146 protein-coding genes and 1 pseudogene (1 of these 147 running past the window's edge) are annotated in these 230,686 nt (G+C 65.4%); 42 read left to right on the plus strand and 105 right to left on the minus strand.

Annotated features, from left to right (window positions below):
• Positions 1–62 precede the first annotated feature (62 nt).
• The 7 genes from rpsI to eccCa all read right to left on the minus strand — a co-directional run bounded on the left by rpsI (position 63) and on the right by eccCa (position 7,971).
• A complete protein-coding gene (gene rpsI / locus HQ354_RS04455) occupies positions 63–611 on the minus strand; it encodes a 30S ribosomal protein S9 (protein ID WP_084424115.1) in 549 nt (182 codons plus the stop codon).
• On the minus strand, positions 608–1,051 hold the full coding sequence (rplM, locus tag HQ354_RS04460) for a 50S ribosomal protein L13 (protein WP_068432222.1): 444 nt from the start codon (positions 1,049–1,051) through the stop codon (positions 608–610). Before rplM ends, rpsI begins: the two co-directional genes overlap by 4 nt.
• Before the next feature lie 189 nt (positions 1,052–1,240).
• Positions 1,241–1,588 (minus strand): TraR/DksA C4-type zinc finger protein, encoded by a 348-nt coding sequence (locus HQ354_RS04465; RefSeq protein WP_068432477.1) that lies wholly within the window; start codon positions 1,586–1,588, stop codon positions 1,241–1,243.
• Positions 1,589–1,662: 74 nt separating this feature from the next.
• Positions 1,663–1,953 (minus strand): WXG100 family type VII secretion target, encoded by a 291-nt coding sequence (locus tag HQ354_RS04470; protein ID WP_068432225.1) that lies wholly within the window; start codon positions 1,951–1,953, stop codon positions 1,663–1,665.
• Positions 1,954–1,998: 45 nt separating this feature from the next.
• Entirely contained in the window at positions 1,999–2,307 is a 309-nt protein-coding gene (locus HQ354_RS04475; RefSeq protein WP_068432228.1) for a WXG100 family type VII secretion target, read from the minus strand.
• A gap of 148 nt (positions 2,308–2,455) precedes the next feature.
• The gene (locus HQ354_RS25855; protein WP_068432230.1) at positions 2,456–3,976 is read right to left on the minus strand and encodes a type VII secretion-associated protein; all 1,521 of its coding nucleotides are present in this window, start codon (positions 3,974–3,976) and stop codon (positions 2,456–2,458) included.
• Positions 3,973–7,971, minus strand: coding sequence for a type VII secretion protein EccCa (eccCa, locus tag HQ354_RS04485; RefSeq protein WP_222634249.1), 3,999 nt, complete (start codon positions 7,969–7,971; stop codon positions 3,973–3,975). The genes HQ354_RS25855 and eccCa overlap by 4 nt, the downstream gene beginning before the upstream one ends.
• A gap of 212 nt (positions 7,972–8,183) precedes the next feature.
• On the opposite strand from eccCa, the gene HQ354_RS04490 reads away from it, so the two are divergent.
• The 3 genes from HQ354_RS04490 to mycP all read left to right on the plus strand — a co-directional run bounded on the left by HQ354_RS04490 (position 8,184) and on the right by mycP (position 12,149).
• Positions 8,184–9,173, plus strand: coding sequence for an LLM class flavin-dependent oxidoreductase (locus HQ354_RS04490; RefSeq protein WP_222634250.1), 990 nt, complete (start codon positions 8,184–8,186; stop codon positions 9,171–9,173).
• Positions 9,174–9,261: 88 nt separating this feature from the next.
• Positions 9,262–10,701 carry a type VII secretion integral membrane protein EccD gene (gene eccD, locus HQ354_RS04495; RefSeq protein WP_222634251.1) on the plus strand — a complete coding sequence of 480 codons (1,440 nt, stop codon included), beginning with the start codon at positions 9,262–9,264 and terminating at the stop codon, positions 10,699–10,701.
• A complete protein-coding gene (gene mycP, locus HQ354_RS04500) occupies positions 10,698–12,149 on the plus strand; it encodes a type VII secretion-associated serine protease mycosin (protein ID WP_308115127.1) in 1,452 nt (483 codons plus the stop codon). The genes eccD and mycP overlap by 4 nt, the downstream gene beginning before the upstream one ends.
• Here mycP and eccB read toward each other — a convergent pair.
• Positions 12,091–13,539, minus strand: coding sequence for a type VII secretion protein EccB (gene eccB, locus HQ354_RS04505; RefSeq protein WP_222634253.1), 1,449 nt, complete (start codon positions 13,537–13,539; stop codon positions 12,091–12,093). The genes mycP and eccB overlap by 59 nt on opposite strands.
• 130 nt (positions 13,540–13,669) lie before the next feature.
• On the opposite strand from eccB, the gene eccE reads away from it, so the two are divergent.
• A complete protein-coding gene (gene eccE / locus HQ354_RS04510; protein ID WP_261768484.1) occupies positions 13,670–15,349 on the plus strand; it encodes a type VII secretion protein EccE in 1,680 nt (559 codons plus the stop codon).
• On the opposite strand, the gene HQ354_RS04515 is transcribed toward eccE, so the two are convergent.
• The 9 genes from HQ354_RS04515 to infA all read right to left on the minus strand — a co-directional run bounded on the left by HQ354_RS04515 (position 15,337) and on the right by infA (position 20,642).
• Complete coding sequence (locus HQ354_RS04515; RefSeq protein ID WP_114331923.1) at positions 15,337–15,903, minus strand: NADPH-dependent FMN reductase; 567 nt, start codon at positions 15,901–15,903, stop codon at positions 15,337–15,339. The genes eccE and HQ354_RS04515 overlap by 13 nt on opposite strands.
• Before the next feature lie 24 nt (positions 15,904–15,927).
• The gene (gene truA / locus HQ354_RS04520) at positions 15,928–16,818 is read right to left on the minus strand and encodes a tRNA pseudouridine(38-40) synthase TruA (RefSeq protein ID WP_068432250.1); all 891 of its coding nucleotides are present in this window, start codon (positions 16,816–16,818) and stop codon (positions 15,928–15,930) included.
• A gap of 5 nt (positions 16,819–16,823) precedes the next feature.
• Positions 16,824–17,399: a 50S ribosomal protein L17 gene (gene rplQ / locus HQ354_RS04525; protein ID WP_068432253.1), complete on the minus strand. Its 576-nt coding sequence runs from the start codon at positions 17,397–17,399 to the stop codon at positions 16,824–16,826.
• Positions 17,400–17,435: 36 nt separating this feature from the next.
• The gene (locus tag HQ354_RS04530) at positions 17,436–18,500 is read right to left on the minus strand and encodes a DNA-directed RNA polymerase subunit alpha (protein WP_114331908.1); all 1,065 of its coding nucleotides are present in this window, start codon (positions 18,498–18,500) and stop codon (positions 17,436–17,438) included.
• Between the two features lie 97 nt (positions 18,501–18,597).
• Positions 18,598–19,203 carry a 30S ribosomal protein S4 gene (gene rpsD, locus HQ354_RS04535; RefSeq protein ID WP_068432259.1) on the minus strand — a complete coding sequence of 202 codons (606 nt, stop codon included), beginning with the start codon at positions 19,201–19,203 and terminating at the stop codon, positions 18,598–18,600.
• Between the two features lie 21 nt (positions 19,204–19,224).
• Positions 19,225–19,638, minus strand: a complete 414-nt coding sequence (gene rpsK / locus HQ354_RS04540) for a 30S ribosomal protein S11 (protein WP_068432262.1) — start codon at positions 19,636–19,638, stop codon at positions 19,225–19,227.
• Complete coding sequence (rpsM, locus tag HQ354_RS04545) at positions 19,638–20,012, minus strand: 30S ribosomal protein S13 (RefSeq protein ID WP_068432265.1); 375 nt, start codon at positions 20,010–20,012, stop codon at positions 19,638–19,640. The genes rpsK and rpsM overlap by 1 nt, the downstream gene beginning before the upstream one ends.
• Positions 20,013–20,211: 199 nt before the next feature.
• Positions 20,212–20,325, minus strand: coding sequence for a 50S ribosomal protein L36 (rpmJ, locus tag HQ354_RS04550; protein WP_025347279.1), 114 nt, complete (start codon positions 20,323–20,325; stop codon positions 20,212–20,214).
• A gap of 95 nt (positions 20,326–20,420) precedes the next feature.
• Positions 20,421–20,642: a translation initiation factor IF-1 gene (gene infA, locus HQ354_RS04555; RefSeq protein WP_005140011.1), complete on the minus strand. Its 222-nt coding sequence runs from the start codon at positions 20,640–20,642 to the stop codon at positions 20,421–20,423.
• Positions 20,643–20,838: 196 nt separating this feature from the next.
• Between infA and dtd the strand changes: the two genes are divergently transcribed.
• A complete protein-coding gene (gene dtd, locus HQ354_RS04560) occupies positions 20,839–21,276 on the plus strand; it encodes a D-aminoacyl-tRNA deacylase (protein ID WP_222634254.1) in 438 nt (145 codons plus the stop codon).
• Positions 21,277–21,465: 189 nt separating this feature from the next.
• On the opposite strand, the gene map is transcribed toward dtd, so the two are convergent.
• The 14 genes from map to HQ354_RS04630 form a co-directional block, all read right to left on the minus strand.
• Positions 21,466–22,263, minus strand: coding sequence for a type I methionyl aminopeptidase (map, locus tag HQ354_RS04565; protein ID WP_068432270.1), 798 nt, complete (start codon positions 22,261–22,263; stop codon positions 21,466–21,468).
• Entirely contained in the window at positions 22,263–22,817 is a 555-nt protein-coding gene (locus HQ354_RS04570; protein WP_068432273.1) for an adenylate kinase, read from the minus strand. Before HQ354_RS04570 ends, map begins: the two co-directional genes overlap by 1 nt.
• On the minus strand, positions 22,814–24,136 hold the full coding sequence (secY, locus tag HQ354_RS04575) for a preprotein translocase subunit SecY (protein WP_068432276.1): 1,323 nt from the start codon (positions 24,134–24,136) through the stop codon (positions 22,814–22,816). Before secY ends, HQ354_RS04570 begins: the two co-directional genes overlap by 4 nt.
• Positions 24,137–24,465: 329 nt before the next feature.
• Positions 24,466–24,909, minus strand: a complete 444-nt coding sequence (gene rplO, locus HQ354_RS04580; RefSeq protein ID WP_068432279.1) for a 50S ribosomal protein L15 — start codon at positions 24,907–24,909, stop codon at positions 24,466–24,468.
• Positions 24,910–24,911: 2 nt separating this feature from the next.
• Positions 24,912–25,091, minus strand: coding sequence for a 50S ribosomal protein L30 (gene rpmD / locus HQ354_RS04585; protein WP_019663565.1), 180 nt, complete (start codon positions 25,089–25,091; stop codon positions 24,912–24,914).
• A complete protein-coding gene (gene rpsE / locus HQ354_RS04590; RefSeq protein ID WP_068432282.1) occupies positions 25,091–25,750 on the minus strand; it encodes a 30S ribosomal protein S5 in 660 nt (219 codons plus the stop codon). Before rpsE ends, rpmD begins: the two co-directional genes overlap by 1 nt.
• A gap of 31 nt (positions 25,751–25,781) precedes the next feature.
• The gene (gene rplR / locus HQ354_RS04595; RefSeq protein ID WP_068432286.1) at positions 25,782–26,192 is read right to left on the minus strand and encodes a 50S ribosomal protein L18; all 411 of its coding nucleotides are present in this window, start codon (positions 26,190–26,192) and stop codon (positions 25,782–25,784) included.
• Between the two features lies 1 nt (position 26,193).
• Positions 26,194–26,733, minus strand: a complete 540-nt coding sequence (gene rplF, locus HQ354_RS04600) for a 50S ribosomal protein L6 (RefSeq protein ID WP_068432288.1) — start codon at positions 26,731–26,733, stop codon at positions 26,194–26,196.
• Positions 26,734–26,747: 14 nt separating this feature from the next.
• Positions 26,748–27,146, minus strand: coding sequence for a 30S ribosomal protein S8 (gene rpsH, locus HQ354_RS04605; RefSeq protein WP_068432291.1), 399 nt, complete (start codon positions 27,144–27,146; stop codon positions 26,748–26,750).
• A 389-nt stretch (positions 27,147–27,535) separates the two neighbouring features.
• A complete protein-coding gene (locus HQ354_RS04610) occupies positions 27,536–27,721 on the minus strand; it encodes a type Z 30S ribosomal protein S14 (RefSeq protein ID WP_084424121.1) in 186 nt (61 codons plus the stop codon).
• Positions 27,722–27,725: 4 nt separating this feature from the next.
• The gene (gene rplE, locus HQ354_RS04615) at positions 27,726–28,289 is read right to left on the minus strand and encodes a 50S ribosomal protein L5 (RefSeq protein WP_068432294.1); all 564 of its coding nucleotides are present in this window, start codon (positions 28,287–28,289) and stop codon (positions 27,726–27,728) included.
• 1 nt (position 28,290) lies between these two features.
• Complete coding sequence (rplX, locus tag HQ354_RS04620; protein ID WP_068432297.1) at positions 28,291–28,608, minus strand: 50S ribosomal protein L24; 318 nt, start codon at positions 28,606–28,608, stop codon at positions 28,291–28,293.
• Positions 28,609–28,977: a 50S ribosomal protein L14 gene (gene rplN / locus HQ354_RS04625; RefSeq protein WP_068432300.1), complete on the minus strand. Its 369-nt coding sequence runs from the start codon at positions 28,975–28,977 to the stop codon at positions 28,609–28,611.
• Between the two features lie 154 nt (positions 28,978–29,131).
• On the minus strand, positions 29,132–30,052 hold the full coding sequence (locus HQ354_RS04630) for a glycosyltransferase family 2 protein (RefSeq protein WP_222634255.1): 921 nt from the start codon (positions 30,050–30,052) through the stop codon (positions 29,132–29,134).
• A gap of 209 nt (positions 30,053–30,261) precedes the next feature.
• Here HQ354_RS04630 and HQ354_RS04635 point away from each other — a divergent pair, with 209 nt between their 5' ends.
• A complete protein-coding gene (locus HQ354_RS04635) occupies positions 30,262–31,605 on the plus strand; it encodes an AIM24 family protein (protein ID WP_222634322.1) in 1,344 nt (447 codons plus the stop codon).
• Positions 31,606–31,679: 74 nt separating this feature from the next.
• Here the strand turns inward: HQ354_RS04635 and rpsQ are convergent, their stop codons facing one another.
• The 11 genes from rpsQ to rpsJ are packed head-to-tail and all read right to left on the minus strand — an operon-like array spanning position 31,680 to position 36,964.
• Entirely contained in the window at positions 31,680–31,958 is a 279-nt protein-coding gene (rpsQ, locus tag HQ354_RS04640; protein WP_068432307.1) for a 30S ribosomal protein S17, read from the minus strand.
• Positions 31,955–32,200 (minus strand): 50S ribosomal protein L29, encoded by a 246-nt coding sequence (rpmC, locus tag HQ354_RS04645; RefSeq protein ID WP_019663551.1) that lies wholly within the window; start codon positions 32,198–32,200, stop codon positions 31,955–31,957. Before rpmC ends, rpsQ begins: the two co-directional genes overlap by 4 nt.
• Positions 32,200–32,616, minus strand: coding sequence for a 50S ribosomal protein L16 (rplP, locus tag HQ354_RS04650; protein ID WP_068432308.1), 417 nt, complete (start codon positions 32,614–32,616; stop codon positions 32,200–32,202). Before rplP ends, rpmC begins: the two co-directional genes overlap by 1 nt.
• 2 nt (positions 32,617–32,618) lie before the next feature.
• Positions 32,619–33,422 carry a 30S ribosomal protein S3 gene (gene rpsC / locus HQ354_RS04655; protein ID WP_068432310.1) on the minus strand — a complete coding sequence of 268 codons (804 nt, stop codon included), beginning with the start codon at positions 33,420–33,422 and terminating at the stop codon, positions 32,619–32,621.
• Positions 33,422–33,841 (minus strand): 50S ribosomal protein L22, encoded by a 420-nt coding sequence (gene rplV, locus HQ354_RS04660; protein ID WP_068432312.1) that lies wholly within the window; start codon positions 33,839–33,841, stop codon positions 33,422–33,424. Before rplV ends, rpsC begins: the two co-directional genes overlap by 1 nt.
• A complete protein-coding gene (rpsS, locus tag HQ354_RS04665) occupies positions 33,838–34,119 on the minus strand; it encodes a 30S ribosomal protein S19 (RefSeq protein ID WP_008718309.1) in 282 nt (93 codons plus the stop codon). The genes rplV and rpsS overlap by 4 nt, the downstream gene beginning before the upstream one ends.
• Positions 34,120–34,132: 13 nt before the next feature.
• Positions 34,133–34,969, minus strand: a complete 837-nt coding sequence (rplB, locus tag HQ354_RS04670; RefSeq protein ID WP_068432314.1) for a 50S ribosomal protein L2 — start codon at positions 34,967–34,969, stop codon at positions 34,133–34,135.
• Positions 34,970–35,008: 39 nt separating this feature from the next.
• The gene (gene rplW, locus HQ354_RS04675) at positions 35,009–35,314 is read right to left on the minus strand and encodes a 50S ribosomal protein L23 (protein ID WP_068432316.1); all 306 of its coding nucleotides are present in this window, start codon (positions 35,312–35,314) and stop codon (positions 35,009–35,011) included.
• A complete protein-coding gene (gene rplD, locus HQ354_RS04680; protein ID WP_068432322.1) occupies positions 35,311–35,982 on the minus strand; it encodes a 50S ribosomal protein L4 in 672 nt (223 codons plus the stop codon). Before rplD ends, rplW begins: the two co-directional genes overlap by 4 nt.
• Complete coding sequence (gene rplC / locus HQ354_RS04685) at positions 35,979–36,644, minus strand: 50S ribosomal protein L3 (protein ID WP_068432479.1); 666 nt, start codon at positions 36,642–36,644, stop codon at positions 35,979–35,981. The genes rplD and rplC overlap by 4 nt, the downstream gene beginning before the upstream one ends.
• Before the next feature lie 14 nt (positions 36,645–36,658).
• Positions 36,659–36,964, minus strand: coding sequence for a 30S ribosomal protein S10 (gene rpsJ, locus HQ354_RS04690; RefSeq protein ID WP_003938093.1), 306 nt, complete (start codon positions 36,962–36,964; stop codon positions 36,659–36,661).
• A 484-nt stretch (positions 36,965–37,448) separates the two neighbouring features.
• Here rpsJ and HQ354_RS04695 point away from each other — a divergent pair, with 484 nt between their 5' ends.
• The 8 genes from HQ354_RS04695 (at position 37,449) to HQ354_RS04730 (ending at position 44,608) form a co-directional block, all read left to right on the plus strand.
• The gene (locus HQ354_RS04695) at positions 37,449–37,952 is read left to right on the plus strand and encodes a hotdog fold domain-containing protein (protein WP_222634256.1); all 504 of its coding nucleotides are present in this window, start codon (positions 37,449–37,451) and stop codon (positions 37,950–37,952) included.
• Positions 37,953–37,976: 24 nt separating this feature from the next.
• Entirely contained in the window at positions 37,977–38,852 is an 876-nt protein-coding gene (locus HQ354_RS04700; protein WP_222634257.1) for a prephenate dehydrogenase dimerization domain-containing protein, read from the plus strand.
• 14 nt (positions 38,853–38,866) lie between these two features.
• On the plus strand, positions 38,867–39,820 hold the full coding sequence (locus HQ354_RS04705) for a diiron oxygenase (RefSeq protein WP_222634323.1): 954 nt from the start codon (positions 38,867–38,869) through the stop codon (positions 39,818–39,820).
• An 87-nt stretch (positions 39,821–39,907) separates the two neighbouring features.
• Positions 39,908–40,879, plus strand: coding sequence for an ATP-binding cassette domain-containing protein (locus tag HQ354_RS04710; protein ID WP_167674599.1), 972 nt, complete (start codon positions 39,908–39,910; stop codon positions 40,877–40,879).
• Entirely contained in the window at positions 40,876–41,709 is an 834-nt protein-coding gene (locus tag HQ354_RS04715) for an ABC transporter permease (protein ID WP_068432333.1), read from the plus strand. The genes HQ354_RS04710 and HQ354_RS04715 overlap by 4 nt, the downstream gene beginning before the upstream one ends.
• Before the next feature lie 2 nt (positions 41,710–41,711).
• The gene (locus HQ354_RS04720; protein WP_068432334.1) at positions 41,712–42,563 is read left to right on the plus strand and encodes an ABC transporter permease; all 852 of its coding nucleotides are present in this window, start codon (positions 41,712–41,714) and stop codon (positions 42,561–42,563) included.
• 99 nt (positions 42,564–42,662) lie between these two features.
• Positions 42,663–43,553, plus strand: a complete 891-nt coding sequence (locus HQ354_RS04725; protein WP_084424125.1) for a glycosyltransferase family 2 protein — start codon at positions 42,663–42,665, stop codon at positions 43,551–43,553.
• A gap of 92 nt (positions 43,554–43,645) precedes the next feature.
• A complete protein-coding gene (locus tag HQ354_RS04730) occupies positions 43,646–44,608 on the plus strand; it encodes a triacylglycerol lipase (RefSeq protein ID WP_243636920.1) in 963 nt (320 codons plus the stop codon).
• Here the strand turns inward: HQ354_RS04730 and HQ354_RS04735 are convergent.
• From HQ354_RS04735 to HQ354_RS04780, 10 genes are all read right to left on the minus strand, one after another.
• A complete protein-coding gene (locus HQ354_RS04735) occupies positions 44,541–58,421 on the minus strand; it encodes a non-ribosomal peptide synthetase (protein ID WP_222634258.1) in 13,881 nt (4,626 codons plus the stop codon). The two genes, HQ354_RS04730 and HQ354_RS04735, sit on opposite strands and share 68 nt — an antisense overlap.
• 190 nt (positions 58,422–58,611) lie before the next feature.
• Entirely contained in the window at positions 58,612–59,631 is a 1,020-nt protein-coding gene (locus HQ354_RS04740) for an alpha/beta hydrolase family protein (RefSeq protein WP_222634324.1), read from the minus strand.
• A gap of 177 nt (positions 59,632–59,808) precedes the next feature.
• A complete protein-coding gene (locus HQ354_RS04745) occupies positions 59,809–81,948 on the minus strand; it encodes a non-ribosomal peptide synthase/polyketide synthase (protein ID WP_222634259.1) in 22,140 nt (7,379 codons plus the stop codon).
• 297 nt (positions 81,949–82,245) lie between these two features.
• Entirely contained in the window at positions 82,246–88,053 is a 5,808-nt protein-coding gene (locus HQ354_RS04750; RefSeq protein ID WP_308115121.1) for a non-ribosomal peptide synthetase, read from the minus strand.
• 288 nt (positions 88,054–88,341) lie between these two features.
• Positions 88,342–101,910, minus strand: coding sequence for a non-ribosomal peptide synthetase (locus HQ354_RS04755; protein WP_308115120.1), 13,569 nt, complete (start codon positions 101,908–101,910; stop codon positions 88,342–88,344).
• 255 nt (positions 101,911–102,165) lie between these two features.
• The gene (locus HQ354_RS04760; protein ID WP_222634260.1) at positions 102,166–116,028 is read right to left on the minus strand and encodes a non-ribosomal peptide synthetase; all 13,863 of its coding nucleotides are present in this window, start codon (positions 116,026–116,028) and stop codon (positions 102,166–102,168) included.
• Positions 116,029–116,194: 166 nt separating this feature from the next.
• On the minus strand, positions 116,195–146,359 hold the full coding sequence (locus HQ354_RS04765) for a non-ribosomal peptide synthase/polyketide synthase (RefSeq protein WP_222634261.1): 30,165 nt from the start codon (positions 146,357–146,359) through the stop codon (positions 116,195–116,197).
• A gap of 419 nt (positions 146,360–146,778) precedes the next feature.
• Positions 146,779–147,216: a PPOX class F420-dependent oxidoreductase gene (locus tag HQ354_RS04770; RefSeq protein ID WP_068432343.1), complete on the minus strand. Its 438-nt coding sequence runs from the start codon at positions 147,214–147,216 to the stop codon at positions 146,779–146,781.
• A 9-nt stretch (positions 147,217–147,225) separates the two neighbouring features.
• Complete coding sequence (locus tag HQ354_RS04775; protein ID WP_114329757.1) at positions 147,226–147,834, minus strand: TetR/AcrR family transcriptional regulator; 609 nt, start codon at positions 147,832–147,834, stop codon at positions 147,226–147,228.
• Positions 147,831–149,279 carry an amidohydrolase gene (locus HQ354_RS04780; RefSeq protein ID WP_222634262.1) on the minus strand — a complete coding sequence of 483 codons (1,449 nt, stop codon included), beginning with the start codon at positions 149,277–149,279 and terminating at the stop codon, positions 147,831–147,833. Before HQ354_RS04780 ends, HQ354_RS04775 begins: the two co-directional genes overlap by 4 nt.
• A gap of 41 nt (positions 149,280–149,320) precedes the next feature.
• On the opposite strand from HQ354_RS04780, the gene HQ354_RS04785 reads away from it, so the two are divergent.
• The gene (locus tag HQ354_RS04785; protein ID WP_068432354.1) at positions 149,321–149,749 is read left to right on the plus strand and encodes a thioesterase family protein; all 429 of its coding nucleotides are present in this window, start codon (positions 149,321–149,323) and stop codon (positions 149,747–149,749) included.
• On the opposite strand, the gene HQ354_RS04790 is transcribed toward HQ354_RS04785, so the two are convergent.
• The 12 genes from HQ354_RS04790 to mftE form a co-directional block, all read right to left on the minus strand.
• Positions 149,746–151,677 carry an acetoacetate--CoA ligase gene (locus HQ354_RS04790; RefSeq protein ID WP_068432356.1) on the minus strand — a complete coding sequence of 644 codons (1,932 nt, stop codon included), beginning with the start codon at positions 151,675–151,677 and terminating at the stop codon, positions 149,746–149,748. The genes HQ354_RS04785 and HQ354_RS04790 overlap by 4 nt on opposite strands.
• 124 nt (positions 151,678–151,801) lie before the next feature.
• Positions 151,802–153,427 carry an AMP-binding protein gene (locus tag HQ354_RS04795; RefSeq protein WP_068432359.1) on the minus strand — a complete coding sequence of 542 codons (1,626 nt, stop codon included), beginning with the start codon at positions 153,425–153,427 and terminating at the stop codon, positions 151,802–151,804.
• Between the two features lie 49 nt (positions 153,428–153,476).
• Entirely contained in the window at positions 153,477–154,253 is a 777-nt protein-coding gene (gene eutC, locus HQ354_RS04800) for an ethanolamine ammonia-lyase subunit EutC (RefSeq protein ID WP_068432362.1), read from the minus strand.
• Entirely contained in the window at positions 154,250–155,662 is a 1,413-nt protein-coding gene (locus HQ354_RS04805) for an ethanolamine ammonia-lyase subunit EutB (protein ID WP_222634263.1), read from the minus strand. Before HQ354_RS04805 ends, eutC begins: the two co-directional genes overlap by 4 nt.
• A complete protein-coding gene (eat, locus tag HQ354_RS04810) occupies positions 155,659–157,098 on the minus strand; it encodes an ethanolamine permease (protein WP_068432368.1) in 1,440 nt (479 codons plus the stop codon). The genes HQ354_RS04805 and eat overlap by 4 nt, the downstream gene beginning before the upstream one ends.
• A gap of 90 nt (positions 157,099–157,188) precedes the next feature.
• Positions 157,189–158,160 carry a cation diffusion facilitator family transporter gene (locus HQ354_RS04815; RefSeq protein ID WP_068432371.1) on the minus strand — a complete coding sequence of 324 codons (972 nt, stop codon included), beginning with the start codon at positions 158,158–158,160 and terminating at the stop codon, positions 157,189–157,191.
• A gap of 117 nt (positions 158,161–158,277) precedes the next feature.
• A complete protein-coding gene (locus HQ354_RS04820) occupies positions 158,278–158,820 on the minus strand; it encodes a DUF779 domain-containing protein (RefSeq protein WP_222634264.1) in 543 nt (180 codons plus the stop codon).
• Positions 158,820–160,343, minus strand: a complete 1,524-nt coding sequence (gene adh / locus HQ354_RS04825) for an aldehyde dehydrogenase (RefSeq protein WP_068432382.1) — start codon at positions 160,341–160,343, stop codon at positions 158,820–158,822. Before adh ends, HQ354_RS04820 begins: the two co-directional genes overlap by 1 nt.
• A gap of 95 nt (positions 160,344–160,438) precedes the next feature.
• On the minus strand, positions 160,439–161,734 hold the full coding sequence (locus HQ354_RS04830; RefSeq protein WP_068432387.1) for a transcriptional regulator: 1,296 nt from the start codon (positions 161,732–161,734) through the stop codon (positions 160,439–160,441).
• A gap of 137 nt (positions 161,735–161,871) precedes the next feature.
• Complete coding sequence (gene mftG / locus HQ354_RS04835) at positions 161,872–163,356, minus strand: mycofactocin system GMC family oxidoreductase MftG (protein ID WP_068432391.1); 1,485 nt, start codon at positions 163,354–163,356, stop codon at positions 161,872–161,874.
• Entirely contained in the window at positions 163,353–164,750 is a 1,398-nt protein-coding gene (mftF, locus tag HQ354_RS04840) for a mycofactocin biosynthesis glycosyltransferase MftF (RefSeq protein ID WP_068432393.1), read from the minus strand. Before mftF ends, mftG begins: the two co-directional genes overlap by 4 nt.
• Positions 164,751–164,853: 103 nt before the next feature.
• Positions 164,854–165,543: a mycofactocin biosynthesis peptidyl-dipeptidase MftE gene (mftE, locus tag HQ354_RS04845; protein WP_068432396.1), complete on the minus strand. Its 690-nt coding sequence runs from the start codon at positions 165,541–165,543 to the stop codon at positions 164,854–164,856.
• 88 nt (positions 165,544–165,631) lie between these two features.
• Between mftE and HQ354_RS04850 the strand changes: the two genes are divergently transcribed.
• The 4 genes and pseudogenes from HQ354_RS04850 to HQ354_RS04865 all read left to right on the plus strand — a co-directional run bounded on the left by HQ354_RS04850 (position 165,632) and on the right by HQ354_RS04865 (position 169,417).
• Positions 165,632–166,348, plus strand: a complete 717-nt coding sequence (locus HQ354_RS04850; RefSeq protein ID WP_068432403.1) for a GntR family transcriptional regulator — start codon at positions 165,632–165,634, stop codon at positions 166,346–166,348.
• Positions 166,349–166,490: 142 nt separating this feature from the next.
• A pseudogene (locus HQ354_RS04855) lies at positions 166,491–168,052 on the plus strand (NCS1 family nucleobase:cation symporter-1).
• Between the two features lie 9 nt (positions 168,053–168,061).
• Positions 168,062–168,757 carry an aspartate/glutamate racemase family protein gene (locus HQ354_RS04860; RefSeq protein WP_167674629.1) on the plus strand — a complete coding sequence of 232 codons (696 nt, stop codon included), beginning with the start codon at positions 168,062–168,064 and terminating at the stop codon, positions 168,755–168,757.
• Positions 168,758–168,763: 6 nt separating this feature from the next.
• Entirely contained in the window at positions 168,764–169,417 is a 654-nt protein-coding gene (locus tag HQ354_RS04865; protein ID WP_302050748.1) for a nucleoside/nucleotide kinase family protein, read from the plus strand.
• An 18-nt stretch (positions 169,418–169,435) separates the two neighbouring features.
• On the opposite strand, the gene mftD (HQ354_RS04870) is transcribed toward HQ354_RS04865, so the two are convergent.
• The 5 genes from mftD (HQ354_RS04870) to mftA are packed head-to-tail and all read right to left on the minus strand — an operon-like array spanning position 169,436 to position 173,525.
• The gene (gene mftD, locus HQ354_RS04870) at positions 169,436–170,611 is read right to left on the minus strand and encodes a pre-mycofactocin synthase MftD (protein ID WP_068432481.1); all 1,176 of its coding nucleotides are present in this window, start codon (positions 170,609–170,611) and stop codon (positions 169,436–169,438) included.
• Positions 170,608–171,786 carry a pre-mycofactocin synthase MftD gene (mftD, locus tag HQ354_RS04875; RefSeq protein WP_068432414.1) on the minus strand — a complete coding sequence of 393 codons (1,179 nt, stop codon included), beginning with the start codon at positions 171,784–171,786 and terminating at the stop codon, positions 170,608–170,610. The genes mftD (HQ354_RS04870) and mftD (HQ354_RS04875) overlap by 4 nt, the downstream gene beginning before the upstream one ends.
• A gap of 13 nt (positions 171,787–171,799) precedes the next feature.
• Positions 171,800–173,032, minus strand: a complete 1,233-nt coding sequence (gene mftC / locus HQ354_RS04880) for a mycofactocin radical SAM maturase (RefSeq protein WP_068432415.1) — start codon at positions 173,030–173,032, stop codon at positions 171,800–171,802.
• 60 nt (positions 173,033–173,092) lie between these two features.
• Positions 173,093–173,410 carry a mycofactocin biosynthesis chaperone MftB gene (gene mftB / locus HQ354_RS04885; RefSeq protein WP_068432417.1) on the minus strand — a complete coding sequence of 106 codons (318 nt, stop codon included), beginning with the start codon at positions 173,408–173,410 and terminating at the stop codon, positions 173,093–173,095.
• Between the two features lies 1 nt (position 173,411).
• The gene (mftA, locus tag HQ354_RS04890; protein ID WP_068432484.1) at positions 173,412–173,525 is read right to left on the minus strand and encodes a mycofactocin precursor MftA; all 114 of its coding nucleotides are present in this window, start codon (positions 173,523–173,525) and stop codon (positions 173,412–173,414) included.
• A gap of 114 nt (positions 173,526–173,639) precedes the next feature.
• Between mftA and mftR the strand changes: the two genes are divergently transcribed.
• Together mftR and mftM are read left to right on the plus strand one after the other, a co-directional pair.
• On the plus strand, positions 173,640–174,272 hold the full coding sequence (gene mftR, locus HQ354_RS04895; RefSeq protein ID WP_068432418.1) for a mycofactocin system transcriptional regulator: 633 nt from the start codon (positions 173,640–173,642) through the stop codon (positions 174,270–174,272).
• A gap of 85 nt (positions 174,273–174,357) precedes the next feature.
• Positions 174,358–175,182 (plus strand): mycofactocin oligosaccharide methyltransferase MftM, encoded by an 825-nt coding sequence (mftM, locus tag HQ354_RS04900; RefSeq protein WP_068432421.1) that lies wholly within the window; start codon positions 174,358–174,360, stop codon positions 175,180–175,182.
• Here the strand turns inward: mftM and HQ354_RS04905 are convergent.
• The 3 genes from HQ354_RS04905 to HQ354_RS04915 are packed head-to-tail and all read right to left on the minus strand — an operon-like array spanning position 175,179 to position 178,387.
• Positions 175,179–175,829, minus strand: a complete 651-nt coding sequence (locus tag HQ354_RS04905; RefSeq protein WP_068432423.1) for a response regulator transcription factor — start codon at positions 175,827–175,829, stop codon at positions 175,179–175,181. The two genes, mftM and HQ354_RS04905, sit on opposite strands and share 4 nt — an antisense overlap.
• 6 nt (positions 175,830–175,835) lie before the next feature.
• Positions 175,836–177,173, minus strand: coding sequence for a histidine kinase (locus HQ354_RS04910; protein ID WP_068432431.1), 1,338 nt, complete (start codon positions 177,171–177,173; stop codon positions 175,836–175,838).
• Entirely contained in the window at positions 177,170–178,387 is a 1,218-nt protein-coding gene (locus HQ354_RS04915; RefSeq protein WP_068432434.1) for an iron-containing alcohol dehydrogenase, read from the minus strand. Before HQ354_RS04915 ends, HQ354_RS04910 begins: the two co-directional genes overlap by 4 nt.
• Before the next feature lie 216 nt (positions 178,388–178,603).
• Between HQ354_RS04915 and HQ354_RS04920 the strand changes: the two genes are divergently transcribed.
• Positions 178,604–179,650 (plus strand): ferredoxin--NADP reductase, encoded by a 1,047-nt coding sequence (locus tag HQ354_RS04920; protein ID WP_222634265.1) that lies wholly within the window; start codon positions 178,604–178,606, stop codon positions 179,648–179,650.
• Between the two features lies 1 nt (position 179,651).
• Here the strand turns inward: HQ354_RS04920 and HQ354_RS04925 are convergent, their stop codons facing one another.
• The 7 genes from HQ354_RS04925 to HQ354_RS04955 all read right to left on the minus strand — a co-directional run bounded on the left by HQ354_RS04925 (position 179,652) and on the right by HQ354_RS04955 (position 186,389).
• Entirely contained in the window at positions 179,652–179,945 is a 294-nt protein-coding gene (locus tag HQ354_RS04925) for a PASTA domain-containing protein (protein ID WP_068432436.1), read from the minus strand.
• 35 nt (positions 179,946–179,980) lie between these two features.
• On the minus strand, positions 179,981–180,649 hold the full coding sequence (locus HQ354_RS04930; protein WP_167674632.1) for an ABC transporter ATP-binding protein: 669 nt from the start codon (positions 180,647–180,649) through the stop codon (positions 179,981–179,983).
• On the minus strand, positions 180,646–181,557 hold the full coding sequence (locus tag HQ354_RS04935; protein WP_167674634.1) for an ABC transporter ATP-binding protein: 912 nt from the start codon (positions 181,555–181,557) through the stop codon (positions 180,646–180,648). Before HQ354_RS04935 ends, HQ354_RS04930 begins: the two co-directional genes overlap by 4 nt.
• Entirely contained in the window at positions 181,554–182,375 is an 822-nt protein-coding gene (locus HQ354_RS04940; RefSeq protein WP_167674636.1) for an ABC transporter permease, read from the minus strand. Before HQ354_RS04940 ends, HQ354_RS04935 begins: the two co-directional genes overlap by 4 nt.
• Positions 182,368–183,444, minus strand: coding sequence for an ABC transporter permease (locus HQ354_RS04945; RefSeq protein WP_222634266.1), 1,077 nt, complete (start codon positions 183,442–183,444; stop codon positions 182,368–182,370). The genes HQ354_RS04940 and HQ354_RS04945 overlap by 8 nt, the downstream gene beginning before the upstream one ends.
• The gene (locus tag HQ354_RS04950) at positions 183,399–185,009 is read right to left on the minus strand and encodes an ABC transporter substrate-binding protein (RefSeq protein ID WP_167674640.1); all 1,611 of its coding nucleotides are present in this window, start codon (positions 185,007–185,009) and stop codon (positions 183,399–183,401) included. Before HQ354_RS04950 ends, HQ354_RS04945 begins: the two co-directional genes overlap by 46 nt.
• 126 nt (positions 185,010–185,135) lie before the next feature.
• A complete protein-coding gene (locus HQ354_RS04955; protein ID WP_167674642.1) occupies positions 185,136–186,389 on the minus strand; it encodes an MFS transporter in 1,254 nt (417 codons plus the stop codon).
• 95 nt (positions 186,390–186,484) lie between these two features.
• Between HQ354_RS04955 and HQ354_RS04960 the strand changes: the two genes are divergently transcribed.
• Positions 186,485–187,057 carry a TetR/AcrR family transcriptional regulator gene (locus HQ354_RS04960; RefSeq protein WP_068432456.1) on the plus strand — a complete coding sequence of 191 codons (573 nt, stop codon included), beginning with the start codon at positions 186,485–186,487 and terminating at the stop codon, positions 187,055–187,057.
• Here the strand turns inward: HQ354_RS04960 and HQ354_RS04965 are convergent.
• Together HQ354_RS04965 and HQ354_RS04970 are read right to left on the minus strand one after the other, a co-directional pair.
• Positions 187,016–187,798 (minus strand): glutamate racemase, encoded by a 783-nt coding sequence (locus HQ354_RS04965; RefSeq protein ID WP_167674644.1) that lies wholly within the window; start codon positions 187,796–187,798, stop codon positions 187,016–187,018. The two genes, HQ354_RS04960 and HQ354_RS04965, sit on opposite strands and share 42 nt — an antisense overlap.
• 3 nt (positions 187,799–187,801) lie before the next feature.
• Positions 187,802–188,977, minus strand: a complete 1,176-nt coding sequence (locus HQ354_RS04970) for a cystathionine gamma-synthase (RefSeq protein ID WP_222634267.1) — start codon at positions 188,975–188,977, stop codon at positions 187,802–187,804.
• Between the two features lie 73 nt (positions 188,978–189,050).
• Between HQ354_RS04970 and HQ354_RS04975 the strand changes: the two genes are divergently transcribed.
• Entirely contained in the window at positions 189,051–190,235 is a 1,185-nt protein-coding gene (locus HQ354_RS04975; protein WP_167674646.1) for an acyl-CoA dehydrogenase family protein, read from the plus strand.
• 56 nt (positions 190,236–190,291) lie between these two features.
• Here HQ354_RS04975 and HQ354_RS04980 read toward each other — a convergent pair whose 3' ends face one another.
• Positions 190,292–191,677: a cystathionine beta-synthase gene (locus HQ354_RS04980; RefSeq protein ID WP_068432006.1), complete on the minus strand. Its 1,386-nt coding sequence runs from the start codon at positions 191,675–191,677 to the stop codon at positions 190,292–190,294.
• Between the two features lie 113 nt (positions 191,678–191,790).
• Here HQ354_RS04980 and HQ354_RS04985 point away from each other — a divergent pair, with 113 nt between their 5' ends.
• Both HQ354_RS04985 and HQ354_RS04990 read left to right on the plus strand, forming a co-directional pair.
• The gene (locus HQ354_RS04985) at positions 191,791–192,747 is read left to right on the plus strand and encodes an SGNH/GDSL hydrolase family protein (protein WP_174551504.1); all 957 of its coding nucleotides are present in this window, start codon (positions 191,791–191,793) and stop codon (positions 192,745–192,747) included.
• A gap of 60 nt (positions 192,748–192,807) precedes the next feature.
• Positions 192,808–194,028, plus strand: coding sequence for an acetyl-CoA C-acetyltransferase (locus HQ354_RS04990; protein ID WP_167674648.1), 1,221 nt, complete (start codon positions 192,808–192,810; stop codon positions 194,026–194,028).
• A gap of 54 nt (positions 194,029–194,082) precedes the next feature.
• Here HQ354_RS04990 and HQ354_RS04995 read toward each other — a convergent pair whose 3' ends face one another.
• Positions 194,083–194,931, minus strand: coding sequence for a Bax inhibitor-1/YccA family protein (locus tag HQ354_RS04995; RefSeq protein WP_068431527.1), 849 nt, complete (start codon positions 194,929–194,931; stop codon positions 194,083–194,085).
• A gap of 217 nt (positions 194,932–195,148) precedes the next feature.
• Between HQ354_RS04995 and HQ354_RS05000 the strand changes: the two genes are divergently transcribed.
• Positions 195,149–195,571 (plus strand): hypothetical protein, encoded by a 423-nt coding sequence (locus tag HQ354_RS05000; protein ID WP_068431529.1) that lies wholly within the window; start codon positions 195,149–195,151, stop codon positions 195,569–195,571.
• 9 nt (positions 195,572–195,580) lie between these two features.
• Here the strand turns inward: HQ354_RS05000 and HQ354_RS05005 are convergent, their stop codons facing one another.
• A complete protein-coding gene (locus HQ354_RS05005; RefSeq protein WP_068431536.1) occupies positions 195,581–196,705 on the minus strand; it encodes a class I SAM-dependent methyltransferase in 1,125 nt (374 codons plus the stop codon).
• Positions 196,706–196,823: 118 nt separating this feature from the next.
• Between HQ354_RS05005 and HQ354_RS05010 the strand changes: the two genes are divergently transcribed.
• Positions 196,824–196,961: a hypothetical protein gene (locus tag HQ354_RS05010; protein ID WP_167674650.1), complete on the plus strand. Its 138-nt coding sequence runs from the start codon at positions 196,824–196,826 to the stop codon at positions 196,959–196,961.
• On the opposite strand, the gene HQ354_RS05015 is transcribed toward HQ354_RS05010, so the two are convergent.
• Positions 196,944–197,468 (minus strand): peroxiredoxin, encoded by a 525-nt coding sequence (locus HQ354_RS05015; RefSeq protein ID WP_114329791.1) that lies wholly within the window; start codon positions 197,466–197,468, stop codon positions 196,944–196,946. The genes HQ354_RS05010 and HQ354_RS05015 overlap by 18 nt on opposite strands.
• 24 nt (positions 197,469–197,492) lie before the next feature.
• Entirely contained in the window at positions 197,493–198,275 is a 783-nt protein-coding gene (locus HQ354_RS05020; protein WP_114329792.1) for a tyrosine-protein phosphatase, read from the minus strand.
• 35 nt (positions 198,276–198,310) lie between these two features.
• Between HQ354_RS05020 and HQ354_RS05025 the strand changes: the two genes are divergently transcribed.
• Complete coding sequence (locus HQ354_RS05025) at positions 198,311–198,793, plus strand: Lrp/AsnC family transcriptional regulator (protein WP_068431541.1); 483 nt, start codon at positions 198,311–198,313, stop codon at positions 198,791–198,793.
• A gap of 90 nt (positions 198,794–198,883) precedes the next feature.
• On the opposite strand, the gene HQ354_RS05030 is transcribed toward HQ354_RS05025, so the two are convergent.
• On the minus strand, positions 198,884–199,594 hold the full coding sequence (locus tag HQ354_RS05030; RefSeq protein WP_222634268.1) for a hypothetical protein: 711 nt from the start codon (positions 199,592–199,594) through the stop codon (positions 198,884–198,886).
• A gap of 54 nt (positions 199,595–199,648) precedes the next feature.
• On the opposite strand from HQ354_RS05030, the gene HQ354_RS05035 reads away from it, so the two are divergent.
• The 5 genes from HQ354_RS05035 (at position 199,649) to HQ354_RS05055 (ending at position 203,280) form a co-directional block, all read left to right on the plus strand.
• Positions 199,649–200,839 carry a CdaR family transcriptional regulator gene (locus tag HQ354_RS05035; protein WP_222634269.1) on the plus strand — a complete coding sequence of 397 codons (1,191 nt, stop codon included), beginning with the start codon at positions 199,649–199,651 and terminating at the stop codon, positions 200,837–200,839.
• 148 nt (positions 200,840–200,987) lie between these two features.
• Complete coding sequence (locus tag HQ354_RS05040; protein ID WP_165839525.1) at positions 200,988–201,143, plus strand: hypothetical protein; 156 nt, start codon at positions 200,988–200,990, stop codon at positions 201,141–201,143.
• Positions 201,140–202,129 (plus strand): TerC family protein, encoded by a 990-nt coding sequence (locus HQ354_RS05045; protein ID WP_261768483.1) that lies wholly within the window; start codon positions 201,140–201,142, stop codon positions 202,127–202,129. Before HQ354_RS05040 ends, HQ354_RS05045 begins: the two co-directional genes overlap by 4 nt.
• A gap of 89 nt (positions 202,130–202,218) precedes the next feature.
• Complete coding sequence (locus HQ354_RS05050) at positions 202,219–202,767, plus strand: Dps family protein (protein WP_222634270.1); 549 nt, start codon at positions 202,219–202,221, stop codon at positions 202,765–202,767.
• Positions 202,768–203,124: 357 nt separating this feature from the next.
• On the plus strand, positions 203,125–203,280 hold the full coding sequence (locus HQ354_RS05055) for a DUF6131 family protein (protein ID WP_165839526.1): 156 nt from the start codon (positions 203,125–203,127) through the stop codon (positions 203,278–203,280).
• A gap of 61 nt (positions 203,281–203,341) precedes the next feature.
• On the opposite strand, the gene HQ354_RS05060 is transcribed toward HQ354_RS05055, so the two are convergent.
• Together HQ354_RS05060 and HQ354_RS05065 are read right to left on the minus strand one after the other, a co-directional pair.
• Positions 203,342–203,776: an SRPBCC family protein gene (locus HQ354_RS05060; protein ID WP_068431551.1), complete on the minus strand. Its 435-nt coding sequence runs from the start codon at positions 203,774–203,776 to the stop codon at positions 203,342–203,344.
• An 83-nt stretch (positions 203,777–203,859) separates the two neighbouring features.
• Complete coding sequence (locus HQ354_RS05065) at positions 203,860–204,882, minus strand: LLM class flavin-dependent oxidoreductase (RefSeq protein WP_222634271.1); 1,023 nt, start codon at positions 204,880–204,882, stop codon at positions 203,860–203,862.
• 89 nt (positions 204,883–204,971) lie between these two features.
• Here HQ354_RS05065 and HQ354_RS05070 point away from each other — a divergent pair, with 89 nt between their 5' ends.
• A complete protein-coding gene (locus HQ354_RS05070; protein WP_222634272.1) occupies positions 204,972–206,363 on the plus strand; it encodes an aspartate aminotransferase family protein in 1,392 nt (463 codons plus the stop codon).
• A 1-nt stretch (position 206,364) separates the two neighbouring features.
• On the opposite strand, the gene HQ354_RS05075 is transcribed toward HQ354_RS05070, so the two are convergent.
• Positions 206,365–207,396, minus strand: a complete 1,032-nt coding sequence (locus tag HQ354_RS05075; RefSeq protein ID WP_308115119.1) for a Gfo/Idh/MocA family oxidoreductase — start codon at positions 207,394–207,396, stop codon at positions 206,365–206,367.
• A 240-nt stretch (positions 207,397–207,636) separates the two neighbouring features.
• Here HQ354_RS05075 and HQ354_RS05080 point away from each other — a divergent pair, with 240 nt between their 5' ends.
• Positions 207,637–208,209, plus strand: coding sequence for a giguanylate cyclase (locus HQ354_RS05080; protein WP_254303656.1), 573 nt, complete (start codon positions 207,637–207,639; stop codon positions 208,207–208,209).
• Between the two features lie 4 nt (positions 208,210–208,213).
• On the opposite strand, the gene HQ354_RS05085 is transcribed toward HQ354_RS05080, so the two are convergent.
• Positions 208,214–208,966: an NAD-dependent deacylase gene (locus tag HQ354_RS05085; RefSeq protein ID WP_068432009.1), complete on the minus strand. Its 753-nt coding sequence runs from the start codon at positions 208,964–208,966 to the stop codon at positions 208,214–208,216.
• Between the two features lie 115 nt (positions 208,967–209,081).
• Complete coding sequence (locus HQ354_RS05090) at positions 209,082–210,164, minus strand: ParB/Srx family N-terminal domain-containing protein (RefSeq protein WP_240930800.1); 1,083 nt, start codon at positions 210,162–210,164, stop codon at positions 209,082–209,084.
• 238 nt (positions 210,165–210,402) lie between these two features.
• On the opposite strand from HQ354_RS05090, the gene HQ354_RS05095 reads away from it, so the two are divergent.
• The gene (locus HQ354_RS05095) at positions 210,403–211,788 is read left to right on the plus strand and encodes an HNH endonuclease signature motif containing protein (protein ID WP_261768481.1); all 1,386 of its coding nucleotides are present in this window, start codon (positions 210,403–210,405) and stop codon (positions 211,786–211,788) included.
• Here HQ354_RS05095 and HQ354_RS05100 read toward each other — a convergent pair.
• Genes HQ354_RS05100 through HQ354_RS05120 form a run of 5 tightly spaced genes read right to left on the minus strand, consistent with a single transcriptional unit; the run spans position 211,774 to position 218,414 of the window.
• Complete coding sequence (locus tag HQ354_RS05100; RefSeq protein ID WP_222634274.1) at positions 211,774–214,089, minus strand: FdhF/YdeP family oxidoreductase; 2,316 nt, start codon at positions 214,087–214,089, stop codon at positions 211,774–211,776. The two genes, HQ354_RS05095 and HQ354_RS05100, sit on opposite strands and share 15 nt — an antisense overlap.
• A gap of 47 nt (positions 214,090–214,136) precedes the next feature.
• A complete protein-coding gene (locus HQ354_RS05105; protein WP_222634275.1) occupies positions 214,137–215,051 on the minus strand; it encodes a LysR family transcriptional regulator in 915 nt (304 codons plus the stop codon).
• 50 nt (positions 215,052–215,101) lie between these two features.
• The gene (locus HQ354_RS05110; protein ID WP_222634276.1) at positions 215,102–216,457 is read right to left on the minus strand and encodes a glycosyltransferase; all 1,356 of its coding nucleotides are present in this window, start codon (positions 216,455–216,457) and stop codon (positions 215,102–215,104) included.
• The gene (locus HQ354_RS05115) at positions 216,454–217,467 is read right to left on the minus strand and encodes a hypothetical protein (protein ID WP_222634277.1); all 1,014 of its coding nucleotides are present in this window, start codon (positions 217,465–217,467) and stop codon (positions 216,454–216,456) included. The genes HQ354_RS05110 and HQ354_RS05115 overlap by 4 nt, the downstream gene beginning before the upstream one ends.
• On the minus strand, positions 217,464–218,414 hold the full coding sequence (locus tag HQ354_RS05120) for a WcbI family polysaccharide biosynthesis putative acetyltransferase (protein WP_222634278.1): 951 nt from the start codon (positions 218,412–218,414) through the stop codon (positions 217,464–217,466). Before HQ354_RS05120 ends, HQ354_RS05115 begins: the two co-directional genes overlap by 4 nt.
• A gap of 147 nt (positions 218,415–218,561) precedes the next feature.
• On the opposite strand from HQ354_RS05120, the gene HQ354_RS05125 reads away from it, so the two are divergent.
• The 4 genes from HQ354_RS05125 (at position 218,562) to HQ354_RS05140 (ending at position 221,982) form a co-directional block, all read left to right on the plus strand.
• On the plus strand, positions 218,562–219,623 hold the full coding sequence (locus tag HQ354_RS05125; RefSeq protein ID WP_222634279.1) for a hypothetical protein: 1,062 nt from the start codon (positions 218,562–218,564) through the stop codon (positions 219,621–219,623).
• The gene (locus HQ354_RS05130; protein ID WP_167674667.1) at positions 219,620–220,603 is read left to right on the plus strand and encodes a glycosyltransferase; all 984 of its coding nucleotides are present in this window, start codon (positions 219,620–219,622) and stop codon (positions 220,601–220,603) included. The genes HQ354_RS05125 and HQ354_RS05130 overlap by 4 nt, the downstream gene beginning before the upstream one ends.
• Positions 220,600–221,418 carry a glycosyltransferase family 2 protein gene (locus HQ354_RS05135; RefSeq protein WP_167674669.1) on the plus strand — a complete coding sequence of 273 codons (819 nt, stop codon included), beginning with the start codon at positions 220,600–220,602 and terminating at the stop codon, positions 221,416–221,418. The genes HQ354_RS05130 and HQ354_RS05135 overlap by 4 nt, the downstream gene beginning before the upstream one ends.
• An 87-nt stretch (positions 221,419–221,505) precedes the next feature.
• A complete protein-coding gene (locus tag HQ354_RS05140; protein WP_068431573.1) occupies positions 221,506–221,982 on the plus strand; it encodes a GNAT family N-acetyltransferase in 477 nt (158 codons plus the stop codon).
• 24 nt (positions 221,983–222,006) lie between these two features.
• On the opposite strand, the gene HQ354_RS05145 is transcribed toward HQ354_RS05140, so the two are convergent.
• Positions 222,007–222,198 carry a hypothetical protein gene (locus HQ354_RS05145; RefSeq protein ID WP_068431577.1) on the minus strand — a complete coding sequence of 64 codons (192 nt, stop codon included), beginning with the start codon at positions 222,196–222,198 and terminating at the stop codon, positions 222,007–222,009.
• 71 nt (positions 222,199–222,269) lie between these two features.
• On the opposite strand from HQ354_RS05145, the gene glgX reads away from it, so the two are divergent.
• Positions 222,270–224,309: a glycogen debranching protein GlgX gene (gene glgX / locus HQ354_RS05150; RefSeq protein ID WP_167674671.1), complete on the plus strand. Its 2,040-nt coding sequence runs from the start codon at positions 222,270–222,272 to the stop codon at positions 224,307–224,309.
• 57 nt (positions 224,310–224,366) lie between these two features.
• On the opposite strand, the gene HQ354_RS05155 is transcribed toward glgX, so the two are convergent.
• From HQ354_RS05155 to HQ354_RS05185, 7 genes are all read right to left on the minus strand, one after another.
• Positions 224,367–226,142 (minus strand): acyl-CoA dehydrogenase, encoded by a 1,776-nt coding sequence (locus HQ354_RS05155; RefSeq protein WP_167674673.1) that lies wholly within the window; start codon positions 226,140–226,142, stop codon positions 224,367–224,369.
• A 49-nt stretch (positions 226,143–226,191) separates the two neighbouring features.
• Positions 226,192–226,833 (minus strand): ScbR family autoregulator-binding transcription factor, encoded by a 642-nt coding sequence (locus HQ354_RS05160; protein ID WP_167674675.1) that lies wholly within the window; start codon positions 226,831–226,833, stop codon positions 226,192–226,194.
• Positions 226,834–226,960: 127 nt separating this feature from the next.
• Positions 226,961–227,569: an isopentenyl-diphosphate Delta-isomerase gene (gene idi / locus HQ354_RS05165; RefSeq protein ID WP_084424057.1), complete on the minus strand. Its 609-nt coding sequence runs from the start codon at positions 227,567–227,569 to the stop codon at positions 226,961–226,963.
• Positions 227,570–227,623: 54 nt separating this feature from the next.
• A complete protein-coding gene (locus HQ354_RS05170; RefSeq protein ID WP_157105439.1) occupies positions 227,624–228,373 on the minus strand; it encodes an amino acid ABC transporter ATP-binding protein in 750 nt (249 codons plus the stop codon).
• 23 nt (positions 228,374–228,396) lie between these two features.
• The gene (locus HQ354_RS05175; protein ID WP_068431589.1) at positions 228,397–229,137 is read right to left on the minus strand and encodes an amino acid ABC transporter permease; all 741 of its coding nucleotides are present in this window, start codon (positions 229,135–229,137) and stop codon (positions 228,397–228,399) included.
• A 27-nt stretch (positions 229,138–229,164) separates the two neighbouring features.
• Complete coding sequence (locus HQ354_RS05180) at positions 229,165–230,025, minus strand: ABC transporter substrate-binding protein (protein ID WP_068432031.1); 861 nt, start codon at positions 230,023–230,025, stop codon at positions 229,165–229,167.
• Between the two features lie 188 nt (positions 230,026–230,213).
• On the minus strand, positions 230,214–230,686 hold the end of the coding sequence (locus tag HQ354_RS05185; RefSeq protein WP_068431592.1) for a LacI family DNA-binding transcriptional regulator. The gene runs 538 nt beyond the window's last position; 473 of the gene's 1,011 nt are visible here — the last part of the coding sequence; its start codon lies off the right edge, out of view; the stop codon is at positions 230,214–230,216.

Consider the following 230,686-nt stretch of genomic DNA (forward strand, 5'->3'; position numbering starts at 1 on the left):
ACGAGGGCAGGCATCCGGTCGTTGCCGGGCGCCTGCCCTCGCAGGTGGAACTGTAAGACGCGTCAGCGCTTGGAGTACTGCGACGCCTTGCGGGCCTTCTTCAGGCCGTACTTCTTGCGCTCGACGGCACGCGCGTCACGCGTCAGGAAGCCTGCGCTCTTGAGAGCGGGGCGATCCTCCGGGGTGACCTCGATGAGTGCACGCGAGATGGCCAGACGCAGTGCGCCTGCCTGTCCCGACGGGCCGCCACCGTGCAGCAGAGCGATGATGTCGAACGACTCGGTGCGGTCGACGAGAACCAGCGGAGCCTTGATGAGCTGCTGGTGGACCTTGTTCGGGAAGTAGTCCTCGAGGCTGCGGCCGTTCAGCGTGAAGCCACCGGCACCCGGCGCGAACCGGACACGAGCGACAGCTTCCTTACGACGACCGACGGTCTGAACCGGGCGGTCGAACACGATCGGAGCAGGCGCTGCAGCAGCGGCTTCGATCTCGGCGGTGACCTCGGGCTCTTCCACGGACACGAACTCGTCCGCAGCGATCTCGGCCTCGTTGACCTCGACCTCTGCCGGGTTTTCCTGCGACGTCACGTCATTTCCCTCCGGCGCCGTCACTGGGACACCTGCTTGATCTCGAACGGAACGGGCTGCTGCGCTGCGTGCGGGTGGTTCGGTCCCGCGTACACCTTCAGCTTGCTCGCGATGGCATTACCGAGCTTGTTCTTCGGGATCATGCCCTTGACGGCCTTCTCCACGAGACGATCGGGGTTGTTCTCCAACACCTGACGCGTCGAGCGCGACTTCAGACCGCCCGGGTGGCCGGAGTGGTGGTGGTGGAACTTGTCGTCGAGCTTGTTACCGCTGATGGCAACCTTCTCGGCGTTGATGATGACGACGAAGTCGCCACCGTCGACGTTGGGTGCGTACGTCGGCTTGTGCTTGCCGCGAAGCAGAGTCGCGGCCTGGACGGCAAGGCGTCCCAGCACGACGTCCGTCGCGTCGATCACATGCCACGCCCGGGTGGTGTCCCCGGCCTTCGGGCTGTATGTAGACACGTAAGAGTCCTGTCTTCATGATGTCGCTGCTGGCCACGGCGTGTTGATGAGCTCGGCGGCCAGTTGAGACCCGAGATCGAGAGCTCGTCCGCGCACGAATGCATGCGGCGAGCCCGTACACGCCAACGAAGGACGATACCGGCTTCGGCCGGCCCAGGTCAAAACGCCTCTTCGGCGTCGACCCCCGAGTCAGCGACGGCCGGTGCAGTCGATGCAGCGACGAGCCGTCACCAACGCCTCCAACCGGGCGTCCGAGATCGCCGAGCCACACCGTTCGCAGCGACCGTAGGTTCCGGCGTCGAGCCTCGCGGCGGCTGCGTCGAGCTCGCGCAATTCGTCTTCGGCGTCGCGCGCGAGGCCTGAGATCTTCGCGCGCTCGAAGGCGATGGTGGAGCCTTCGGGGTCGTGCTCGTCGTCGGCAGTGCTGAATTCCGACCCTGCGACGATCGCGGCGAACTGCTCACGCAGAGAAACCAGGCGCGCGGCAGTGGCGGCACGCACCTCGTCGATGCGATGCCGGGCGACGTCGGGGTCCATGACACCAGTGAACACCACGAAGGCCGGGCCCGACATCGTCATGACGTCGGCCCGGCCCGTGCAGGTGTCGCCGATCAGGCGAAGCGAGCCCGGTTGATCGCTTCCTGCTCGATCATCTTCTGGTTGCCCGCGGAGACGGCGCCGATGAGGCTCTGCAGGACCGTGTTGAGTTCGGCTTGAGCGGCGTTCCACTCGCCCTGGCGGACCTGGTACGCATCGGCGTCGGCGCCCTGCCACGTGGCGACGAGCGGCTGGATCGAGGACTTGATCTCGTCGAGTTTCTCGTTCAAAGACTGCCACTTGACCGTCATGCCGCTTGCCAGATCGGCGATCGAGCCGAAGTTGTATCTGATTTCGCCGTCCATGTGTCGGTTCCTCTTTCTCGGTTCGGTGCGTGGATGGGGTGACGGTCAGAGATTGAGGGTGCCGGCGACCGAGTTGATCGACGAGACGTTGTCCTGCTCGGACTGGTCGTACTCGACACCGGAAGTCTTGATGGCCTGGCTGATACCGGCCAGAGCGTTCTCCAGCTTGAAGGCGCTGGCATCCCAGTTGGTCATGACCTGGGCGAACGTCGTCGACGCCGCACCCTTCCAGATTCCCGACGCGGCCAGGTCGACATCGCCCCGAAGCGCTCTCAACTGCCCCGCGATCTGATCTCGCAGCCCGTCGACCTTCGCGGCGACGGCGAGCATGGTGTCGATATTTGCATCTGCCATGTCAACTCCTGATTCTTCGATGATGGGTTCTCGCGGTGGGTCCGCCGCAGCGATGGACGTGCGGGACGAAGCTGCCGGTATGTCCTACATCTGCTTGGACGCACCGACGCACGTGATCGGTTCCGCCATCTCTCACTTGTTCTCGGACTCAGTTCGGTCGAACCGTCAACGACGTGGTGGCCCGTGCGCAGTCGTCCTCGAGGACGGCCTCCTCCCCGAGCGTCGACTGGCAACCGATGGCGATCTGAAGATCGTCCTCGACGAAGACGCGCCACCTCACGATCGACTCGTCGTCCGGCGACTCGGTGTACGACAGGGCCACTCGCCCACCGACATCCGTTGCACGCGTGAGGTTTCCGAGAGACGTGTCACCCCCTCTCCGATCGGCCTCGGCGAACAGGTCGTCGGCGACGTCGTCGAACGTCGCACCGGGTGTCAACGGGGTGGTCGCCACCACGATCCGCCGGTCAGGCAGGTCGTCGGGGACCAACACCAGCCGGTCGGGTTCCTCGCGCGCCGACCACGTCGACGGAAGTTCGAGCCGGACACGCCCTACCTCGAAGCCGGTTACCGCAGGTGGGGACGGCGAGGTCGTCGCCGGAACGACAGGCGGTGCTCGGACCGCCGTCGAGCCCACGACCGACGTCGTCGGCGGTGGACGAGGCGTCGAGAGATGTCGAGCCGCAGCGGGTTGGGTCGGTGCAGGCGCGCCGCGCATCAGAACGACGACGAACGCGACGAGAATCACCACGGCGACCGCGATCAACGTAGCCGGAATCGCACCACCGCGTCGACGAACCTCGTCCGACTCCGCCGTCACTTCACTCAACCAGGCAGCCGACCGCACCGGCAACGGAATGTCCGAGATGTAGTCCGCTACCTCGATTTCCGGCACTCGCCCCTCAGGGGAGATACCCGCTCGACCCGCCATGGCACGCACGACGTCACTGCCGTCGAGTCGACGGAGAACGTGAGGCACCGTAACGGAGAGCGGATTCGGCTGCGCCCCAGCGGAATCGACGACGAAGACGTGCACCGGATCTCGGCTCGGCCGGGAGGCGATGGCGGCGGCGACGCGCTCCTCGACCCGTCGCCAGCCCGAGCCGTCGGCCACGAGATCCAGCGCCCCGGTGGTGATCCAGTCTCCGGAAACGGTCGCCGACCCGTCGGCGTCGAGAGTCACTGCACTCACCGCGGAGTCGAGAAGCGCCATCTCGACGACGACCGCGAATTCGGGCGCCCGCTCTCCCACGCTGTGCACGGCCGCGACGGCGGTGTCGACGAGCAGCACCTCGCGAGCGACGGGCTGAGCGGCGAGCCGAACCGTCCGCCGCCGGTGGTGGCCCCACGTCGCCGGACACGATATCTCCAGCACGTCGACGCCGTCCGACGCACCTGCGCTGTGCAAGGCGGCCTTCAGCGTGCCTGCCAGGACCTCCGCGGTCGCGACGGGTGTGACCCCGACGATCGTCACGGGGTCGTCGATCGTGCGCGACAGGTGACACACGGTGTCCGGGTCGTCGAGATCGACAGGGAACGACAGAACCCCGTCGCGCACCACTGCCGACGTCGTATGACGGGTCTCGATCACCTCGTCACCGCGCGCGTGGAGCACCGACATCACACCGTCGCCGAGATGCACTGCGGCGTAACTCCGTTCGCCCCTCACTCGGGTATCCAGGCCAGCTGGACCAACGACTGCCCACGGCGATCGACGAGCGTTCCACGTCCCGGGGGCAGCGGAGTCGGCTTGACCGACCCGATCAGAGCGCCCTCGTCACGGCTTCCACTCATGACGAGACCGGCCGAGACGAGGTCACGCAACCGCGACACCACCTGGTCGTACAGCGACCTCGACGCTCCCCCGGACCGTCTCGCCACGACGAGATGGAAGCCGATGTCTCGCGCGTGCGGAAGGTATTCGACGATTACCGACAACGGATTTCCCGACGGCGTCGCCACCAGGTCGTAGTCGTCGACGACCACGAAGATCTCGGGCCCGGTCCACCACGACCGTTCACGCAGTTCACGCTGCGTCACGTCAGGACCGGGCATGCGGGCAGCCAGCTTGACGGCCAACTCTCCCATCATCGTCGTAAGAACCGAGTGCGACGCAGCGTATCCGGCGAGGTGATCACCGGTCACGGTGCCGAGCATCGTGCGCCGATAGTCGACGAGAATGACCTTGACCTGTGCCGATGTGTTCGCTTCGACGAGCGATGCACACATCGAGCGGAGCAGAGCAGTCTTGCCGCACTCGGTGTCACCGAACATGAGAAAGTGCGGTTGCTCCCCGAAATCGACTGCGACAGGCTTCAACTCGGCCTCGTCGACGCCGATCGGAACGGTGATCTCGGGACGACCACCCCCCTGTCTCGGCCAGCGTCCAGTCAGCATGTCGAGAAGCGCAGCGCGCGAGAGGTTCTCGGGCAACATGCGAACACCGGGCGCCGACATGCCGGTGAAGACACGCGCTACCGCCGTGACCGCGGCCTGGACACCGGCACCGAGATCGACCGTCGCCGATGTGTCGTCGATCCTTGGCAGCGCGGTCAACAGGTGCAAACCGTCCTTCGTGATTCCACGCCCGGGACGGTTCTCGGGGACACGAGCAGCCTTGGCACGCCCGAACTCGGAGTCCGATGCGTCACCGAGTTTCAACTCGATCCGAGTACCGACCAGATCCTTCGTCGCGGGGCGCACCTCGGCCCATCGAGAGGCACTGAGAACAAGGTGCACACCGTACGACAGCCCCTGTGCCGTCAACGCCGCAAGGTCAGGTTCGAGCGATTCGAAATCGGACCTGATGCTCGCCCACCCGTCGACCACCAGGAACACATCGCCGAACCCGTCGTCGGTATCGACCGGACCCCCGGCGCGTCGTCGACGGAAGTCGACCATCGAATCGATTCCCGCTGAACGGAAATGATTTTCGCGACGAGCGATCACCGCGGTCACCTCGGCCACGGTGCGTCTGACACGGTCGACGTCCGTCCTGCCCGCAACCGAACCGACGTGCGGAAGAGCCTGCAGAGCTCCGAGTGTGCCGCCGCCGAAGTCGAGGCAGTAGAACTGCACCTGCTCGGGCGTGTGCGTCAGAGCGAGCGACAGGATCAGCGTTCGAAGAACCGTCGATTTGCCCGACTGCGGGCCGCCGACGACGGCCATGTGTCCCTGTGCCGCGGACAAGTCGACCGTCAGAAGGTCGCGGCGCTGGTCGTACGGACGGTCGACGATGCCGATCGGCACCCGGAGCGACGCGGACGCCGGGGCCGGGCCCGTCAGCACCGAGTCGGGTATCAACCGATCGAGGGTCGGTGGGAGGTCGAGCGGTGGTAACCACACCTCGTGCGCAGCCGATCCTCTACCGCGTATCCGATCCACGACGACGTCGAGCACCGTCCGTCCATTCGCCGCCGGCTCGGGCGTCTGCACGGCAGCAGAAGTGGCGGCCGGCCGTACTGACACCACCTCCTCGTTCCGGAGCCGAACCGGGAATGCGCCGAACACGCGCGGTCGGATGTCGATCGCTGCCCGCCCTGCAGCTCGTTCGGCACCCCGCGGTCGGACGTAGGGCCCCGACACGTACGCCGCCGCGAAACGCACGATCTCCGAGGAATCGCACTTCAGATAGCCGACGCCGGGCTGCGCAGGCAGGTGGTAGGCGTCGGGAACACCGAGTACCGAACGAGACTCGTTGGCGGAGAACGTCTTCAACCCGATCCGGTACGACAGATGGCTGTCGAGACCTCGCAGTTTGCCCTCTTCGAGCCGCTGACTCGCCAGCAACAGATGCATGTGCAGCGATCGCCCGAGACGCCCGACAGCGACGAACAGTTCGGCGAATTCCGGCTGCTGGCCGATCAATTCGGAGAACTCGTCGACGACGATGAACAACGCAGGCAGCGGCGCGAGCGGCGCGCCCGCCGCACGGGCTCTCTCGTAGTCCGACACGTTCGCGTAATTGCCTGCGTCCCGCAGCAATTCCTGACGCCGGTTCATCTCACCGGCGATCGCGTCGCGCATCCGGTCGACGAGCGCCAGATCGTCCGCGAGATTGGTGATCACCGCGGCTACGTGCGGCGCGTCCTCCAACCCGGCGAACGTCGCACCACCCTTGAAGTCGACGAGCACCACGTTGAGCTGATCCGGGCCGTGTCGGGCGACCATGCCGAGCACCAGTGTGCGCAGAAACTCCGATTTCCCCGATCCTGTTGCACCGATGCACAATCCGTGCGGACCCATGCCGTTCTCGGCGGACTCCTTCAGGTCGATCTCGACGGGGCTGCCATCGGGTGCGACGCCGATCGGAACCCGCAACCGGTCACGACCGCGGCGCGGAACCCACGTGCGGTCGGTGTCGAGCACACCGACGTCGGGGATGCCCAACAACCGATGCCACTCCGACATCGATCCCGTGTCGTCCGACCCGTCGTCGGTAGCCGCGTGCGCGGCCGCGGTGCGGTAGGGCGAGAGGCGTCGGGCAACGGTCTCGGCCTGGGCGACGCTCAGTCCGTCCACCGCACCGAAGAGGTCGATGCGGTTGCCGCTGACCGCCCCGATCGTCCCGTTCTCGGTCACCAACCGCAGCCCTCGACCGGCTGCGAGACCCGAGGCGAAGTCGGACAGGTCGACGACGGTGACGGCATCGAGTCCGGTGCGGACGACGTCGGTACCGGAATTGTCGAGCAACCCGCCGTCGACGACGATCACGAGCTGAGGCACCCCGGGTGACGGCGCGGAACCGCGCGCGAAGCGCGTACGCAACGAAAGATGCTCCGCGAGAGACGATTCGAGCTCCAGGAACGATCCGTAGATCGTTCTCGCGGTTCCGACGTCGTCGCGCGCACTGTCGTGTTGGGCGTGCGGCAGCCACTTGGTCCAATCCCAGTACGTCACGGTGTCCGGCCCGCAGACGACGGCGAGGCGTACCTGGTCGGGATCGTGTAAAGTACAGAGCGACGCGAGCATCGCGCGCACCAAAGCGCGCCCGGCATCCCGGTCACCGGCTACCGAGATGGCCGCGAACCCGCGCAGCGACACGGCCGTCGGCAGCGTCGATACCACCGAGTGCGCCCTCACGAATCTCCGCAGCGACACCGCCGACACCGGTTCCAACTCCTCCACCGGGCCCGTCTCGGGTGGGACGAGGCGCGTCGCGAGCCGTTGGTCGCCGGTGCCGAGGCGCACGTGGCAGAAATCCGGGTCCGACGTGCGTCGCTCCCACATGCGAGCGGTTCCCGAGTAGGTCCACAGGACGTCCGGAGACGGATGCGACCACTCCAGTGCTGCGCGTTGGCTTTCCGCGGTCGCGGCGACGTCGCGCCGCAGCCCGTCGAGATAGCGCAGGTAGTCCTTGCGGTCCTCGTTCGCCTCCGCCGTTCGTGCACCGCTCCCGCGGCCGCCACCGGCGACCATTCCGAGCATCGACACCAGCATCATCGCCGGGAACATCAACATCATCGGGTTCGCCGCCATGCCGGAGGTGAACATCAACGCGACCATCCCGACCATGGCGGCGACCATGACGACCGGCATCAGCTTGGTCATCAGGTTGCCCGGGACGACGCGCGGAATCTCCGGCGGCGCCTGCAGCGTCACTTCGCCGCCAGGCGTGCGCGGAACCGGCCGACGCTGCCCGCGCACGAAACGAATCGTGCTCACGTACTACTACTCACGCTGAACGACGCCCCCCACCGTTCGGTATCCCCCGTTACCGCAGACTGCCCGTTCCCAGGCGAGCGGTCTGTTTCCGCGACAGACTAGCCCATGGGCACGTTCTCCGCGAGAGACGAGCTCGGAATAGTTGCACGTACACAGAGGTTGAGAATCGGAGACGACGAGTACCGCAGCGAACGAAAGGTTGGCGTCACCCGATGTCAGTACCACTCTCCATCCTCGACCTGGCCCACATCGGAACCGGCGAGAGCGTCAAGGACAGCTTCGACGCGAGTGTCACGCTCGCGCAACGCGCCGAGGACTGGGGTTACCGTCGAATCTGGTACGCCGAGCACCACAACATGAGCTCGATCGCCTCGTCCGCCACCAGCGTCCTGATCGGACACGTCGCCGCGAACACCAGTCGAATTCGGCTCGGCTCGGGAGGCATCATGCTCCCCAATCACGCACCGTTGACCATCGCCGAACAGTTCGGAACTCTTGCGACGCTGCACCCAGGCCGCATCGACCTCGGACTCGGCCGCGCACCCGGCAGCGACCAGGTGACGATGCGCGCAATGCGTCGTGATCCCGCATCGGCCGATAGATTCCCCCAGGACGTGCAGGAACTCCAGGGCTACCTGTCCGACGAGTCTCGCGTCGCAGGCGTCCGCGCGACGCCGGGTGCGGGTACGCACGTGCCGTTGTACATGCTCGGATCGTCCCTGTTCGGCGCACAGCTCGCGGCGCTCCTCGGCCTGCCGTACGCATTCGCGTCGCACTTCGCTCCCGACGCGCTCGAGCAGGCCGTCGAGATCTACCGTCGTGAGTTCCGACCGTCCGAGCAGCTCGACGCGCCGTACGTCATCGCGGGCGTCAACGTCATCGCGGCCGACACGAACGACGACGCTCAACGGCAGTTCCTCGCCACCAAGCGCAGCCGCGTCAGTTTGCTGCTGGGACGCGGACGCACCTTCACCGACGAGGAAGCCGACATGCTCCTCGACGCGCCCCAGGGCAGGCAGATCATGCAGATGACCAAGTACTCCGCAGTCGGCACGCCCGACGTCGTCAAGGACTACCTGGAGAAGTTCGCCAAGCACGCCGACGCCGACGAACTCATCGTGGCGTCCGGGGTCGTCGAGCGCGAGTCGTGGCTTCGGTCCTACGAACTGCTGGCCGACGTCAGCAATCTTGCGTCCGTCTGACACCCTCCCCGTTGTCGGACCGATGTCGTAGAGTCTGACGCTGCCAGGCACGCCGGTGTCGGCACGACGACCATTCCGGGGGGATTGGATGACGGGGGATCTCGCGCGGTCCGTCGACGGTGACGGCGCGACGCACGCGGCGATGGATCTGTGCAGACTCACCGTCGTCGCGGACTCGACGCAGGTGGACATGGCGTTGCCGACGGATGTGCCGCTCGCGCTGCTTCTTCCGGGCATCGTGGACCTGCTCGGTGGGCAGGCGGACGCTCCCGCGGCCGCTCGGCAGACGCCGTTGGTGCTCGGGCGCGTGGGCAGTCCGCCGCTACCCGGCACGCGCACTCTCCACGAGTCCGGCGTCCGCGACGGCGAGCTTCTCGTTCTCTGTGACGCCGAATCTCCCGCTCCCGCACCGCTCTTCGACGATTTGATGTATGCGGTCGCGACGACGGGCACGGACCCCGGGTCGCTCTGGACACCGCGCACGGCACGGACCGTCGGATTCGCGGTGAGTGCCGTCGCACTGCTGCTCGGATGCGTAGGCGTGGTCTCGGACGCGCTCCGCGAAAGCACCTCGGACACAGCGGCCGGCGCGTTCGCCGCCGCGACCACTGCGTTCGTCTTTCTCGTGGCGGGCTCGGTCTGGAGCCGGATCGGACCGGATTCACGCACGGGCGTGTTCGTGTCGGCGTGTTCGGCGTTGCTGGCCGGGACTGCAGGCATCCTGTTCGTACCGTTGCCCCTCGGCGCTCCACACCTACTGCTGAGCGCCTCCGCAGTCGGAGTCGTCGCAATTCTCGCGCTCCGCCTCGGTGGGCAGGGCTCGGCGCTGTTCACGGGCACAGCGGTGGCGTCGTGTGCTGCCGCAGCGGCGGCCGCGGTGACGGAGTTCACCGAGCTACCCGTCACTACCGTCGGAGGCGGTACCGGCGTTCTCGCCCTGGCCGGTCTGACGTTCGCTCCACGTCTGTCGATGATGCAGGCTCGGATCCCGCTTCCGCCGGTACCCACCGCGGGCGCTCCGCTCGACGCACACGACGAGGACGACTCTCCCTCGTACGACAACCTGGACACCGCAGCCGCCGACGCGCGCAGCTACCTGACGGGGCTCGTGTGCGCGGGCGCCGCGACAACCGCAGTCGGAGTCCTCGTCGCCGCAGTCGCAGGCGGATCCGACACCTATTGGCCGGGAATCACTTTGGCGCTGCTGACGGCGTTGGTACTCGTCCTACGCGGTCGCACCTTCGCGGAACTGAATCAGGCGGTGCCGCTCGTCGCGGCCGGGGCAACCATCGCCCTCGGTTTGCTCTGCGCCGCCATCGTGCGACTACCGTCGTCGTCGTTGGTCACCTTGTCGGCTTCGACCGCCATCGCGGTCGTCGCGCTGGTGTTCGGCTCGATCGTCCCGACGCGCGAGTACTCACCCGTCCTGCGCCGCACCGCCGAGCTGATCGAGTACGCGGCGATCGCCGGAATCGTGCCGGTCGCATGCTGGGTGTGCGGGCTGTACTCGGCCATGCGCGCGCTGTGACGACGCAGCTTCTCCGCGTCGGATGCCTGCTCGGCGCCGTCGTGGTCCTGACTGCAGCGGGTCCCGGTGTCGGCGTCTCGGGCGCCGAGAGACCCGTCGTCGACGCGTCGCTACTACCTGAGCCCGCACCGCCGATGCCGCCGGATCCGACCGAGCAACGCAACGCCTGCGTCCCGGTCACGTCGGTCGCCGACGGTCCCGCAGTTCCCGACGCGCAGCGCGCCCTCGATTTCGGTGCAGTCTGGCCGATCACCCGTGGCGCCGGACAACTGGTGGCCGTCATCGACACCGGCGTCACACCGCACCCCAGACTGCCCGGTCTGCGTCCTGGAGGCGATTACGTCCACACCGGTGACGGCCTGTCCGACTGCGACGCTCACGGCACCCTCGTCGCCGGCCTCATCGCCGCGCAGACCGTCCCGGGCAGCGGATTCGCCGGCGGGGCGCCCGACGCCCAGATCGTCTCGATACGGCAGTCCAGCAATGCCTTTCAGAAGGAGCGAACGCCGGAGGAGGAAGAGCAGTCGCCGGTGGAGAATGCTGCCGGGTACGGCAACGTGATGACGATGGCACGAGCGGTGCGAACCGCAGCAGACCTCGGTGCGACGGTCATCAACATCTCGGAAGTCGCCTGCGTACCGGCCTCGGGCGGTATTGCCGACGGTCCGCTGGGCGCCGCGATCGACTATGCGGCACGGATCAAGAACGTCGTGATCGTGGCGGCGGCAGGCAACATCGGGGGCGGCGGCGAGGGACAGTGCAGCGCACAGAATCCGCTGCCCGACCCCACAGATCCCTATGCGGATCAATGGAATCGAACGGCGACGATCGCGACACCGGCATGGTTCGACGATCAGGTGCTCACCGTCGGCTCGGTCGACCCCGACGGATACCCTTCGGGCTTCACACTGGCCGGACCGTGGGTCGACGTCGCGGCACCGGGCACCGGTATGACGTCGCTGTCACCGAGCGGAAACGGTCTGACCGACGGCACCGTCGACAACCAGGGGAACGCGCGTCCGATCCAGGGCACCAGCTTCGCGGCTCCCTTGGTCGCCGCCACTGCCGCCCTCGTCCGCGCACATCGACCCGATCTTTCGGCCGCACAGGTGATCGAACGTATCGAGGCGACTGCCCATCAGCCGGCCGAGGGGTGGAACCCGTTGGTGGGCAACGGCGTCGTCGATCCTGTTGCGGCTGTCACGGGACAGGTCGACGGAATGCCCGCTATCTCGGCGGCCGCGCCGGTGCCCGTTCCCGCACCGGTCGTACCCGTCCCACCCGATCCACGTCCGCGATCCGCGGCGCTGTGGGGAACCGCTGCCGTGGGCGTGCTGCTCGCGCTCGGCCTCGGTGTCGCGGTCCCCCTCCGGGCACAGCGAGGGCCCGTCAATTCGACGGCAACGCAGCGGCGTTCGGCGGCGGATCGACGCCGTCGTGGGCCGTGAGAGCTGCCGCGCGACTCAACGTCGGCCCGGGTCCGAGAAGTTCGACCATCTGCCACGGTGCCGGGACCGGTTCGTCGAGACCGAGAGCCTTCGCGGACTCCGCATCCGGCACCCCGAATCTGACACCGGTGTCGGCCACGAAGAACGACGAGTCCTGGCGTGTGCTGTTCGCGCCGATTCCCGTCGTTCGCACGAACCGCCCGCTACCAGGAGTCAGAAAGACGGCGTCGGCTGCGGGTCCGCCGCCGTCCGCCTGAGCGAGTCGGACCGGCGCGGCCCGAGCGTCGAGCGGCAACGCACTACCGGACGACGTGACGATACGTGCCGTGGGCCCGCCGTCGGCGGCGGTCAGGGGACGCCACGTCACGCACCCGACCGGCGCGGACGAGGTATCGACGAGAGTGGGCGCTGCGGCCGGAAAGGTCTGGACGGCAAGGTCGGTCACAGTCGGGGCGTCGAACAGCACGTCCGGCAGGACTGCGTCGATCTGCTGGTTGCCTTGAGAATCGGCGAACACGATCAGCTGCGCTGTCGCCTCCGAGATCGCCTGAATTCCGTTCTCCAGCACCACATAGTAGGCGACATTCACCCCGGTGACCTTGACGACGGACCCGATCGTCTTGCCTGCCATCGGATAGTGGGGCAACTCCCCTGCACGAGGAATGAACGGTGGCGTGATCGCGGGAACGACCGGAACCGCATCGGCCACACCCGGACTGACCGGCGACGCGACAGCGTCGTCCAGTCCCAGCGCGCGAACCACGGCTCGGTCTCCGAGATCGATGCGGGCGCGGCCGCCGCCGTACACGAGGTACGTGCCGTCGAGCGTCGACCACAGAAGGGCCTCATCGTCTCGTAGAGGCTCGATGTCGTTGCCGTACACCGGGTCCCCGACCACGACCGTCGTTTCCGAGACGCTTCCGGTAGCGCCGAGCGTGTCACACACCGTCCACGCACCCGCGGCCGCGTCGTCCTGCGGCAGCGCCGACGGCGCACCCGGAATACCGACGAGCGAACCACGGGGTCTACCAGCGAGTTCGGATTCCTTCACGATCGTCGGCGTCTCGGGGCGCCCGACGACCAGTCGCGCCGACGCCAGATTCAGCACCGGATGGAACACGTCGTCGACTCGCACGAACATAGCGCCCGAATCCTTCGCCACCACGACGGACGCGTCGCCGATCTTGTCCTGCGGACGAAGCAACGCCAAGGCCGCGCATCCCGCGAGACCGATGCAGGCGATGACCAATCCGACCGACAGTGCCCGGGACTGAGACCGCATCGGATCGTGCAACATACGAACATCTCGGCGGACCAGCGCGTGTTCCATCCGTCGGACCAGAAAGCGGTATCCGCCCACCTGCCATTTCGTTGTCGGCGTCGCCGCCACGAGCCCTCCCCTGCGCCGTGTCCGACCCGACCCCCCGAGCCGTTCCTCGGCCGACACAGTACAGTCCCAGGAACGAGTGGGCGATGCCCTTCTCGTCAGCTGAGCCTTCGGGGGGAGGATTCGATCTGTGATGTCCACGTCTCCACGTCGACGCACGGCGTCGGTCGACCAGGTGATCGCACTTCGGATGCCAGGGCTTGCCCGCGTGGTGTGGACCGAATCGGTTCTGGCGTTCGCCGCGCTCGGAGCTGTCAGCCTCGGCACGTCGCTCACCGTCGTGATCTCGGGTGCTGCCGTCGTCGCCGTCCTCCCGTTCGTCGCGGTGGCCGGTCGCGGCGTGTTCGACTGGCTGTGGACCGTCGGGCGGTACGCGACGGGACGCACCCCGGAACTCGGGGTCGTCACCGACCGCACCGAGGCCGACGGCCGATCCTTCGGTGTGCACTGGCACGCCGGACGGGTGACGTCGGTGCTGGAGTTGCTCCCGCCCCGCGGCGCTGTCACAAGGCTCGGACGATCCGAGGCCCACACCGAATCCTTCGTCGACCTCGCCGCCCTCGCCGAATGTCTACGGCAACACGACATCTCACTCAGCGGCATCGACGTCGTGGCGCACGGGACGCGGACTGCGTCGGGATCACCTGCCGCCGACGTGTACGAGCACCTCATCGGCCCGCTTCCCGCAGTTGCATCGCGACGCGTCTGGGTGGCCGTATCGCTGGACATCGCGTCGAATCGACGTGCGATCGACGCGCGCGGTGGAGGTCGAACGGGGGTCGCGCGGACGGTCGGAATCGCCACAGAACGCGTCGCACGTGCACTCGCCGCCGGCGGGACCGCCTCGCGGACGCTGACCGGTACCGACATCACGACCCTCGCGTCGACGCTCCTGCGCGGCGTCCACGCCGACGAACTGACCGAGAACTGGTCGAGTGCACCACTTCCCGGCGTCTCGAACACAGGATTCGGATTCGACTGTCGCCGTGTCGACTCGGCAGTTCTGGCCGACGTCTGGGCAACTCCCTCGCTCGGCACGACCGTCGCACTTCGACTGACACCTGGATCGTCGCCCGGCCTGGTGCGTGTCGACGGCGAATGCCGCTTCCTGTCGCGAGGGACTCGACCCGCGCCGAGAATCCCGGGTGTCGTGCCCATGAACGGCCGTCATCGCGAAGCGTTGTCGACGTCGTTACCGCTCGGAATCGCCGCGCCCGGTCACGCGGAACCCGTCCGAGAAATGGCCGTCGCCCGGATCGCGACGTTGCGCATTCCCATCAGCGGATGCGGTCAGCTGTTGGGTTCGGACGCGTCGGGACACGGGTTGGCGATGCGTCTGCACGGACCCGATCTCGCGACGGTTCTGATCGCCGGAGAGCTGTATCTGGCACAGCAGTTGGTCTTTCGCGCGGTCGCCACCGGCGCACGAGTCCTCATCCGAACGGATCGGGCGAACGCGTGGGCGCCGTTGATCGACTCGGTGGCGTCGCCCGATCGCCTGCACGTCGAGAGTGGGACGCTTCGCACCGACACACGTTTCGACGTCGTACTGCACGATCACGCCGATGCCGTGTTCCCCAGCGGCCGACGTTCCGACGGGGCGACGACGATAATCCTCACCGAACACCTCCCGCGCACACCGATGCCCGACCCCGACCTGAGCATCGTGCAACCAGGCGCGGCAGGCGACCGACTGTTCGTGCGGACCGGTACCTCCGAAACCGAACTGATCCTGGTCACGATCTCGCAGGAAACCGCGTTCATCGGCCGACCGCGCACCGTCCGACCGACCCCGGTGGATCAGCCCGGATAAGGATGCTCGACGCGTATCGCCCTCGCCGCCGTTGCCCACCAACGCACTTGCTCGAGCATGGTCGCCGACGCATCCAACGCCACCGCGTCCGTCGTACGGCCGTGCGCGTCGAACGCCTTCTTGACCCGATGAAATCCGACACTCGTCCGCACCGACACCATGTGCAGTTCGGCCACGACCTGTCGCAACTGTTCGGTGGCCCGCAGTCCTCCGGCCATCCCGCCGTAGGACACGAAACCGATCGGCTTGCCACGCCACTCATACTTGACGCTGTCCAGGGCAGTCTTCAGAGATGCCGGGTAGCCATGATTGTATTCGGGCGTCACCACCACGAACGCATCGGCAGCATCGATCGCTGCGGCGAATTTCTCACCTGCCGCCGATGAACGCAGATCGACCGGTAGGTCGAAGTCGCGCAGATCCAGTGTCGTGGCAGCGAATCCGGGCGTTTCGGCGACGCGACCGAGGAACCAGTCCGCAACCACCGGACCCACCCGTTCGGGCCGGACACTGGCCACGATGACCGCCAACTTCACCGGATCCTCGTTCGTCACCACACCCATCAGCTTAGGCCGCTGTCAGCAGCACCCTGTCACGCTCGGCGGTATGTCCCCGCGAACCTCGCGCGTCGCCACGTTCCGTGCCGCCAGGTCCGCGGCCGCAGGGTAATCCACACGCACGAGCGACAATCCGTGCGCGGGCGCCACGGTCACCGCACTCGAACGGTCGCGCGTCTCCAGCAATCCAGCCGTCCATTCCGGTGTCCGACGGCCCTCTCCGACCGCCTGCATCGCACCGACCAGGCTTCGGACCATCGACCAGCAGAAGGCGTCGGCGCTCACGTAGGCGGTCACCCGGTCTCCGACGCGTTCCCAGTCGAACCGTTGCAGTTCACGCACGGTCGTCGCGCCGTCGCGACGCTTGCAGAACGCGGCGAAGTCGTGCAAGCCGAGCAGGCGGGACGACGCGTCGCGCACGGCGTCGAGATCGATGTCGCGCGGCCAGGACACGACGCCGCGCACGTCCAGCGGATCGACGCCGTATCGCGCTGTGCTGAAACGGTATTCGTAGTGGCGTCGCAGAGCCGAGAAGCGGGCGTCGAAGTCGGAGGACACAGCGGTCACTGCGGTCACACGAACGTCCGTCGGCAGGAATCTGGCCATCCGTCGTACGAGACGATCAGGCTCGTCGATGACGGCGGTGGAGTCGAAGTGGGCAACCTGCCCGCTCGCATGCACGCCGGCGTCGGTGCGACCCGCGACGGTCAGCTCGATCGTCTGGCGCAGCACGGTCGAGAAGGCTTCTTCGAGAACGCCGCACACCGTGCGGATTCCAGGTTGACGTGCCCAGCCCGAGAAGTCGGTGCCGTCGTAGGAGACGTCGAGCCGATACCTGTGGGGAACCGAAAAAGCGGACCCGCCGTCCCCTGTGGGAACGACGGGTCCGCTTCGGTCTTGCTCCGAAACCAAGAGGACTAGTCCTTCTTGGCGTCTTCTGCCTCGGACGCGTCCGCTGCGTGAGCGTCCTTGTCCTCGATGCCGTCGACGACTGCGTCGGCGTTCTCGACCTGGGCGTCGGTCGCGTCGGCTTCGACAGCCTCGACGACGTTCTCCTCGGCGGGTGCCTCGGCAGCGGCCGGTGCAGCCTGCGACGCCTTCACGCGGCGAGCGCGATCGGCTTCGTTGGACACCGTCTGCTCGTTGACGAGCTCGATGATGGCCATCGGCGAGTTGTCGCCCTTGCGGGGGACGGTCTTGATGATGCGCGTGTAGCCACCGTCGCGATCGGCGAAGAACGGACCGATCTCGGCGAAGAGCTTGTGCACGACATCTTTGTTGTTGATGACCTTGAGGACCTCGCGACGATGCGCCAGGTCACCCTTCTTGGCGTGGGTCACCAGCTTCTCGGCGTGGGGACGAAGGCGCTTGGCCTTCGACTCGGTCGTGGTGATGCGTCCGTGCTCGAAGAGTGCCGTCGCCAGGTTGGCCAGGATGGCCTTCTGGTGCGACGCCGACCCGCCGAGACGGCGGCCCTTGGTGGGCTTGGGCATGATGAATCTCCTAGTAAGAGCTCCCGCGAGAGCTGATTACAGCTGTTCTGTCTCGGCGTAGTCCTGCTCGGTTCCCTCGGTGTCCGAGAAGGAACCGGCGTCGGTGTCGCTCCACGTTCCCGTGGTGGCGTCGTATCCGGGCACGGTGGTCGGATCGAAGGACGCGGGGCTGTCCTTGAGGGAGAGGCCCAGCGAATGCAGCTTGACCTTGACCTCGTCGATGGACTTCTGTCCGAAGTTACGGATGTCCAGCAGATCGGACTCGGTACGACCAACCAACTCGCCGACGGTGTGAACACCCTCGCGCTTGAGGCAGTTGTAGGAACGGACCGTCAGGTCCAGATCCTCGATGGGGAGTCCGAAGGAAGCGATGTGATCGGCCTCGGCGGGCGAGGGTCCGATCTCGATTCCTTCTGCTTCGACGTTCAGCTCACGGGCAAGGCCGAAGAGCTCAACCAGGGTCTTGCCCGCCGAAGCGAGCGCGTCCCGCGCGGTGATGGAGTTCTTGGTCTCCACGTCGAGAACGAGCCGATCGAAGTCGGTGCGCTGTTCGACGCGGGTGGCCTCCACCTTGTAGGTGACCTTGAGGACCGGCGAGTAGATCGAGTCGACCGGGATACGGCCGATCTCTGCGCCGGACGCCTTGTTCTGAACGGCAGGGACGTAGCCGCGACCGCGCTCGACGACGAGCTCGATCTCCAGCTTGCCCTTGTCGTTCAGGGTCGCGATGTGCAGATCCGGGTTGTTCACCGTGACGCCGGCCGGGGGAACGATGTCGCCTGCGGTAACAGCGCCGGGGCCCTGCTTGCGGACGTACATGGTGACCGGCTCGTCCTCTTCGGAGCTCACGACGAGTCCCTTGAGGTTCAGGATGATGTCGGTGACGTCTTCCTTGACTCCGGGAACGGTGGTGAACTCGTGGAGAACGCCGTCGATACGGATGCTGGTGACAGCAGCGCCGGGGATCGACGACAGCAGGGTACGGCGGAGCGAGTTGCCGAGGGTGTAACCGAAGCCAGGCTCGAGCGGCTCGATGACGAACTTCGAGCGGTTGTCGGCGATGACCTCTTCGGTCAACGTCGGGCGCTGTGAAATGAGCATTGTTTCTTCCTCCTGTACGGACGTCCGCTATTTGACGCCCACGTGTGGAGGCGAGAACGCCTGCGGATGAATACGACACCCGCAGGCGTGCTGCGCCTTACTTCGAGTAGTACTCGACGATGAGCTGCTCCTGGAGCGGCACATCGATCTGTGCGCGCTCCGGTACCCGGTGAACCAGGATCCGCAGGCGGTTCGGGACGACCTGCAGCCACGAGGCAACGGGACGTTCGCCGACCGTCTCACGGGCGACCTGGAACGGAAGCGTGGACAGCGACTTCTCGCGGACATCGATGATGTCGTACTGCGAGACGCGGTAGCTGGGGATGTCCACTCGCTGGTTGTTCACGAGGAAGTGCCCGTGGGTGACCAGCTGACGTGCCTGACGACGCGTGCGTGCGAGTCCGGCGCGGTAGACGACGTTGTCGAGACGCGTCTCGAGGATCGTCAACAAGTTCTCACCGGTCTTGCCGGGACGCTTGTTGGCTTCCTTGTAGTAGAGACGGAACTGCTTCTCCATGACGCCGTAGGTGAAGCGAGCCTTCTGCTTCTCCTGCAGCTGGAGCAGGTACTCGCTCTCCTTGATCCGCGCGCGGCCGTGCTGGCCGGGCGGGTAAGGACGACGCTCGAACGCCTGGTCGCCTCCAACGAGGTCGACGCGCAGACGACGCGACTTGCGGGTAGCGGGACCGGTATAACGTGCCATTTTCTAAACCTTTCCTTCCCGCTAGACCCGACGCCGCTTCGGCGGACGGCAGCCGTTGTGCGGCTGGGGGGTGACATCGGAGATGGTGCCGACCTCGAGGCCAGCAGCCTGAAGCGAGCGGATCGCGGTCTCACGGCCGGAGCCGGGACCCTTGACGAACACGTCGACCTTCTTGACGCCGTGCTCCTGTGCCTTGCGCGCAGCGTTCTCGGCCGCGAGCTGAGCAGCGAACGGAGTCGACTTGCGCGAGCCCTTGAAGCCCACGTGGCCCGACGACGCCCACGAGATGACATTGCCCGACGGGTCGGTGATCGACACGATCGTGTTGTTGAACGTGCTCTTGATGTGTGCAGATCCGTGCGGGACGTTCTTCTTGTCCCTGCGACGCGCCTTCTGCGTCTTCTTCGGACCGGTACCGCGTGCTTTGGGGGGCATTACTTCGCCTTCTTCTTGCCGGCAATGGTGCGCTTCGGTCCCTTACGGGTGCGCGCATTGGTCTTGGTGCGCTGTCCACGGACGGGCAGACCACGACGGTGGCGAAGGCCCTGGTAGCAGCCGATTTCGATCTTGCGACGGATGTCGGCCTGAACCTCGCGGCGCAGGTCGCCCTCGACCTTGAGGGACTCCTCGATGTACTCGCGGAGCTTCGTCAGATCTTCGTCGGACAGATCCTTGCTGCGCAGGTCCGGGCTGATGCCGGTTGCGTCGAGGATCTCCTTCGAGCGGGTACGGCCGATGCCGTAGATGTAAGTCAGTGCGATCTCCATGCGCTTTTCGCGCGGCAGATCCACACCTGCGAGACGTGCCATGTGGCAATCCTTATCTTGTTCCGGAGGTCTGCTCCCAGTCCGTCCCCTGTGCCTCTGTACTGCTGGGAACCGAAATTCCCTCGAACTCAGTGGGGCCCCGGCCTCCGTGCCGGGGGTATGCCGTGACGCGTATGTCGCGGTTGGTGCTGGGAGGTCTTCTTCTAGCTATGTGCCAAGCAGAAACGCGAATGCTCGGTGGTTATCCCTGACGCTGCTTGTGACGCAGGTTGTCGCAGATGACCATGACTCGCCCGTTACGACGAATCACCTTGCACTTCTCGCAGATCTTCTTGACGCTCGGCTGAACCTTCACGTCGCTGATCTCCTGTGTTCTGCCCACGCGCGCCGAATTGCACGGCACCGCCGCGAGCATGGTTCTCTCCGACCGGGTCTGGCCGAAGAAGCTTTTTACTTGTAGCGGTAAACGATGCGCCCACGCGTGAGGTCGTACGGAGAGAGCTCCACTACGACGCGATCCTCGGGGAGGATGCGAATGTAGTGCTGGCGCATCTTTCCGCTGATGTGTGCGAGCACCTTGTGGCCGTTCTCCAGCTCAATGCGAAACATCGCATTGGGCAGGGGTTCGACGACCCGGCCCTCGACCTCGATGGCACCGTCTTTCTTAGCCATATCCTCCGCGTCCCTGGCTTCACGCCTGGTTGATTGCATCTGTTTCCGTTACCGTGATGCTCACTGCCCGGTCGCACGACCGCCGGCTCACGCAGGCATGCGGACAACCGGTACGCAGAGCGCACCGCCGACCTATGCTACCGGCAAACTCCCACCAGGCCAAATGAGCCTCCAGCGGGGATGGCAAGCTACGGGGATGCGCGCGCTGATTCAACGGGTGACATCCGCATCGGTCCAGGTAGACGGCTCTGTGGTCGGCGCCTTGGACCTCGCCGACGGCAGGCAGGGGTTGGTCGTGCTCGTCGGAGCAACACACACCGACACCGTGGAGTCGAGCGACGCTCTCGCCGAGAAGATCTGGAAAATGCGAATTCTCGACGACGAGAAAGCGGCTTCGGACGTCGGTGCTCCCCTACTGGTGATCAGTCAGTTCACGCTGTACGCCAACACCGCCAAGGGCCGGCGACCGTCATGGAACCAGGCCGCGCCCGGGACGGTCGCCGAACCACTCGTCCAACGGGTGGTCGATCGCCTTCGCGAACTCGGAGCCATCGTCGAGACCGGGACGTTCGGGGCTCACATGAAGGTGGCGCTCGTCAACGACGGTCCGGTGACCATTTCGGTCGAGCTCTGACAGACCGGATGTCACCCTCGCTCACCCCGCCCGCACCGAGGGCGTCCCTCGGTCACTCGGAGTGACAGAATGCGTCCCTCGCTCACCCCGCCCGCACCGAGAGCGTCCCTCGGTCACTCGGAGTGACCGAATGTCACCTTCGGTCGGAGCGGGGACGAAGCGCGGGGATGGAGCGCGACGCCGGATTACCTATTCAGGCCGCAGCGTCAGGATGCGCGGACCGTCCTCGGTGACGGCGACGGTGTGTTCCCAGTGCGCTGCTCGGGAACCGTCGGTGGTGACGACGGTCCAGTCGTCACCCAGAACCTCGGTCTCGTAGGTGCCGAGGGTGAGCATCGGTTCGATCGCGAGGGTCGAACCGACTACGAGCTCGGGGCCCTTGCCAGGTGCGCCTTCGTTCGCGAGGAACGGTTCCATGTGCATTTCGCGACCGATGCCGTGGCCGCCGTATCCGTCGACGATGCCGTACTTGCGGCCGTGTGCCTTCTCGGCCGCGTGCGTGCCTGTCTCGATGGCATGCGAGACATCCGTCAGACGGTTGCCCGCGATCATGGCCGCGATGCCCGCTTCCATCGACAACCGCGTTGCTTCGCTGAGCAACTCGTCGGCCTCGATGATGTGGCCGACACCGAAGGTCCAGGCGGAATCGCCGTGCCATCCATCGAGAATGGCGCCGCAGTCGATCGAGATCAGGTCGCCGTCGGCGAGAACGTCGTCGGCGGACGGAATGCCGTGCACGACACGGTCGTTCACCGACGAGCAGATGCTGCCGGTGAAGCCGTGGTAACCGAGGAACGACGGGACAGCACCTGCATCCCGGATGACGGCCTCCGCGACCCGGTCCAGTTCCAGGGTCGATACTCCCGGTTTGGCCGCGTCACGGACGGCTACCAATGCGGCGCCGACGACAGCGCCGGCCGCAGCCATGGCGTCGAGCTCTCCTGGACTGCGGAACGGCACTACCTTGCGCTTACGACCGAACGCCATTACTTGTCGAAACCCTCGATAGCTTTCAGAGCGCGTGCGCTGACTTCGTCGACTTCACCGATCGCGTCGACCGTGACGATCGAGTCCGAGTAGTAGTCGAGCAACGGTGCGGTCTCGTCGCGGTAGACGTTGAGGCGGTTACGAATCACGTCTTCCTTGTCGTCCGCGCGGCCGCGGGCCAGCATGCGCTCGACGACGACGTCCTCGTCGACGACGAAGGACAGGACCGCGTCGAGCTTCGCGCCCATGTCGGCGAGAATTCCGACGAGCGCCTCAGCCTGGTTGACCGAACGCGGGAAGCCGTCGAGGAGGAAGCCGTTGACGGCGTCCGGCTCGGCGAGGCGGCTGCGCACCATGTCGACGGTGAGTTCGCTCGGGACGAGGTCGCCCGCGTCGAGGTACTTCTTCGCCTCGATACCGAGTGCGGTCTGCTCGCTGATGTTCGCGCGGAACAGATCTCCGGTGGAGATGTGGGGTACACCCAGCTTCTCCGACAGGATCGTTGCCTGGGTGCCCTTACCGGCACCGGGAGGACCAAGAAGAACAAGTCTCACTTGAGGAACCCTTCGTAGTTACGCTGCATCAGCTGGCTTTCGATCTGTTTCACGGTGTCGAGGCCGACGCTGACCATGATGAGCACGGCAGTACCGCCGAACGGCAAGTTCTGCGCGCCGCCCGAGCTACCGATGTCGAGGAACAGGTTGGGCAGCACGGCGATGGTGCCCAGGTAGATCGCGCCCGGCAGTGTGATGCGGCTGAGCACGTAGTTCAAGTAGTCGGCGGTCGGCCTGCCCGGGCGGATGCCCGGGATGAATCCACCGAACTTCTTCATCTCGTCGGCGCGTTCCTCCGGGTTGAAGGTGATGGCGACGTAGAAGTAGGTGAAGAAGACGATGAGTCCGAAGTAGATGGCGATGTAGACCGGGTTCGCCGGGTTCACCAAGTACTCGTTGATGATTCGCTGCCACCAGCTCGGGTCCGTCGCGGTACTCGCGGACGTCAGCTGGGCGATCAAGTTGGGGAGGTACAGAAGCGACGACGCGAAGATCACGGGGATGACGCCTGCCTGGTTGACCTTCAAAGGCAGGTACGTCGACGAACCGCCGTACATCTTGCGCCCGACCATGCGCTTGGCGTACTGCACCGGAATACGGCGCTGGCCCTGCTCGACGAAGACGACGCCGGCGATGATCAGCAGCGCCGCAACACAGACCAGGCCGAAGACCAGGCCTCCGCGGCTGTCCAGAATCGACTTGCCCTCGGACGGGATGCGCGACGCGATGCCGGCGAAGATCAGCAGCGACATACCGTTGCCGACGCCGCGTTCGGTGATGACCTCGCCGAACCACATCACGAGCGCCGCACCGGCAGTCATGACGAGCACGATGATGATCAGACCGAAGATGCTCGTGTCCGCGATGATGTCCTGTTGGCAGCCCTGCAGCAGCTGACCGCGCGACGCGAGTGCAACCAGACCCGTTGCCTGCAGGATCGCGAGAGCGATCGACAGATACCGGGTGTACTGGGTCATCTTCGCCTGGCCGGACTGGCCTTCCTTGCGAAGTTCTTCGAACTTCGGGATGACGACCGTCAACAGCTGAACGATGATGCTGGCCGTGATGTACGGCATGATGCCGATCGCGAAGACCGACAGTTGCAGAAGTGCGCCGCCGGAGAACAGGTTGATCAACGAGTAGATGCCCGCCTGGTCGCCACCGGAGACCTGGTCGATACATGCTCGGACGTTGGCGTAGTCGACGCCGGGAGACGGCAGGGTTGCACCGAACCGATAGAGGGCAACCAACCCGAGGGTGAAGAGGATCTTCCGTCTCAGGTCAGGAGTCCTGAGGGCCGACACGAAGGCGGAAAGCAAAGATCCTCCTGGCACAAGGCGCGTTGGCGTCGAGATCCGTCGGACCGTGATCGGTCCGGCCGAGCTTCGACCGTGGACTGCAGACGATGTTCGTCGCCTGCATTCGAGCAATGAAAGTGAACTCTAGAACTCTAACAGTGTGCGCCGTGCGGGCTGACGGTCAGTTGCCGTGCTACCCGATCGGGCACCGTCTTCGCCATCCGGGTGGAACCCACGAACGCCCGGTGAGGCACGGATGGCCGCAGTGCACGCCTCCATGAGGAAGTGCACTGCGGCCATCGCGCGATGTACCTACCGGCACCCGCAAGCACGGCGGGTGCCGGAGCAGGCTAGACCTCGGTTGCAGAACCGCCGGCAGCGGCGATCTTTTCCTTGGCAGAGCCGGTGAACTTGTTGACGGAGATGTCGACCTTGACGGTCAGCTTTCCGTCGCCCAGAACCTTGACGGGCTGGTTCTTGCGAACCGCACCCTTGGCGATGAGATCGGCAATGCTGATCTCGCCGCCCTGGGGGAAGAGCCGCTCGATGTCGCGAAGGTTCACGACCTGGAACTCGACCCGGTTCGGGTTGGTGAAGCCCTTGAGCTTCGGCAGACGCATCTGCAGGGGCATCTGGCCGCCCTCGAAACGCGACGGCACGTTCTTGCGTGCGCCGGTTCCCTTGGTACCGCGACCAGCGGTCTTGCCGCGCTTGCCGCCTTCACCGCGGCCGACGCGAATCTTCGCCGACTTGGATCCGGGAGCGGGGCGCAGGTGGTGCAGTTTGATGGTCATGGTTAGACCTCCTCAACTGTGACGAGGTGGCGCACCACGTTGACCAGTCCGCGAGTCTGCGGCGTGTCCTCGCGAACGACGGACTGGCGAATGCCCTTCAGTCCGAGCGTCCGCAGGCTGTCCCGCTGGTTCGACTTCTGGCCGATGGTGCTCTTGATCTGAGTGACCTTCAGCTGTGCCATTACTTCACCGCTCCTGCCTGTGCGCGCGCACGGAGCATGCCTGCGGGAGCAACCTCTTCGAGGGTCAGGCCGCGGCGAGCCGCGACTTCCTCGGGACGCTGCAGTTCCTTCAGAGCCTGCACGGTGGCGTGGACGACGTTGATGGCGTTGTCGCTTCCGAGCGACTTCGACAGCACGTCGTGGATTCCGGCGCACTCCAGCACGGCGCGGACAGCACCACCGGCGATGACACCGGTACCGGCGCTGGCCGGACGGAGCATGACGATGCCTGCTGCAGCTTCACCCTGGACGGGGTGCGTGATGGTGCCGCCGATCATCGGAACGCGGAAGAAGCCCTTGCGTGCCTCTTCGACGCCCTTCTGGATCGCCGCGGGAACTTCCTTGGCCTTGCCGTAGCCGACGCCGACCAAGCCGTTGCCGTCGCCGACGATGACGAGGGCGGTGAAGCTGAAGCGACGACCACCCTTGACGACCTTGGAGACGCGGTTGATCGCGACTACGCGCTCGATGAAGTTCGACTTCTCGGCAGCGTTTCCGCCACGCGAGTTGTCGCGACGATCGCGTCCACCGCGGTTGTCACCGCGGTTGTCGCCGCTGTTCGGTCCACTGTTCTGTCCGGCGGGGCCGTTTCCGCCGTCACGCCGTTGACGTCCCGGCATCAGGCTGTCCTTCCGTTGTTCGTGGTCATCATCAGAATGCCAACCCGCCTTCGCGGGCAGCATCTGCCAGAGCCGCGATGCGGCCGCTGTAGGTGTTGCCGCCGCGGTCGAAGACGACCGCGTCGATTCCAGCTGCCTTGGCGCGGCTGGCGATGAGCTCGCCGACCTTGGCGCTCTGCGCCTTCTTGTCGCCGTCCAACGCGCGCACGTCCGCCTCGATGGTCGACGCGCTGGCCAACGTGTGGCCTGCGAGGTCGTCCACGAGCTGGACATGGATGTGGCGTGAGGAGCGGTTGACGACCAACCGGGGACGCTCGGGCGTTCCGGAGATCTTCTTGCGCAGGCGGAAGTGGCGACGTGCCTTGGAGAGGCGGCGCTTCGTCGAGACGTCGGTTCCGCGAGGAGTGCGGTCGACCTTCGCCTTGTCTGTTGTCTGGCTCATATCACTTACCCGTCTTTCCGACCTTGCGGCGGATGACTTCACCCTCGTAGCGGATGCCCTTGCCCTTGTACGGGTCCGGACGCCGCAGACGACGAATGTTGGCAGCGATCTGGCCGACTGCCTGCTTGTCGATGCCGCTGATGGTGAATCGCGTGGGCGACTCCACCGTGAACGTGATGCCTTCCGGTGCCTCGATCAGCACGGGGTGGCTGTACCCGAGAGCGAACTCGAGGTCCTTGCCCTTGAGGACAACGCGGTAACCGACGCCGTGAATCTCCATCTTGGTGGTGTAACCGTTGGTGACACCGGTGATGAGGTTGGCGACGAGGGTGCGCGAGAGGCCATGCAGCGAGCGGCTACGACGCTCGTCGTCCGGACGGGTGACAGCGATGCTGCCGTCCTCGGCTCGGGCGATCTGGATGGGCTCGGCGATCGTCAGCTCGAGGGAACCCTTGGGGCCCTTGACCGCGACGTTCTGGCCGTCGATGGTGATGTCGACGCCCGCGGGAACCGCGACCGGCAATTTTCCAATACGTGACATGGTGGTGGCCTCCCCTACCAGACGTAGGCGAGGACTTCTCCGCCCACACCCTGCTTGGCCGCCTGACGCTCCGTGAGCAGACCGGTGGACGTGGAGATGATCGCCACGCCCAGTCCGCCGAGAACCTTGGGCAGATTGGTGGATTTCGCGTACACACGAAGGCCGGGCTTCGAGATGCGACGCACGCCGGCGAGGCTGCGCTCACGGCTGGGTCCGTACTTGAGGTCGACGACGAGGGTCTTGCCCACCTCTGCGTCCTCGGTACGGTAATCAGCGATGTAGCCCTCGCGCTTCAGGATGTCGGCAATGTTCGCCTTCAGCTTCGAGTGAGGAAGCTTCACCTGGTCGTGGTACGCCGAGTTGGCGTTGCGCAGACGAGTCAAGAAGTCTGCGATTGGATCGGTCATCGTCATGGTGTGACCTGTGCACCTTTCTCGCAGCGGTTCCCATGCAGCACGCGCGAACTGGTGCCACCGGGTCGAAAGAAAACCCTTGGCCTGGCTCGTCACATCGTGGGCCTACAGCGAAGTGAACATGTCCTGACCGACTGTTGCCGGTCAGGGGTTGCGCTCCTGGCAATGCATCGCTGCACTGCCAGGTGTTACGAGTTTCAACGTGGAAGACTCGAGGTTGCGTCTGTCATTGCAAGGACTCGTGTGCAGGCACGACGAAGCCCGGGCAACCGCACAAGTGTAGGCAATGGGCCGCCGATCTCCAAATCGTCCGTTACGCGCAAAAACGGGCGTGGGTTCCATTCGGAACCCACGCCCGTCAGCGTGGTGCGAGGCCCGAGGGCCTCAGATCACCAGGAGCTCTTGTGAACGCCAGGAAGCTCACCGCGGTGCGCCATCTCGCGAACGCAGATACGGCACAAGCCGAACTTGCGGAACACCGAGTGGGGACGGCCGCAGCGGTTGCAACGCGTGTAGGCGCGCACAGCGAACTTCGGCTTCTTGTTGGCCTTGTTGACCAATGCCTTCTTAGCCATGGACTCAGTTCTCCTTGAACGGGAAGCCGAGGTGCTTGAGCAGCGCGCGGCCTTCTTCGTTGTTGGTTGCGGTGGTCACCACAGTGATGTCCATGCCGCGCGGACGATCGATCTTGTCCACGTCGATCTCGTGGAACATCGACTGCTCGTTGAGGCCGAACGTGTAGTTGCCGTTGCCGTCGAACTGCGTGCCGGAGAGGCCACGGAAGTCCCTGATTCGGGGAAGGGCAATGGAGGTCAGGCGGTCCAGGAACTCCCACATGCGGTCGCCGCGCAGCGTGACGCGCGCACCGATGGGCATTCCTTCGCGGAGCTTGAACTGTGCGATGGACTTGCGCGCCTTGCGGATCTCCGGCTTCTGACCGGTGATCGCAGCGAGGTCGGCAACTGCGCCGTTGATCAGCTTCGCGTCACGGGCGGCGTCGCCGACACCCATGTTGACGACGACCTTCACAACACCCGGGATCTGCATGACGTTGTCGTATGCGAACTCGGAGTTGAGAGCGTCGCGGATCTCGGCGCGGTAGCGCGCCTTCAGCCGAGGCTGCGTGTTCTCAGTGGTAGTCATCTCAGATGTCCTTCCCGTTCTTCCGGGAAATACGAACGCGCTTGCCGGTCTCTTCGTCGGTCCGGTAGCCCACGCGGGTGGGGTTGCCGTCCGAGTCGATGACCGCGACGTTCGAAACGTGGATCGGGGCTTCCTGCGTGACGATGCCGCCCGAGGAGGCGCCACGCTGGTTCGCGGAAACCGCGGTGTGCTTCTTGATGCGGTTCACGCCCTCGACGAGGACCTTGGAATCAGCCGGGTAGGCCTGGATGACCTTGCCCTTGGCGCCCTTGTCCTTGCCTGCGATCACGAGAACGGTGTCGCCCTTGTGCACCTTCATTTACAGCACCTCCGGGGCGAGCGAGACGATCTTCATGAACTTCTTCTCGCGGAGCTCGCGGCCGACTGGGCCGAAGATACGAGTTCCACGGGGATCGTTGTCGGCCTTGATGAGCACCGCAGCGTTCTCGTCGAAACGGATGTACGAGCCATCCGGACGACGGCGCTCCTTGACGGTACGCACGATGACGGCCTTGACGACCTCACCCTTCTTGATGTTGCCGCCGGGAATGGCGTCCTTCACCGTTGCCACGATGACGTCGCCGATTCCGGCGTAGCGACGTGACGAGCCGCCGAGAACGCGGATGCAAAGGATTTCCTTCGCACCCGTGTTATCAGCAACGCGTACGCGCGACTCCTGCTGAATCACAAACTTCTCCTAGACCTGGATGTGCTTACGTGCCGGATTTCCGTCCCGACACGCGCGGTCGGCTGCTGCAACACGGGCGCACGAGGGCACACCGCTGCCACAGGCAACTGGTCAAGTGTAGGGAACTCCCGAGCCGAAACCAAATCGAGGCTGGTCACCAGACGAAGGTGTGGTACTTCAATCCCCCGCGTACCTCACCGACGTGGGCAGCTACGGCGCGCAACCATTGTCCACGCGAGACTCGCGTGAGGAATCGCGGCACGAGCGGGTTGCCGAGAAGCAACAGCCCCCACCACCGCATGGCCCGTCGTAGATGGACCGGCGGGCAGCCCTGGGCGCGATAGAGCCCTTGCACCTGGGCGAACCCATAGCCCAATTTGTAGGACTGTCTGATCAACGGCACAAGCCTGTCGCGGAGTCGATATCCGACCAGTTGTTTTTGCGCGAAAGCAAGGGTGTACCCCGTCAATTGCGCGCGCCAGCAGAATTCGACGTCCTCGCTTGCTTTCAATTCGGACGACATTCCTCCGAGTGCGCGATATACCGAAGCCCAGCAACCGAAACTCGCACCGATCGCAAAAGGCAGAAATGTGGTCTTCCCTTGCGTCTCAGGCGGACTCGTCGGCGTCCAGTCGAGCGCCTTGGCCGTATTGATCGAGTCGGTCTCGACAGCGGTGCCGACGACGTCGCTCTCCTGCGCCAGATCGACCAACGTGGCAAGCCAGTCTGCGTGCACGACGTCGTCCGCGTCGCAGAAGGCGAGGAACTCACCACGGGCAGCGTTCGCGCCCTGGTTGCGTGCGTACGACGGTCCCGCCTTCCCCGACGCGTCCACGTAGCGCACGTCGAGCAGTCCCTTGCGGGCGTATTCGCGCACATGTTGGTCGAGGCCGTCGTCCGACCCGTTGTCGGCGATCACGACCTCGACCGGGCCCGGGTAGCTCTGCTTGGCGAGACTGTCCAGCTGGTCGTCGAGATCCGGCAGCGAATTCTTTGCGGGAATGACGACGGAGACCAGGATCTCGTCGTGATGGCGTTTGGATTCCGATTTCTCGGAAACCTGCAGTTCGGTCATCGAAACCCCGCTCGCGTCGGCAGCCGGAAAACATGAAGATACGTACAGCGATTCGACACTAATCCATTCGGACCGTCCTGTGCATCTCGTAACAGGTCGAACGAAATTGTTGTCGGTCGATTGATCGACTTGAAACCGCCGAAAGAATAATTTCGCCATTTCCGTTCGATTCTGCGGCCGATCCCCCGGTTCTGCCGACGTCGGGCACACTGGATCTCGTGAAGACACTCGCCCCTGGGGAGAATTGTCCGGCCCCGTCGTCCACCATGACGATCCACGTCGAGAGCGCGTATCCGCTGGACGTGTCGGCGTTGTTGCTCGCCGCGGACGGCCGTGTTCGTTCGGATGCGGACCTGATCTTCTACAACCAACCCGTCGGGCCCGGCGTCGAGTACCGCCACGAGGGCAGCCGTCACCGTATCGTCGTCGACACCGCCCACATTCCGTCCGACATCGACACAGTCGCAATCACGGCATCGCTGGATGGCACAGGCCCGACGACCTTCGCGGCCGCCGGTCCTGTCGCGACGACAGTGGGCGACGCGTCGGGAAGCGCCGTCGTGAGCTACCGAGCCGATGCCGGAGCTGACGAGTCCGCCCTGGTCTGTCTCGAGATCTACCGCCGCGGCTCGGACTGGAAGCTCCGCGCGGTGGGCCAAGGCTATGCCGACGGATTGGCCGGGCTGGCAACAGCTTTCGGCATCAGCATCGACGAAGAGCCAGCCCACGCGTCGGCCGCGTCGCCCACGATCACTCCCCCACCCACCCCGGCGGCCGCTCCCACATCGCCGGCTCCTACGTCAGGAGGGCATCAGCCCATGAAGAGTGACCTGTTCGCGCCCGCGCATTCCGAGGTCCCCGGCGCGGGTATTCAGAAGCAAGGCAGCAAGATGTGCCGGGTCGGCATGAACGGCGACGTCATGGCACGCGCCGGCTCGATGGTCGCCTACCAGGGCGATCTGAGCTTCGAAGCGAAGGGCTCGGGTGGCTTCGGCAGAGCCGTGCGTCAGGCGCTGTCCGGTGAGGGCGTGCCACTCATGAAGGTTTCCGGGCGCGGGGATCTGTTCCTCGCGAACGCCGCCCAGGACGTTCACCTGATAGATCTCGACGGGTCCGACGGTCTGACGATCAACGGTGCGAACGTACTGGCGTTCGATTCGTCGCTGAGCTACGACGTCAAACGCGTCCAGGGCGCGGCATCGGGCGGGAATGCCGGATTCTTCAACTGCGTGTTCACCGGACGAGGCCGAATCGCGATCACGACCGACGGCGTTCCTGTCGTGCTGAACGTGGATCAGCCGACGTTCGCCGATCCGCAGGCGGCGGTCGCATGGTCGTCCAGCCTGTCTACGCGAGTGAAGAAGAACGACTCGTTCGGCCTGGGGACGTTGATCGGTCGATCGACCGGCGAGCGCTTCACACTGGAGTTCGCGGGTCAGGGATTCGTCGTCGTCCAACCGTCGGAGCTGCCGCCTGCCGGCATGATCGGCGGTAGTGGAAGCGGCGAACAGGCGGGTGTCGGTGGCGCGCTCGGTGGACTCCTCGGACGCTGAGAGCCTCGCCGGAACATACGAAAAAGCCCGCTCCCATTCGGGAGCGGGCTTCGTTCGCAGTAAGGACGGGAGTCCTACTTGGCCTTCTCGAGGACCTCGACCAGTCGCCAGTGCTTCGTGGCGGACAGCGGGCGGGTCTCCATGAGCTGAACGCGGTCACCGATTCCGGCGACTCCGTTCTCGTCGTGGGCCTTCACCTTGGTCGTGCGACGGATGACCTTGCTGTAGAGCGGGTGCTTGACCCGGTCTTCCAGCTCGACCACGATCGTCTTCTGCATCTTGTCGGATACGACGTATCCGATGCGGGTCTTGCGGTTGTTGCGTCCTTCAGTCACAGTCTTTTCCTCGCTCATGCCGCGTCACCTGCAGTGTCGTCGGCAGGGCCGGTGGCCAGACCGAGCTCACGCTCACGCAGGACGGTGTAGATGCGCGCGATCTCGTGACGAACGGTGCGCAGTCGACGGTTGTTGTCCAGCTGGCCGGTAGCCATCTGGAAACGAAGGTTGAACAGCTCTTCCTTCGACTCGCGCAGCTTGGTGACCAGCTCTTCACCGGTGAGCTCGCGAAGCTCTGCGGCTGGGGTTCCGGTAGCCATCAGAACTGCTCCTCCCTGGTGATGATGCGTGCCTTCATCGGCAGCTTGTGGATTGCGCGAGTCAGTGCTGCACGCGCGGTTGCTTCGTCGGGGAACGAGAGCTCGAAGAGCACCCGACCCGGCTTGACGTTCGCGACCCACCACTCGGGCGAACCCTTACCGGAACCCATTCGGGTCTCGGCAGGCTTCTTGGTGAGCGGGCGGTCCGGGAAGATGTTGATCCAGACCTTGCCGCCACGCTTGATGTGGCGAGTGATCGCGATTCGGGAAGCCTCGATCTGACGGTTGGTGATGTAGGCGGGCTCGAGAGCCTGGATGCCGTAGTCACCGAACGTCACGTGGTTGCCGCCCTTGGACGCACCCGATCGCTTCGGGTGGTGCTGCTTCCGGTGCTTGACCCGGCGTGGGATCAACATCGTCAGCCCTCCTGATTCGACTCGGTCGAGGCCGGAGCCTCTGCGGATGCCGCGCGACCGGCCTCGGTGCTGGTCGCCGTGGTGCCCGAAGCACCGGAACGACGCGGACGCGAGGGACGCTCACGACGCGGGCGGTCGTTGCCTGCAGCAGGTGCAGCAGCGGCCAGCTCACGACGGCCACCGACGATGTCGCCCTTGTAGATCCAGACCTTCACGCCGATGCGGCCGAAGGTGGTCTTGGCTTCGTACAGTCCGTAGTCGATGTCCGCACGAAGCGTGTGCAGCGGCACACGGCCTTCGCGGTAGAACTCCGAGCGGGACATCTCGGCGCCGCCGAGACGGCCGGAGCACTGGACACGAATGCCCTTGACGTTCGGCTGACGCATGGCCGACTGGATGGCCTTACGCATCGCGCGACGGAATGCGACGCGGTTGCTGAGCTGCTCGGCAACACCCTGGGCCACGAGCTGAGCCTCGGACTCGGCGTTCTTGACCTCGAGGATGTTGAGCTGAACCTGCTTGCCGGTCAGCTTCTCGAGTGCTCCGCGGATGCGGTCGGCTTCGGCGCCACGGCGACCGATGACGATGCCCGGGCGTGCCGTGTGGATGTCCACGCGAACACGGTCACGGGTGCGCTCGATCTCGACCTTCGCGATACCCGCGCGCTCCATGCCGGTGGCGAGAAGCTTGCGGATCGCGACGTCTTCCTTGACGTACTCCGAGTACTGCTTGTCTGCGTACCAACGCGACTTCCAGTCAGTGGTGATACCCAAGCGGAAGCCGTGCGGGTTGATTTTCTGACCCACTACTGAGCCCCTTCCTTGGACGCCTGACCCTTGCGGCGGTTACGGCTGGTTCCACCGGTCTTGGGCAGGCTTTCGACGATCACCGTGATGTGGCTCGTGCGCTTGCGGATCCGGAATGCCCGGCCCTGAGCACGCGGCTGGAAACGCTTGAGGGTTGCGCCCTCGTCCACGAATGCAGTCGCGACGACCAGCGTGCTGGGGTCGAGATCCAGGTTGTTCTCGGCGTTGGCCGCTGCGGACGCGATCACCTTGGCGACCGGCTCGCTGGCTGCCTGCGGCGCGAACTTCAGGATGTTGAGCGCGTCCTCGACGGAGCGCCCGCGAACCAGATCGACGACGCGGCGTGCCTTCATGGGCGTGACGCGTACGTGCTTCGCGACGGCCTTTGCAGTCGGGTTGGCGGTTTCGGTCTTGCTCATCGCCTCTTCGCCTTCCGGTCGTCCTTGATGTGACCCTTGAACGTGCGGGTCGGTGCGAACTCTCCGAGCTTGTGGCCGACCATCGAGTCGGACACGAACACCGGCACGTGCTTACGACCGTCGTGGACGGCGAAAGTGTGACCGATGAAGTCGGGGAGAATTGTCGAGCGACGGGACCAGGTCTTGATGACCTGCTTGGTTCCCTTGTCGTTCTGGACGTCGACCTTCGCGAGGAGGTGATCGTCTACGAACGGGCCTTTCTTCAGGCTGCGTGGCATTCTGAACTCCCTCCTAGCGCTTGTTCTTGCCGGTACGGCGACGACGGACGATGAGCTTGTCGCTCGCCTTGTTCTTGCGGGTACGGCCTTCAGGCTGTCCCCAGGGGCTGACCGGGTGGCGACCACCGGAGGTCTTGCCCTCACCACCACCGTGCGGGTGGTCGACCGGGTTCATGACGACACCACGGACGGTGGGGCGCTTGCCCTTCCAGCGCATACGGCCGGCCTTGCCCCAGTTGATGTTCGACTGCTCGGCGTTGCCGACCTCGCCGACGGTTGCGCGGCAGCGCACGTCGACGCGACGGATCTCGCCGGAGGGCATACGCAGGGTGGCGTAGGTGCCTTCCTTGCCGAGGAGCTGGATGCTCGATCCGGCGGAGCGGGCCATCTTGGCGCCGCCACCGGGACGAAGCTCCACAGCGTGGATGGTCGTACCCGTGGGGATGTTGCGCAGCGGCAGGTTGTTACCCGGCTTGATGTCGGCGCCTGCGCCGGACTCGATCGGGGATCCCTGGCTGATGCCCTTGGGTGCGACGATGTAGCGCTTCTCGCCGTCCGCGTAGTGCAGCAGTGCGATGTTGGCGGTGCGGTTGGGGTCGTACTCGATGTGAGCGACCTTGGCCGGCACGCCGTCCTTGTCGTTGCGACGGAAATCGATCAGACGGTACGCGCGCTTGTGACCGCCACCCTTGTGCCGGGTGGTGATACGACCGTGTGCGTTACGTCCACCGCGACCGTGCAGGGGGCGAATCAGCGACTTCTCGGGCGTGCTGCGAGTGATCTCCGCGAAATCGGAGACACTGGAGCCGCGGCGGCCCGGAGTGGTCGGCTTGTACTTACGGATTGCCATGAGTCTTCTCGTCCTCTAGTTCCGAAGAATCCCAGCCGCTTACGCGACCGGACCTCCGAAGATCTCGATGGGCTTGCTGTCGGCGGAGAGCGTCACGAGCGCGCGCTTGGTGTCCTTGCGCTTGCCGTAACCGAACCGGGTCCGCTTGCGCTTGCCCTGACGGTTCTGCGTGTTGACGCTGGTCACGGTGACGTCGAAGATCTTCTCGACGGCAATCTTGATCTGCGTCTTGTTCGAATCCGGGTGCACCAGGAAGGTGTAGGTGCCTTCCTCGATCAGTCCGTAGGACTTCTCGGAGATGACCGGCGCCAGCAAGATGTCGCGGGGATCGGCGATGGTGGTCACTTGCTTCCCTCCTCGTTCTTCGCAGGCCCTGCGATGAACGTGTTCAGCGCTTCCACGCTGAATACGACGTCATCGGCTTCGAGCACGTCGTACGTGTTGAGCTGGTCGGGTGCGATGGGGTGCACGCCGTCCAGGTTCTGGACGCTCTTCCACGCTGCGATGTCTTCGCGGCCGACGACCAGAAGGACCTTCTTGCGGTCCGAGATCTCGGCGAGGAACGACTTGGCAACCTTGGTCGACGGGGTCTGTCCGGCCACCAGTTCGGTGATCACGTGCAGACGCTCGTTGCGGGTCCGGTCGGAGAGGGCTCCGCGCAGAGCGGCGGCCTTCATCTTCTTCGGGGTCCGCTGGCTGTAGTCACGCGGCTGCGGTCCGTGAACGGTTCCACCGCCGACGAACTGCGGAGCGCGGGTCGAGCCCTGACGAGCGCGGCCGGTGCCCTTCTGGCGGTACGGCTTCTTGCCGCCACCGCGAACGTCGCCACGAGTCTTCGTGGAGTGCGTTCCCTGACGAGCAGCAGCGAGCTGTGCGACGACGACCTGATGCATCAGCGCGACGTTCGCAGGAGCGTCGAAGATCTCGGCGGGGAGATCGACGGTGCCGTTGGTCTTGCCACCGGCTTCCTTGACGTCCAGCGTCAGATTGGTCTTCTTCTCGAGGCTGGTCATGCCCGTGCACCACCCTTCAATGCGGACTTGACGATCACGACGTTGCCGCGACGGCCGGGGATCGCTCCCTTGATCAAGAGCAGACCGTTCTCGCTGTCCACCTTGTGGACCGAGAGGTTCTGCGTGGTGACGCGGTCGCCACCCATGCGTCCGGACATGCGCATTCCCTTGAAGACGCGACCGGGGGTTGCACAACCACCGATGGATCCGGGACGACGGTGGACAGCCTGCGCACCGTGGCTTGCACCCTGGCCGGCGAAGCCGTGGCGCTTCATGGTTCCGGCGAAGCCCTTGCCCTTGCTGGTGCCGGTGACGTCGACGAATGCGCCGTCCTCGAACACAGCGGCGGTGAGCTCCTGGCCGACCTCGAACTGCGAGGCGTCGGCGACACGGATCTCCACGACGTGGCGGCGGGGCGTGACACCTGCCTTCTCGAACTGGCCGGTGGTCGGCTTGTTCACCTTGCGCGGGTCGATCGCACCGAAGGCGACCTGGACTGCGCTGTAGCCGTCGCGCTCCTGCGTGCGGATCTGGGTGACCACGTTCGGGCCTGCCTTGATCACGGTCACGGGAACGACGCGGTTGTTCTCGTCGAAGACCTGGGTCATTCCGAGCTTGGTGCCCAGAATTCCTGTCGCAGGCCGATTCTTGTTATCAGTCATCGTTGTCTCCGCGCTCACTGGATGTTGACGTCGACACTGGCAGGCAGATCGATGCGCATGAGCGCGTCGACCGTCTTCGGCGTCGGGTCGAGGATGTCAATGAGCCGCTTGTGAGTACGCATCTCGAAGTGTTCGCGCGAATCCTTGTACTTGTGGGGCGAACGGATGACGCAGTACACGTTCTTTTCGGTCGGCAACGGCACCGGTCCGACGACGCGGGCACCCGTACGGGTGACCGTCTCGACGATCTTGCGCGCTGACGCATCGATCGCCTCATGGTCGTAGGCCTTGAGCCTGATGCGGATCTTTTGTCCCGCCACGCTTAGTGTCCTTTTCTTGCCGCTTGTCGTAGAACCGGCCACTCGGCCTGCTCCACCTCGTATGCACAGTCCCCGAGTCGTTCGGTTTCACCGAATAGGACTCGAACTGCCTTCGTGCTCGCACGACAGACCGAACGTTGGCGATCAGGCGGGTACCCGATCCGTTGCCGCTGTTCATCTGTCATGGTTCTCCGGTCCACGCGGTCGGGCGTGTCGTATTTCTACTCATACTTCGACCGCTTGCTCTTCTCCGAAGCTCCATGGCGCGAGGCCGTCGGTGCATCTCCGAGCTGGCGAACCGGACGCACTCACGTAAGAGTGCTGGTCCGTTCTGCTTTTCTTACCTGTTCGAGGCCGCACAGAAGCGCGTCCCTGCCCAGGCAACCCGACCAGTATGCCGTACACCGGCCGTGAGTACAAATCCGCCCCGATTGCCCAGCGCATGCCGCTGTCGCCCGAACTTACTCGGCGGTAAGGTGCGGACATGACCGCCACTGTGAACACCGTCGGACCTACGTACCGCACCTGGCAGCGCCTGCCACTCGCTGTCGTGGGAGAAGCACTGTTCTCTCTGGGAATGTGCGTGCGCGTGCCGTACTTCGGCACCATTCTCCCTCACGTCCGATCGCTCGAACCAGGCCGATGCGAGGTGACAGCGCCGAAGTGGTGGGGCATCCGCAACCACCTCGGAACCTTCCACGCCATCGCCGCGTGCAATCTCGCCGAGGTCGCGATGGGGATGCTCGCGGAGGCGACGGTCCCGACGACGCACCGCTGGATCCCCAAGGAGATGAGGGTGCAGTACCTGACCAAGGCGACGACGTCGCTTCACGCCCTCGCCGAGATCGAGATACCCGACTTCGACACGATCGACGACGGCATGGATCTCGTCGTTCCCGTACGGATCACCGACAAGGCCGGGACCGAGGTCGTGCATGCCGACATCACGATCTGGGTGTCGCGCGCCGCGCGCACGCACGATCGGTGAACCTCTGCACTACATACTGGTCGCATGAAGACGTACGACGCCGTGGTCGCGGGCGGCAGCGGTGCCGTCGGCACCCTGCTCGCCCACCTGCTGGCGGATGACGGATCGACGGTCCTGACAGTAGACCGTGTCGTTCCACACGACCGGGACACGAGCGTCGACCACGTCGTCGGTGACATCACGGACCCCGACGAACAGTTGGCGTCACACCTGAGCACAGCCGGCGTCGTCGTGCTCGCGGTTCCGGAATCCGTTGCGCTGCAATCAATTTCACAGTGGCGCGCTCCGACCGGCCTGCTTGTCGAAACGCTGTCGGTGAAGTCGGGATTCGCGTCGTCCGTGGGCGACATCGCGGGCCCGGTCATCGGCATCAACCCGATGTTCGCGCCCGCGCTCGGTATGCAGGGCCGCCCTGTAGCCGCCGTCACGCACCGACCCGGAACAGCTGCGACCGAGTTCTTGGACAGGGTCCGACGCTGGGGTGGGCGCGTGATCGAACTCGACGCGGATACACACGACAGGTTGGCAGCCGCGACGCAGGCGCTGACGCACGCGGCGGTGCTGGCCTTCGGTTCGGCGCTGGACCAACTGGGCGTCGACGCGTCCCTGGTCGACGCCGTCGCTCCTCCCCCGGCCCGGACTCTCCTCGCCCTCCTCGCACGGGTCTCGGGTGGTCAACCAGAGGTCTACTGGGATGTTCAGGCCGGCAACCCCCATGCGGCCGCGGCACGCGCGGCGTTGGCGCGCGGGCTTCGTGACCTCGACGCGACAGTCGCGTCCGGTACCGAGTCGGGCTTCGCCGAACTCATGCGAGGTGCGGGCGCATCGGTGCCGAACGGTGACGTCTATTCGGCGTTGTGTACCGAGCTTTTCGGTACGGTTCGAGGTAGCGCCACGTGACAGAGGACTACGCAATGATCGAGCACCCCTCACTTCCCCAGTACGACGCCACCGACCCCGTCGAAAGCGCCGTGGTCAAGCGTCTGGCCGGAAACTGGGAGCATCGGGCAACCGTCAAGAAGGCCGAACCGGATCTCGACGACCTCTTCGATCCTGCGAAGCACGATTTCCCCGAAGCTCTCATTCCGTTCGCGGAGCACGACACCTACCGCGAACTCCCCGAGGCCAGGCGCGAGAAGCTTCGAGCGTGGGGCTGGATCGCCTACAACAAGAACGTCATGGACGTCGAGCAACAGGTCGTCAATCCGGGTTTCTCGTTACTGGCGCAGGATGCCTTCGAGACCGGACTCGGCGACACGCTCGCAGTCGCCGTCACCCAGGCAATGGTCGACGAGCAGTACCACACCCTCATGCACCTCAACGCGAGCGTCCTGACGCGTCGCAGGCGCGGTTGGCCCCTTCGAACGCAGAGCCTTCCCTTCAGCGCGACGGTTCGACGACGTCAGAAAGCTCAGCTGACGGCACCGGACTCGGAGAGCGCGGCTCTCAGCGCCCTCGCGTTCACGACCGTGGCAGAGATCTCGATCACGTCCTACCTCGACCTGATCGAGGACAACGAACTGGTCCAGCCGGTGAACCGGGCAACCGTCAAGCTGCACAACCGAGACGAGTACTGCCACGCGTCGATCGCCGACGACCTGGCGGGCATCGTGTTCGAGAAGCTCGACGACCGAGGTCGACGCAGTTTTCTCGACGGCCTGAAAGACGGAATGGACGCGTTCTCCAGTACGGACTTCTCGACGTGGCGAGCCATTCTGCATCAGGAGGAGGTCCCCGATTTCGAGCGAATGCTGAACGAGGTCGAGACCGACGGGAGCAGGCGGCAGCTGATCCAGGACTACAGCGGCATCAGGGCGCTGTGCCGAAAACTCGACGTCGAGGACGAAATCGGTATCGACTGGGCGTGAGCGTTCGCTCGGGTTCGCTGTGACCGCAGGTAACATCTCAGGGCGGAACTGCTCGACCCTCACTGTCCCCGACCGTACGGAGAATCGATGGCCTTGTCCGAGGACGCAGCTGTACTGGTGGAGGACGTCCACAAGTCTTTCGACGACGTCCACGCTCTCCGCGGGATCAGCTTCTCGGCCCCTCGCGGTTCGGTTCTGGGAATCCTCGGCCCCAACGGCGCAGGCAAGACGACGACGGTCAAGGTTCTGTCGACGTTGATCAGGCCCGACCGAGGGCGCGCTCTCGTCGCAGGGCACGACGTGTCCGCCGAGGCGCCTGCAGTTCGACGGTCGATCATGATGACCGGCCAGTACGCCGCACTCGACGACACGCTGTCCGGGCGCGAGAACATCGAGCTGTTCGGCCGTTTGATGGGGCTCGACAAGAAGGCATCCAAGGCTCGCGCCCAGGCCCTCCTCGAGGAGTTCGACCTGGTCCACACCGGAAAGCGTCCTGTGCGGGGCTACTCGGGCGGTATGCGTCGCCGTATCGACATCGCGTGCGGGCTTGTCGTTCGCCCCAAGGTCGTGTTCCTCGACGAGCCGACGACCGGTCTCGATCCCCGCTCCCGTCAGGGTGTGTGGTCGCTGGTCGAGGCTTTGAAGGCGCAGGGCATCACCGTTCTGCTGACGACGCAGTACCTCGAAGAGGCCGACGTGCTCAGCGACAACATCATCGTCATCGACAAGGGCACCGTCATCGCCGAAGGCACGTCGGACGAGTTGAAAGCGATGACCGGCGGCAACTTCTGTGAGGTCGTGCCGTTGGATCCCGATCAGCTGCCCGCCGTGGTGACGGTTCTCGGCGAGCTCGTCCCCGAGGCCGTCGCCAAGGATCTGACTCCCGGCGTCGACCGGTTGTCGATTCCGGCTCCGGACGGCGCAGGCACGTTGTCGGAGGTTCTTCGACGGATCGACCAAGCGGGCATTCCCCTCGCCGACATCGCGTTGCGACGGCCGTCTCTCGACGACGTGTTCCTGACTCTGACCGGCCACACCAACCCGGTTCCGACGCCGTGACCACAGCCGAGAGAGATTCGCGATCCTCGGAGAGCGAGGCCGGCGACGACCGATCACGTCGACGGCGGTTCGAGCCGTCGGGTTTCGTCCAATGGCGTGTCCTGACTGCGCGGACGGTGCGCACGATGGTCAAGAAGGGTGAACTGCTGGTCGCGGTCATCGCACCGCTGATCTTCACCATCGGCTTCTATCTGCCGCTGAAGTTCGTCATGCAGTTCCAGGGCATCGACTACGCCCAGTTCCTGATGCCGATCATCGTCCTGCAGGCCATGGCGTTCACCGCAATCTCGTCCGCGCAGCGCGCGTCGACCGAGGCCTTGACGGGGTTGTCGACGCGGCTCAAGACGATGCCCGTCGTCATCGGGGCCCCGCTGATGGCCCGCATGACCAGCGCGTTCCTGAGATCCACGGTGACGCTCACCGCCGCGCTCATCTACGGCCACGTCATCGGCTTCCGGTTCAGCGCAGGTCCACTGCAGGCCATGATGTTCGGTGCGACGGCTCTGGCCATCAGCACGGTGCTGTCGTTCGGCGCCGACGCGATCGGCACGTTGTCCAAGAGTCCGGAGGCGACGAGCCAGGCGCTGACGCTCCCCCAACTGATTCTCGGGATGGCGTCGACCGGCTTCGTTCCGGAGACCGGGTTCCCCGAATGGATTCGACCGTTCGTCCGCAACCAGCCGATCTCACAGTTCTCGGCCGCGATGCGAGACATGGCCGAAGGCGCCATCACGTTCTCGGTCATTCTGCCGGCGCTGCTGTGGATCATCGGATTGAGTGTCGTGCTGATTCCGCTCGCTCTGTGGGCGAGCCTGCGACGGAGAGAGTGAGCATGACCGACCTGCACCCGGCCCGTTCGACACCGACATCGACCCTGGATTTCCCCGAGGTCGAACATCCGCTGCCCGAGTCTTCCCCCCGCGCACTGTGGACGCACAGCCTGATTCAGTGCAAACGTCTGCTGATCCGGTGGTCGCGTGACCCGTCGACGATGATTCAGGCGATCCTGTACCCGGCGCTGATGCTGCTGATGTTTCGGGTCGTGCTCGGCAACTCGATCACGCTGGCCACGGGCCAGCCCGCCGTGTACGGACAGGTTCCGCTCATTGCGCTGATCGGCGCAATGTTCGGGTCGATCGTCAGTGCCGTCGGGCTCAAGGGCGAGCGGAACAGCGGTCTGTTGTCTCGCTTCTACACGCTGCCGACGCATCGGGCCGCTGGTCTGCTCGGACGCATGATGGCCGAGGCCGTGCGAGTTCTGGTCACGACGATCGTCATCGTTGCGATGGGCTTCGTTCTCGGGTTCCGATTCAACAACGGCCTGCTGGCTGGAATCGGGTTGATTCTGCTGCCGATCGTGTTCGGTCTCGGCTTCGCGGTGATGGTGACGTTCCTCGCGACGGCCGCCGGAGACGCTCCGCTCGTCGAACTGGTGTCGATGTTGTGCACGCTGCTGCTGTTCTTCAATTCGGGCTTCGTACCCGTTGCGGCGTATCCCACGTGGCTACAGCCTGTCGTCGCGGCGCAGCCGATGTCGTGTGCGGTCGACGCGATGAGAGCTCTGGCGTTGGGCGGTCCCACCCTCGTCCCGGTGCTGCAGACGCTGGCGTGGTCGTTCGGTCTGGTGGCGGTGTTCCTCGTCCCGGCGATTCGCGGATACCGACGCGCTTCGTCGTCGGCCTGACAATCGAGAGCGGCGCCGTACGAGTCGTACCGAACGGTTGTGTGGACTACAGTTCGGACTCGGACCCGCTCCCATCGACGGGCTGACTGCAGGAGTGCCATGTCCGAGGGTCGATCCCTTACCCCGCACGTAACCGTCGTCATCCCTACGAGGAACCCCATCCAATTGCTCGACGAGCAGTTGAACGGACTCGCAAAGCAGAATTATCCGGGAGCCTTCGACGTCGTGGTCTCGGACAACGGAGGCAGCGCGGACATGGCCGACCACGTCTCGAGCCATCCGCTGAAAGATGCGTTGACGCTGACCTACGTGGATTCGTCCGACAGTTCCGGGGCGGCCCATGCCCGTAACCGAGGCGTCGAGGCCGCGACGGGCGACTTCCTGGCGTTCTGCGACGCGGACGACGTCGTACACCCCACATGGCTCGGTGAATTGGTGACCCTGGCGCAGCAGCACGATCTCGTGGGTACCGCCGTCGAGACGACCAGCCTGAATTCAGCGCGTGCCCTGTCCTGGACACCGACCACTCGGCCGGAGCGTCAGGGCAAATCCCCGTTCCTACCCTTCGCCATCGGCGCGAGCCTCGGCTGTTGGACGTCCGTCTACCGCGATCTGGGCGGTATGGACAACCGCTATTCGACCAGCCAGGACGTCGAGTTCAGCTGGCGAGCGCAGCTGGCCGGGTACTCGCTGGGTTTCAGCAACGAGCAACTGGTGGCCTATCGCCTCCGCGACGAGTTCAAGCCGCTGATCCGCCAGTCGTACCGACTCGGTTACGGCTTCGCGAAGCTACAAGGTGACTACCGCGACCGAGGCTGCCCGCCGGTGAAGGTCAGGCGGGTTCTGTACTGGTGGACGTTGCTGCTGTTGGGCAATCCGCTGGTTCCGAGGTTCGTCGTACGCGTCTCGCGAGGCCAGTGGGTCAGAGCGGTCGCCGCGCACACGGGCGAAGTGCGCGGCGGAATAAGGTACCGCACATTCGGGTGGTAGCAAGTTGATTTCTCCAACGTTTGCCGCAATCCTGGTGGGCGACCCCGACGAATCCCCACAAGGGCAACACAGGGAACGCAAAGGAGAAACTGTTGAGTTTTCGCGGTACGGCCCGTTTTCGCAGGACCTACTCGCTACTCGCATCGTTGCTGCTTCTCCTCGGCGCCGGAGCACTGGTGACCGCGCCGAGCGCGGCCGCAAGTCCTCCACCGTTCGTCGACCAGATGGGTGTGCCTCCTGCGGGCTCGAACGATTGGTCGTGCACACCGTCACCTGAGCACCCTCGTCCGGTGGTTCTGATTCACGGCACCGACACCGACATGCAGGAGAGCTGGCCGACGCTGTCTCCCGAGCTGGCATCGCAGGGCTACTGCGTCTTCGCGCTCAACTACGGCGCGATGCCGGTCATGTGGGACCACAGCAGACTCGTCTGGGGCATCGACGACATCACGAAGTCCGCCGCGGAGCTCGACCGGTTCGTCGATTCGGTTCTGACCAGCACCGGCGCATCCCAGGTCGATCTCATCGGTCACTCGCAGGGCGGAACTCTCGCGCGCCAGTACCTGAAGTTCAACGGCGGCGCCGACGCGGCCGACCCGGCTCGGAACAAGGTGCATCGCGTCATCACCCTCGGCGCCACGAATCACGGCACCAATTTCGCCGGTCTGCAGCAGCTCTACCTCGTCGGGGTTTCCCTCGGGCTACCGCGTGACGTGACGTCGCAGCTCATCTTCGGTGTGGCAGGCACTCAGCAGCTCATCGGTTCGCCGCTCCTCAAGCAGCTCAACGCAGGCAGCGAGGTCATGCCAGGTGTCGAATACACCGTCATCGCCACGCGCCACGACGCCGTCGTGACTCCTCCCGAGCGCACGTTCCTCGACGACGGCGGCAGCGGGCAGGTCACCAACGAATGGGTTCAGGACGTCTGCCCGGCGAACCAGGCGTCGCACATGGGACTGACGCGTGATCCCGACGTCGCCCACATGATCAGCACTGCCCTTGACCCCAGTTACGCCGAGACACACCCGCTGGTGTGTGCGGCGCCCGCTGAGTAGCCCAGGGACGGGCGGCGTCGGTCTCGATCACCGCATCCAGGTCGAGAATGTCGGGGTCCAATTCCGTCGCCGACGGCGCGAACAGATGCGTCACCCACAGCTGCTCGACGGTGTCCGCGACGCTACCGCCCGGCACCCCGACAGCGATCGAGGCGCCTGTCACGGACGCGGCGAGAACAGCGAATGCGTCCCACGCACGCGCGGCGGCGGACTCGTCCACGACGAGGATTCGAGACTCGTACGTCAGCTTCCAGGTATCCACCGCCGCGAGCGCTCGTGTCGCAACGTCGCCGTGGGTCAGTACGGTCTCGCCCAGCTCGTCGACGACGATCATCGCCGCGTCGTCGGCCAGCAGCGTGCGAGTTCGTGACGCGTAATCGACCGGCCTGCTCGACTGCCCGGCGATCGAGTCGGCGGTGACCGGATCCTCGAGAGCAATCGAGCCGCGTCGGGTGTCGGCGCCTGCGTGAACGACGAGCGTGTCCGCCGAGTCGGCGGGCCCTACGACGAGCGCAGCGCCCGCGGACCACACCGCCCACGCCGCGGTGACGGAAGCGATCGACATCGGCAGGTCGACGGCGACGCGGTCTCCCGGCCCGATTCCGCGCGCGACGAGGTATCGCGCCAGACGGGCTGCGCCTGCGGCGATCTCGGCGTAGCTCACCTCGGTCTCGTGGGTGACGACGGCGGGAGCGTCGGGTTCGGAATCGACGGCAGCCTCGATCGTCTGCGGGAGCAGACGGACGTTCCGACGCGGCGCGACGGCGGGTGCGTCGACGGCCGGCTCTGTCCGCTCGGCCTCGGTGCGCACGTCGATGTCGCCGACGACGGTGTCCGGTGACTCGGTCAGGACGCGCAGTACCCGCGTCAGCCGTTCCGCGAGGCTACGAACGGTGACGTGGTCGTAGACGTCCGTGGCGTAGACGATCGAGCAGGTGAGAGCGCTGGTGCCGTCCTCCCCTACGCCGTCGGAGAACACGAACTGCAGGTCGTAATTGGCCGTCTGGGTGCCCGAGGCGAGGCCCGAGATCGACAGTCCCGGCAGATCGAGCCACGAGGTTCCGTGATTCTGCAGTGCGACGACGACCTGGAAGAACGGTGTCCTCGATTCCGAGCGCGGTGGGTCGAGCAGTTCGACGATGCGCTCGAACGGCACGTCCGCGTGGGCGAAGGCGTCGAGATCGACCTCCCGTGCGCCCGTCAGGACGTCCGACACCGTGGCGTCGGCCGCGACGTCCGTACGCAGCACGAGCGTGTTCACGAACATGCCGACCACGTCGTCGAGTGCCGATTCGCCGCGCCCGGCCACCGGGGTGCCCACCGCGATGTCGTCGTTCCCCGACAGCCGTGCGAGCAGTACCGCGACGGCAGTGTGCAATGCCATGAACAACGTCGCGTTGTGGCTGCGCACCACCTCGTCGAGCGCGGTCAGCAAGGCCTTGCCGATCGCGAACTCATGGGTGGCACCGATACCCGTCGGTGCCCCCACACGCACCCGATCCGGCGTCGGACCGTCCTGCTCGGCAAGGCCGGCCAACGCGCTGCGCCAGAACGATTCCTGGGTCGCCACGATCGACGCCGGGTCGTCGGCGTCGCCGAGAACGTCCCGATGCCACAGCACGTAGTCGGCGTATTGCACGGTGAGAGGCGCCCATTCGGGTACGCGCCCTACCGCACGTGCCGCGTACGCAGCCATGAGGTCGCGTGTGAGTGGCCCCATCGAGAACCCGTCGGCCGCGATGTGATGGACGACGAGTACCAGGATGCGCTCGCTGCCGGACATCTCGAGCACACGCACGAGCAGCGGCACCGACGATGCGACGTCGAACGGGTGATCCACCAGCTGTCGCACACGATCCGCCGCGTCATCGGCGTCGACATGTTCGCGCCCGACGAGCGACAGGACGTCCGCGACGGGCAGTACTTCCTGAGTGCCGATGCCGTCGACGTCCGGGTACCGCGTCCGCAACGTTTCGTGACGAGCGATGACGTCGGTGATCGCAGACATCAGCGCGTCGACGTCGAGATCTCCGCTCATCCGAAGTGCCAGGGAGATGTTGTAGGCGGCCGACGTCGGATCCAGTCTGTTGGCCAGCCACATTCGACGCTGAGCGAGCGACAACGGGATGGTGTCCGGTCGCGTGCGTGCACCGAGCGCTGGCCGATCGTCGTCGCCGACGGCCGTCTCGAGTCTGGCCGCGAGCTCGGCGACCGTGGACGCCTCGAACAGGGTGCGCACGTCGACGCGTGAGTCCAGCGCCGCACCGAGCCTCGACACGACGCGGGTCGCGATCAGCGAGTTGCCGCCCAGGGCGAAGAAATCGTCGTCGGCTCCGACGCGCTGCCGCCCGAGGACGTCCGCGAAGACGTCGGCCACGACTTCCTCGATCGGATTCGACGGTGCCCGGAAGGCGGTTTCGACGAGAACCGGCGCGGGCAGCGCCGACCGATCCAGCTTTCCGTTGACTGTCAGTGGTATCGATTCCACCGCGACGAACGCCGACGGCACCATGTAGTCCGGCACCCAGGTGCCGACGCCTCGACGAAGATTCTCCGGTTCCAGCTCCTCGTTCTCGCCGAGCACGACGTAGGCGACGAGCTGCACACCGGCCGGTGAGTCCTCACGCAGGACGACGGCCACCGACGCCACCGACGGCTGCGCCGCGACCGCCGCTTCGACCTCGCCGATCTCGATTCGGAATCCCCGCACCTTGACCTGATCGTCGGTACGTCCGAGATACTCGAGCTCGCCGGTCGACTCCGCCCGACGCCATCGAGCCCGGTCACCGGTTCGGTAGAGCACTCCGCCGTCACCGTCGAACGGGTCCGCGACGAAGCGCGTCGCCGTCAGCCCGGAGCGCCCGACGTACCCACGTGCGGCCTGTCCACCCGAGACGTAGAGCTCGCCCGCGACGCCGATCGGCACCGGACGCAACCGTCGGTCCAGGACGTACATGCGCAGCCCGGGAATCGGTACCCCGATCATCGACGCCGACCGCGTGTCGTGCGCGGTGATCCGGCGGATCGACACGTGCACCGTGGTCTCGGTGATGCCGTACATGTTGATCAGCGCGGGCCCGACGCGTCCGTCGGCGTCCTCGGTGCCGTCTCCGTGGCGCTCGATCCAGTTCTGCAGGCGACGCGGTTCGAGCGCCTCGCCGCCGAACACGATGTAGCGCAGTGCAAGTGGGACCGCGGGCAGGACCCGATCGACCTCGGCGAGTTGGTGGAACGCGGACGGCGTCTGATTCAGGACGGTGACCTTCTCGGTGGCCAGCAGCTCACGGAAGGCTTCCGGGGAACGGGACGTGAAGTAGTCGACGACGACGAGCGTGCCGCCGTGCAGCAACGGTCCCCACATCTCCCACACGGAGAAGTCGAACGCGTAGGAATGGAACATGGTCCACACGTCGTTCTCGTCGAACCGGAACGCCGCGGATGTCCCGGCGAACAGCCGCAGCACGTTGTCGTGCGTGACGACGACGCCTTTCGGTCGTCCCGTGGAACCCGACGTGTAGATGACGTAGGCGGTGTTGCCCGACGACACCGGCACCCGCACCTCGCCCCGGACGGCTCCGTCGGTCTCCGGTGTCGATTCCGACGGATCGATCACCGGCAACGTTCCGAAGTCGAGATCGTCACCGGATGCGACGACGGCGACGGGCCGGGCGTCGTCGAGTATGAAATCGATGCGTTCCCTCGGGTACGACGGGTCGACCGGCAGGTATCCCGCTCCGGACGTCACGACGGCGAGAAGCGCGACGACCAGATCGATCGATCGCGGAAGTGCCACTGCCACCAGTGTTTCCGGTCGTGCGCCCGCAGCTTTCAGACGACGTGCGAGTACATGCACTCGGTGGAGAAGTTCGGCGTACGAGCAGGATTCGTCGCCGTGACGAACCGCAACGCGGTCCGGACAGCGCGTCGCCGCCGTTTCGAACGCCTCGGCCAGCGTCGCCGAGACCGGTAGCTCCTCCGATCCCGAGATGCTCCAACGGTTCACGATGATGTCGAGCTCGTCGGGCGGGGTGAGGTCGACGTCACCGACCACAGTGTCCGGCTTCTCGACGAATGCGGTGAGCAGCCGCACGAAAGCCGAGGCCCAGCCCCGAACCGTCACGTCGTCGAAAAGGTCCGTCGCATAGGTGAATTCGACAGCCCATCCGTCGACGTCGCCGCCCGAATCATACGCGTCGGCAACGGTCACCTGCAGGTCGAACTTGGCTGCGATGGCATCGAACTCCATGCCGCTGACGGTCAGATTCGGCAACTCCAGCCGAGTGGTCGCCAGATTCTGGAACGTCAGCATCACCTGGAACAGCGGGTGCCGTCCGCGCGAACGATTCGGATCGAGAACTTCGACGAGCTTCTCGAACGGTATGTCCGCGTGAGCGAATGCCGACAGGTCGTTCTCGCGCACCTCGTCGAGCACGTCCTCGAAGGATGCGCCCGTGTCGACGCGGGTCCGCAGGACGAGTGTGTTGACGAACATGCCGATCATGTCGTCGAGTTCGGAGTCGCCGCGTCCGGCGACCGGTGTGCCGACGGCAATGTCGTCCGACGCGGACAACCGTGCCGACAGCACGGCGAGCGCGGAATGCACGACCATGAACGGCGTCGCGCCTGCAGCATGCGCGACGTCGGTGACTCGGCGACGTACCTCGGCGTCGATCGACACCGTCACCACTGCGCCCGTGTGCGATTCGGTCGTGGGGCGCGGGCGATCGGCCGGGAGTTCGATCTCGTCGGGAAGGTCGGCGAGTTGGCGTGTCCAGTAGTCGATCTGGGTCGACGTGATCGACGACGGGTCGTCTTCCGAGCCGAGCACTTCGCGTTGCCACAATGCGTAGTCGGCGTACTGGATCGCCGGACGTTCCCACCCGGGATCCTGCCCGATCACCCGTGCCGCGTAGGCGCGCACGAGATCCCGGGTCAGGGGCCCGATCGAATAGCCGTCCACCGAGATGTGGTGGGCGACGACGACGAGCACATGCATCGTCGGCGATTCGCGGAACAGCGTCGCTCGGACGGGAACGGCCGCAGTGATGTCGAACGGTGCGCCGACCAGCTCGAGGACCCGAGCGGAGACCGTCGCGGAATCGATGTCCTCCATGTGCAGCACGACGGAACTGTCCGACACCGGCTCGATGACCTGGTACCCGACCCCGGCGATGTCGGGGTACACCGTGCGCAGTATGTCGTGCCGAGCGGTCACGTCGTGGAACGCCGAGGTGAACGCATCGACGTCGAGTTCTCCGGCGAGCCGAATCGTCACCGGTACGTTGTGGGCGGCGGACTCGGGGTCGAGTCGACCCAGAAACCACATGCGTTGCTGCGCAAGCGACAACGGGACGGGTGCGTGTACGTCTCGTCGCACGTGAACGGGTACGCGGTGCGCCGGTTCGGTGTGCATTTCGATGCGCGCGGCGAGAGCTTCGACGCCGGGAGATTCGAAGACCGATCTGAGCGAGACGTCCGCGTTCAGCGCCGAGGACAACCGCGCGACGACGCGCGTCGCCGTCAGCGAATTGCCGCCCAGCGAGAAGAAGTCGTCGTCCAGACCCACCTGCTCGGCGCCGAGCAGGTCGGCGAACGTCGCCGCGACGACTTCCTCGATCGGCGTGGACGGCGGTCGGAAGGCCTTGACCTCGAAGATCGGTCGCGGAAGCGCACGTCGATCCAGTTTGCCGGTCGGACCGACCGGCAGCGTCTCGACGACCATCACCGACGTGGGCACCATGTAGTCGGGCACCCCGCGGGTCGCCGTACGACGCACCTCGACCGGGTCCACGACACGTCCTGGATTCGGGACGACGTACGCGACGAGGATGTCACCGACAGTGGCGTCCGTGCGCAGTACCACGACGGCTTGGCCGACGCCGTCGTGCGCGAGCACCGCCGCTTCGATCTCGCCCAGTTCGATGCGCTGGCCACGGAGCTTGACCTGGAAATCGCGTCGGCCGAAGTATTCGAGTTCGCCGTGCGGATTCCACCGTGCGAGATCGCCGGTGCGGTACATCCGAGAACCCTTGGCGGAGAACGGATCGGCGACGAATCGATCGGCGCTGAGCTCCGGGCGTCCGACGTAGCCTCGCGCCAACTGCACTCCGGCGACGTACAGTTCGCCGACCACTCCCGGTGGCACCGGGTGCAATCGACCGTCGAGCACGAAGCATCGGGTGTTCGACACGGGCCGTCCGATGGGCACGGCCACGACGTCGGACGGCACGAACTCGTGATACGTCACGTCGACCGCGGTCTCGGTCGGGCCGTACAGATTGACCACACGAGTCGACGGCAGTAGCTCCCGTGCGGTTCCCGCCGTGGCCGCCGGAAGCGCCTCACCGGATGCGAACACCCAGCGTAGCGACGTGACGGCGTCGACGGCAGGTCCGGCGAGAAACACCGCAAGCATCGACGGAACGAAATGCGCGACGGTGACCGACTCTTCGGCGAACAATCCAGCCAGGTAGGCCGGGTCGCGATGGCCGTCGGGCCTTGCGACGACGAGTTCGGCTCCGATCTGCAGCGGCCAGAACAATTCCCACACCGACACGTCGAATGTCACCGGCGTCTTCTGCACCACGACATCGTCGACGCGAAGCCGGTACTCGGCCTGCATCCAGGACAATCGATTCACGATCGCACGATGGTCGACGACGACGCCCTTCGGTCGCCCGGTCGATCCGGACGTGAACAAGACGTAGGCGGGATGGCGCGGTCGCAGCGGCGCAGTCCGTTCCTCGTCCGTCACCGGTGCACCGGACATGCCGCTCAGGTCGACGGTATCGACGTCGACGCGCCGGATCCCCGGCGGGACGACGTCGTTCGAGGCCGCCAACACCACGGACACGCTCGCGGCGCCCAGTACGTAGTCGACTCGATCGGCCGGCTGGGTCGAATCCACGGGAACGTACGCACCTCCCGCCGTCACCACTGCGTAGATCGCGACCAGCATGTCGATCGAACGCGGAAGAGTCACTGCGACAGCGGATTCCGGTCCGACACCCTCTCCGATCAGAACGCGGGCGAGCTGGTTCACCCGAGAACCGAACTGCGCGTAACTGATCGACTCGCCCGAACAGGTGAGCGCAACGGCGTCCGGCGTCGCCTGCACCCGCTCGGAGAACCGGTCGAGGAGCAATTCGTCAGCCGACGCCACGTCGGTGGCGTTCCATTCCCGCAGGACCAACTGCTGCTCATGGTCGTCGACGACGTCGATGTCACCGACGATCGTCGACGGGTCGTTCACGATGGTCCGAAGAATCTGCAGGAACCGCCGTGCCATGCGCACCACTGTCGGTTCGTCGAACAGGTCGGTGAGGTACAGGAACTGTGCCAACATGCCGATCGGCTCACCCGACGCGTCGAACTCCTCCGACATCGTCAGGTACAGATCGAATTTGGCGAGCCCCGTCTCGAGTTCGACGCCTGCCGCACTGAGGCCGGGAAGTTCGACGGTGGTGCGCTCGAGGTTCTGGAATGCGAGCATCACCTGGAACAGCGGTTGGCGCGCCGTCGATCGAGGTGGGTCCAGAATCTCGACCAGCCTCTCGAACGGAATGTCGGCGTGTGCGAAGGCGTCGAGATCGACGTCGCGGACGGAACTCAACAGGTCGGAGATCGCCATGCCCGACGGCACGGCGGTGCGCAGCACGAGCGTGTTGACGAACATGCCGATCACGTCGTCCAGCGCCCGCTCACCGCGTCCGGCGATGGGAGTGCCGATCGCGATGTCGTCACTTCCCGACAACCGCGCGAGCGTGATCGCGAACGCAGCGTGCACGATCATGAACGGCGTGCATCCGACCTCGAGCCCGAGGGCGACGATCGATCTGTGCAGCGCCGCGTCGATGCCGAAGGCGTGGATGCCTCCATACTCGGTCAGAGTGACCGGACGTGGGCGATCGGTCGGTAGGTCGAGCTGTTCGGGGATCCCGTCGAGAGCCCGCTTCCAGAACGCGATCTGCGTACTCATGATGGAGTTCGGATCCGATTCGTCACCGAGCATGTCTCGTTGCCACACAGCGTAATCCGCATACTGGACCGACAGGTTCTGCCACTGCGGCGCTCGACCACCGATGCGCGCGGCATAGGCCGTCACGATGTCCCGCATCAACGGTCCCATCGAGAAGCCGTCGGCGGCGATGTGATGCACGACAACAGCGAGAATGTCCTCGGTCTCGCTCATCCGGTACAGGTGGGCACGGAACGGCGGTTCGTTCGCCAGGTCGAACCCGCGGACGACGAGCAGCCGGATGTCCTGCAGCGCATCCGCTTCGGTGCACTCGGCCACGCCGAGCGTGAACTCCGACGACGACAGCGGAAGCACCACCTGATGACCGACGCCGTCGACGTCGGGATAGACGGTGCGCAACGACTCGTGGCGTCCGCGCACGTCGTCGATCGCCGACCCGAGTGCATCCGCATCGATTCCACCGCGGAGCCTGACGACGATGGGAATGTTGTAGGCCGCGGAGTTCGGATCGAACCTGTCGAGGAACCACATGCGTTGCTGCGCAAGGGACAACGGAACGCGACGCGGTCGTCGACCGGCACGAAGCGGCACTCGACCGCCGCTTCCGACGCTGCCATGCAGGAGTGCCGCCAGGCCCTCGACCGTGGAGACGTCGAAGATGGCTCTGACCGGCACCTGGGCATCGAGGGCAGCACCGAGCCGGGACACCACCTGCGTCGCGACCAACGAATTGCCGCCGAGCGCGAAGAAGTCGTCGTCCAGACCCACGCGCGGTACACCGAGTATCTCCTCGAACACGCGAGCGACCGCGACCTCGGTGTCCGTCGTCGGTTCGCGGAATTGCCGGACCTCGAACACGGGATTCGGCAACGCCTTTCGGTCGAGCTTGCCCGACGGCCCGAGCGGCAACTCGTCGAGCACCAGGATCACCGCGGGGACCATGTACTCCGGTACCGACCGGCCCGCCGACGCGCGCAGCGCATCGACGTCGATCGAACGATCCACTGCTGCAACGACATACCCGACCAACCGATCGCCGCGGACCTGGACGACGGCCTGCGCAACAGCGTCGTCGGTCAACAGCGCCGACTCGATCTCCCCCAACTCGATACGCAGACCACGCAACTTCACCTGGAAATCACTACGACCGATGTACTCGAGTTCGCCCGACGCAGTCCAGCGCACCAGGTCCCCGGTCCGATACAACCGACCACCGACATCGAACGGATCCGCCACGAACCGATCCGCCGACAAATCCGGACGACCGTAATACCCGCGCGCCAACTGCACACCCGCGAGGTAGAGCTCACCCACCATGCCCACCGACACCGCACGCAGCCGGCCATCGAGCACATGAACCCGCGTGTTGAACACCGGCCGCCCGATCGGCACCACAGCCGAATCCGACGCCGTGTACTCGTGGAACGTCACATCCACCGCAGCCTCGGTCGGACCATACAAATTCACCAACCGAGCCGACGGCAACACCCCCGCGAACGACCGCGCCGTCGCCACCGGCAACGCCTCACCCGAGGCGAACACCCACCGCAGGCCCGACGCCTCGGCTGCCGACGGCTCCCCCGCGAACACCGCCAACATCGACGGCACGAAATGCGCCACCGACACCCGCTCATCCCGCATCAACGACGCCAGATACACCGGATCCCGATGACCATCCGGCCGCGCGATCACCAACCGCGCACCGACCTGCAACGGCCAGAACAACTCCCACACCGACACATCGAACGTCACCGGCGTCTTCTGCACGACGACATCGGAATCGGTCAGCGCGTACTCCGCCTGCATCCACACCAGACGATTCACGATCGCCGCATGCGAAATCGCCACACCCTTCGGCCGACCCGTCGACCCCGAAGTGAACAACACATACGCCACATTCGACGCCGCCAACGGCGACACCCGATCCACATCCGACACCGAACCACCGGCAAACCCACCGAGCTCCACACGATCCAACTCGACGACATCCACGCCATCAGCGGCGAAGCCATCCCGCGACGACGACAACGCCACCGTCACCTGCGCCGTCTCCAGAATGTAAGCCACCCGCTCGCCAGGCTGATCCGGATCCACCGGCACATACCCCGCACCAGCCTTGATCACGCCATACAAACCGACCATCAAATCCAACGACCGACGCATCGCCACAGCCACCAACGACTCCGGACCCACACCCCGCGAAATCAAGTATCTGGCAACCCGATTCGCCCGAGCATCGAACTCCGCGTACGACAGCGACTCACCCTCGAACACCAACGCCACCGCATCCGGCGACGCCGCGACCTGCGCATCGAACAACGACACCAACGTCGCCGCCGAATCCACCACGCGTGCAGTGTCGTTCACCCCGGCCAACAACACCCGCTCGGTATCGTCGACAAGATCGATGTCACCGACCCGCACCGTCGCGTCGGATGCCACTGCAGCAAGTATCCGCACGAATCGGCGACCGATCAGTTCGACGGTCGACGCGTCGAAGATGTCAGTCGCGTACGTGATGCCGATCGACAGGCCGGTGCTCTGCTCGACCACGGTGCTGCGCTCGAGAACGGAGAACTCGAGGTCGACTTTGGCTGTCGCGACGTCGGTTTCGAGCGCACGCGCGGTGAGACCGTCGAGCTGCAGGTCGATGTCACCGACGTCACCGAAGGTCAGCATCACCTGGTACAGCGGATGTCGTGACGTCTCCCGCGGCGGGTCCACCAGTTCCACGACGCGTTCGAACGGCACATCCGCGTGCGTGAACGCGGCGAGATCCACTTCGCGTGCATGCCCCACGAGTTCACCGAAGTGCGACACCCCGTCGACCTGGGTCCGCAGGACCAGAGTGTTGACGAACATGCCGATGACGTCGTCGAGAACGGCCTCGCCGCGACCGGCCACCGGCGTTCCGATCGCGATGTCGCCGGTGCCGGACAGCCGTGCCAGCAGGACTGCCAACGCCGCGTGCACCACCATGAACACGGTGACTCCGTGCTCGCGGGCGATCGACACGAGCCCGGCGTGAGTCGCCGCGTCGACCATCATCGTGTGCCGCGCGCCGGCTCCGGAAGGAATCGGCGGATGACGCCGATCCGTCGGCAACTGCAGCTGGTCGGTTCGTTCGGCAAGCGTGTCGATCCAGTAGCGCTCCTGGACCGCAATCGGCGACGCGGGCTCCTCCGACAGCCCGAGTACCTCTCGTTGCCACAGCGTGTAGTCCGCGTACTGCACCGGCAGAGGCTGCCACCCGGGTGCGTGACCGGCGCTACGCGCCGCGTAGGCCTCCATGATGTCGCGTGTCAGCGGAATCATCGAGAACCCGTCCGCCGCAATGTGATGCACGGCCACGACGAGTACGTGCTCGCGTGCGTCGATCTGCAACAGTCGAACTCGCAACGGCGGGGCGGCGGTGATGTCGAAGGGTTCGGTCACCGCAGTCACGATGTGACGTCGGAGGTCGGCGACGTCGACCGACGATGCATGCCAATCGATGTCGATGTCCGAGGCTGCGTGGACAAGCTGGTATCCGATGCCGTCCTGCTCGGGATAGGTCGTCCGGAGTGACGCATGCCGTCTGATCACGTCACCGACCGCGTTCTCGAGTGCCCATTCGCGAAGGTCTCCGCTGAGCCGTAGAGCGACCGAGATGGTGTTCACGGACGACCCTGGATCGAGACGATTCAGAAACCACATGCGTTGCTGCGCCAACGACAGCGGTATCCGCTCCGGCCATGTGCGCGAAGAGAGAATCGATTCGGGCGACCGACCTGCTGGTTCGGCGTCGTCGATCAGGCGAGCCCACTCGGCCACCGTCGACGCGTCGAAGAATTCTCGAACTCCGATCCGGACTCCGAACCGACTGTTCAGCCGCGCAACGACCCGCGTGGCACTGAGGGAATTGCCACCGAGTGCGAAGTAGTCGTCGGTGCGTCCGACTCGACGCACGCCGAGAATCTCCGAGAACACCGCGGCGACAGCACTTTCGGTATCGCCGACGGGTTCTGCGAATTCTTCACGTTGTTCCGACGGTTCCGGCAAGGCCGCGCGGTCGAGCTTTCCCGACGTCCCGACGGGCATCCGGTACAGAACCACCAGCTGCGACGGCACCATGTACGCCGGCAGCGTGCGTCGCAGTTCCGCCCGTAGCGCGTCGACGTCGAAGTCCGATTCTGCTCGACGAGACGGCACCACGTACCCGACGAGTCGATCACCACGAACGACGGCAGCGCTGTCCGCGACGTAGTCGTGCGCCTGCAGAACGGCTTCGATCTCTCCGAGCTCGATACGGAGCCCTCGGAGCTTGACCTGAAAGTCGGTCCGACCGAGATAGATCAATTCGCCGCCCGCGGCTCGTCTGACGAGGTCGCCGGTCCGGTACATCCTCTCGCCCGGACGGAACGGATCGGCGACGAATCGCTCGGCTGTTCTCGCGGGCGCGGACAGATAGCCACGCGCGAGTTGCACTCCGGCGATGTACAACTCGCCGACGACGTCAGGCGGTACATGGCCGAGCCCGGCGTCGAGGACGTACAGTTCGGTGTCGTCGACTGCCGTGCCGATAGGCACGACCACGTCGTCGGCGTCGGTCACCTCGTGGTGCGTGACGTCGACGGCTGCTTCCGTCGGGCCGTACAGATTGTGCAGTGCTGCAGCATGTTCGACGCGGAATCGAGCCGCAGTCGCGGCCGGTAGCTCCTCGCCCGACGCGAACACGTAGCGCAGCGTCGGCAATTCACTCGTCGTCGGCGCGTCGACGAAGGCCGCGAGCATGGACGGCACGAAGTGCACGACCGTCACGCTCGATCGACGAACGATATCGGCGAGATGGTCCGGATCCCCGTGCGCCCCCGGGTCTGCTAGCACCAGACGGGCGCCCACCTGCAGCGGCCAGAAGAACTCCCACACCGACACGTCGAACGTGAATGGCGTCTTCTGCAGGACGACGTCGTCCTCGGTGAGTACGTAGCGGCGTTGACGCCAGGCGATATTGGCCAGAATCGCCCGGTGTGACACGGCGACGCCCTTGGGGCGGCCGGTGGATCCGGACGTGAACAGCACGTAGGCCAAGTCGTCGGGACTAACCTGCCCCGCCATGCCGTCGTCGTCTCGGTCGACGTCGATGTCGATGTCGATGTCGTCGATCGTCAGCGTCTCGGCCTGCAGTCCGGGGGCGATCCTGCTGTCGGTCAGCACGACGACCGGTGTGGCCACCGACAGCACGTACGCGAGTCGGTCGACCGGATGGTCGGGGTCGAGTGGAACGTAGGCCGCGCCGGTCTTCAGGATCGCGTACATGCCGACGACGAGATCGACGGATCGGTGGAGGGCCAGTCCGACGGTGGTGTCGGCCCGCGCACCGTGGGCACGGAGCGTCTGCGCGACAACGGTTGCCCGACGGTTCAGCTCGGCGTAGGTGAGTGCGTCTGCGCGATGCTCGACGGCAATACGGTCCGGAGTGAGTGCGACGCGTGCTTCGAATGCCTCGATCAGTGTCCGCGGCCTGTCGTTCGGTTGCGGCGCCGGATCGAGACCGAGAACGTCGGCCGCCGTCTCGAGCAACGCATCCACTGCACGCTCGAGCGCGCCGCCATCGGTCGACGCACTGTCGGGAGCCAGCGCGGACAAGACCAGAGGTACGAGTGATTCGGGTCCGAGGACGCCGCCCATGGCCTCGTCGAGAGCACGCAACTCGGAGTCGACGCGGGCGAGCGTAGGACTGACGTCGCCCAATGTCACGGCCGTGCGATCGGGTGCGACCTGCGCCGCGCGCGCGATCAGTGACGGGACGTCGCTGATCGACAGCACACCGGCAGGTGGTCGATCGTCAGCCACGCGGCAGTCCTCTCATCCCCATTCTCGACGGCAACGAACAGACGATGTGCCGAGACCGGTTCGGGCTGTACGTCGATGCTGAGCTATCGGATGGTGCGCCGTCGGGCGACGGCAAACTCCAGGCTACTGAAACAAATGCCTCCCTCCAGTTCGGAGGGAGGCATTTGTGAAAATTCTCGAGCGGTGTCCGTCAGATTCCGAGCGCGCGCGCGAGCACGGGCCACGAGTTCTTCAGGTCGTCATCCCAGTAACCCCACGAGTGCGTGCCACTGTCACGGAAGTTGTACGTGGCCGGGATACCGAGCTGGTTGAGCTTGTTCTGCAGATTGTGCGAGCAGTAGTTGGTCGCGGCCTCGATGACACCGCCGACGATGATCTGGTTGGCCAGGGTGGGCACTCGGCCGTTGATGTCCGGGCCGTTCAGGTTGTCGTACATGCCAGGCAAGCCGTTGCCGTTGGAGATGTACAGATCCAGCCCACGCAGCTTCTCTGCGTTGACGTACGGATCGTTCTCGGCCCACATCGGGTCGTTGTCCGGCCCGTACATGTTGAGGGTGCTGCCGCCGCCGTACAGCTCGACGACCTGCTTGACGAAGGTCTGGCCGATCGGGTCGGACGTCTGCGCGCAGCCACTGTACGCAGCGACGCCGCGGTAGAGGTCTGGCTTGGCGATCGCGAGCTGCAGGACGGAGGTGCCCGACGAGGACAGTCCGGCGATGGCATTGACGCCGTTGGTTCCGAGGGCCGCGTCGACCAACGGCGGGATCTCCTCGGTCAGGAACGTCTTCCACTTGTTGACACCGAGGACGGGGTCGGCCTGCTTCCAGTCGGTGTAGTAGCTCCACTTTCCACCGATCGGCGAGACGACGTTGATGTTCTTGTCGCCGAAGAACTCGTACGCGTCCGTGCGCGCTCGCCAGGTAGCGGAATCCTCGCCGCCACCAGCTCCGTTCAACATGTAGAGCGTCGGTCGAGGAACGCTCGTGTCACCGGGACGCAGAACGTCGAGCGGGATCTCCTCGTCCATCGCGGCCGAGTAGACGTACATCGTCAGCTCTCGGTCGTTCTTGGTCTCGATGCGGGTGACCTTGGAACCGTCGGCAGACGTCGCGGATGCCAGAGGCGCAGCGTTGTCGACGACGGGATCGGCGGACGCCGTCCCTGCAAGGCCCGCGAAGGGCACCACCAGTGCGACGGACACGACCGCCATCCGTGTGAACACGGAGGACAACGTGCGCGGCTTCGTTCGACGCATAAGTTCTACTTCCACCATTCTGTGAGGTTTCACTCGCTCGGCTTCGTGGCTTCCCACTCGCTCGAACGACTCGGGTGTCCATCCGGACGTACCGTACCTGCCGACCCCTAATCGACATACTTCCGTTATCCGTTACCGATCCGTGTTCGTGAGATGTACCGAACCCACAGCCTCTTCCATCGGCAAGTCTCCCACTGTCGACGTCGGATCGAATACCGCTGCCGTCAGTACCCGGCGAAGAGCATGACCGAGAGCGACGACGGTCGACTCGTCGAACAGTTCGGTCGCGTACGCGATCTCGATCGACATGCCGGCGCACGATCCATCGGGTTCGGTCGCCTCGACGAACACGAAGTGCAGGTCCAGTTTTGCGGTGTCGACGTCCGTTCCCATCGCCTCCATCGTCACCCCGCCGAGTTCGGCCACCCGCTGCTCGTAGTTCTGGAACGCCATCATGACCTGGAAGAACGGCACCTGCGACACCGGCCGAGCTGGTAGCAGTTCGTTCAGCAGCCAGTCGAACGGAATGTCGGTGTTCTCGAACGCCGCTATGTCTCGGCTACGGACGTCGGAGAGCAGCTCCGCGAACGACATCGAGGTGTCGACGACGGTGCGAAGCACGACCGTGCTGACGAACATTCCGACCAACCCGTCGAGCAGTTCGTTACCGCGGCCTGCAGTGGGCGCTCCGACGGTGACGTCGGTGTTACCGGACCACCGAGCCAGTACCACAGCCATCGCCGCGTGCACGACCATGAAGCGTGTCGTTCCCGCCGCTCGCGCACACCGATCGATCGCGGCGTGTACATCCCGGTCCAGCGCAACACTCACCGAGCTTCCCGCCATCGTGCGTACCTCCGGACGAGGACGGTCCAGTTCGACGTTCAGCAGATCCGGCTGGTCTGCGAGGGTCTCACGCCAGAACTGCAACTGACGACTGGCGAGCGACGCCGGGTCGGACAGCTCGCCGAGTCTCTCCCGTTGCCACAGTGCGTAGTCCGCGTACTGAACCTTCAACGGTTCCCAACCGGGTACCTCCCCCGCAGCCCGAGCGGAATATGCCTGCGTGAGGTCGCGCGCGAACGGGCCGAAAGACGATCCGTCTGCCGCGATGTGGTGGAACACGACGACAACCACGTGCTCCGACGCCCCCAGCCGGAACAGCGTCATTCTGATCGGCGGCTCGCACCCGGTGTCGAATCCGACGGCGAGCAATCCGGCCATGCGGTCGGGCAGATCGTCCTCCGTCACGTCGATCGGTGACAGGTCGAGTGATACCGCCTCGGCGGGCAGAATGTCCTGCACGGGAACATCGTCGACTTCGGGATACACGGTCCGAAGTGATTCGTGACGCTCGACGACGTCGCGCGCGGCCACGGCCAACGCGTCCGCGTCGATCGCTCCGGTGATGCGAACCGCGACCGGAATATTGAAATACGGCGACTTCGGAATCCATTGCGCCAACGACCACGTCCTCTGCTGCTGCACCGACAGTGGGATCATGTCGGGCCTCGGCCTGCCGATCAACGGCAGTCGCCGACCGTCGCCCACGTATTCGTCCAAGGCCGAGGCCAGTTCGGCAACCGACGACGCATCGAACAGCAGTCGAAGAGGAACGGAGGCGTCGAGTGCGTCGCCGAGTCGCGACACCACTTTCGTCGCGAGCAGTGAATTGCCGCCGAGTTCGAAGAAGTCGTCGTCGAGTCCCACCTGCGGCAGGTTCATGACGTCCGCGAACACCGTCGCAACAGCCTCCTCGACACGCGTGGTCGGCGCACGGCGCTCCGCGACCGACACGACCGGATCGGGCAAGGCCGCCCGGTCCAACTTGCCGGTCGCAGTCGTCGGAATGGCGTCGACGACGATCAGGACGGCGGGAACCATGTGCTTCGGCAGCGTCTCCTTCATCAGCGTTCGCACTGCGTCCCTGGCGACATCGGTCCCGGGTCCGGCTGGCGTCACGTATCCGACGAGCCGGTCGCCGCGGACATCGACCGCAGCGCCGCCCACAGAATCGTGCTGCAGCAGAACCGTTTCGATCTCCCCGAGTTCGACGCGCTGGCCACGCAGCTTCACTTGGGAGTCGACACGCGCCACGTAGACCAGCTGTCCCGACCGAGTACGTCGAACCAGATCACCGGTCCGGTACAACCGTTCCCCTGTCGTACGGAACGGGTGCGCGACGAATCGTTCGGCCGTCAGGTCCGGTCGATTCTCGTAGCCGCGCGCCACTTGGACACCGGCCAGATACAACTCGCCGACGACACCGACGGGCGACGGCTGCAGACGTGAATTCAGCACGTAGGCACCGCAATTCCAGACAGGACTTCCGATCGGAACTCCCTCGCCGGGGCCCGTCGGAGACGACTCGCTCGGGTCGTAGCGGTGCGCCGTCGCATGGACTGCACATTCGGTCGGACCGTACAGGTTGTGCAGCGTCGCCGACGGCAGAGACGCCGACGCCGTTCGCGCCGCGGCCCGTCCCAGCTCCTCACCGGCTGCCAGCACGTGTCGAAGAGAGTGCAGCCGGGCCGGATTCACCTGAGCTGCGAAGACGGACAGCATGGACGGAACGAAAGATACCGCCGTGACACCCTCCGACTCGATCGTCGACGCGAGATACTGCGGGTCACGGTGACCGTCGTGCGCGGCGATCACCAGACGGGCACCACCTGCGGTCGCCCCGAACAATTCCCACACCGACACGTCGAACGTGAACGGAGTTTTGTGCAGCACGACGTCGTCTGCATCGATTCCGTATTCGGCAGCGAGCCAGGACACTTGGTTGACCACTGCCGCATGCGACACCGCGACGCCCTTCGGTCGCCCCGTCGACCCGGATGTGAACATCACGTACGCGGTGTTGTCGGAACGCAGCGGTCGAATGCGATCGGAGTCGGTCACGGGGTCGGACGGGAAGGCAGCTGTCGTGTCGCCGTCGATTTCCGACAGCACCATGACCGGATTTGACGTCGCCACGACGTGTTCGGTTCTGATCGATGGCTGATCGGGATCCATCGGCACGTAGGCACCGCCTGCGACGGTGATCGCATGCACGGCGACAACGAGATCCATCGACCTGTGCATCGCGACGGCCACCCGGTCCTCGGGTCCGACGCCGCACGAGATCAACCATCTCGCTGTGCGCGCAACCGTCGCGGCGAACTCACCGTAGGTCAGCAGTGCGTCCCCCTCGACCACCGCGACGGCGTCGGGAGTTCGGGTTGCCTGCCGATCCAACAACTCGGGCAGCGTGTGGACGAACGGAACCACGGTCGTCGTGTCGTTCCACTCGGAGATGGTGCGGCTGAGTTCCGTCGCGCTGACAAGACCGATGTCGCCCACCGCCACGGACGGATCCGACGTACCTTCCTCCAGTACCCGTATCCACTGTTCGCCGATCTCGCGCACTGTCGACCCGTCGAACAGGTCCGTTGCGTAGGTGATCGATCCGATCAGACCCGGCCGCCCCTCCGTGTCCGTCGCCTCCTGAACCACGAAATGCAAGTCGTACTTGGCCGATCCCGGGTCGAAGTCGACGGTGTCGACGCGCAACCCCGACAGCTCGAGCGTGCCCCATCCCAGGTTCTGGAAGCTCAACGCGACCGGCACTCGTGCACCGTTGATCCACCGACGCTCGGAGTCGATTTCCTCGAGAACGCGTTCGAACGGGACATCCGAGTGCGCAAATGCGTCGAGATCGATGTCACGGGTGTGCGCGAGCATCTCGGCGAACGTCGTCGACGACGTCGCTCGGGTCCGGAGAACCATCGAGTTGACGAACATTCCGATCAGGTCGTCCAACTCGGCGGCGCCTCGGCCAGCTGTAGGTGAACTGATCGCAACATCCTCGGTTGCGGCCAATCGTCCGAGCAGGACGGCGAGGGCAGCATGGAACACCATGAACAACGTTGCATTGTTCGCGCGTGCAAGAGCCTCGGCTCTCGCGCGGAGATTCGAGGACACCGCGAACGTCACGGTCGCTCCGGAATAGCTGGCAGGACCGGATTTCGGTCTGTCGAACGGGAGATCGATCCCCTCCGACAAACCGTCCAGCTGCTTCCGCCAGTAGTCCAGTTGTCGCGCTGCAAGCGACTGCGGATCTTCCGGAACGCCGAGGACGTCTCGCTGCCACAGTGTGTAGTCGGCGTACTGGACCGCGAGCGGTGGACGGTCGGGCGACCGACCTTCCGACCTCGCGGCGTACGACACCATCACATCTGCAGTGAGCGGGCGCATCGAGAATCCATCCGCCGCGATGTGATGCGCGACGAACACCAGCACGTGGTCGTCGTCGGCGATTCGGAGCAGTCCGGTCCGGAGCGGTACCTCGGACGAGACGTCGAAGCCGCGAGTTGCGATGTCCTCCACGGTAGCTCGAAGGTTCGCTTCGTCGACTACGGCCGGCGTGAGGTCGAGGACGATATCGTCCACGTCGCAAATCAGCTGATACCCAACACCGTCCGCCTCGGGATACATGGTGCGCAAGGACTCGTGCCGCGCCAACAAGTCGCGAACGGACGCTCGGAGGGCGTCCTCGTTCAACGGTCCGGACAGCCGAACTGCCACCGGAATGTTACGGACTCCGGAGTCGGGATAGAGACGGTTCAGGACCCACAGCCGCTGCTGCGCAAGGGACAACGGGATCCGATCCGGGCGACTCCGCGGAACTGGCGCCGATCGGCGGCAGGAATCGACCAACGTCTCGACCTTGGCCGCGAAACTGCCGACCGTCGACGCCTCGAACAGCAACCGGAGCGGGACCTGTCGGTCGAAGCGCTCCGACGCCCGGGCGACGACCTGCGTTGCGATCAGCGAGTTTCCGCCGAGCGCGAAGAAGTCGTCGTCCAGTCCGATCTTCTCCGCACCGATCACTGCGCCGAAGATGTCGGCCACGGCGAGTTCTGTGTCGGTGACCGGCGCCCTGTATTCGGTTGCAGCGAACTCCGGTTCGGGTAGGGCCTTGCGGTCGATCTTCCCGGTCGCGCCCAGCGGCAGAACGTCCATCACGATGACCGCCGACGGCACCATGTACGACGGCACGGCCTCGGACACGAACGTCGTCACATCGGCCGGCGAGATGTCGGTGGACGACGCAACGTAGGCGACCAAGCGGTCACCGAGCGTGGCGTCGCGATGCAGAACGACCGCGGCGGATTCGATGTCGGGGTGGCGCGTCAGCACCGCTTCGATCTCCCCCGGTTCTATCCGTTGGCCACGCAATTTGACCTGGAAGTCGGTGCGCCCCTTGTAGATCAGCTCGCCGTCGCGTGTCCACTGCACGAGGTCGCCGGTACGATACATGCGCGATCCGGCACCGAACGGATCAGCGACGAATCGATCTGCCGTCAATCCGGGCCGACGTCGGTATCCGCGCGCCAACTGCATACCCGACACGTACAGCTCACCCGACACGCCGACGGGCACAGGCTGCAGACGAGCGTCGAGAACTCGCAGTTTCGTGTTCCACACCGGCGCACCGATGGACACGGGGCCATCTGTGTTGTCTGCTCGGGATGCCGTGACGACCTGAACCTCGGCGGGTCCGTACCAATTGTGCAGATCTGCATCGTTGTTCGCACGGAACAGCTCGATGGTCGACGGCGTCAGCGCCTCGCCCGCCACGAAAACACGTCGAATCGAAGACCCGAGCGCACCCGCGGCGTGGCTGTACGCGACCAGCATGGACGGAACGAAGTGGATCGTCGTGACGCCACACCGTTGAATCACCTCGCGTAGGTACTCGGGATCCCGATGCCCACCGGGTTCGGCGACGACGATGCGTGCGCCGGTGTGCAACGTCCAGAACATCTCCCACACCGAGATGTCGAACGTCGTGGGTGTCTTGTGCAGCACCACATCGGTCTCGTCGAGGGGATAGTGCGCCTGAGCCCAGGACAACTGGTTCACCGTGGCGGCATGGGTGATTTCCATACCCTTCGGCAATCCGGTCGAACCTGACGTGAAGATCAAGTAGGCCGCGTCCGTCGCACGAAGAGGCCGAGCCCTGTCCATGTCCGTCACCGTCGAATTCGGCTGCGACGAGCAGTCCAAGTCTTCGAAGTAGGTCGTTCGAGAGCCGTCATCGGATGGAATGAAGTCGTCACACCGTCTGGTCAGGACGATCGCCGGGCCGGCAACGGAGATGATCCGCTCGTTGCGCTCCATCGGCTGTTCCGGATCCACCGGAACATACGCAGCGCCGGCCTTCATCACCGCGTACACGGCCACGAGCGCATCGAACGACCGCGCCATGGCCACGGCGACGGTCACTTCGGGCTGAGCGCCCATCGACATCAACTGCCGCGCAGTACTGTTGACGACAGCGTCGAATTCCGAGTAGGTCCAGGACCGGTCCCCCTCGACCACCGCAACTGCGTCCGGCGTGCGTCGAACCTGTCGGTCGAACAACTCGACCAGGTGGGTCGCAGGATCGATCCACTGGTCCGTCGCATTCCATCGGTCGACGATGTCGCAGCGTTCGACGGAATCCAGAACGTCGATGTCGCCGACCACCATGTTCGGAGTCGACACGGCCGCGGTCAGCATTCGTACGAACCGGCGTCCGACCGCGTCGATGGTGGTGTCGTCGAACAATGCAGTCGCGTACATGATCGATACGGCGACCCCGTCGACGGACCCCGCCGTGTCGAATTTTTCGACGAAGCTGAACTGAAGGTCGTATTTCGCTGTACGAGTGTCGGCGTCGACACCCGATACTGTCAGGCCGCCCAGTTCGAAGTGTTCTCGCGCGAAGTTCTGGAACACCAGAAGGACTTGGAACAGCGGCGAATGCGCCGTCGAACGCGCCGGCGACAGTTCGTCGACCAGCCACTCGAATGGCAGGTCTGCATGGCCGAAGGCCTCGATATCGGTGCGCCGCACCGATTCCACCAACTCGTCGAAGGAGGCCGCGGAAGCGACCTGTGTGCGCAGGACGAGCGTGTTGACGAACATACCGATCAGATCGTCGAGGGCCGCGTCCCCACGACCGGCAACGGGTGTGCCGATGCTGATGTCGGACGAACCTGCCCAACGCGCCAGCAGTGCAGCGAGGACAGCGTGCACAACCATGAAACGCGTTGCCCCACAACGCCGGGCAAGTGCATCGAGCGCCATATGTACCGAGCGGTCGATCTCGAATGTCGTGGACGCACCTGCCAAGGACTGAACGGCGGGACGCGGCCGGTCGGTCGGCAGATCGAGCACCTCGGGTAGATCGGCGAGATGTCCGCGCCAATAGTCCAATTGCCGACGCGCGATCGAGGCGGGGTCATCGAGCTCGCCGAGAATGTCTCGCTGCCACAGGGCGTAATCCGCGTACTGAATCGGCAAGGGAACCCAGTCGGGTTCCTGGCCGACGCTGCGTGCGGCGTACGCCGTCATGACATCACGCGCCAACGGCGCGATCGACGATCCGTCTGCGGAAATGTGATGAACGACCACGACGAGAACCCGGTCGTTTCGCCCCACTTCGATCAGCGCCGCACGGAGTGGGACGGCTGACGCGACGTCGAATCCCCTACCGACTGTGTCCGAGACGACCTCGAGTAGACCCGTTTCGGACACCGCGATCGGGTTCAGATCCAACGCGACTTCGTCCACCGAGACGACGCGCTGGACAGGAGTTCCGTCGACCGTCGGATAGTACGTGCGCAGCGCCTCGTGCCGGCCCACGACATCGAGTACGGCACCCTTCAACGCATCGACGTTCATTTCACCGACGAGACGAACAGCCATGGGCACGTTGTAGACGGCCGATTGCGGATCGAGCCGGTTGAGGAACCACATGCGCTGCTGCGCGAGGGAGAGCAGCACGTGCTCTGGACGCTCACGTGCCACCAATTGCTGTCGCCCGCCGGCACCGACCGACGACTCGACCCGTGCAGCGAGGTCACCGACCGAGGAAGCGTCGAACAGCATTCGAACCGGAACCCTCGTGTCCAACGCCGCACCCAGACGGGCAACGACCTGTGTCGCGATCAGCGAGTTGCCGCCGAGTTCGAAGAAGTCGTCGTCCACTCCGACGCGCGGGGCGCCCAACAAGTCCGCGAAAACGTCAGCGACGATCTCCTGAACGGGCGTCTGCGGAGCTCGGAACTCACGCACCTCGAACACCGGCTCCGGCAACGCCTTCCGATCCAACTTGCCCGACGCACCCACCGGCAACTCGTCGAGCACCACGAACACCGACGGCACCATGTACGACGGCAACACCTCGGCCACAGACGCTTTCACCACATCGACGTCGATCATCTCGCCGGCCGGGACAACGTACGCCACCAGCTGATCACCACGAATATCGGCCACCGCACGCGACACCGAATCACACTGCGCAACAGCCGCTTCGATCTCACCCAACTCGATCCGCTGACCACGCAACTTCACCTGGAAGTCCGAGCGGCCCACGTACAGGAGCCGGCCTGACGCGTCCCACCGCACGAGGTCTCCCGTGCGATACATACGCTCCCCAGCGCTGAACGGACTCGCCACGAACCGATCCGCCGTCAGATCCGCGCGACCGAAATAGCCCTGCGCCAACTGCATACCCGCGAGGTACAGCTCACCGACGACGCCGACCGGTGCGAGATGTAGTCGCGAATCCAAGACGTACGCAGCCGAATTCGACACAGCCGTACCGATCGGAACATCGGAAGCAGTGGCGTTTCCGTCGAGCGAGTAGGCGGTGGCGTGCACCGTGAACTCGGTAGGCCCGTACAAATTGTGCAGCTGCGCCGACGGCATCACCTGCCGAGCAGCGTTCGCGACCGACGATCCGAACGCCTCACCTGCCACCAACACGTGTCGCAGCGAGCGAACCGCCGCGGGCGACACCTGGGATGCGAATGCCGCGAGCATCGACGGAACGAACGACGTCGCCGTCACACCCTCCGACTCGATCACCGACCCCAGATACTTCGGATCACGATGACCGTCCGGCTCGGCGACGACGAGCGTGCCGCCGGCAGCCAACGTGCCGAACAACTCCCACACCGACACGTCGAACGTGAACGGAGTCTTCTGCAACACCACATCATCGGAACCCAGGCCGTACTCGGCGACCAACCACGACACCTGATTCACCACAGCCGCATGCGACACCGCCACACCCTTCGGCCGACCCGTCGACCCAGACGTGAACAACACATACGCCGCATTCGACGCACGCAACTGCCGAACCCGATCCACATCCGTCACCGGCCCGGCCGAGAACCCGCCGAGCGGGAGTCGATCCACCGCAACATGCTCGAACGCCACCTCGTCCCGCGACGTCGACAACACCACCGACACACCGGCCGTACCGAGAATGTACTGGTTACGCTCCGCAGGCTGGTCCGGATCCACCGGAACATACGCCGCACCCGACCGCAACACCGCATACAACGCCACCAGCATCGAGGTCGAACGACGCATCGCCACCGCGACCGTCCGCTCCGGACCCACTCCCTCCGAGATCAGGTAACGCGCAAGACGATTCACGCGCGCATCGAACTCGGCGAACGACAGAGCTGTCCCCTCGAACACCACCGCAGTCGCATCCGGACGTGCCGCCACCTGCGCATCGAACGCATCCAACACCGTTTCACCAGAGCCGAACTCATGCACCGACCCGACCGACGACCTCCGCAACAACTCACGCTCGGCATCACCCACCACATCGATATCCCCCACGACCACAGCGGAATCGGCAACCACTGCTTCGAGAACACGAGCAAGGCGATCGCCGAACACCGCCACTGTCGTGGCATTGAACAAATCGGTGGCGTAGGTCAACTCGAGGAGGTAGCCCTGGTCGATGCCGTCGGACACCGTCACCTGCAGGTCCATCTTCGATGCCACTACATCGAAGTCGACGCCGGAAATCGACAACCCGGGAAGCTCGAATGTCCCAGCCTGCACATTCTGGAACGTCAACAGCACCTGCACCAGCGGGTGCCTCCCCTGCGAGCGAGGAGGGTCCAACACCTCGACGAGACGCTCGAACGGAACGTCCGCGTGCTCGAACGCATCGATGTCGACGCCACGCACTGTTTCCAGTATGTCGTCGAATTCGGCGTTCCGACTGATCGGGGTGCGCAGCACCAACGTGTTCACGAACATTCCGACGAGGTCGTCGAGTTGGGCTTCACCTCGTCCGGCGACCGGGGTCCCCACGGCGACATCTTCTGTCGCGGCCAGCCGCGACAACAGCACGGCCAGCGCAGCATGTACGACCATGAATGGTGTGGCGCGGCGCTCAGCCGCGTAGGCCTCGATCGACGCGCGAAGGTCGGCCGCCAGAGAAACCGTGCGCACTGCACCCAAACCCGAAGATACGAGTGGACGCGGACGGTCTGTCGGCAGCGCCAACTCCTCCGGCAGCGATTCGAGCTTCGATACCCAGTGACGCTCCTGCGTCGCCATCAGAGAACTCGGGTCATCCGACGACCCGAGTACCTCGCGTTGCCACAGCGTGTAATCGGCGTACTGCACCGGCAGCGGCGCCCAGCCCGGTGCAGCACCGTTCACTCGTGCCGAATACGCGATCATGAGGTCCCGGGTCAACGGACCGACCGAGAAACCGTCCGCCGCAATGTGATGCACGACGACAAGCAGCACGAAGTCGTCCGCAGCTTGCTGCAGCAGTCGCGTACGGAACGGTGCCGACAAGGTCACGTCGAACCCTGTGGCGAAGAAAGCGACTGTTGCCGAACGCACCTCGGACTCCGTGACAGGCATCGGCGTCAGATCGACGACGACGTCGGCGACCGGCCGAACATCCTGGTATCCGACTCCGTCGATTTCCGGATAGACCGTTCGAAGAATGTCGTGTCGCGCGACGACGTCGCGTACTGCATCCTCCAGCGCGACTGTGTCCAATCGGCCTTTCAGTCGAACCGCCACCGGGATGTTGTCTACCGCGGATTCGGGATCCAGTCGGTTCAAGAACCACATGCGTTGCTGAGCAAGAGACAACGGCACGTGCGTCGCACGTGGGCGCGTCGTCAATGGAATGCGATCGCCGTCAGCGGATCCCACCCGTGCCGCGATACCTTCGACTGTCGATGCGTCGAACAGCATTCGAACCGGAACCCTGGTGTCCAACGCCGCACCCAGGCGGGCAACGACCTGAGTCGCGATCAGCGAGTTACCACCCAACGCGAAGAAATCATCGTCGAGACCGACTCGGTCGACACCGAGCACATCACCGAACACCCGCGCCACGATCTCCTGAACGGGCGTCTGCGGAGCTCGGAACTCACGCACCTCGAACACCGGCTCCGGCAACGAATTCCGATCCAACTTGCCCGACGCACCCACCGGCAACTCGTCGAGCACCACGAACACCGACGGCACCATGTACGACGGCAGCGTCCGCGCCACCGCGGTTCTCAGCTCGTCGACATCTACCGCACCGCCAGCCACGACGTACGCCACCAGCTGATCACCACGAATATCGGCCACCGCACGCGACACCGAACCACACTGCGCAACAGCCGCTTCGATCTCACCCAACTCGATCCGCTGACCGCGCAACTTCACCTGGAAGTCCGAGCGGCCCACGTACAGGAGCCGGCCTGACGCATCCCACCGCACGAGGTCTCCCGTGCGATACATACGCTCCCCAGCGCTGAACGGACTCGCCACGAACCGATCCGCCGTCAGATCCGCGCGACCGAAATAGCCCTGCGCCAACTGCATACCCGCGAGGTACAGCTCACCGACGACGCCGACCGGTGCGAGATGTAGTCGCGAATCCAAGACGTACGCAGCCGAATTCGACACAGCCGTACCGATCGGAACATCGGAAGCAGTGGCGTTTCCGTCGAGCGAGTAGGCGGTGGCGTGCACCGTGAACTCGGTAGGCCCGTACAGATTGTGCAGCTGCGCCGACGGCATCACCTGCCGAGCAGCGTTCGCGACCGACGATCCGAACGCCTCACCTGCCACCAACACGTGTCGCAGCGAGCGAACCGCCGCGGGCGACACCTGGGATGCGAATGCCGCGAGCATCGACGGAACGAACGACGTCGCCGTCACACCCTCCGACTCGATCACCGACCCGAGATACTGCGGATCACGATGACCGTCCGGCTCGGCGACAACGAGCGTGCCGCCGGCAGCCAACGTGCCGAACAACTCCCACACCGACACGTCGAACGTGAACGGAGTCTTCTGCAACACCACATCATCGGAACCCAGGCCGTACTCGTCGACCAGCCACGACACCTGGTTGACCACGGCCGCATGCGACACCGTCACCCCCTTCGGCCGACCCGTCGAGCCCGACGTGAAGATCACGTACGCTGCATCGTCGCGGTTAGGAAGCGGCAGCGTCGCACCGTCGGAAGCGAGGCTCCCCAGCACCTCCTCCGTCAACACCAGATTCGGGCGCACCAAATCGAGAATGTACTCCCTGCGCTCCACCGGATGATCCGGATCGATCGGCACGTAGGCCGCACCCGCACGAATCACGCCGTACAGTGCAGCCAGCATGTCGTTCGACCGCCGCATCGCCACGGCCACCGTGCTGCCGACCTCGACACCCGCAGCACGCAATCCCGACGCGATCGCCGTTACTCGCGCGTCGAATTCGGCATACGTCCACGACGAGTCACCGAACCGCACGGCCACCGCGTCCGGTCGCTCCGCCACCCGCCGAGCGAACGCATCGAGAACTGTTGCATCCGAATCGATGTCGACCACCGCACCGACGGACGAAGCCAGCAACGTTTCGCGCTCGGCTTCGTCGACCAGGTCGATGTCACCGACGACGACGTCCACATCCGTGGTGATTGCACCCAGCACCGACAGAAGACGCGTACCCAGGTCTTCGATCGCGGAGGCGTCGAACAGATCGGTGGCGTAGGTGACGTCGACGCGATACGCCGACGCTCCGCCGGCATCCACGCTGTCCGACACGGTCAGCTGCAGATCCATTTTGGCGACGGTGGCGTCGAATTCGACTCCGCTGATGGTCAATCCGGGCAGCTCGAACGTGCCTGCGCCGATGTTCTGGAACGCGAGAAGCACCTGCACCAGCGGATGCCGACCCTGCGAGCGAGGCGGATCGAGCACCTCGACGAGACGCTCGAACGGAATATCCGCGTGCTCGAATGCTTCGATGTCGCCGTGTCGCACTGCGGCGAGGATGTCGGTGAAACGCGATCCCGCGTCCACCCGTGAGCGCAGCACAAGCGTGTTGACGAACATTCCGATCAGGTCGTCGAGGGCCACGTCACCACGTCCCGCGACCGGTGTACCGATTGCGACGTCGGACGTGCCTGCCAACCGGGACAGCACCACGGCCAACGCTGCGTGCACGACCATGAACGGCGTAGCTCTCTGGTCACCGGCGATCGTGTCGATGCCGGCGCGCAGATCGGCACCGATCGAGAACGTGTGCATCGCACCCAGTCCCGACGCGGCGCGTGGCCGCGGTCGGCTGGTGGGAATGTCGAGTTGTTCGGGCAGATCGGCCAGCTGGTCGACCCAGTAGCTCTGCTGGCGCGACAGCAATGAGCGTGCATCGTCCTCGGACCCCAGCACGTCCCGCTGCCACAGCGTGTAATCGGCGTACTGCACCGGTAGCGGAGTCCACGCAGGAACGCCTCCGTTCACCCGCGCCGAATAGGCGATCATGATGTCCCGGGTCAACGGCCCGACCGAGAAACCGTCCGCCGCAATGTGATGTACGACCACGAGTAGCACATGGTCGTCGTCTTCGACCCGTAGCAGCCGCGTACGCACGGGCGGCTCCGTCGTCACGTCGAATCCGCGCGCGAACAGCTCGAACGCCGAGCCGAGAACGTCGTCTTCGGTGACGCCACGCGGCTCGAGATCGACCTCCACGTCGGCGACGGAGAGCACGTGCTGATAGCCGACTCCGTCGACGTCGGGATACACGGTGCGCAGAATGTCGTGACGCGCAAGCACATCGGTCACCGCGACACGCAACGCAGCGACGTCGAGGTCACCGCGCAGGCGCACCGCCACCGGGATGTTGTCCGTCGCAGAGTCCGGGTCGAGACGGTTCAGGAACCACATACGTTGCTGGGCGAGCGACAACGGCACGCGCGCGGGCATCGGACGCGATACCAGCGGTGCACGCTCCTCCCCGGCCAGTGTTTCGGCACGCGCAGCCAGCGCCTCCACCGAGGACGCTTCGAACATGACACGGACGGGGATTCGTCGTCCCAGCGCAGCACCGATACGTGACAGTGCCTGTGTCGCGATCAGCGAGTTGCCGCCGAGTTCGAAGAAGTCGTCGTCCACTCCGACGCGCGGGGCGCCCAACAAGTCCGCGAAAACGTCAGCGACGATCTCCTCAACGGGCGTCTGCGGAGCTCGGAACTCACGCACCTCGAACACCGGCTCCGGCAACGCCTTCCGATCCAACTTGCCCGACGCACCCACCGGCAACTCGTCGAGCACCACGAACACCGACGGCACCATGTACGACGGCAACACCTCGGCCACAGACGCTTTCACCACATCGACGTCGATCGCCTCGCCGGCCGGGACAACGTAGGCAACCAAGCGATCCGAGCGCACCGCGACCGTCGCCCGAGCGACCGACGGCAGCCGGTCCAGAGCCGCGTCGATCTCACCCAACTCGATCCGCTGACCACGCAACTTCACCTGAAAATCGGAGCGACCGACGTATGCCAGTACCCCATCGGCGGTCCAGCGCACCAGATCACCCGTGCGATAGAGACGTTCCCCGTTCCCCACCGGACTCGCCACGAACCGATCCGCCGTCAGATCCGCACGACCGAAATACCCCCGAGCCAACTGAACACCGCTCAGGTACAACTCACCCACCACACCCACCGGCACCGGATGCAACCGCGAATCCAGAACGTACACAGCACAATTCCACACAGGTCGACCCATCGGAACACCCGAGGGCACCACATCGCCGGCGCGGAGCGTATAGGCCGTCGCATGCACGGCGAACTCCGTCGGACCGTACAAGTTGTGCACACCTGCAGCAGGCAACGCCATCCGCACCGCATCGGCGACAGCAGCAGGGAACGCCTCACCCGCCACCAACACATGCCGAAGCGACTGCAGCCGTGACGAATCGACCTGAGCAAGGAACACCGACAGCATCGACGGAACGAACGACGTCGCCGTCACACCCTCCGACTCGATCACCGACCCCAGATACTCCGGATCACGATGACCGTCCGGCTCGGCGACGACGAGCGTGCCGCCGGCAGCCAACGTGCCGAACAACTCCCACACCGACACATCGAACGTGAACGGAGTCTTCTGCAACACCACATCATCGGAACCCAGGCCGTACTCGGCGACCAACCACGACACCTGGTTGACCACAGCCGCATGCGACACCGCCACACCCTTCGGCCGACCCGTCGAGCCCGAGGTGAACAGCACATACGCCGCATTCGACGCACGCAACGGCCGAACCCGATCCACATCCGTCACCGGCCCAGCCGAGAACCCCTCGAGCGGGAGTCGATCCACCGCAACATGCTCGAACGCCACCTCGTCCCGCGACGTCGACAACACCACCGACACACCGGCCGTATCGAGAATGTACTTGTTGCGCTCCGCAGGCTGGTCCGGATCCACCGGAACATACGCCGCACCCGACCGCAACACCGCATACAGCGCCACCAGCATCGAGGTCGAGCGACGCATCGCCACCGCGACCGTCCGCTCCGGACCCACCCCCACCAAAATCAGGTAACGCGCAAGACGATTCACGCGCGCATCGAACTCGGCGAACGACAGAGCTGTCCCCTCGAACACCACCGCAGTCGCATCCGGACGTGCCGCCACCTGCGCATCGAACGCATCCAACACCGTCGCACCCGCATCCAGCACACGTGCGGTATCGTTCCAAGACAACAGGATTCGCTGCTGCTCACTCGAATCCAGCAGATCGATGTCCCCCACCGAGGCGTCCGAACCCGACGTCACGGCCTCGAGAACACGAACGAGCCCGGCAGCGAATCCGGCGACGGTACTCTCGTCGAACAGGTCCGTCGCGTACGTGAATGCGATGCTGTACCCGTTGTTCGAACCGTCGGCCGAAAATTGTTCGACGACGGTGACCTGCAGGTCCATCTTGGCGGTCGTCGTGCCGATGTCGACGGCGGACACGGTCAGACCGGGCAGTTCGAACGTCGTGCGCGGGGTGTTCTGGAACGCGAGAAGCACCTGGACGAGCGGGTGCCTGCCCTGCGATCGCGGCGGATCGACGACCTCCACCACTCGCTCGAAGGGCACGTCTGCGTGGCCGAAGGCAGCGAGGTCGATGCGCGCGACATCGGCGAGCACGGAATCGAACGATGCTGCGGGGTCGATGGGTGTCCGGAGGACCAGTGTATTGACGAACATGCCCACGAGATCGTCGAGTGCGGCGTCGCCACGTCCTGCGGTCGGCGTTCCGATTGCGATGTCGGCGGTCGCGGACAGCCTCGACAGCAGCACGGCCAGTGCGCCGTGAACGACCATGAACGGCGTCGCACGGTGCTCGCGCGCGAAGCGTCTTATGCGCGTGTGCAACTCGGACGCGACGTCCACGGTGACCGACGCGCCGAGACCCGACGCGGTGCGGGGACGTGGCCGGTCGGTCGGCAGTTCGAGCTGTTCCGGCAGCCCGTGCAGCTCGTCACGCCAGAACCGTTCCTGGACGGCACCGACGGATTCCGGGTCGTTCGAGTCGCCGAGTACGCGGTGTTGCCACAACGCGAAGTCGGCATACTGCACGGGCAGAGGCGGCCATGTCGGCTCGGCACCCTCGGCGCGCGCCGCGTAGGCAATCATGACGTCGCGGGCGAGAGGTGCCATCGACGAACCGTCCGCGGCGATGTGATGGGTGACGAGGACGAGAACGTGCTCGTCGTCGGCCACGCGGAGGACGCGGGTGCGCAGCGGGACCTGCGATTGCACGTCGAACGCTGCTCCGACGACGGCTACGACCTCGGACGCCAGAGCATCCTCGGCGATCCGACGCGGCTCGAGGTCCACATGGACCTCGTCGGCGCCGAGAACCGATTGGGTTCCGACTCCGTCGATCTCGGGGTAAACCGTGCGCAGTACTTCGTGCCGAGTGATGACGTCGTGCACCGCAGCGGCCAACGCCTCGAGATCGAGGGATCCGCTCAGCCGGACCGCGACCGGGATGTTCTCCGTCGTCGACTCCGGGTTCAGGCGGTTCAGGAACCACATGCGCCGCTGAGCGAGCGACAGCGGAACGACGTCGGGACGATCCGCAGGCACCAGCGGGATCGCCGCTCCACTTCCTGCGTGTTCCTCGACCCGAGCGGCCAGAACGGCCACCGTCGGGTCCTCGAAGATCGCCCGGACGGGCACCTGCGTGTCGAGAGCAGCACCGAGGCGGGCGACGACCTGAGTCGCGAGCAGAGAGTTGCCGCCGAGCGCGAAGAAGTCGTCGTCCGCCCCCACCCGATCGGTACCGAGGACATCTCCGATGATGGCGGCGACAGTTTCCTCGACGGGCGTCGTCGGCGCTCGATAAGCGGTGGTCTCGAAGACCGGGGCGGGAAGGGCCGCACGATCGACCTTGCCGTTGACCGTCAGCGGAATCGTGTCCAGCACCAGGATCGACGAGGGGACCATGTACGACGGAAGTTCATGCGACAGAGCCTTCTTCACCGATGCCGGTTCGACGTCTCCGACGACGTACCCCACGAGCGTGGTGCCCATGTGCCGATCGACGTGATCCACGACGACGACATCGCTGATGCCGTCCACAGCACGCAGCGCGGCCTCGATGTCGCCCAGTTCGATACGGAAACCCCGAACTTTCACCTGATGATCGACGCGGCCGACGTAATCGAGTTCGCCTGCCACCCACCGCACGAGGTCGCCTGTGCGGTACATCCTGGACCCGTCGGCACTGTAGGGATTCGCGACGAACCGCTCCGCCGTCAGGTCACCGCGTCCTCGATAGCCACGCGCCAGTTGCACGCCCGCGAGGTACAGCTCGCCGACGACACCGTCGGGCACCGGCGACAACCGAGCGTCCAGTACGAATACCTGTGTGTTCCACTCGGGCAGACCGATAGGGATGGATCCGTTCTCCTCCGACGATTCCGTGACGGTGTGCCGCGTGACCGATACGGCCGCTTCGGTCGGGCCGTACAGATTGTCGAGACGAAGATCGTGTCCCCGTGCGGCGGCCGACGCGGTCCGCGGCGGGAACGCCTCGCCGATCACCAAAGCGCGCTGCACAGTCGACGGCAACCCGTCTGCCTCGCCGGCGACCAGCGCCGCCAGCATCGACGGGACGACGTGAAGGGTGGTGACGGATTCGGCCGCCATCAGCGCATTCAAATATTCGGGCTCGCGGTGGCGTTCCGGTTCGGCGACGACGAGGCGACCACCCACGGTGAGCATCGACCACAGCTCCCACACCGACAGGTCGAACGTCACCGGCGTCTTCAGTACAGCCGCATCCGACGCACTCAGCTGGTACTCGTGACGCAGCCACTCCAGCTGATTGACCACCGAACGATGCTCGACTGCAACGCCTTTCGGCGTGCCCGTGGAACCGGAGGTGAAGATGACGTACGCCGTGTTCGACGGCCGCAGCGGAGACAGGCGATCGACGTCGGTGATCGTCGTGTTCGCACAACGATCGAGGTCGAGCCCGTCCACCGCCACTACCGGGCAGAGCACCTCGGTGGTGAATTCGGTGGCCGACGACGTCAGCACTGCAGCTACGTCCGCGGTCCGCAGGATGTGATCGGTGCGTGACGCAGGTTGCGCAGGGTCTACCGGCACGTACGCCGCGCCTGCCTTGACGACGGCGTACATGGCGCCGAGCAGATCGACGGACCGCGGGAAGGCAAGCGCGACCGAGTCTTCCGGGCCGATACCGAGCGAGATCAGGTGCCGTGCAAGTCGATTCACCTGCGCGTCGAACCTGCGGTACGTCCACCGCTCGTCACCGAAGACGACGGCCGTCCTCTCGGGCCCGGCAGCGACGGCCGCGTCGAACAGCGAGACCAGAGTCGCCGACGAATCCACCGGCGAGGCAGTGTCGTTGCGTGCCTCCAACGCGAGACTGCGCTCGGCCGCGTCGAGAAGATCGATGTCTCCGATCACGATGCGCGGGTCGGCGACGATCGTTCGTAGAACGCGCACGTAGCGGTCGAGCGTCGCGGCCGCCGTCGAGCGGTCGAAGAGTGCCGACGCGTACGTGAGAACGACGGCCATACCCGCTGGTGCGCCGTCGGGTTCGTAGGTGTCGGACACGACCAGATGCAGGTCGAACTTCGAGACTCCTCCGTCGGCATCGAGACCGGTGACGGTCAGGTCGGGAAGCTCCAGTGCGGTGCGAGCGATGTTCTGGAACGACAACCCGACCTGGAACAGCGGGTGGCGTGCGGTGCTGCGGACGGTCTCGAGAGCGTCGACGAGTGTTTCGAACGGAACGTCGGCGTGCGCGAACGCCTCGAGGTCGGTGTCGCGGACCGAGCGAAGAAAAGTCTCGAACTTGTCGCCCCAGCGGACGTGTGTTCGAAACACGATGGTGTTGGCGAACATTCCGATCAGGTCGTCCAGTTGCGCTTCGCCGCGTCCCGCGATCGGGGAACCGACGGCGATGTCACCGCACTGAGACAGGCGCGACAGCGTCACCGCCCACGCCGCGTGCATGATCATGAACAGCGACGCGTTCGATGCGCGCGCTGTCTCGGTCAAGGCTGCGTGCAGGTCGGCGTCCAACTCCAACGGAATCTCGCCGCCTGCAAGAGATTGGACGGGCGGGCGAGGCCGGTCGAACGGTAGGTCGAGCTGATCGGGTATGCCGGCCAACTCGGACTTCCAGAACTCGATCTGCGTGTAAGCCGTCGACGTCGGATCCTTGGCGTCGCCCAGCGTATCGCGCTGCCACAACGTGTAATCCACGTACTGGACATCCAGTGGCGTCCACTGCGGTGCGGTCCCCTGCGTCCGCGCCGAGTACGCGATCATCACGTCTCGCGTGAGCGGTACGACAGAGGAACCGTCGGCAGCGATGTGGTGGACGACGACGACGAGGACGTGTTCGGTCTCGGACAGCGCGAACAATGAGATACGCAGCGGCACCTCGGTTTCCACGTCGAACGCGGTGTCGATGCTCGCGAGCACGTCGGCGGTGACGTCGCTCTCGGTGGTACGACGGCGTTCCAGAGCGACCGACGCGTCCGTCGCGGTCAGCACGACCTGATGCGGCCCTTGCTCGTCGCTGGGATAGATGGTCCGGAGCGTTTCGTGGCGCTCGACGACGTCGGTCACGGCTGCAGTGAGCGCATCGGTGTCGAGTGCACCCGAAAGCCGCACGGCGACAGGGATGTTGTAGGCCGACGACGTCGGGTCGAAGCGATTGAGGAACCACATGCGCTGCTGCGCGAGCGACAGCGGAATGCGTTCGGGCCGCTCCCGCGCACCGAGTTCCACGCGTTGGCCCACGTCCGCCTGATTGTCGATCGCGGCAGCCAGTGCCGACACCGACGGCGCGTCGAACAGGAGGCGCGCCGGCACACGCTTGTGCAGACGCGCTCCGACGCGCGCGGCCACCTGCGTGCCGATGAGGGAGTTTCCTCCGAGCTCGAAGAAGTCGTCGTCGGCGCCGACGGTGTCGCGCGAGAGCAACTCGCCGAACACGGCGGCGACGGCATCCTCGGTCGGTGTCGACGGCGCGCGATACTCGCGTGATTCGAACGCGGGGGCGGGCAACTTCGAGCGGTCCACCTTGCCGGCACCGGTCAGCGGAACGTGGTCGATCAGCATCATCGCCGACGGCACCATGTGCTTCGGCAGCGACTCCCGCAGCCAGGCGAGCAGTGCCGCGCTGTCCGCCGAAGAGCCCTCTGCCACAAGCGCATACGACACCAGCGCGGTGCCCCCTGCCCCTGCGTCACTGCCCATCGTCAACGCGAATTCGACGTCGGGGTGCGTGGCAAGCGCTGCGTCGATCTCACCCAGCTCGATGCGGAAGCCGCGGATCTTGACCTGGAAGTCGTTGCGTCCCATGTATTCCAGGGCGCCCGACGCGTCCCGGCGCACCACGTCGCCGGTACGGTACATCCGGCCACCTGCGGGGTCGTGCGGATCTGCGACGAAACGCTCCGACGTCAGAGCCAGGCGCCCGTGATACCCACGCGCGACACCGCCGCCTGCCAGATACAGCTCGCCCGCGACACCCGGTGGAACGGGCGACAGACGGGTGTCGAGCACGTACGCACGCATGCCGTCGACGGGGTCGCCGAGAGGAATGCGCTCGCCGACGACCAAGGCCGACGACATGGTCGCGAAGATGGTGGCCTCGGTCGGTCCGTACCCGTTGAACACGGCCCGACCTGGCGCCCACCGGGCGACGAGGTCGGCACCGAACGCCTCACCGCCGACGACGAGGGCCTGGAGATCGGGCAACCCGTCACCGTCTATCGACGTCAGTGCGGCGGGAGTGCTGAAGCCGTGCGTGACGCGCTCTCGCTTCAGCAGGTCCTTCAGTTCGGCACCGCCGTAGTTGTCCGGGGGCGCGATCACCATCGTCGCCCCGGATCCGATCGCGATCAGGTAGTCGAAGATCGAGACGTCGAAGCTCGGCGACGTGAAGTGCAGGGTGCGAGATTCGGCGGTGACACCGAGCGTCCGCACGGAATGACCGCACAGATCGGCGAGTCCCGCGTGAGACACGACGACGCCCTTCGGTGTGCCCGTCGAGCCGGACGTGTAGATGACGTAGGCCGGGTTCGTCGCGCGCAGCGTGCCGGTCTTGTCCGCCGTCGACACCGGGTCGCCCGAGTACTGCTCGAGACGACGCACGAAGGCGTCGTCGTCCAGGACCGACCATGTGCACGACGACGGCAGCACGTCGCGGTGGATACCGACCGTCACGCCCAGCGAGGCACCCGAGTCCGTCAGCAAGTGCCGGATCCGTTCGGCGGGATACGACGGGTCGACGGGGAGGAACGCCGCCCCTGACTTGATCACGGCCCAGATGGCGGTGATGGATTCGAGCGAGCGGGTGAGTGCAACGGCGACGATCGATTCGGGACCCGCACCGTCGGCGATCAACGCCCGCGCGAGTGTCGACGAGCGTGTATCGAGTTCGGCGTAGGTCACCGTGCGATCGCCGTCGACCAGGGCGACAGCCGACGGATCACGCTCGACTGCCGTGGCGAGCAGTGCAGGAAGAAGTGTCGCGCGCGTTCGACGGGGCTTGCGCGTTCGTGGCGTCCGTTTCTCCCGGGTTCCGTCCGTCCGTGTGGAGGGCGATTCCTTGGACGACCGTGAACTCATACGTGCAAAACCCCCGGGTGCTCGACTTCCGAGCGAGGTCGGTTCACCTCACCCGTCGCACCGAGCGAAAACCGAACGTTCCGATCGCCCTTCTTCCCGGCACAACGGTCAATTACAACACGATTCTGCTAATTTCCTGCGAACGCCATGTGACCTGCAAGGTAATGGACAACAACCCCCTTGACCTGCTCTTTCGATTCAGTGTGTCTGTCGATTACCGTCCGACCCCAGGTTTATTCGACGTAAGAACTCGGCTGAAAGAATTGCTTTATCGGGCCGAATTCGGCACATTGCCGATTAATCCGGACGAAGCAGGATTGCGCCGATCTTCTGCAGAGCATCGGGAGCCGCCATCGTCCAGTGGGTGAACGGCAGGACATAATTCTCGACGTCACCCGTGACAGCCGACTGCCACCCGTCTGCTCCGCGCCGACCCGACTCGTCGTCGGTCCCGGCAGTGAAGTACACGAGGTCGCCGTCGAAACGGCCGGGAACGTGTCGATCGATCAGAGCGATCGCACGTTCGGCTTCCGCGAAGAGGCGCTCGACGCGCGCGGGCGTCATATCGCCGAGAGACGGAATCCCCGACAACAGCCGTGCGATGCCCCCGGGGGACAGGTCGACGCCATCAGCGTCTGCTCCGTCGGGAAGCAGTCCGCCGAACAGGTCGGCAGGCGTGGCAGGCGATGCGCCGGAACCCTCGAATCGTTCGTCCGTCGCCGCAGCCGTTCCCACGACACTGTCCATCATCGCCAACAGCGACACCGTCTCGCCCTGCGCCTGCAATTGCACCGAGATCGCATGTGCCAGAACGCCGCCCAGTGACCAACCCAGCAGTTCGTACGGCCCGACCGGCTGCGCACGACGAATCTCGTCGGCGTAGCGTGCAGCCCATTCCTCGATGTCGGCCGGCGACCAGTCCGATTCGGTCAACGCGGGAGACTGCAGCGCGTACAGCCCCTGATCACGGTCGATGTGTCCCGCGAGACCCGCGAACTGCCACGAGATGCCGACGATGGGGTGCACGCACCACAGAATTCGGCCGTTCGACGGTTCACGGAAGCGCAGCACCGGATCGAGTGCGCCGCCTACGCCACTGTCCGCCCCGCTCGCGAGTCGGCGGGACAACCCCTCGACCGTCGAGTCGGTGAAGATCCACGGCACCGGCACCGCGAACCCGATGGACTCGCTCAGGCGCGCGACCACCTGGGTCGCGATCAACGAGTTGCCACCGAGCTCGAAGAAGTCGTCGTCCAACCCGACGCGAGGCTGACCCAGCACATCGGCGAACACGTCGGCGACGGTCCGTTCGATCTCCGTCGTCGGCGCGCGGAACACGCGTGCCTCGAATTCGGGATCCGGCAACGCCTTCCGATCCAACTTCCCGTTCACCGTCAACGGCAACGCATCCAACACCACGAACGCCGACGGCACCATGTACGACGGAAGACTCTCCGCCACAGCATTTCTCAACACCGCAACGTCGACGTCGGCACCCGCCTCGCCGACGACGTACGCCACCAGCCTGTCCCCCACATGCTCGTCCCGACGCGCAAGCACGACCGCATCGCGGACGCCCGTCGCCGCAGAGAGAACGGACTCGATCTCACCGAGTTCGATACGAAATCCGCGCACCTTGACCTGGAAGTCCGATCGGCCCACGTAGTCGAGGACGCCATCCGGTGTCCACCGCACCAGATCACCCGTGCGATACATGCGCTCACCCGCGGAGAACGGATCCGCCACGAAACGCTCCGACGTCAGATCGAACCGGCCGTGATAGCCGCGCGCCAACTGCACACCGGCCAGATACAGCTCGCCCACAACACCCGCAGGCACCGGATTCAGACGCGAATCCAGTACGAAGACACGACAATTCCATTCCGGGCGACCGATGGGCACCGTCGACCCCACCGGCAACACGACCTCGTTCGACGTCACCGACACCGCAGCCTCGGTCGGACCGTAGACGTTGTCCAGACGGACCCCGCCGCCGCGCAGCACCGCCGCGGCCGTCGACGCGGGCAGCGCCTCACCGATCGCCAGAACCCGACGGACCGAATTCGGAAGAACACCACCCGAAGCCGCGGTGATCGCACCCAGCACCGACGGCACCACGTGCAGTGTCGTCACCGATTCACGGCGGATCACGTCCACCAGATAAGCAGGATCACGATGACCGTCGGCCGACGCGATCACGAGTCGACCGCCTACCGTCGCCCACGACCACAGTTCCCACACCGACAGATCGAACGTCGCCGCCGTCTTGAGCAGCGACACATCCGACCCGTCCAGCCCGTATTCCGAGCGCATCCACTCCAACTGGTTCACCACTGCCCGGTGCGACACAGCGACACCCTTCGGCCGCCCCGTCGACCCCGACGTGAAGATCACGTACGCGGTGTTGTCCGCACGCAACGAGCCCGAACGATCGGCGTCGGTGATCGGATCACCGGAAAACCCGTTCAAGTCGACCGCGTCGACGTCCACCACGGGACCGGGCGCCGACACCACCGCGCCGTCGCGACTCGACGTCAACACCACCACCGGATCGGCGGTCGACAAGATGTAGTGGGTGCGATCGGCTGGCTGATCCGGATCGACCGGCACATACGCACCGCCCGCGGCGACGATCGCGTACATCGCCAACACCATCGACGGCGAACGCCGCATCGCCACCGCGACCGACGACTCAGGACCCACACCCTGCGACACGAGATACCGCGCAAGACGATGCACCCGATCGGCGAACTCGCCGTATGTCCACGACCCCGACTCGAACACCAACGCAACCGAATTCGGATCCGACGCCGTACTCGCATCGAACAGCGACACGAGCGTCGCGTCCGCATCCACGACGTGGTCGGTGGCGTTCCACGACCGCACCACCATGTCGCGCTCGGTGGCATCGACGATGTCGACATCACCCACCGCGAGCGCGGGGTCGTGCGCCACCGCAGTCAGGAATGCGACGAACCGCCGCGCGACGGTCTCCGCGGTCGCCGCGTCGAACAACGCCGTCGCGAACTTCAGAGTGCCTCCGATGCCCGTCGGCGTTCCGTGTTCGTCGTACTGGTCGGAGAGGATCAGATGCAGATCGAATTGCGCCACGTCGGCATCGGCGTCGACGGCCGCGACGGTCAGCCCGGGGAGTTCGAGCTCGACCTTGTCCAGATTCTGGAACGACAGACCGACCTGGAACAGCGGATGACGAGCCGTCGACCGAGCCGGATTGAGCACCTCGACCAGACGCTCGAACGGAACGTCCGCGTTGGCGAGGGCACGCACATCCGCCGCACGCACCGACGACAACAGGTCGGCGAAACCCGCAGCCGGATCCACCTCGGTACGAAACACCAACGTATTGGCGAACATACCGATCAGATCGTCCAGAGCAGCCTCGCCCCTGCCCGCGATCGGCGACCCGATCGCAATGTCCGTCGAACCCGACAACCGCGACAACACCGCGGCCCATGCCGCATGGACCGCCATGAACAACGTCGCGTTCACGCCACGAGCCAGATCCACGAGCGCCGCCTGCACGGTCGCGTCGACACTGAAATCGACCTTGCCGCCGGCGAACGACTGCATCGCCGGACGCGGACGATCCGTCGGCAACTCGATCTGATCCGGAAGACCGGCCAGTTCGGACTTCCAGAACGAAAGCTGCTCGGACGCAGTCGACGTCGGATCGTCCTCCGATCCGAGCGAGCGACGTTGCCACACCGCGAAGTCGGCGTACTGAACGCTCAACGGCGCCCACCCCGGAGCAGCACCGGCGGCTCGCGCCACGTATGCCGTCATCACGTCCCGCGTCAGCGGACCCATCGAGCTGCCGTCCGCCGAGATGTGCTGAACGACGAGCGCGAGAACGTAGTCGTCGCCGCCGATGCGGTAGATCCGAACCCGAAGGGGCACTTCGGTCGTGACGTCGAACGACGTCGCGGCCAACTCCTGCACCGCACCGACGACATTCTCCGGGGCCACGTCGAGCACCTGCACGTCGGCGGTTTCGGTGTCGGGCAGAACGACCTGCATCGGGCCGTCCGTATCGGCCGGGTAGACGGTTCGCAAGGATTCGTGTCGTGCGACGACGTCGTCGATCGCCGCGCGCAGCGCATCGACGTTCAATTCACCGGTCAACCGGATCGCGATCGGGATGTTGTAGGCAGCGGATTCGGCGTCGAACCTGTTCAGGAACCACATGCGTTGCTGCGCAAGCGACAGCGGAACCCGCTCCGGCCGAGGTTCGGCGCCGAGCGCCACGCGTTCGGTTCCGCCGAACAGACGCTCGGCCGCCGCGGCCAATCCTCCGACGGTCGAGTCCGCGAACACTTCCTTCGCACCGAAACTCACGTCGAGCGATGCGCCGATGCGTGCCGCCAAGCGGGTGGCCGACAACGAATTTCCACCGAGCTCGAAGAAGTCGTCGTCGACCCCGACTCGTTCGGCGCCGAGAATGTCGGCGAACACCCCGGCTACCGCGATTTCCGCATCGGTCTGCGGCGCGCGATAGTCCTTCGTCACGAAGACCGGTTCGGGCAGCTGATCCCGGTCGAGCTTGCCCGACGGCGTCAGCGGAATCTTGTCGATGATCATGATCGACGACGGAATCATGTGTTTAGGCAATGATTTTCCGGCGAACGCAGTCAGGTCGTCGACGTTCGGCACCGCGTCGTCGACGGCGCGAACATACGACACGAGCACCGTGTCACCGGCGGGACCGTCGTGACCGACCGTGACCGCGAATGCAATCGACGGGTGCGCCGTCAACGCGGTGTCGACTTCACCGAGCTCGATGCGGAATCCGCGAACTTTGACCTGCGAGTCGTTCCGCGCCACGAATTCCAGCGATCCGGATGAATTCCGCCGCACGACATCTCCGGTGCGATACATGCGAAGTCCGGAATCGGAAAAGGGGCTCGCAACGAACCGATCCGCCGTCAGCGCAGACTTCCACCGATATCCGCGAGCCAGACCGGCTCCCGCGAGGTACAACTCACCCGCGACACCGGTCGGGACGGGACGCAGCCGACGATCGAGCACGTACGCACTCGTACCCGTGATGGCATCACCGATGGACACGGAGTCTCCCGGCGTCAGCGGCACCGAGATGTTGCTCGCCACAGTCGATTCCGTCGGACCGTACGCATTGAAGAAACGACGGTCGCGACCCCATCTGTCGACGAGTTCCGGAGGACAACTCTCACCGCCGACGACGACGACCTCGAGCGCGTCGAGACCCGCCGGATCGACCGACGCCAGTGCGGCCGGAGTGACGAACGCGTGAGTGACTTTGTTGTCGTGCAGGAATCGGCCGAGTTCGTCGCCGCCGTAGATGTCGGTCGGCGCGATGACCATCGTCGACCCGGACGCGACCGCCAGCATCAGTTCGAGGATCGACGCGTCGAAGCTCGGCGACGCGAAGTGGAGCGTGCGCGACCGGGCCGTCAGTCCGTAGCGCTCGAGCTGTTCACCGGCGAGGTCGGCCAGGCCGGTGTGGGTGACGACGACGCCCTTCGGCAGACCTGTCGATCCCGACGTGTAGATGACGTAGGCGGGATTGTCGGCCCGCAACGGTGAGACGCGATCGACCGCCGCGACTCTGTCGTCGGGGACCTCGGTGAGCGACGATCGGAAGACCGCATCGTCGAGCACGGTCCACTCGCATGTATCCGGAAGATCTCCACGGTACGCGGACGTCGTGACACCGATCCGCGCGCCGGAATCGGTCAACATGTGCTGCACGCGGTCGACGGGGTACGTCGGATCGACGGGCACGAACGCGGCACCGGTCTTCGCGATCGACCACAGTGCGACTACGGAGTCGATGGACCGCGTGATCGCGATTGCCACGATGTCTTCGGGACCGACGCCACGACCGATGAGGACGCGCGCGATCTTCGACGACAGACGGTCGAGCTCGCTGTACGAGACCGTGCGGTCTCCGGACACCAGCGCGTCGGCGGAGGGGTCGATCTCGACTGCAGCCGACAGCAGCTGAGGCAGCAGAGCCGTCGTGTTGCGCCGAGGACGTGGGCGGCGCGGCCGTGTACGACGAACTCGGGGACGTCCAGTCGATTCTTCGTCGGAGCGACCCGTCACGCGGTCGGGGCTCATCCTTGTCGAACCGAGTAGTCCATGTCTGCATTGTCCACGGCATTCCTGCGCACTTCGTTCATCGCCCCTCGAGATCGGTCTTCACCACCGTCGATCACGGCAGCCTGGCCGACTCGGCCGTGCTGCCGAGCCCGTACAGGGTATTCGAACCAATCGTCCCGCCGGACGGCACGACGAGAAGTCAGTTACCGATCACAGACGTTCGTTCGCAACCCGAAACAGTATCGGCTCCTGTTCGACGTCCGTTACCCGCGAGTAGCTCGGGAGCTTCGTTCAGTGGCGCAGCGCACGTCCGATCACGTCCAAGGCGAGGGGCGACAGCATGTCGGCGTGTGTGACAGGCGCAACGAGCTCCAGCACGGCATCCGACACGTAGGGACCCCAGGTCGCAACGGTGTCGTGGTCGTCCGAACGATCGATGCCTGCACTGACGACCGTGACACCGCCCGAGAACACGCCGGGTTCGTAGGCGTTGATCGAATCGGGCGCCGACGACGCGGCCGCGAACATCCGCGAAATCCGATCCTCGTCCAGTGCGATGACATCGTCGGGCACGATCGATGTGAGCGCACGAACGATTGCACTGTTCGGCGACGTCACCGCGACATCGGGGTCGAGAGCGACACCGGCCGCCGTCAGTAGCGCCCGCACCTCCGAGTCGAACGCGGACGCGTCGACACGTGTGAACGAATCCAGCAGCGTCAACGCCTCGACGGTACGACCTCGACGCTGTAGCTCCACGCCGACGGCGTGTCCGAGTACACCCCCCAGCGACCAGCCCAATAGAGAGACGGGACCGTCCGGTCTTGTCCTCTCGATCTCCGACGCATAACGCGCGGCGAGGTCGACGATCGATCGAGCGTCGAAGTCCGGCTCCCGCAACGCCGGCGTCTGCACTCCGTATACCGGCACGTCGGCATCCATGATTCGAAGAAGCGGCACGTATCCCCATGCGAGGCCCAACATCGGGTGGATGCAGAACACCGGAGTTCCGCTACCCGATGCGCGCAGCGTGACGATGACGTCCAACGAATGATCGTGGTCGACAACGTCGGCGGCACCGATTCTCGCCGCCAGCCCTTCCACCGTCCTCGACTCCAGAATCCACTGCACCATGACCTTCCGGCCGGTTCGTCGACGTAATGCCGAGACCACCTGCGTGGCCGCAAGAGAGTCGCCGCCCAGTTCCACGAAGTCCTCGCCGAGACCGACCCGCTCGACCGACAACGTTTCCGAGAACACCGTCGCGACGAGCCGTTCGAGATCGGTCGTCGGTTCGACGAAGACCCGAGCGCCGATCTCCGGCGCCGGTAGCGCGTCCACGTCGAGCTTGCCCGATCCGGTCAGCGGCATCTCGTCGAGCCGAACGATCGCGAGGGGAACCATGTGTGCGGGAAGCGTCTGCCTCAGCTGCGCGCGTAGTTCCCCGACCGTCGCCGTGCTCGACGGCGAGCACACGACGTAGGAAGCGAGGTACGGCCTGTCGTCGTCGTGACGCACAGTCGTCACCGCGTAGTCGACGCCCGGAATCGCCGACAAAGCCGCATCGATCTCACCCGGCTCGATTCGGAACCCACGGATCTTGACCTGAGCGTCGATTCTTCCGACGTAGCGAAGTGCACCGTCTCGCCACCGCGCACGGTCTCCGGTCCGGTACAGGCGACCCCCTTCGCCGAACGGATCGGCAACGAACGCCGACGCCGTTCGTCCGGGTAGCGCCGCGTAGCCTCGCGCCAGCCCTCGACCGGCGAAGTAGACCTCGCCGACGACTCCCTCTGGGACAGGCCATAGACGTGAGTCGAGGACGAACGCCTGCACACCGTGAATCGGGCCGCCGATGGTGATCGGTTCGCGTGCGGTCAACGGATCACTGATGGTCGTGGCGACCGTCGCCTCGGTGGGTCCGTAGGCGTTGAGGAACCGCCGGCCCGGAGCCCACTTCTCGAGAAGCTCGGGCGGCCACGCCTCACCACCGACAGCGACGGTGCCGAGGTCGGGCAGCACGCCGGGATCCATCGTGGCGAGAGCGCCGGGTGTGACGAATGCATGCGTGACGCGGTGGGCCTGCACATACTCCGTGAGTTCGTCGCCGCCGACGATCGACGTCGGTACGACGACCATCGTCGCGCCGACCGGAGCCGCGAGCAACAGCTCCAGAACGGACGCGTCGAAACTCGGCGACGCGAAGTGGAGAGTCCGGCTGGTGGAGTCGGTGCCGAATTTCTCCGACTGTGCAGCAGCAAGATTCGACAGTCCTGCGTGGGTGACCATGACACCCTTCGGCACACCGGTCGAGCCCGATGTGTAGATGACGTACGCGGCGTGCGACGTCCGGACAGCCGACAGGCGGTCGTCGTCTGTCACCGGATCGGCACTTACACGGTCGGTCTCGCGAGCCGTATCCCGATCGTCGAGAACAATCCATTCGGTCGACGACGGCAGCGCCTCGGCATCCTGCGCGACCGTGAGTCCCAGAACCGCGCCCGAATCGTTCATCATGTGTGCGATACGTGCCTGCGGGTAGGACGGGTCCACCGGGAGGAACGCGGCACCGGACTTGGCGACGGCCCACACGGCGGTCACCGACTCGAGCGAACGCCGCATTCCGACTGCGACGACATCGTCGGGGCCGACACCCCTGCCGATGATGACGCGAGCGAGGCGATTCGACCGCTCGTCGAGATCTCGGTAGGTGAGAATGCGATCCTCGCACTCCACGGCCACCGCGTCGGGAGAAATAGTCGCGCCGCGAACGAGCATGTCCGGCAGCACCATCGGGCCGACGTCCGGCGGCCCGGTGCGCGCGATCCGCTCGTGGTCCCTCGTGACGTCGACGTCGCCGACGAGCGAATCGGGGCGAGTGACGACCGCTTCCAACACGCGGACATACCGCGACGCGAGGTCACCGATCGAGACCTCGTCGAACATACTGTGCGCGTACTTGAAGTCGAGATGTAGCACGTCCCCGGCGACGGCGACGATCGACAACGGGTAGTGGGTCGCATCGACCGTGTCGATCCCTACGACGGACATCCCGTCGATCGAGCTGGCCTGCTCGATCGCCGTGCGGTCGACGGGATACGACTCGAACACCACCAAGGTGTCGAACAGCGTCCCGACATCGGTGAGCTGGTGCAGTTCGGCGAGCCCGACGTGATGGTGATCGAGCAGACCCGCGGATGTCGCCTGCAACTCCTGCAGTACTGCCGTTACCGAGGACGTGCGTGGGAGTCGAACGCGAACGGGAATCGTGTTGATGAACAGTCCGACCATCGACTCGACGCCGTCGAGGTCCGCGGGCCGTCCGGAGACCGTCGTTCCGAACACCACTTCGTCCCGGTCGGTGAGCGACCCGAGCACGATCGCCCACGCAGCCTGAACGACAGTGTTCGGAGTGACGCCGGCGGACGAGGCCACCTCGGTCAGCGCCATCGTGGTCTCGGCGGAGAGGGCGAAGCGATGGTCCCCGAATCCTGTTCGACGCGTCTCGGATTCGAACACCGTCGTCAGCAGGGTCGGTTCGTCGAAGTCGGCCAGGGCGGTTGCCCATGCGTCGCGGGACGTGTTCGCGTCCAGGCCGACCAGCCACCTGAGGTAGTCGGAGAACGGTCTCACAGCGGGCAACGCCGAGGTCTCACCCGACACCGCGTAGAGCACCAGCAGGTCCTGCAGAAGGATCGGCATCGACCAACCGTCGAGCAGGACGTGTTCGCACGTGACGCCCAGAGTCACTCGGTCCGAAGCGGTCCGGATGCAGACGAACCTGATCAGAGGAGGCGCGCCGAGGTCGAAGCCCGCCTCCTGATCGTCACGCAGTACCCTCTCGACCTCGTCGGGGCGGGCATCGATCGCGTACCACGGCAGTGCGACGTCGTCGAGAACCACCTGAACCGGCGACCCCGTCGAGTCGGCAACGAATGCAGTGCGCAGATTGGGGTGCCGCGACAGCAGAGCCTCGGCCGCGCCGCGTAAACGGTCGACATCGACGTGCCCTTCCAGGTGCAGCACCATCTGCGTGGTGTACACACCACCGCCACCGCCGGCGAGCAGCGCGTGAAATGCCAGCCCCTGCTGCAACGGCGTCAGCGGCCACACGTCGAGGACCGAGCCGTACGCGGCCTCCCACCCATCGATGTCCGACTGCGTCGTACGTACCAGTTCAACGTCCGACGGGGTGAGCCCGCCGTTCGACGAATGCGCATGTCGTGCAACTGCGGTCAGAGCGTCGACCCACGTGTCGGCGAGTTCCTGGACGTCGTCGCGGTTCATCAACGTCGTCGGGAATCCGAAGCCCGCGCTGAGTTCTCCGCCGAGCACGATCGCGTTGATGTCCACCGTCGCCATCGCGGGCATGTCAGGATCGTGCCGTCCGTCGAGTTCACCGAGATCGGACGCGGGCAGCCACCCGATGCCCTGCATCGCCTCGGGGATGTCACCGTGCGAGAGTCGTCCGAGGTAGTTGAAGCTCACCTGCCGAGGCCCGCCGGCAAGCCGCGCGAAGACGTCGGCGCTGCCGAGGTAACGCAGGATGCCGTATCCGATCCCCTTGTTCGGCAACGCAAGCAACTGCTCCTTGACCCGCTTGACCACGGCCCCGGCCGACGGGCCGCCGCGGAACGCGTCGTCGAGGTCGATTCCGCTCAGATCCACACGCGCCGGGAACATCGACGTGAACCAGCCGACAGTCCGAGAGAGGTCGGCGCCGGGAACCACGGATTCCTCACGGCCGTGTCCCTCGAGACCGATCAGCGACGACATCTCGTCGACGCCGCGATCGCGTCGCCAGCGCGCCACGGACATCGCGAGCGCCGCGATCAACGCATCGCCCGCACCCGTTCGGTACATCGTCGGGATCGTCGTGACGACGGCGTCGGTCACGTCCTGCGACAGCCGTACCGTCACCTTCTCCACCGCCGATGCGAGATCGATCGACGGATCGAACGAGCGCGGTGACATCAGCGGGTCCGGTCCGTCCAGGACCGTCTCCCACAGTTCCACCTCGTCGGCGCGTGACGCGCGGTCCTGCAACGCGTGTGCCCACGTGCGGAACGACGTACCTGCCGCGTCCAGATGAGGCTTCTGTCCTGCCGACACCGCCAGCCACGCCGAGACGAAATCGGGAATCAGAATTCGCCACGACACACCGTCGACGACCATGTGATGAGCCGCGACGATCAGTCGTCCCGTGCGACGCGACGACGCACCGTCGGCCGTCACCGGGTCGAGCCACGCGAACCGGATGACACGACCCGTCGACGGGTCGAGCCCGGCGAGTGCGTCTTCCAGCGCATCGTCCGCGAGCGCGACAAGGCCGTCCGCATCGACGTTCTCGTCGAACGCAGTGCGCTCGACGATCGCCTCGACGTCGACGGATCCTGGCTCCGAGGTCCGCAGGATCGGTACGTCGCCGTCCGCGACGAGCGTCGCACGCAGCATGTCGTGCCGATCGATCACGGCACGCACGACCGCGACGAGCTGCGCGCGCTCGATTCCAACAGGCAGCTCGAGCCCGAGCGTCTGCTCGAACCGATCGAACGATCCACCACGCGACGTCATGAACCGAACGGCCGGAGTCGACGGCATCTCGCCGACGCCCCCACCGGGGAGTTCCGCGAGGCCCGCCACGTCGGTGTCCGCGCTGAGCACCGCAACCCGCGCGAGCGCCTGGACCGTCTTGTGTTCGAACACCTGCCGCGGCGAGATGCGCAGTCCGCGGGCTTTCGCTCGGGACACCAACTGGATCGAGACGATGCTGTCGCCGCCGAGTGCGAAGAACGAATCCGTGGTGCCGACCGTGTCCAGTCCGAGCACGTCCGCGAACAGCTCGGCGAGCACCGTCTCCGTGGCGTCGACCGGTTCGGTTCGGTCCGCCGCGCGGAACACCGGCTCCGGCAGCGCTTTTCGATCCAGCTTGCCCACCGGTGTCAACGGCACCGAGTCGAGTACGACGATCGACGACGGAACCATGTGAGCCGGGAGCGAACCGGAGGCGAACCCCAGAAGCTCCCGCGGCTCGACCGTCCGCTCCGCGGCGGGAAGAACGTAGCCGACGATGGCAGCACTTCCCGACGCCAGCTCGCGTACTGCAGTCGTGGCGAATTCGACGTCCGGATGCGATGCGAGCACCGCGTCGATCTCGCCGAGTTCGATACGGAACCCACGGATCTTCACCTGGAAATCCGAGCGGCCGACGTACTCGATCTCGCGGTCGGCCGTCCACCGCACGACGTCTCCGGTCCGGTACATCCGCGTTCCGTGCGCACCGTACGGATCGGCGACGAATCGTTCGGCGCTCAGGCCGGGCCTGCGGTGGTAGCCCTGTGCGAGCTGGATGCCTGCGATGTAGTGCTCGCCGCTGACACCGACCGGAACCGGCCGCAGGCGGTCGTCGAGCACCAACGACGACATTCCTCTGATCGGTCCGCCGATCGTGATGCGGTCTCCGGCCTCGAGCGGCGCCGAGATGTTCGTCATGATCGTGGTCTCGGTGGGGCCGTACCCGTTGAAGAACTCGCGGTCACGTCGCGAATCCGTCCACCTCGCCACGAGTTCCGGCGGGCATGCCTCGCCGCCTGCGACGAGCACTCGCAGATCGTCGAGCCCGTCGGGGTCGACAGTCGCCAGCGCGGCAGGCGTGATGAAGGCGTGTGTGACGCGTTCGCCGCGCAACAGCGACGTCAGTTCCTCGCCTCCGTAGATATCTGTCGGTGCCACGACCAGCGTCGACGACGATGCCAGCGCCAGCAGCAGTTCCAGGATCGACGCGTCGAAGCTCGGCGACGCGAAGTGCAACGCACGGTCGTCGCGGCCCAATCGGTATCGATCTCGTTGCTCCGCAGCGAAATTGGCGAGTCCCGAGTGGGTCACCACCACACCCTTGGGCCGTCCGGTGGAACCCGACGTGTAGATGACGTACGCGGGATGGCTCGCGTGCAGCGGCCGTCGCAGTTCCTCTCGTGCAACCGGCTCGGCGGAGCGCAAGGCCAGCAATCGCCGGAATTCGTCGTCGTCCAACACCTGCCATGAGATCGCCTCTGGGAGAGTCTCTTTCGCGCTCGCCACGGTCAGACCCAACGCGGGCTGTGCGTCGTCGATCATGTGCGCGACGCGGTCCGCCGGATAGTTCGGGTCGACACTCACGAACGCGGCGCCCGACTTCGCGACGCCCCACAGCGCGACGATCGAGTCGAAGGACCGCGGAATCGCGATCGCGACGAGGTCGCCCGGCCCCACCCCAGCGTCGAGAAGTACCCGCGCGAGACGCGACGAACGCCGGTCCAGTTCGGTGTAGGTCAGCGAGGAGCCGCCGTACGACACGGCGTCGCCGTCGGGTGCGGCGGCAACCGCTGCGGCGAGGAGCTCGGTCAGCACGACGGGCGGTTCCGGAGTCGAGGGTGCCCGGACGAGCGTCTCCAGTTCGAAGTCGTCGAGGATGTCGAGGTCGCCGATCGGCGTCGCCGGTCCGTGGACGACTGCACCGAGGATGGTTTCGAACCGTCTCGCGAGCGTGCGGGCGGTGTCCGCGTCGAACAGGTCGGTGGCGTACGTCAACGCACCCGCGAGGCCGGCGGATTCGCCGTTCACGCCGATCGTTTCTGACACCGTGAACTGCAGGTCGAACTTGGACGTGTTCGATTCCAGTTCGAGTCGAGAGACCTGCAGCCCCGGCAGATCGAGCGTTTCTTCACCGAGATTCTGGAACACGAGTGCTACCTGGAACAGCGGAGTGCGATCGGTCGTGCGCTCCGGCGCGAGAATGTCGACGAGCTGTTCGAACGGCAGATCCGCGTGGCCGAACGCCGCGAGGTCCGCGGATCGCACCCGATCCAGCAGTTCGACGAACGGCTCGTCCGCGCGATCCAGTTCGGTGCGCAGTACCAACGTGTTGACGAACATTCCGATGAGGTCGTCCAGGGCTTGCTCACCTCGACCCGCGACGGGTGTACCGATGGCGATGTCGGACGCGGTCGACAGTCGCCCGAGCAGCACCGCGAGCGCCGCATGCAACACCATGAACAGAGTGCCGTTGCTTTCGCGCGCAAGCTGATTGAGCCCGGCATGTACCGAACCCGCGACCGAGAATTCGAGCATCGCACCACGGTGGGACGCGACCCGCGGACGCGGGTGATCGGTCGGCAGTTCGAGGCGGTCCGGCAAACCGGCGAGTGCAGCGGTCCAGTACTCGGCCTGGGTGCTCAGGACGGAGTTCGGGTCGTTCTGATCGCCCAGCACTGCGCGCTGCCACAGCGCGAAATCGGCGTACTGCACGTCGAGCGGTGACCACGACGGCGGTTGCCCGGCCGTCCGTGCGACGTACGCCGTCATCAGGTCGCGCGCGAGAGGACGCATCGAGAACCCGTCGCCCGCGATGTGATGCAGCACGACGGCCAGCACGTAGTCGTCCTCACCGATCGCGTACAGCCGGACTCGAAGCGGAACTTGTTCTGCGACATCGAAACCCATCGACACGAAGGTCGCGAGATCGGCCGTCACATCGGAGATGTTCAGAAACCGCGGTTCGAGATCGAGATCGACACGATCGGCGGGGAGTACGAGCTGGCGTGGCACCCCGTCGTGCTCCGGGTATCGGGTGCGGAGCGGCTCGTGACGCCACACCACGTCGGTGACGGCCGCCGCGAGCGCGTCGGAGTCCAGGTCACCGACCAGCTTCATCGCGATCGGCAGGTTGTCCGCGAAGGATGTGGTGTCGAATCGGTTGAGGAACCACATGCGCTGCTGGGCGAGCGACAGTGGCACCACCGACGGACGCACACGGGCGACGAGCGGAGTGCGTCCGACGTCCGACGCGGAGTCGAGGCGCAGCGCCAACGCGGCGACGGTCGGTGCTTCGAACAACACTCGGACCGGCACCCTGGTATCGAGCGCGGCGCCGATGCGTGCCACGACTTGCGTTGCCACCAGAGAGTTTCCGCCGAGGTCGAAGAAGTTGTCGTCGGTTCCGACGCGAGGAAGCCCCAGTACCTGCGAGTAGACCTCCGCGACGATCTCCTCCGCAGCAGTCGTCGGCGGTAGATATTCGTTGACCCGGAACTCCGGTGACGGCAATGCTTTTCGGTCGAGCTTGCCGCTCGTGCCCAACGGCAGTGCGTCGAGAACGACGATCGCGGTCGGCACCATGTACGACGGCAGGATGTCACGTACGAACGTGGTCAGTTCCGAGCTGTCGGCGTCGGCTCCCGGAGCGAGCACGACGTACCCGGCCAGCTGATCTCCGGTCGACGTCACCGCGACGAGCACGACGGCCTGACTGACCGACGGATGTGACAACAATGCTGACTCGATGTCACCCAATTCGATGCGCTGGCCACGGAACTTGACCTGGAAGTCGGTGCGACCGATGTACTCCAGCGCACCCTGTCCACCTGGGATCCACCGAACGAGGTCGCCGGTGCGATACATGAGTTCCCCGACGAAGCCGTTGGGGTCCGCGACGAACCGGTCAGCCGTCAGATCGGGTCGACCAACGTAACCCCGCGCGAGCTGCACTCCCGAGAGGTAGAGTTCGCCGGCCACCCCCGGCGCGACGGGTCGCAACCGTGCATCGAGCACGTGCACGCGAACGTTCCACTGCGGCACTCCGATCGGTACCGTCTGTCGCTGCAGCGACCTGACCGAAGTCGCTTCCCACTGGGTCACCGACACCGCTGCTTCGGTCGGACCGTACAGATTGTGCAGACGCGCGGACGACACCGCCGCGAACGCGTCGACAGTCTCGGGAGGCAGCGCCTCCCCGATGACGAACACGTGCCGCAGAGACGTCAGCCGATCGGCAGCCGCGTGCGCCGCGAACACACCGAGCATCGACGGGACGAAATCGGTGACCGTCACCTGTTCGCGATCGACGATGTCGGCCACCAGCACTGGATCGCGGTGCCCGTCGGGTGACATCAGGACCATCGACGCGCCGGTGCGCAACGGCAGAAAGAATCCCCAGAGCGACACGTCGAACGTCGTCGCGGTCTTCTGCAGGTAGACGTCGTCGCTGTCCAGGTCGTAATAGGCTGTCATCCAGGACATCTGGTTCTCGATCGCGCGATGCGACACCGCGACGCCCTTGGGTCGCCCGGTCGAGCCCGACGTGAAGATGACGTACGCCAGGTTGTCCCGGCGAACGTGTGCGCGGAGAACCCGTGCGGTAGCGGTGACGTCCCCGTCGGCCAGGATGGTGTCGATCTCGACGGCATCGACGCCGACGCCACCGGCCTCGGTGGGAAGCGCGGGGCGGTCGGCGGAGGTGGTCAACACGCAGAGCGGTCGCGCCGTATCGAGGATGTGGGTCAACCGATCGGCGGGATGCGCGGGGTCCAGCGGAACGAACGCGCCGCCTGCCGCGAGTACCGCGTACATACCGACGACCAACTCGGCGGAGCGGCGCACCGCGAGCCCGACGAGCACGTCGGGACCCACTCCACGATCGACGAGAACCCGGGCCAGGCGTTGCACACGGTCGTCGAACTCGGCGTAGGTCAGGCTCTCTCGATCGGACACGATCGCGACTGCGTCGGGGGTTCGCCGAACGCGTGCGTCGTAGAGATCGAGCAGTGTTCGCTCCGGCATCGCATGCGCGGTGTCGTTCCACGCCAGCATCACGTCGGTGCGTTCGGCGTCGGTCAACACGTCGATGTCACCGACGACGACGTGTGGATCGGCGACGGCCGCGCTCAGCACGGCACCGAGCCGATCGGCCAACGTGCGCACCGTGCGCCGCTCGAACAGGTCGGTCGCGTAGGTGAACGTGGCGGACATGCCCGCGGGCTCACCGGCCTCGTCGATCCGGGGCGTGATCGTCAGCTGCAGATCGAATTTCGCGACGGCCACATCGAGATCCAGCAATGTCACGGACGTGCCGGGAAGCTCGAAGCTGCTCTGTTGCAGATTCTGGAAGAAGAGGGCGACCTGGAACAACGGGTGATGGCCGGCGGAGCGAACCGGGTCGAGCACCTCGACCAGCCGCTCGAACGGCAGCTCGGCGTGCGCGAACGCGCCGCGGTCCGCCTCGCGGACGCGCCCCAGCAGTTCGACGAACGTCATCGACGGATCGACCTGGGTGCGCAGTGCCAAGGTATTGACGAACATTCCGACGAGCGCGTCGAGGTCTTGCTCGCCGCGACCCGCGACGGGGGTTCCGACGACGACGTCGTTCGTCGCCGCGATCTTCGACAGCATGATCGCGAAGGCGGTGTGCATCGCCATGAACGGCGTCGCGTCGCACCGTCGAGCCAGTTCGGTCAGTGCTGCATGGACGGCCGCGCTCACCTCGAACTCGACCGTGTCGCCGACGCCGGATGCCTCCGCAGGTCGTGCTCTGTCCGTCGGCAACTCGATGCGATCGGGGATGTCGGCAAGTGCCGTGGTCCAGTACTCGAGCTGCCGCGACGCCAGCGACGTCGGATCGGACTCGGACCCGAGCAATTTCCGTTGCCACAGGCTGTAATCCGCGTACTGGACACGCAGCGGCGCCCACCCGGGCTCGCGGCCTTCGGCGCGAGCGAGGTACGCCGTCACCAGATCCGTGACGAGCGGCGCCACCGAAGCACCGTCGGCGCAGATGTGGTGCAGGACGACCACCAGCACGTGTCTGTCACCGCCGAGGGAGATCAGCTCGACGCGTAGTGGTACCGACGTGGACAGATCGAACGGTTGCAGTGCGACGTCGGTGAGGTGCGACGCGACGGCGCTGTCGGTCATCGACAGATACTTCAATTCGACGCCGGTGCGTTCGACCGGAACGACGACCTGGAAGCCGATACCGTCGCGATCGGGATAGACGGTCCGCAGCGACTCGTGTCGTCGCTGCAGATCGACGACGGCGTCACGAAGCGCGTCGACGTCGACAGGCCCGTCGAGGCTCAGAGCTGCCGGGACGTTGCTGGCAGGCGACGTCGGATCGAATTTCTGGAGGAACCACATGCGCTGCTGCGCCAACGACAGCGGGATGACGTCGGGCCGCACCTCGGGTCCGAGCGGCAGTGCATCTCCGCCGCCGAGTTCCCCTTCCACCCGCGAGGCCAGTCCGGCGACTGTCGACGCCTCGAACACCACGCGTGCGGAGACTCGGGCGTTCAATCTCGCCCCGAGCCGCGACGCGACCTGCGTCGCGCTGAGTGAGTTTCCGCCGATTTCGAAGAAGTGATCGTCCAGGCCGACCCTCGGCACGCCGAGCACCTCGGCGAACGTCTCGGCCACGGCTCGTTCCATGTCGGTGACCGGCTCACGGAACGCGGCAGTGTCGAACACGGGCGCGGGAAGTGCCTTCCGGTCGAGCTTGCCGACCGGGGTGAGCGGGATGCGGTCCAGGACCACGATGGCCGCGGGAACCATGTGGCGTGCCAGCGACTGCCCGAGGAAGTCGAGTAGTGCTCGCGGCTCGACGGTGTGCCCCTCGGCGGGAAGCACGTACCCGACCAGCGCATCGACGCCGTCCGCCCCCGCATGTACCGCGGAGGCTGCGAAGTCGACGGTGTCGTGCGCCTCGAGCGCTGCGTCGATCTCCCCGAGTTCGATACGGAAGCCCCGGACCTTGACCTGGGAGTCGTTGCGTCCCACGTAGTCGATCGAGCCGTCGGGACGTACACGCACGGTGTCACCGGTGCGATACATCCTCCCCGCGCCACCGTCCGGGGCCCACGGATCGGCCACGAACCGCGACGCCGACAATCCACCGCGCCGGTGATACGCCCGGGCCACGGCGGGCCCGGCGAGATACAGCTCGCCGACCACGCCGACGGGGACGGCCCGAAGTCGGGAGTCGACGACGTAGGCGCGCACGCCGGTCAGCGGCGTACCGATCGGCATCGGCCCGGACGGGTCGAGGGGCGCGCTGCTGGTGGTGATGCACGTCGTTTCCGTCGGCCCGTACACGTTGTGAAAGCGTCGGCCGACAGCCCATCGCGCCACCAGTTCCGACGTGTACGCCTCACCGCCGACCATCACGGCTTCCAGATCGGGCAGGTCGTTGTTCGGAGCGGACGCCAGTGCCGCCGGCGTCACGAACGCGTGGGTGACGCGGTGCCGCCTCAATACGTCGGCGAATTCGTCGCCCCCGACGATTCCGGTCGGCACGACGACCATCGTGGCGGCCGCGCCGACGGCGAGCAACAGCTCGAGCACCGCGGCGTCGAAGCTCGGCGATGCGAAGTGAAGGGTACGGGACTCGGCCGAGATGCCGAACGTCACGCGCTGCGAGTCGGCGAGATTCTGCAGGCCCGTGTGGGTGACGGCGACACCCTTGGGCGTACCGGTCGACCCCGACGTGTAGATCAGGTAGGCGAGGTTCGACGCGCGCAGAACCGACGTACGCTCCACCGCCGCAACGGGTTCCGACGACATCGCCGACGCATCGCGCTCGATGTCCTCCAGCACGATCCACGGCACGCTGCCGGGCAGGACGTCGATGGCGCGCCGGGTCGTCAGACCGGTCTTCGCACCCGAATCGTCGAGCATGTAGCGCACACGCTCGGCCGGGTAGTCCGGGTCGATCGGAACGAAGGCCGCGCCCGATTTCGCGACTGCCCACACGAACAGGACAGATTCCAACGAGCGGGTGACGGCGATGGCGACGAGATCCTCCGGGCCGAGACCACGCTGGATCAGAACGCGCGCGAGCCTCGACGATCGACGGTCGAGGTCCGCGTACGTGATCGAACCGTCGTCGGTGTGGACGGCGATCCCGTGCGGTCGCGCGTCCACCGCCGCAGCGAGAAGCTGCGGGAGCGTCGCGGAGCGCGCCGCCCGGTGCCGTGTCGCCCGGGTCGGCCGTTCCCTACCGCTTCGAGGTGTGCGCCTGCGTGTCGATTCGGATCCCGCCGAGTCGACGCTCACGCGGTTCGACTTTCAGCATGATCGGACAGGACGCATACGAAAAAAACGCACACTGAAGACACCGGTACCACAGCCATTCACCCCGAACTCGACTGATCCAGCGCACGCGCGTCCACATGCCGACACCGCGCTGCTGGATGACAACGCCGATCACTGTAAACCATTCGGTTGGTTCAAACCGCAAATTTCAAGCTATTTGCAGTTTTTACACCGTTCGAATGGTGTCGTTCCTGGCTCTGCCCCGTATCGGCCCGACTATTGCATTCGGCCGAACGACTTCCCGCCGACGAACAGCGTCACGCCGTCCGGTTCGTCGGCCGAACCGCCGTCGGTGACCACTACGGCGTCGAGATCCTCGAAGTCGTCACCGCCGAGTTCGCCTGTGTCGGCCGCCGGTACGAACGCATGCGTGACCCACTCGTCGAGGACGAGGTCCGCGAGCTCGCCGTCCCCGCTCGGCACGACCCACGCCGCTCCGACGACACCTGCGGCCAACAGGGCCGACAGTTGCCAGGCATCGCCGGCGTCGGACGCAGCGAGAAGCCGTGACTCGAACGTCACTCCGTATCGCCCGTTCGCTTCGGTCAGCGCAGCCACGAGCGTGCTCTGTCCGATTTCCTCGACGGTTCCGTCACCCGTCACGACGACGACCGCAGGGTCCGACGGATCGAGCAAGCGTGTGCGCTCGGAGTACGCGATCGGCCTGGGCGATGCATCGGAGACGGCACCGACGACGGACGCGTCGTCGACCTCGAGCACCTCCGGCCCCTCGGGCACGTCCGATCCGTCTCGTCCGAGGACCAGCCGAACACCCACGGCTTCGACGAGTGCCTGTGCGTCGCAGTCGCTTTCACCCACGACGACGGCCGCTCCGGTGAACGTCGTCGCCAGCACGGCGACTGCCCAATCCACCGACACGGGCACCGTGACGACGACTTTGTCTCCCGGTCCGACACCGCGACCGATGAGCACTCGTGCCAATCGGGCGGCGCGACCCTCGACGGTGAGGTACGACAGTTCCTCACCGTCGACCGCGACGGCGGGAGCGTCGGGATCCAGCTCGACGACAGAACCGATCACCTGCGGCAGGGACCTGTCCAGCGACACCGACGAGGCAGGGGCGGTCTCGGCCTCCGGCGCGGCATGCGCCTGGGTGAGGGCCCGTTCCTGTTCGCTCATGATGTCGATGTCGCCGACGATGACGAACGGGTCCGCAGCCACGGAACGCAGAATGCGCGTGAACCGGTCACCGAACGTTCGAGCGGTCGGCTCGTCGAACAGATCCGTTGCGTAGAGCAGGGATCCGAACAACCCCGCAGGGTGGCCGTCTGCGTCCGTCCGTGGTTCGACGGTGAACTGCAGGTCGAACTTGGCGCCCAACTCCCCCGCATCGAGACCCTCGACCGTCAGGCCCGGCAGATCCAGGCGCACGCGCTCGAGGTTCTGGAACGACAGCGCTACCTGGAAGATCGGATGACGCGCCTGCGAACGCGCGGGCACCACGGCGTCGACGACGTTCTCGAACGGTACGTCGGCATTACCGAAGGCACCGAGATCGGCCGTCCGCGCCTCGTCGACGAGCCCGGAGAAAGTTCCACCCAGATCGATCTCGGTGCGCAACGCAAGCGTGTTGACGAACATGCCGACGAGCTCGTCCAACTCGGCTGCCCCTCGACCCGCCACCGGCGTACCGACGACGACGTCGCTGCTGCCGCTGAGACGCCCGAGCAGGACCGCGAGTGCGGCGTGCACGACCATGAACAGCGATGCGCCGCGGTCACGTGCGAATGCGGCCAGCTGCGCATGGGATTCGGCGTCGAGGTCGAAGTCGACGGATCGACCCTGCATCGACTGCGTGGCCGGACGTGGCCGATCGGTCGGCAGATCGAGTGCGTCCGGAATGCCTGCGAGCGTCTTCGTCCAATAGCTCAGCTGTTCCGCCGCAACCGAATCGGCGTCGTCGACGGCTCCGAGGACGGCCCGCTGCCACAACGCGAAGTCCGCGTACTGGATCGGCAGTTCTGTCCATTCCGGCGCCTGACCGGCGACCCTCGCCGAGTACGCGACCATGACGTCGCGTGCCAACGGGGCGATCGACGCACCGTCGGCCGAGATGTGATGCACGACGAGCGCGAGAACGTGCTCCCGCGGCGACAGCCGAACGAGACCGACGCGGACCGGTACTGCGTCGGCGACGTCGAACCCGCCGAGAACGAGCTCGGCCACGACGCGGGTCGCGTCGGCTTCGCTGTCGACCGCGCGTGGCGTCAGATCGAACGCAACGTCGGCCGGAGCCAGAATCCGCTGCTGCGGGCCGTCGGCGTCGGACGGATAGATCGTGCGCAGCGACTCGTGCCGGGCGACGACGTCTGCCACCGCATGTCCGAGCGCGTCGGTGTCGAGATCACCGGAGAGCTTCACTGCCAGCGGAATGTTGTATGCGCCGGACTCGGGGTCGAGGTGGTTCAGCACCCACATACGTTGCTGCGCAAGCGACAGCGGGATACGTTCCGGTCGCGGCCCCGCGGTGAGGGCCGGGCGAACACCCGTGCCCGCCAGTTCGGAGACCGTTGCCGCGAACGCCGCGACGGTTGTCGCGTCGAACATGGTCCGCACCGGGATCTCGGCATCGAGAGCCGCACCGACGCGTGAGACCACCTGCGTCGCGATCAACGAGTTGCCGCCGAGCGCGAAGAAGTCGTCGTCGAGTCCCACCTGCGGAACACCGAGAACCTCTGCGAAGACCTCGGCCACGATGCGCTCGACATCGGTGGTCGGGGCGCGGAATTCCGCAGCCTCGAAGACGGGCTCCGGCAGCGCCTTTCGATCCAGCTTGCCCGACGGACCCAGCGGAAGCGCGTCGAGTACCAGCAGCACCGAGGGCACCATGTACTCCGGCAGCACTTCGGCCGCCGACGTCAGCACCGTGTCCACGTCGATGGACGCGCCGGCAGCGGGCACCACGTATCCGACCAGACGCTCACCACGTACCAGGACGACCGCTTGCGCCACCGACTCGTCCGCCAGTACCGCGGATTCGATCTCCCCGAGCTCGATGCGGAGACCGCGCAGCTTGACCTGGAAGTCGGAACGCCCGATGTACTCGAGCTCGCTTTCGCGGTTCCATCGCACCAAGTCGCCTGTGCGATAGAGCCTTTCGCCTGCGTCGCCGAACGGATCGGCGACGAATCTGTCGGCCGTCAGGTCAGGACGCGACGCGTAACCACGAGCCAGCTGGACACCGCCGAGGTAGAGCTCGCCCACCGCGCCGACTGCCACGGGACGCAGCCTGGCGTCGAGCACGTAGACCTGCGTGTTGAACACGGGTCGGCCGATGGGAACGCCTGCGGTGTCCGCATCGGTGACCTCGTGATACGTCACGTCGACGGCCGCTTCGGTCGGGCCGTACAGGTTCACCAAAGTCGTCGACGGCAACACGTCGGACAAGGCTTTCGCGGTCGAGTACGGCAACGCCTCACCGGACGCGAACACCCAGCGCAACGACCCAGCCGCCGAGGCCGCCGGCTCCGACGCGAACACACCGAGCATCGACGGCACGAAGTGCGCCACGGTTACGCCTTCGGCCTCGATCAGTCGTGCCATGTACACCGGATCGCGGTGGCCGTCGGGGCGGGCGATCACGAGACGCGCACCGATCTGCAACGGCCAGAACAACTCCCACACCGACACGTCGAACGTGGTGGGTGTCTTCTGAACGACGTGATCGGCAGGCGTCAGTGCGTACTCGGCCTGCATCCACACCAGTCGGTTGACGATCGCGCGATGCTCGATCGCCACACCCTTCGGCTTGCCCGTCGATCCGGACGTGAAGAGTACGTACGCCGCATCCGACGCGCTCACCGGCCTCCTGCGTTCCGCGTCCGTCACCGGCGCGTCCGAGAACTCGGCGACATCGAGGTCGTCGATCACGATCGGCAGTTCGGAGCCGAAATCGCCGCGATCGCGCGTCGTGGTGAGCGTCAGCGCGACGCGTGCGGTGTCCAAGATGTAGGCGATGCGCTCCGTCGGCTGCGACGGATCGACCGGCACGTAGGCGGCGCCGGCCTTCAGTACCGCGTAGATGCCGACCATCAGCTCGAAGGATCGCCCGATGGCAACGGCGACCGTCGACTCGGGACCGACCCCGCGACCGATCAGGTACCGGGCGAGTCGGTTCGCGCGGGCGTCGAACTGCGCGTAGGTGATCGTCCGGCCGTCGAACGTCAACGCGGGGGCATCCGGTGTGCGCGCCACCTGCGCGTCGAACATCGACACCAACGTCGCCGACGGGTCGACGGCGTGATCGGTCGCGTTGACCCCACGCACCAACCAGTGAAGTTCGCCTGCGTCGACCAACTCGATGTCGCCGACGGCGGTCTCGATGTCAGCCGTGACGGCGTGTAGAACCGCGACGAACTGGCGACCCAGCTCCGTGATCGTGTCCGCGTCGAACAGATCTGTGGCGTACACCATTTCGACGGACCGACCACGCGTACCGTCCGACTGCTCGTGCGGCTCGGAGACCGTGACCTGCAGATCCATCTTCGCGACGGCCGAATCGAAATCGACCGCGGCTGCCGTCAACCCGGGCAGTTCGAAGGACGACGACGAGAAGTTCTGGAACGTCAGCAGGACCTGCACGAGAGGGTGGCGTCCCTGCACACGCGGCGGATCGAGGACCTCGACGACCCGCTCGAACGGCAGATCCGCATGCGCGAACGCGGACAGATCGACCTCGCGTGCCTGAGCCAGAACGTCACCGAAGCTCTGCGAGCCGTCGATCTGCGTCCGCAGCACCAAGGTGTTGACGAACATGCCGATGACGTCGTCGAGTGCGGCCTCACCGCGACCGGCGACCGGCGTACCGACGGCGACGTCCTCGCTGCCGGACACGCGCGACAGCAAGACGGCCAGCGCTGCGTGCACGACCATGAACGGGGTCACGCCCCGTTCGGCAGCCACCCGGTCGATTGCTGCGGTCGTGGTCTCGTCGAGCGTCAGCGAGTGCGCCGCACCTCTACCGCTCGACGCCGACGGCCGTGCCCGGTCCGTCGGAAGTTCGATCTCGTCGTCGAGCCCGGCCAGCGCGGTGGTCCAGTACGTCTCCTGCTTACTGATCAGCGACGTCTTCTCGTCCGGCGAACCGAGGACCTCGCGCTGCCACAGCGTGTAATCGGCGTACTGCACCGGCAGTGGCGTCCAGCCGGGTTCCTCACCGCGGGCACGCGACACGTACGCGGTGATCACGTCACGCATCAGCGGAATCATCGAGAACCCGTCTGCGGCAATGTGATACGCGACGACGACGAGCACATGCTCGTTCTCGCCGACCTCGAGAAGCCGGATACGCAGCGGGACCCGTCGCGTGACGTCGAAGCCCTCCGTCACGAGCGTCGTCACGACGTCGAACAGATCGGCCTCGGCGACGGTCTCCACACGGAAATCGGTGCGTCCCGACGCCACCGGCATGACGACCTGGATGCCGGTGCCGTCCGACTCCGGATACACGGTGCGCAGGATCTCGTGCCGTGCGACGACGTCGTCGATCGCCGCGGTGAGCGCGTCGACGTCGAGCGTTCCCGTCAACCGCACCGCTGCCGGAATGTTGTTGACGGCCGAGCCGGGATCGAGCCGATTGAGGAACCACATGCGCTGCTGTGCGAGCGACAGCGGGATCCGGTCCGGTCGCGGCATCGCCGTCAGTGCGACGCGTCCGCCGGTGTGCGATTCGACGCCTGCCGCCAGCGCCTCGACGGTCGGCGCCTCGAACAGCGTCCGGACCGGAACCGACGAGTCCAGTGCCGCACCGAGTCTCGACACCACCTGCGTCGCGACGAGCGAGTTACCGCCGAGCGCGAAGAAGTCGTCGTCCAGACCGACGCGTTCGACACCGAGTACCTCGGCGAAGATTCCCGCGACGATCTCCTCGACCGGCGTGGACGGTGCACGGAATTGTCGGGCGGCGAATTCCGGTGCGGGAAGCGCTTTTCGGTCGAGCTTGCCCGACGTGTTGAGCGGGAACTCGGCGAGTACCACGATTGCGCCGGGGACCATGTACGTCGGCAGCGTCTGCCCCAGCGCCGCGCGCAGTGCGTCCGTGTCCACGGTGTCGGTACCCGCAGGAACGACATAACCGACGAGTTGATCACCGGCATCGGTGGCGACGACAGCAGCCGCGGACAGACCGACGGACGGATGCGCGGCCAAGGCAGCCTCGATCTCGCCGAGCTCGATGCGCTGTCCGCGGAACTTCACCTGGAAGTCGGTCCGACCGATGTAGTCGATCGTGCCGTCGGCACGCCACTCCACGAGGTCACCGGTGCGGTACATGCGAGCGCCGTGCTCGGAGAACGGGTTCGCGACGAACCGATCCGACGTGAGGTCGACGCGCCCGTGGTAGCCACGAGCAAGCTGAACGCCTGCCAGATACAGCTCACCGGGAACACCGACGGGTACCGGGTGCAGTCGCGAGTCGAGAACGTAGACCGCCGAATTCCATTCGGGGACACCGATGGTCACGGCTGCACCAGCTGCGGTGTCGGTCACGTCGGCGTAGGTGATCGACACTGCCGCTTCGGTCGGGCCGTACAGGTTGTGGACGCGCGCCGAGGAGACGCGAGCGAAGTCTCGGACGGCCTCGCCGGGCAGTGCCTCGCCGATGACGAAGATCTGGCGCAGGCTCGCGATCGATGCCCGTGTCACCGCAGCTGCGAATACGGACAGCATGGTCGGCACGAAGTCCGTGACGGTCACCGCATGTCGTGCGATGACGTCGGCGAGGTAGGCGGGGTCACGATGTCCGTCCGGCGTCGCGAGGACGAGAGTGGCCCCGACGCGTAGAGGCAGGAAGAATCCCCACAGGGACACGTCGAACGTCGTCGCGGTCTTCTGCAGATAGACGTCCGCTGCGCCCAGTCGATATTCGGACTGCATCCACTGCATCTGATTGACGATCGCCCGGTGGCTGACGGCAACGCCCTTCGGCCTGCCCGTCGATCCGGACGTGAAGATGACGTACGCGACGGAGTCCGGCGAGAGAAGCGGCGGGGTGAATGTCGCGCCGGATTCCGGCCGAGCGTGCACGTCGACGACCGGAACGTCCACCGGCGGCGTGAACTCGTCCTCGGACCTGGTCAGCACACAGACAGGTGCCGCGGCGTCGAGGATGTAGCCGATGCGCTCGGCCGGGTGGTCGGGGTCGATCGGAACATAGGCGGCACCGGAACGCAGCACCGCGTACATCGCCACGACCAGATCGACGGACCGTCGAACGGCAAGAGCGACACGTGTTTCCGGTCCTGCCCCCGACGCCGTCAGCACTGTCGCCAGCGAGTCGACGCGCTCGGACAACTCGCCGTACGTGAGCGACACGCCCTCGTACACGAGGGCCGTTGCGTCGGGACGTTCGGCGGCGACGGCGTCGAACCCATCGAGAAGCAACGCAGCCGGCAGCTCGTGGTCCGTCGCATTCCATGCGCGCAGCAGGGCGTCGCGTTCCGGTTCGGTCGTGACGTCGATGTCGCCGACGACCGATGCCGGGTTCGTCGTCACCGCCTCGAGGACGGCGAGGAATCGCGATTGCAGCAGCTCGATGCCCGAAAGATCGAACAGATCTGTCGCGTAGTTGAATTCGACCGACCAGCCGTCACCTTCAGCCGGCTCCGACACTGCGACCTGCAGATCGAACTTGGCGGTGCCCGCATCGAAGTCGACTGCGGAGACGCTGAGGTTCGGAAGGTCGAGTTCCGAGCGACCGAGGTTCTGGAAGAACAACGCCACCTGGAACAGCGGGTGCCGTGCCGTCGATCGAGCCGGATCGAGGATCTCGACGAGTCGTTCGAACGGGATGTCGGCGTTGGCGAACGCCGCGAGATCGGACTCTCTGACCTGAGCCAGCACCTCGTCGAAACGAGCTGGTGCGTCGACACGTGTCCGCAGCACGAGCGTGTTGACGAACATGCCGATCATGTCGTCGAGTGCAGCATCACCGCGGCCGGCGATCGGAGCGCCGACGGCGATGTCGTCGGTGCCCGACAGGCGCGCGAGCAGCACGGACAGTGCGGCGTGAACCACCATGAACGGCGTGGCACGTTCCGCCGATGCCAGATTCTCGACGGCACTCCGCAGTGACGCATCGATGTCGAACCGATGCGACGTGCCGCGCCCCGACGCGACGGCCGGACGAGGACGGTCGAACGGAAGGTCGAGCTGCTCGGGCGCGCCGGCAAGTGTCTTCTGCCAGAACTCCTTCTGCGCGGAGATGACCGATTCGGGATCGTCCTCCGAGCCGAGCACCTCGCGCTGCCACAGCGCGTAGTCGGCGTACTGGACCGGCAACGGCTCCCAGTCGAGGTCGAGACCTGCCGCGCGGGCGGTGTAGGCACGCACGATGTCACGCGTCAGCGGACCGAGCGAGTAGCCGTCGGCCGCGATGTGATGCGCGACGAACACGAGAACGTGCTCGGTCGAGCTCACCTCGAACAGGCTCGCGCGGAACGGGGCACGCGTCGTGACGTCGAATCCGGCGAGCACCGTCTCCTCGATCGACGCAGCCAGTTGCTCGGCGTCGACCGGGATCGGCGCCAGGTCGGGAATGACCGACCGAGTGGACACGACCTCTTGATAGCCGACGCCGTCGATCTCCGGGTACACCGTCCGCAACGACTCGTGACGGGACAGCACGTCGGCGACCGCAACGTGCAACGCATGTCGATCGAGCAAGCCCGACAAACGAATTGCGACGGGAATGTTGTTGACCGCGGACTCCGGATCCAGGCGGTTGAGGAACCACATGCGCTGCTGCGCCATCGACAGCGGAACGTGATCCGGTCGTTCCTGCGGAGTCAGCGGGACACGAGCGCCCTTGCCCACCTCGGATTCGATGCGCACCGCGAGCGAGGCGACGGTCGACACCTCGAACAACAGACGAACCGGGACGGTCGTGTCCAGCGCAGCACCGAGTCGCGAAACGACCTGCGTCGCGATCAGCGAGTTACCGCCGAGCGCGAAGAAGTCGTCGTCCGCGCCGACGCGTTCGACTCCGAGCACGTCGCCGAAGACGGACGCGATGATCTCCTCGACAGGCGTCGACGGCGCACGGAAGGCGCGGACCTGAAGTTCGGGCTCCGGCAATTTCGCACGGTCGAGCTTGCCCGCCGCATTGGTCGGAAGGGCGTCGAGTACGACGAACGCTGCCGGAACCATGTACGACGGCAGCTCCGCCGCCAGCGTCCGACGCAGCTCCTCGAGGTCGACCGGTGTACCCGCGACGACGTACAGCACGAGGCGATCGCTCTTGACCACGGCAACCGCGTCGGACACCGAAGGTGCTGTGCGCGCGACCGTTTCGATCTCGCCGAGTTCGATACGGAGGCCACGGAGCTTGACCTGGAAGTCGGTGCGTCCGATGTATTCGAGTTCGCCGGACGCGTTCCACCGCACGAGATCGCCGGTCCGGTACATCCGTCCGCCACCGAACGGGTCGGCGACGAACCGCTCGGCGGTCAACGTCGATCGGCCGTGGTACCCGCGCGCGGTCTGCACGCCCGCCAGGTAGAGCTCGCCGGCGACTCCGACGGGCGTCGGGTTCAGCCGACCGTCGAGAACGTACGCGGCGGTGTTCCACACCGGGGTGCCCATGGGTGCCGTGGTGTCGTGCAGCTCGCGGCCGTCGACGCCTGCCACCGGCCTGCTCGTCGCGTGCACGGTGAATTCGGTCGGCCCGTACAGGTTGTGAACCTGCGCATCGGCCGCTCGGGCGAGTCCGGTGACGACCGACGCCGGAAGCGCTTCTCCCGCAAGCTGAATCAACCGCAGCGACGACGCATCCCGCGCGGCCATCTCGGCGGTGAACACGGGCACCATCGACGGTACGAACGAGGTTGCGGTGACCGCCTTCTGCTCGACGACGTCGGCCAGGTAGGTCGCGTCGCGGTGACCGTCGGGACGCGCGATGACCATTCGAGCACCGGACGCCGGTGCACCGAACAGTTCCCAGACCGACACGTCGAACGTGAACGGCGTCTTCTGCAGGACGACATCGTGCCCGCCGAGTCCGTATTCGTTCACGATCCACGCGATCTGGTTGACCACCGCGCGGTGCGGTACGGCGACACCCTTCGGACGACCGGTCGAGCCGGACGTGAAGATCACGTACGCAAGTTGATCCGGGTGCGTCGGCCCGCGACGATCGGCGTCCACCAACGGCTCGGCCCGGTAGTCGGACAGGTCGAGCGTGTCGATACGGACCACGTTCGTTCGCGGCGCGACGAAAACGTCGCGAGTCGTCGTCAGGACGACGGGAGCCTCGGAGACGTCGAGAATGTAGTCGTTGCGCTCGGCCGGCTGGTCGGGATCGATCGGTACGTAGGCGCCGCCCGCCTCGATCACCGCATACAGCGCGACGACCATGTCCACGGACCGGCGAATCGCGACGGCCGTCAGGATGTCGGGCCCGACACCGAGTGTGACGAGATGGCGCGCGAGAGTCGTCACACGCGAACGGAACTCGCGGTAGGTGACGGTCTCGTCGTCGAAGGACAGCGCCACCGCGTCCGGCGTGCTCGACGCCATCCGGTGGAACGCGTCGAGCACGAACTCGTCGGTTACGTCGTGGCTCGTGACGTTCCAGGTCTCCAGCACCGTCGTGCGCTCGGCGCTGTCGATCAGCTCGATGTCGCCGACGACCGTCCCGGCATCCGTGGTCACGGCGTGGAGGACACCGATCAACCGCGACGCCAGAGTCGCGATGGTCGACTCGTCGAACAGGTCGGTGGCGTAGGTGAATTCGAGCTTCCACTGCGCGTCGTTCTCGGAGACGGTGACCTGAAGGTCGGTCTTCGCGACGGCAGTGTCGAACTCGACTCCGGACACGGTCAAGCCCGGCAACTCCAGGCTGGTGGTCCCGAGGTTCTGGAACACGAGCAGCACCTGGAACAGCGGGTGGTGCGCCCTCGATCGCGGTGGATCGAGTACCTCGACGAGACGTTCGAACGGCACGTCGGCGTTCCCGAACGCGTCGAGATCGGAGCGACGCACGGCGGCGAGCAGGTCGGTGAACGGGTCGGCCGGGTCCACGACGGCGCGCAGGACCAACGTGTTGACGAACATGCCGACGAGGTCGTCGAGAGCTTCCTCGCCACGACCCGCGACGGGTGTTCCGACCGCGATGTCCTCGGTTCCCGACAGCCGAGCCAGCAGCACCGACAGCGCGGCGTGCACCACCATGAACGGCGTCGCGGACTGTGTCGTTGCCAGCGCCTCGATGGAACTGCGCAGCGACGCGTCGATGTCCGTCGCGTACGTCGCACCCCGTCCCGACGCCACGGCGGGACGTCGCCTGTCCGACGGCAGGTCCAGTTGTTCGGGCAGGTCCGCCAACGCGCCGCGCCAGAATCGTTCCTGCGCGGAGATCAACGATTGAGGATCGTCCTCCGAGCCGAGAACCGCGCGCTGCCACAGCGCGAAGTCCGCGTACTGCACGGCCAAGGGCGCCCATCCTGGAGCGTTGCCGTCGCTGCGGGCGGCGTACGCGGTGACGACATCGCGCGTCAGCGGAAGCATCGAGAAACCGTCCGCCGCAATGTGATGCGCGACGAGAATCAACACGTGCTCGGTGGGTGACACCTGCAGCAGGCGCAGTCGAACCGGTACCTCGGCCGTCACGTCGAATCCCTGCGACACGACATCGACGACGCGGCCGTACAACGCCGTTTCGTCGACGCGTTCCGGAAGCAGATCGGGCGCGGCGTCGTCCGTCTCACGCACGACCTGGCGACCGACACCGTCGACCTCCGGGTACACGGTGCGCAATGCTTCGTGCCGGTCGACGACGTCGTAGATCGCAGCCTGCAACGCGTCGACGTCCAGCAGCCCGGACAGCCTGATCGCGACCGGAATGTTGTCCACGGCCGAGTTCGGGTCGAGGCGGTTGAGGAACCACATGCGCTGCTGCGCCATGGACAGCGGAACGACGTCGGGACGTTCACGCTTCGTCAGCGGCTCACGCGCCGACGAACCGTCGGCCTGCGCGACGTCGACCGACTTCGCGAGACCGGCGACGGTCGGTGCGTCGAAGAATGCACGCACGTCGAGCTTGATCGACAGTTCGGCACCGACGCGAGCGATCGCGCGGGTCGCGCTGAGCGAGTTACCACCGAGTGCGAAGAAGTCGTCGTCGACGCCGACGCGTTCGGCTCCGAGGATGTCCTCGAAGACGGCGACCAGGGTGCGTTCGACTTCGGTTGCCGGAGCACGGTATTCGGCGGCCGCGAGGGTGACGTCGGGCGTCGGGAGGGCCTTGCGGTCGAGCTTTCCGCTCGCGTTCAGCGGGAACTCGTCGAGCACGACGAACACGGCCGGAACCATGTAGTCCGGCAGCGTGCCGCGGATACCGGCGGCCAGTGCAGCGGAGTCGGCTTCACCGGTAGTCGTGACCAGGTACGCAACCAGCTGATCGTCGACCCCGGAATCCGAGTCGTCGGAACGGACGACGACCACAGCCTGGCGGACCGTCTCCTGAGCGAGAAGCGCCGCTTCGATTTCACCGAGTTCGATGCGCAGACCACGAAGCTTCACCTGAAAGTCGGTGCGGCCCAAGTATTCCAAGACACCTGCGGTGTTCCAGCGCACGAGGTCGCCGGTGCGGTACATCCTCTCGCCGGAGTCGCTGTACGGGTCGGCGACGAACCGGTCGGCGGTCAGATCGGGTCGGGCGATGTATCCGCGCGCCAGCTGCACACCCGACAGGTAGAGCTCGCCGGGCACGCCGGGCGGAGTGCGGTCGAGGCCCTCCCCCAGCACGTGCAGTCCGGTGCGGGGCACCGCGACGCCGATCGGTACCGACACGAGGTCGGAGCTGTCGGTGCGGTGGTACGTGACGTCGACGGCAGCCTCGGTCGGGCCGTAGAGATTGTGCAGTTCGGCGTCGAACACCTCGTGAAAACGAGCCGTCGTCGACGCAGGCAGTGCCTCGCCCGACGCGAACACCTGCCGCAGGCTCGGAATCGTCGGCGCCTGGTCCGAGTCGAACTGGCCGAGGAACACCGACAGCATCGACGGCACGAAATGTGCGGTCGTCACGCCGTGCGTGCTCATCGTCTCGGCGATGTACGCCGGATCGCGGTGGCCGTCGGGCGCGGCGACGACGAGCCGTGCGCCTGCTTGCAGCGGCCAGAAGAATTCCCACACCGACACGTCGAACGTGAAGGGAGTCTTCTGCAGAACGACGTCGTCGGCGGTCAGCGGGTAGTCGGCCTGCCGCCAGTCGAGGTTCGCGACGATGGCCTCGTGCGAGACCGCGACACCCTTCGGGCGTCCCGTCGAACCCGACGTGAAGATGACGTACGCCGTGTTCGCCGGATCGAGCGCACCGTTGCGTTCGTCGTCGACGAGCGGTTCCGACGCGTACTGCGCCAGATCTTCGGTGTCCACGTTCAGCGCACGAACGTCGCCCGGTAGCGCGACGTCCTCGGTCGACGTGGTGAGCACGAGAATGGGCTCGGCGATGTCGACGACGTAGCCGATGCGATCGGCGGGATGTCCGGGGTCGATGGGAACGTACGCGCCTCCCGCAGCACTGATCGCGTACATCGCGACGAGGAGGTCGAGCGACCGCGAGATCGACAGACCGACGCGAACGTCCGGGCCGACTCCGAGTTCGACGAGGCGACGGGCCAGACGATTGACCCGGCCGTCGAATTCGGCATACGTGAGTTCGGTCCCGTCGAAGGTCACCGCGACCGCGTCGGGGGTGCGCTCGACCTGGTCGCGAAAACGACTGACGAGCGTCTCGGCGACGGGGACCGCAGCGACCTCGCCGAGCACCTCTCGGGCGTCGGCGACGACGGACGCGACGATCCCCTCCAGCCCACCGTCGGCCGCTTCGACGGCACCCGGCGCGACCGTCGAGAGTGCGAGGGGTACCAACGCGTCGGCGCCGAGCACTCCGCCCATGGCGGTGTCGAGGTTGCCGATCTCGCGGTGCAGGTCTCCGTACGTGACGGTCGAACTACCGACAGCGACGGCGACACGGTCGGCCTGACCTGCGGCGACCCGTCCGACCAACCCCGGTAGATCTTCGATCGCCGCCGACTGCGAACCAGACCCACCAGACACCATCTACCTCGTCCTCCCAATCACCACTCGCGAAACCTCGATTATCGCAGCCGTACGAAGCCTACTGACGAACGGACCACCGCCCAGTTCGCCGACGGATTGTTCGGATACCCACCTGATCAGGTCGGCATCCGAATGATCCGTCGGCAAACTCCCCGTACCGGCCGCCTCAGCTGTCGACCACGGTCGACGCGGTCTCGATCATCGACGCGATCAGCGACGCATACCCTTCGGCACCGAGTGCGGGCAGGATTCCGGGAACCAACTGCGACAGTGCGACCGTGATCAGTGCCTCCGGCTTGAGCGTGGCGCCCATCGCCTTCGATACCGCACCGATCTTGGTGTTCAGTTCCTCGAACGTGACCTCGGTTCCGTCGTGGGTCAGTGCGACGGACGCCGGCGAGGCAGCGGCCGCCTCCGACACCAGCCCCGGCAGATCGTCGACCGTCTTGGCCGCCCGCTTCGGCGCGAACGCCGCACGCTCGGCTTCCGACAGGATGTCGATCGATCGCAGTGTCACCGACGGATCCTGCGTGACCGCGTCGAGAATCCGCAAGAACCTGTCCGCGAACTTCTCGACCGTCGAGCGCGTGAACAGCGCCGTGGCGTAGTTGAACAGCGCCTTCACATCCGTGAGGGCACCCGAGTCGTCGAACTGCTCGATCGCCGTGAGCTGCAGATCGAACTTCGCCTGATCCTCGTCCGCCGCGAGCGTCGACACCTCGAGTCCCGGCAGCGCGAACGTTCCGCTCACCGCGTTCTGGAACGTCAGCATCACCTGGAACAGTGGCGAGAACGCACTCGAGCCCGACCGGCCACCGGCCGTGCGTCCCATGGACTCCACGAGTCGCTCGAACGGTACGTCCGCGTGACCGAAGGCCGCGAGATCGGTGTCCTTCGTCCGAAACAGCAAGTCCGCGAACGAAATTCCACCGTCGACGTGGGTGCGCAGCACCAACGTGTTGACGAACATGCCGACGAGGTCGTCGAGCGCCTCTTCACCACGACCCGCCGTCGGTGTACCGATGGCAATGTCGTCGGTGCCGCTGAGTCGAGCGAGCAGCACGGCGAGCGCACTGTGCACGACCATGAAGACCGTCGCATTGTGCTCGCGCGCCGTCTTCTCGAGGCGGTGTGCGATTTCCGGACCGAACGAGAACTCGTACGCGGCACCGATCGTGGACTGACGCGGCGGACGCGGATGATCGGTCGGCAGCGGCAGCAGTTCCGGTAGACCCGCGAGTTCGCGGTTCCAGTACGCCAACTGAGTGGAGATGGCGCTGTCCGGATCGTCCTCGCTTCCGAGAACTTCGCGCTGCCACAACGTGAAGTCCGCGTACTGCACCGGCAACGGCGCCCACTGCGGAGCATCCCCTGCCGCTCGCGAGGTGTAGGCGAGCATGACGTCGCGGATCAACGGACGCATCGAGAATCCGTCGGCCGTGATGTGATGCGCGACGAGTGCGAACACGTACTCGCTCTCGCCGAGCGAGAACAGAGCCGCTCGCACCGGGACCTCGGTCGTCACGTCGAACCCGGCGCCCAGTACGGCACCGACCCGTTCGTAGACCTCCGACTCGGACACCGAAATCGGTGTCAGATCCGGGAGCGCGTCGGCAACGGGGCCGATGACCTGGATCGGGCCGGTCTCGCTGTCGGGGTACGTCGTGCGCAGTACCTCGTGACGCTCGACGACGTCGGCCATCGCAGCCGCGAACGCGTCGGTGTCGAGCGCGCCCGAGAATCGAACGGCCGCAGGGATGTTGTACGCCGCCGACTCGGGATCGACCTGGTTCAGCGTCCACATGCGCTGCTGCGCGAGCGACAGAGGAATCGCCGCAGGCCGTTCCCGCGCGACGAGTGGCACACGAGCGCCACCGCCGACGAGGGGCTGGATCCGCGCGGCCAATGCCTCGACGGTCGACGCCTCGAACAGCGCCCGCACCGGGATCTGCGTGTCCAGTGCGGCACCGAGCCGGGACACGACCTGCGTCGCGATCAGCGAGTTGCCGCCGAGCTCGAAGAAGTCGTCGTCCAGTCCGATCCGATCCAGTCCGAGCACATCGGCCAGCGTCCGGACCACCACTTCCTCGACCGGGTTGGTCGGTGCTCGGAATTCTCGAGCGACGACCTCCGGCTTCGGCAGCGCCTTGCGATCGAGCTTTCCGTTCGTGTTCAGCGGCAACGCATCCAGCACGACGTAGGCCGACGGCACCATGTACGACGGCAGGCTCGACGTCAGTGCCGCACGAGACGACGCGACATCGAACTCGCCGGCAGCAGGCACGACGTACGCCACGAGCTGATCACCTGTACGGCCGTCGTTGTGCACGGTCACCGCCGCCTCGCGGACGGCGTCCTGATCGCGCAGCGCCGTCTCGATCTCACCGAGCTCGATACGGTAACCGCGCACCTTGACCTGGAAGTCCACGCGCTCGACATAGTCGAGTTCGCCTGCGGCAGTCCACTTCACGACGTCACCCGTGCGGTACATACGCGTGCCGTCGGTCTGGTCACTCCGCAGGCTACGCTCCTGGCCACTCGAGAACGGGTTCGCGACGAACCGATCCGACGTCAGGTCTGCCCGGCCGTGGTATCCGCGCGCCAACTGCGCACCGGCCAGGTACAGCTCGCCGCTGACGCCGACCGGAACCGGCTGCAGGCGACTGTCGAGGACCAGCACCTCGCTGTTCCATTCGGGCCGGCCGATCGGAACGGACGTCACGTCCGCATCGGTGACGAGGTGCGACGTGATCGACACCGCCGCCTCGGTCGGTCCGTACAGGTTGAACAGTTCTGCCGAGTTGTGCCGGCGGAATGCACGAGCGGTTGCGGGCGGGAGCGCCTCACCGATCGCGAGGACGCGTCGCAACGTAGTCGGCAACGTGCCACCGGCGACGGTCGTCAACATCGACAACATCGACGGCACGGCATGCAGGGTCGTGACTGCGTGATCGCGCATCAACGCGAGCAGGTAGTCCGGATCGCGGTGTCCGTCTGCCGTGGCGACGACGATGCTTCCGCCCGACGTCAGCGCGGACCAGAACTCCCACACCGACAGGTCGAAGGTCGCAACCGTCTTCAGCAGCACCGAATCCGTTGCATCCATACCGAACTCGGCGTGCTTCCACAGCAGCTGGTTGACGATGGCGCCGTGCGTCACAGCAACACCCTTGGGCTTGCCCGTCGAACCGGACGTGAAGATCACGTATGCGGTGTTATCCGGACGCAGCGGCAGAAGCCGTTCCTCCGGTGCGATCGGCGACGCGTCGGAGCAGGCGTTCTCGAGCTCCGAGAGCGCGACCGAACCCGAGCCGATGTCCTCGCCTGCGGTGATCACGCAGACCGGATCGGCGACGTCGAGGATGTACTTGACCCGCTCGGCGGGCTGATCCGGATCGATCGGCACATACGCGCCACCTGCCTTCACGATGGCGTACATGCCGACGAGCAGGTCCACCGACCGTCGAATGGCCAAGCCGACCAACGACTCCGGTCCGACGCCACGTTCGACGAGTGCGCGTGCGACACGGTTGACACGGGCATCGAAATCTCCGTACGACAGCGACTCGCCCTCGTACACCAACGCCGTTGCCGCCGGATCGCGACGCACCTGCGCGTCGAACAGGTCGACGAGTGTTGCGCTCGAATCCGTGTCGTGACCGGTGTCGTTCCAGCCGGACACCAACGCGTCACGTTCGTCGTCGTCGAGGATCGTGATGTCGCCGACGGCCGTCGACGGCGCCTGCGTCACGGACTCCAACACGCGCACGAAACGCTCGACGATCGTTTCGACCGTTCCGCGTTCGAACAGATCCGTCGCGTACGTCATGATCGCCTCGAAACCTGCGGGCGCACCGTCGTCGTCGTAATGATCGGCGAGGATGAGATGCAGATCGAACTGCGAGTTGCCGGAATCCGCGTCGACTGCCGAGACCGTCAGGTCGCCGAGCTCCAGGCTGCTTCGTGCCACGTTCTGGAACGAGAAGCCCACCTGGAACAGCGGATGACGCGCCGTCGACCGTGCCGGGTTGAGCACCTCGACGAGACGCTCGAACGGCACGTCCGCGTTGGCGAACGCCTGCAGATCCGTCTCGCGAGCCGTCGCGAGCAGGTCCACGAAGCTGCGCTCGCCTGTCACGTCGAGTCGGAAGACCAACGTGTTGACGAACATGCCGACGAGGTTGTCGAGCACGGCCTCACCGCGGCCTGCGATCGGCGTTCCGACAGCGATGTCCGTCATGCCGGACAGGCGCGACAGCAGCACCGAGAACGCCGCGTGGACGGCCATGAACACCGTCGCGTTGTTCTCGCGTGCCAGATCCTGCAGTGCCGCATGGGTTGTCGCCGGCACCGCGAATTCGACGCGATCGCCCCGGAAGCTCTGATCTGCAGGCCGCGGCTTGTCGATCGGAAGCGTCAGCTGGTCGGGCAGATCGGCGAGTTCGCTCTTCCAGTACTCGAGCTGGCGTGCACCGACCGATGTCGGATCGTCCTCGTCACCGAGCACGTCCCGTTGCCACAGCGCGTAGTCCGCGTACTGCACCGGCAGGGGTGCCCAATCCGGGGACTGCCCGTGAGTGCGGGCGCCGTACGCCGTCATCAGATCGGACATGACCGGCACTGCCGACGAGCCGTCGGCCGAGATGTGGTGCACGACCATCGCGAGGACGTACTCCGGTACGTCGCCGTCGATGCGGAACAGCGTGATGCGCACCGGCACTTCGCTGGTCACGTCGAACTGCGTCGCCGCGAGCGCGAGCACCTTCTCGGTGACCGCTGCCGCGTCGACCGACTCGACGGTCAGCGCGATGCCTGCCTGCTCCGGCGTCAGAACCTTCTGTGCCGGACCGGAATCGGTGTTCGGGTAGACCGTGCGCAGCGTTTCGTGGCGTGCGACGAGGTCGCCGATCGCCTCGGCGAACGCATCCTCGTCGAGCTCGCCCGACAGACGCAGAGCCATCGGAATGTTGTACGCGGTCGACGCACTGTCGAATCGGTTGAGGAACCACATGCGGCGCTGCGCGAGGGACAGAGGCACATGCTGCGGACGCTCGCGCGCCACCAGTTCCTGACGACCGCCGGCACCGACCGACGACTCGACCCGTCCGGCCAGGTCACCGACCGAAGATGCCTCGAACAGAAGCCGAACCGGAACCTGCGTGTCGAGCGCTGCCCCGAGCCGCGACACGACCTGCGTCGCGATCAACGAGTTACCGCCGAGCGCGAAGAAATCGTCGTCGACACCGACCCGGCCCACACCGAGCACGTCCGCGAACACACCCGCAACGATCTCTTCCAACGGCGTCGACGGTGCACGGAACTCCACCGCCGCGGTCGTCGGCACCGGAAGCGCACGACGATCGAGCTTGCCGTTGACCGTCAACGGAATCTCCCCGAGCACCACGAACGCCGACGGCACCATGTACTCCGGCACCAACGTCGCCACACCCGACCGCACTGCCTCGACGTCGGCCGTGCCGACGAGGTAGGCGACCAGACGCGTCGCACCCGGGGTGTCCTCGCGCACGATCACCGCAGCCGCGGTCACACCCGGCTGCGCCGACACCGCCGCCTCGACCTCACCGAGCTCGATCCGGAAACCACGCACCTTCACCTGATCATCAGCACGACCGAGGTAGACCAGTTCTGCAGACGAGTCAGCCTTCTCGACCCAACGCGCGACGTCACCGGTCCGATACAGCCGGCCCTCACCGAACGGGTTCGCCACGAAACGAACCGACGACAGATCCGCACGCCCGAGATACCCACGCGCCAACTGCCCACCCGACACGTACAGCTCACCCGCAACACCGACCGGAACCGGCTGCAGACGGGTGTCGAGGACGTAGACACCCAGACCCGAGATCGGCGCACCGATCACCGACGCCGAACCCGCCGACGCAGCCGAGAGCGCACGGAACGACACGTGCACCGTCGTCTCCGTGATGCCGTACATGTTGACGAGAAGGGGCCCGGACTCGCTGCCGTCACCGTGACGCGCGAACCAGCCCTCGAGACGACGAGGCTCGAGCGCCTCACCACCGAACACCACGTACCGCAGCGACAACTCGCCCGCGTTCGCCGCACCGGCCCGATCGAGCTCGGCCAACTGGTAGAACGCCGACGGCGTCTGGTTCAGCACCGTCACACCCTCGGCGACCAGCAGCTCACGGAACGCCTCGGGCGACCGCGAGGTGAAGTAATCCACCATCACCAACGTCCCGCCGTACAGCAGCGGTCCCCACAGCTCCCACACCGAGAAGTCGAACGCATACGAATGGAACATCGTCCACACGTCGGTCTCGTCGAAGCCGAACGAGCCGTCCGTGTTGTCCATCAACCGCACCACAGTGCTGTGTGGAATCAACACGCCCTTCGGCCGACCCGTCGAACCCGACGTGTAGATCACGTACGCCAAATTGTCCGCAGACAACGGCGCACGGCGCTCGGCATCGGTGACCGGCTTCGAGGACCAGGCATCCGGATCGTCCTGCGTCACATCCACGACCGGAATGTCCGCCCCGCGCACACCCGCCATCGACTCCGCAGCCGACACCTCCGGCGTCGTCACCACAGCCACCGGCGCCGCATCCGACATCATGAATGCGATGCGCTCGGCCGGATACGTCGGATCGACCGGCAGATAACCCGCACCGGATTTCACCACCGCCAACAACGCAACGACCAGATCGGCCGAACGCGGAAGAGCCACCGCCACCAACGAATCCGAGCAGGCGCCCGCCGCGATCAACCGGCGTGCCAGACGATTGACCCGAGCGTCGAGTTCCGCGTACGTCGACGACACCCCGTCGAAACGCACCGCCACCGACTCCGGGTGCGCCGCCACGACCGCGTCAAAACGGTCGATCAACGTGTCCGCACCGACCGACACGTCCGGACCCGACGAACTCCACTGCGTCAGAACACGATCACGCGTGTCGGCATCGACGATGTCGAAGTCGCCGACCGCAGCCGACGCATCCGCAACCACACCGCTCAACACCGCCAGGAACTGACGGCCGAAACGATCGACGGTCGACTCCTCGAACAGGTCGGTCGCGTAGCTGATGTAGCAGGTCATGCCGCCCAACGCGCCGGCAGAGTCCGTCGCCTCCTCGAACGTGAACTGCAGATCGAACTTGGCGATTCCCGCGTCGAATTCGAGCGCTTCGACCGACAGGTTCGGCAGTTCCAACGCGGTACGGCCCAGGTTCTGGAATGCCAGCACCACCTGCACCAACGGATGCCTGGACTGCGAGCGCTCCGGATCGAGCACCTCCACGAGCCGCTCGAACGGCACGTCCGCGTTGGCGAACGCCGACAGATCCGTCTCGCGAGCATGCGCCAGCACGTCACGGAAACTCGTCGACGGCTCGACCTGCGTGCGCAGCACGAGCGTGTTGACGAACATGCCGATCAGATCGTCCAGTTCGGCTTCGCCGCGCCCTGCAACAGGCGTACCGATGGCCACGTCCTCGGACGCCGACAGCCGCGACATCAACACCGCGAGCGCGGTGTGCACGACCATGAACAACGTCGAGTTGTTCTCGCGCGCAACCACATCCAATGCGTGATGCAGCTCAGGCGACACCGTGAACGACGTCGTCCGGCCACGGTTCGTCGCGACGGTCGGCCGCGCGTAGTCGAACGGCAACTCGATTTGATCGGCCAGACCCGACAGCTGACGAGTCCAGTACGCGACCTGCTGCGACGCGATCGACGACGCGTCGTCCTCGGTTCCGAGCACCTCGCGCTGCCACACCGCGTAATCCGCGTACTGCACCGGCAACGGCGCCCATGCCGGAACATCACCCGCCGCGCGAGAGGCGTACGCGACCATCACGTCGGTCGTCAACGGCCGCATCGAGAAACCATCGGACGCGATGTGATGCACCACGAACACGAGCACGTGGTCGTTGCTGCCGCTCAGTTGCAGAAGCCGCACCCGCACCGGCACCTCACGCGTGACGTCGAACCCACCCGACACGATGTCGACGACGGTGGGAAGAACGTCGTGCTCCGACACCGTCACCGGAGTGAGGTCCACCTCGACCTCGGATGCCGGCAGCACGACCTGGTGGCCGACTCCGTCGAACTCGGGATAGATCGTCCGCATCGTCTCGTGGCGAGCGACGACATCCGAGATGGCCTGCCGCAGCGCGTCCCGGTCCAACGACCCGGTCAAGCGGATCGCCACCGGAATGTTGTTCACCGAGGACTCGGTGTCGAACCGGTTGAGGAACCACATGCGCTGCTGCGCCAGCGATAGCGGAATGCGTTCCGGCCGTGGACCGGCGACGAGCGCCGCCCGTGCGCCGGCACCCACGTGATCCTCGATCCGGCGCGCCAGCGCGCCGACCGTCGTCGCGTCGAACAGCGCGCGGACGGGAACCTGGGCGTCGACCGCCGCACTCAGGCGCGCGACGACCTGAGTCGCGATGAGCGAGTTGCCGCCGAGCGAGAAGAAGTCGTCGTCGAGACCGACTCGCTCGGCGCCGAGCACGTCGGCGAACACGTCCGCGACGGCCTGCTCGATCGGCGTTCCGGGGGCACGGTATTCGGCGGCAGCGACCTCGGGCTCCGGCAGAGCCTTGCGATCGAGCTTGCCCGACGAGGTCAGCGGCAGATCGTCCAACACGACGACCGCGGACGGCACCATGTACGACGGCAGCCGCTCCGAGGCGTCGGCGAGAACGGATTCGACTGCACCGGACTCGCTGTCGAGTCCGGACGCGAACACGATCCACGCGACGAGTCGATCGCCGCGTACTGCGACGACAGCGTGTGCGACGGAATCGGCAGCCACCAGCGCCGACTCGATCTCACCCAGTTCGATGCGCTGACCGCGCAGCTTCACCTGGAAGTCGGAGCGTCCGACATAGACGAGTTCGCCGTCGCCGTTCCACCGCACGACGTCACCGGTGCGGTACAGACGCCCTTCGCCGAACGGATTGGCCACGAAACGATCTGCGGTCAGATCCGGACGCGACGCGTAGCCACGTGCGAGCTGAACGCCGCCGAGGTAGAGCTCGCCCTCGGCACCGACAGGTGTCGGCCGCAAAGCGTTGTCCAGCACGTAGACCCGGGTGTTGTAGACGGGCTTACCGATGGGAACACCGCTGACGTCGGCAGAGGTGAACTCGTGATAGGTCACGTCGACCGCTGCCTCGGTCGGTCCGTACAGGTTGATCATGCGCGCCGACGGCACCGCCTGGGTGAGGCTCGCTGCCGTCGCCGACGGAAGCGCCTCACCGGACGCGAACACCCACCGCAAGCTCGTCGCCGTGCGCGCCGACGGTTCGGCGGTGAACACGGCCAGCATCGACGGCACGAAGTGCGCAACCGTGACGGACTCCGACACGATCAACTGTGCGAGGTACGCCGGATCACGGTGTCCGTCCGGACGTGCGATGACCATGCGGGCACCGACCTGCAACGGCCAGAACAACTCCCACACCGACACGTCGAACGTGACCGGCGTCTTCTGGACGACGACGTCGGAGTCGGTCAGTGCGTACTCGGCCTGCATCCATTCCAGGCGGTTGACGATGGCCCGGTGGCCGATCGTCACGCCCTTGGGCCGACCCGTCGATCCGGACGTGAACAGCACGTAGGCGCTGCCGTCCGTCGTCGCAGGACGCTCGGACTCCGTCAGCCGGCCGCCCTCGTATCCGTCCAGATCCAGCTGATCCAGGTGCCGGATGCGGACGCCCGCGCCGACGTCGAGGCCATCCCGGCCGGTGGTGAGGACCAGTGCCGCTGCCGCAGTGTCGACGATGTACTCGATGCGTTCGGTCGGCTGTTCCGGATCGACCGGAACGTAGGCGCCGCCTGCCTCGACGACCGCGTAGATCGCCACGAGCAGGTCGAACGAGCGACGAATGCCGATCGCCACCGTCGTCTCGGGTCCGACACCTTCACCGACGAGGTACCGCGCCAGACGACCCACACGGTCGGAGAACTCGCGGTAGCTCAGCGACTCGCCCTCGAACGTGAGCGCCACGGCGTCGGGTGTGCGCTCGACCTGCGCGTGGAACGCATCGAGAAGCAGCGCGTCGTCGACGGCGTGCTCGGTGTCGTTCCAGGTGTCCAGCACGAGTGCGCGTTCAGCCGCATCCAACAGATCGACGTCGCCGACGCGTCGCGTCGAATCAGCGGCGATCGCCTCGAGAATCCGCTGTACCCGTGCCAGCATGGCCGTCACCTGGTCGCGCTCGAACAAGTCTTCGAAGTACTTGAGCGTCAATCGGATTCGGTCGTCGGAGACGATCAGCAGTGTCAGCGGGTAGTGCGTGCTGTCGTTGGATTCGACGCCCGTGACCGCCATGCCGTCGATGTCCGACGCCTGCGCGGCGAGACCGGCTTCGTCGACCGGGTACGACTCGAACACCGTCAGCGTGTCGAACAATGTGCCGACGCCTGCGGCACGCTGGATGTCCGTCAGGCCGAGGTAGTGATGATCCAGCAGATCCGCCTGCTCGCTCTGCAGACGCGTCAGTGCGGACTCGAGCGATTCGGACGAGTCGATCCGGACGCGGACGGGCAGCGTGTTGATGAACAGGCCGACCATCGATTCGACTCCGGGGAGCGATGCGGGCCGACCGGACACCGTCGCACCGAAGACGACGTCGTCGCGCCCGGTCGACGCCGACAGCAGCATTCCCCATGCCGCCTGGACGAGCGTGTTGACGGTGACGCCGAGACGCGCACCCAGTGCGGACAGCGACGCGGACAGTTCCGCCGACATCGCGAGTTCGACGGCGCCTGCACGGGACGAGATCTCCCGGCCCGCTGCCGACGGCGCCAACAGAGTCGGCTCCGGCGCGTCCTCGAGCGCACGCGCCCACACCGCCGCCGACTCCACGTGGTTCCGACGATCGATCCACGACAGGAACGTGCGGTACGACGGGACGCGTGGCAGCGTCCCTGCATCTCCGTGGACCGCATACAGGACGAGCAGATCCTTCATCAACAGCGGCATGGACCAGCCGTCGATCAGGATGTGGTGGTTGGCGAACAGCAGCCTGAATTCACCGTCCGACAGCTTCACCAGCGTGAATCGCACGAGAGGTGCTGCGGCCGTGTCGAATTGCGTCGCCTGCTCCTCGGCCCGCAAACGCTCGTACGCCGCGGTGCGCTCGGCCTCGGGGACGTCCGAGAGGTCGTGCTCGGTCCACGGCACCGTCACATCCTGGACGACGACCTGAACTGACGAACCGTCCGCGGTCGTCACGAACGCGGTCCTCAGGTTGTCGTAGCGGTCCAGCAATGCCTGTGCGGCACCGCGGAGGCGCTGCGCGTCCACGTCGCCGGTCAGGGTGAGCACCATCTGCATGGTGTAGACGTCGAGGTCGGATCCGGCGAGCTTCGCGTGGAACAGCAGGCCCGACTGCAGCGGCGACAGCGACCAGATGTCGGTCGTCGACGGGTACTGCGTTTCGACGACGTCGATGTCGCGCTGGGTGACCTGCGCGAGCGGGACGTCGGACGGCGTCAGACCACCGGCGGAACCGTCGGTGACGTGCGCGGCGAGCGCGACGAGAGCCGCGACCCACAGGTCGGCCAGTTCCTGGACGTCGCCTCGGCCGATCGCGCCCGTCGGGAACGCGAACGTCGCGGCGAGCTCGGATTCGTCGCCGACACCGCGCACGATGGCGTTGATGTCGACCGTCTTGTTGGCAGGCATGTCCGCGTCGCCGACGACCACGAGGTCGTCGAAATCCGATGCGGGAACCCAGCCGTCGAGTCCCTCGGGCAGCTCACCCGTCGAGATACGGCCCAGGTAGTTGAAGCTGATCTGCCCGTCCGACAGTGCCGTCAATTCCGCCCCGGTCTCCCGGTTCATGTAACGCAGCAGCCCGTATCCCATGCCCTTGTCGGGAATGGCGAGCAGCTGTTCCTTGACGGCCTTGACCGCACGAGCCATCTCGCCACCGACGGCCAGCGCCTCGGCGGTGTCGACACCGGACAGGTCGAGCCGAACCGGGTATACGCTCGTGAACCAGCCGACCGTTCGAGACAGATCGGCTCCGGGCACCAGCTCTTCCTCGCGGCCGTGGCCTTCGAGCTGGACGAGCGTGGACGGCGCGTCGACGCCACGTGCCGCGCGCCACCGGTTGACCGCCACCGCGAGGGCAGTGAGCAGGCCGTCGTTCACGCCGCCGCGGAACGCGTCGGGAACCGCCGTCAACAACGCCTTCGTCACGTCTGCGGGAACGACCGCCGAGACGCGCTCGACGGTGGACGACACATCGATCGCGGGATCGAACGGCCGGTCGCCGAGTACCGGATCATCGGTACTCGAAATCGCCTTCCACACAGGAAGTTCCGCAATACGATCGGCGCTGTGCGCTTCCTCGTGCAAGGCGTGCGCCCAGCGGCGCTCGGACGTACCGACCTCGGGAAGCACCGGATCGTTACCGAGCGACACCTGCGCCCACGCAGCGACGAAGTCCGGCACGAGGATTCGCCACGACACACCGTCGACGACGAGGTGATGTGCGACGACGACGAGTCGACCGGATCGCCTCGGGCCGAAGTCGATCCATACGAACCGCAGCATGCGGCCCGAACGCGGATCGAGGTGGCTCATCGACTCGTTCACCGCATCGGACGCGATGGACAGCACAGCTGCCTCGTCGATGTCCGGGTCGACCTCGACGCGGTCGATCAGTCCGTCGGCCGGGACGGTTCCGGGTGCGGAAATCTCGAGACTCCACCCCTCGGAATTCTCGACGAGCGTCGCGCGCAGGCCATCGTGCTTGTCGATGACGGCCGCGACCGTGCGAGCGATGCCCTGACGGTCGATCGCTGCGGGAAGCTCCAGCGTGACCGTCTGCACGAACCGGTCGTGGGCACCGCCTAATTCTGGGTCGTTCCTGCGGGCTCCACTCCCGGCCCGCTCGATCATCAACTGCGCGAACGGCATCAACGGCATCGAGCCGACGCCACCGCCGTCGAGCTCCTCCAGAACGGCCTTGCCGACGACGTCGTCCGACGTCGCGACCGAAGCCAAACCGGCAACGGTCTTCTGCTCGAACACATCCCGAGGAGCGATGACCACTCCCCTGGCGCGGGCGCGTGCGACGAGCTGGATCGAGACGATGCTGTCGCCACCGAGCGCAAAGAACGAATCATCGATGCCCACGCGGTCGAGTCCGAGAACCTCGGCGAACACATCGCTGAGGACACGCTCGACATCCGTCTCGGCGTCGCGGAATTCTGCGGTGCTCTCGAAGACCGGGTCCGGCAATGCCTTTCGGTCGAGCTTGCCCGACGGTCCGAGCGGCAACTCGTCGAGCACGAGCACGAACGCCGGCACCATGTATTCGGGCACCAGTGCACCGACCGACTGCAACAACGAGGGCACGTCGACGGTGACGCCCGACGTCGGCACGACGTAGGCGACCAGCTGATCCTGTCGGACCTGGACGACGGCCTGCGCGACCGAATCGTCGACCAACAACGCCGACTCGATCTCCCCCAACTCGATACGCAGACCACGCAACTTCACCTGAAAATCACTACGACCGATGTACTCGAGTTCACCCGACGCAGTCCAGCGCACCAAGTCCCCGGTCCGATACAACCGACCACCCACATCGAACGGATCCGCCACGAACCGATCCGCCGACAAATCCGGACGACCGTAATACCCGCGCGCCAACTGCACACCCGCCAGATACAACTCACCCACCATGCCCACCGACACCGCACGCAGCCGGCCATCGAGCACATGAACCCGCGTGTTGAACACCGGCCGCCCGATCGGCACAACAGCAACATCATCCGAGGTGTACTCGTGGAACGTCACATCCACCGCAGCCTCGGTCGGACCATACAAATTCACCAACCGCGCCGACGGCAACACCCCCGCGAACGACCGCGCCGTCGCCACCGGCAACGCCTCACCAGAGGCGAACACCCACCGCACACCCGACGCCTCCGCTGCCGACGGCTCCCCCGCGAACACCGCCAACATCGACGGCACGAAATGCGCCACCGACACCCGCTCATCCCGCATCAACGACGTTAAATACACCGGATCCCGATGACCATCCGGCCGCGCGATCACCAACCGAGCACCGACCTGCAACGGCCAGAACAACTCCCACACCGACACATCGAACGTCACCGGCGTCTTCTGAACGACGACATCGGAATCGGTCAGCGCGTACTCCGCCTGCATCCACACCAGACGATTCACGATCGCCGCATGGCTGATCGCCACACCCTTCGGCCGACCCGTCGACCCCGAAGTGAACAACACATACGCCACATGCTCAGGGCGCAGAGGCCGGACCCGATCCGCATCCGACACAGGCTCATCGGAGAACCCGCCCAGCTCGACCTTGTCCACGAGAACGACATCCACACCATCAGCGGCGAAGCCATCCCGCGACGTCGACAACGCCACCGTCACCTGCGCCGTCTCCAGAATGTAGGCCACCCGCTCGCCAGGCTGATCCGGATCCACCGGCACATACCCCGCACCGGCCTTGATCACGCCATACAAACCGACCATCAAATCCAACGACCGACGCATCGCCACAGCCACCAACGACTCCGGACCCACACCCCGCGAAATCAAGTATCTCGCAACACGATTCGCCCGAGCATCGAACTCCGCGTACGACAGCGACTCACCCTCGAACACCAACGCCACCGCATCCGGCGACGCCGCGACCTGCGCATCGAACAACGACACCAACGTCGCCGCCGAATCCACCACGCGTGCAGTGTCGTTCACCCCGGCCAACAACACCCGCTCGGCATCGTCGATCAGATCGATGTCGCCGACGGGCTGAGCCTGATCGGCTGCGATGGCCTGGAAGATGCGCTCCAGCTTGCCCATCATCGATGCCACGTCGGCTGCGCCGAACACATCGGTGAGGTACTTCAGCTTCAGGTGCACCTGGCTGTCGACGGCGATGAGCAGCGTCAGCGGGTAGTGCGTGGCGTCCTCGAGAGCCACCCCTGCGACGGACATGCCGTCGATGTTCTTCGCCTGCTCCGCGAGTCCGGCTTCGTCGACCGGGTACGACTCGAAGACCGTGAGCGTGTCGAACAGCGCACCGATCTTCGCGTCACGCTGAATCTCGCCCAGGCTCACGTAATGGTGATCGAGGAGATCCGCCTGCTCACCCTGAAGTCTGGTCAGCAACGACTCGACGGATTCGTGCCCGTCGACGCGAACGCGGATCGGCAGGGTGTTGATGAACAACCCGACCATCGACTCGACACCGGCAAGTCCTGCCGGGCGGCCCGACACCGTTGCACCGAAGACGACGTCGTCGCTGCCGAGGGTGCGTCCGAGCAGGATGCCCCACGCTGCCTGCACCATCGTGTTCAGCGTGACGCCGAGACGTGCGGCCGAGGATTGCAGTGCCGACGACAACGACGGGCTCAGATCGAGGGAAAGCTCGTCGGCGTCCGCGGACACCGCACGGTTCTGGTCGACGGACGACAGCATCGTGGGTTCTTCGACGCCGTCGAGCGTCTCGGCCCACTTCTGCCGCGATACCGACGCGTCCTGCTCTGCCACCCAGGCCAGGAAGTTGCGGTACGAGCGCACCCGCGGGAGCGCCGACGCGTCACCCCGAAGTGCGTACAGCGCCAACAGGTCTCGCATCAGCAGCGGCGAGGACCAGCCGTCGAGCAGCAGGTGGTGGCTGGACACGAGGAAGCGGTAATCGCCCTCGGCCATCTTCACGAGCGTGAAGCGCATCAGCGGCGCCGACGTCAGCTCGAAGTGCTCCGCCTTGTCGCGGGCACGAACGGCCTCGAATTCGGCCTCTCGCGCGTCGGCGGGGCGATCGCTCAGATCCAGCTCACGCCACGGCACCGTGACCGAGTCGAGGACGAGTTGGACGGACGTGCCGTCTGCATTCTGAACGAACGCGGTCCGAAGGTTCGGGTACCTGTCGAGCAGTGCTTGCGACGCGCCGCGAAGCCGGTCCGCATCCACGTCGCCGGTCAGCTCCAGCAACACCCGCATCGTGTAGACGTCGAGCGACTGGGTCGCGATGAGTGCGTGGAACAACAGTCCGGACTGCAGCGGTGCCAGCGACCAGATGTCGGAGACGCCTGCGAAGCCGGACTCCCAGACGTCGATGTCGCGCTGCGACACCGGCACCAGCGAGATGTCCGAGGGCGTCAGGCCGCCTGCATCCGGACCTGCCACGTGTTCGGCCAACGCGCCGAGAGCGTCGGACCACAATGCCGCGAATTCCTCGACGTCCGAGCGCGACAGCACACCCTGCGGGTACGTGAAGCTCGCGGTGAGGCGCGGACCGTCTGCAGTGTCGACGACGGCCGAGTTGATGTCGATCGTCGCGTTGGCAGGCATATCCGGGTCGCCGGGTGCACCGACGTCCGCGAGCAGGCGGTTCGGCAACCACGCACCACCGGTGAGCTCCTCGGAGATGCCCTCCGTGCTGACCCGACCGAGGTAGTTGAAGCTGACCTGCGGTGCGGCAGAGGCAGATTCGAGGACGTGGGACGTCTCGCCGTTGATGTAGCGCAGAAGGCCGTAGCCCATTCCCTTGTCGGGGACCGCGAGCAACTGCTCCTTGACTGCCTTGACGACGGCACCCATCGACGGGCCTGCGGCGAGCGCAGCCGCGACGTCGATCCCGCGGACGTCGAAGCGAACGGGGTACGCACTGGTGAACCAGCCGACCGTTCGAGACAGGTCTGCACCGGGCACGATCGATTCTTCGCGTCCGTGCCCTTCGAGCTTGACGAGCGCTTCGGGCAATTCGACGCCGCGACGTGCGCGGAACTCGGTCAGCGCCAGGACGAGTGCTGCGAGGAGGCCGTCGTTGACACCGCCGTTGAATCGGGCGGGCACCGTCGTGAGAGTTGCTTCGGTGACCGTCTCCGACAGTTCGACGTCGACTCGATCGGTCGTCGACAGCGTGTCGACAGTCGGATCGAATCGACGACTTCCGAGCATCGGATCCGAACCGGCGAGAACTTCGGTCCACCACGTGACTTCGGCTTCGCGCGCACTGTCGTGTGCCGCGTCGACCAGGCCGTGCGCCCACCGACGCATCGACGTGCCGACCGGTGCCAGCGCGACGTTCTGATCGGCAGCTGCCTGGCCCCACGCAATGGCCAGGTCCGGCAACAGGATTCGCCAGGAGACGCCGTCGACGACGAAGTGGTGAGCGACGATGAGCAGAATGCCGGGTCGTGGGGTCTCGTCGACATCCGACACGAAGTCGAACCAGACGAACTCGAGCATGCATCCCGACTCGGGATCGAGCCGGTCCTTCGCGGCGTCGAGTTCGTGCTCGGCGCGCGCGAGAAGGTCGTCGTCCGAGATCGACGCGTCCAGCTCGACGCGGGTGATCATCCCGTCGACGTCGCAGTTGCCGGGTTCACGGGTGTGGAACGTCCACTCTCCGCCTTCGGCACGTTCGAGGACTGCACGCAGGACGTCGTGGTGGTCGACCACCGCAGTGATGGACCGCTCGAGCAACTCGCGTTCGATGCCGGTCGGCAGCGTCACCGCGACCGACTGCGCGAAACGGGAGAATCCGCCAGGACCGTCGACGATCGAGTGCATGATCGGCGTCAGAGCGAGCAGTCCGACGCCGCCGCCGGGAAGTTCGGCAACGACTTCACGCTCTTCTGCGTCGCCGAGAACTGTTGCCACCTCGGCCAACCCGGCCACCGAGCGCCGCTCGAACACATCGCGCGGAGTGAACGAGATGCCACGCGCACGTGCTCGCGACACCAGCTGAATGGAGACGATGCTGTCTCCGCCGAGTGCGAAGAACGACTCGTCGACGCTGACCTGCTCGACGCCGAGGACGTCGGCGAACACCTCGGCGATGATCCACTCGACCTCGTTGCCCGCAGCACGGAACGCCTGCTGCTCGAACACCGGCGCGGGCAGCGCCGCGCGGTCCAACTTGCCGACCGGAGTCAGCGGAACCTGGTCGAGCACGACGATGGCGGCGGGCACCATGTGTGCCGGCAGCGAGCGTGCGACGAAGGCCGACAGCTCGTCGACGTCGACGACCGCATCCCGAGCAGGCAGGACATAGGCGACCAGAGCCATCGTGCCGTTGGCCTGTTCGTGTCCGACGGTGGCGGCGAACGACACGCTGTCGTGCTGGACGAGAGCGGTGTCGATCTCGCCGAGTTCGACGCGGAAGCCACGGATCTTGATCTGGAAGTCCGAGCGGCCGACGAATTCGATGTTGACTGCTGCCGGGTCCTCCAACACCGCGTCGGAACCGAACGTCCAACGGACGATGTCTCCGGTGCGGTACATGCGGGCGCCGGGGGCACCGTACGGGTTGGCGACGAAGCGCGTCGACGTCAGATCCCTGCGCTCGTGGTAACCACGGGCCAGTGCGCCGCCCGCGAGATAGAGCTCACCTGCGGCACCCACCGGAACGGGGTTCATCCGGGCGTCGAGCACCAGAGCCGACATGCCGTGAATCGGACGGCCGACGGTGATCGGCATACCGGGACGCAACTCGGCGAACGTCGAGATGATGGTCGTCTCGGTCGGGCCGTACCCGTTGTAGTACTTGCGTCCCACCGCCCACCGGGCCAGCAGATCGGGAGTGGTCACGTCGCCACCGACGGACGCGACCTTCAGGCTGTCGACTCCCGTCGGGTCGACAGTGCCCAGAACGGCAGGCGTGATGATGGTGTGCGTGACCTGCTCGGTCTTCAGAAGGTCTGCGAGGTCCTCGCCACCGATGATCGACGCGGGCACGACGACGAGCGTCGCCCCCTCGGAGAACGCCGCCATCCATTCCAGTACGGACGGATCGAAGCTCGGTGAACAGATGTGGAGGAAGCGGGAGTCCGAGTCCAGGTGGTACAGATCGGTCGCGGCGTCGAGGACACCACCGAGACCGCTGTGCGTCACGACGACGCCCTTCGGTAGACCGGTGGATCCGGACGTGTAGATCATGTACGCGGCGTGGTCGATCGCGAGCGGCGCGAGCCGGTCGGCATCGGTGATCGGCGCGTCGGACTGCTCGGCCACGGTATCGGCGAACGCCGGATCGTCGATCTCGATCCACTCGGTCGCAGTCGGCAGGTGTGCCGAGAATTCGCTCGACGTGATGCCGAACAGGGCACCGGAGTCACCGAGCATGTGTTCGACGCGTCCCACCGGGTACGTCGGATCGACCGGCAAGTGGGCGGCACCGGCCTTGGCGACCGCCCACACCGACAGAACCATCTCGTACGAACGCGGGAAGGACAGCGCGACGATCGAGTCGGGTCCCGCGCCACGGTCGATGAGAACGCGTGCGATGCGGCTGGATTCGGCATCCAACTCGCGATACGTGACGGACCGGCCGTCGACGCGTACTGCGACGCCGTCCGGATTGATCTCGACTCCGCGGGTGAAGATCTCCGGCAGCGTTCCACCGTGGGTGACGTCGTCACCGTGGACGTGCGTCAGCCATTCGTACTCGTCGTCCTCGAGGATGGTCAGGTCACCGACCGGGCGCTCGGGTGTGTCGACGACGCCGCGCAGGATGCGCACGAAACGACGCGCGAACTTCTCGACGGTGTCGTGGTCGAACAGCGATGCGGCGTAAGTGAATTCGGCGGAGATTCCGGTCTTGGCCCCCGTCGAATCGGTGTGCTCGGACAGCAGCAGCGACAGATCGAACTTCGCCACGTCGATGTCGAAGTCGACGGCGCTGACCTTCAGCCCGGGCAGCTCGAAGCTGGTCTCCGGGAAGTTCTGAAAGGACAGCGCTACCTGGAACAGCGGGTGCCGTGCCGTCGAACGCTCGGGGTTGAGAATCTCGACCAGGCGCTCGAACGGGATGTCCGCGTGGCCGAATGCCTTCAGATCGGTGTCGCGGTTGGCCTGCAGCAGATCGACGAATCCCTTGGACGCGTCGACATCGGAGCGCAACACCAGCGTGTTGACGAACATGCCGATGACGTCGTCGAGTTCGGCCTCGCCGCGGCCTGCGATGGGCGTGCCGATGGCGATGTCGGACGTGCCCGACAACCGCGCGAGCAACACCGCGAGCGCCGAATGCATGACCATGAACAGCGTCGTTCCGGTCGTCCGAGCCAATGCGACGAGCTCGCGGTGCAATTCGGCGTCGACGAAGAACCGCGACGTGCCGCCGTCGAACGACTGCACCGCGGGCCGGGGACGGTCGAACGGAAGCACCAGTTCTTCGGGAAGGTCGTACAGAACCGTCTTCCAGTAGTCGGCCTGTGCGGCGATCAACGACGCCGGATCGTTCTCGTCACCGAGAACCGAGCGTTGCCACAACGTGAAGTCCGCGTACTGGATCGGCAGCGGCGACCATCCCGGCGCCTCGCCGACGGTCCGTGCTGCGTACGCGAGCATGACGTCGCGAGTGAGCGGTCCCATCGACCAGCCGTCCGCACTGATGTGGTGCGCGACGAAGACGAGAACGTACTCGGTCGCCGACAGTTCGAAGAGCTCTGCATGCAGCGGCACCTCGGTGGTGACGTCGAACCCGGTCGCCACGATGGCCGCGATGCGCGGCATCAACTCGTCCTCGGCGATCGCCACCGGCGTCAACACCGGAACGGCCTTCTCCGTCGGCAGAATCACCTGTGCGGCAACACCGTCCGTCTCCGGGTACACGGTGCGCAACGATTCGTGCCGGTCCAGCACATCGCCGACGGCGGCCTGCAGCGCCGACACGTCCAGCGAACCGGACATCCTGATGGCGACGGGCAGGTTGTTGACCGCCGATTCGGTGTCGAAGCGGTTGAGGAACCACATGCGCTGCTGCGCGAGCGACAGCGGCACGTGGTCCGGGCGCGGGCCGGCGACGAGGGCCGCTCGTCCTTCTCCACCGACGTGCGACTCCGCGCGCGCAGCAAGGCTTTCGACCGTCGATGCTTCGAACAGCACACGCACGGGCACACGCGCGTTCAACGCGGAGCCGACGCGGGAGACGACCTGGGTCGCGATGAGCGAGTTACCGCCGAGTTCGAAGAAGTCGTCGTCGAGACCGACGCGATCGAGTCCGAGGACGTCGGCGAACACTCCGGCGACGATCTCCTCGACGAGAGTCGTGGGGGCACGGAAGGCTCGGGCCTCGAAGACCGGTTCCGGCAACGCGTTTCGGTCGAGCTTGCCCGAGGCACCGACCGGAAGCGTGTCGAGCACCACGAACGCCGACGGCACCATGTACGACGGAAGCGAGCGTGCGACGACCGACTGCAGAACACCGGAATCCACCGTCGCACCCGCGACGGGCACGACGTAGGCGACCAATTGCTCCGATCGAACCAACACCACGGCCGCCGACACCGAGTCCTGTGCCACGAGTGCCGATTCGATTTCGCCGAGCTCGATACGCAGACCACGCAACTTGACCTGGAAGTCGGTGCGGCCCAAGTATTCCAGCTCTCCGGCGGCGGTCCATCGCACGAGGTCACCGGTACGGTACATGCGCGCACCGTCGTCGAACATCGATGCCACGAAGCGGTCTGCGGTCAGATCAGCGCGGCCGAAGTAGCCGCGTGCCACCTGCTCGCCCGCCAGGTACAGCTCACCTGCGACACCGATCGGTACGGGACGCAGACGCGAATCCAGAACGAGGACACGGGAATTCCAGACAGGCGAGCCCATCGGAACCGCGACGCCGGAGATGGTCCATCCCGCAACGCCTGCCACCGGCCGCGACGTCGCGTGGACCGTGAACTCGGTCGGGCCGTACAGGTTGTGGATACCTGCGCCGGGTAGCGCTGCCGCGGCAGCCCCCACCACCGACACCGGCAGGGCTTCACCGGCCACCAGCACCGCGCGCAGTGTGCTGCATCCGCCCGGCGCGATCGCCGCCACGAACTCCGACAGCACGGACGGGACGAACGACGTCGCCGTCACGCCCTCGGATTCGACGACCGCCACCAGGTACTGCGGGTCGCGGTGACCATCGGGCTCCGCGATCACCAACCGGGCACCCGACGCGGGCGCACCGAACAACTCCCACACCGACACATCGAACGTGAACGGAGTCTTCTGCAACACCACATCGTCGACGCCGAGACCGTACTCGGCGACCAGCCACGACACCTGGTTGACCACAGCCGCGTGCGACACCGCCACACCCTTCGGCCGACCCGTCGACCCCGAGGTGAACAGCACATACGCCGCATTCGACGCACGCAACGGCTGCATACGGTCGACGTCGCTCACCGCGCCGGCCGAGAACCCCTCGAGCGGGAGTCGATCCACCGCAACATGTTCGAACGCCACCTCGTCCCGCGACGTCGACAACACCACCGACACACCGGCCGTATCGAGAATGTACTTGTTGCGCTCCGCAGGCTGGTCCGGATCCACCGGAACGTACGCCGCACCCGACCGCAGCACCGCGTACAGCGCCACGAGCATCTCGGTCGAACGACGCATCGCCACCGCGACCGTCCGCTCCGGACCCACTCCCTCCGAGATCAGGTAACGCGCAAGACGATTCACCCGCGCATCGAACTCGGCGAACGACAGAGCTGTCCCCTCGAACACCACCGCAGTCGCATCCGGACGTGCCGCCACCTGAGCGTCGAACGCATCCAACACCGTCGCACCCGCATCCAGCGCATGTGCGGTGTTGTTCCACGACTTGAGAATCAGCCCACGCTCGACGGCGTCGAACAGTTCGATGTCGCCGACCCGGACCGCGGAGTCCTCGATGACGGCATCGAGCACGTACAGGAATCGATCCGCGAACGACGAGACCGTCGCCTGATCGAAAAGGTCTGTGGCGAAGGTGAACTCGGCGGACAATCCGTCGGCCTGGCCGCTGGGAGTCAGGCGTTCGGTGAGAGTCAGCTGCAGATCGAACTTGGCGACGGCCGCATCGAGGTCGACGCTGTCGATGCTGAGCGCGGGCAGGTCGAGATGCGTCGGGCCGAGATTCTCGAACGACAGCATGACTTGGAACAGCGGGTGCCGTGCCGTCGAACGGGACGGGTTCAGCACCTCGACGAGCCGCTCGAACGGAATGTCCGAGTGCGCGAACGCGCCGAGAGCGGCTTCGCGCGCGTGGGCCAACAGGTCGTTGAACGACTCGTGTCCGTCGACCTCGGTGCGCAGCACCAACGTGTTGACGAACATGCCGACGACGTCGTCGAGCGCCTGCTCGCCACGTCCCGCGACCGGGGTTCCGACGGCGATGTCCTCGGTGCCCGACAACCGTGACAGCAGCACGGCGAGTGCAGCGTGAACGACCATGAACAGCGACGCGTTGCGTTCGCGTCCGACGTCGAGCAAGCCGCGGTGCACGCGTGGCTCGATCTCGAAGTCGACCGTGCCGCCGCCGAACGACTGCCGCGCAGGACGCGGACGGTCGGTGGGCAGATCCAGCTGATCGGGAAGCCCGTCGAGGGTGCTCTTCCAGTAGTCGACCTGCTCGGAGATCAACGACGTCGGATCGTCCTCGGAGCCGAGCGTCGCGCGTTGCCACAGCGTGTAGTCGGCGTACTGGACCGGGAGCGGGGCCCACGCGGGCGACTCCCACTCGGTACGCGCCGCGTAGGCGACCATGACGTCGCGGGCCAACGGCCCCATCGACCATCCGTCGGCCGAGATGTGGTGCACGACCATGGTGAGCACGTGTTCGGTCGGGCTGATCTCGAACAGACGGGCACGCAACGGCACATCGGCCGTCACGTCGAACCCGGTCGACGCCAACTGCCGTATCGCCCTTTGCAATTCGGCGACGGTGGTGTCGATGGGCATCAGGTTCGGCACGATCTGGGCGGCGTCGAGGACCACCTGGTGCGGGCCGTCCGCCGAATCCGGGAACAGCGTCCGCAGCGACTCGTGGCGGTCGACGACGTCGAGGATCGCGACCTGCAGCGCGGGCACGTCGAGAACTCCCGTCAACCGCAGCGCGATCGGCAGGTTGTACGTGGCCGACTCGGTGTCGAAACGGTTGAGGAACCACATACGCTGCTGTGCCAACGAGAGCGGAATGCGGCTCGGTCGCTCACCGCGAGCGAGCGCCACCCGAGCGCCCCGGCCTGCCTCCTGCTCGACGCGAACGGCGAGCTGGGCGACGGTCGGCGATTCGAAGATGGCGCGCACCGGAACCTGCGCGTCGAGTGCGGCACCGAGTCGCGCGACCACCTGGGTGGCGACGAGCGAGTTACCGCCGAGCTCGAAGAAGTCGTCGTCCAGCCCGACGACGGGCGCACCGAGTACGTCGCTGAACACGGTCGCGACCGTCTCCTCGATGGGAGTCGTCGGAGCGCGGAACGTGCGGAAGCTGATACCGACCTCGGGCTCGGGCAGCGCACGCCGATCGAGCTTGCCGATCGGCGTCAGGGGCACCTCGTCGAGCACCATGACGACCGACGGCACCATGTAGCTCGGCAACATCCGTCCGACGTGCTCGAGCAGTTCGGCCTTGTCGATCTCGTCGCTGCCGTGCACGTAGGACACGAGAGCCGTTTGGCCCGACTGCAATTCGTGCCCGAGCGTCGCTGCGAACGTCACAGCGGGGAACGTTTCGAGGGCGGCGTCGATCTCGCCGAGTTCGATACGGAAACCGCGGACCTTGACCTGGAAGTCCGACCGACCGACGTACTCGATCGCGAAGTCCTTCGTCCAGCGCACGACGTCGCCGGTGCGATACATACGAGTGCCTGTAGGACCGAAGGGGTCAGCGACGAAACGGTCCGACGTCAGACCTGCACGCTTGTAGTACCCACGTGCGACGGCGTCGCCCGCAAGATAGAGCTCACCTGCGACACCGACCGGGACCGGCTGCAGACGCGCGTCGAGAATCAGCGCCGAGACGCCGGGGACCGGTCCACCGACCGTGATGGGCTCGCCGGCGAACAGCTCGCCGCGCGTGGAGACGATGGTGGTCTCCGTCGGACCGTACGCATTGAAGAACCGTCGTCCACGTGCCCACCTGGACACCAGATCCTGTGCAGACGCCTCACCGCCGACGGACAGCAGCTCGAGGCTGTCGAGACCGGACGGGTCCATCGAGCCGAGAACCGCGGGCGTGATGATCGCGTGCGTGACACCGGTGTCGGCGAACAACCGGTGCAGTTCGGGTCCACCGATCACCGACGGCGGCGCGACGACGAGTGTTGCACCGGCCGAAGCGGTCAACGCCCATTCGAGAACCGACGGGTCGAAGCTCGGCGAAATGACATGCAGGAAGCGCGATTCCGGTGTGACCCGATAGAGCTCACGCGACTGGTCGACGAGACCCGACAGGCCTCGATGCGTCACGGCCACACCCTTGGGCAGGCCCGTGGAACCCGACGTGTAGATCACGTAGGCCGGGTTGTCGAGGTGGAGCGGAGCGATCCGCTCGGCGTCGGTGACCGCTCCGTTCGTGTACTGCTCGACGCCACGCTCGAACGCGGGATCGTCGACGGCGCACCACTCGCACGTGTCGGGAAGTTCGTGTATGCGTTCGGACGACGTGATACCCACGGCCGCACCCGAATCGGTGAGCATGTGCCGGACACGGTCGACCGGATACTCGGGGTCGACCGGCACCCATGCTGCGCCCGTCTTCGCGACGGCCCACATCGACACGACCATCTCCATCGAGCGCGGAAACGCCAGTGCGACAATCGTTTCGGCGCCGATTCCACGATCGATGAGGTACCGAGCGTAGCGATCGGTGATGTCGTCGAGTTCACGGTAGGTCAGCTCGTCGCCCGACGCGTACACCGCGACGCCGTCGGGATTCGCGGCGACTCCCGCCTCGAGGAACTCGGGCAGTGTGCGGTGCGACGGAACCTCGCCGCCGTGCACGCTGGTGAGCGCGTCGAGTTCGTCGGCGGCCAGGATGTCCATGGCGCCCACGGGCACCGACGCGTCCGCGACGATCGCGTCGAGGATGCGCAGGAACCGATCGGCGAATCCCTCGATGGTCGCTGCGTCGAACAGGTCGGTGGCGTACTCGAAGACCGCTTCGATGCGATCGGGCCTACCGGATTCGTCCTGATGCTCGGTGAGCCACAGCTGCAGGTCGAACTTCGCGATCGGAACGTCGAGTTCCGATGCGGACGCGCGCAATCCGGCGAAGCCGATGTCGTTCTGGCGCGCGGCGTCGAGCGACAGAGCCACCTGGAACAGCGGGTGACGCGCCCGCGACCGGGCCGGGTTGAGGACCTCGACGAGACGCTCGAACGGAATGTCGGCGTGTGCGAAGGCCGACAGGTTGGTGTTGCGCACCTGGTCGAGCAGTTCGTCGAACGACGCATTCGGCTCGACGTGTGCGCGCAGCACGAGCGTGTTGACGAACATGCCGATGATGTCGTCGAGCTTCTCGTGCGCTCGGCCCGCGATCGGTGCTCCGATCGCGATGTCGGTCGTGCCGGACAGGCGTGACAACAGCACGGCGTACGCCGCTTGGACGACCATGAACAGTGACGCCTGATGCGTCCGAGCCACTTCCGCCAGGCCCTGATGGATGCGAGCGTCGACGACGAACCGGCTCTTCGCGCCGGCGTTCGTGGCCACCGCGGGCCGCGGCCGGTCCGACGGAAGATCGAGCTGATCGGGAAGCTCGTCGAGGGTGCGAACCCAGAACTCGATCTGCTGCGCCGACAGCGATGCGACATCGCTCTCCGACCCCAGCATCGCGCGCTGCCACAGTGCGTAATCCGCGTACTGGACCGGCAGCGGAGCCCACCCGGGAACGCGACCGTTGGTGCGCGCCTCGTAGGCGACCATGATGTCGCGCGCGAGGGGTGAGAACGACGAACCGTCGGCGGCGATGTGGTGAAGAACCATCGCGAGCACGAACGAGTCCTCGGCGAGCTGGAACAGCGCGATGCGGAACGGAACCTCGATCGAGACGTCGAAGCTCTCCCGTGCCAGATCGATCAGCTTCGACGTCAGCTCGGACTCGTCGACCCGCGTCGCGCTGAGACCGGTGAACGCGTCCTCGGTGCGCAGAACGACCTGCTGAGGCGAATCGTCGACGAGCGGATACACGGTTCGCAGCGTCTCGTGCCGCGTGACGACGTCGGCGAAGGCCGTGGACAACGCCTTCTCGTCGACCCGACCGGTCAACCGGACCATGAACGGCAGGTTGTACGCCGCGGTGTCCGGATCGAACCGGTTGAGGAACCACATACGCTGCTGCGCGAGCGACAGCGGTACGAGGTCGGGCCTCGGGCCGGCCACCAGCTCGGGACCGCTCGTGCCCTGCTCCATCGTCGACTCGGCCCGGGCAGCCAGAGCGCCCACCGTCGGCGCCTCGAACAGTTCGCGTACACCGATCCGAATGCCGAGTGCGGTGCCGACGCGTGTGACCAGTTGCGTTGCGATGAGCGAGTTTCCGCCGAGTTCGAAGAAGTCCTCGTCGAGACCGACACGGGTGGCCCCGAGCACGTCCTCGAACACGCCTGCGACGACGTATTCGACGTGGCTCTGCGGTGCGCGGTACTCCTTCGCGCTGGCGAACACGGGCTCGGGCAGAGCCTTGCGGTCGAGCTTGCCGCTCGTGTTGAGCGGCAACGACTCCAGAACCATGACGGACGCCGGAACCATGTACGACGGCAGTGCATGCGACGCGAATTCCGTTGCGTCGCTGGGGTCCACGTTTCGACCCGGCGCCGCGACGACGTAGGCGACCAGCTGGTCACCGGTTGCCGTCGGCACGACGAGCGTCACGGCCTGCGAGATGTCCTCGTGCGCGAGCAGCACGGTCTCGATCTCGCCGAGTTCGATGCGCTGACCGCGGAATTTGACCTGGAAGTCGGTGCGGCCGATGTAGTCGATGTTGCCGTCGGCGCGCCACTTCACGAGGTCGCCGGTGCGGTACATGCGAGAACCGTTCTCCGAGAACGGGTTCGCGACGAAACGATCGGAGCTCAGGTCCGGTCGGCCGACGTAGCCGCGCGCGAGCTGCACGCCCGCGAGGAAGAGCTCACCCGGCTCACCGATCGGAGTCGGACGCAGTGATGCGTCGAGAACATAGGCCTTGACGTTCCATTCGGGCACACCGATCGGAACCGTGCGTACGTCCTGAATTCCGCTTTCGTAGTACGTCACCGACACCGCGGCCTCGGTGGGTCCGTACAGGTTGTGCAGGCCCGCCGGGCTCAGTTCACGGAACGCCGCGGCGGTCTCGGCAGGCAGAGCCTCACCGATCACGAAGACGTGGCGCAGCGATCCGCAGGTGCCGATCGGCGCGTTCGCGACGAACACCGTCAGCATCGACGGTACGAAGTCGGTGATCGTGACGCCGTGTTCGGCGATCTTGTCGGCGACGTAGATCGGGTCGCGGTGGCCGTCGGGGGTCGCGAGCACCATCGACGCGCCCACCTGCAGCGGCAGGAAGAATCCCCACAGCGAGACGTCGAACGTCGTCGCCGTCTTCTGCAGGTACACGTCCGACGGCTCGAGACCGTACTCGGAACGCATCCACTGCAATTGGTTGTCGATGGCCTCGTGCGTGACGGCCACGCCCTTGGGACGACCCGTCGAACCCGACGTGTAGATGACGTAGGCGACGTTGTCGAGCCGCACCGGGCCGAGGCGGTCCGCGTCGGTGACTCGGGTGGCGTCGAGCGCGTCGTAGTCCAGGCGGTCGACCTCGAGCACGTCGATACCCGCCGGGAGGTCCACCTCGTCGTACGACGTGACCAGTACGCACAGCGGATTCGCCGACTCGAGGATGTATGCGGTGCGCTCGGCCGGGTGGTCCGGATCGATCGGAACCCATGCGCCGCCGGCCTCCACGATGGCGTACATCGCGACGACGAGGTCGAGCGACCGTCGAATCGACAGTCCGACAAGGGTTTCCGGACCGACGCCCATCTCGACGAGCCGGCGCGCCACTGCGCTGACGCGCGCACCGAGTTGGCCGTACGTGAGCGACGACTGCTCGTAGATCAGCGCGGTGGCGTCAGGATCCGTGTCGACGCGAGCATGGAAGTCCGACAGCAGGGTTCGTTGCTCGACCGGGTGGTCGGATGCATTGAAGGCGTCGACGACGAGCGCCTTCTCGGCTCCCGTGGTGACGTCGAGGTCCCACACGCGGCTCGATGGATCCGACGCGACGAAGCGGTCGAGGAACTCGACGAACCGTTCGTGGTTACGCGCGGACTCCTCGGCCGAATACAGGTTCGGGTTCGACTCGAAGTCGATGTGCGTCGTCTGTCCACCGACGCTCTGGTACAGGTTGAGGCCGAAGTCCTCGATCAGGCCGGTGGACAGAATGTTGATGCCGCCCACCATCGACCCGAGGCGCACCTCGGTGAAGAACAGCATGATGTTGACCCACGGGCCGAAGAACGACGCCTGGCCGCTCGCCCCGCCTGCGTCGCGCCGAATGTCCTCGTGGCGGTAACGCTGGTGACGAAGCGCTCCGGACACCTCGGTTGTGACCTTGGTCAAGAGCTCTTCGACAGAGGTGTCCCGCGCCACCGTCAAGCGCAGCGGTACGACGTTGGACACCATGCCGCCGGAGCGGCGGAGGACCGCTGTGGTGCGCGCGGTGACCGGAAGGCTCAGTACGACGTCCTCGCGGCCGGTCATGTGGGCGAGGTAGCTGGCGAACGCCGCGATGACGACGGTGGCCATCGTGGATTCGGTCGCCGCCGTCAGTTCCTCGAAGCGGGTGACCGTGTTGTCGCCGAGCGCCGCGGTGTCGATCTGGCTGATCGCAGCCGGAGGCGCTGTGCGACCGGCGATGCTGGTTGCCTCCTCGATGCCCGCGATGCGATCGGCCCAGTACCGGCGGTCGGTCTCGAAGCGAGAGGAGTCCCGGTACGCGGCGTCGATCTCGTAGACCTTCTTCAGGTCCGACGACTGATTGGGTTTCGGTTCGACCTTCTCGACCTCGGCCGTGTAGAGCTCGGCGACGCGGTTCATGAACGTGACCGAGCCGAACCCGTCGAGCACGACGTGGTGGACACGGTTGAACCAGAAGTAGCGGTCGGTGTCCAGGTGCAGGACCGTCGCCGCGATCAGACGGTCGTGCAGGATGTCGATCGGCGCGCTGTAGTCGGCCCGCATCCACTCGTGGGCGGCGCGCTCCGGATCGTCCTCCTCGCGGAGGTCGACGTAACCCAGCGGCGCGTCGAGGGTCGGGTCGACGAACTGACGGGGTTCGGTGTCGACCTCGACGATGCGGATGTAGCCGGACTGCATCTCGAGGGCAGCCGCAGCGGACGAGCGACGAAGAAGGTCTAGATCGAGGTCACCGCGAAGCTCGACGTACTGGGCGATGTTGGCCGGTACGGAGGGATCGACATGTTGCGCGAACCACATTCCGAGCTGTGCCGGAGAAAGAGGGAACGACGAGTGTGCCCCGAGCCCTTCGGATTCGCCATCGGTCGATCCTCCCAAACCTAGCGGGTTCAATCGAATCCTCTCTTCCCACTTTCACACGCCCCCAGCGAGAAGTCGGACGCACCGACTTTCCTTCTGGGCACCGAACACATCGATCTCGAAACAATGAAACTACGCATCTTGAACACAAACTGGCACCAGCACGGAGCCGATCGAAGTTACCCCTCGGTACATCTCTCGGCCAAGCCTTCACCGTTACACAGGACCGAGGACTTTGCCCACCTTCGCTGGGTACGACACTCGGCATCCGGCCATGCCGGGCCAGCGGTTCGTGACACGTCACTAAAACGATGGTTCAGAATCCACATCCTTCGCTGAGCACCGGACCAATCTACAGGGCACACTCCCCCGTCATCCAAAACCGACGGGCTGTGGAAGTGGCACAGGTCATCGTGTTCCCGGACACGACGGAATCGAACCTCGCGGAACGCTCACGCGGTGACATTCAACGCGGCGGTGACCTTCGTTGCGCGGATCCGCACGACGAGTTCACCCGGGACTCCGTTGCGCCTACCGAACTCTTCGGCGCGGTCCCGGCCCATGTAGCGACCGCCGATAGCCGTTGCCGAGGCGAGCAGATCCTGCGGGTCCTCGGAGGTCTCGGCGACACCCTGGATCTGCACGAACCCGTACGGCGGCTCCTCGAGGTCGACAGTCAACACGACACGTGGGTCCCTGGCGATGGCCTTTCCTTTGGCCGTTCCACTGCCGGTGTTGAACACGACCACATCGTCGTCGACCACGAACCAGACGGGAGCCACCAGGGGCCTACCGTCGGGCGCCACCCAGCCGAGCTTGCCGGTTCTGGTGCCCGTCTCGAGGAACTCGCGGACCTCCGGGGTCAGAGAACGGTCTGGTGGTGAGTCCATGGCGTGAGGCTACCGCCCACCACCGACAATTCGCCGTGCGATGTTCAGGTAGACCTCGGTCAGTTCGAGAGCCGAGAGCGGGCCGCCGGGCCGATACCAGCCCGCGACGCCGACACACATCGTCGTCACCGCTCGCGACGCGTCGGCCGGATGGTCGGCGTCGAACTCTCCGGACTCGATGCCTGCCAGCACGATGCCGTCGAGTTGCCGCTGCTGCTCGTCACGAAGCTGCACGTAGTGCGCCCGGTTCTCCGGATCGAGGCTCCTGATCTCGGTCGACCCGATGAACGCCTGGTCGCTCCGATACATGTGGAACAACAACAGCGACTCGACGACGGCGTCGAACCGCGCCGACGGTGACGAGCCCGCCTCGGCGTCGGCCTGCTTCGACCGCGCGAGGAGTTCGTCCATCGCGGCCGTCATCAGCCCGACGAGCAACGCCTGTTTCGACGGGTAGTGGTGATAGAGCCCCGGCACGGACAACCCGGCGCGGCCGGCGATCTGCCGAACCGACGTTCCGTGATAACCCTGCTCGACGAACGCGCCGAGCGCGGCCGCGAGCGGTGCGGACAGCGTCGACCCCTCGTAGATGCGCCAGCTTCCCGGTGTAGTGGTCACAGCGACCTTCCGTCGAACGTGCAGACGCCGCCGCGGACCGTCGCCACGATCGGGACGGCACGCAGGTCTCGGTTACCGAGGGAAGCCGGGTGCTCGGCCAGGAGCACCAGATCGGCGGATGCTCCGACCTCCACCGATGCGCGTCCACCCGATGCCGCTGCCAACGCCGCGTCGAGCGGAAGTGCCTCATGGGGTTGCCACGGCGCACGCTCGTCGTCGGTACGCCACACCGCGTCGGCGACCGCATCGAGCGGAGACGGCGGGCTGACGGGGGCGTCGGATCCGAAGACGACGTGTGCGCCCGACTTGTGCAACGACAGATAGGGGTAGGCGATCGATTCACGGCCGCTCCAGAGTTCGTCGGCGACCTCGCGATCGCTCATCGCATGCTGCGGTTGAACCGAAGCGGTCACGCCGTTCGCCGCGAATCGCGCGATGTCGGTGGGCATCACCTGCTGCGCATGTTCGATGCGGCCACCGCACCCGACCGCGACGAACGCGTCGAGCGCCAGTGTGTTCGCTCGATCACCGATCGCATGGATCGCGGGCACGATCCCTCCACTCGCGGCCCGACGCATCAGCGTGACGAGATCCTCGGGCGTCTCCAACAGCAGTCCCGACCCCTCGCCGCCCGGGTAGGGATCGTGACAGCACGCCGTTCTGGTGTTGAGCGAACCGTCGAACATGACCTTGAGCGGACCGAGTGCGATCCCGTCGGCAACAGGGTCGCCGGTGTGCGCGCCGAGGGTCAGTTCGTGCCCCAGCCATTCGGCCCACACCGCGAACTGAACGTCGACTGCGGGGCGGGCGATCTCACTGCGCCGCGACCAGACGGTCCTGTTGTCGGCGTACTCGAAATCGGTGACGGCGGTGATGCCGCGCCTGGCCAGTTCGTCCGTGGCCGCCAGGGCCACACGATCGCTGTCGTCCGTGTCGACCAAGCGCTCGAGGGCGTTCAGCCCCTCCATGCAGTCGATGTCGCGCAGCACACCCGTCGGATGGTCGATGTGCAACTCCGCCAACAGGGCCGGGCTCAGCCACAGCGTGTGCAGGTCCATGCTGGTGATCGCGGCACGGCGACCGGGCAGCGCGTTCTGCAGCACGTGTTTGTGCGGCTCGTCGGGCCACAGCGCGTCGCGGAATCCCTGCGCGCGGAGAATGGACGTGCCGTGACGCTCGTTGGAGCGGGCGAGAATGTCCACCAGATCGACGGCGGAGTCGGCGCCGGAGACGTCGATGCGCGTCAGCGACGCCGCCCACTGTGTCAGATGCACATGACTGTCGACGAACGACGGAACCAGTGCTGCGCCGCCGCCGTCGAACACATCGCCTTCGATCGGACGCGACGACGCGACAGTCGCGGTCACCTCGGCGACGCGGCCGTCGACCGTCTGGACGTCGACGGCCGGCCCGCCCGGCGCGAGGACGACATTTCTGATCAGCACACCCGGACTCTAGAACACCGAAGTCATGAGAACGTGTAGCGGTGACCGACGACAACGAGATCGGCTATCACGCGCGGGTCACCGTGCGCTGGTCCGACATGGACGCCTTCCACCACATCAACCACGCGCGCATGGTGACTCTGCTGGAGGAAGCGCGCATCGAGTGGCTCCTGAGTGCAGGTGAGGCCAACGAGAGTCTGATCAAGAGCGCGTTGATCGCGAACGTGAACATCTCGTACAAGAAGCCGCTGCGGCATTCGGACAGCCCGCTCGACATCACGTTGTGGTTCGAGAGGGTGCGGTCGGTCGACTTCACGATCGGCTACGAGGTCCGCGCCGCGGGCGCACCTGTGGGTTCGCCGCCTGCCGTCGTCGCGACCACTCAGATGGCGATGGTCGACGTCGGCTCGGAGTCGCTGCGCCGGATCACCGCAGACGAGAAGGCATACCTCGCACGGTGGACCCGCTAGCGCTTGTCCCGGCCTTGCTCGACGTACCAATCCACGAGATCCGGTGCGTCGACGGCGGTTCGGTCCAGAGTTCGCGACGCGTCGCCGCCCTGGAACAGACGCTTGATCGGCACCTCGAGCTTCTTACCGGTCCTGGTGTGCGGGACGCCGGGCGCGGCGATGATCTCGTCGGGCACGTGCCTCGGTGACGCGTGCTCACGAATTGCCGTGTTGATGCGCGCCCGCAGCGCGTCGTCCAGCTCGGTTCCGTCGGTGAGTACGACGAACAACGGCATCCAGTACCCACCGTCGCCTCGTTCGACCCCGAGCACGAGTGATTCGACGATCTCGGGCAGCTCTTCGACGGCTTGGTAGATATCGGCGCTACCCATCCGAATGCCGTTGCGGTTCAGCGTCGAATCCGAACGACCGTGCACGACGACGCTGCCGTACGCGGTCAGTGTGATCCAGTCGCCGTGTCGCCACACCCCTGGGTACGCGTCGAAATACGCTTCGCGGTAACGCGATCCGTCGTCGTTCCAGAATCGCACGGGCATCGACGGCATGGGCTCGGTGACGACCAACTCGCCGACCTCGTCGGTCACCGGGCGGCCGTCGACGTCGAAGGCCTTCAGCGCGACGCCGAGGAACGGCGCCGAGAGCTCGCCCGGCCACACCGGCACGGTACGGACCCCACCCGCGAACGCCGACACCACGTCGGTGCCACCGGAAATCGAGAACACCGGCACGTCGCGACCGACGTTGTCGGACAACCACAGTGACGACGACGCGGGCATCGCAGACCCCGTGATGCCTATCGCGCGCAATGCGGACAGATCGTGATCGCGCGACGGGCGCGATTCTGCCTTGATGCAGGACAGAACGTAGCCAGGACTGGTGCCCAGGAATGTCACCTTCTCCCGAGCAGTGATCGCCCACAGCGCATCGGGCGCCGGGTATGCAGGGCTGCCGTCGGCGCACACGATCGTTGCGCCGACGAGCAGTCCTGCCACCTGGAAGTTCCACATCATCCAACTCGGGCTCGTGTACCAGAAGAACGTGTCATCCGATCCGATGTCCGATTGCAGCGCAACAGCTTTGAGGTGTTCGAGCAACACTCCCCCGTGCCCGTGGACGATTCCCTTCGGCAGACCCGTCGTCCCCGACGAGAACACGACCCACAGTGGATGATCGAACGCGACCGGCACCGATACCCACTCACCCTCGCCGGCCGACGCGTCCTCCCACGAGAGGGAGCCGTCGACCGCGTCGCCGACTCGAATCACGGTGTCGACCGTCGTCAATCCGTCTCGGAGAACCGCGACATCGCCGCGCTTGTCGTGGTACTTACCGCCGTAGGAGTAGCCGTCGGCGGCGATCAGCACCTTCGGATCCAGCTGCCCCAGCCTGTCGAGGGCCGCCGACGCGGAATAGTCCTGCCCGCACGCCGACCACACCGCGCCGACACTCGCGCTTGCGAGGAATGCGACGACGGCCTCGGGAATGTTGGGTAGGTACCCCACGACCCGATCCCCGGGCTCGACGCCTGCCTCACGCAGCGTCCGAGCGAGCGCGGCCGTCTGCCGGGCGAGTTCTCGCCACGACAGCTCGGCGCGGAGGCCGTCCTCCCGTGCATGGACGATCGCCGTACGGTCACTGTCGGAGTGCCGTCGTACCTGGTCGACGTAGTTCAGCTGCACACCTGGAAACCACTGCGCTCCGGGCATACTCGAATTTCCGAGCACCTCGGTCGGCTCGGTGTCCGACTGGATGTCGAAGTAGTCCCACACCGTGCGCCAGAACTGCTCGACGTTCTGCGTCGACCACTCCCAGAGTTCGCGATAGTCGGCGGTGTCGACCCCGTGACGCTCCGAGACGACGCGCTGGAAGTCGGTGATCCGTGCGTTCTCGATGTCCTCCGACGACGGCGTCCACTGCGGTTCGGTCATGCGCCCAGTATCCCTCGAGCAAATCCGGCCCGGCCCGCAAATCTTCACGCCGAATCGAGATTCTCAGCCGATGCATCGACGGAGGATCCCGATTCGCCGTGAGAATCTCGAGTCGGCGGAAATCTCAGCTCAGCAAATCCAGCGACCTCTCCCGCATCTCGACCTTTCGGACCTTCCCGGTGACGGTCATCGGGAATTCGTCGACGACGTGGACGTACCGCGGAATTTTGTAGTGCGCGAGCTTCCCCTCACTGAAGGCTCGAATCCCCGAGGCGTCCAACGGTTCCGCACCCTCGCGCATCCGAATCCACACCATGAGTTCTTCGCCGTACTTGGCGTCGGGAACCCCGATCACCTGGGCGTCGAGGATATCGGGGTGGGTGTACAGGAACTCTTCGATCTCCCTGGGGTATATGTTCTCCCCGCCGCGAATCACCATGTCCTTGATGCGGCCGGTGATCGATACGTAGCCGTCCGAATCCATGATTCCGATGTCGCCGGTGTGCATCCATCCGGCCGCGTCGATCGCCTCGGCGGTCTTCTCCGGCTGCTCCCAGTAGCCGAGCATCACCGAGTAACCGCGGGTGCACAGCTCCCCTGCCTCGCCGCGTGGCACGGTCAGCCCGTCGACGGGATCGACGATCTTGACCTCGAGGTGCGGTCCGACGGCTCCGACCGTCGACACGCGCTGGTCGATGGTGTCGTCGCTGCGGGTCTGCAAGGACACCGGTGACGTCTCGGTCATGCCGTAGCAGATCGACACCTCGGCCATGCCCATTCGTTCGATGACCTGCTTCATGACTTCGGTCGGGCACGGCGAGCCCGCCATGATGCCCGTCCGCAGCGACGACAGATCGTACGAATCGAACTCGGGCAGAGCGAGTTCGGCGATGAACATCGTCGGTACCCCGTACAGCGACGTGCATTTCTCCTGAGCGACGGCCTTCAACGCCGCTGCCGGATCGAACGCCTGGCCCGGAATGACCATGGCCGCACCGTGACTCGTACACGCAAGATTGCCCATCACCATCCCGAAGCAGTGGTAGAACGGCACGGGAATGCACACGCGATCGACCTCGGTGTAGTGGCACAGTTCGCCGACGAAGAATCCGTTGTTCAAGATGTTGTGGTGACTGAGCGTCGCACCCTTCGGGAAACCCGTTGTGCCCGACGTGTACTGGATGTTGATCGGATCGTCGGCGCTCAACAGCTTCTGCGCATCGGCCACGAGCGACGGGTTCTCCGCGAGCGCCTTGTGCCCGCGATCGGTCATCAATTCCCACGGGAAACTGCCGACGAAGACGGCCTCGCGTAGATCGGGGCAGTCCGTCCGCGCTTTCTCGATCATCGCCGCGTAGTCCGCGCCCTTGAATTCGGGCGCAGACAGCAGAAGCGACACCCCTGCCTGCTTCAGTACGAACTGCAGTTCGTGCGTCCGGTAGGCCGGGTTGATGTTGACGAGAATCGCACCGATCTTGGCGGTTGCATACTGCGCGAGCACCCATTCGGGGCAGTTCGGTGCCCATATCCCGACCCGGTCGCCCTTCACGACGCCTTTGACCAGCAGGCCGGCGGCCAAGATCTCGACGTCGGCCAGGAACTCGGAGTACGTCCACCTCCGGTTCGTGGCGACGTCCACGAGAGCGTCGCGGCCGGCGTGGCGGGCAGCGGTTCGATCGAGGTCGGCACCGATGGTGTCGCCCAGCATCGGTATGGACGACACCCCGGAGGAGTAGCTGAGAGTTTCCATTTCACCCACGATAGTGACGCCCGTCACTACCTACCACCCCCGAACGGGGCTACTCCGAGATCACCTTCACGCCAGAGTTCTCGAGCGCGTCGGCCCTGGATGTGTCCTTCAGCGCGACACCCGACCTACCCAACTTTCGGGCGCCCGCGATCAAGCTCGCGACGATCTTCGCGGACTGCTCGTAGCCGAGGCCTTCCGGTGGGTGGATGTTCGAGATGCAGTTGCGATCGGCGTCCGACTTGCCCGGGGCAGGCAGATGCGTCAGATAGATTCCGAGACTGTCGGCGACGGACAGCCCTGGCCTCTCCCCGATCAACACGAGCACCGTCCGCACCCCCATCGCCTCGGCGATGTGGTCGCCCAGCGCGACGCGCGCCTCGGTTGCAATGACCGGCGGCGCAATCGAATACACGTCGGACAGTTCGCTCACGAGGGCACGAAGCATCTGCGTACCGTGATCCATCAGCGCGCGCGGAGACAAGCCGTCGCTCAGAACGACACCCACGTCGAATTCGCCTGCCGAGATCGCGCTCAGATCCTTCGGCTGCCGCCCGAGATCCGGCCGTCGCAGATATTCGGCCCTGGACTCCGCACGCGACGTCACGGCGACAGGCTTTCCGACGCCGACCGCCTCGACCTCGGCCGCGAACGCCTCCACGTCCAACGGCATGTGGACCGCGTCGCGCGCCGCAGCGTGCGCCGACCTGAACTCGAGCACTCGTGACGTCGGAAGCGCATCGCCGGTGCGCCCCAGTCCGATTCGGGCCTGTGTGGTCAGCCGCAAGTCGTCCCAGAATTCGTCGTCCCGCCGTTCGACACCGCTCATCGCGAGCTCGTCAATGCTCGGAGCGGCGACCCGGCTGCATCGATGTCCAGGAGCCGACCTGTTCCGTCGACCATGCCCAACCGGTCGAGCCACGCAGCGAACTCGGGAGCAGGCTTCAGCCCCAACACCTGTCGCACATAGAGCACATCGTGGAAGCTCAGGCTTTGGTAGCCGAGCATGACGTCGTCGGCACCCGGCACTGCGATGACGAACGCGACTCCGGCTGCACCCAACAGCGTCAGCAAGGAGTCCATGTCGTCCTGATCGGCTTCGGCGTGGTTGGTGTAGCAGACGTCGACGCCCATCGGCAGTCCGAGTAGCTTGCCGCAGAAGTGATCTTCGAGCCCAGCGCGAACGATCTGCTTTCCGTCGTACAGGTATTCGGGACCGATGAACCCGACGACGGTGTTGACCAGGAGCGGCGAGAGATCGCGACAGACGGCGTACGCGCGCGCCTCCAGCGTCTGTTGATCGACAGGTCTGCCGTCCATGCCCACGTGAGCACCCGCGCTCAGCGCCGAACCCTGCCCGGTCTCCAAGTACATGACATTGTTTCCGACGGTTCCGCGGTGCAACGAGCGTCCTGCCTCGTTGGCCTCCCGCAGCAGCGAGACATGCACGCCGAAACCGGAATTGGCGCCCTCGGTGCCTGCGACGGACTGGAACACCAGATCGACGGGTGCGCCCTTCTCGATCAGTTCCATCGTCGTCGTCACGTGGGACAGCACGCAGGACTGTGTCGGAATCTCGAAGCGCTGACGGATCTCGTCGAGCAAGTGCAGCAGGTCCGACGTCGCGTGCGGCGAGTCGGTCGCGGGGTTGATTCCGATGACGGCGTCACCGGATCCGAGCAACAGCCCATCGAGCGTCGCTGCGGCAATGCCTTTCGGATCGTCCGTCGGGTGGTTGGGCTGCAGCCGCGTCGCCAGTGTTCCCGACAAGCCGACCGTCGTACGAAATGCAGACGTGACCTCCGTCGCCCTGGCGACGGCGATCAGATCCTGATTGCGCATGATCTTGCTGACGGCCGCAACCATTTCCGGCGTCAGCCCCGATGCGATCGATTTCAGAACTCGCACCGAGTCCTCCCGCGCGGCCGCGTCGAGCAACCAGTCTCGAAGACCGCCCACGGTGAGATGCGAGATCGTCCCGAATGCGACGCGGTCGTGCGAGTCGATGATGAGCCGGGTGACTTCGTCCGTCTCGTACGGGACGAGGAGGTCGTGCAGGAAGGTATCGAGCGAGACATCCGCCAGCGCCCATTGCGCCGCGGCACGCTCGGCGTCGGACTGTGCCGAGCATCCGGCGAGTTCGTCCCCGGATCGCTGCGGAGTGGCCTTGGCCATCAAGTCGACGAGGCCGTCGAACTGGTAGGTCGTTCCGGATACCTGATGCCTGTAGGTGGTCATTCGAGCTCGGCTTCGGCCCGGGCAAGGGCGGCGAATTCCTCGTCGGGAGAGTTCGCGACGAGATGGTGCCTGCTGTAGATGCCGAAGTAGAGCATGAACGCGGCGAACACGCCGAGGCACCAGAGCGCGGCCGTGCTGTCGACGAGGAACGTCGCGACGACGGCCAGTGCAGCGACGACGAGCGCGAAGCCGGTGGTGACGACGCCACCGGGCGTCCTGTACGGACGCTCCATGGCCGGCTCCTTACGACGCAGCACGATGTGGCTGATCATCATCAGAACGTAACTCAGCGCGGCCCCGAACACTGCCATGTTGAGCAACATCGCACCCTGGCCGGTGAGCGAGAGCAGGAAGCCGATGACGCCGGGCACGATCAGCGCGAGCGTCGGAGCCTTTCGAGAGTTGGTGACCGACAACGTCTTCGGAAGGTAGCCGGCTCGCGACAGTGCGAACAGCTGACGGGAGTACGCGTACATGATCGAGAAGAAGCTGGCGATCAGACCGGCGAGCCCGATGTAGTTGACGACCTTGGCGGCCGAGTTGTCACCGAGCGCCTCGACGAGCGGATTGCCCGAGGACTGCATCGCCTCGGCCCCGCCTGCGCCGGTCACCAGGAACAACACGCCGGCCCCGGTCACGAGGAGCACCCCCATGGCCGCGATGATGCCGCGCGGCACGTTTTTCGACGGGTCCTTGGCTTCTTCGGCGGCGAGTGGAACACCCTCGATGGCGAGGAAGAACCAGATCGCGAACGGCACCGCCGCCCAGATGCCCAGGTAGCCGAACGGGAGGAAGCTCGACGCCCCTGCGGCATCCGTCGGCGCGATGTCGGTGAGGTTCGACGCGTCGAACTGTCCCAGTGCCGACACGGCGAACACCACGAGACCGACGAGTGCGATCGCGGTAATGACGAACATGATCTTGAGCGCTTCGCCCGCACCAGCCAGATGGATGCCGATGAAGATCGCGTACACCGCCAGGTACACCCACCATCCGTCGGTGATACCGAAGAGTCCGAGCGACTCCACGTAGGCGCCGATGAAGGTGGCGATGGCCGCGGGCGCGATTGCGTACTCGATGAGAATGGCTGTGCCCGTTGCGAATCCGCCCCACGGGCCGAGCGCGCGGCGGGCGAAGGTGTAACCGCCACCTGCCGCGGGAAGCGCCGACGACATCTCCGCCATGCCCAGCACCATCGCCAGATACATCCCGGCGATCAGGATTCCGGCGATCAGCAGACCACCGAACCCGCCCTGTTCGAGCCCGAAATTCCAGCCCGAATAGTCACCGGAGACGACGTAGCTGACGCCGAGCCCTGCGAGAAGAATCCAGCCCGCGGTGCCCTTCTTCAACTGCCGTTTGGCGAGGTAGTCCCCGCCTTCGACGTGGGACTCGGTCCCGTCGTGGTGAGCGCCTGCCGGTTCGGCGACGGACATGGGTGGCCTTCTTTCATCGAATGCGCTTCTCGCTGCAGCGAAGATAGGCCGACGCTGTAAGCGGGGCGTCATCAACAGATGACGGCTGTATTACGTGCGGTGCGAGACGGTTCCGGTGTCGCCCTCGTCCGGATCGGACACGGTGAACACCGCGTCGACGACGGCTACGTTGGACTCGAGACGGCTCTCCAATCGACGGAGCACATGGGCGATCGAGGATTCGACGGCGTCACCGACAAGGTCGACGCTGGCAACGACGAAAATCTGTTTCGGACCGACGAATTCGATGCGGACGAAACGAACCGACGCCACCTCGGGGAACTTCTCGATGCCACTCACCACCGCGTCCCATAATGCGCCGGGCCCGGGTTCTCCGGTGAGGAATCGACGATTTCGATCGATGAGAACGATCGCGACGACGCCGAGGAGCACACCGACGGCGATCGACCCGAGCGCGTCCCACACGGCGGAGCCGGTGAGCTGATGCAGTCCGATACCTGCTGCAGCGATGACCAGACCGATCAGCGCGGCGGCATCTTCGGCGAACACCGCACGCAGTGTGGGGTCGGACGTCTCCAGCGCGTAGTCGAGGAAGTCCGTCTCGTACGCGTTCGCTTCCCCGCGAATCTGCTTGACGGACTGCAGGAACGAGATTCCTTCGAGGACGAACGCGACTGCGAGCACCACGTAGTTGATCGTGTAGTTCTCGGCGGACGACTCGCCGCCGAGGAGGGAGGTGATTCCGTGCCACACCGACACCGCCGAGCCCGCCACGAACAGCCCGATGGCGGCGAGCAGTGACCAGACGTACGCTTCGCGGCCGTAGCCGAGGGGCCGACGGCGGTCGGGACCGCGGGACCCGCGCTTGTTCGCGACGAGCAGGAATATCTCGTTGCCGGTGTCGGCCCACGAGTGAGCCGCTTCGGCAACCATCGATGCCGACCCGGTCACGACGGCCGCAACGGATTTGGCGACGGCGACGCCGAGGTTGGCACAAAATGCGACGACGACCGTACGGAGGCTCTCGCCACCGGGAGCGTCCGAAGGTGTGGAACTTTTCACCGGATCGACTCTAGGCCCCTTCGGCGCACGTGCGTGGGAATGTACAGCGCTGCCGGGTCGTTCCGCAGGCTCCACTCCCGCCGGGTATACATTTCCCCGCACGTGCAGCGAAGCTGCCTAACCCTGCAACATCCCTGGCACCGGACAGGCGTCCACTGCCTCGGCGACGACGATGACGTCGTCCGGCACAGGCGGCCTACGCCCCTCTTCCCAATCGACTCCGACGAACGGAGTCTCGTCCTTCAGCACGTCCCACTCGTCCTGCGTGAACGCGCGGCCGCGACTCAGGAACCGAAGCCCCTCCGGAGTTTCCAGCGAGAACCCCGAACCACGACCCGGGACGACGTCGAGCACCATCTGAGTGTGCTTCCAGGCTTCGAACTGCGAACCCGAAATCCACACCGGTACCGCGTCGCCGCCCTCGGGAAGGTCGGTCGGGATGTCGCCGACGTTCAGACGAAGGTCCAACAGCCCCAGCAGGACGTCCCGGTCGCCGACGATGAATTCGTCTGCGGGATAACACATCGGCGACGACCCGTCGCAGCATCCACCGCTCTGATGCATCATCAGTGCGCCGTGGTTACCGCCGAGGCGACGGAGAAGCTCCATCGCCCCGGCGGTTGCTCTGAGCCGGGCCGGGGGCCGGCTTGTGGCAGGCATCAGAAGAAGCCCTGAGCCTTCTGGGCGTAGCTGACCAAGAGGTTCTTCGTCTGCTGGTAGTGGTCGAGCATCATCTTGTGGTTCTCACGTCCGATGCCGGACTGCTTGTAACCACCGAAGGCCGCGTGTGCCGGGTACTGGTGGTACGTGTTCGTCCAGACGCGGCCGGCCTTGATGTCGCGGCCCGCGCGGTATGCGACGCCACCGTCGCGCGACCAGACACCTGCACCGAGACCGTAGAGGGTGTCGTTGGCGATCGAGATGGCGTCGTCGTAGTCCTTGAAGGACGTGACGGAGACGACCGGTCCGAAGATCTCTTCCTGGAAGATGCGCATGTCGTTCTTGCCGGTGAAGATCGTCGGCTGCACGTAGTAGCCGCCGTTCAGGTCACCGCCGAGCTGTGCGCGTTCGCCGCCGGTGACGACCTGCGCGCCTTCGCCCTTGCCGATCTCGATGTACGACAGAATCTTCTCGAGCTGATCGTTCGACGCCTGCGCACCGATCATCGTCTCGGTGTCGAGCGGATTGCCCTGTCGCACAGCCTTCGTGCGGATCGCAGCCAGTGCGAGGAACTCGTCGTAGATGTCGGCCTGGATGAGCGAGCGCGACGGGCACGTGCACACCTCGCCCTGGTTCAGCGCGAACATCGTGAAGCCCTCGAGAGCCTTGTCCTGGTAGTCGTCGTCGGACGACAGGACGTCGGAGAAGAAGACGTTGGGGCTCTTGCCACCGAGTTCGAGGGTGACCGGGATCAGGTTCTGCGACGCGTACTGCATGATGAGGCGTCCCGTGGTCGTCTCACCGGTGAACGCGATCTTGGCGATGCGCGGGCTCGACGCGAGCGGCTTGCCCGCTTCGGTGCCGAATCCGTTGACCACGTTGACGACTCCGGCAGGAAGAAGGTCACCGATGATCGAGATGAGATGGAGAATCGACGCCGGGGTCTGCTCGGCAGGCTTCAGCACGACGGCGTTGCCTGCCGCCAGTGCGGGAGCGAGCTTCCAGACGGCCATCAGGATCGGAAAGTTCCACGGAATGATCTGTCCGACGACGCCGAGCGGCTCGTGGAAGTGGTAGGCGACGGTGTCGTCGTCGATCTCCGACAGCGAACCTTCCTGCGCGCGAATGCATCCGGCGAAGTAGCGGAAGTGGTCGATCGCCAGCGGAATGTCGGCGTTGAGGGTTTCACGGATCGGCTTGCCGTTGTCCCAGGACTCCGCGAGTGCGATGGACTCGAGGTTCTCGGCCATGCGGTCGGCGATCTTGTTGAGGAGCACTGCGCGCTCGGCGGCGGAGGTCTTGCCCCAGGCGGGTGCTGCGGCGTGCGCGGCGTCGAGCGCGAGCTCGATATCCTCGGACGTGGAGCGGGCTACCTCGCAGAAGTTCTCACCGGTGACGGGAGTCGGGTTCTCGAAGTACTGGCCCTTGACGGGCGGGACCCACTCGCCGCCGATCCAGTTGTCGTAGCGCGGCTGGAAGGACATGACTGAATCTGCGGTACCTGGGCGGGCATAGACGGACATCTAGTGACTCCTTCGTCGTTCATCAACTGATGTGATTCAGAACACTAGAGTCTGCAACGTTGCAACTACGTTGCTGCACTGCGTGCAGAAAGAAACTACATGCCGAGCTGGCGATCCAGATGGTCGATACGTGCGCTGACCTGGCCGTACAACGCGGAATCGGCACTCAGCGTTGCCCGGTAGGCCTCCCACGCGACGAGGTCGCTCCTGCCGTGGATCGACGACGTCCATTGCGCCAGCAACATCGGGTCGCCGACGCGCAGTAGTGCAGCCTGGACCCGCGATCGCAGCTCGTCGCGAATCTCCTCGATCCCGGGCGACACCGATCCGGGCAGCACCGGGCCGGCATAGATACGCAACGCTGCTTCCACGTCGCCGCGATCGAGCGCCCGACGAACGTCGTCGACGTCGGACGTCAGCGCACCCACCAGTCGGTAGGGGCGCGACGCCAGGCCGGAGGAGCCGAACGTCTTGCGCAGACGCGACATCTCGGCCCTGATGGTCACCGAGTCGAGTTCCTGCTCGTCGAGCAGCACTGCGAGATGGTCTGAGCTGAGTCCTTCGGGATGATCAGCCAACAGCAGCAGAATCTCGGCGTGACGCTGCGACAATGCGGTGCGACCGCTTCCCCGGACCAGTCCCGGCCTGCCCGAACCCAGCACTTCGAGGCGAGGAGCTGTCTCGCCCAACGACTTCGGCGAGTTCATCAGATGCACGCGGAGCTCGGACTCGGCTGCGGCGACGGTCGCACGAATCAACGAGAGAACCTCGGGGACTGCGACGCGCGGTCCTCCGGTGATGTCGATGGCGCCGAGGATGTGCCCGCTCGTCGGGTGGTGCACGGGAGCGGCCGAACAACTCCAGTCGTGCACGGTACGAGTGAAGTGCTCGGCGGCAAAGATCTGCACACAATGGTCGACGGCGAGCGCGGTTCCCGGCGCGTTGGTGCCCTTGCTTTCCTCGCTCCAATCCGCCCCTTCGGCGAAATTCATCATCTGAGCACGGTCTTTCGCGGACGTGTCCCCTTCGACCCACAGGAGGCGGCCCTCCGCGTCGGAGATCGCCACGAGCAGACCGGTATCGGCGGCATCCTCGACGAGAAGTTTGCGAATGACGGGCCGAATGATCGACATGGGGTGACCGTTGCGATACCGCTCCAACTCGACACCCGTCAGCACCGGGGCCTCGTCGCGACCGTTGGGGTCGACTCCCTTGGTACGACTCCGCATCCAGGAATCGAGGACGACGGATCGGACGGAATCCCCTGCAGGCCACTCGTGCTCGACGAAGGACCGATGAGCGGTCGACATCTTGCGAGCCAGGACATCGACGTCGTCACCGGGGCGAACTGCTACCCACGGGTTGCCCTGTCCTGCCACTCTTCCTGTCATCTACGTAGTCCCTCTTCAGACGCGTTCACACCACTGTAACGCAGCTCACACACGCAGGTACAGCCGCACACCCCCGAGTGAGGTGCGGCGCTACGGTCACTGCTGCCGACCGTAGCCGATAATCGACGGACGCTCGTTCAGCCCAGGTCGTCGGCGATGTCGCGCGCTGCGCGTTCGGCCAGCATGATCACGGTCGCGTGCGGACCACGCGTGGGCACGACCGGGAACGACGACGTATCGACGACGTCGAGACCGTAGACACCTCGGACACGGCATCGGTCGTCGAGTACCGCGTCCGGGCCGCCCATCGCGCAACTTCCCGACAGGTGCAGAGCCGTGCCGAGTCGGCCGAGCAACCTGTCGCCGGCTACCTCGAGCTTCGTTGCGACAGCGGTCATCGGCGCCGTCGACAACAACGCGTCGACGACGTCGAGACCTGCGTGCAGCGCCGCACGGTCCGCCGCCGAGTCCAGATACCGATAGCGCACGAACGGCGAGTCCAGCGGATCGGCCGAGCGCAGCGTGATGTCCCCGCGACTGTCGGCCCGCATCAATCCGATTCCGATCATGGGATCCACCGGGCCGATGCCCGCGATCATGTATCCGAACGACGCTGTGTACGGCCGGATTTCGAGGTCGCCGACGTGCAGAACCACCTCGATCGGTGACGAGGGTCGAAAGGGTACCGAACTACGGTAGTAGACACCGATTTCGGGATGATCGGAAAAACCTCGACCCACTCGGGGATGGTCGAGACGAACGTCGATTCCGCAGTGCCGCAACGACTCCGCCGGTCCGACTCCGGACAACATCAACAACTGCGGTGTGCGCACCGCACCTGCGCACAGGACGACGCGGCTCGCTCGCATGTCGGTTGTCACGCCGCGACGGAGGATACGAACTCCGCATGCTGCGTCGCCGTCGAACAGTATCTTCAGAACGGTCGATTCCGTGAGAACCTCGAGATTGGGACGACTCAGACGCGGAATCAGATAGGTCGCAGCAGCATTCATGCGCATTCCGCGAAAGACGTTGAGCGGAACCGGCCCTGTTCCTCCAACCGGGCTTGGATCGTTCTTGTCCGGGTCGGCCGGGAACCCGAGCGACTCGCTCGCGTCGACGAACGCGGCAGTGACGCCACTCCACTCCTTCGGCGCTGTTCTCCACACCGGGATGGGCCCGCTGCTGCCGTGGCGGTCACTCGCGTAATCGTGATCGGTCTCCGACGCCGTGAAGTACGGCAGTACGTTCTCGTACGACCATCTGGACGGCCAGTGCAGAAAGTCGTCCGGCCGGGCCCGGATGAAGTACGCGCCGTTCACGGCCCCCGATCCACCGAGCACTCGGCCGCGCGAGATCTCACGCTCGACGCCGGGAGCGAGCTCTGCCGGGTAGGACGACGTCCACGGACTGCCAGGTCCGACCGGCAGAACATGGGCGTCGGCGATGTCCGGTGGGTAGTCCTGGACGCGGGAGACGCCCTGCCCGGCCTCGACGACGACAACCCTGCAGTCCGGGTTCTCACTGAGCCGAGACGCCACCACCGAACCGGACGAGCCGCCACCGACGACGATCACATCCGCGTCGACGACGTCCGATCGGCCGACGGCGGGACCGCTCACGAATCCATACGAGGCGTCAACGCGCCGAAGCTCCGAGATTCGACGGCACCTCGCCAGAGTCCAGCACCGTACGCGACGTCGTCCATGCGCTTGAAGAACGCGTAACGGATCGGGTCGAGTCCGCCGAGCTCACGGTGCTTGTACCAATCGGCGACGGCTTCTGCCACCGCCAGCCCGAGCGCGATCTTGCGAATTCGACTGGACAGCAACACCGCCAGCAGAGTGATCGGCCAATAATGTCGGCACAGCGCCGATGCGAGTTGCCACAGGCCGGCGACGAAACCTTCGGTCGCGAGGATGGCCGCGATGCGAGTCGGCTGGTCGAGTCCGACGAACATCTTGCGCAAGCGTCCGATGGTGACGGCCAGCGTGGCGAGTGCACCGATCACCCCGATCTTGGTCAGGCTCGCCGCCAGCAGGCACGCGACGAGCGTCCACGGGGACATCGCGATCGGAGGCACCATGCCGGGATGACGGTCGGCGAGTGGGCTGGCACCGGTGCCGTAGAACAGCTTGCGTCCGAACCAGCGGCCGAACGTCACCCGGTGGTCGTGCGCCACGTTGGCGACGGGCTCGTACCGCAGGCGCCACCCGGCCTCCTGCAGTCGCCAGCACAGATCGACGTCCTCGGCGACGTGCATCGACTCGTCGAAGCCGTTGCATTCCTCGACGACGCGGCGGCGAATCAACATCGCTGCGCTCGGCACGTAGGAAACCGAGCTACCCGCCTGCACCGCTGCCTCCCGACGCCCCAGATCCAGGGACGACCGGGCGTGTTCGTACCGGGCGAGCGCGTTGCCCTCCGGTTCGAGTGCCACGATGCGCGGCGCGACCAGAGCGACCGCCGGATCGGAGAAGTGCCCGAGCATCACCTCGAGCCAGCCCTTGCGCGGAACGACGTCGGAATCGAGGAACGCGACGAAATCGGTTGTGGCGCTGCGTAACCCCGTGTTACGCGCCGCTGCCGGCCCGCGTGAGGTCTCGTGCCGCAGAACCGTGACCCCGCCGACGCTCCACTCCATCGCGGGAGGCTTCACCGGCACGTCCGATCCGTCGTCGACGACGATGACGTTCAGGCCGTGCAGCGCAGGCAGCAATCGTCCGAGGCCGGCTGCGTTGTTCTTCAGCGGCACCACGACGGTGACATCGCGGGGCGACGGGATCGACATCGGCCGCGGATTCGCCACGCCCGAATCGAGCAGCTTCCGCGCGACGAGAGCGGACTGTGAATCGGTGACCTCGAGGAAACCGTCGCCGATCATCGCGGCGGCCGTGGGCGCCAACTTCAGCATGCGTGTGGGGGATCCCCCGATCAGAACGCGACCGTCCGAGTATGTACGTACGCGCGGATCGACGCGCACCCCGAAACCATCAGGCAACCGACCTTGACCCATTTGGTGATCGTAAGCGGACACGGGACGAAAGTGTCATCCACGGCCCGAAAAAGTCACTAACATACCGTGCGCCTGTTTTCGTCCTGGGCTTTCGGCCGTTTCACTACACCAACATCCCCGTAGCCGACGGCATCCAGCGCGCCGTCGCCGCCGTCGCACGACGAACCATGTCGTCCAGGATGGACGCCCCCTCCTCCGCCGTGGCGCGACGCGGATCGCCGAGCACACCGTTCTCCGACACCGCGCGCGTTCCGCCCTCCCGTAGCCGCGGAAGCAGGTCGGGGAGGGCTTCGACGTTTCCGACCTCGACGCGTTCCATGTCGACGACCTCGGGTGAAAGATGCAGCAGCAGCGAGGTTTCGGTGTGTCCGGCATGGGCGTCGGCGCCGGGGACGGCACACGGCACCCAGGCGACGTCGCGTCCCTCGTACCGCAGCAGAGTGGTGGCGTCGACCAAGGTGGGGACGTTGCCACCGTGTCCGTTGACGAACAGCACGCGGGGCGCCCACCGACACGCCGACCTCCCGTACTCGACGAGCAGAGTCCGCAGCGCGTCGGCGCCGATCGACACCGTGCCCGGGAAACCCTCGTGCTCGCCGCTGGCGCCGTAGCCGATGGCGGGTGCCAGGGACGCGTCGGGCAACCGGGAGGCGACGGCGACGGCGATGCGCGTGTCGGTGTCCAGCGGCAGGTGCGGCCCGTGCTGTTCGAACGCCCCCACCGGAACGACGACCGTCGACACGCCACCGACGTGCTGCCACCCCACGTCGGCCAGTGGTGTCGGGTGCGTCATTCGCCCGATGCTAGTGCAGCGCACTTTTCACATGAACGAAACATCGACCGGTTAGCGTTCTCACCCGAGGATCTTCGAAGGGAGCGACGTGCCACCTCGTCGAAGATCCGTGCTTCTCGATCGATTGAACATCTCTGCCCCCGGAAGCCGGCAACACGCAATTCTCGACGAGCTGCGACGCGTCATTCTTTCCGGCGACGCACCGCCCACGACCCCGATTCCATTGAACGACGTCGCGGATATGTTCGGCGTCAGTCCCATTCCTGTTCGGGAGTCGCTCAAAACACTGATCGGTGAAGGATTGGTGGATCACCGGCCCAATCTCGGATACACCGTCGCGCAATTGACGTCCGCGGAATTATGCGAAATGTACATCGTGCGGGAAGTCCTGGAAAGCGCCGCGCTCGCGACTGCTGTCGAGTTGGCCACCGACGACGACCGTGAGCGCGCGATCATCGCGAACAAGGTTCTGGAACAGGCGATCACAGCTGACGACCCACGCGAGTACCACCGTCGGAGTCGTGAATTCCACATGGCGCTGACGCGGCCGTCACGCATGAAAAGACTTCTCCACATGCTCGAAGCGGCCTGGAACATCACCGAGCCTGTTCAGCCGATGGTGCACGTCGCCGGTTCGGATCGCGTGACACTGCATTCCGATCATCGACAGATGCTCGATGCATTTCTCGGCCGCGACGCAGCTGCTCTGTCGACTATCGCGCAATATCATCACGGACGTTTGAACACGGTCATTTCTTCCATTCCCGCGGACACCGGTCTGCTCGCAGATCCCACCACGGATTGAGCGGCCCGAAAGATATATTCCTGCCGTCACGCGGACGCAACACGTGCTCGCTACCTTTTGTCGCAGGTTCGCTCCATCGTCGTGGTCGAGCCTTCGCCATGCATTTCGTCCGCATGGAGCCCATCGCCCATCAGGAGCATCGATGACAAATTCAGTGCACGGACCAGGCACTTCGCCGGTAGGTGACGTGGTCGAAGCAGCGGGCCACCCGGTCGGCGGAGGCCTGATCAAGGACTCGTACGACCCACGGCTGACCAACGAGGATCTCGCCCCGCTGAAGAAGCAGTCGTGGACCTCGTACAACCTGTTCGCGTTCTGGATGTCCGACGTGCATTCGGTCGGCGGATACGTCACGGCGGGAAGCTTGTTCGCTCTCGGACTGGCGAGCTGGCAGGTCCTCGTCGCGCTCCTCGTCGGCATCACGATCGTCTACTTCTTCTGCAATCTCGTCGCCAAGCCCAGCCAGGCTGCGGGCGTTCCCTACCCGGTCATCTGCCGCGTGTCGTTCGGCGTACTCGGCGCCAACATCCCAGCCATCATCCGTGGCCTCATCGCCGTCGCGTGGTACGGCATCCAGACGTTCCTCGCGTCGGCTGCTCTCGACATCGTGCTCATCAAACTGTCCCGGGGCTGGCGCCGTACGCCGTGACCGCCGATTACGGATTCGCCGGTCTTTCCGCGCTCGGGTGGGCCAGTTTCCTGTTCCTGTGGGTGCTGCAGGCCGCGGTGTTCTGGCGCGGCATGGAGTCGATTCGCAGGTTCATCGACTTCTGCGGTCCGGCCGTCTACGTCGTCATGTTCCTACTGTGCGGATACCTGATCTGGAAAGCCGGTTGGGGCGCAATCGATCTGAACCTCGGCGAGGTCGAGTACACGGGCTTCAGCTCGGTTCCGGTCATGCTCGGGGCGATCGCCCTCGTCGTGTCGTACTTCTCCGGCCCGATGCTCAACTTCGGTGACTTCTCCCGCTACGGGAAGTCCTACGGTGCGGTGAAGAAAGGCAACTTCCTCGGACTTCCCCTCAACTTCCTCGTGTTCTCGATTCTGGTCGTCGTCACGGCGTCGCTGACGCTTCCGGTCTTCGGTGAGCTCATCACCGATCCGGTCGAGACCGTGGCCCGGATCGACAGCACGTTCGCCATCGTGCTCGGCGCGCTGACGTTCACGATCGCCACCATCGGTATCAACATCGTCGCCAACTTCATCTCACCCGCGTTCGACTTCTCGAACGTCAGCCCGCAACGCATCAGCTGGCGTGCAGGCGGCATGATCGCCGCCGTCGGCTCGGTCCTCATCACGCCGTGGAACCTGTACAACAATCCGGAGGTCATTCACCTGACACTCGAAACGCTCGGTGCGTTCATCGGCCCACTGTTCGGCGTTCTCATCGCCGACTACTACCTGGTCCGCAAGCAGAAGGTCGTCGTCGATGATCTGTTCACGATGTCACCGGCCGGAAAGTACTGGTACTCCAAGGGATACAACCCGGCTGCGGTGTACGCCACCGTCGTCGGCGCCCTGGCCGCGATGTTCCCCGTGTTGTTCAACGGCGCGATCGACGGCATGGAGATCGCTGGCATGGCCACCGCGTCGAAGTACAGCTGGTTCATCGGATGCGGCATCGGATTCGGCCTGTACTTCCTGCTCGCCACCAAGACGAAGCTCGCAGTGACGAACCACCTCGACGACACAGCGAAGGTCTAGGAATTTCCAGTGCTGATCAAGGTCGTCAACCCGAACACCACATGGTCGATGACCGCGTTGATCGGTCAGTGTGCCCGGGCCGTCTCGAGCCCGGGCACAGTGATCGACGCGGTCAGTCCGACGATGGGGCCTGCGTCCATCGAGTCTCACATCGACGAAGCCCTCTGTGTGCCCGGCATTCTCGAACAGATTGCTCTCGGCGAAGAACAGGGTGCCGACGGCTACGTCATCGCCTGCTTCGGAGACCCGGGTCTCGACGCGGCACGTGAAGCCACGTCCGGTCCGGTCGTCGGAATCGCCGAGGCCGCCATGCACGCGGCAACTTTCCTCGGCCGCGGTTTTTCTGTCGTCACCACAGTGGGGCGGACGACCGGACGAGCATGGGATCTCGCGGACCGCTACGGCTTCGCGCGGCAGTGCCGGGGCGTTCACGCCTGCGAGATTCCGGTTCTCGAGCTCGAAACCGATCCCGACGCTCGCACGATCATCACCGAAGCCTGCCGGCGCGCGGCCTCGCAGGACGGCAGCGACACCATCGTCCTGGGCTGCGCAGGCATGGCCGATCTGCGCGCACACATCGAGAGGGAAATCGGTAGGCCCGTCGTCGACGGCGTGGCCGCAGCGACGACGACGGTGCAATCGCTCGTCACGATGGGACTGCGCACCGGGAGTGCGGCTCCGTCGCACGTGCGCGAAAATACATAGCCCGCTATACATTTCCGCGCACATGCGCGAAGCGCCTATCGTCGAAGAATGAACGAGTTGATCTCACGGGCGCGCAGTCTCGCCGAACGACCCGGCCGGACGGTCCTGGGGATCACCGGGCCACCCGGTGCAGGCAAATCGACGGTCGCAGACGCTATCGTCGACCAGCTCGGGCGCGATCTCGCAGTGGTCGTTCCGATGGACGGATTCCATCTGGCGCAATCGGAACTTCTACGGCTGGGCCGCTCGGCTCGCAAGGGCGCTGCCGACACGTTCGACGACGCCGGCTATGCCCATCTGCTCGAACGTCTCGCCGATCAGACGACGGGAGTGATCTACGCACCGCACTTCGACCGAACTCTGGAAGAACCCGTCGCGGGCAGCATCGCGGTCACGGCCGACGTTCCGCTCGTCGTCACCGAGGGCAACTACCTACTGCTCGACGACGGAAGCTGGCCGCGGGCTCGCGCCGCCATGACCGAGGTCTGGTATATCGATCTCGACGACGACGAGCGGCGTCGACGACTCGTGCAGCGGCACACCATGTTCGGGAAAAGCGAGGACGACGCTCACGCGTGGGTGCACGGGAGCGACGAGGCCAATGCACGCCTCGTCGCGTCCACGGCGTCTCGCGCAGACCGGCGGTTCCGCCACCCGTGAGCAGAAATGTACAGCCCTCTATGTATTCGCGCGCACGGGCGGCGAAGCCGCCATCACGACATCCGATCGCGTGAGCTCGTGCACCGACGACCGCCCCAGCCCGAGCACCGCGGAATCGAGCCCCCCTCGCAAGATGTCGAGAACGTTCTCCACTCCCGCCTGACCGTTCGCCGCCAGACCCCACAGATACGCACGACCGATCAACACCGCACGGGCACCGAGAGCGAGCGCCTTCGCCACATCGCTTCCGCGACGAACCCCGCCGTCCAAGGTGATCTCGACCTGATCGCCGACGGCGTCGACGATGGCAGGCAACAGTCGTATCGATGCCGGGGTGCCGTCCAGGTTGTTCCCGCCGTGATTGGACACCGACAGGGCGTCGCATCCGATATTCACTGCGCGGTGGGCATCGTCGACGCGCGAGATGCCCTTCAGCATGAACGGCCCACCCCAGAGCTCGCGTAGCCAGGCCAGGTCTTCCCAGCTCGGGAGCGGCGTGGCCATCCAGTCGCGGTACGCGCCGAAGAACGTCGGCGCCGAACCGTCGCACCCCGCGATGTTCGGTGCAGTCAGGTCCGGAATGCCACCCGATTTCACGAACTGCCACAACCACTTCGGACGCGACAGCCCCTCCGGCGCGAAACGGATCATCGTCCGCGCGTCGACCTTCTCCGGTATCGACGGTGAACCCCAGTCGCGCCCCTCGGAGAACGACCAGTCCATCGTCAGGATCAAGCCCACCGCTCCCGCACGACGGGCACGTTCGACGAGACGCCCCATGACGTCTCGGGATCCGACCCAGTGCAGCTGGAAGAACGTCTGCGGGTTCGCCTCGACGACTTCTTCCATGGGCTTGCTCGCGAACAGCGACAGACCCATCGAAACTCCGCGCGACGCAGCGGCCCGCGCGACGGCGACCTCACCGTCCGGGTGCACGGCCTGCACACCCGTCGGCGAGATCATGACGGGAAACGAAAGCGGTTGTCCCATCAGGGTTGTCGACAACTCACGCGTATCGGACAACCCGGCGACGCGAGGGGCGAAGCCGAGTTCGTCGAACGCTGCCGTGTTGTCCCCTAGCGTGATTCCACGCTCCGAGCCTGCCCTCAGCGCCGCGTAGACGGACTTCGGCAGGCGCTTCTCGGCCCGCCGCTGCGCCTCCGCCACGGTCTCGAACCACACGCTGTTGCTCAGACTCCGAGCCTCCGATCGAAACCGAGCGGCATCACGACATCGGACGGCGACAGATCGTGCACCGACGAGTGACCGAGACCGAGAACAGCGGAATCGACGCCACCACGCAGGATATCGAGCACGTTCTCGACACCCGCCTGCCCGTTCGCGGACAGACCCCACAGGTAGGCGCGTCCGATCAGGACGGCACGAGCGCCGAGTGCGAGTGCCTTCACCACATCGCTGCCACGTCGGACACCGCCGTCGAGCGTGATCTCGATCTGATCGCCGACGGCCTCGGCGATGGCAGGCAGAGCTCGAATCGGCGCCGGGGTGCCGTCGAGGTTGTTACCGCCGTGGTTGGACACCGAGATGGCGGTGCAGCCGGCGTCGACGGCCTTCTTCGCGTCGTCGACACGCATGACGCCCTTGAGCATGAACGGTCCGCCCCACTGCTCGCGCAGCCAGGCGACGTCCTCCCAGGTCGGGAGCGGGGTACCCATCCATTCGCCGTATGCACCGAAGAACGTGGGCGCGACGCCGCCCTCCGGCGGAGTCAGGTTGGGGGTCGTGAGATCCGGAATCTTGCCCGTCTTGGCGAACTCCCACAACCACTTCGGGCGCGTGATGCCCTCGGGCGCGAACTGGACCATCGCTTTCAGATCCATCTTCTCCGGGATCGACGGTGAGCCCCAGTCGCGGCCGTTGGAGAACGACCAGTCGAGCGTCATGATCAACCCGACCGCGCCCGCCGCACGTGCACGCTCCATCCGTTGCAGCAGCACCTCCCGCGAGCCCACCCAGTACATCTGGAAGAACGTCTGAGGGTTGGCTGCGGCGACTTCCTCGACGGATTTGCTCGCGAACGATGACAGGCCGATCGGAATTCCGCGTGCAGCCGCGGCCCTGGCGACAGCGACCTCCCCGTCCGGGTGCACGGCCTGCACACCCGTCGGCGAAATCATGACCGGGAACGAGAGTGGTTGTCCCATGACCGTTGTCGCGAGATCACGCTTGTCGGACAGGCCCGCGACATGCGGCGCGAATCCGAGCTCGCCGAACGCGGCGGTGTTGTCGTCGACGGTGATGCCACGTTCCGAGCCCGCCACCAGAGCGGAATACACGGACTTGGGCAGACGCTTCTTGGCGCGCCGCTGCGCTTCGGCAACGGTCTCGAACCACGCACTCTTGGCCATAGCTGATTGCTTCCTATTCCATTCCTGCGAGCGGGTTTTCGTCGCAGATCTTGGCCGGCGGCCGCATCATCAACGTGAGCGGCACCGACTTGCGGGGTGTCTTTCGGTTTCCGGAACGGGAATGGTCGACGCTCGACTTGGGGATCTCCCCCGCCGCAGCCAACGCCAATTCGCCGTTGCCGATCACGCATTCGGGATCCGGACCGTCCATGGGCAGGCCGGTGAAGAACTTCGCTGCCATGCAGCCGCCGCGGCACGCGTCGAAATGCGAGCACTTGGTGCACGCGCCCGAGGTCTGCGGCGACCGCAATTCCTGGAACAATTCCGATGTCTGCCAGACGGATTGGAATCCGCCCATACCGTCTTTCGCGTCGCGGACGATGTTGCCGGCAAGGAACTGCTCGTGGATGGCGAACGGGCAGGCGTAGACATCACCGATCGGGTCGATCAGGCAGACCACGCGCCCCGCACCGCACAGATTGAGACCGGGAAGGGCGTCACCGAACGCGGACAGGTGGAAGAACGAATCGCCGGTCAGCACGCCCTCGCCGTTGGCGACGAGCCAGTTGTAGAGCTCGCGCTGCTGAGCGGACGTGGGGTGCAGGTCGTCCCACACATCGGCGCCGCGCCCCGAGGGACGCAGGCGCGTGATGCGCAGCGTCGCACCGTACTTGTCGGCGAGAGCTTTGAACTCGTCGAGCTGGCTGACGTTGTGACGGGTGACGACGACGGAAATCTTCGCGTCCTTGAAGCCTGCTTCACGCAGGTTTTCCAGTGCGCGGCAGGCCATGTCGAACGAACCGGGACCGCGAACGGCGTCGTTGACCTCGGCAGTCGCACCGTCGATGGAGATCTGCACATCGACGTAGTCGGACGCCGCGAGACGTGCGGCGACCTCCTTGTTGATCTTCACGCCGTTGGTGGAGAACTTGACTCCCACCTGGTGCGCGGTGGCGTAGTCGACCAGCTCCCAGAAGTCCGAACGCACGGTCGGCTCGCCGCCACCGATGTTGACGTAGAACACCTGCATCTTCTGCAGTTCGTCGATGATCGACTTGCACTGCTCGGTGCTGAGCTCACGCGGATCGCGGCGACCCGACGAGGACAGGCAGTGCACGCACGACAGATTGCAGGCGTACGTCAATTCCCAGGTCAGGCAAATGGGGGCGTCGAGGCCGAGTTCGAACTGATCGACCAGGCGACCGACGGCGGGCGGCTGAGACGGCCGCTCCAACATGGAGGTCATTGTGCTGTCCTCTTCGAAGTTGAGGGGTTACTGCGGAAGGGCTGTTTCCCGTAGCAGGCTCTATCGGGGGTCGTTGGGGGCGGAGTCTCCAACTGTTGCGATCATGTGAGAATCCGCCAGCGTCGTAAGCGCTTTCACGTAGGGCGCGCGGCCTGACTCGGGGATCCCGGCGGCTTCGATCGCGCTGCGCATGTTCGGGTGCTGCGGGAAGGACTCGATGATCGCTACGATCGTGCGATTCTTGAGGAAGGAGAGCTTACGTGTCCCGAAGTGGTAGAGCAGCGCCCCGAAAGATTCGGGACGCAGCGCCACCTGCGGGTGAAGAGCCCACCGAGCATCGAGGTCCACGGCTTGGAGTGCCTTCACGGGTGCCGACATGTCAGTACACGCCGCACATTCCGTCGATGGAAACCTCTTCCACCAGCGACTCTTCGACGAGATCGGACTCGATCACGCCGGTGCTGACGACATCGGTTTTCGGGTTCTGGGACATCGGTACCTCCATCGGAGAGAATCATCGGGTGGGTCACAGTCGGCAGTGACAGTGACTTGGTTCACCACCATAATGGCATCGAGTGCACAAAGACAGTGATACGGGAGAAAAAGAGTGGGCAGACAGGCGAAACCGTCCAGCCGGGTAGGCCGTCGCCCATCCACGACGCGAGGGCAGATCAGCGACATCGGCATCTCGCTCTTCACCACACGAGGTTTCGACGAGACCAGCGTCGACGAGATCGCCGACGCCGCGGGCATCGCGCGTCGTACGTTCTTTCGGTATTTCCCTTCCAAGAACGCGGTTCCGTGGGGCGATTTCGACGAACAACTCACCGCGCTGCGCACTCTGCTCGCCCAGCTGCCGTCGGACATCTCCCTCGCCGACGGCATCCGTTCGGCCCTGTTGCAGTTCAACACCTTTCCCGACGACGAGAAACCCGTACACAGGCAGCGCATGGCTCTGATCCTGCGCAATCCGGCATTACAGGGCTATTCGATGCTGATGTACGAGGATTGGCGCGGAGTCATCGCCGAATACGTAGCCGCACGGACGGATTCGTCCCCGGAGAATCATTTCCCGCGAACCGTTGGCTGGATGGTGCTCGGTGTGGCAATGTCTGCGTACGAGCAGTGGCTCACCGACGAACAACTCGACCTCGCCGATCTCCTGTCCGACGGCATGACCGCCCTCTGTTCGGGGCTCGGCCCTCTGGCGGAGGGCGGGACCGCAGGAACGACCCAGTGAGAGGCCGGAGTGGAGCCCGCAGGAACGACCCAGTGAGAGGCCGGAGTGGAGCCCGCAGGAACGACCCAGTGAGAAAAGAACAGATATGACCGAACTCGACGCACTCGCCCCAGGAACACCGCGGATGTGGACCCACGAGAACACGACGGTGCAGTGGTCGGAATCGATTCCCGTCGGAGCTCTCGAACTTCGAAACACGGCGAACGAGGTCGTCGTCCGCCACGGCCTGACGTCGGCGCACATCGGCGAGCGGCTGGTCTCCCGGATCACCGACTTCGGTCTGTCGCAACGCGAATTCGAGCTCGTGATGGTGGGGCTGGTGCGATCGACCGTCGACGACCCCGTTGGGGCGTGGGCCACGTACTACCGCAATTCGCTCGACGAACTACTGTCGGGCACCGCCGACTTCGCGCCCGTGCACCGACGCGCCGAAGCACTGGTGACGGGGTCGGTTCTCGACCTCGGATCGTGCTTCGGATTCTTCCCGCTACGGCTCGCGCTGCAGGGCCGGCATGTCACGGCAACGGATCTGTCCGCAGGAACCATGCGGTTGCTCGCCACGGTGGCACCCCACCTGGGCGCCACACTCGACGTCATCACGTGCGACGCTGCCGGGATCCCGGTGCCCGACAAGAGTTCCGACACCGTGACAGCATTGCATCTGCTCGAGCACGTCGACGACGGCACGGGTGCGCGCATTCTGGGCGAGGCCATTCGTATCGCGCGTGAGCGCGTGATCGTCGCGGTTCCGTTCGAGGAAGAAGCGACGGCCTGTCACGGCCATATCCGAACGTTCGACGTCGACGCACTGCGCTTCATCGGCGAGCAGAGCGGCCTTCCGTTCGACGTCGACGAATTTCACGGCGGCTGGTTGGTTCTCGACACCAGCCGCGTCGGAGTCGGCGTCTAGATCAATCCCTGTTTGCTCGCGGCGTAGACCGCTTCGGCCCGGCGACTGACACCGAGCTTGCGCATGATGTTGCTGACGTGAAATTTCACGGTCGTCGCCGAGATGAAGAGCGTCGTCCCGATCTTGTTGTTGGACAGTCCTGTTGCCAACAGACGCAGCACTTCGAGTTCGCGATCGGTCAACCGTTCGGCGGCTGCGCCCTGACCGTTGAGCGATCGAACGACCGCTGAGGCGCTGCGCGAGTCGAATGCACTCTCGCCACGCGATACCGCACGCACCGCGCGAATCAGCTCGGTCGTGTCGACGTCCTTGACGACGTACCCGCGGGCTCCGGCGTGGACTGCCTCGACAACGAGGCGGTCGTCGAGAAATGTCGTCAGTACCAGTAACCCGATCCCGGGATGAGCGCTCGACAGTTGCGCGCACAGCGCGAGTCCCTCGTAGTCGGAACTGGCGGACAGCTTGAGGTCCATGAGAACGATGTCGGGCTTCACCCGCTCGACGACGGCGAGCCCCTCGCCACGCGACGACGCCTCACCGACGACCGTCAGATCGGTCTCGCGCTCGAGGACGGATTTCAGCCCGTCCCGAAGGATCGCGTGGTCGTCGACCAGCACGATGCGAATTACAGCGGTTGTCACGGTCATGACTGCTCACTCTCCTTCGGACGGGATGCGCACCGATATGCGCACTCCCCCGATGCGTGCCTTGCGGATCTCGAACGAGCCGCCGTGTTCTCGCGCCCGCGCAGCCATGTTGGCGAGCCCGCGATGACGACCGTCGACGTCGCCCGTCTCGGCCATCCGCCACATGAGGCGAAGGTACGACGGGTCGCCTGCACCGTCGTCGGCGATGGAGAGCTGCACATGTCGTTCGCGGTACGCGAGGCGCAGTATCGCGCGGCTGGCCTTGGCGTGAACTGCGGTGTTGAACAATGCTTCTCCGGCGATGCGCAGCAGATCGTGCTCGCATGCGCTGCTCAGTTCCACGGGCGTTCCTTCGACGCGGAGCGAGACCTTCAGCTCGTCCGGCATGTGCACTATCGACAGCTGCTCGAGCATTTCCGGCAGCGACGTTCGATCCGCGTCCTGTGCGTGATTCAGCGCGTAGATGGCCGACCGCAACTGTTCGACGGCTCGGCGCGTCAGTTCTTTTGCAACGTCGAGACGCTCCAAACGTTCGTCGGCCGGAATATCGTTGCGGCACAAGTCGATCTGCATCCCAGCCGACAACACGGCCTGCGTGACGCTGTCGTGCAGTTCGCGCGCGATGCGATGCCTCTCCTCGTCGAGCACCTGATGTCGATGCGCGGCACCGAGTTGTCGTTGCGTCGCTTCGAGTTCCGCGTTGCGGACAGCGAGGTCCGCCGCAGTCCGATGTGCCTCCGCGTATGCGTTCTCGGTGCGCTCGAGCAGAATGCGTCTGCTCTGATACAGCGCGGAGTTCTGCAGCGCGACGGCCGTCTGGCTCGCCAGAATGCTGAGGACCGCCGAGTCGGTCGCGTCGAGAACCCGATGCTTCGGCGTCCACGCCGCGAACGCCCCGACGACACCTCCGTCGAGTGCGATGGGCACGAATGCGTGGTGAGCGGCGATGACGGGACTTCGGCCGTCGCCGATCGTGGCGAGCCGAATCGCGTCGAGGCATTCGACGACATCGCCCGGCAACGGCGGACCTTCGACGTTGTCGACCAGGAACGGCGTCGCGTCCGGACCGAGCACGAGTCTGCGTGGTCCGGCGTCCGGTAGGGCGCCGTCGGCGAGCGCGAAGACCACCCACTGAGCGCTCAGATGTGCACGAGCCGCCTCGGCGACGGCACAGATCAACGTCTCGGGGCCGTCGACCGTCCGCACGAGAGCACGCGAGATCAACTCCAACGCATGGACGACGCGCTCGAGGCGCTCGGCCGCGCCACGATACTGGGGATAGAACGTGGCCTTTCCCGACCGCAGACCGGTCAGGAGGGACAGATCCGGTTGCGACGCCGTCACAGCGCGGTCCTGAACAGATCGACCATCTCTCGATGGGTCGCAGACCGCGGATTGGTCGACATGCATGCGTCGCGCAGCGCGTTGGTGGCGAGCACGTCGATGTCGGCGTCGCTGACGCCGATGTCCTTCAGTCCCTGGGGAACTCCGACCTGTCGAGCCAGTCGTTCGACCCGTTCCGCGACGGCAAGTGCAGCCTCCTCCGCGGATCCACGCGCCTCGGCGAGGCCCAGACTCGTCGCGACCGCGACGTAGGGCATCGGGTCGTGCGCAGCGTTGAATCGGATGACGTGTGGCAGCAGCACACCGTTGATGACGCCGTGTGGCAGGTCCAGCAGCCCACCGACCTGATGGCTCATCGCATGCGTCGCACCGAGGATCGCGTTCGTGAACGCAAGGCCTGCTTCCAGAGCGGCCTGCGCCATCGACGTGCGCGCACCGAGGTCGGACGGGTCGGTCATCGTGTGCGCCAGGTGCGACGTCACCATCGTCACCGCACGCAGCGCATGGTGGTCGGTGAGTTGATTGTGCCCCAGCGACACGAACGCTTCGATTCCGTGCGTCAACGCGTCGAGACCCGTTGCGGCGTTGAGCCATTCGGGCATCGTCGTCAACAGTCTCGGATCGATGACGGTGATGTCGGGAACCAGCGCACGCCCGAGGATGGTGATCTTCGTCGATCGTGTGGTGTCGGTGACGATACAGAACTGCGAGACGTCCGCACCTGTTCCCGACGTCGTCGGCACCATGACGAGCGGGGGAATCGGTCGCGTCGCCTGGTCGACCCCCTCGAAATCGAGGATCGACCCACCGTTTCCGGCCAGGATCGCAATTCCTTTGGCTGCATCCATGACCGAGCCGCCGCCGATCGCGACGAGTACGTCGCATCCGGATTCCTGGTAGACGACGTGGCCGGCTTCGATCTCGACGTCCTTGGGATTGGGCGTCAGGTCGCTCCAGACCGTCGGCGCCAACCCTTCCTCGATCAGCAGCGAGGTCAGGTGCGCGACCCACCCCGCTTCGATGAGACCGCCGTCGGACACCACCAATGGGCGGCGGGCCCCGAGTCGCAGCGCGGCGTGCGCGACCTCGCCGAGCGAGTTCTGACCGAAGACGATCTCGGGCGCGTGGAACTTCAGTACGCGCGGCGCCTCGATCGCGTTTCGATGCGAATGCAGATCGGCTAGCGCCCGACCCGTCGCGGCCGTCTCGATCATGTGCCTACTCGCCTCTGCTGTGCCTGCCGCTCGTGGTGCCGCGATCCGTGTGATTCACGTTACAACCCTAGCCGGACGGCGACCGAAGTTCCCACCAGCGGCCGGGCAGGTGGGCACCTACCCGATCGGGCAGGGCGACGAGCGACCGGCAGTCGACATACCGTAGCCGGCGTGCAAAACTAGAACACGTTACAGTTATAGACGAGAGGACGCCCGATGGCGACAGCCGACGCACGCCGCGGCAACCGATCCCTGCTGCTCAGGGTCGCCGAGGTCGTCGACGAGACCCCCGAAGCGCGGTCCCTCGTCTTCGACCCACCCGACACGTTCGAGTATCTACCAGGCCAGTTTCTGACCGTACGAATTCCGAGCGAGAGAACGGGCGCAGTCGCCCGCTGCTACTCCCTGTCCAGTTCACCGCACCGCGGTGAGCCGCCGAAGGTGACCGTCAAACGCACGTACGACGGTTACGGCTCCAACTGGGTCTGCGACAACGTCGAGCCGGGAGACACGATCGAGGTGCTCCCCCCGTCGGGGCGATTCACCCCGAAGGACCTCGACGACGATTTCCTGCTCGTCGCCGCCGGGTCGGGAATCACGCCGATCATGTCGATTCTGAAGTCGGCACTGAGCGAAGGCATCGGAACGGTGACCCTGTTCTACGCGAATCGCAACGAGAACTCCGTCATCTTCTCGAACGAACTACGGACGCTCGCAGCCGAATATCCCCGACGGTTGACCGTCGTACATTGGCTCGAATCGCTGCAGGGCATACCGACCGTCGACCAATTGGCCACTTTCGCGGCGCCGTGTCGTGACCGTTGTGCATTCGTGTGCGGGCCCGGGCCGTTCATGGATGCGGCCGTCAAAGCACTTGCGTCGAGCGGTTTTCCGCGGAACCGAGTACGACGCGAGATCTTCACCTCGCTCGTCGGCGACCCGTTCGCCGCTGTCGCCGAGGCAGAGGTCGCCGAGAGTCCTGCCCAGGCGGACGACGCGGTCGCCGTCGTCGAACTCGACGGCGGGAGGCACACTCTCGCGTGGCCGCGTGACAGGACGCTCGTCGACATCATGCTCGCCGAGGGCATCGACGTCCCCTACTCGTGCCGCGAGGGTGAGTGCGGGTCGTGCGCGTGCACCATGGTGGGCGGTGAAGTCGCGATGGAGAACACCGACGTCCTCGACGAGGACGACATCGCCGACGGGATGATCCTCGGGTGCCAGGCACGTCCCGTCAGCGACCGCGTCGAGATTCGGTTCTGACTCACCACGGATCGACGAACACGGTGATCGGCTGGGTTTCGGCAGCGGTCGTCGACGCGGCGAGCGACGTGCGGGTGACCGTCGTATCCCAGTCGTGCGCATAAGGACCGGAGACGACGACGTTGGTGAAGCCCGCGTCCTCGAGTACACGAACCGCTGCCGGAGCCGAATACCCGGTGACGTCGGGAACCGTGAGGGTGTCGGCCGTTGCCGCGGAGGCCAGTGACGCACCGCCGAGGGACAACGATCCGACGGCGGCGAGAACTGCGGCGGTCTTCTTGAACGAGTTGCGCACGATGACTCCTACGGAGAAGTGAATTGCTGACCTCTTCAGGTTGCACGCCTACCCTGAAAGTCCACGCCGTCCATGCTGTGGACTTCCTGGGTGCACAGCGCATTCAGCAGTTCGGTGTCGTGGCTGATGAGCAGGACACCCATTCCCGTTTCTTCGGCCTCGTCCCGGATGACGTGCATGATCGAGGCCGTCGTAGCCGCGTCGAGCATGGCCGTCGCCTCGTCGCAGATCAGATACTTCGGCTCCTGCGCCAGTGCCCGTGCGACACATGCTCGTTGCAGCTGCCCGTCGCTCACCTGGTGTGGACGACGCGTCAGCAGATCCGGCGTCAGGCCGACACGTGCAGCGAGATCGTGCGCGACGATCTTCCGCCCGACGATCGCGGCGGGCTGTTCGATGATGGACCGCAACGACATTCGTGGATCCGTCGCGGCGCGTGGCGACTGGAACAGCATCGCCACCTGACGCCGCATAGACGCGGGCACGCCGAAACCAGTTCCTGGAACTGTACTTCCGTCGATGGTCACCGTCCCCGCGCGCGGTTCGAGCAGCATCGCCAACACCCGCGCCAACGTCGACTTTCCGGAGCCCGACGGCCCGGCAAGACCGACGATCTCTCCGGCCGACACCGACAACGACGCGTCCTGCAGCACGTTCGACGTACCGGCATATCCCGCGGTGATTCCGACTGCGTCGAGACTCATGCACTCACCCTCGTTCGGTATGCCCTGCTGCCGATCGTGACCAGTTCGGTCGGTCCGCCGGACATGACGGTGTCCGGTCTGCGCAGGTGATAGACGCACTCACCCGGCAGATCGGTGAGTTGTGGCGGGGTACCCGGCATGGGATGGAGCCCTCGCGACGGTAACGCGTTCACCAGATCCCGCGTGTAGTCGTGAAGCGGCTCGTCCAGAACCAGTGCGGCGGGACCGGTTTCCATGATGCGCGACGCGTACATCACCGCGACTCGATCGGCGACGGCCGTGCGCACGAGCGACGCCAGGTCGTGAGTGATCAGCAGGACCGCGGCCCCGTCGTCGGCACATCGACGCAGGAGGCGCAGAACCCGATCGGTCAGTTCCCCGTCGAGGCCCGCCGTGGGCTCGTCGGCGACGATCACCGCGGGATCGCCGACGAGTGCGCCCGCGATGGCGACGCGCCCGGCCATGCCGCCGGACAATTCGTGTGGGTAGAGGTCCAGGTCGGCAGGGTCGAGACCGACGGTGCGCGCGAGTTCGTCGGCACGATGGCGTGACCCGAGTACTCGGATGGTCTCGTCGAGCTGCGACCGAGCCGTCCGCACCGGCGTCAGGTACGACGATGCGGACTGCGGGATCAGCGCGACGTCACGACCGCGGAAACCACTGTCGGTGAGGACATCGACCGTGCGATTCGCAGTCGTGACCTCGATCGATCCCGACACCCTCGATCCGACGGGCAACATCGCCATCACGGCCGACGCGAGAATCGATTTGCCGCAGCCGGATTCACCGACCAACGCCGTGACCGTGCCTGCCGGGACGGACAGATTCACCCCCGTCGCGGCGTGCACGACCGAGCCGTTGCCCAGTGGAATACGAATCGTCAGGTCGTCGATCGTCAGTGCAGTCACAGTCGGAGCTCCGAAGGCTTGGGCGGGACCGTCGCCGCGCGTAGTGCCGATCCCGCAGCGGCCACCGACACCGTGGCCAGGACGAGGATCCCGGCAGGAAACACCAGAGTCCACCAGCCACCGAGCAGCAACGAACTCCTTGCTTCGGACAGCAGAGTTCCGAGACTGGGTTCGTGCGGCGGCAGCCCGAAGCCCAGGAAGGACAGGGTGGACTCGTGCCAGATCGCATGCGGCAGAAGCAGAACGACGGCGACCATAGCCTGCGGCAGGATCGCCGGCACCATGTGCCGCGTGATGACATGCGTGCAACTCGCGCCTGCAAGGACCGCCGCGTCGATGTAAGGCCGTCCACGCAGGCCGAGAATCTCCGACCGCACGATGCGCGCTACCTGCGTCCAGTGCGTCAGCGCGATCGACAGCACGATCGCGACGAGGCTACCGCGGAACATTGCGACGATGACGATCCCGAGCAGCAGGTGCGGCAACGCGTTGATCGCGTCGGTACTGCGCATGACGACGCGGTCCACCGGGCCACCCCACAGTCCGGCGATCGTTCCGACGGCCGCTCCGATCACCGTCGCCAACAGCGCACACGCGGCGGCGATCACCAGAGACGTACGGATCGCTGCCGCGCTGCGGACGAGCAGGTCTCGACCTGCCGAATCCGTACCGAACCAGTGGGACGTCGACGGCCCTTGCCTGGCCGCAGCGAAGTCGGTGACACGATCGTCCACTCCCGACAGCCACGGCACGAACACCGCATACAGCGCGAGCACAGCCAGAACCGCGCCCGCGACGGCGAGCCTGCGCCTATCCATCGGTCGTCACTCGCGGATCCAGACGTGCGACAACCACATCGGCGAGGAGCGATCCGAGCAGTACCGCCAACGTAGTTCCGATCGTCAGAAACGCGAGCAACGCCATGTCCAGATCACGCGCGGATTGCACGATGGCTCCGGCGATTCCTGGCCACGAGAACACTTCCTCGACGAGGACGGCGCCGACGACGAGCTCCGGCAGTCGCACACCGACGACGTTGACGAACGGGGCGAGCGATGTCGGCACGATGTGCTTCCGGGTGATCGTCGACGTCGGAATACCGCGTGCCACTGCGCCTGCGACGAAGTCCTCTCCGCGCGAGACCGATACGGACTCGCGAACCGCCAGCAGCAACCACGGCAGCTGCGACAGCGCGAGAACCGCGACCGGGAGCGCCATGTGTGTCGCGACGCCGGCGAACGTCGGGTCGGCGCCCGCGTCCGTCAGCCCGGCGACCGGCAGCCAGCCGAGCCCGAGTGCGAACAACGCGATCGCGCCGAGCGACAGTACGAAAGGCGGCAGGCCTTGAATCGTGATGCACAGGGCGGTGACTGCGCGGTCGAGGATGCCACCGCTTCGAATTCCTGCGAGGACGCCGAGAACCAGTGCGACCGTCACGGCGAGCGCAAGCCCGACGCCTGCGAGCAGCAACGTCCACGGCACGCGCTCGGTCAGCACGTCCACGACCGGTTGCCCGAAGGACCTCGACATGCCCAGGTCACCGGTGAACAGACCCTGCACCCACTGCCAGTACGTGGTGTACCAGGGCTGATCCAAGCCGAGCTGCTCGGCGATCATCTGCTTGTCGGCATCCGACGTCGTCGTGTACCGAACTCCGAGATAGGCGACGAGCGGATCGAACGGCGAAATCGACGCGGCCGCGAACAAACCCGCGGACACCGCAGCGCACACCGGAATCACGAACATCAGCCGGCGGCCGATCATGGCGAGGATCCCTCGGCGACGCGTACTCGGGTCGTGACGCGTCGTGGTCCTCGCGTCGGGCCGCGCGATCGTGGCCGTCACGACTGCCTCGTCCACGTCTGCAGCGACCACCACGGTCCCCATGTCACACCGTGCGCATGCGGTTCGAGGATCGGCCCGGACTTCGTCCAGTCCGAATCCTTCGACACGTACGTGTGGTCGAGGAACACCAGATAGACGTAACCGGGATCGTCGACGTACGCCCGCTGCATGTCGCGATACGCCGCGTCACGTTCGGCTGGGTCGAGGCTCCGACGTCCGGCCTCGAGCGCAGCATCGACGGCTGGGTTCGAGTAGTCGCTCGCGTTGTCGTAGATGCTGCCGACTCCCGGTTCCACGAACTCGGAATCGAGTGCGTTGTACGCCTGGGTATCCGGGTCGTACGGTTCGGAACCACCGCCGAGCAGCGTCGCGTCGTACGAGATGCGCGGGTCGATCCGGTCCCAGGACAAAGCCTCCAGATTCACTTCGACGCCGACCGCCAACGCATCGGATGCGAACGCCTGGGCCAGATCCCGTCGCACGGTGTCCGACGCGTTGTACATCACCGAGAACTCGGCACGCACCCCGTCCCTGACGCGTATGCCGTCGGGCCCGACGACCCACCCCGCCGCGGTCAGGAGCCGTTCCGCCTCAGCGGGATCGTAGGGGAACGCGGCCGATGGCTCGTACGCAGCGCCGTACACCTCCGGGATGGGTGTCGCGGCGGGGCGGCCGTGTCCGCCGAGGATGTTGTCGACCATCGACTGGCGGTTCGCGGCGAGGTTCAACGCCATCCGCATCGCCTTGTCCCCTGCGACGGGATTGTCGGTCGGCAGGGACACACCTCGCCAGTCCGCAGACGTGTTGGCGGTCAACGACATTCCGTCACGTCCGTCGAGAGTCTCGGCGAGCAGCGGCGGGAGGTTGGTTCCGTCGATCTCCCCCGCCGCCATACGCTGGGCTCGGGTGTTGTCGTCCGGAACGTACAGCAGAGTCAACTTCTTCACTTCCGGTGCGCCGCCGAAATAGTCCTCGTTGGCTTCGAACACCGCGCGGTCGGGAGACAGGTCGACAAGCGTGTACGGGCCGGTCCCGATCGGCGCGGTGTTCAGACTCGACTCGGCCGCAAGCCCCTCGGTCGCAACGGATTCCGACGGTACGATGCCGATCAGCATCTTCGTCGGCATCGCCGAATAGGGATAGGCGAGACGAAATTCGACGGTTCGAGGGTCGAGCGCGGTCACCTCGGTGATCATGTCGAACGACGACCGTGCCTCCGACGCCGACGCCGGATTCAGGATGGCGTCGTAGGTGGCGACGACATCCGCCGCGTCGAACGTCGACCCGTCGGAGAACGTGACACCCTCGCGCAACGGAACCGTCCAGACGGTCGCGTCGGCATTGGCAGTCGGGAGCTCCGTCGCGAGGGACGGTTCGAAACCGGGAAGACCGTCGGTGCCGTCGAGCTTCAGCAGCCCGTCGTACATCTTGGCCTCACCCGCGGCGCCGTAACCGGCGATCGGGTTGTAGCCACCGAGTTCGTAGCCGTCCGCAAGGACGAGACCGTCCTGGGCCGACGAGCCCGACGAGTTCGTCGGCGCGCTGCACGCAGCCAGCGCGAGAGCGCACAGGGATGCAGCGCCCACAGCCAGTCCTGACCGAGCCATCGACCCTCCTTCGTTCATCTGAGCACTTGTTCAGATAAACAAATAGTCCCACAGACGACGAGGGACGGCAGCGAGACGACCGACTACCGCCCGGTCGTCCGGCAAGACTGGACGATCGGGTAGGGCTCAGACCTGAACTGCCACAGCGCTTCGCTCGCGCCTCGAGGCGACGATGCTGCCCACCGACGACGCCAGCGCCAGCACGATCACCATCCCGCCGTAGACCACTGCGGTCGGCTCCAGACCGAAACGGTGAACCGCCAGGCCACCGACCACGGCAGGGACGCTGAATGCGGTGTAACTGATGACGAACGTGGTCGCGAAGGCACTGCCTCGCTCGGCCGCGGGAACCAGCGCGCCGAGTGTGCGCATCGCCCCCAGGAAGGCACTACCCCACCCTGCCCCGGCGACGACCGCACCCGCGAAGTACAGCGTGACCGATCCGGCAGCGACGGCGATCAACGACGCAGTGACACCGACGGACAACACGATCGCCCCGCCGATCATCACAGCTCGAGGTGGTCGATGCCGAACCGTCGCGGCCGCAGCGGAACCCGAGAAGAAGAGGGCGAAGATCTCGAGCCCGCCGACGATGTGATTGTCGATGCCGAACAACGAACCCATGATCGACGGCCCGAGCGACAGGTGGAACCCGCCGAGCGACCACGTTGCGATCAATACCGGGACGATCAACAGGAACTGCGCGCGAATACCCTCTGGGATCGAGACTTTCGGCCGGAGCAACTGTGCAAGGTGGCGACGGGATTCCACGCCGTGCAAGGCCGATGTCTCCGGCACGAACAACAGCACTGCCGCCAGGAGAACCGTCGACGCGATCAGGAGCGCGAAGACGAGAACCGTCGGTGCCGGTGCGAGTTGAACCAGCAGCCCGGAACCCAGTGCACCGGTGGCCAATCCGATCGACGGTGCCACACTGTTCACCAGCGGGCCCGACCACTCCGACGGCTGCAGATCGATCACGGCTGCGCTCAGAGCCCCCGTTGCCGTTCCCGCGGCCAATCCCTGCACGACGCGCGCCGCGATCAGAGTCGGCACGTCGTCGGCGACGACGAACAGCACGAGGCTGACGACCAGAAGTCCGAGCGCTCCGAACATGATCGGCTTTCGACCCACATGGTCGGACAGGCTTCCGACAACCAACAGCGCCACGAGCAGAGCGAGCGCGTACACGGCGAACACGATCGTCAGTGTCGTCGACGAGAAGCCCCATGCTTGCTGATAGACCGGGTACAGCGGCGACGGTGCCGCCGACGACGCCATGACGACGAGATACGTCACTCCGACCGCGACGAACGCGATCGAAGGCGGCATCCGTCGTGCCGATCGCTTCGCCGTTTCGGGCGCAACCGTCTCAGTCATGGAACCTCCCCAAGCGCCTAACGCAACTTCTATTGCTTTAGACGACGATAGACCGATGGCTGCACTAACGCCAATCCGTTTGCAATAATGGAGAAATGTCCGTTACCGATCGCCGTACGGCCCGCCCGGGCGGGCGCAGCGCCCGTGTCCGCGCCGATGTTCATCGGGCGGTCACCGAGCTGATCGGTGAAGAGGTCGACGCCTTGTCGATTCCCCTGGTTGCCGAACGCGCAGGCGTGGCTGCCACCACCGTGTATCGCCGGTGGGGCGACCTCGACGCCTTACGCACCGAGGTGGCGATGGAAGTCCTGACGGCCGACGGCCCGGTGCCCGACACCGGTGACCTTCATCGCGATCTGGCCATCTGGTGCGAATTCCTCGTCACCGACATCGCACGACCCGAACGCACCTCGTTTCTGCGCACTGTCGTGGGGTCGACGAAGGACGACACAGGCAAGAGTCACTGCCTCGACAAACGCGAACTGCAGATCGACACCATCCTCGGGCACGCCCGCGACCGCGGGGAGCCCGCCCCCACCCGCGACGACGTCATGGATCACGTCGTCGCGCCGTTGTACTTCCGCATCCTGTTCGGACTCGGCGGTACCGACGTCAGCTATGCGCGCTCACTGGTCGATCGACTGTTCCAGCACGAGGCCCGCGAGTAACCGTCCCTCGTGGTGCGCCAGCGCGCTCGCCGGGAGGCTGCCGACACGTCCGCTGAGCGACACCGTCACCGCACCCGACCCCGACGCGGGACGACCCAACTGGTCGATGCGCCGAAGGGTTTGTCGCGCAACGGCTTCCGCGCTGTCGAACAGCGTGACACCGTCCGGGAGCGCCGCCGCGATCTCGGCGGCGACGAGCGGGTAGTGCGTACACCCGAGCACGACGGCCTCGACATCCGAGGGCGTCGCGGCCGCGGCGGCATCGATGGCGCGTGAGATGCCCTCCCTGTCCCCCCGATCGATGGCGTCGGCCAGCCCGTGGCAGGCGATCGCAGACACGGTACGACCGGGTGCGAAATCCTCGATCAACCGCGCTTGATAGGCACTTGCCGTCGTCGCCGCCGTTGCCCAGACGGCAATCCGATCATGTTCTGCCGCAGCGGGTTTGATCGCGGGAACCGTGCCGACGACGGGAACGGCCGTACCCAGGTGAGCACGCAGGTGCGTCAACGCGGTGACGCTTGCCGTGTTGCACGGCAACACGATCACCTCCGCGCCGGACGCGACGGCCCGATCGGCGGTCCCGAGTACACGATCGACGACCCACTCGTCGGCCTTCGGTCCCCACGGAGCCCCGTCCGGGTCCATGAGGAGGAACAGATCGAGCTCGGGACGCAGTGTTCGAAGATGTGCCGACGTCGGCAACATTCCGAGTCCCGAGTCGATCAGTCCGACGATCATTCCTTACTGACCCAGCGCCTGCTCGATGTCGCCGACGAGGTCGGCACCGTCTTCGATACCGACCGACAGACGCACCAAGTCGTCCGGAACCTCGAGCAGCGAACCGGCCGTCGACGCGTGCGTCATCGCACCGGGGTGCTCGATGAGCGACTCGACGCCGCCGAGCGACTCGGCCAGCGTGAAGATCTCCGTGCGCGCGCATAAGTCCAGCGCAGCCTGCTTGCCGCCCTTCAACCGCACTGAGATCATGCCGCCGAACCGTCGCATCTGCTTGGCGGCGACCGCGTGCGACGGGTGCTCGGCGAGACCCGGGTAGATGACCTGCGAGATGGCCGAGTGGCCGGAGAGCACCTCCACGATCTTCTCCGCGTTGTCGCTGTGACGTTCCATGCGCAGGGCGAGAGTCTTGATGCCACGCAGCGTCAAGAACGCGTCGAACGGTCCGGGAACGCCGCCTGCGCCGTTCTGCAGGAACGCGAACGCCGCGTCGAGCTCCTCGTCGTCGGTGACGAGCGCGCCACCGACGACGTCGGAGTGTCCGCCGATGTACTTGGTCGTCGAGTGCAGTGCGACGTCGGCACCGAGCTGCAGCGGCTGCTGCAGGTAGGGCGACGCGAACGTGTTGTCGACGACGAGCTTCGCATTGCCCTCGTGCGCGACACCGGCAAGCGCCTCGATGTCACCGACGTTCAGGAGCGGGTTGGTGGGCGTCTCGACCCACACGAGCTTCGTGTTGGGGCGGATGGCGTCACGCACGGCGTCGACGTCGGAGACCGCGGCGACCGAGTACTCGATTCCCCACTGCGTGAACACCTTGTCGATCAGACGGAACGTACCGCCGTACGCGTCGTTCGGAATGACGAGGTGATCGCCGGGACGCAAGGTCGCGCGCAGCAGCGCGTCCGTCGCAGCCATGCCCGACGAGAACGCGCGCCCGTAGGTGCCCGACTCGATCGCCGCGAGGTTCGCCTCGAGCGGCCGACGCGTCGGATTGCCGGTGCGTGCGTACTCGAAGCCGCTGCGCATACCGCCGACGCCGTCCTGAGCGAAAGTCGAGCTCGCGTAGATCGGCACGTTGACCGCGCCCGTCAGCGGATCGGGTTCGTACCCGGCATGAACCGCCTTCGTGGAAAACCCCTGCCAGGAGGTGCTGTCTGCCTTGCTGCGCTGCTCACTCATGGCTTCCAGCCTAATAGGCAGCAGAACTGAGTAGCCTGCGGGAGACACCGCCGAGAAGAAAGAGGCACCCATCGTGGCCGATTCGACTTCACGCTCGCAGAGCGTCGACGAACTCTTCGCCTTCGAGACCCTGCTTGACACCGAGGAGAAGGACATCCGGGCCACGGTGCGTGCGTTCGGCACCGACCGCATTCGCCCACACCTCGCCGACTGGTTCGAGGAGGGGACCGTCCCCGCGCGCGAACTCGCGAAAGAACTGGGGGCCCTGGGTCTGCTCGGTATGCACCTCGAAGGGTACGGCTGCGCGGGCACGTCGGCGACGGCATACGGACTGGCCTGCATGGAACTCGAGGCGATGGACTCCGGTATCCGCAGTCTCGTCTCGGTGCAGGGATCGCTCGCGATGTTCGCGATCTGGAAGTACGGGTCCGAGGAGCAGAAGCAGCAATGGCTTCCCGGCATGGCCGAGGGAAACCTGATCGGCTGCTTCGGGCTGACCGAGGCCGACTACGGCTCGAACCCCGGTGGAATGCGGACGCGCGCCAGGCAAGACGGCAGCGACTGGATTCTCGACGGCAGCAAGATGTGGATCACCAACGGTCCCGTCGCCGACGTCGCGATCGTCTGGGCGCAGACCGACGACAAGATCCGTGGCTTCGTCGTTCCGACGGACACACCGGGCTTCACGGCGAACACCGTGAAGAAGAAGCTGTCGCTCCGGGCGTCCATCACCGGTGAGCTCGTTCTGGACGGCGTCAGGCTGCCGGAGAGCGCGATGCTGCCCGAGGCCCGCGGACTCGGCGGCCCGCTGGGCTGTCTGAACGAAGCGAGATTCGGCATCGTGTTCGGCGCGATGGGAGCGGCCAGGGACTGCCTCGAATCGGCGATCGAGTACTCCAAGACGCGCGAGGTGTTCGACAAGCCGCTCGGGGGCTATCAGCTCACGCAGGCGAAGCTCGCGAACATGGCCGTCGAACTCGGGAAGGGCGAGCTGCTCGCACTGCACCTCGGCCGACTGAAGGACAAGGGTGAACTGCGCGGCGAGCAGGTGTCGGTCGGCAAGCTGAACAACGTACGCGAGGCGCTGAAGATCGCTCGCGAATGCCGAACCATCCTTGCGGCGAACGGAATCACGCTCGAGTACCCGGTGCTACGACACGCCAACAACCTGGAGTCGGTGTTGACGTACGAGGGCACCTCCGAGGTGCATCAGCTCGTCATCGGTCAGGCGCTCACCGGTTCCAGCGCGGTTCGGTAGGCGCTCCCATGTGAGTGCGAATGTATAGCGGGCTCTACATTCGCACTCACATGGGGTTATGCCCCCTTGCTGAGGAACCCGAGGAGATCGTGCCGGGTGATGACGCCTGCCGGCTTACCCTCTTCGACGACCATGAGCGCATCGGTCTCGCCGAGCGCCTTGGTGGCGTCGGAGACGTTCTCGCCCGCACCGATCAGCGGGAACGGCGGACTCATGTGCTTCGCGACGGGGTCGGCGAGCGTCGCGCGCCCCTCGAACACTGCGCTCAACAGGTCGCGCTCGGTGACACTGCCCGCAACTTCGCCTGCCATGACGGGCGGCTCGGCACCGACGACCGGCATCTGCGAGACGCCGTACTCACGCAGGATCTCGATGGCGTCGCGCACGGTCTCGGACGGGTGCGTGTGCACGAGGTCGGGCAGTGCGCCGGACTTGCCTCGCAACACGTCGCCGACCGACGGCTCGTCCGTCTTGCCGTCGAGCCGTGAACGCAGGAAGCCGTACGACGACATCCAGTCGTCGTTGAAGATCTTCGCGAGGTATCCGCGGCCACCGTCGGGCAGCAGCACGACCACGACGGCGTCGGGACCTTCACGCTCGGCGACCTTGATCGCGGCGACTGCAGCCATACCGCACGAGCCACCGACGAGGAGACCCTCTTCACGGGCGAGGCGACGCGTCATGTCGAACGAGTCGGCGTCGGACACGGCGATGATCTCGTCGGGGATCGACGGGTCGTACGCGGTCGGCCAGAAGTCCTCACCGACGCCCTCGACCAGGTACGGCCGTCCGGTGCCGCCGGAGTACACCGAGCCCTCGGGGTCGACGCCGATGACCTTGACCTTGCCGCCGGAGACCTCCTTCAGGTACTTGCCGGTGCCGGAGATGGTGCCGCCGGTGCCGACGCCTGCCACGAAGTGCGTGATCTTGCCGTCGGTGTCCGCCCAGATCTCGGGACCGGTGGTTTCGTAGTGGCTCTGCGGTCCCGCCGGGTTGGCGTACTGGTTGGGCTTCCATGCGCCGTCGATCTCGCGAACGAGACGGTCGGAGACGCTGTAATAGCTGTTGGGGTCTTCGGGCGCGACTGCCGTCGGGCAGACGACGACCTCGGCGCCGTACGCGCGAAGCACGTTGCGCTTGTCCTCACCGACCTTGTCGGGGCACACGAACACGCACTTGTATCCACGCTGCTGAGCGACGAGCGCGAGGCCGACGCCGGTGTTGCCGGAGGTCGGCTCGACGATGGTGCCGCCCGGCTTCAACTCGCCCGACGCCTCGGCCGCGTCGATCATCTTCACGGCAATGCGGTCCTTGGACGAGCCGCCGGGGTTCAGGTATTCGATCTTGGCAGCAACGATCCCCGCGTTGTCGCCGACAACGGAGGAAAGCTTGACCAACGGAGTGTTGCCGATGAGTTCGGTGACGTGCTGTGCGATGCGCATGGTGCCATCTTCCCAGACGCGCCGCAGCGCGCTCTTCGGTACCGCCGTGACGACGCGCCGGAAATGCATACGATGGAAATCGTGGCGCTCAGCGAAGGAGATCAACAGTGCCCATGAGTCGATGGCGCATTGCGGCGAGAGCCGGTGCGGCAACAGTCCTCGCAGGCTCGTCAGCTGGGACGGCGTCGTGGGCGATGTACCGACATCTGATGTCCCAAGCCACGTCCGCGAGAGGCGTGATCGGCCGGTCGACGGCCAAACCGCCCGAGGCCGACGGCATCTACGGACCAGGTGATCGGACGCCGCGGCCCTGGCGAATGGGAAGTTCAGCAGATATTCATCTGATGATTTTCGGCGACTCGACCGCGGCCGGTGTCGGCTGCGTGATCGCCGACGAGGTTCCGGGCGTTCTCGTCGCACGTGGCCTTGCCGACGAAACGGGAAAACAGATCCGCCTCAGCACCAAAGCTATCGGCGGTGCGACGTCCAAGGGCCTCGAGGGCCAGGTCGACGCCATGTTCGTCGCCGGTCCCGCACCCGACGCCGCAGTCATCCTCGTCGGCGCCAACGACGTCACGAAAAAGTTCTCGATCGCTGCGTCGGCTGCGCGGCTCGGAGCCGCCGTCGAGCGCTTGACCGCGAAGGGCACGGTCGTCGTCGTGGGGACGTGCCCCGATCTCGGCGTCGTCACCGCCATTCCGCAGCCACTGCGCACCGTCGTCCGCAATTGGGGCCTTCGTCTCGCGCGCGCTCAGACCGCTGCGACGCTCGCCGCCGGCGGCCACCCGGTCGCGCTGGCCGATCTCCTCGCGCCCGAATTTCTGGCCGCCCCCGACACGATGTTCTCACCGGACCGCTTTCATCCGTCCGCGGCGGGTTACGAACTCGCTGCGCAGCAACTGCTGCCCGTCCTCGCCGCCGCGCTCGGCGAGTGGAACGGCGGTCCGCTGCCCGAGCTCCCCCAGGTGTCCGAGGCCGTGGAATCACGTCGGTTGGCGCCGCGCGCCGCGGCGTCGCTCGATCGTTTCCTACGCAGACGTGGTGCCGAAATCCAAGGAGCGGGCGGCTGACGCTAGATTCTTGCTACTCGCCGGTAACCAGAAGCTGTATCACCCAACGAAGGAGAGTTCATGCCAGAAGCAGTGATCGTCAGTACCGCTCGTTCCCCGATCGGCCGCGCGATGAAAGGCTCGCTGAAGGACGTCCGTCCCGACGACCTGACCGTGCAGATGGTGTCGGCGGCGCTCGCGAAGGTTCCCGAGCTCGACCCCACCGACATCGACGACCTCCTGCTCGGATGCGGCCTGCCCGGCGGCATGCAGGGCAACAACCTCGCTCGGATCGTCGCGGTACTCCTCGGCTACGACTCGCTGCCCGGAACCACCGTCACCCGCTACTGTTCGTCGTCGCTGCAGACCACCCGCATGGCGCTGCACGCGATCAAGGCAGGCGAAGGCGACGTCTTCATCTCCGCCGGCGTGGAAAGCGTCTCCAGTTTCATCCACGGCAGCTCCGATTCGCTTCCGCAGAGCCACAACCCACTGTTCGAAAGCGCCGAGGCACGCACCAAGAAGGTCGCCGAGGAAGGCGCCGACAGCTGGACCGACCCGCGTGAGAGCGGACAGCTGCCCGACGCCTACATCGCCATGGGCCAGACCGCCGAGAACGTCGCCCTGCTGACCGGCATCTCCCGTGAGGAGCAGGACCACTGGGGTGTCCGAAGCCAGAACCGCGCCGAGGACGCGATCAAGTCCGGTTTCTTCGAACGCGAGATCACCCCGGTCACGCTGCCCGACGGCACCGTCGTCAGCACCGACGACGGCCCGCGCGCCGGCACGACGTACGAGAAGATCAGCGAACTCAAGCCGGTCTTCCGTCCGAACGGAACCGTGACCGCAGGCAACGCGTGCCCGCTCAACGACGGCGCCGCGGCACTGGTGATCATGAGTGACACCAAAGCCAAGGCTCTCGGCCTGACCCCGCTCGCCCGGATCGTCTCGACCGGCGTGACCGGCACGTCCCCCGAGATCATGGGCCTCGGACCGATCGAGGCGACGCGCAAGGCACTGTCGATCGCGGGCATGTCGATCTCCGACATCGACCTGTTCGAGATCAACGAAGCGTTCGCGGTGCAGGTCCTCGGGTCCGCTCGCGACCTCGGCATCGATCACGACAAGCTGAATGTCTCCGGTGGCGCTATCGCTGTCGGACACCCGTTCGGCATGACCGGCGCCCGCATCACCACGACACTGCTGAACAACCTGACCACGCACGACAAGACGTTCGGCGTCGAGACCATGTGCGTCGGCGGCGGCATGGGCATGGCAATGGTGCTCGAGCGCCTCAGCTGACACCCGGAGACGAGAAAGGCCCCCGCATCAGCGGGGGCCTTTCTCGTGCAGGTGCTAGTCGTTCTGGAAGTAGCTGAGCAGACGCAGGATCTCGACGTACAGCCAGACGAGCGTGATGGTCAGTCCGAGCGCAACGCCCCAGGCTGCCTTCTCCGGAGCCTGTGCGCGGATGAGCTGGTCGGCCTGGTCGAAGTCCAGCAGGAAGCTGAATGCCGCGATGCCGATGCAGACGAGGCTGAAGATGATCGCGATCGGACCACCGTCGCGAAGGCCGAAGCCGCCGTCGACGAAGAAGCTGGCGATCAAGTTGCCGAGTGCGAGAACCACGACACCGATGAGCGCGCCGATTATCATGCGGGTGAACCGAGGCGTGACGCGGATGGCGCCGGTCTTGTAGACGACGAGCATTCCGAAGAACACGCCGAACGTACCGAGAACGGCCTGGCCGATGAGGGCAGCGCCGCCCACGCCGCCGAACATGACGTCCGTGAACATCAGAGACAGAGCACCGAGGAACAGACCCTCGGCGACGGCGTACGCCAGGACGATGGCCGGGTTGTCCATCTTGCGACCGAAGGTCGCGACGAGCACCAGCACGAGGCCGACGATGGCGCCGCCGATGACGAACATGGGGGCGAGCGACGGGTTACCGCTGGAGAGGACGTAGGAGATGATCGCCGAGACGGTCAGCACACCGAGCGTGATGCCGGTCTTGGTGACAACGTCGTCGATGGTCATGGCCCGCGACGTCGGCCCGGCCTGGTAGGGCTCGCCGTACGTCTGCGGCTGTCCGAACTGCTGAGTGGCCTGCGAGGCACCAGCCGTCGCAGTGCCGAAAGTGGCGTATCCGCCGCCCTCCTGCTTGGGCAGGTTGCGGAACACCGGGTTGCTGGAGGTGCGCACCGTGTTTCTTCCCTTCTGAGGTTGCAAGCCCTTCGTGGCTGGAGGACCTTGCGTCGACTCGTCGCCGACAGCTGTATGTAAAACTCCCACATACGGACAAAAGTTCCCAGTCGGACCCGAGAACTTCCGACAAATCGGACTCTACCGTCTGGAGCGACTCGTCGGACAGCGACGTCCGGTTTCCCGTCCGACATCAGTGGGCATTGTCGATAGCGTGATGATGAACGATGACGGAACGGATCAGACCCTCGACCAGAGTGAAAGCCTGGATTCCGACGAACTGCGCAACGACGACGGCGACTCTACGGTCGAACCGCCGGATCACTGGAGCGAAGCCGACAAGTTCGGCACGACGCCCGAGGAAGCTCTTCAGGGCGAGAGCCTCGACGAGAAGCTCAGCGAAGAAGAACCGGATGTTCCGCTCGAGAACGACGAGCGCGCGGTGTCCGAGACACCCGACGCGGAACTGACCGAAGATCTCGTCGACAAGGAGATTCTCGAGTCCGACGAGGATCCCGACATCGATTACGCCGACGGTCAGCGTCAGGCCGAGATCATCGAGGGCACGCTGGTGGAGGATCGTGGCCGCGACCGCGGGCAGATCGACGGCACCCCGGAGGACGGCGGACCCGTCGAATAGGACGTCGGCTCAGCCGATGGTCGATCGAGTCACGGTGAACTTCGCGTTCTTGCCCACCGTCTCGGTCGGCCCCACGGCCGCGCGGAGCTCGCCTCGATAGTTCAAGTGCGAGTTGTACACGGTCCACAGCTCGCCGCCCGGTCGCAGCACGCGGCCCGACGCAGCGAACAGTTTTTCCGCACTTCCGGTGTGAAGCGACGCGCCCTCGTGAAATGGCGGATTGCACACGATCAGATCGACGGACGCGGAATCGAACGTGGACATGGCGTCGTCGCGAATCACCGACAGGTCCAGTCCGTTGGCCGCAGCGGTGGCCGCAGCGGACGCCGTCGCGGCAGCGGACCGGTCGGTCGCCACCACTCGTGCGGCCATCCTGTCCCGAGCGAGCAGGCACGCGAGAATGCCCGTCCCGCAACCCAAGTCGACGATGTCACGCGCATCGGGGTTCATCTCCGGCAGGAACGACGCGAGGAATCTCGTGCCGATGTCCAGTTTCGCTCCCGCGAACACAGCACCGTGCGCGACGACGGTCAGCCCCACGTCGTCGAGTCGCTCGCTGACCGGGTAACTCTCGGGCGCCCGACGGATCGGGGTCGACGCCGTGATCACCCGAGACTTCTGACGCCCGCGGCCCGCGATCACGGAGTCGAAACTCGCGCCCAGCACGCCGTTCATCGCAGGAGTCATGTGCTTGTCTCGACCACCGGCGAACACCCGCACGTCGGGAGCCGCGAATGCGGCGATGTTCTCGGCGATTTCGGTCAATTCGGCCAAACTTCGAGGCAACTGCATCACGACCAGCCGTGCGCCGTTCAGAAGATCGCTCCCGAGTGGGAGGTTCCGGTAGGTGTCGGCCATCCCCAGCGCCGACGCGTTACGCCCGAGTGCGATCTCCCCCGTGATCGGATCCTGGTGTACTCGAATGTCGTTCGTCTTCACGATCGCCGCTGCACCCAATGTCAGCGCCCCGTAGCGATCGCCGATCACGACCGCGTCGCGTCCACCGACCTCGGCCAGTGCGTCGGCTGCGGTGTCGAGAATCAGCCGATCGGCAGCATCCGACGCGAACAGATTGGGCGCCTCCGCATCGGGATAGCGGCGCAGGCCGTTCAGGACGGATTCGACGTCGTGCATGTCCATCAGTGTTTCATCCCCGCATCGGAGCTGCCAAACACGTTGCACGCGGCACAATTTCGGTCGCGTTCGGCGCGCCTCGATGGCATTTTCACCGATTCGGGAGCATGCTCGGTCGATGGAATCACCGAAGAAGATCGAGACGCTGTTCAGCCACAAGGATTCCGTGCAGGACGACGCGCCCACGCAGAACACCGAACCCGTCGTCTACAAGTCGTTGTTCAGCGGAGACGGAACATCAGGACAGATACCGTAGATAGTCCAACGACTTGTCCGCGTGCACGTTCGCGCGTTCGCTCGTGACCACCAGCCGCACGACGCGATTCGTGTCGATGACGAACGTCGTCCGTTTCACCGACAGCAGCCGGCGCAGCAGCCCGCGTTCGACGGTGTGGGTTCGTCGCCGTTCGATGTCCTTCATCCGACGTCGCCGCATCAACCAGCCGCCGCGGCGCACGCCGAACTGCTCGGCCACCGAACCGTCCGAATCGGCCAGCAACGGATAGTCGAACGACCTCTGCAAGGCGAAATGCGACTGTCGATCGGTGGTGTCCGTACTGATGCCGACTCGCTGAGCGCCGAGCGATTCGAACGCGCGGCCCAGATCGCGAAAGTGGCAGGCCTCCGCCGTGCAGATCGGACTCGACGCCGCCGGGTAGAAGAACAGGACCACGGGGCCTCTGTCCACCATGTCACTCAGACTTCGAACGTTCCCCGTATGGTCGGGAAGCCGAAAGTCCGGCGCGGTTTCGCCAGTACGCATGCACGACAGGGTACGTGCCGACGTTCAGTTCTCGTCAACGAGCAGTGTTCGCTTCAACTTCTCCAGGTCGTCTGCGGTCACTCCGATCGCCCGAAGATAACCGTCGAACGAGCCGTGTTCTTCGGTCGCGACCTCGATTCCGTGACGGTAGTAGGCCTCGGTGACGCCGAGAACCGCGTCGGTCAACTCGACGGGCGTTCCACCTTCTCGCGGAGCCCACACCTGTTCGAGGTGGGCTCGCAGCGGCTCGATGGCGGTGTTGCTGGTCAGAAAGTCCGCGAGGACGTCGGACTCGGTGACCCCGACTGCGCGCAGGACGGTCGCGACGGTCCAGCCGGCACGATCCTTTCCCGCCGCGCAGTGCACCAGGACCGGGCCTTCGTCGTTGCTCAGCGACGTGACCACGGAACGAATCGCCGCGTGCGCGCCCTTCAGCGTCGGAAACGACGTGTACGCACGCATCATGTAGCGCAGCTGGGCCTCGGGGTCGACGCTGGCTCCGGCCTCGTGCGGAGCCCGCTCACCCCGGTGGTTGTGGTACGGCAGGTTGTGCACGACGACTCCGTCGGGTACGAGGTCGCGTCCGCTGCGCTCGATCTCCGAGTCACCACGCAGGTCGAACACGTGACGCACTCCGAGTCGGCTCATCTCGGCGCGTCCGTCGTCGTCGAGACGCGTCAGCTCGGACGACCGCAGCAGCACACCCGATCGAACCCGACGACCGTCCGCTGTACGCGCACCTCCGACGTCGCGGAAATTCCACGCACCGGACAACCGAAATTGATCGCGCACGCTCGTATCTGCCATGGATGCACAGTAACCAAGACGCATATCGTGGACCCATGACGGACCTCGACCGCACCGACGCTCGACTCCTCCTCGCGCTGTGCGACAAGCCGCGCGCGACCGGGGTAGAACTGGCGACGACGCTAGGGCTCTCTCGAAATACCGTGCAGGCCCGCCTGACTCGATGGGAAGAGAAGGACGCTCTCACTCCGATCGATCACCGGGTGCGGCCCGGGAGTCTCGGCTACGCATTGCAGGCATTCGTGACCACCCGCGTCGACCAGCACAAGCTCGCCGAGGTCACCGATCACCTCCGCACGATTCCTGAAGTGCTCGAGGTGTTCGGTCTGTCGGGTGCGTCCGACATGCACATCCGAATCGCCGCGGTGGACGCCGACGATCTGTATCGCGTCGCCGGCCTGATACTGAAGATTCCCGGCGTCGAACGCACGAACATGTCGATCGCGATGAGGGAATTGATCCCGTACCGTACGACGCCCATCCTCGAACGCGCCGCAAGTTCGCCGACCAACAGGTAGTCGGGTTCGGCGCCGCCCCCGACGCAGCGCCGACCCCGTTTCGACCGTAACCCATCCCAGCTCCTGTGCGGCCGCGATGTCCTTGGCCACTCAGCCGCCGCCGAGCGATCCGACCGCTCGCGCGATCACCAGTAGCGACGTCAGCAATGCAGCACTCGCCTGAAGTCCCATGAGCATCTTGGCGCGTGACGTCAGCGGCATGGTGTCCGTCGGGCTGAAAGCGCTCGAGTTGGTCAGCGACAGATAGAGGTAGTCGACGAACGTCGGCACCCATCCCGACGACTTGCTGGCCCCGACCGCTACTTCCCGCACCGCGTCGTCGTTCTCGTCCTGAGAGAACCGCCAGTCGGCGGGCGGCATCGCGTCTCGACGCAGCTTGCGGCGGGCCACCGGACCCCCTCGATCCAGCTCCCAGTACAGCAAGCCGAACCCGATGACGTTCGTCGACCAGATTTGCAGCGCGGCCAGCAGCAGCGACCCACCTTCGGCGGCCGGGTCCAACAGCGTCGTGATGAGCAGACCCAGCGCGACCAGGTTCGTCACGATGACGATTGCGGCCTGTACGACCGACACGATGCGCGACCACTTCGTCTCGCGCGTCATACGCCTCGGGTTCGTCGCGATCAGCGCCAGCAACAGCGCCAGTTCGACGATGGGCATGATCAGGCGAGGTCCGAGCTGCAGGGAACTCGGCAGCAGGGCATAGGTCGCAGCTGCGACGACGACAGCGACCGTGGGAGGCAACCGATGCTCACCGGTCGCACTGCGACGGCGATCCAGTTCTTCGTCGAGCGGGTTCATGCGCGTGGATTACCCGGTCGGTGTGCAGCTACGCCGCCACATACGATCGACAGAATGGCAGCCGAGTCGGATTCCGCGAGCAACGAGGACGCACGGCTCGAGGTTGCGCGGCTCGCCGCGCTCGACGCGGGAGGACTGTCCACCGAGTTGCTCGGTGACTTCCTCGAAGTTCTGACGTCGGCCGTGTCCGCAGGTAGACCGTTGACGAGGCGTCAGCTCGGCACGTTGCGCATCAAGGGTGACGCCGCCGCACGTCAGGGCGTGCCGTTGCGTGCGCTGCTCGACCTGTACCTGTCGTCGGTGTGGCGACTGTGGCGCAACCTCCCGGCGGTCCTCGACGCGGAGCACGACCCGCAGGCTGTCGTCACCGCGGGCGAGGTGATGCTGCGCGCGTCCGACGACGCAGTTGCCGAACTCGCCGAGGGCTTCCAGCTCGCGCGACGGTCGCTCGTGCGCGCGGAGGTGTCGGCTCGACGCGAGTTCGTCGACGATCTGCTGTCCGGAAGTGCCGACGTCGCCGGTGTTCTGGGCCGTGCCGAGAATTTCGGTCTCGATCTGACGGGCCCGCATTGCGTCGCTGTCGTCGCCGCCGACGACCCGTTCACGGACGCGGGGTCCGCGATCGTCGACGTCGAACGTGCCGTCGAAGGCAGCAAGGGCGACGCAGGCACTCTCGTTGCCAGCAAGGAAGGCAGGCTGGTCGTAGTCTTCTCCGCGCCGGACCAGCAGGCGGTCACACACGTTCTCGACGGCCTTCGAACAGCGATCAAGCAGGCACGCGTGGATGGCGACTGGTCGCATCGCATCGGCGTCGGCCGCACCGGGAGCAGCGCTGCCGGGGTGTCGTCGTCCTATCGGGAAGCGGTCGACGCGTTGAACTTCGCGTCCAAACTGGGCATGGACGCACCTGTCGTCGACGCGCGGGAACTCCTGGTCTACCGAGTGTTGCTCGACGATCGGCCTGCCATCACCGACCTCGTCGACACGGTGCTGACCCCCCTTCTCTCGTCACGCGGGGGTGCAGAACCGCTGCTGCAGACACTCTTCGCGTTCTTCGAATCCGGTGGCAACGCCGCCATGACGGCACGATCCATGCATCTGTCGGTGCGCGCGGTCACCTATCGACTGGCCAGGATCGCCGAACTGACCGGGCACGACGTCGCCGATTCGGGTGAGCGGTTCGCGCTGCAGACCGCTGTCTTCGGGGCAAGGCTGCTCGGTTGGCCGGAGAATCGTCGGCTCTAGAGCTGTTTTTGCCGGATGCAGGCAAGGTAAGCGGACAAAACATGTCCAGCATCGGACGGTGTATTCCGTAACCTGCACAGGCAGAATTGGAGGAGCCGCGACGGGACGACCGTCGCAGATCGTACGATCGAAGGAGAATCCAGCAATCATGGCATCTCTGACCCAGCGACTGAAGAACTTCGCGGGCAGCCCCCAGGGCCGCACTCTGATCGCTAAGGCCAAGGCCTACGCAAGCAAGCCCGAGAACCAGGCCAAGCTGAAAAGCATCGGCTCTCGAATCACAGGTAAGGACACTCGCCGATGAACGTTCCCGTTTGGGCATGGGCGGCGTTTGCCGCCGTCGTCGTCATCATGCTCGCGATCGACCTCCTCGCTCACCGCGGCGCCCACATCATCGGCTTCAAGGAGGCCGCATGGTGGAGCGCCGTCTGGGTCGGTGTCGCACTCATCTTCGGCGGAGTCGTCTTCGCCACGCTCGGCACGACAGCGGGCGTCGAATACACGACGGCGTGGTTGCTCGAGAAGAGCCTGTCCGTCGACAACCTGTTCGTCTTCGCGCTGATCTTCGGCTACTTCAAGGTGCCGCGTGAGTACCAGCACCGGGTGTTGTTCTACGGCGTCGTCGGCGCTCTGATCTTCCGCGGCATCTTCCTTGCCGCCGGTGTCGCGATCGTCTCCAAGTTCACCGTCGTGCTGTTCGTGTTCGCCGCGATCCTGCTGTACAGCGCGTGGAAGCTGATGAAGGACGAGGAGGATTCCTACGATCCCAGCACGTCGCTCGCAGTTCGACTGCTGCGCAAGGTCGTTCCCGTCCGCGACGAGTACGCCGGTACGAAGTTCTTCGTCATGGAAGCAGGCAAGCGCGTTGCGACGCCACTGCTCGCGGTCGTCGTAGCCATCGAGGCTGCGGACCTCGTGTTCGCCGTCGACAGTGTTCCGGCCGTTCTCGCCGTCAGCGACGATCCGTTCATCGTGTACTCGTCGAACGCGTTCGCGATCCTCGGACTCCGCGCTCTGTACTTCCTGTTGTCCGGCCTGCTCGACAAGTTCCACTACCTGTCCAAGGGCCTTGCGATCATCCTCGGCTTCATCGGCGTGAAGCTGATCCTGCAGGCGAGCCACAAGGTCATCAGCACGTCCATCCCCGAGATCCCGTCCGTGGTGAGCCTCGTGGTGATCGTGGTGGTGCTCGCAGGTTCGATCATCCTCAGCATGAAGCGGCCGCCAAAGGAGGAGCCCGACGAGGTTCAGGCGGCACCGGAACAGCCGACCCTCACCAAGGACGACTGACCACCCTCTCCCCCACACGCGGCCTCGCAGCCTTCATCGGCTGCGAGGCCGCGTGTTTTGTTCGATTCGAGCACGGGTAGTCGAACCCCATGACAAATTCGAACTCGTACACCGTTCCAGGAATGAGCACCGACGACGGCGCCCGTGTCGCGACCCTGCTGCAGGATCGCCTCAACGCGTTCAACGACCTGCACCTGACGCTGAAGCACATCCACTGGAACGTGGTGGGTCCCAACTTCATCGCAGTGCACGAGATGCTCGATCCACAGGTCGAAGCGGTACGAGGTTTCGCCGACGAGGTTGCAGAACGCATCGCAACGCTCGGATCCTCGGCGCTGGGCACTCCGGGAACGATCGTGAAGCAGCGTTCGTGGGACGACTACTCCATCGGACGCGCATCGGCGATCGAACACCTCGGGGCACTCGACCTCGTCTACGTCGGCGTCATCGAGGACACCAGGAAGGCGATCGAGGAGATCGGCAAGATCGACCCGATCACCGAGGACCTGTTGATCGGTCAGAGCGGTCAGTTGGAGCTCTTCCACTGGTTCGTCCGCGCGCACCTCGAGAACTCCGGCGGGCAGCTCTCCACCGCAGGCGCTACGAGCGAGAAGCAGGCGGCGAGCGACGCAGGCTGATCCGCAGGCCCCGAACGGTTGTCACGCCCCTGTCCCGGTTCTCGCGAACCGGGACAGGGGCAATTTTTCTGTCGCGTGGTTTGAAGCACAGCGGAGGAGGGTAGTCGCGACTACCGGCGTCAGCGTCGGTGCAGGAAACGATCACCCTTCTGTGCGTTGCCCCAACGGCGCACGTGAGGTCGTTTCGTGGTCGGCTCAGATCGGCTATCGGAAAGGCAGCGACTGTGATGGATCCGAAATCTCCGGCAGCACCGTAGATTTCAGCCGAATCACGGTAGGTTTGTCAGCGATTGGCGATCGACGCAGATCAACTGGTGGCCGCTGGTAGCGGCCCACAATCGAAAAGAGGGAACCACAGTGATCGTCCTAGGAATCATCCTCGCACTCATCGGCTTCTTGGCGTCGATACAGATCCTCTGGATCATCGGCATCGTCCTGATCGTCGTCGGCGCCATCCTCACGTTGCTCGGAACCGCCGGTCGCGCGGTCGGCGGTCGCAAGACGTGGTATTGACCTTCGGGCACTGAAAACGGCCTCGACGCGTTCCGCGTCGAGGCCGTTTTCACGCGCGCTGCTACAACGCTTCGAGCACCTCCGTCATCGTCGGCACCACCTGATTGCCGACCCGTTCGAAAGCGAGCTTGGCCAGCGGGTCGGCAAGCTTCGCTGCGCCGTTGAAGGTGATGTCCGCGATGTACGTGATCTCGGTCGAATCGGGACCGGACGTCGCGAACGACAGGTCGTCGACCGATCGCGCCGTCTTGTTGGTTCCCTGGAACACCACCCGGTTCGGCTGGTCTTCCATCATTCGATAGGTGAGTTCGGTACCGATTCCGAACAACTTCGATTCGTTGTGCCATTCGGTGCCGACACCGATGGGACCTGGCGTCGACTGCACGCACTTCTGTGTTCCTGGATCCCAGTGCTCGGCGTGCGCGAAGTCTCGCAGGTACGAGACCACGATGTCGATGGGCTTGCGGACTACGAATGTTCGTCGAACTTCGACCATGGAGTGCCTTTCGCAGGAAGTCGGTGCCAGCACGCGGCTACCCGTTGCGCCATGGCCTCACACACCGATACTCGTGTGCGCCTTCACTTCTGCGCGGGAGACCACCCGAGCCTCGGGCCCAGGTTCTCGGCGATGTCGGTCAGGATCTGCACGTAGTCGTCGTGGTCGAAGCTGAACGGCAAGGCAAAGGCCACCTCGTCGACTTCTCGAAAGGCTTTGCCGGCGTACAGCATGTCGGCGATCTCGTCGGACGTTCCGACGAGATCAGGGGCGAACATCATGCGTGCGGGACCCTGGGGCTGCAGAGTTCGCTCGAATCTGCTCCGGGCGTACTCCCGATACTTCGAGACCTGCGCCGGCGTTGCCGAGTCGGTCGGAACGACGACGAGCCCCTGCGACACTCGGGCACTGCCACCATCCGGATGGTGTTCGCGGAAGCGCGCGATGTGCGAGAACTGGATGTCGTCGAAATCCGTCGACTCCTCCGCCTTCACGACACTGCTGACGAGGAGGTTCATCGCGGCATCTCCTGCCCACTGCGCCGACCGTACGCTCGCGCCTCCGTACCACATTCGACGACGCAGACCGGGCGAGTGCGGTTGCACCCGGTCCGAGAACTGCTCGATCCCCTGCGTACCACTCCAGTCCGAGACCGGCAGCCCCTCGACGGCTCGCAGCAGCCGATTCACCCGCTCGTACCCGAAATCCTCGACGTCCGCCGTCTCCGGGTACAGCGCTGCCTTGACCCGTTCGTACTGCATGGGAACGCCGACACTGACACCGGCATTGAGTCGGCCGCCGGACAGAACGTCGACGGTTGCATAGTCCTCGGCGAGGCGGATCGGGTTCTCCCATCCCAGCGGCGTGACCGCGGTACCGAGCTCGATCCGCGACGTGCGTTGCGACGCGGCGGCCATGACGGCGATCGGCGACGAGATGCCGAACTGCAGGTGCCGGTGCCTCAGCCACGCACTGTCGAAGCCGAGCCGCTCCCCCAGCTCGATGATCTCCAAGGTCGAGCGGTGGCCGCGCCCTGGGTCCTGCTCGTCGAACAACCCTATGGTCAGAAATCCCAACTTGCGCAGCGGTATCGAGCGTTCGGGCATGAAGGTCTCCGTGTCACGAAAAGAGATGCGAGTCGAACCGCCATGCTATTTCACCTTCGCGGAGGACGTCGACGCACCGCGGGACTACCATGGCGTCGACGAACCGACGAAGGACGCCGCCCATGACTCTGGACTTCGACGCACGAGATCACCTGTGGATGCATTTCGCCCGCATGGGTTCGTTTCAGGACAGGGACGTCCCCGTCATCACCAGGGGCGAGGGCAGTTACATCTACGACTCCCGTGGTCGCAGAATTCTGGACGGCTTGTCAGCGTTGTTCGTCGTGCAGGTGGGCCACGGACGCCGAGAACTCGCCGAGGTGGCGGCCGCGCAAGCAGCCGAGCTGGCGTACTTTCCCGTGTGGGGTTACGCGACACCGCCCGCACTGGAGCTCGCCGAGAGGCTGGCGACCTACACACCCGGAGACCTCGATCGCGTCTTCTTCACCACGGGTGGCGGCGAAGCCGTCGAGAGTGCATGGAAAGTCGCCAAACAGCATTTCAAACTCGTCGGTAAACCATTGAAGCACAAGGTGATCAGCAGGGCGACGGCGTACCACGGCACGACGCACGGAGCTCTGGCCATCACCGGGGTGCCTGCAATGAAACAGGCTTTCGAACCGTTGGCTCCTGGTGGCTTTCGGGCAGCGAACACCAACTTCTATCGGGCGGAGGCACATTCGGACGATCGCGACGCGCACGCGCTGTGGGCGGCAGACCGTGTCGAGGAAGCCATTCTGTTCGAGGGACCGGAAACCGTCGCCGCCGTCGTCGTCGAGCCGGTGCAGAACAGCGGTGGATGCCTGACCGCGCCGGCCTCGTACTTTCGCCGCCTGCGCGAGATCTGCGACAAGTACGACGTCTTGTTGGTATCCGACGAGGTGATCTGCGCGTTCGGCCGTCACGGAACCATGTTCGCGTGCACCAAGTTCGGCTACACACCCGACATCATCACGTGCGCGAAAGGCATGTCGTCCGGGTATGGACCCATCGGCGCGATGATTGCGTCCGAACGGGTCGTCGAACCGTTCCTGGCGGACACGACCACGTCGTTCACGCACGGCTACACCTTCGGGGGACATCCGGTGTCGGCGGCGGTGTCACTGGCGAATCTCGACATATTCGAACGAGAGAAGCTCAACCAGCACGTACTCGACAACGAGGACAGGTTCGAGAAGACCCTCGGTAAATTGCTCGACCTTCCCGTCGTGGGCGACGTGCGCGGCGACGGCTACTTCTGGGCCGTCGAACTCGTCACCGACAAGGCAACCAAAGGCCGACTCGACGCGGCCCAGCGAGAACGCGTCGTCAAGCAGTTCCTGCCGTCGGCGTTGTTCGACGCCGGTTTGTACTGCCGTCCCGACGACCGCGGTGACGCCGTGATCCAGGTGGCGCCACCGCTGACGTGCGGACAAGCAGAGTTCGACGAGATGGAGCAGATACTGCGCGACGTCCTGATCAGGACCGAGCAGCTGCTCTGAGTCAGGACGACGGTAGCTCGATCACCTGTCCGGTCTCGGCGGCACGTTGCGCCACGTCGAGCACCTCGAGCGTGTGAATGGCCTCCGACGCCGGTACCGGCTGCGGTCCTTCGCCACGCACCGCTGCGGCGAACGCACTGTAGTAGTCCTGGTAGCTGCCCTGCTCCGACGGGACCTTTCGGGCGCCGGCGTCGGTATACAGAGTGCCCCAACGGTCTTCGAGCTCGTACCCCCACGATTTGGGATCATCCACCTGCCTGCGCCCGGCGAAGATCGACTGCGCCTGGACGTCGGTTCCGTCGGAGTAGAAGCTGCCGTCGGTTCCGTACACGCGCAACTGACGGGCCTGGAAGCGATTGATCTTGGTCGCCGAGACGGTCGAGTGCACACCGCTTGCATGGTCGATGTCGACGACGAAGGCACTGTCCGTGCGCTGGTCACCGTCGCCGACCCAGTCCATCCGCGCATAGACCGACGTCGCCCTGCCGAACAACCACAGCACCTGGTCGACGAGGTGTGAGCCCAGGTCTCGAAGCAGTCCGCCGGTCGGCCCCAGCTCGAGCGTGGACGGCTCGTCCAGATCGAAACGCGACTCGATGCGCCAGACACGACCGAGTTCTCCGCGATCGATCACGGCGCGCAGGGTTCTTATGTCCGCATCCCATCGGCGGTTCTGGAAGACACTGAGGAGCAACCCCGCCTTGTCGGCAGCCTCGACGAGATCGAGTCCGCCCTGCGGGTCCGGCGCGAACGGCTTGTCGGCGACGACATGCACACCGCGAGACAGTGCTTCGAGGACCAACTCGCGACGCGTCTCCGGCGGCGTCGTGATCGTGACTGCGTCGACACCCGCATCGATGAGTTCACCAAGACTTTGGAACACAGGAGTGCCCGGCACGTCGCTCTGGACCTGGGCAGCACGCTTCGGCGACCGTGTCACGATGCCGACGAGTTCCACACCTTCGGCGGCGTGAACGAAGGGCACGTGAAAGTACCGACCACCGACTCCGTACCCGACAACTCCGATGCGCACCGCGCCTCCTCGGTCTCCGAACGTATTTGTTAAGACAACCGCACACATTACACAGTCGATACGGCCTCGAATCGACGTGCGAGTAGCCGGAATCGGCCTCGGGCCGTCCATGGTGGCGGCGCCGAAAGCCCCCGTCGAATTCGCACCACCGAAAGAGCAAACGGGCTCGGAGCCGGGTTGTCTGTGCTTCAATCGGGAAGCGGTACGAATTCCGAGGGGCGAATCGACATGATTGTTGCAGTGAAATCGTCGGAACAGCATTACGCGTGGGGAGTCGCGTTGATGTCGTCACTGGCGGTGACCGGCATTGTGCAGAAGGTCGTCGCACTGGCCACGCTGGCCATGGCGGTGGTCGTCACGTTGGAAATGGCTTTCGGTTACGGGGCGACGACGCCGATCCCGTCGGGCGTGCAGTGGGCGTCGATGATCGCCGCGTACATCATGGGTGCCTTTTGGATGTTCGGCCCGTGGCCGACATTGAAGCAAGCGTTCGCATTCGTCATGATCGCCGATCTCGCTATCTTCTCGGCGACCATGGTGGCGGACTTTCCACCCGAGATAACCCTCGGAAAGACTGCGTTCCTGATCGAACTCGGAATGTTCGTCGGCTTCTTCTTCGAACGGTGGATGCTCGCAACTCACGTCGTGTTCTGCATTCTCGCCGCGACAGTCATCGCCGTGTACGTCGTGAAGTACGAGGGCGTGTCCGTGCTGATGGCAATCGTCGTCTGGTCGCCGGTCGTGGTCTCGATCGGGGGCTTCGCGCTGTTACTCCACTTCGCTGCACGGTCCATGCGCCTCGAGTTCGAATAGGCCGTCAGAGCTTCGCGACCAGTGCCGGCAGACCGGTGGCAGCAGTGGTGCGCCATCGAACGTCGGCCATGTCCGAAATCTCGGTCTCGACCGGGTTGATCTCGACCACCTTCGCCCCGGTGCTGCGGGCCATGGCGGGCAAGCCCGCGAACGGGAACACGACGCCGGACGTTCCGACGACCAAGACCAAGTCCGCGTGCTCGACAGCGTCGACCGACGCGGACCACTGATCTTCCGGCAATGGTTCACCGAACCACACCGCACCGGGACGCATCGGCCCGCCACATTCGGGGCACGACGGCGGCGGCACCCGGTCCGTCTCCTCGTCGACGATCTCTTCGTCGGGCTGCGAACGAACGCCGCATTCGGAACACCGCGGATCGAACAGACTGCCGTGCACGTGCGCGAGCACGGTCGAACCGGCCCGCTCATGTAGGTCGTCGACGTTCTGCGTGGCGATGTCGAGGTGTATTCGCTTCTGCCACTCGGTCAACGCGTAGTGACCCGGGTTGGGTTCGGAGCGCCGTACCAGTTCGGCTCGCCACCGATACCAGCCCCACACGAGGTCCATGTCCCGTGCCCACCCGTCCGGGCTGGCCAGATCCGCGGGCTCGAAGTGGGACCACAATCCGGTCTGCGCGTCCCTGAACGTGGCGATGCCCGATTCCGCTGACATGCCTGCCCCTGTCAGGACTGCGACCCGGGACGCTGCGCGGGCGAGCTCGATGACAGCGTCCGGTACTTCGACGTCGACCATGCGCGCCAGTGTCCCACGGCCGACCGACACGTTCACCTGAACCGCCCTCGGAGGACCGATGAAACAGATGGAGCGGCGGCCGACATCGGCCGCCGCTCCATGATGCGGAGTCGGGTCAGTTACCCAAGCCCGACTTGTAGAGCAGCGCGTAGGCGAGTTTGCCCGGCTTCGCATCCGAGTACGGAGCCGACAACTTGCCGAATTCGCCCTTGGTCGTGGCCTTTCCGTCGTTCCATGCGTCCAGGGCCCCGAGTTCCGCTGCGGTTCTCCCGTTGTCGATCACCGCATCCTTGGGGACGGCAACCTGTGCACGCGAGACAGCCTCGACGGTCGCTAGGTAGCTGGCAAGGTCGTTGTTGTTCCATCCGCTGATGTCGACGGCGCCGGAGTCACGAACCCAAGCTCCCCAGTAGAACTCCTGGAACGCAATCGATCCGGGAGTGAATCCGATGTCACGAGCGAAATAGGTCAAGCTGCGGTACTTGTCGTCCTGGAAGTTGGCGAGGCCCACACCCGCAGGCAGTTGCTCGACTGGAACCTCGGAACCGTTGACGTCGCGGTTCCAGACCCACTTCTCGGCCTGCATCTTCGCCCAGAAGTCGGCGGGGCTCAGATCGCTCAGGTTCGCGACGACGCGCAGTCGAACGTGCAGGTTCGGTCCACCGTCGGCAGTCTCGTAGAACGACGTCAGCGTGTGATGGCCGTCGGTCAGATACGGAACGCCGCCCGGGCCGATCACGACGGTCTTCATTGCGGCGATGCTCTCGTCGGTTTCCTGTCCGACGGGCAGTGCGCAGGTGAACGACGCGGGGTTGTCGAGACGAGCATCGGGTTGAGCAGACGCAGCCTCGAGCTGGCCGTTCGCCTCGCACCAATCGTCGAACTTCTTGTTGATCTCGTCCTTGCCCTGGCTGTAGCGGCCGAGCTTGTAGTAGACCTCGTCGTATCCGAGCGACGGCTGGGTCGCGCGGACGTCGCCGATACGCATGTCGAGCAGTTCGCCTGCTTCGGCGCAGCCGTACTGCGTTGCATTCGCCGAGCCTGCCGAACCCGTGGGCAGCACATCGGCGATCTGGCACAACAGCGGAGCTGCCGTCGCGGGTGCCGCTGTGACGACGTTGGTAGCCAGCGTGGTCGTCGCCGCGGCGAGGGCGAGTGCACCCATCGTGGCCGCCCGGCGAATCGATGCGGTGAGCATCTGTGAGAACTCCTCGAATAGGGAACGTGCGAGGGGTCAACCGTCGCCCAGCCCGCAAACCGGCCGGTGACCATGACATGTCCGGACGGTGATCCACAGATGAACGGACGTGAGACCGGCTGCCTCCGAACAATCTCCACATCCAAGCTCGATGTTGACCAATTCAGGCCCACGCCTTGCATTTCGGCGTTATTCGAACTAATGCTCGACTATCACTTCGGCCCGGGGGGACCATTTGTTGAGTACGGATGCGATAGCCGAGTTCCATCGATCGGTTGGCGAAGTCGATCGGTCACTAGACAACGCCACACGGATCGAACAGATCACCGCACTCGAACGCATCAAGTCTGCAGCCGTCGCCGCGCAGGCGACACTCACTGCGGACCTCGATTCGCGCGTACAGAGAGCCGCCGACGGCGTTCCTGCATCACGGAGGTCGCGCGGTATTGCGGCACAGATCGGCCTTGCCCGGATGGACTCACCACACCGCGGTGGTACTCATCTCGGGCAGGCGCGAATCCTGTTGGAGGACATGCCTCATACCCTCGCACGACTTGCGGCGGGCGATCTGAACGAATGGCGTGTCAACCTGATAGTCAAGGAGATCGTGTGCCTCGACAAGGCCGACAGACAAGCGATCGATGTCGAATTGTGTTCGTCGGTCACTACTTTGGCGGGTCTGAGCGACAAAGCAGTAAGTGCACGGGCGGCCGGACTCGCGGCGGAGCGAGACGCGGCCGCCATCGTCGCTCGGGCGCGCAAGGCACCGGAGCAGCGATCGGTGACGAGCAGACCTGCACCCGACAGCATGGCTTACTTGACGTCACTCCTACCGATGAAACAGGCGATCAGCATTCACGCGACCCTGATGCGAGACGCGCAGCAGGCAATCTCCGATGGCGCGGGCGGTGATCGCACACGCAACCAGATCATGGCCGATCTGCTGACCGAGCGTGTGCTCGGCATCAGCAGCACCGATCAGGTGCCGGTCGCAGTCGACCTGGTGATCTCCGATCGATCGCTGCTCGCCGGGGGCGCCGCGTCCGCGCATGTTCAGGGGTACGGCCCGATTCCTGCGGCGATCGCGCGTGACCTCGTCGTCGGTGCACTCGCTGCCGACGCCCGCGTCTCTCTCCGCCGCATCTATGCGAACCCATCGAGCGGATCTCTGACGGCGATGGAGTCCTCGGCGCGACTGTTCCCGAAGTCGTTGGCGCACTTGATCGACCTACGCGACAGGTGGTGCCGCACCCCGTGGTGCGGTGCACCCATTCGGCACCGTGACCACATCGTCGAGCACCGGAACGGCGGACCGACGTCCGCAGACAACGGCGCTGGCCTGTGCGAGGCGTGCAATCACGCGAAGCAGGCGCCTGGATGGAGTGCACATCCGACGACCAGCGAAAGTGGTCGCCATTCGTTCCGCATCACCACACCGACTGGACACATTTACGATTCGACGGCACCGGCACTGCCGACCCCCGCGGACCCGCAGCGCGGCGATCCGGATGGTCGGCGGCTTCCCCGGAGAGTCGGCAGACCGAAGCCCCGAAGGCGCTCGGCGCGGGGAACGCGGCCCGTGCGTCCACTGACGTCGAGCCGACGCTTGTCAGGAAGGCGGTAGCTCATGCGAAACGAGCCGCGCCACAACCGCTTTGGACACCGGAGTGTTGGACTTGCGGGCCACATGGTCCAGCGGAACGAGCGGATTCGTCTCCGGGTAGTAGGCGGCTGCATTGCCCACCGGTGTGGCGAAAGCGACGATACGGAACGCGTCGGCGCGACGCTCTTCGACGCTGCCGTCGGGACGAGTCCATTCGGAGACGAGATCGACCCGATCGCCGTCGCGGAAGCCGAGCGATTCGATATCGGCCGGGTTGACGAAGACGACACGTCGGCCGCCCTTCACGCCCCGGTATCGATCATCGAGCCCGTAGATGGTGGTGTTGTACTGGTCGTGGCTGCGCATCGTCTGCAGAACGAGGCGACCTTCGGGCGCGGGCAACCACGCCAGCTCGTTGACGCCGAAGTTCGCCTTCCCGGTGGAGGTCATGAAGGTGCGGCTGTCGCGCGGCGGATGCGGAAGTCCGAAACCTTCCTTCTGCCTGACCTTTCGATTGAAATCCTCGAACCCGGGGACGACCCGCGAGATGGAATCACGGATGAGGTCGTAGTCGTCGGCCAGCTTCGACCACTGCACCGAGTGTTCGCTGCCGAACAGTGCCTCGGCGATACCCGCGACAATTGCGACCTCCGAACGCATGTGGGGACTCGACGGCGTCAGGCCACCACGCGAACGGTGCACCATCGACATCGAATCCTCGACGGTGACGAATTGCTTGCCCGTGGCGCGCACATCCTTGTCGGTGCGACCGAGCGACGGAAGGATCAGAGCGGTCCTACCGTGAACGAGGTGGCTGCGATTCAGCTTCGTCGACACCTGCACAGTCAACGAACACCGACGCAACGCTGCCTCGGTCACATGGGTGTCCGGAGTAGCGGACACGAAGTTCCCGCCCATGCCCATGAAGAACGACGCCTGACCGTCGCGCATCGCACGGATCGAATCGACTGCGTCCAAACCGTGTTCGCGCGGCGACCGAATTCCGAACTCGGCGTCGAGCGCAGCGAGGAAGGCCTCGGGCATCTTCTCCCAGATCCCCATCGTGCGGTCACCCTGCACGTTGGAATGTCCACGCACCGGGCATACTCCTGCGCCCGGCTTGCCGATCATCCCCCGTGCGAGCAGCAGGTTCACCGCTTCCTCGATGGTCGCGACGCCGTGCGTCTGCTGCGTCAGCCCCATCGCCCAGCAGATGATCGTGGCGTTCGAGGCGATCATCGCGTCGGCGGTAGATCGAAGCTGGTCCATCGTCAGACCGGTTGCTTCGAGGACGACGTCCAGGTCGACCCGGCGAATGTGCTCGATCCACGCGTCGAAGCCCGCGGTGTGGCGCGCGATGAAGTCGTGGTCGAGAACCGTTCCGGGAGCAGCATCCTCGGCATCGACGATCAGCTTGCCGAGCCCCTGGAACAGGGCCATGTCTCCACCGATGCGGATCTGCAGGTAGTCGTCGGAGATCGCGATACCGTCTCCGATCACTCCACCTACTCGCTGCGGGTCCTTGAAACGCTGCAGGCCTGCCTCGACGAGCGGGTTGACGGCGATGACCCTCGCGCCGTTGCGCTTGGCCTTCTCCAGCGTCGACAGCATGCGCGGATGATTGGTGCCCGGGTTCTGGCCGGCGATGACGATCAGGTCCGCATTCTCGATGTCCGGCACGGAGACCGAACCCTTGCCGATACCGATCGACGCGGACAATGCGCTGCCAGAGGATTCGTGGCACATGTTGGAACAGTCCGGCATGTTGTTCGTGCCGTAGGACCGAATGAGCAGCTGGTACAGGAACGCAGCTTCGTTGGACGTGCGTCCGGAGGTGTAGAAGATCGCTTCGTGCGGGCTCGTGAGCGACCGGAGCTCGTCGGCGATCAGCGCGTTCGCGTCGTCCCATCCGATGGGCTCGTAGTGAGTTGCACCGGAACGCAACACCATCGGATGTGTCAGGCGCCCTTGCTGCCCGAGCCAGTATTCGGTGCGGCCGAGCAGATCCTCGACCGAATGCTCGGCGAAGAACGCGGGCCCGACCGTGCGCTTCGTGGCCTCTTCGGCGACGGCTTTGGCGCCGTTCTCGCAGAATTCAGCGTGTTTACGGTGACCGGGAGTCTCGGGCCAGGCGCACCCTGGGCAATCGAAACCCTTGCGTTGGTTCAGAGAGGCGAGCGACAACGCCGTTCGGGCGGCACCCATCTGTTCGACTCCGCGCTGCAACGACACGAGCACGGCGGGCACCCCAGCCGCATAACTCTTCTTGTCCGTGACGACGATGTTGTCCTCGTCGTACTCGTAGTCGTGTCGCACAGTCATGCACAGACGGTGCACCACCGCACCCACGCGAGTCCAAGACGCAGCGCCTACTGGTCGATAGGTGGCACCGATGACGACTGGTCGAGGCCTCGGGCCGTGTCCTCCAATGCGCGGACGAGTGCCGACCCCTGGGCGCCTCTACCGGTGATCAGTCCGACCACGGGAGCGTCGAAACCACCCGCGAGCGGAATGCAGCGCAGCCCTGGCGGTTCTCCGAACACCCGTCGCCAGACGCGCGGCACGACCGCCGCCCACTGGCCGGTCTTGACATGGGCATAGAGCGACGCGATCGAGTCGGTCTCGACCTGCGGGGCATGTGTCACGCCGTCGGACGCGAAGAATTCGTCCAGAATCCGACGTCCCCGCATCATCGACGGCAGAGCGCACAGCGGCAGGCTCGACGCTTCCCGCCACGTGATGCTGTCACTTCCTGCCGTCGTCGAGTCGGCGGACACGAGCAGGTCGTAGAACTCCCGGTAGAGCGGGAACGTTCTATAGCGCGTGGTGATGTCGTCGTCGAGATACGTGATGCCACCGTCGAGTTCGAATCTGTCGATCCGTGCGGTGATGTCGGCAGACGGCAGATCTTCGGCCAGATTCACTGTGACGAGTGGATGCCTGCCGCACAGCGGACCGGTCAGATCGGCGACGGTGGCCGATGCCGTCGGAACGACTCCGAGCCGGACCGTGCCGGTGACACCCGTCCGCAAGGCGGCGGCTTCGTGTTTCAACGATTGCTGGTCGGAGACGATGCGCCTGGCCCACCGAACGATCTGCTCGCCCTCGGGCGTGAGGCCTTCGAATCTGCGCCCGCGCACGATCAACGGCAGGTCGAGTTCGATCTCCAGCTTCCGGATCGCCTCGGACAGCGCGGGCTGCGACACGTGACACGCCTCGGCTGCCCGCGTGAAATGTCGTTCTCGTGACAGCGCGACGAGGTACTCCAGCTGACGAAACAGCATCCGCTACACCCGGCCTGTCGTTCCGCACGAGACCAGCCGAGGCCTGAGTGCTACCACGCCAGCCAGGGCTCCTCGGTACGCACAGCAATGCCCACCTCGCTCGCGTCGAGACGGGCTACACCGAAGAGCTGCTCGATCAGATCGATCTCGGAACCGTCGGCCCACCGGCGGGCGCGATGCACTGCACGGGACGCCGTCAGGGTGACCGACGCCGAACCACACGCGACCTCCACCCGTCCATACCCTCCGGGGCGGACGTCGTTCGTGAGCGTGGCCAAGGTCGACGACGAGAATTCGACCCGTCCCCTGACGTCGAGAACGAATCGGCATCGCGCCACTGTATCGAATTCGGGTTCTCCGAGACGAATACGCGAATCCTCCAGCCCCAGAGCGTCGAAGAGTTCATTCGCCGACGTTCCGCTCAGCCAGACCGCGCAATCGTAGCCATCGACGATCGATGCGATCGTCACCGCAAGCGACGCGGCCGAATGTCCGTCGGTGTCGACCAACGCGACGATGTCGGGAATGCGATAGCGCAGACCCGAAGTCCTCGCCGCCGGATCCGTGACGAGCCGAGACAGCGCCATTGCCTCGTGATTCTTCCTACTCACGCGGTCCGACACTTCCCGCTCAGCCCAATCCGGTCCGTCGTGCCAAGCCAGGGCCCCCGGCTCGTACGCGAGGACCGCGCCCATCATGAACGCACGGTTCGCGCATTCCCAGTCTTCTCCCCCGTACTGTACGAACGACTCGTCGAACCCACCGACGGCGTCGAACAGCGTACGACTGCACGTCATCACGGCACTGAGAACGTACTTGTAGCCGTCCCACCCAGGCTCCAACAGGTTCGACGTACGCGCGTACCCGTCGACGAGCCATGCCGGTTCACGATCATGTCCGGACTCGTCCTGTGCGGCGATCCACTGCGGCACCGCAGACTCGGCGATCTCGGAAAGATCCGCATGCTTGCGCCTGCCGACGACGAGCGCGTCGGGTACGAGTGACGGCAGGCGAACTGCGTGACGGATGTACTCGGGCGTCGGCACGGTGTCCGCGTCGAGAAAACACAGAACCTCCCCCGTCGACGCATGTGCACCGAGATTCCTGGCGGCGGCGGCGCGAAACCCTTTGTCCTCCTGCGTCACCACCGAAATCGACAGATCGGTTCGCCACCGCTCGACGTCGGGTGCGACGGCCGACCCGTCGTCGGCGACCACGACGTCGACCCGCTCCATGGGATAGTGCTGCGCCGCCAATGCCGTCAGTACGAGCGACAACTGGGCGGGTTGGTCGTAATACGGAACGATCACGCTGACCGTCGGGCAGGAACCTGTTCCGTCGGCGAGATCCCACCGGTTGTCCGGTACGGCAACGTGTGCGTCGTCGATGCGGAACACGTCGGTCACCGACGCCACCTCGCCAGCACCTCGGCGTAGGCCTTCGCGACATCGGACGGCGACGGAACCGGATCGACGGACGGATCGAGCCAGGTCGTGCTCGAGTCCTCCACCGCGGCGAAGATCGCGGACTGCAGGGACTCGTCGTCGTTGCCGTGGATCGTCACCACGCCCGGTGATCGTCGGTCGAGTTCGTCGATGTAATCGCTCCTCGGGACCAACGGCCTGCGCCCCTGGGCGATCCACGTGTTGATCGAACCGGATGCGGACATGTGCCGGTGGTACGCGACCGGGACGGTGACGCCGCGCATTCTTTCGTGCATCTCGTCGTCGTCGAGGTAGCCGGTGACCTCGCACGAGCGCCCCGATTCGGCTGCAACGAAGCGCAGTTCGTCGACGAGATCTTCGTGGCCCGGCGACGGCGCACCGAGCGCCAGGAATCCCACGGTCGACGGCAGGCCCGCCATGGCGCGCAGCGTCTCGATGTGTCCTTTACCCGGGTACAGAAATCCGAGAACGCCGACGGTCGGCACCGCGGGCGTCGGCGACATCGGATGCTGTACACGGGATCCGATCATGAGCGGAACCACCTCGGGTACCGCCTCGGGGGCCACGTGTCGTTTCAGAAGCCCGGCTTCGTGCTCGCTCGACACCACCACCCCTGCCGCCGCATCGACCGCGGTCCGGTAGAATTCGACCCGAGCGTTCATCGAGGAACCGTCCGACGGCTGCGGCAAGTCGTGCAGCGTGACCGACACAGGACGGCCGACGGCTTCGACCACGGACAGCAGGTGCTTCGACGCCTGCGCAGGCGACGTGCCGAACAGCCTGTCCGTGACGTGCAGATGGACCAGGCCGCATGCGGAGAGGTCCGACGGCAACGGCGACCACGGCGTGTCGAGCAACACCCTCCGGTGTCCGACGCCTTCCGCGGCCAGCGCCTCGTGAACCGACACCGCGTACTCGACGACGCCGTGCTTGCGTGGGCCGATGACGAGGTGACACACGTCGGCGCTCACGACGCCAGCCCGAGGATGTCGAGCAACTCGGCGTAACGCGTCAGCGCCGCCTCGATGAACTCGGGATGGTGTGCATACCAAGCAATCTGGGCGATACGTACCTCGTCGTCGGTCAGCGATGTGCCGTCGACCAGCCAACGGTCACGTGGTGACGCGGCCAGACTCAACGCCTCGACAATGCGGTTTTCCAACGGCGCGCGAACGTTTCCGAGGAGCTCGCGATCCGGCGCACTGGGACCCGATGCGCCCAGCATGTCGAGCAGTCGAGTTCCGAGCGTCATCAGCACCGGGTTGCCGGGATGATTGATCGTGTGAGCCGCACGGTCGCCCAGGCCGAGCAGGACGTCGGAAACCCCTACGTCGCAGTGCTTTTCCTCGCGACGTGACAATTGTTCGACACTCCACGCTGCGGCGGCGCGGATACGATCGGGGGTAACGTCGACGTCCCACTCCTCGCGGGCGAATCTGCCGTCACGCACGGCGAGAATCGTGCGCAGGTCGTGATATGGAACGGCCGCGGGCACAGCCGACGGCCGGTCGGGCGAACGGACGATCGCCTGGAACGGAAACAGCCCGCCGTATCGAACGACCGGCCAGACGATGGTCTTCGTGTCGGCTCCCGCTGCGTCCGCGATATCGGCCGTCCCGATCGGCAGGTCGCGATAGCCGGCGCGCACGGGCTGCGACGCGATGACCGCGGCCCCGTCGAGAAGCCGTCGCACGTGTGGCAGATCGTCGGAAAACAGCTCGTGCACCGGCGGGATGCGGACCGTTCGGTACGGCAGATCCGGAGAGCTCGACAATACGATACGAAGGGCCTCTGCCTGGCAGTTTCCCCAGACGACCAGCACCGGCCGATCGTCTCGTCCTACCGCTTCGCTGACGCCGTAGAACTCCCCGTAATGCACTGTTCGGGCACTCGGGGTGCGTCCACGGGGCGGTCTCACAGCGCCGCCGCCGTCGCCGCACGTCGCGGTAGTATGTCCAACGTCAGCAAGAACACTCCTTCTCGAGCAGCCGGGCAGGGTACGCCACTACCTCCTATATCCCGTCTGCAGACAGAGGAACCCTCCGATTTGATCACCGTCGCTTCGGTGCCCACCGCACACCAGTACGTGGCCCATCTCGAACCCGTCACCGGTACGTCCGTCGTGCGGCTGCCGGATCCCATTCCGTCCGGCGCCACGACCAACGATCCGTGGTGGCCGCCTCGGTGGCTGGAAGCGGATTGGCTGGCCGAGAACGTCCACACGTTCGACGTGCTTCACCTGCACTTCGGTTTCGACGCACTTCCGCCCGAACAACTCGTCGACGTCGCCACCGTGTTGCGTGACCACGGCAAGCCCCTCGTTCTGACCGTGCACGACCTGCACAATCCGCACTTCGCGGACAACACGCTGCATCTCGAACATCTCGATGTGTTGGTACCCACTGCGGCCGAGGTCGTCACGTTGACCGGCGGCGCTGCCGCCGAGATCGTGTCGCGCTGGGGCGTCGACGCCACCGTCGTGCCTCATCCGCATGTTGCTCCGCTCGATCTGATCGGTGGCCCGCGCCCGAGTTCCGACCGTTTCGTCATCGGGGTCCATGCCAAGAACCTGCGCGCCAACCTCGATCCGCTGGCCGTCATGGATGCCGTCGTGAGAGCGGCCGACGAGATCCCCGACGCGGTCGTCCGGCTCGACATCGACGAACAAGTCTTCGCGTCCGACGACGAACGCGGCGTCAGGCCGGTCGGTGACGCGCTGCGACAGTACGAGAACCGCGGTGTCGACGTACGAATCCACCGGCGCTTCGACGACGACGAACTATGGCGCTACCTGACCGAGATCGATGTGTCGGTGCTGCCGTACAGGTTCGGAACGCACTCGGGGTGGCTCGAGGCGTGCTACGACGTCGGCACTGCGGCGATCGCACCCGACTGCGGTTACTACGCCGAGCAGAAACCCTGTCACACGTATCGATTCGGCCTGGACAGGTTCGACCCCGAATCGCTGACGACGGCCGTACACGACGCGTCCGACGCGCGTGACCGCGTCGCCTCCGCGTCACGGCAGGCACGCGAGCAGGAACGAGCTCGAATCGCCGAGATGCACGAATCGATCTACCGTCGCGCACTCTTCCGCGCCGGCTCGTCCGTGGCGGTACCGCGATGATCGGTTACTACGCGCATCACCACGGGTCCGGTCACGTCACCCGCGCCACGTCGATCGCGGCAGCCAGTGACGAACAGTTCGTCGTTCTGTCGTCGCGAAAGCGACCGTCTCACAGCAACATCGAATGGGTCACGCTTCCTCTCGACGTCGACGAGGACGTCTCCCCGATCGACCCGACCGTGGGCGGAACACTGCACTGGGCTCCGCTGGGTGTCCGCGGTCTGACGGACCGGATGGTTGCCATCGCCGACTGGATCGCACGCATGCGTCCGCGGGTGTTCGTCGTCGACGTGTCGGTGGAAGTGGCGGTGTTCGTCCGGCTGCTCGGCGTTCCGGTCGTCGTCATGGCGATGCCCGGCGAGCGAGACGACGCTCCACACCGACTCGCCTACCAGGCCGCGACCCGCATCGTCGCGCCGTGGTCGCAGTCTGTCTACGATCCGACCTGGTTGAGCGTGCACGCCGACAAAACCGATTACGTCGGCGTCGTCAGCAGATTCGCCGGCCGCGCACACGAGACCGTCGACGACGCCCCAGGCGTGCTCGTGTTGGGCGGCGCGGGCGGAACCGCGCTCACCGCATGCGATATCGACGACGCAGCTGCATCCGACACTCGATTCGATTGGGCGGCCGTGGGTCTCGACGCGTCGACCTGGGTCGACGACGTATGGCCCCTGCTGTGTTCCGCATCCGTCGTCGTCACGCACGCGGGTCAGAATGCGATCGCGGATGTCGCGTGCGCAGGAACGCGCGCCGTCGTCATCCCGCAACATCGTCCGTACGACGAACAGGTCGCGACCGCAGCCGCGTTGGCGGGCTCGTCGGTGGCCGTCACTGCGGCGCAGTGGCCGTCGGCGGAGAATTGGCCACGACTGCTCGACGACGCATTGGCCTTGAATCCCGCTGCGTGGAAACAGGTTCGGCAGGACGGCGCCGCCGAACGTGCGGCCTCCGCGATCTCTCGGGCGGTGCCGTCGTGAACATCGCCGTCGTCACCGTCGTGTCGGGACGGCACGAGCACCTGGCAGGCCAACTGCGTGGCCTCGCAGAGTCGTCGCCGGCCCCCTGGCTGCACGTCGTCGTCGCGATGGGTGACGACGCGATCGCCGACGTGGTTGCCGAAAGCGGTAGCGACGCGACTGTCGTCTCGGTGGATGCGCCGAGGCCGCAACTGCCGATTGCCCACGCGCGCAACACCGGTGCGACGACGGCGATCGAAGCGGGAGCCGACGTGTTGGTGTTCCTGGACGTCGACTGCATCCCCGGCACGGATATGCTGAGGCGGTACGCGGATGCTGCTCGCAGCCACGGGCACTACCTGCTGTGCGGCCCGGTCACGTACCTCCCTCCCAAGGACGGGCCCTGGGCCACCGACGAACTCGTCGCCAACACGCGCCCGCACACTGCCCGACCCGACCCACTTCCCGGAATCGTCGAGGAAGGTGACAACTACGATCTGTTCTGGTCGCTGTCGTTCGGTGTCACGCCGACGACGTGGGCGTCGATCGGCGGATTCTTCGAGGGCTATTCGGGTTACGGCGGCGAGGACACCGATTTCGCTGCAACGGCACGAGCGGCGGGCGTCGGACTCGGCTGGGTGGGCGGGGCGCACGCCTATCACCAACACCACCCGGTGTCGTCGCCACCCGTCGAGCATCTCGACGACATCGTGCGCAATTCCGCTGTCTTCCACAAACGCTGGAGTCGTTGGCCGATGGAGGGTTGGTTGACCGAATTCGAGCGCCGAGGTCTGATCACTCGGACACAGGCAGGTACTATTTCTCGCATCCACTGAACGTGGAGTGAACAACGGACCAACGGGTAAACATCGTCGGGCCCACCACCTCCGGACCCACGCGACCAGACCGAGGACTGACTGCTCATGAGTACATCGCCCACAACCGACCGTCCACCGACTCTGGTGAGAGCCTGGGCGGGCGACCTCGAAACGGATCGGCTCTACGCCCTGCTGAAGTTGCGCGTCGAGGTGTTCGTCGTCGAGCAGGCCTACTTCTACCCGGAGCTCGACGGATACGATCTGCTTCCGCGCACTCGGCACTTCTGGCTCGAGCGGGACGGGGACGTCATCGGAACCGTGCGCCTGTTGGAAGAGAATTCGGGCAACGAGAAGTCCTACAGCCTCGGGCACCTGTGCACCCGGCGCGCCGATCGCGGCCACGGCCATACGACGCGGTTGCTGCAGGCAGCCCTGGCCGACGTCGGGTCAGCGCCCTGCCGTATCGATTCACCGAGCTACCTCGTCGAGATGTACACGCGTCACGGATTCGTTCAGGTCGGTGACGAGATCATCGACAACGGCGTGCCGCTGGTTCCGTTGCTACGGGACACCCGCCCGTAACGACGGAACCAGCGTGCGAGCGACTCAGTGGGGTCGGTTGCCGTCGGTGTCGTCGAAGAAGGACCACTCGCCGTCGTGGTCTACCTCGATGCGCCAGCCCAGCTCGGTATCGTCTGCCTTCTGGTCGATGAACCATGCGTGCGCGTCGTCGGCGCTCTCGATGGTCTTGGTTGCCACGACGTCGCCCTTGGGGTTCAGAACTCTGTAATCAGCCATGCCTGTCCGTACCCGGCGCCGCGTCGATCTCAAACGTGTTTACCCCACCCTGCGCGGGGTACAGGGCTGCAATGACCGACGCCTCGTCCCCCATCAGCAAGCCGTACCCCCTTGGAGTGTCCCTGCTGGACACCGGTGCGGCCGACGTCGCCGTGTACTCCGAAACAGCAGATTCGGTGACCGTCGTCCTCGTCGACGAGGACGGAAACGAGTTGTCGTCGACGGTGCTGTCCGAACGCACCGGGCACGTCTTTCACGGCATCGTCGACGGCCTGGTGGCCGGATCGCGGTACGGACTGCGCGTCGACGGTCCGTGGAACCCCGCGGAAGGGTTACGCCACAATAAGAACAAGCTTCTTCTCGACCCGTACGCCCGTGCCGTCGCAGGTGGCGTCGACTGGAACGAATCGGTCTTCTCTCATCATCACGACGAGCCGGAGACACGGAACGACGCCGACTCGGCCGGATCCATGCCCGTGTCCGTGGCCGTCGCGTCCGATTTCGACTGGGGTTCGGACACTCCGCCGCGAATCCCGTTGGACCGCACCGTCGTCTACGAGGTCCACGTCAAGGGCTTCACCGAAACCCATCCGGAAGTCGACGAACATCTTCGTGGCACCTACGCGGGCTTCGCTCACCCCGCAGCTGTTCAGTCATTGGTCGATCTCGGCGTCACATCCGTCGAACTTCTGCCGATCCACCAGTTCGTACAGGATTCTCATCTGCTCGAAGAGGGCCGTCGGAACTACTGGGGATACAACTCGATCGGATTCTTCGCACCGCACAACGAGTACAGCAGCGCCGGCGACACCGGCGGCCAGGTCGACGAGTTCAAGGCGATGGTCAAGGCATTGCACGCCGCAGGCATCGAAGTGATTCTCGACGTCGTCTACAACCACACGGCCGAGGGCAATCACCTCGGACCGACCCTGTCGCTCAAGGGGATCGACAACGCGTCGTACTACCGACTGGTCGACGACGACCGCAGCTCGTACTTCGACACCACCGGCACCGGAAACAGCCTGAACGTCGGGCATCCCGCGGCGCTTGCTCTGATCATGGACTCGCTTCGCTACTGGGTCACCGAGATGCACGTCGACGGATTCCGCTTCGACCTCGCCAGCACACTGACCCGTCAGGACGCGGATCTGGACAAGCACAGCGCGTTTCTCGATCTGGTGCACCAGGATCCGACGCTCGCCTCGGTCAAGCTCATCGCCGAGCCGTGGGACACGCAGGGATACCAGGTCGGCGGATTCCCGGCTCGATGGTCGGAATGGAACGGCAAGTTCCGCGACGACGTGCGTGACTTCTGGCGCGGTGAACCGGGCTCGCTCGGCGCCTTCGCAACGCGCATCACCGGCAGTCCCGATGTGTACGAGAGCACGCGACGACCGACGCTGGCGTCGGTGAACTTCGTGACCGCGCACGATGGCTTCACGCTCGCGGACTTGAACAGTTACGACGAGAAGCACAACGACGCGAACGGCGAGGACAACGCCGACGGCGAGTCCGACAACCGCTCGTGGGGCTGCGGCGCCGAGGGTCCGACCGACGACGAGGGCGTCAACGCGTTGCGCGCCCGCCAGCAGCGCAATCATCTGGCGACACTGCTGTTGTCCGCCGGAGTGCCGATGATCCTCGGCGGCGACGAGATCGGTCGGACTCAGCAGGGCAACAACAACGCCTACTGCCAGGACAACGAGTTGTCGTGGTTCGACTGGTCATCGGCGGACGAAGAACTGAAGCACTTCACCACTGACCTTATCCGGTTGCGTGCCGCCCATTCCGCGCTGCGCCCCACATGGTTCCGACACGGGAGTGACAGCGGCAGCGAGAACACCGTCGACTTCTATCGCGCCGACGGTGAGATCTTCGGCGACGACGACTGGGACGACGCGTCGGCGCTGTCGATGCTCGTCCGTTTGGCCTCCGGGGACGACGACACCGTCTTCGCGTGGATGGTGAATTCGTCCCCCGCGACCGTCGATTTCGTTCTGCCCGAGGGCAATTGGCGACAGGTGCTGTCGAGCGACCCGGATCAGGCCTACGAGACGGGTGGTCCGACGATCCTGATCCGCGAACATTCGTTCACCTTGTTGGGCAGCTGACGCCCCCGTGCGCGGCAATGTACAGCGGGCTGTACATTGCCGCGCACGGGTCTGCGGTCAGAACCAGGCGGGATTCGCGTCCAGCGTCGTACGATCATGCGAGGCAAGCACATCGAGCTGGGGCCCGACCTTGGGCAACTCGTAGCGGAAGAAGTAGCGAGCAGCGTGCCGCTTGCCGTCGTAGAAATCGCCGGACTTGTCGGCGACGGCGAGGAGCTGTTCGAGCCACATCCATGCAATGACGATGTGCCCCATCGCTTCCAGGTAGATCGTCGAGTTGGCCAGCGCGACAGCGGGATCACCCGTCGCCCAGAGTCCGGCGGTGACTTCGGCGATTCGCTGAGTCGCTGCGTTCAGCGGGTCCGCGTAGTCCGACAGGCCGACCGTCCGTGCAGCCTCGACGGTGGCCGCGATGCGGCCGACGAGCAGCATCAGTCCTGCACCACCCTGCATCGTGACCTTCCGGCCGAGCAGGTCGAGCCCTTGAATGCCGTGCGTGCCTTCGTGGATGGGATTGAGGCGATTGTCGCGGTAGTACTGTTCGACGTCGTAATCCCGGGTGTATCCGTACCCGCCGTGTACCTGGATGGCGAGGCTGTTCGCCTCGAGGCACCACTGCGACGGCCAACTCTTCGCGATCGGCGTCAGGACGTCCAGCAGCAGAGTCGACTCGGCCTTCACCCCGTCGTCGTCCGCCGTGTCCTGCTCGTCGACGAGGCGTGAGCAATACAGACCCAGTGCAAGCGCGCCCTCGACGTACGACTTCTGCGCCAGCAGCATCCGCCTGACGTCAGCGTGTTCGATCAACGGAACAGGCGGTGAGAGAGGGTCTTTCGCGCCGAGAGCACGTCCCTGAGTCCGCACCTTCGCATAATCGACCGACTTCAGATAACCGACGTACCCGAGCGCGATCGCCAGGAAGCCCACCCCGATGCGCGCCTCGTTCATCATGTGGAACATGTACGACAGCCCGCGATGCTCCTCGCCGACGAGGAAGCCGATCGCCCCGGACTGCCCGTCCGACGAATGGGTTCCGTCACCGAACGCCAACAGCGTGTTGGTGGTACCGCGATTGCCCATCTTGTGATTCAGCCCGACGAGAGTCACATCGTTGCGCGCGCCGCCCGGGAGGAACTTCGGAACGATGAACAGCGAGATACCTTTGACGCCGGGGCCACCACCCTCCGCCTTGGCCAGGACGAGATGGACGATGTTCTCGGTGAGCTCGTGGTCGCCTGCCGAGATCCACATCTTGGTGCCGGTGAGCCGGTAGCTGCCGTCATCCTGCCGCAAGGCGCGCGTGGTGATGTCGGCGAGCGACGATCCTGCCTGTGGTTCCGACAGACACATCGTGCCGAAGTACCTGCCTTCGAGCATCGGCCGGACGTAGTCGTCGATCTGGGACGCGGTCCCGTACGTCGCGATCAGATTCGCGTTGGCCACCGTCAGGAACGGATAGGACGCCGTCGACGCATTGGCCGCCTGGAACCAGGCCATCGCCGCTCGCGCGACGGTCGTCGGCAACTGCATTCCCCCGACGCTCTCGTCGAACTGGCTCGCGATCAGCCCCGCCGCCGAGTACGCGTCGAGAGCCGTCTTCACGTCGTCGATCATCTCGACGGAACCGTCGGGGCGCATCCTGGGTTCCTGCGCGTCGGACTTCTTGTTGTGCGGCTCGAAATGCTTGTGCGCGAGATCCGCACACAGATCCATGACGGCGTCGAACGTCTCGCGCGAATGTTCGGCGAAACGCTTGCGCGACAACAATGATTCGACGTCGAGCCATTCGTAGAGCAGAAAGTCGAGGTCGCGGCGAGAAAGCACGTCGGTCATGAAAAGCCTCGTTCCGGACAACGGTCGTGTCCTGAAATCGAAATATACGCTAGGACGCCGCCCAGTCCCGCGGCTCGTTGCGCGCGACCGCCAGAGCCCGATCGAGGGCCGAGTCCGCTGCCACGGCCGGCAGCAGGATTTGCCACATCTCACTCAGGCGCTGGTACAGATCGGAGCGACCGTGCAGAACCTCCGACAACGTCTGCACGCCCGTGAAGGCACCGACCACGAACTTGGCCAACATCTCCGGGTCGACGCCGTCGACGAGGTCGCCTTCGGCGGCAGCCCTGGCCGCAAGTTTGCCGATCGATTCGATCCAGTCGATGTAAGGACGTTTCACCGGCGTCTGGATGCTGCCGATCTCGAGCGTCAGTCGCATTCCACCACGAGCGACGGGCTCGACGACGAGCTGACGCGCCAACTCCTGGCTGGCGAGGATCATCGCGTCCAGCGCGGTGGGAACATGATCGAGAACCGTCCGCAGACCGTCCATGGCGAGCTGATGTTGAGCGTCGATGACCGCGTTGGCGAGATCTTCCTTCGACGAGAAGTGGAAGTACATCGCGCCTTTGGTCACCCCGGCGTGCGAGAGGATCGTGGACAGGCTCGCCGTTCCGTACCCGTACTTCTCGAAGCTGACGGCTGCGCCCACCAGCACGGCCTGGCGAGTGTTCTCAGCACGCTCCTGCATGTACCCCGACCGCTCCTCGTGTGCTTTCGATGACGCCCGACGACCTCCGTGTGTGATCCACCGATCAACCATATCGGGTCGGGTGTCGGTTGTTCGAATGACACCGGCTACGAAACGCCGTGGTCGGTCAGCGCGCCGTGTACGTCGCTGCCGCCGGGAGGTCGGACTCCTCGCCTGCCCGCCAGGATCCGGGATCGTCGCCGAGTTGCACGAGCAGCGGCATTTGTTCCTCGCACCACGGCGACACGTCTCCCCCATCGAGAACGAACCGGGAGAACTCCGACCACGGAATCCAGTCCGCACGATGCACCTCGTCCGGATTCGGCTCGGGGGCGGGCCCGTCGTAGCGCACTCCGAACACCGGGCAGATCTCGTTCTCGACCACGCCGTTCTCCATGACCGCGCGATAGCGGAACTTCGGAAGTAACAGGAACGGGGCGGTGACGGTGATTCCGAGTTCCTGCTTCAAACGGCGAATCACCGCCTCTCCCATGTCTTCTCCGGGCGCAGGATGACCGCAGCAACTGTTCGTTCTCACCCCTGGCCACGTGTTCTTGTGACGCGCACGCTCGGTGACGAGCACTCGGCCGTCCCCGTCGAACACGTAGCACGAGAACGCGAGATGGAGCGGCGTGCTCGTCGTGTGCACCGACGACTTGGGATGCGTTCCGACAGCATTCCCCTCGGAATCGACAAGGACTACTTCTTCTGTCACACGGGTTCCGATGGTGGTCACGCTACCGAGTGTCCCCGAAAATCGGGTTCTCCGAAACCTTGCAGAGCCGACGCCTCAGAGAATGCGACTCAAGAACTGCCGAGTCCGAGGGTTCTTCGGGTTCGTGAAGAATTCGTTCGGCGGTGCGTCCTCGACGATTCTGCCGTCACTCATGAACACCACGCGATCGGCGGCAGCGCGTGCGAATCCCATCTCGTGGCTGACCACCACCATGGTCATCCCTTCGTCACGCAGCCTGATCATGACGTCCAGCACCTCGTTCACCATCTCGGGATCCAGGGCCGACGTGGGTTCGTCGAACAGCATCACCTTCGGCTTCATTGCGAGCGCTCGTGCGATGGCCACTCTCTGCTGCTGGCCACCGGACAGTTGTGACGGGTAGTTGTCGCCCTTGTCACCGAGGCCGACCATGTCGAGCAGGGACAAGGCCTCGGACCGCGCCTGATCCTTCGATATGCCGAGTACGTGCCGCGGTCCGGCCGCCACGTTCTCGACGGCGGTCATCATCGGAAACAGATTGAAACTCTGGAACACCATGCCGGTGTGGTGTCGCTGTTTCGCCAGACGCGACTCCGACAGCGGTCGACGCGTCGCGTCGTCCGAAAATCCCATCACCTCGCCGCATACACGGACGGTGCCCGAGTCGATCGTCTCCAAGCAGTTCAACGTGCGCAGCAACGTACTCTTTCCGCTTCCCGACGGACCGAGCAGCAGCACCACTTCGCCCCTGCGCACCGAGAAGTCGATGCCGTCGAGCACCACCAGATCGTTGTACGCCTTGGTCATACCGCTTACGTCGATCATCGTCACGCCAGTGTCCAGCATCGTCATCGGTTCACCGCTTCCGCTTCCATCGCGCTGGCGTCCAACGCTTTTCGGTCGTCACGAGTCTTACGCTTGTAGTTGCGGTCGTAGCCACGACCGACTCGCACTTCGATCATCTTCTGGATCAGGCCCCACAGGGTCGTCAAGACGAGGAAGTACAGCGCGGCGGCGATGAGGCCTTCGAGCACACGAAAGTTGACTTGCACCAGGAATTGCGTGCGTCGCAGCAACTCCTGCACTGAAATGACCGACACCAGCGTCGTGGTCTTGAGCAGACCGTTGAAGCTGTTTCCCAAGGGCGGGATCATCACACGCATCGCCTGCGGAAGCACGACGACGCGGAAGACTTTGGCCGGCGACATGCCGAGGGCCCGTGCCGCTTCGGTCTGACCGGTGGGAACGGACATCAGGCCGGACCTGACGATCTCGGACAAGTAGGCCGCTTCGTTCAGGACCAGACCGAGGAGTGCAGCTTCGATCACACCCAGCTTGATACCGACCTGCGGAAGGCCCGTATAGATGATGACCAACTGCACGAGCAGCGGCGTTCCGCGCATGAGCCACACATAGAATCCGGACACCGCACGCAACGGTGTGAGACGCGACGACCGTGCCGCCGCGACGACGACGGCGAGAACAAGGCCGAGGATCATGCTCACGACCGTCAGCCAGATGGTGACCCATGCACCTTCCAACAGCTGTCTACTCGTCAGGATGGAGAAAAATGCGTCCCACGACCACATCGAAATTGCCTTTCCTTTGTCGGTGACTCAGCTGTCCAGCGGGCCGGTGCTGACTTCGATGGCTCCGTCGTAGCCGGTGACGTCGTATCGGTCGAAGAGGTCCGGCAGGTATCCGTCCGTGCGCATCTCGTCGAGCACACGCGCTACCTCGGGTGCAGCCTTGCTGTCCTTCGCGAATCCCATCGCGAGCGGTGCCTCGTTGATGCCGCCGACCGCGGTCTCGAATCGGCCGTCGGACTGGTAGAAGGACGTGACCGACTCCACGATCGAGGTTCCGTCCAGCTGCCCGGCCGACAGCGCCTGGTAGGCGTCGGCGTTGGTCTTGAACGTTTGAACGGTCAACGCGGGCTTGCCTTCCGCGACAAATTGCTCGGACAGCGCAGTCAGCGTGTCGAACTCGTACCCGGGGGCCTCGACGCCGATGGTCTTTCCCGCGAGATCGTCGACGGTGGAGATGGATTCGGGATTGCCCGACGGCACCGAGATCGACACGGCCTGTACCTCGTACGGAACGAGGTCGATCGTCTCGGCACGCGCCGGTGTGTAGAACATGCCGGTGTCGATCATGTCCCAACGACCGCTCTGCACACCCGGAATCTGAGCGTCGAACTCGATGTTGACGAACTCGGGCGTGAGGCACAGTCGCTTCGCGATCTCCTTGCCGAGATCGACGCGCATTCCGATCACGTCGCCGTTCGCGTCGACGTACTGCATCGGAGGCAGCGTGGCGTTGGTGGCCATCGTCAACACACCCTCCTCTGCGAGATCCGCGGCTCCGAGGGTGGGCGTGCAGTCGGTGGGTACGGCGCTTTCGTCGGACGACGAACTACATCCGGCGGCGGCAGCAGCGACGAGCAACGTCGCCGCGATTACCGTGGTCTTGCGCATGTGGTGAGCCTTTCGAGGGGGCCGCAATGTTCGAATTGCATTGCAGCAGAGGGCCTTGGTTGGAATCGGCATCGAGTCGTCTTCATCGATGGGATCGATTGCATAAAGCGTCGCAGACTGATTCGTGGCCGTCAACGCGGTTAACACGCTCGAAATCGACGACACCAACTGTTTACGCACCGCGTCCGTCATGAGCGCTCGGGCCGGCACGAATCGCGGTCGACGAGCCGTGCGCCGATTCGATAGGTACGTCCGTCCGGGACCGCCGCGTCGTTGATCTGCTGAAACAGCAGATCCATGGCCACATTGGCCAACTGAGCGGCCCCGTTGTCCACGACGGTGACAGGCGGTTGCCACATCTTCAACCAGGGCATGTCCTCGTGGCAGACGAGCGACAACGAGTCCGGGATGGACACGCCTCGCGCCGACAAGGTGGGCAGGATGCCGAACACCGCCTCGTGGTTCGCCGCGTAGAGGGCCGTCATCGGGCGCGCGTCGTCGAGTAGGAGATTCACGGCCTCGGCACCGAACTCGGTGGTGAACGGCCCCTTGCGAATCAGTCCCTCGTCCACGTCTACGCCCGCGTCCGCCAAGGCGCGGCAGTAGCCGTCGAATCGCTCCCGGCCGGACGTCGCGTCGGCCGGGCCCCCGATGTACCCGA

The organism is Rhodococcus sp. BP-261, from assembly GCF_019835205.1.
GTDB classification, from domain to species: domain Bacteria; phylum Actinomycetota; class Actinomycetes; order Mycobacteriales; family Mycobacteriaceae; genus Rhodococcoides; species Rhodococcoides kyotonensis_B.

What these genes read in the sequence shown, in the direction of transcription:
- HQ354_RS04465 (WP_068432477.1), bottom strand. Translation starts at nt 1,588, where the DNA reads ATGGACCCCGACGTCGCCCGGCATCGCATCGACGAGGTGCGTGCCGCC.
- HQ354_RS04470 (WP_068432225.1), bottom strand. Translation starts at nt 1,953, where the DNA reads ATGGACGGCGAAATCAGATACAACTTCGGCTCGATCGCCGATCTGGCA.
- HQ354_RS04475 (WP_068432228.1), bottom strand. Translation starts at nt 2,307, where the DNA reads ATGGCAGATGCAAATATCGACACCATGCTCGCCGTCGCCGCGAAGGTC.
- HQ354_RS04490 (WP_222634250.1), top strand. Translation starts at nt 8,184, where the DNA reads ATGTCAGTACCACTCTCCATCCTCGACCTGGCCCACATCGGAACCGGC.
- eccD (WP_222634251.1), top strand. Translation starts at nt 9,262, where the DNA reads ATGACGGGGGATCTCGCGCGGTCCGTCGACGGTGACGGCGCGACGCAC.
- eccE (WP_261768484.1), top strand. Translation starts at nt 13,670, where the DNA reads ATGTCCACGTCTCCACGTCGACGCACGGCGTCGGTCGACCAGGTGATC.
- rplQ (WP_068432253.1), bottom strand. Translation starts at nt 17,399, where the DNA reads ATGCCCAAGCCCACCAAGGGCCGCCGTCTCGGCGGGTCGGCGTCGCAC.
- HQ354_RS04530 (WP_114331908.1), bottom strand. Translation starts at nt 18,500, where the DNA reads ATGCTCATTTCACAGCGCCCGACGTTGACCGAAGAGGTCATCGCCGAC.
- rpsD (WP_068432259.1), bottom strand. Translation starts at nt 19,203, where the DNA reads ATGGCACGTTATACCGGTCCCGCTACCCGCAAGTCGCGTCGTCTGCGC.
- rpsK (WP_068432262.1), bottom strand. Translation starts at nt 19,638, where the DNA reads ATGCCCCCCAAAGCACGCGGTACCGGTCCGAAGAAGACGCAGAAGGCG.
- rpsM (WP_068432265.1), bottom strand. Translation starts at nt 20,012, where the DNA reads ATGGCACGTCTCGCAGGTGTGGATCTGCCGCGCGAAAAGCGCATGGAG.
- infA (WP_005140011.1), bottom strand. Translation starts at nt 20,642, where the DNA reads ATGGCTAAGAAAGACGGTGCCATCGAGGTCGAGGGCCGGGTCGTCGAA.
- dtd (WP_222634254.1), top strand. Translation starts at nt 20,839, where the DNA reads ATGCGCGCGCTGATTCAACGGGTGACATCCGCATCGGTCCAGGTAGAC.
- map (WP_068432270.1), bottom strand. Translation starts at nt 22,263, where the DNA reads ATGGCGTTCGGTCGTAAGCGCAAGGTAGTGCCGTTCCGCAGTCCAGGA.
- rplO (WP_068432279.1), bottom strand. Translation starts at nt 24,909, where the DNA reads ATGACCATCAAACTGCACCACCTGCGCCCCGCTCCCGGATCCAAGTCG.
- rpmD (WP_019663565.1), bottom strand. Translation starts at nt 25,091, where the DNA reads ATGGCACAGCTGAAGGTCACTCAGATCAAGAGCACCATCGGCCAGAAG.
- rpsE (WP_068432282.1), bottom strand. Translation starts at nt 25,750, where the DNA reads ATGCCGGGACGTCAACGGCGTGACGGCGGAAACGGCCCCGCCGGACAG.
- rplR (WP_068432286.1), bottom strand. Translation starts at nt 26,192, where the DNA reads ATGAGCCAGACAACAGACAAGGCGAAGGTCGACCGCACTCCTCGCGGA.
- rplF (WP_068432288.1), bottom strand. Translation starts at nt 26,733, where the DNA reads ATGTCACGTATTGGAAAATTGCCGGTCGCGGTTCCCGCGGGCGTCGAC.
- rpsH (WP_068432291.1), bottom strand. Translation starts at nt 27,146, where the DNA reads ATGACGATGACCGATCCAATCGCAGACTTCTTGACTCGTCTGCGCAAC.
- HQ354_RS04610 (WP_084424121.1), bottom strand. Translation starts at nt 27,721, where the DNA reads ATGGCTAAGAAGGCATTGGTCAACAAGGCCAACAAGAAGCCGAAGTTC.
- rplE (WP_068432294.1), bottom strand. Translation starts at nt 28,289, where the DNA reads ATGACTACCACTGAGAACACGCAGCCTCGGCTGAAGGCGCGCTACCGC.
- rplX (WP_068432297.1), bottom strand. Translation starts at nt 28,608, where the DNA reads ATGAAGGTGCACAAGGGCGACACCGTTCTCGTGATCGCAGGCAAGGAC.
- HQ354_RS04630 (WP_222634255.1), bottom strand. Translation starts at nt 30,052, where the DNA reads ATGACCGAACTGCAGGTTTCCGAGAAATCGGAATCCAAACGCCATCAC.
- rpsQ (WP_068432307.1), bottom strand. Translation starts at nt 31,958, where the DNA reads ATGAGCGAGGAAAAGACTGTGACTGAAGGACGCAACAACCGCAAGACC.
- rpmC (WP_019663551.1), bottom strand. Translation starts at nt 32,200, where the DNA reads ATGGCTACCGGAACCCCAGCCGCAGAGCTTCGCGAGCTCACCGGTGAA.
- rplP (WP_068432308.1), bottom strand. Translation starts at nt 32,616, where the DNA reads ATGTTGATCCCACGCCGGGTCAAGCACCGGAAGCAGCACCACCCGAAG.
- rplV (WP_068432312.1), bottom strand. Translation starts at nt 33,841, where the DNA reads ATGAGCAAGACCGAAACCGCCAACCCGACTGCAAAGGCCGTCGCGAAG.
- rpsS (WP_008718309.1), bottom strand. Translation starts at nt 34,119, where the DNA reads ATGCCACGCAGCCTGAAGAAAGGCCCGTTCGTAGACGATCACCTCCTC.
- rplB (WP_068432314.1), bottom strand. Translation starts at nt 34,969, where the DNA reads ATGGCAATCCGTAAGTACAAGCCGACCACTCCGGGCCGCCGCGGCTCC.
- rplD (WP_068432322.1), bottom strand. Translation starts at nt 35,982, where the DNA reads ATGACCAGCCTCGAGAAGAAGACCAATCTGACGCTGGACGTCAAGGAA.
- rplC (WP_068432479.1), bottom strand. Translation starts at nt 36,644, where the DNA reads ATGACTGATAACAAGAATCGGCCTGCGACAGGAATTCTGGGCACCAAG.
- HQ354_RS04695 (WP_222634256.1), top strand. Translation starts at nt 37,449, where the DNA reads ATGACCGCCACTGTGAACACCGTCGGACCTACGTACCGCACCTGGCAG.
- HQ354_RS04700 (WP_222634257.1), top strand. Translation starts at nt 37,977, where the DNA reads ATGAAGACGTACGACGCCGTGGTCGCGGGCGGCAGCGGTGCCGTCGGC.
- HQ354_RS04705 (WP_222634323.1), top strand. Translation starts at nt 38,867, where the DNA reads ATGATCGAGCACCCCTCACTTCCCCAGTACGACGCCACCGACCCCGTC.
- HQ354_RS04710 (WP_167674599.1), top strand. Translation starts at nt 39,908, where the DNA reads ATGGCCTTGTCCGAGGACGCAGCTGTACTGGTGGAGGACGTCCACAAG.
- HQ354_RS04720 (WP_068432334.1), top strand. Translation starts at nt 41,712, where the DNA reads ATGACCGACCTGCACCCGGCCCGTTCGACACCGACATCGACCCTGGAT.
- HQ354_RS04725 (WP_084424125.1), top strand. Translation starts at nt 42,663, where the DNA reads ATGTCCGAGGGTCGATCCCTTACCCCGCACGTAACCGTCGTCATCCCT.
- HQ354_RS04740 (WP_222634324.1), bottom strand. Translation starts at nt 59,631, where the DNA reads ATGGCGGTCGTGTCCGTCGCACTGGTGGTGCCCTTCGCGGGCCTTGCA.
- HQ354_RS04745 (WP_222634259.1), bottom strand. Translation starts at nt 81,948, where the DNA reads ATGAGTTCACGGTCGTCCAAGGAATCGCCCTCCACACGGACGGACGGA.
- HQ354_RS04760 (WP_222634260.1), bottom strand. Translation starts at nt 116,028, where the DNA reads ATGGTGTCTGGTGGGTCTGGTTCGCAGTCGGCGGCGATCGAAGATCTA.
- HQ354_RS04770 (WP_068432343.1), bottom strand. Translation starts at nt 147,216, where the DNA reads ATGGACTCACCACCAGACCGTTCTCTGACCCCGGAGGTCCGCGAGTTC.
- HQ354_RS04790 (WP_068432356.1), bottom strand. Translation starts at nt 151,677, where the DNA reads ATGACCGAACCGCAGTGGACGCCGTCGTCGGAGGACATCGAGAACGCA.
- HQ354_RS04795 (WP_068432359.1), bottom strand. Translation starts at nt 153,427, where the DNA reads ATGGAAACTCTCAGCTACTCCTCCGGGGTGTCGTCCATACCGATGCTG.
- eutC (WP_068432362.1), bottom strand. Translation starts at nt 154,253, where the DNA reads ATGAGCGGTGTCGAACGGCGGGACGACGAATTCTGGGACGACTTGCGG.
- HQ354_RS04805 (WP_222634263.1), bottom strand. Translation starts at nt 155,662, where the DNA reads ATGACCACCTACAGGCATCAGGTATCCGGAACGACCTACCAGTTCGAC.
- eat (WP_068432368.1), bottom strand. Translation starts at nt 157,098, where the DNA reads ATGTCCGTCGCCGAACCGGCAGGCGCTCACCACGACGGGACCGAGTCC.
- HQ354_RS04820 (WP_222634264.1), bottom strand. Translation starts at nt 158,820, where the DNA reads ATGCCTGCCACAAGCCGGCCCCCGGCCCGGCTCAGAGCAACCGCCGGG.
- adh (WP_068432382.1), bottom strand. Translation starts at nt 160,343, where the DNA reads ATGTCCGTCTATGCCCGCCCAGGTACCGCAGATTCAGTCATGTCCTTC.
- HQ354_RS04830 (WP_068432387.1), bottom strand. Translation starts at nt 161,734, where the DNA reads ATGACAGGAAGAGTGGCAGGACAGGGCAACCCGTGGGTAGCAGTTCGC.
- mftF (WP_068432393.1), bottom strand. Translation starts at nt 164,750, where the DNA reads ATGGGTCAAGGTCGGTTGCCTGATGGTTTCGGGGTGCGCGTCGATCCG.
- mftE (WP_068432396.1), bottom strand. Translation starts at nt 165,543, where the DNA reads ATGACGCACCCGACACCACTGGCCGACGTGGGGTGGCAGCACGTCGGT.
- mftD (WP_068432414.1), bottom strand. Translation starts at nt 171,786, where the DNA reads ATGGCCAAGAGTGCGTGGTTCGAGACCGTTGCCGAAGCGCAGCGGCGC.
- mftC (WP_068432415.1), bottom strand. Translation starts at nt 173,032, where the DNA reads ATGACCTCCATGTTGGAGCGGCCGTCTCAGCCGCCCGCCGTCGGTCGC.
- mftB (WP_068432417.1), bottom strand. Translation starts at nt 173,410, where the DNA reads ATGTCGGCACCCGTGAAGGCACTCCAAGCCGTGGACCTCGATGCTCGG.
- mftA (WP_068432484.1), bottom strand. Translation starts at nt 173,525, where the DNA reads ATGTCCCAGAACCCGAAAACCGATGTCGTCAGCACCGGCGTGATCGAG.
- mftM (WP_068432421.1), top strand. Translation starts at nt 174,358, where the DNA reads ATGACCGAACTCGACGCACTCGCCCCAGGAACACCGCGGATGTGGACC.
- HQ354_RS04905 (WP_068432423.1), bottom strand. Translation starts at nt 175,829, where the DNA reads ATGACCGTGACAACCGCTGTAATTCGCATCGTGCTGGTCGACGACCAC.
- HQ354_RS04915 (WP_068432434.1), bottom strand. Translation starts at nt 178,387, where the DNA reads ATGATCGAGACGGCCGCGACGGGTCGGGCGCTAGCCGATCTGCATTCG.
- HQ354_RS04920 (WP_222634265.1), top strand. Translation starts at nt 178,604, where the DNA reads ATGGCGACAGCCGACGCACGCCGCGGCAACCGATCCCTGCTGCTCAGG.
- HQ354_RS04930 (WP_167674632.1), bottom strand. Translation starts at nt 180,649, where the DNA reads ATGAGTCTCGACGCAGTCGGAATCACCGCGGGATATGCCGGTACGTCG.
- HQ354_RS04940 (WP_167674636.1), bottom strand. Translation starts at nt 182,375, where the DNA reads ATGGATAGGCGCAGGCTCGCCGTCGCGGGCGCGGTTCTGGCTGTGCTC.
- HQ354_RS04945 (WP_222634266.1), bottom strand. Translation starts at nt 183,444, where the DNA reads ATGGGGACCGTGGTGGTCGCTGCAGACGTGGACGAGGCAGTCGTGACG.
- HQ354_RS04950 (WP_167674640.1), bottom strand. Translation starts at nt 185,009, where the DNA reads ATGGCTCGGTCAGGACTGGCTGTGGGCGCTGCATCCCTGTGCGCTCTC.
- HQ354_RS04955 (WP_167674642.1), bottom strand. Translation starts at nt 186,389, where the DNA reads ATGACTGAGACGGTTGCGCCCGAAACGGCGAAGCGATCGGCACGACGG.
- HQ354_RS04960 (WP_068432456.1), top strand. Translation starts at nt 186,485, where the DNA reads ATGTCCGTTACCGATCGCCGTACGGCCCGCCCGGGCGGGCGCAGCGCC.
- HQ354_RS04965 (WP_167674644.1), bottom strand. Translation starts at nt 187,798, where the DNA reads ATGATCGTCGGACTGATCGACTCGGGACTCGGAATGTTGCCGACGTCG.
- HQ354_RS04970 (WP_222634267.1), bottom strand. Translation starts at nt 188,977, where the DNA reads ATGAGTGAGCAGCGCAGCAAGGCAGACAGCACCTCCTGGCAGGGGTTT.
- HQ354_RS04980 (WP_068432006.1), bottom strand. Translation starts at nt 191,677, where the DNA reads ATGCGCATCGCACAGCACGTCACCGAACTCATCGGCAACACTCCGTTG.
- HQ354_RS04985 (WP_174551504.1), top strand. Translation starts at nt 191,791, where the DNA reads ATGAGTCGATGGCGCATTGCGGCGAGAGCCGGTGCGGCAACAGTCCTC.
- HQ354_RS04990 (WP_167674648.1), top strand. Translation starts at nt 192,808, where the DNA reads ATGCCAGAAGCAGTGATCGTCAGTACCGCTCGTTCCCCGATCGGCCGC.
- HQ354_RS05000 (WP_068431529.1), top strand. Translation starts at nt 195,149, where the DNA reads ATGATGAACGATGACGGAACGGATCAGACCCTCGACCAGAGTGAAAGC.
- HQ354_RS05005 (WP_068431536.1), bottom strand. Translation starts at nt 196,705, where the DNA reads ATGCACGACGTCGAATCCGTCCTGAACGGCCTGCGCCGCTATCCCGAT.
- HQ354_RS05010 (WP_167674650.1), top strand. Translation starts at nt 196,824, where the DNA reads ATGGAATCACCGAAGAAGATCGAGACGCTGTTCAGCCACAAGGATTCC.
- HQ354_RS05015 (WP_114329791.1), bottom strand. Translation starts at nt 197,468, where the DNA reads ATGCGTACTGGCGAAACCGCGCCGGACTTTCGGCTTCCCGACCATACG.
- HQ354_RS05020 (WP_114329792.1), bottom strand. Translation starts at nt 198,275, where the DNA reads ATGGCAGATACGAGCGTGCGCGATCAATTTCGGTTGTCCGGTGCGTGG.
- HQ354_RS05025 (WP_068431541.1), top strand. Translation starts at nt 198,311, where the DNA reads ATGACGGACCTCGACCGCACCGACGCTCGACTCCTCCTCGCGCTGTGC.
- HQ354_RS05030 (WP_222634268.1), bottom strand. Translation starts at nt 199,594, where the DNA reads ATGAACCCGCTCGACGAAGAACTGGATCGCCGTCGCAGTGCGACCGGT.
- HQ354_RS05035 (WP_222634269.1), top strand. Translation starts at nt 199,649, where the DNA reads ATGGCAGCCGAGTCGGATTCCGCGAGCAACGAGGACGCACGGCTCGAG.
- HQ354_RS05040 (WP_165839525.1), top strand. Translation starts at nt 200,988, where the DNA reads ATGGCATCTCTGACCCAGCGACTGAAGAACTTCGCGGGCAGCCCCCAG.
- HQ354_RS05045 (WP_261768483.1), top strand. Translation starts at nt 201,140, where the DNA reads ATGAACGTTCCCGTTTGGGCATGGGCGGCGTTTGCCGCCGTCGTCGTC.
- HQ354_RS05050 (WP_222634270.1), top strand. Translation starts at nt 202,219, where the DNA reads ATGACAAATTCGAACTCGTACACCGTTCCAGGAATGAGCACCGACGAC.
- HQ354_RS05060 (WP_068431551.1), bottom strand. Translation starts at nt 203,776, where the DNA reads ATGGTCGAAGTTCGACGAACATTCGTAGTCCGCAAGCCCATCGACATC.
- HQ354_RS05065 (WP_222634271.1), bottom strand. Translation starts at nt 204,882, where the DNA reads ATGCCCGAACGCTCGATACCGCTGCGCAAGTTGGGATTTCTGACCATA.
- HQ354_RS05070 (WP_222634272.1), top strand. Translation starts at nt 204,972, where the DNA reads ATGGCGTCGACGAACCGACGAAGGACGCCGCCCATGACTCTGGACTTC.
- HQ354_RS05085 (WP_068432009.1), bottom strand. Translation starts at nt 208,966, where the DNA reads ATGGTCGACGTCGAAGTACCGGACGCTGTCATCGAGCTCGCCCGCGCA.
- HQ354_RS05090 (WP_240930800.1), bottom strand. Translation starts at nt 210,164, where the DNA reads ATGCTCACCGCATCGATTCGCCGGGCGGCCACGATGGGTGCACTCGCC.
- HQ354_RS05100 (WP_222634274.1), bottom strand. Translation starts at nt 214,089, where the DNA reads ATGACTGTGCGACACGACTACGAGTACGACGAGGACAACATCGTCGTC.
- HQ354_RS05105 (WP_222634275.1), bottom strand. Translation starts at nt 215,051, where the DNA reads ATGCTGTTTCGTCAGCTGGAGTACCTCGTCGCGCTGTCACGAGAACGA.
- HQ354_RS05130 (WP_167674667.1), top strand. Translation starts at nt 219,620, where the DNA reads ATGATCGGTTACTACGCGCATCACCACGGGTCCGGTCACGTCACCCGC.
- HQ354_RS05140 (WP_068431573.1), top strand. Translation starts at nt 221,506, where the DNA reads ATGAGTACATCGCCCACAACCGACCGTCCACCGACTCTGGTGAGAGCC.
- HQ354_RS05145 (WP_068431577.1), bottom strand. Translation starts at nt 222,198, where the DNA reads ATGGCTGATTACAGAGTTCTGAACCCCAAGGGCGACGTCGTGGCAACC.
- glgX (WP_167674671.1), top strand. Translation starts at nt 222,270, where the DNA reads ATGACCGACGCCTCGTCCCCCATCAGCAAGCCGTACCCCCTTGGAGTG.
- HQ354_RS05155 (WP_167674673.1), bottom strand. Translation starts at nt 226,142, where the DNA reads ATGACCGACGTGCTTTCTCGCCGCGACCTCGACTTTCTGCTCTACGAA.
- HQ354_RS05160 (WP_167674675.1), bottom strand. Translation starts at nt 226,833, where the DNA reads ATGCAGGAGCGTGCTGAGAACACTCGCCAGGCCGTGCTGGTGGGCGCA.
- HQ354_RS05170 (WP_157105439.1), bottom strand. Translation starts at nt 228,373, where the DNA reads ATGATCGACGTAAGCGGTATGACCAAGGCGTACAACGATCTGGTGGTG.
- HQ354_RS05175 (WP_068431589.1), bottom strand. Translation starts at nt 229,137, where the DNA reads ATGTGGTCGTGGGACGCATTTTTCTCCATCCTGACGAGTAGACAGCTG.
- HQ354_RS05180 (WP_068432031.1), bottom strand. Translation starts at nt 230,025, where the DNA reads ATGCGCAAGACCACGGTAATCGCGGCGACGTTGCTCGTCGCTGCTGCC.